Genomic DNA, 190880 nt, shown 5'->3' with positions numbered 1-190880 from the left:
GAAACTTGACCGTGAATAAAAACCCGAACATTAATTAAAAGGCGGGTCAATTCTCGGTGGAAAAACCGGGTCACTTCTCAGCGGCAATCAACACTGCGTACGAAATTCCGGAATACGCAATGCGCGCCAGCATCGTGTACCAGTCCGAGGTCAAGTATAATCTCGAAGGCACCATCGACAATCTGGCTCTGAACCCGCTCACCGGCAAGGGTTTGCCGATCAACGTGTCGAGCGATGTGGCAACTCCGCAGTCAGTTGAATTCAAGTTCCAGACCGGTATCGCGCCTGATTGGCTCGCATTCGGTTCGGTGAAGTGGACTGACTGGTCGTCACTGACTTCGGTTGATTTCGCTTCTTCCGACAGCAAGATCGTACCGTCCGGCACAAAGATCACGAGCCTGAATCTCTACTATCAGGACGGCTGGACGGTTAGCGGTGGCGTCGGTCACAAGCTCAACGACCAGTGGTCGGTTGCTGGAACTGTGACCTGGGATCGTGGCACCAGCACGGGCCTGACCTCGCAGACTGACATCTGGCTGTTTGGTCTTGGCACCAACTACAAGCCGAATGATCAGGTTGAAATCCGTCTTGCAGGCGCCGCTGGCTGGCTGACCTCGGGTGAACTGGACGATACTGTCGTTGGTGGCCAGCCGAGCCTGTCTGGTTCCAAGGGCAACTTCGACAACGACTTCGTCGGCGGTCTCTCGCTGACGGCGAAGGTCAAGTTCTGATCGAACTGATCAAGCCAACATCAAGAAAAAGCCCGGCTGCGATGCCGGGCTTTTTCTTTTGATCATAATCCAGTCGATATTCACTTCTGTTCCAGACGAGCCAGCAGCGAAGACGTATCCCAGCGATTGCCGCCGATCTTCTGTACTTCCTTGTAGAACTGGTCGACAAGCGCCGTGACGGGCAGAAGCGCGCCATTGCGATCAGCTTCATCAAGGCAGATGCCTAGATCCTTCCGCATCCAGTCAACGGCGAAGCCAAAGTCATATTTACCCTGGTTCATCGTGCCGGAGCGGTTTTCCATCTGCCACGAACCCGCAGCGCCCTTGGAAATGACCGCGATGAGCTTTTCGATATCGAGGCCAGCCTTCTTGCCGAAATGAATGCCTTCGGCCAATCCCTGAACGAGACCGGCGATGCAAATCTGGTTCACCATCTTGGCAAGCTGTCCCGAACCGACCGGACCCATAAGGCCGACCGAACGGGCATAGGCATCGATAATCGGCTTGGCACGCTCGAAGACGACTTCGCTGGCGCCAACCATCACGGTCAGTACGCCGTTTTCTGCGCCCGCCTGCCCGCCGGAAACCGGTGCATCGATGAAGTGAATGCCACGCTTTTGCGCTTCTTCTGAAAGCTCACGCGCAACTTCGGCAGAGGCCGTCGTATTGTCGATGAAGATCGCATCCTTTTTCATTGTCGAAAAAGCACCGTCCGCGCCGATGGTGACAGAACGCAGGTCGTCATCGTTGCCAACGCAGGCGAACACATAGTCGGCGTCGCGCACGGCATCTGCGGGCGTCGCTGCGAAGCTGCCGCCAAATTCTTTCGCCCATTTTTCCGCCTTGGCCGTCGTGCGGTTATAAACCGTAACGTCGTGGCCACCTTTGTTCTTCAGGTGACCTGCCATCGGGTAGCCCATCACGCCCAGCCCGAGAAAGGCTACTTTTGCAGTGGTCGTCATTCGTTCATTCCTCTGGATAGTTTATGGACCATATGATCAGGTGAGGGGTGTCATCACAGCCGAACGGTAGGCGGGGCGCTCTTTCAAGCGCTCATACCAGCTTTCAAGCTGCGGAAGAGAAGGACGTTCGATAGCGAATTCGAACCATGCATAGGCATAGCAGGCAACTGGAATGTCGCCGATGCCGAATTTTTCACCTGAGAACCAGGGTGAGTGGTCCAGCCCACTATTGGCAATCGTCATGGAACGGGCAAGGCCCTCGAGACCACGTTGCAGGATTGCCGGGTCACGCTTGTCTTCGGGTAGGCGGATCATGTGCTTCATGACATTGCTAAAGTCGGTGTAGAGCGTGGTGGATGCCCAATCCATCCACTTTTCCGCCTGTGCACGCTTGGCCGGACTTTCGATCCACAGGCTGTCCTTGCCATAGGTCGCCGCCAGATAGCGCGTGATGACATTCGATTCCCAGAGCACGGTTTCACCGTCTTCGAGAAGCGGAATAAGGCCATTGGGATTGCGTGCCAGAAAGGTCGGATCGTCCAGCCCGCCAAACTGGCCGCCAACATCGATCTGTTCGTAATCAAGGCCAAGCTCCTGCGCTATCCAGAGCGCTTTCTTGACATTGGTGGAATTGGTGCGACCCCAGATTTTCAGCATGATATTGCCCATTGCTATGCTTCAGGAATTGGATGCACCCCGCCGAGCGGCGAATGCACTTGTTGATTAAACAGATAGCCCCCGGAAGCTGCAAGGCTGCCGGGGGCTAAATTCAGGACCTTCTCATTAAATCAGCGAACAAGATGTCGTGTCAGCCGTCGTTCGAGATAATCCCAGATGTGGCGTAGCACTTCGACAATCAACAGGTAGATCACTGCCGCCCAGAGATAGGTCTGGAAATCGAAGGTGCGGGAATAGGCGCGCCGCGTCTCACCCATCAGGTCGAGAACCGTGATGATGGCAACGATGGCCGAACCCTTGATCATCAGGATGATTTCATTGCCGTATGGACGCAGGGCAACGATCAGCGCCTGTGGAAGAATGACTTTCCAGAAGGTCACACGCTTGGAAATGCCGAGCGCTGCTGCACCTTCCCACTGGCCCATTGCAACACTCTGGATCGCGCCACGCAGGATTTCTGCCTGATAGGCCGCCGTATTGAGCGAGAAAGCGAGAATGGCGCAATTCCATGCATCGCGGAAAAACACCCATAGGCCAATGCTTTCAAGAAAAGGCCGGAAGGTGCCGAAACCGTAATAGATCAGGAAGGTTTGCGCCAGAAGCGGTGTGCCGCGGAAGAAATAGACATAGCCGAATGCGATGGCTTTCAGCCAGCGATTGTTCGACATGCGTGCGGCGGCAATCGGGATCGACAGCGCGGCGCCGACAAGGATCGACACCACGACGAGCTTCAGCGTGATCAGAAGCCCGGACCAGTAGCGCGGGCCATAGGTCTCGAAGAGATCGATCCGCCAGACATTGTAGAGATAGATGGCCAAACCCGCGAAGAGCAAAGCCCATATGCCGACGAAGATATGGCCTGCAATACGGGCGCGGGTCCATTGGCGGGCGACCGGTGGTGGCGCTATGACGGCAGCACTGTTTTGTGTGACAGCTTCGCTCATGATCATGCGCCTCGCGACCGGTTGCTGCCCGCATCAGCCCATTGGGCTATGCGGTTGATGAAATAGGACGAGATGATCGCGAGAGCGAGATAGAGCAGACATGCGACGCCAAAGAACAGGAATGGCTCCTTGGTCACGCGCGCTGCAATGGACGTTTGCCGCATAATATCAGACAGTGTGATCACGGATACGAGCGAGGTGTCTTTCAGCAGCACCAGCCACAGATTGGCAAGACCCGGCAGGGCAATGCGGATCAGTTGCGGCAGGATGACCTTGCGCATGGTCTGCCAGTGCGAGAGGCCAACGGCATAACCGCCTTCATATTGCCCGCGCGGAATGGCGCGGAAAGCGGACAGGAAGACTTCACTCGAATAGGACGAAAAAACGAAACCGAGCGCCACCATACCGGCGGCGAAGGCATTGATCTCGACATTCGCATTGATGCCAAACAGTGCCAGGAGTTTCTGCAAGCCGAGAGAGGCGCCGAAATAAACCAGGAACAGGGTCAGAAGTTCTGGAAGACCACGGAAGATGGTCGTGTAGATATTCGAAGCCAGTCGGATCGACGGTTCGGTCGATTGCTTCCCCAAAGCAACCAGAAATCCAAGAACGAGGCCTACGGGCAGGGTGGCTATTGCCAGAGTGACCGTTACCAACAGGCCCCAGGCGATACTCCTCGACCAGCCTTCGGGGCCGAAACTCAATAAAGTGGCGTAATGTTCCATCGCCTTTTTTCTTTTTTCTGGGCGTTTGTTCGTCCGGTGGTCTCTATTTCGAGCGCTTCTACCGAACTGTCCGCCATAAATGATGTGCGCCGGTTTGTTTGACACAAACCGGCGCATACGTCTTCAAAGAAACCTAGTTTTCGGCGCCGTAAGCGTCGAACTCAAAGTACTTATCGTTGATTTCCTTGTACTTTCCGTTCGCGCGGATCGCCTTGATAGCTGCGTTGAACTTTTCAACCAGTTCCGGGCGGCCCTTCTTGAAGGCAACGCCAGCGCCTGGACCGTGAATTTCAACAACCGGCGGGAAAGTGCCGACCATCTTGCAGCATGCGCCATCCGGCGTCTTCAGCCATTCGCCGAGCGTGACGCTATCATCATTGGCAGCGTCGAGACGGCCATTGGCCAGATCGAGGCGGTATTCCTCAGCGGTCGGGTAGGCCTTGATCGTGCTGTCGGTAAAGGTCTTTTCCGAGTAATTGGCGTGGGTGGTGGAAACCTGCACGCCGATCGTCTTGCCGGCGAGATCTTCCTTGGTCACGCCCTTGATGTCGCTATCCTTCGGAGCGACGATGCCCGGAGGCGTATTGTAGTATTTGTTGGAGAAATCGACCTGCTTCTTGCGTTCATCGGTGATGGACATGGAAGCGATGAAGGCGTCGAACTTGCCAGCCTGAAGTGCTGGAATCGCGCCATCCCATTCCTGGGTGATGAAGGTACATTGCGCCTTCATTTCATCACAAAGTGCCTTCGCAATATCCACGTCAAATCCCGACAAGGTGCCGTCCGGCTTGATGAAATTGAAGGGGGGGTAGGCGCCTTCAGTGGCGATGGTGAGCTTCAAAGGCTCCTGGGCATTTGCGGCGCCGATGGCCAATCCGCCAGCCATAGTTGCAATGGTCGCAACCGAAGCTGCTGCTACGATACGCTTCAATACGCGCATATTTAGTCCTCTCGTTTACTCTGGCTGGTTCCCTGATTATTTTTCTGGTCAGCCATTTGTCGTGCAATTGCAATTTAAAATTGAGGATTATCGATCGATAGACATTCCTCCCGCCGCTACCAATAGATGGTTCAGCGGAGGCTGCGCAATAATTTTTCGCATGTTCGCCGCCGCCCTCCAATCCGAACACGATATTCCCACCACTTTTCACCGGAAGGCAAGATGGCTTGCGTAATAATTTTGCGTATAATTATTGCGGAATTCACAGCGTATTCCGCCGAAAGTGGCAGCAAAATAGTGAAAGTTGACGTTTTGGCGGAAAGCGGTAGGGAATTGCTCAAAGTGCCATTTCATTTTGGATGAAATCGGCAATTTCATCGACCATATTGATATCGAAGACCGGCAGGCTCAAGCCTGGTTGTGGATGATCGGTTGCAATGGCGACGATGCTCGGGTCGTTTTCGGCGAGCGGTGGGCCGTCATGACTGCCTGTTCGGCGTAGCTCGATTTTCTTGTGCGGCTCACGTTTATAGCCTTCGACGAGAATCAGATCGCAGGGCGCAAGCTTGTCCGCGATCTCTTGCAGCGAAATCTCCGGCCCGTCGAGATTTTCATGCATGATGGCGAAGCGACGGTCTGAAACAATGGCGACTTCAGCCGCTCCGGCCTTGCGATGCCGCCAGGAATCGGTGCCTTCGTGATCGATGTCGAAATTGTGGTGCGCATGTTTGATTGTCGCAATGCGGTAGCCGCGTTCGGTCAGGCAGCGCACGAGCTTTTCGGTCAAGGTGGTCTTGCCGGAATTCTTCCAGCCCGTAATGCCGAAAAGCTTTTGCGTCATGGCATCCCTCCGTTCAGTCGATTCAATCGCCGGGCTTCGACAAGGTCATCGGGCCGGTTGATATTGAAGAATGGATCATAGGTTTCCGAGCGATCCTTGGTCGTTACAAGCGGAAAGTCTACCATTTCGAAATCAACATCGCGTGCGAATGCCAGAACACTGGCTTTCTCCGCCGTCGAAAGCCAGTCTCTCAGCCGATCCGCCAGTTGTGTGCTCCACAGGCCAAATATGGGATGAACATGCCCGGCAGAACTGGCGAGGATGATGTCCTTGCCACTCTGTCTTTGGCATTCGAGGAGCCGCTTTCCAAGATCAGCAGGCAGAAATGGCGTGTCCGCCGCTGCGGTCAGCAGCCATGACGAATCTTTTGCGTGGATGAGCGCGGTGAGAATGCCCGGCAGAGGGCCACCATGCTCTGCGAGGATATCAGCGACAACGGCAAGGCCGAGGCTGGCCAGCCGGGACGGGTCGCCATTGGCGTTGATGAAAAGCGATCCCACCTGCGGCTTCAGTCGCGCGGCAACTTCAGCGATGATGGTACAGGAACCCAGAACCTGCAGGAACTTGTCTCCCGCAATTCCGCCTTCGCGCATTCGGCTCGACAATCCACCGGCAATAATCGCACCGGCGATATCTGGTTGATCGACCATTATTTCGGTCCAAGACCAGTTGGAATGGAAGCCAATGTGCTCTTGTTCTTCTCGCGCTTTTTCAGCGCGTTTTCGCGATAGACCATGTAGATACCGCTTCCGACCACCATGACAGAGCCAATGATTGTATAGCTATCCGGCGCTTCGCCAAAGACCGCTATGCTCAAGCCTATCGCCCAAAGCAGGCTGGAATAGCGAAACGGGGAGACGAAGGACACTTCGCCTTCACGCATGGCTAGAATGATGAAGTGATACCCGATCAGCAGCAGCACCGCCGCGCAGAGCATGGCGGCAATGGGAACGAGGCCGATAGGCTGCCACCCGCCCATTGGGACAGTCAGCACGCCGCCGGTGACCGCAATTGCACCTGCGGTTAGTGTGGAGAGATAGAGCGTTGGCACATGGGCCGGTACGCGGCGCGTTGCAATGTCCCGCATCGCCGCAAAGCCGACGCTCGCCAGCAACACGGCCACTGCTGCGAAACTTGCCGCACCGGCTGAACCGGGGCGGATGATGATGAGGACGCCGACAAAGCCGACCAGAATACATGCCCAACGCCGCCAGCCGACTTTCTCCTTGAGAAAGATCGCGGCTCCAAGCGTCACCACCAAAGGCGTTGCCTGAAACACGGCAGAGCAAAAGGCCTGCGAGAGATGTCCGAGCGAGACGATGTAAGTGATTGTCGCAACCACTTCGCCCAGCACGCGCAGGACTGTCATCCGTTCCAGAGAGAGTTTGCGCAAGGCGCCGTGACGCCAGGCCAGAAAGCCGATCATCACCGTCGCGAAGACGCCGCGGATCAGCATATACTGACCACTGTTCATTTCCGTGAGAAGGAATTTGGTGATGCTGTCCCCGATGGTGAAAACACCCATGGCGAGAAGCATATAAATACTTGCGCGGAAATTCTCTGACTGCAGCACGGTATAGAATCCAGTTTAGAATCCAATACCGTGTTAAAGTTTATTTCGCGACAATTATTTGCGAGTATTTTCACTCAAAAGTATAAATGCGCTTTATCCGCCGGTCAGGCTCATATGGCGCGCCACAGCGGGCCGGTTATGATCGCGATCGATGATGAAATCATGGCCCTTGGGCTTGCGCGAAATAGCCTCATCGATAGCCTGGCCGAGGAATACATCGCTGTCGTTCTCACGCAGCGCCTTGCGCAGATCGGCATCATCATTCTGGCCAAGGCACATATAGAGCATGCCGGTACAGGTCAGGCGAACACGGTTGCAGCTTTCGCAGAAATTATGGGTCAACGGCGTGATGAAGCCGAGACGTCCACCGGTTTCCTCTATCGTCACATAGCGGGCAGGGCCGCCCGTGCGATAGGGGATATCATTCATCGTGAATTGAGCTGACAGGTCGCTGCGCACCTGTGACAACGGCAGATACTGTTCAGTGCGGTCGAATTCGATTTCGCCCATCGGCATGGTTTCGATCAGCGTCATATCCATATCGCGGCCATGGGCCCAGCGGATAAGGTCCGGAATTTCGAATTCGTTGAAATCTTTAAGCGCGACGGCATTGATCTTCACACGGATGCCTGCCTTTTGCGCGGCATCTATACCCTCAAGCACACGTGCAAGATCACCCCAGCGGGTGATCTCGTGAAACTTTTCGGGATTGAGCGTATCGAGCGAGACATTGATGCGCTTGATGCCGCAGTCGGCCAGTTCTCCGGCGAACCGCGCAAGTTGCGAGCCGTTGGTGGTCAGCGTGAGTTCTTCCAGTGCACCCGATGCCAGATGGCGGGAAAGCCCGCGGATCAGATGCATGATGTTCTTGCGTACCAATGGTTCACCGCCAGTCAGGCGTAGCTTGCGCACGCCCTTGTCGATGAACACAGTGCAGAGCCGTTCCAGCTCTTCCAGCGTCAGCAGGTCCTTCTTGGGAAGGAAGGTCATATGTTCCGCCATGCAATAGGTGCAGCGGAAATCACAACGGTCCGTCACCGAAACGCGCAAATAACTGACCGTCCGCCCGAAAGGATCGATCATCGGTCCGGTCGGGGAAACAAAGGGCTGTGCCTGCAAGGTTCTCATCTGTGAAGCCATTGTTCCCATAAGGTACGACGCAGTATCCTCCTGCTCTTATGAGATAGGACTTCCGCTTCGCCTTGTCCAGTTTTGCCGGGCTGAAGCAGTTTCAACGCACTTGCGGTATTTTGACATGCGGCCTATCACATGCAAGCTCTGAAAATTGCGGAGCGCGCTTTGATATGGAGAACAGCAATGAGCGACGTCTGGCCGACCGAACTGCGTGTTTCCAGCGACCGCAAATTGCTGACGGTGGCTTTTGACAGCGGCGAGCGATTTGAACTGACCGCAGAGCTGTTGCGTGTGCTTTCTCCATCGGCGGAAGTGCAGGGCCATTCGCCCGAACAGCGCATTACGGTTGGCGGCAAACGCAATGTCGAGATCATCAAGGTCGAGCCGGTGGGCAATTACGCGGTGCGTATCACCTTTGACGACATGCACGATACCGGCCTGTTTTCCTGGACCTATTTGCATAAGCTTGGCACCGAAAAAGAGACGCTTTGGCAGACCTATCTCGACGAACTGGCCGAAAAAGGGCTCAAGCGCGATCGATGAGCTCGTACCTCATTCTTTCTCGAGCATTTCCGCGATGCGTCGCATCATGTCGCCCATAGCGTTGCATTGCGATGCGGTGGAATGCGCCATCACGCGGTCGATCAATTCGCTATAGACCGCCAGCGCTTCACCGAGCAGCTTCTCACCATCCTGTGTAAGAGTAAGGCGGATGATGCGTTTGTCGGTCGCATCGCCGGTACGCATCAGCAGTCCGCGATTCTCCAGCTTCGGTAGCAACATCGTGATGTTGGACCGCCCGACCAGAATTCTGCGGGCGAGATCGTGCTGCGATTCGCCCGGATGGCGATAAATATTCATCAGCACATCAAGGTCGGCAATCTTCAGGTCGAATGGCGCCAGCCCCTGCGCCAGCGCGCGTTCAACCGCCTTGCCAGCTCTCGCAACAGCGATCCAGTTTTTGAAGCGCGGATTATCCCACGGCAGCTTTTGTATCTTGTCTTGCATTTTGTTCATTCTTGTACAATTATTTGTTCAGGATTGAACATGATTGAGGCCCCGCTATGGCAACGTTATCTCTTCAGGTTACGCGATTCGGTCTGGGCGTGCTCGGACACATCGCGCCGGAACGTGCAGGTCGCGCGGCATTCAAGATTTTCTGCCGCACACCCAGCCGCAAACCGAAAACCAAAGCCTATGCGGAAAAGTTGCAGCAGACGAGTGAAGAGTTGCTCAAGGCCAAAAGGCTCGATCTGATTATCGATCGTGGCGTTGTGGCGACCTATCTTTTCGAGCCCGCGGGCGTGGACCGACACAATGCCCGCACCTCGCTCGTCGTGCATGGCTGGGGTTCGCGCAGTGCGGATATGATGGCCATTGTCGGCGCGCTGGTTGCACGCGGTGAGCGGGTGGTGGCCCTCGATCTGCCGGGACATGGCGCATCGGCGGGACGCGAGCTTAATTTCATTCAGGCCATAGCGGCAGTGGATGCTGCCTGGCGTCAGTATGGGCCGTTCCATGCCATGGTTGGGCATTCCTTTGGCGGTGCGGTTGTCGTTAATGCGGCCGCCGGTCCGCTTGGGTGCTATCGCGAGCGACGCCCCGCCAAGCTGGTCACAATCGCGTCACCGCATTCCATGGACGGTGTTTTCGAAGGCTTCGGAAAGGTGCTTCGTTTGAACGCCAATGTGCGTCAGGCAATGAAGGATACGGTTCAGCATGTTGCTGCGCGCCCGATCCACGATTTCGATACCGACGTGCATCTGCGCCGGTTGTCGATCCCGACGCTGGTTATTCATGCACGCGACGACAAGGAAGTTCCGGCGCGCTGTGCGGAAATGGCTGCCAAAGCAGGGTCGCATGTCCGTCTTCACTGGGCTGACGGCCTTGGGCACCGGCGCATTATAGCCAGTGCGGATGTGGCCGATAAAATTGCGGATTATGTCGCTGGTCCCGTGCCTTTGCGGGCTGTGGCATAGGGACATAAACCTGTCACGCGGCGGTAAGCCTGTCCCACGCCGCCATGGCGCCATGCGCTGCGGCAACCAGACTTTCCGCGCTGCCGCCGTCACGCGCAAGGATGGACATGCCGTTCTGCACTGTCGCGTAAAAGGTGGCGATAGCGCCTGTGTCGATGGTCGCGGGCAGGGAACCTTCATCGATACTGCGCTGAAGGCGGATGCGCAGCACCTCGATATTGTTGTTGCGGCGTTCTTTCAGGACATTGCAGACATTCTGGCTGGACTGGGTACGGTTAAGCGCATCCAGCGCGATCAGACACCCGCGCGGCTTGTCGGTGACCGAGAAAGTCTCGGCACTCACAATCAAAAAACGCTCGAACGCCTGTTTCACGTCTGGGGTTTCTTCCAGTTGTGTCCAGATATCGGTGCCGACCTCGTTCGAATAGAGCGACAGGGCATCCATATAGAGCCCCTCCTTGCTGCCAAAGGCCGCATAAAGGCTGGGCGCATTGATGCCCATCGCAGCGGTCAGGTCCGACAGCGACGCGCCGTCAAAACCCTTTTCCCAGAAAACATACATTGCTGAACGCAATGCCTGTTCCCGATCAAAGTTGCGAGGTCTTCCGCGTTCCGACACGCCAATCTCCTTTTTGTATTGATCGTTAAATAAACCTCTTGACGATATTCGGCAAGCCTGACACCTATTATGTATCAATCGATACATAAAGGATGCCTTCATGACTGGAAAGCCTTTGAATGGAAAAGTGGCCTTTGTAACCGGCGGTAGTCGCGGTATCGGTGCCGCGATTGCGCGACGACTGGCAAAAGACGGTGCAAGTGTTGCAATCACCTATGTCAGCTCGAAGGACAAAGCCGACGCAGTCGTATCGGCGATCACTGCCGAAGGTGGTCGAGCAGTCGCATTCAAGGCGGATAACCGTGACGCCGATGAAATTGCCGCTGCAATTGAAGCGACGGTCAAAGAGCTGGGTCGTCTGGATATTCTGGTCAATAGCGCTGGCATCTGGCGTGCAGCTCCGCTGGATCAGGTGACGCTTGCGGATTTCGATGAGGTTATGGCGGTGAATTTCCGGGCGGTGTTCGCCGCCATATCCGCAGCTTCGCCGCATCTGGGCGAGGGTGGACGCATCGTCACCATCGGCTCTAATCTGGCGGACCTTGTCGCTTGGCCGGGCATTAGCCTCTATGCCGCCAGCAAGTCGGCATTGATTGGTCTGACGAAGGGGCTTGCCCGCGATCTTGGCCCCAAGGGCGTGACGGTCAATGTCGTACAGCCGGGGTCTACCAATACGGATATGAACCCTGCTGGCGGCGATCACTCTGGCCCGCAGCTGGAGCGTATCGCGACGGGAAGCTATGGCTCGCCGGATGATATTGCAAATCTGGTGGCATGGCTTGCAGGTCCCGAGTCGCGCTTCGTTACGGGTGCCACGCTGACCGCCGACGGCGGAGCGAATGCCTGATACAAAAAGGGCGGCTGTAACAGCCGCCCTTATTCGTTTCGGAGATCAATCGGGCCAGATCAACCCAGATTGAGTTCCTTGAAGAAGTCATTGCCCTTGTCGTCGATGACGATGAAAGCAGGGAAATCTTCCACTTCGATCCGCCAGATGGCTTCCATGCCCAGTTCTGGATATTCGACCACTTCAACTTTCTTGATGCAGTCCTGCGCCAGACGGGCAGCGGGGCCACCGATGGAGCCGAGATAGAAACCGCCATGGCTTCCGCAGGCTTCGCGCACCTGACGCGAACGGTTGCCCTTGGCGAGCATCACCATAGAGCCGCCAAACGACTGGAACTGGTCGACATAGGAGTCCATACGGCCTGCCGTGGTTGGGCCGAACGAACCCGATGCATAACCGGCTGGCGTCTTGGCTGGACCGGCATAATAGATCGGGTGGTTCTTGAAATAATCCGGCATGGATTCGCCGTTTTCCAGCCGCTCGCGAATTTTCGCATGCGCCAGATCGCGGGCGACGATAATAGGGCCGGTCAGCGAAAGCTGCGTCTTGACGGGGTGCTTGGACAGTTCTTTCAGAATCTCGGCCATTGGCTGGTTGAGATCGATCTTCACCACATGCGACGACAGCTTTTCTTCGTCGATATCCGGCATGTATTGCGCCGGATTGGTCTCCAGCTGTTCCAGGAAAATACCGTCCTTGGTGATCTTGCCCTTGGCCTGACGATCTGCCGAGCAGGAAACGCCGATGCCGATTGGCAACGATGCGCCATGGCGCGGCAGGCGAATGACGCGCACGTCATGGCAGAAATACTTGCCGCCGAACTGTGCGCCGACGCCCAGCGACTGGGTCAGCTTGTGGATTTCGGCTTCCATTTCCAGATCGCGGAAAGCATGGCCGGTTTCCGAACCTTCCGTCGGCAGGCTATCGAGATAGCGCGTGGAGGCAAGCTTGACGGTCTTGAGGTTCATCTCGGCTGATGTGCCGCCGATGACAATTGCCAGATGGTAAGGCGGGCAGGCCGCAGTGCCAAGGCTCAGGATCTTGTCCTTGAGGAAGTCGATCATGCGGTCATGGGTCAAAAGCGATGGCGTGCCCTGATACAGGAATGTCTTGTTGGCCGAACCGCCGCCCTTTGCCACGAACAGGAATTTGTAGGCGTCTTCGCCTTCTTCATAGATGTCGATCTGCGCAGGCAGATTGTTCTTGGTGTTCTTTTCCTCAAACATCGACAGCGGCGCGAGCTGCGAATAACGCAGGTTTTTCTTGTTATAAGCGTCGAGCACCCCGCTGCCGAGCGCGTCGGCATCGCCGCCTTCGGTCCAGACGCGACGGCCCTTTTTGCCCATGATGATCGCGGTGCCGGTATCCTGACACATCGGCAGGACGCCGCCGGCGGCGATATTGGCGTTTTTCAGAAGGTCATAGGCCACAAAGCGATCATTGTCGGTCGCTTCCGGGTCTTCCATGATTTTGGCGAGCTGCTGGAGGTGTCCCGGGCGCAGCAGATGGTTGATATCGGCAAATGCCGCTTCAGAAAGAAGACGCAGACCTTCCGGGTCGACGGTCAGGATTTCCTGGCCTTTGAACGTATCGACCGAAACAAAGTCGGAGGTCAGTTTGCGATAAGGGGTGGTGTCTTCGCCAAGAGGAAAAAGATCGGCGGCGCTTGCTTCTGCCATCGTGGTACCTCGCTTGCTTGCCTGCCGCGCTGGCCGGAAATCGCGAGATCACCGCCTGCACGTTATGTTGCTCAAAACCCGGATTGCTGGGCAGCATCCGGGATAAATTCTGAGGGGCTTTTAGCGCGATGAGAGGCGGAAGCCACTGCGGCACATTGCGCAATGGGATAAACACGGTCCGACCGTTGCAGGCCACATGTTGCTTTAATACGTCTCCCTCAAAGTTTTGTGATTAATTTAGAGCAAGAAATTGAAAGAAGTGGCGTTAGCGTTAAAACTTTCTATACGAGATTCATAAAATCTACGCGAAATGATTGAGACGGATTCGCCTTTTGGCGGACATGCTAACTTTGGCGGTTGAAATGCAGTTTTCTCGGCGCGCGCAGATGGATGCAAAGGAAATTCGCACGAGCGGGTCTTATATCCGCAATGCGATGTTACTGGCTCTGGCCGCATCAGCCCTGTTCCCTGTTACGCAGGCGCAGGCAGCGAATTCACTTTTCGAACTGTTCCAGCAGCGCCGCCAGCAGGCTGAGCAGCCGGTCGCCCCGCTTCCGCCCGCCGCCGTCGCGCCCCGCGCTGCAGCCGCGGCTGCGCCAACGGCACCAACGCGTATCGCGCCTCCTGCACAGCGTGTGACGGTCAAGGGACCGGAAATCTATGATTACAAGCCGGAAACGCTGATCAAGATCGATTTCACGGCGCTCGACATGCAGGTTACGGCTGCAACGGCCCCGACAACGGCTGTTGATCCACTGACATCCGGCATGTCGCCAATCCGCGTGGAAAAGGCGCCAGAAGCCAGCGAAACGGCTGGTAATCGTGCTTTCGACGCAGCAATGGATTATTTGAAGTCGGTCGATGTGAAGGCGGAGAAGCCAATCGCGGAAGCGATCGTTTCCTATTACTCGACCAACCGCTCTTTCATGTGGTCGGCAGACGGCAAGGTGCTTGATCGCGCCAAGGCCGTTGCAGCCTTTTTCGCACGTGCAGGCGAAGACGGTCTCAACGCCGATGAATATGCGGTGACGATCCCGTCTGACAATTTCGATCCGGCGCAGAACGAAGAGCGTCAGCAGAAACTGGCCGAGTTTGAAGTTCGCATGTCGGCCCGTGCGCTGCGCTATGCGATGGATGCGGGCGAGGGACGTGTAATCGCCGACCGCTTGAGCGGTTTCCACGATCTGCCGCGTGATCGCGTCGATCCGAAAGCTGTGCTGGCCAAACTGGCGGATGAAGCTGATCCATCCGCTTATCTGCACGGGTTCCAGCCCGACAATGCGCAATATGCGGCTTTGAAGCAGGCTTTGTCCGAGACGGACGCTCCAACGGGTGAAACCGTTCGTGTGTCTCTCGATGGCGCTATTCGTCCGGGTGACAGCAGTGATCAGCTGGCCAAGATCGTCGCGCTGATCACCAAACACGCACCCGCTGACTATCTGGAAAAACACCGCGATGTCTTGCAGGCTCATGCGGAAACGAGCCTTTACGATCCGGAACTGGTTTCTGCGATCAAGGATTATCAGAAGCTTTCCGGTAGTGCGCCGGATGGTGTTATCGGACGCAACACGATTTCCGCGCTGCAAGGAGAGCAATCATCCGTCAAGCGCGACCGCATTCTCTATTCGATGGAACGCCTGCGCTGGCTGCCGCATGATTTTGGCACGCGCTACGTGATGGTCAACCAGCCTGCCTACCGTGCCGAATATTTCGAAGGCGGTCAGGAAAAGCTGGGCATGAATGTGGTGATCGGCTCGCCGACCCACCAGACCTATTTCTTCTACAACAAGGTCCAGACGGTTGTGTTCAACCCGTCCTGGGGGGTGCCGCGTTCGATTATTCTGAACGAAATGCTGCCCAAGGTCATGCGCGACACCAGCTATCTCGACCGTAACGGCTATGAAGTCTATGTCGCTGGCAAGAAGGTTTCGGCAAGTGCCGTCAACTGGAGCGCTGTAGCTTCGGGCAAAGCGCATGTCGGTATCCGTCAGAAGCCGAGCCTGGATAATGCATTGGGTGAACTGAAGATTCTGTTCCCGAACGAACATGATATCTACATGCATGACACACCGGCAAAGTCGTATTTCAGCCGCGATATGCGTGCGCTGAGCCATGGCTGCATTCGTCTGGAACGTCCGCGGGATATGGCTGCCGCCGTACTTGGCAAGCCGGTTGGCGAACTGGAAAAATATTTTGGCAAGAACGAGCGCGGCATCAAGGTGCCGGAGCCAGTGCCGGTCTATATTTCCTACTTCACCGCGTGGCCTGATGTGAATGGCCAGATTCGGTATTACGGCGACGTTTATGATCGCGACTCAGGCATGCAAAAGGCTTCCGACAAGACGGCGGCTTCGCGACTGGCAGCGCTTTAATCGACCTTCTGCCGCTGGCGTTCAGTGGCAGTACGGATTTAAAGGTCTTGGATATGGCGGTTATCGTTCGATAGCCGCCATTTTTGTTGAAGCGTACCGAACTGATTTCAGTGCTGAAAATCATTTTGGGAAATGAGATTGCGGGTGCTTGACTTTGCCCCGAGCGGGACCGTATATCCGCGTCACCTTGATTGAGCACATAGACGGCTCTAAGGGCGCGTAGCTCAGCGGTAGAGCACTCCCTTCACACGGGAGGGGTCACAGGTTCAATCCCTGTCGCGCCCACCATTTCCAAATCTCTTTTGAATTCATCTCGTTGGCATACCTCAAGGCTCGTCAATGCGCTTGCACGAGCCTTCAGTTACCGGTCGGCGCGGTGGCTCCCGGAATGCCCGTATTCGTCACGATATTTCTGTCATCATCAAATCTGGTAATGAGCATAAGGGCGGCGAGGGCGACCAAAATCGGCACAATAAGACACAACACCCTGACCGCAATCAGAGCAGTATGTCGGGTCCGTGTTAGCGCTTTAGTTCTCATGGCTAATATTATCTCATGGATACGTTTGATCCGCCAGAATGAGCAATATTAACGATAAGCAATCTTGTGCAGGAACGGCTTGTCCCTATCGCGTGCACCGCTGCCGGTTGAGACGGACCTTGATCTTGTCGGGCTTGCCGGATTCTGTCGCCTTGGAAGAGACGATATGTGCCCGCACGGTGCAGGTTCCGGCGAGAACCTCGAAATTGTTTGCGCGAATGTACATCACCGTATTGATCGGGTTCTTGGGGAGTTCGCGAGAAACCGCGTCTACGACCGCTTTCACCTCGGCGGCGCGCTGTTTGGGAGAGGTTGCAGCCATAACTGTGCTGGTGGCAGCGAAGCCGCCTACCGATAATGCCGCGATGCAGATGAGAATAGCTTTCTTCATTGGCGAAGCCTCCGATTGAGCTGAGTGGATGAAAGCGCGGCTCTGGCCTGAAGAAAAATATCGTCGCTTTCGCTTGTCAGGAGACACGTAATGCATTTGTCGTCTGGTGCAAGCCTTTTAGGCCGGCTAGCACCAGAAATACGGATATTTACCTCTACTGAAAGTGTATTGCCGGCTAACTTTCGGAATGTTTCGCCAACATAAACGCATGACACACTTCTGGAATCGCCTCTTACTGTACGGGCGGAAGGGGCAGGGCTGGCTCGGATTGCACGGGGGCTACAACCGGCGCCGAGGGCGAAGGTCCACAGCGGTTTACGCGGGTGTGGCGAACACCTTTCGACAGGAACACGATCTCAAGAGCGTCGCCTATTGGCGTGATCGTCACATTCTCGCTGACCTGTTGGGCGTTGCTACCGCAAACCAGATTGAGCGTGAACGTTCCCTTGTAGTTGTCGAGTTTCATCACCGTACACTGCATGTCACGGCTATCGAACCGCTCCGGGGAAATCGTGTAGCGCTTGTCGTTATTGCTACACCACGTGCCAATGATCGGGGTTGGATCGACAGGCGGCTTGGGCGGATTGACATTGGCTGAAGGCGATGCCGTGCAGGATGCCAGCGCGGGAAGCGCCAATGCACAAGCAGCAACATTCAGTTTACGTGACATTTCATACCCCTGCGATGCAGATCAGACTGGAACGGTCAGGACTATTGGATATCGGGAAAGCAGGACAGGCTCAAGCGTCTAACGCGAGCGGAGTTTCAGTTAACATAGAAAAAGGGAGGCGTGGCAAGGGCATGTCACGTCTCCCTATGGCTACGTACCAGTTCAACGAAATACGCAGCGGGCCATTTGGGGCGACCCGCTGTGAACGATATTCCGCCGGTTAAAGAGCGCAATTGCAGATTTGTAACGAATTGTTGCTGCTGCTATCCGGAGCGGCAATGCCTCTAAAAGTCAGTCGCCCTTGACTGACACAACAACGCTGTCGTCGTAAATTTCGACATAAATCAAAGGCGTGCCGTTCAGAATGTCGTGCTCGGAACGTCCATAGAAGCTGCCATTGGCAACCATGCGCTCAAGACGCGCCCGGTTGGCCTTATTGTTGAAATAGTCATCCAGATCATCCTCGGAATCACGCTTTCCGTAGACATAAACATTCGCCCGGTCCTGCCGGATGATGGCGGCTGCCGTGGTAAGCCGCTCGCCGGACGAGTTGAAATGATCGGCGGCGCTGAGACGCGCATAATATGAATCGATTGGTTTTTCGGCCGCACTGGCAACAGAAGCCGACGCAAGCACAAACGCCGCGATTAGAAATCCCCGCATGGTTTCCCTCATATCTATTCAAAAGCTAAAGCAATTGATGCGGGATAAAAACTGAGTCGCAAGTACAAGTCGAGTGGCTGAAAGGATGAACTTTGGAGGCAACTTAAAGAAATGAAAAACCCCGCCGTAGCGGGGTTTCATTCAGGACAACCATTGCTGGCGGTCATACCAGTCGTCAATTTCGGATTTGGCCCGGTCTTTCGCCACGCCATACCGTTCTTGAATCTTGCCTTCAAGCTGCTCGCGACGACCGCTGATCTGGTCCAGATCGTCGTCGGTTAGCTTGCCCCATTGTTCCTGGATCTTGCCTTTAACCTGCTTCCAGTTGCCTTCAACACGGTTCCAGTCCATCGGGATTTCCTCCGTTTTGCGTTTTGGGGACAGAGGGGTAACGCATGAATAGCAGGATGGTTCACCGTTCGATGCCTAAAGCGTTTGGATTGACTGCTGCAACCGTATGAAAGCGGGAACCAGAAGGAGAAACCCCGACGTTTGTGTTTGGTGCATAATGACGCCGGGGTGCGCTTCACCGCCGATGCAACGAAGCGCGTGTGGAGATGATTGCATAAAGGCGGCAGAAAAATGAACCCGTTCAGGTTGCATCGAGAAGATGGAGTGGGAGACGCTCAACAAGGGCAGCGTGGCGTCTCCCATGTCAATTGCGCGTTATTGGGGCAACACGCAATTAAACGGACTGGTGTGTCTTCCAGTCGGGGCGGTTGCTTGGGCCGCCGAAGATGAATTTACAGTGGGCAGCGTTTATCTCAATCGAAGATTTGTAACGAATATTTGCTGGGTATTTCCCGGCTTTGCCAGCGTGGTAACTAATTATTATCGCACAAAAAATATTTTGAAGAATATTGTGGTGCTTCTTAAGATGATCACAGATGGTTGAAAAGTCGAAGCTGTTCATTTTGAGTTCATGCGCTAAGTTTCATGATGCTTCCATCAAGAGGAGTACAGGAAATGAAGCTCTTTAGTGGACTTATTGCTGGAATTGTTGGCGTTGGCTTGTTAGTGGGCGCCGGAGCGGCTTCCGCTGCGCCAGTGGCCAATCTCGCAAAGCCCGGCGTAACCTCCAATGTCGAACAGGTTCGCGACCATCGCGGTTACCATTCGCATAAGCACTGGAAGAAGCGGAATTACCACAGACGGGATCATTGGCGTTCCGATCGTCGTCATTACAGGGATCACCGCTGGCAATCGCACCGTCATTACAAGCGTGATTACTATCGCGGACATCACCGGTATCACGGTGGCCGGTGGAATGGCCCGGGCAGTTCCAATCGATAAAATAATGAGGGGCGCGTGAGCGCCCCTTTTCATATGACCAGTCGAACATCCTGATTCTATAAAACGTCGGTAATTGACTGAATCTCCGTTTCGCAGAAACATGCGGGTAATGTGGTCAGACTCGGAGATCGGCATGTCGGAAGCGGACGATAAAGCCAGCAAGTTTCGTCAGGAAGTTCTCGATAGGGTGTTGCGCTATCTGGGACGATCACCGGAGACATTAACCGTCCGGGAAAAGTCCGTTCTCAAGCGGTTGGCCGAACGGCAGACCATCGCGCAAGATATCAACGAATCCTTCGACGAAAAACGAACCACCGGGCAGCGTCTGGCTGACAAGGTCGCCGAATTTGGCGGCTCGTGGACCTTTATCATTGTCTTTGGTGTCATTCTCGCGGTCTGGGTGGCGTTCAATAGCTTGCTCGCGACCAGAGCCTTTGACCCTTATCCGTATATTTTTCTCAATCTGGTTCTTTCCATGCTGGCGGCGGTTCAAGCGCCAATCATCATGATGAGCCAGAACCGGCAGGCAGCTAAGGACCGGCTGGACGCATCGCACGACTATGAAGTGAATTTGAAGGCAGAGATCGAAATCATGGCTCTGCATGAGAAGTTCGATCAATTGCGCTCAAACGAATTGCGGGCGTTGATCGAGAAACAACAGCAGCAAATCGAAATTCTGTCGGGCATTCTGCTGGAGAAAAATCAGAAGCAATCCTGATTGCGCAGCAACATTGATCTTCGTTCAAACGTGTTTTTGCAAGTCTGTCTTCTCGATACGGAAGCGGTGCTTGCTCTGAAGAGAAAACGGTAACTCATGCCGAAGTTTTTAAAGCGATTTCTACAATGCATCATTGGCTTGATCGTTGTGCTGGTCGTCGGTGCGGCGGTGTGGCTCGGTTTCAGCCCACCCGAGCTTTTGCGGGTTGGCACGGGCTATGCGGCTAAGATCGTTTGCTCCAATGTCTTTATCGCAAAGCGCGACCCCGATGCTGTTCTCGCCGATGATGTTCAGGCACCGGGAAATCCGCTGTTGAAATTCCTCAATGTTGCCGTGGACGACAACACCAACAGCGTAACGGTGCGGATTTTCGGATTCTTCGCGGTCAGCAAAGCTGTGTATCTTCCCGGACAGGGATGCGCCAATATTCAATCAACGGATAGCCGCAGCGTCGTTAGCGACGAGGCTGCATCAGCGACGGCGCCGTCGCTGGATATCGCGATCTCTGCAAAGGTGCAGAGCGTTATCGAGGACAACGAACTGGCGGGCCCCGGCATGCGAGCGGTTGCTGTTATTCATAATGGTCAGCTTGTCGCCGAAACCTATGGCGAAGGCTTCAGCGCCGATACGCCGCTGCTCGGCTGGTCGATGACCAAATCCGTCATGGCGACGCTGATCGGGATGCGCGTTGCTGAAAATCGCATGGATCTGGGCAAAAGCAATCTTCTACCGGAATGGCAAAATGACGAGCGCGCCACGATTACCGTTGCCAATCTGATGGCCATGGAAAGCGGGCTGCGGTTTAACGAGAATTACGGAACGGTGGCCGATGTTACCCGCATGCTGTTTCTCGAAAAGGATATGGCTGGATTTGCGGCTTCGCTTCCGCTGGAGGCGCAACCGGGAACGAAATTCAACTATTCCAGCGGTACGGCGAATATTCTGTCCAAGCTGTTCATGGAGAGTTTTGACGACCGGAATGAGGCACTCGTCTATCCGCGCATCGCTCTGTTCGAACCGCTGGGCATGACCAGCGCCATATTGGAAACCGACGCCTCGGGCGTGTTTGCGGGCTCATCCTATATGTATGCGACGGCGCGCGATTGGGCCAAGCTGGGCGCATTTCTGGCAGACGGCGCGAAACTCGATGGCAAGGAAGTTCTGCCAGTGGATTTCGTTTCGTTTATGCGCAAGCCGTCATCGGCCTCAGATGGTCGTTACGGTTCAGCGCAAGTCTGGTTACGGGCTGGCGGGGCCAAGGCAGGCGAGGGCGGCATTCCAGACGATGCATTCTGGATGTCCGGCCATGACGGACAAACCGTCATGATCGTTCCTTCCATGCATCTGGCCGTGGTGCGTCTGGGGCTGACGCCCACCCGTTCAGGCTATAGCGTTCAAAACCTAGACGCGCGCGTCGTCGAGGCTCTTCGCTAAAGCTTTACTCGGCCAGCACTAGTGGTCTGCTTCCAACATTTGCATCCCTCGGTTCCAAGCGCTGAGTAAATGTTGGAATCATAAAGACCACTAGCAACTATATGCATCTAATGGATTTTTCGAATTTGACGTTTGAAACAGCATATGTGTCTGCCGGGATTTAAACGTCAAATTCAATCCACTAGCTTGCGGAAATCCTTGCCGCTCGGGTTCTGGAATGCGCTCAAGCCGAATTCCGGCAGCACCGCATAGAGATGGTCGAAAATATCCGACTGTATCTGCTCGAAAGACGCCCAGACCGTGGTGTTGGCGAAGCAATAGATTTCGAGAGGCAGTCCCTCCGGGGTTGGGTCCATCTGGCGCACGAGCAGCGTCATGCCCTTATGAACGCCGGAGTGATTGCGCAGATAGTTTTCCACATAAGCGCGGAACGTGCCGATATTGGTGAAACGCCGCGTGTTGACGGGATTTTTGGCGCGGTCGCCCAGCTTGTCATTCCACTCCGCGATTTCCTTGGCTTTTTTGGGCAGATAGTCCGCCAGCCAGTCAACAGAAGCCATGCTTGCGCGTTCATCGTCGGAAAGGAAACGGATTGAGTTCTGATCGATGTAAAGCGCGCGCTTGATACGACGGCCACCCGATTCCTGCATGCCGCGATAGTTCTTCATCGGTTCGGTGATGAGCTTGCGGATCGGGATGGTGGTGATCGTTTTGTCGAAGTTCTGCACCTTGACCGTATAAAGCGCGATTTCCGTCACATCACCATTGGCATCGAGGTTCTTCATCTCAATCCAGTCTCCCACGCGGACCATGTTTGACGAGGCGATCTGCATACTGGCGACCAGTGAGAGCAGCGTGTCCTGAAAAACGAGGATCAGCACGGCAGCCATCGCACCGACACCGGAAAGCAGAATAACCGGCGACTTATCAAGCAGGGTTGCGATGATAAGGACGGCGGCAATGATATAGACCGCCAGTTTGGTGACCTGAATATAACCCTTGATGGGCCGATAACGTGCTTCTGGACGTCGATGATAAAGCGTGTCGACCACACCGAATGCCGAATTGACCGCTAAGGCCAGCGTCAGAATGATGAAGGCAATCGCAACATTACGAATGATAGTAATTGCTGTTTCCGGCAATCCAGGTATCGCCAGAATGCCGGAAGAGATGATTAAGGCAGGAATGATATTGGCCAGACGGCTGATGACGCTGTGCTGGTTCAGCTCTTCGTCCTGACCGAATGAGGTCTTCCGAACGATCCGGTCAAGCAGCTTGAGCAGGATCGCCTTGATCAGAAAATTTGCGACGAATGCAGAGAGAAACAATCCCCCAAGAGCCGTAAGCGTCTCCGCCCACGGATTTGAAATAAAGAATTCCGACAATAGATTTTCCCGAGACGTGTTTTCGCGAGTGTTGATGGTTGCCGTTCAACGACCACCACAGTTTTGATGATTGTATCATCGAGATATATTGCGAAATAAGGCGGCGCGGCTTTCAAATCAACCGCCAAGAGTATTTTTAGGGGATGCCGATCCGGTTAAATTATCCACGGACCGGCATCTGGATGCAAATTGCTACAGTCTTTGATCTTCAAAGAGAGGCGGTGATGCCGCCATCCACATAGAGCACATGGCCATTGACGAAGGATGAGGCATTGGACGCAAGGAAAATGCATGCGCCGACCAGCTCATCGACCTTACCCCAGCGTCCCGCCGGGGTACGCTTTTCAAGCCAGCTGGAGAAAGCCGGATCTGAAACGAGGGCGGCGTTCAACGGCGTATCGAAATATCCCGGCGCGATTGCGTTGCATTGCAAGCCGTATTTCGCCCAGTCGGTGGCCATGCCCTTGGTGAGATTGCCGACAGCGCCTTTGGTGGCGGTGTAAGGGGCAATGCCCGGTCTGGCGAGTGCGGTCTGGACGCTGGCGATGTTGATAATCTTGCCCGCGCCGCGCTTGATCATATGTCTGGCAACAGCCTGCCCCACATTGAACACTGTGGAGACATTGGCTTTCAGCAAACGTTCAAAAGCATCGGCTGGAAAGTCTTCCAGCGGGGTGCGGTGCTGCATGCCCGCATTGTTGACCAGAATGTCGATGGGGCCGAAATCCGCTTCGAACCCATCTATGGCGGCGCGAACGGCTTCATGGTCCGTCGCGTCGAAGGCCAGCGTGTGCTTCACTCCGAGGCTTTCGGCGGCAGCCTTTAGCTTGGCCGCATCGCGACCGTTGAGAACGACGTCGGCTCCAGCGGCGGCGAGGCCCTTTGCCAGCGCATAGCCGATCCCTTGCGACGAGCCGGTCACAAGCGCGCGTTTGCCTGTCAGATCGAAGAGTTGGACGCTCATTTCTCCTCCTGGAGCGGTTCGGTCAGCACGAGGCATTCGACCCGCCTCGTGCTTTTACTGGAAATTCTTTAGTTGAATGCAATCTGGGTTTTCATCGATTGCGTTTTATCCGAAGCGATATCAAAGGCTCTCAGCGCATCAGCGAGCGGCAGGGTCTGCGTGATGAGCGGTTTAACGTCGATCAACCCGTCCTGCATGAGCTTTACGGCGAGAGCGAATTCTTCGTGAAAGCGGAATGAACCACGCAGGTCGAGTTCTTTGGCTGTTATCGTGTTGATTGGCAGGTTCATATCACCGCCCACTCCAAGCTGTACGATGATACCGCGTGGTCTAAGCGCGTGTATGCCTGCCACAAGGGCAGATGCTGCGCCGGAACACTCGTACAATATGTCGAACGAACCTTTGTTCTGGCTGAATTCGGCCAGCCCTTCCGGGTTCTGCGAAAGATTAATCGTGCGATCCGCACCAGCCTTGCGCGCAAATTCCAGTGCTGGCCCGGAAATATCCACCGCGATGATTTCTGCCGCGCCCGCACGACGGGCCGACAGGATCGAAAGCGTACCGATGGGGCCGCAGCCGGTCACCAGCACGCGCTTGCCCAATATCTCGCTTGCGCGGCGGGTGGCATGCAGTGTGACTGCGAGCGGTTCGGCCATTGCTGCTTCACCGGCGCTGAGACCATCGGCCTTCACACATTGGCTTGCCTGAGCGACAAGCCGTTCCCGGAACGCGCCCTGAATATGCGGGAAGGGCATCGCCGATCCGTAAAAACGCATGTTGAAACAGTGGTTGGGCAGCCCTTTGAGGCAATATTCGCAGTGACCGCAGGGACGGGACGGCGATATGGCGACCAGATCGCCGATGGCTAGCCCGGAAACGCCTTCGCCAAGCGCTGCGATATGACCGGAAACCTCGTGCCCAAGGATCATCGGTTCTTTGACGCGCACGGTGCCGAAGCCGCCATGGTTGTAATAATGCAGGTCCGAGCCGCATATGCCGCCAGTGGCGAGACGGATTTCAACCTCGCCGGGACCGGGCGTCTCGGGCTCACACTCATCAATGCGCAAGTCCCTTGCGGCGTGGATGACAATCGCTTTCATCGCGTCCTCACAAAACCGGAATGGGGAGGGGCCGACTCTCGAAATGAGCCGACAAAGTATCGAAGACCAGTATGCCCACAAGTTGCCTGTTTGGAAGTCTTAACCGCGGTGACACGAAGAAAACATGCGCATTGCTTTTGCGCGAGGATGTACGAGCTGTTTCGTCTCTTCACGAACGAAAAGAGCGCCCCGAGGGGCGCTCTTTTATCTTCGTAGAATATTGAATGGCTTCTTGCCGCCGTTCGATCAGCTGCAGCCGCTCGTTGCACCGCAGGTGTCGCACTTCAGGCAGGTACCATTACGCACCATGGTGAAGTTCTGGCACTCCGTGCAGCTGTCGCCGGTGTAACCCTGCATCATCGACTTGATGCGACGGTCGGCTTCGATCTTCTTTGCCGAGTTGGCGCTTTCGGCACGGGCCGAAGCAGCATCGGCAGCAGCCTTGTCGGAGAACAGTTCGGTTGCAGCCGAGGTTTCCTGCTGCTGTACCGGAGCAGGCGTAGTCTGTTCTTCAAACTCACGCTTGAAAGCCGTTGCACCTTCCGTCACCAGACCGATGGTCGCCGGGCGACCAGCCGGAGCAGCGCTGGACTTCAAGGTCGTGACATTCGAAGCCTGCGGTGCCGATGCCGACGAACCCTTGGCTTCGCTGCCCGGCGTCGTGTTGGTCACCAGCGTCGGCTTGTAGCCGCGCGTCCAGCCGGTCGAAACCAGATTGGTCTTGCCTTCCTGGATACCCTTGCCGAGCGCCGTGTTCGAGAAATCGCTGGTGTCGACATGGGCGAGGTCGTTGCGGCCCAGATAGGACACAGCCAGTTCGCGGAACACATAGTCGATGATCGACGTTGCGGTCTTGATCGCGTCATTGCCGATCACGATGCCAGCCGGTTCGAACTTGGTGAAGGTGAATGCCTCCACATATTCTTCCAGCGGCACGCCATATTGCAGGCCGAGCGACACAGCGATGGCGAAGTTGTTCATCATCGCACGGAAAGCAGCGCCTTCTTTGTGCATATCGATGAAGATTTCACCGAGGCGTCCATCACCGAACTCGCCGGTGCGCAGATAGACCTTGTGTCCGCCGACAACTGCCTTCTGGGTGTAGCCCTGACGGCGGTTTGGAAGCTTTTCGCGCTCATGCACGATCTTCTCGATGACTTTTTCGACGATGCGTTCCGTCACCTGAACGGCGCGGGCCGCGGCCGGTGCTTCGATCAGCGCTTCGACTGCATCATCTTCGTCTTCATCGTCCGAGATCAGCGCAGCGTTGAGCGGCTGCGAAAGCTTGGAACCGTCGCGGTAAAGCGCATTGGCCTTCAGAGCCAGCTTCCATGACAGCATGTAAGCGTTCTTGCAGTCTTCAACGGTCGCGTCGTTCGGCATGTTGATCGTCTTGGAGATCGCGCCCGAAATGAATGGCTGTGCGGCAGCCATCATGCGGATGTGGCTATCCACCGAGAGGTAACGCTTGCCGATCTTGCCGCACGGATTGGCGCAATCGAACACTGCGTAGTCTTCTTCCTTGAGGAACGGTGCACCTTCGAGGGTCATTGCGCCGCAAACATGGATGTTGGCAGCTTCGATGTCCTTCTTGGAGAAGCCCAGAGCCGGCAGCATTTCGAACGAGAAATCGTTCAGCTGTTCGTCGGTGAGCTTCAGCACGTCCTTGCAGAAATCTTCGCCCAGCGTCCACTTGTTGAAAGCGAACTTGATGTCGAACGCGCTCTTGAGCGCTGCATTCAGGGCTTCGATCTTCTCATCGGTGAAGCCTTTGCCGCGCAGCGACGAAGGATTGACGCCCGGAGCCTGATTGATGTTGCCGTGGCCGACAGCATAGGCTTCGATTTCGGCAATCTGGCTTTCCGAGTAACCGAGCGTGCGGAGCGCTTCCGGCACGGCGCGGTTGATGATCTTGAAGTAGCCGCCACCGGCCAGCTTCTTGAACTTCACCAGCGCGAAGTCAGGCTCGATACCGGTCGTGTCGCAATCCATGACGAGGCCGATCGTGCCGGTTGGCGCGATAACGGTCGACTGGGCGTTGCGGTAGCCGTGCTTTTCACCGAGTTCCAGCGCCTTGTCCCAGGCCGCACGGGCATGGGTGATCAGGTCCTGATCCGGGCAGTCCTCGGCAATCAGTGCAACCGGGTTGACGGCGAGACCTTCATAACCTTCCGTCTCGCCATGGGCGGCCAGACGATGGTTACGCATGACGCGCAGCATATGCTCGGCATTCGGCTCATAGCTTGGGAAAGTACCCAGTTCCTTCGCCATTTCGGCGGAGGTTGCATAGGCAATACCGGTCATGATCGCGGTCAGCGCACCGCAGATGGCGCGGCCTTCATCGGAGTCATAAGGAATACCGGAAGTCATCAGCAGGCCGCCAATATTGGCATAGCCGAGGCCGAGCGTGCGGTATTCGTAGGAGAGGCGGGCAATTTCCTTGGACGGGAACTGCGCCATCATCACCGAGATTTCGAGAACGATGGTCCACAGGCGCGCCGTGTGCTCGTAAGCCGCAATGTCGAACGAACCGTCCTTGTTGCGATAGGTGAGCAGGTTGATCGACGCCAGGTTACAAGCCGTATCGTCAAGGAACATATATTCCGAGCACGGGTTGGAAGCGCGGATCGGACCGGCGACCGGGCAGGTGTGCCAGTCGTTCATGGTCGTGTTGTAGTGCAGACCCGGATCAGCAGACGCCCATGCGGCGTAACCGATCTTTTCCCAAAGATCGCGCGCCTTCAGGGTCTTCATGACCTTGCCGTCTTTACGTGCGGTCAGGTTCCAGTCGCTGTCGTTTTCGACGGCGCGCAGGAATTCATCCTTCAGCGAGACGGAGTTGTTCGAATTCTGGCCCGAAACCGTGAGATAGGCTTCCGAATCCCAGTCCGTGTCATAGGTCTTGAACTGAATGTCGGTATAGCCCTGGCGTGCAAACTGGATCACGCGCTTGACGTAGTTTTCAGGAACCTGGTTCTTCTTGGCTGCCTTGATTTCGCGCTTCAGGGCAGGGTTCTTCGACGGGTCGAAGCAATCGTCATTGTCGGCTTCGCAGTTGACGCAAGCCTTCATGATCGCAGCCAGATGCTGCTTGACGATCTTGGAACCGGTGACGAGCGAAGCAACCTTCTGCTCTTCCTTCACCTTCCAGTCGATATATTCTTCGATATCCGGATGGTCGATGTCGACCACGACCATCTTTGCGGCGCGACGGGTCGTGCCGCCCGACTTGATGGCGCCCGCAGCGCGGTCACCGATCTTGAGGAAGCTCATCAGGCCAGACGACTTGCCGCCGCCGGAAAGCTTTTCGCCTTCGCCGCGCAGATGGCTGAAGTTGGAGCCCGTGCCGGAGCCGTATTTGAACAGGCGCGCTTCGCGAACCCAAAGGTCCATGATGCCGCCTTCATTGACCAGATCGTCAGCGACGGACTGGATGAAGCAGGCATGCGGCTGCGGGTGTTCGTAGGACGACTTGGATTTGGTCAGCTTGCCGGTCTGCCAGTCGACATAGAAATGGCCCTGACCGGGACCGTCAATGCCATAAGCCCAATGCAGGCCGGTGTTGAACCATTGCGGGCTGTTCGGTGCGACGCGCTGGGTAGCGAGCATATAGGCAAGCTCGTCACGGAAGGCGAGCGCATCTTCTTCCGAACCGAAATAGCCGCCTTTCCAGCCCCAATAGGTCCAGGTGCCGGCAAGGCGATCAAAAACCTGACAGGCGTCCATTTCGGAGCCATAACGCTCGTTCTGCGGCAGCGATGCCAGCGCATCTTCATCGGCGACCGAGCGCCACAGCCACGACGGGACGTCGTTTTCTTCGACTTTCTTCAGATGGGCAGGCACGCCAGCCTTGCGGAAATATTTCTGCGCAAGAATGTCGGCTGCGACCTGACTGAACTGAGCCGGTACATTGATGTTTTCCAGGCGGAATACGATGGATCCATCGGGATTTTTGATCTCGCTGGTCGCAGTCCGAAACGCGATGTCCGCATAGGCCGACTGATTCTCTTTCGTGAAACGGCGTTCGATCTTCATCTTTTCCATCCAAACGTTCTATATATAGTAGCGCCAAGGGTGAGTTTCCACCATGGCCCGCCACTTGCTGTCTGTACCGCGTCTCTGTTTGAAAGCCCTCCTGCGAGGAAGGGCTTCTTGGTGAGGATTCCGGCACATAACCGGGATCCCGAATTCTGTTTCTGCTGCATCAGGCGCGCAACAAAACACCCCAAGGCAGCCAGAGCTATCCTTGTCAGGGGTATTGCAAACCAACAAATCAGCAGATCGAAAAATACTCTATCTTGTAAGAAGCATGAGCGCAAATACTAAATCTAGTGTTAACGCTCTTTCGTCATGTGGCTGCATCTGCTTCTCCAAAGGTGGTCCGGCCCGGAAATCGGGCACGACGAAGCCCGGAGCGAAATCTACGCTGAATAAGCGCAACGCCCGTTCCAGAACTTGACTAACCTGAAAGAAAGACCGGCTATTCAGACGCCCGGCCACGCCACTTACGCAACGATAAGTTCATAAAAAACGACTCGGCTGCGAGCGTCAAGCATTGGTTTGTTGTAAGGCGTCTAACGCTAGATATTGTGCGTCAGGCGCTGGGGGAGAATGTGGATAACGGGGAGAAGAGAAGCTTTTGTGACCGAAGCCGGCTAAAACGCTTTTACCCCATTTTAACCAATCCTTGAGGGCAATTATTTCGCAAAAACAGTGGGATCAAACCATGTTTTGATGCAGGGTCTAAGCAAAAAGCGCGAGATGGCGGTGCGAAACAGCCTGCTTTGAGCGATTGAAGCCTTGTACAGGACGCTGAGAATTTCGGTCTGGAAGCGATGCGGATAGTGATCACAAGGTTTGAGAAGCGGAATTGCCGCTGGAAATGCTACGGATAGGCCGAGCAAGCGCAGATATGTAGCGTTAATGGAGAAATGGCGCCGCTATTCAGCGGCGACTCTCATACCCGAATCACCAAAGCGCAGAAGAATCTGCTTCAGCTCTGTCTCTTCGACGCGCCTTGCCGCTTCATCTGGGCACACCCATTCGCAGATGCGCTGATCTTGTTCGGGCCAGCTTTTCTCCTGGCCAGTGAAGCGGACAGCATAAACCGCGACAGAAAACTGGTTGATCCGCTCTGGCGGCATATCCATTTTGCAGTAATTGAAGCTGCCGACAGGCTCAGGCGTGACATCGCCGCGCACACCTGCCTCTTCGAAGGCTTCGCGCAAGGCTGTTTCAGCGAGTGTGCGACCGACTTGCGGCCAGCCCTTGGGGATGATCCAGCGGCCCGTACCGCGGCTTGTGATGACAAGTACCTGAAGAATACCCATTTCTCGACGATAGACGAGGGCCGCAACCTGCTGCAAACGGCCAGAAGGCGTAAGAATACGCTTTTCCGTTGCAATAAGTTGTTTGGCTGCCGTCTTCACTGCGAAATTCCCTCTTTTCCTTAAAATGGAATGATTCGCCAAAATAACAACTGCTCAAATGCGCAACAGACCTTACAAAAGGACGAAAAAGTCCTTCATTTTAAAGCGACTATTGAAATACAGGGAGGGCGCGTCGTTATCCAACGCCGAACCTGACCGCTGTCAGCGCCATTTCGACCATTTTCTTATAGCACGCGATTACGGCAGAAATATCCCCTTTTTCATTTTCGTTTATTTTCGTTTTGCGCGCTTTTTGAGAATGTCTTCTGATTTTAAAAATGTGCTCCATCCTGCTGGTTTTATAAGCAGAACAATTGTGCCCAATAAAAAATGCCAGCCGGTGAGGGCTGGCATTTCGAATGTCTCAAGGTGCGATATGCGGGAACTTATCCGCGCTTGTCGCCGGCAATCGGCTCCAGATAGGTGTAGCCCATGTCCCACGGGAAATAGATCCAGGTGTCCTGCGATACTTCGGTCACGAACGTATCGACCAGCGGGCGGCCTTTCGGCTTGGCATAAACCGTTGCAAAATGCGCCTTTGGCATCATTTCGCGGACGATTGCCGCAGTCTTGCCGGTATCGGTAAGGTCGTCGACGACGATCACGCCTTCACCGCCATTTTCCAGAAGCTGTTCGCCGATACCCTTGAGGATCTGCATTTCGCCCTGCGACGTGTAGTCGTGATAGGAGGCAATGCAGACGGTTTCGATAAGACGGATGCCGAGTTCACGGCAGATAATGGCCGCAGGCACCAGGCCGCCGCGCGTAATCGCGACGATTGCACGCCAATCGCGCCCCATGCCGGAAATGCGCCAGGCAAGCGCGCGGGCATCGCGGTGGAACTGATCCCAGGATACGGGAAAGGCTTTATCGGGCAAGGACATCGAGACGCTCCATGGAACAGTCCGTGGGCTGTGGCCCACAGACTGGCTAAACCAAAAATGCGCGATGACCACCGTCAAGCGCGCTGAACTGTGTAGACCTTTGCTTTCGTCGTCTGCGCCCACGTTAAGGGGCTGCAACACGATGAAAAGGTTTCTTCAACCCGGCACAGTCAGCGCCGGGTAGTGCTGATAACCGCAAAAACACCGATCTTGCAAGTCTGTTATGGCTTGAAGGGGCTGGATGCGGCGAATTGGGGATAATTGCCCGCTCGAAATGAGCAGACATGTCACCGCGAAAACAGTGTCAGAACGGGAAGTTCATTGAGCATTGAGCGTGTCACACCACCGAAAACTAGCTCGCGCAGGCGCGAATGGCTATAGGCGCCCATCACGAGCAGATCAGCACGTTCAGCAATGATATGTTCACGCAGCGCATCCTGCGCATAGCGTCCATTCGAGCCGAGCGGCGTGACATTCACTTCGATGCCGTGGCGAGCAATGGATTCAGCCAGCTCGGTACCGGCGAGCGCTTCGTCCTCGCCCTCGGCTTCTGGCGGGTCGACCCACACGATTTCAGTACGGCCAGCCTGTTTCATTAGGGGCAGGGCATCGAATGCGGCGCGGGCCGCTTCTCGCTTACCGTTGAAGGCAACAACAATCCGGTCGAGCGACAATGGCCGCATCACAGGTGCATAAGGTACGAGCAGAACCGGACAGCTTGAATTGAAGACAATCGTGTCGGCGGTTTCGTCATTGGTGGCGGGATCATCGGGGTCCGGCTGGCCAGCAACCAGCAATTCCGCACCGAGACACGAGGTCAAAACGCCATCGGCAGCGGTGCCGGTTTCCGAGCGGGTGATCCGGAATTCGAAATGCGCATCCTGACGGCGCATCTCTTCTTCAAAGACGTGTTTCAGCCGCTCGGACAGTTCCTTGTGCTGCTTGTCATGCAGTTCGAACATGCCGGGATCGATAAACCCGTTGGGGTCGGCATAAACGATGGGAGAGGGGATGGAATAGAGGCCGATGACATGAAGATCGGGCACTTTTCGCATCAAAAGCGCGATGGCGGATAGAACCCGCTTCAGCTCGGCCTCGCTCCGGGAATAGGCAACCACCGTTTTGTAGGTCATGACCGATCTCCTTCCAGCTGTTTTTCCATTTTAGCATAGAATGCAACGAGTTGCGCACGCAAAAGGTTGCAAAACTTAAAGGATGTGTTTTCGAATATGCCAGTTTGGTCAGCTTGCACCGGAAGCCACCAGCCCGGCAATCATGGCATCAATTTCGGCAGCTGCCGCATCGATCTTCTGCGGATCGCTGCCGCGTACCACAAGCTCGGTGCTGAAGCGTCCATTTTCGAATTTCGGATAGGAACCGATGATCGTGTCGGGGTTCTGCTTCTGGATTTCGGCCAGCGGCGCGCCGATGACGCCTTCGCCGAACGGACAGAGCACAGCGCGTGACAAAAGCTTGCGGCCGGTCCGCAAGGTGGGGATTACATTGTCCAGCATGGCCTGAAAAACGGACGGAACGCCCGCCATCACATAGACATTGCCAATGTGAAAGCCCGGTGCGGAAGAGACCGGATTGTCGATGTGTTCCGAACCCTGCGGCATACGGGCCATGCGCTTGCGGGAATCGGTGAATTCCAGACCGCGCCGGGCATAATTGTCGCCGAGAAGCTTCATGGCCTTTTCATCATAGATGCAGGGCACATCAAAGGCTTTTGAAACGGCGTCGGCGGTGATGTCGTCATGGGTCGGGCCGATGCCGCCCGAAGTGAAGACATAATCAAAATTCGGACGCAGGGCATTGAGCGCGGCGACAATGGCGTCTTCCTCGTCCGGCACGATGCGCACTTCCTTGAGATCGATGCCCACAGCCGTCAGCAGATCGGCGAGATGCCCGATGTTCTTGTCCTTGGTGCGCCCGGAGAGAAGTTCGTCGCCAATGGAGAGCATTGCAGCCCTGACGGCCTGCTGCGAAGTGTCGGTCATGCCCAGACTCCATTTCAATCTGGCGACAGTTAAGCCTCAGGTGCACCCCGCCGCAACCGGTTTGTCGCAAAAGACAAAATGTTCCTCCGTTCGGTCATCTTCCCAAAATGAAAATGCTCTCTAGTTGAGTGAATGCGGAAAAGGGGTTCCGTAAAACCGAAAACGGAGACGTCAGATGGTAAAAGTTCTGGTGCTGTACTATTCGTCCTACGGGCATATGGAGCAGATGGCCAAGGCTGCGGCGGAAGGTGCGCGCGAAGGTGGTGCGGAAGTCACGATCAAGCGGGTGCCGGAACTGGTTCCGCTCGAAGTCGCCAAGGCCTCGCATTATAAGGTCGATCAGGACGCAGCCATCGCATCGCCGAACGATCTGGTCGAATATGACGCCATTATATTGGGCACCGCGACCCGCTACGGCATGATGGCCGCGCAGATGAAAAATTTTCTCGACCAGACCGGTGGTCTGTGGGCCAAGGGCGCGCTGCTCAACAAGGTCGGCTCGGTGATGGTTTCAACGGCGACGCAGCATGGCGGCGCGGAACTGGCCTTGATTTCGGCGCAGTGGCAGTTGCAGCATCATGGCATGATCATTGTGCCGCTTTCCTATGCCTATCAGGGGCAGATGGGCAATGATGTGGTGCGCGGCGGGGCGCCTTACGGCATGACGACGACGGCAGACGGCGATGGTTCGCGCCAGCCATCTGCACAGGAACTAGAAGGCGCACGTTTTCAGGGCAAGCGTGTCGCAGAAATCACCGCCAAGCTGCACGGCTGATAGCGCCCGATCAAAACAAAAGCCGCCGGGAAAACACGGCGGCTTTTGCATGAATAATTGTGGTGCGGTCGGCGGGACTTGAACCCGCAAGCCTAAAAGGCGACGGATTTTAAGTCCTTTGATGTTCGGGGGTCAGTGGTGCAGGCGACGGGGATCGAACCCGTAAGTCCTTGAACGGACGGCAGATTTTAAGTCTGCTGTGTCTACCAGTTTCACCACGCCTGCGGTCACGGTCACTGCTTATGTCACAGCTTCGGTCACAAGTTCAAGGCCCTGTGACGCGCATTCCTCTGGCAACCTTATCAGGCTGCTTCTAGTGCGTTTCTTGCCTCGTCCAGATCGGACACAGCCAGCTTCATATAGCGCTGCGTAACGATGATCGACGAGTGGTCCATCCACTCCATGATGCGCTTAGCGTTGACGTTTTTGATCGCCAGACGGCTTGCACAAGAGTGTCTGTAGATGTGGAAAGGCTGGGTGATCTTAGCGAACTCCCCGCCGAGCTGGCTATAGACTGACCGGAGAACGCCTCGGGCACCATCGTAATTGATGTCACCGAAGGGGCGGTCGGGGTCTGTCCCGAGCTTCTTTCTGTTCTTGAGCGCCTGAGCGGCTCTCTTGGTCAGCGGCACGGTGCCGAACTGGCCGTTCTTGCGGTTCTCGAACGTCACCCTGTCGCCGCGAATGGTCTTCCACTCGACGCTCAGGGCTTCATTGATGCGACAACCTGTATCAATCAGGAAGGAGACCAGATCGTGCAGGGCGTCATAGCCGAGGTGATCCAGCTTCTTCAGGACCGGCTCCTCTTCCCCGAAGTTCAGGAAGTTGAGAGAGCCTTTCGTTTCCGGCAGCTTCGTGAACTCAGGAAGTGAAGTGATAAGCTTGTATCGCTTGGCCTTCTTCAGCAGCACCCGGACAGCCGACATCTTGCGATTGACGGTCGATCCCATGTTCTGCTTCTCAGTACGAAGGTAGTTCGAATACCTGTCGAGCGTGGTCTCATCTATCTCGCTCGGGTGGCGGCGCTCTCCGAACCAGTCAACGAAACACCTTAGGTTTCGGCTGAGGTCTTTGAACGCTGAGGCACCTTCGGCCAGCCAGTCTTGCTCAACCTCAGGAACTAAGTCCTTGAGGACGGAGATACGACCGCCACCTTGCTTGATATTTGTACCCGTGTCAGGGAGAGGGCGTCCGGTCTGTGCCGCGTGGATTGCATCACGCTCCCACGTCCGTGCCTCACCTTCTGTTTCAAAGGTGGGCCGAAGACGACCATGCCCAGCAAGCGTTACGTCAACTTGCCAGACCTTACCTCTCAGTCTTACTGCCATTGTTGCCACTCCTTAGGATGCGGACAAACTCATCGAACACAGCTTCACCCTCAGGGGTCAGCCTTGCTACCTTTGAGGTCTTGTCCGTGGGGACCTCTCGGGTTTCAACGAGGTTGCGACCTTCGTATCGGTCGTCGGAGCCTCGTTTCTTGTACCCTTCAGAAGTCAGCACAGCGATATTCCGGGACACGGACGCATTGGACGTGCCCAAGAGTGCTTCGAGCTTCTTGAAAGGGATGTCTGGGTTAGCCTTAATGTGAAGGAATGTTTGCAAGAGATTGATTTGCATCTTGGTATTCTCCCCTTGGAAGAAATCCAGAAGCCTAGTCAGCTTTCTTGCAATCATGACCTCTTCAGCCTGATCGGTTGTGTTCGATGCGGTCATCGTCTGCTCTCCTACAAGATACAAATCGGAACTCTTACGCCCGCGTATATACCCCCTAAGCGTAACGACTACGCAATAGGCTTAGGGGACGGTTATTAAACTAAGGTGTTAGAACAAGTCCCGCGTCATCGATAGTCACACCCCGGAGAACCTCAGGTTAGCTGATGAGCGGCTGAGGGAGGAACTGGAGCGGCATATTGCGGCGCGTGATGCGGAGTACCTAAGCCAGACGCGCAAGACCCCGAAGAAGGCTTCTTAAGGTGGTCCGGGGTTCGAAATACTTCCCCTCAATGCCACACTTACCGTCCTGCTTCCGGTTATCGTGGGGGTAGCTCGGCTGGTTGCCGTTGACGGGGCACCATTTGAGCAACTCAGGGTGTCGGCAGTTGCTTCCCCAGTCGTCATCGTAGAACCGGCATTTCGTGCAGGGATCACCCCTCACTGGAGCGTAGCCACGGCAGACGCCAAGGCTTCCTTTTCTTCCCGATCCTCAGCCGCCACGATTGCCCTGTTGAACATCCTGAGGACATCCGCATGGGTCGTGTCGGGGTCATCGTTGAAGTCCGGTATCGTCCTGAAGCCGCCACCTGAGGACCGATAGTGGTTCTCTCGGATGATCGTTCGGGTTGTCGTGCGGGGAGCCGAGTAGGAACGCGGGGCGGAATAAGTCCGAGGCGCTGAGTAGCTGCGAGGGGCAGAGAAGGAGCGCGACGAGAAGGACGAACGGCCTCCGCTGAAGCCACCACGGGCACCGAAGGAAGCCGCCTCGACTGGAGCCGATACGAGCACGAAAGTGGCGCTCAGGGCGCACATGATCTTTGCAATTTTGGACACGAATTTACCTCTTAGGTCACTGGGTCACGGGTTCTAGGTCACAACATCCGTTACGATATCGTAACATTTGTCACAAACGAGAAAAATATCCTGTAATTTCAAGGATTGTCAATACGATAGCGTAACATATACGGTAAAAAAAGACCCCCGAACGGATCTTAAGTCCGTTGCGTATACCAGTTTCGCCACGACCGCAGCGACTGGATTTCTATGTCATGATTTGCGCGTTGATTTCAAGACAGAAAGCTTGTCAGCAATAACAGCTGAATTATCGAATATCCTTATGTTCTAAAATAGAAAAGCGGTATGATCGGCGTGTTTTCCCGACCATGATTTTGATCGGTTCGCGCCAGATGCCATTATTTCCGCAAGAGCCTGTCAGCTGACGAATTTTGGATATGACAAGTCGTCAGGAATGATTTACGCCTACGGATGGACCGCTACGCGGCGGTCTGGGGCTTAGTAACCCCTTTATCACTGCGTGGTTGGCGTCACCGAAAGGCGCCGAACCTTCGTCCTTTATGGTCAGGGTGCTTGCGACGTATGTCCAAGCTTCTCTGAAGCCAAAGGTCGTGAGGCCGTCGCAGTGCGGTTACTAACACCCTGATCACCAAAGATCGAAGGGCACAATGCGGGGGCGTACCGCGAGAGTGCTTTGGGGGCGTGACCGGTATGACAGACACTGTAACCTATTACACAATCACCTATGATCATGTTCAGGATTGGTGCGGCGGATTCTTCCGCCAGGACCAGCGGCCAGAAGCCGAGGCCGCGCTTCGTTTGATGCAGCGCGAATTACAGAGAGAGCGGTCTATTTCGTGGCAGGCGCTATACCTCGAAGAAATAACAATCCCGCTTCCACTTGACGAAGCCGTGCTGTTCGAACTGCTGAATGACGGACCGCTGATGGTCTTCGGGGATCGCAAGATCGTCACTGTTTACTATGTGGGGTAGGTAGTCTTTGGCGGCTGAATAGATTCTAATAAATTGGAGCCGTAATTTGTTACCGTTGATAATGGCTGATTATCGTGATCCAATATGTATTGAATTAAATTCTGCGTCGAAATTATTCCTATGTTTATTCTTTAAAGTCACCAGTTGTACGTAAATTCATATTGAATAGATTTTGAAAGATAATGTTATGCAAGTTGAAGAAATGTTGCATTTTTTCGGTCTAGAGCCGGAAAACATAGCAGCGCGAGAAGCTGCGAGAGCCAGTATGGACACTCACGCTTCACAACGTAGTATTATATCTGGAGCACAGGCCCCGGGGCGATCTGGTCCTGCCATGAAACTTCCCGGTAAACGTTTAGCCCCTTCCGCTGGTGGCCTTACTCTGGCAAAACGTGCCCGGAACTACACAGATTTCTCGATTGATTCATTATTAGGAGACGCCGCAACTCACGGTGCAAACGTTCCAGGAACAAGCGGCATCAACGCGTTGCCGCGTGACGGTTCTCATGGTGCGCGACCACTGTCACCTGATTCGGAAGTTGATGAACTATTTGGTAATTGGGTTCCCTCAATCGCAAAAATGCCAAAAAAAAAGAATATAAGACTAAATTTCGACAATGCCATGAATGCAATAATGAATGATAGAGGAGTATCATGCAGTGATATAGAGTATCCTGAAGAAGGTACCGCCGCATGGAAAGCGGGATTAAGATTACATTTCAGTAGGATTGGCAAAGTATTGGAGTTTGTGAGGAGAACAGGGGAATTATATCCAGCAGTGATGGATAAAGCTCTAGGTCAGCTTACAAATTTCTTCGGTGGAGATGCCGGGCGAGCCAATAGAATACTGGAACGATTTTCGAGAAAATAACCACAGTTGAGCTGAGTTGATATTACTCCCGACTCCACAGCAAACGTCCACAATTGAAGCATCCCTACTAATTGGGCCGCGCTGTTTGTTGTGTCGATGAGCCGCAAGATTGGAGTGAATTTCTTCATAATGTGTCGAGGCAATATCACTAGGGGACTGGCGCCAAATAAGACCGGCTTGGGCCAACCATTCCGCCGCGAAACACGTCAATATTGCCGTTCTTAAAACGGTACAAAGCAGCTCAAGTTTATAGCTTCATCCTTGTTTGCATTAGCAAATCCGTATAGCGATGTGAACACCGAGTAGGAATGAAGAGAGTTTCAGTATGACCGCCTTCGTCAAATCCGTGGCTCAGGCCGAAAAGGCAATACGTGCGCTTTTCCCCGAGACACAATTGCAACTCAACGATTATCTCTCCCGCAAATATGGCGCAGAGATTTGGTTGAAGCGCGAAGATCTGACGCCGGTGCGGTCCTACAAGATTCGTGGCGCTTTCAATTTTATCTCCAAGGCCGTCAAGACAACCGACGAGAATGTCGTCTTTGTCTGCGCTTCTGCCGGCAATCACGCGCAGGGTTTTGCTTTCGTCTGTCGCCATTTTGGTCGCAAGGGCGTTGTTTTCATGCCTGTGACCACGCCGCAGCAGAAAATCGACAAAACCCGCGCTTTCGGCGGTGAGTTCATCGAAATCAAGCTCATCGGCGATATTTTCGACGTCTGCTATGCTGCGTCGCAGGAATTTGCGGCCAGCAACAAGGGCGTCATGGTGCCGCCTTTCGATCATCCGGGCATTGTAGAAGGTCAGGCGACTGTCGCGCTGGAAATCGAACGGCAATTGCCGGAAGGCAAGAAGCCGGATCTGGTTCTGCTGCCGGTTGGCGGCGGCGGGCTTTCCGGCGGTGTGACGCAGTATATTTCCGATCTTGGCTGGAAAACCGCGTTTCGCTTTGTCGAACCGAAGGGTGCCGCAAGCCTGAAAGGCAGTCTGGAAGCGGGCAAGCGCATCAAGCTTACCCATGTCGATAATTTTGTAGATGGGGCGGCCGTTGCCGAGATTGGCAAGGAAAACTTCAAGCTTCTCAAAGGCTTTGACGCAAAGTCTGTCATAACGGTTCCGGAAAACCGTCTTTGCGCGACGATCATTGAAATGCTCAATATCGAAGGTGTGGTGCTGGAACCAGCAGGCGCATTGGGCATTGATGCGCTGAAGGATTTCAAGAAAAGCGAACTCAAAGGCAAACGCATCGTGATTGTCGTTTCGGGCGGCAATTTCGATTTCGAACGCCTGCCCGATGTGCGCGAAAGAGCGCTTCGCTTTGAAGGCCTGAAGAAATACTTCATTTTCCGCTTCCCGCAGCGCCCCGGCGCGCTGCGTTCGTTCCTCGATCTGCTGGGCCCGGAAGATGACATCGCGCGCTTCGAGTATCTGAAGAAATCCGCCCGCAATTTCGGCTCGGTGCTGATTGGTATCGAAACGAAGGATGCCGCCAACTTCAAACTTCTTGAAAGGAAGTTCGGCGAAGCCGGTTGGGCTTATCAGGACATTACCGACAATCAGGTTCTGGCTGATTTCATCATTTGAACTGAAGTTTAAAGCGAAAACATTTGCTTTTTTGCGCAAACCACCCCATATGGGCGGCAGGCGCATGGGCCGACGTTAGATGTCGGCTTTCCCGGCATTGGACTTGTTGCGTCACACCTCTGTCTTCCAGAATGGTCTGGCAGCGGAGGGGACCTGAGATCTGCTCGGGCACGGCTGCGCAAGTCGCCAGGGGTTTTCCCGGCGTCCCGTCGTTATCATAAATACGGATTTGGCTCGGGCAAGTTGCGCTTTCCCGGCATTGAAAGCGGACCGCAGATGTGCGGTGCCGCCGAAAGAGATTGAATTGACAAATGAAAATACGGGCGGCTTTGCCGCTCTTGGCGTCACCGGCGTTTTGCTCAAGGGCGTTGAAGCTGCTGGCATGACCGAACCGAAGCCAATCCAGACGCAGGCGATCCCGCCGCAGCTGGAAGGCAAGGACATTCTCGGTATTGCGCAGACCGGCTCGGGCAAGACTGCTGCTTTCAGCCTGCCGATCCTGCAAAAGATCATCGGTCTGGGCGATAAGCGCCGTCCAAAGACAGCACGCGCGCTTGTTCTGGCGCCAACCCGCGAACTGGCCGTCCAGATTGAACAGACGATCCGCAACGTTTCCAAGACCGCGCATATTTCGACCGCGCTCGTGCTTGGCGGCGTATCGAAGCTGACGCAGATCAAGCGTATCGCACCTGGCATCGATGTGCTGATTGCAACGCCGGGCCGTCTGACGGATCTGATGCGCGAAGGTCTGGTTGACCTGTCGCAGACCCGCTGGCTGGTGCTCGATGAAGCTGATCGCATGCTCGATATGGGTTTCATCAACGACGTGAAGCGTATTGCCAAGGCAACCCATGCCGACCGCCAGACCGCGCTTTTCTCGGCAACCATGCCGAAGGAAATTGCAGCGCTCGCAGGCAGCCTGCTTCGTGATCCGGTTCGTGTGGAAGTTGCGCCGCAGGGCACAACGGCTGCCGAAATCACCCAGGTTGTGCATCCTGTGCCGACCAAGGAAAAGCGCCGTCTTCTGTCGGCTCTGCTGGCCGACAAGAACATGCGTTCGGTTATCGTCTTCACCCGCACCAAGCATGGTGCCGATGCGGTCGTGCGCCACCTTGAGCGTGACAAGTTCGACGTTGCGGCCATTCACGGCAACAAGTCGCAGAATGCCCGCCAGCGCGCGCTGAACGGTTTCCGCGACGGCACGCTGCGCATTCTGGTTGCAACCGATATCGCCGCGCGCGGTATCGATGTTCCCGGCATCAGCCATGTGGTCAACTATGACCTCCCGGATGAGCCGGAAACCTACGTACACCGCATCGGCCGTACGGGGCGTAATGGCGCCAGCGGCGCTTCGATCACCCTGTACGATCAGGCGACCGAGGATTCGAAGCTGCGTGCTGTGGAACGCGTGACCCGCACCAAGCTTCCGATCAAGGATGCTCCGGTCAAGCTTGCACCGGCACCAGCAGCAGCGCCGCGCATTTCGATTGTGGGCGAAGACAAGCCGCAGAAGACGCAGCACCGCAAGGGCCCGTCGCCGCAGCAGCATCGTCGTCCAGCGCAGAAGCCGGGTGAACATCGTGGGGGCAACCACGCTTCCGCAGGTGGCCATGCCAATGCGACTGGCGAAGCCGCACCGAAGGCAAAGCGTCCATTCCGTCGGAAGCGCCGTAACGGTAATGGCGGCGGTGGACAGCGCGCTGCATAACGCCGTTCCGAAACATCTTTTACAAAAGCCGCCCATTTCGGGCGGCTTTTTCTTTTGAACCGACATTTTGTGGATTGAGTTTGCCAGTTGGTGTGGAAAATTATTCCATCCTTCCTTGAAGGGCAGGGCAGTTCCTCATACTTTCCCGGCAAACAGCTCGGCCAATGATGAAGGATGGAAGCTATGCTCCAATCGGTTCTAGACGCAATCGGTAACACGCCATTGATTCGTCTCAAGAAGGCTTCCGAAATCACCGGTTGCGAGATTTACGGCAAGGCTGAATTCCTCAATCCGGGACAGTCGGTCAAGGACCGTGCAGCGCTCTACATCATACGTGACGCGGAAAAGCGCGGCCTGCTTCGTCCGGGCGGCGTGATTGTCGAAGGAACGGCAGGCAATACCGGCATCGGTCTGACCCTTGTTGCGAAGGCGCTCGGCTATCGCACGGTCATCGTCATTCCGGAAACACAGAGCCAGGAAAAGAAGGACGCGCTGCGTCTGCTCGGTGCGGAACTGATCGAAGTTCCAGCAGCACCTTATCGTAATCCCAACAACTATGTGCGCCTGTCAGGGCGGCTGGCTGAACAGCTTGCCAAAACCGAGCCGAATGGCGCGATCTGGGCCAACCAGTTTGACAATCCGATAAATCGTCAGGCGCATATCGAAACCACTGCGCCTGAAATCTGGCGCGATACCAATGGCAAGGTTGACGGTTTCGTGGCTGCGGTCGGATCGGGTGGTACGCTTGTCGGGACCGCCTTCGGCTTGAAGGATCATAATCCCGATATCAAGATCGGGCTCGCCGATCCCTATGGTGCAGCGCTCTATTCCTATTACACGACCGGCGAATTGAAATCCGAAGGCGATTCGATCACCGAAGGCATCGGGCAGGGGCGTATCACGGCCAATCTGGAAGGTTTCACGCCTGATTTTTCCTATCGCATTGCGGATGCCGATGCGCTCGATGTCGTGTTCGATCTCGTGGAGAATGAGGGGCTTTGCCTCGGCGGCTCTTCCGGCATCAATATTGCCGGTGCGATCCGGCTTGCAAAAGATCTCGGTCCGGGCCACACAATTGTGACGGTGCTTTGCGACTATGGTAATCGTTACCAGTCGAAAATGTTCAATCCGTCCTTCCTGCGCGGCAAGAACTTGCCGGTGCCGGGCTGGCTGGAAACCAAAACCGAGATAGACATACCGTTCGAGGAATAAAACAATGGCCTATGAGACCGATGCGCTTTTCCGTGAAGATTCCTATCTTTCAACGGCGGAGGGCAAGGTTCTCGCCATTACCGAGGCTGGCGGTATTATTCTCGACCAGACAAATTTCTACGCGACCTCCGGCGGACAGCCGGGAGATATCGGCTTTTTTGAGCGCGCCGATGGATCGCGGATCGAGATTGCAGCGACCGTTACCGGCGAAAACAAGAATGAAATCGTTCATGTGCCCGCCGAAGGGCAGGCAGCGCCGACGGTCGGTGAAACGCTCGTTTTGCATATCGATTGGCCGCGTCGTTACAAGCTGATGCGCATGCACACCGCTTGCCATCTTTTGTCGGTCGCCTGTCCATTTCCGATCACCGGTGCGGCCGTGGGTGAAGATGAAAGCCGGGTCGACTTTGATCTGCCAGATCCGACCTATACGAAGGAATTCGTGACCGAAAAGATCATGGAGCTGGTCAAAGCCAATGATCCCGTTTCGATCAGCTGGATCAGCGATGAAGAATTTCTCGCTAACCCTGATATTGTGAAATCGAAGAATGTCCGCCCGCCTGTCGGGCTTGGCCGTATCCGGCTCGTCGCCATTGGTGAAAATGGTTCGGTGGATTCCCAGCCATGCGGCGGCACCCATGTGTCCGAAACGCAGGAAGTGGGCGAAATCCATATCGGCAAGATTGAGAAGAAGGGCAAGGAAAACCGCCGTTTCCGCATTCGCTTCGGCGCCTTGCCAGAAGCTTGAGCATTTGAGGAGTATGATCATGGCTGAGAAGAGCGCATTTGTCGTTTCACGCGACTGGCTGAAAGAACGCCTCGGACAACCCGGAGTGGCGATTGTCGATGCGTCCTGGTATCTGCCTGCCGCCGGCCGCAACGGTCTTGAAGAATATCATGCAGCGCATATTCCGGGCGCAGTCTTCTTCGATCAGGACGTGATCGCCGACAAGGATTCCGGCCTGCCGCACACCTTGCCGTCGCCGGAACTTTTCGCGCAGCATGTTGGCGCCATGGGCATCACCGCCGACGAGACAATTATCGTCTATGACGGTCCCGGCATGTTTGCCGCACCCCGCGTCTGGTGGATGTTCCGCGTGATGGGCGCCAAGAATGTATTCGTTCTTGATGGCGGGTTCGACGGATGGAAGGCCGCAGGTTATCCCGTGACCGACGAGCCGACGAAAATTGCAGCCTCGCTATTCACACCCGCTTTCGATCAGGCTGGCGTTGTTGCTTTCCCGGAAATGCGGGAGATCGTCGACGAGCGCCGCGCGCAGGTTGCCGATGCGCGTGCCGCCGGACGATTTACCGGGCGGGACGCCGAACCGCGTGCGGGTATGCGTTCCGGTCACATGCCGGGCGCGCGCAACGTTCCTGTCGGCACGCTGTCGGAGAATGGCGAGCTGAAAGATCTGGATAGTCTACGCGCGATCTTCGACAAGGCAGGGGTCGATCTCGCCAAACCTGTCGTCACAAGCTGCGGTTCCGGCGTCACCGCGGCGGTCATCATGCTGGCGCTGGCCTCGCTCGGCCATAAGGATAACCGGCTCTATGACGGCTCCTGGAGTGAATGGGGCAGCAGGCAGGATACGCCGGTGGTGACGGGCGAAGCCGACTGATCATGGTCGACAAGCTTACTGCCCGCATTACGCATCTGGAAATGCAGACGCGACCGGCGCTTTCCGTACCGGTTCCGTCTGGCGTGCGGCTCGCCATCATGCGGGCCAGCGACATGCCAGTGCATTTCTATCGCTATCTTTACGAACAGGTCGGTCGGCAGCATCACTGGATGATGCGCCGTGTGCAAAGCGATGCGGAAGTGGCCAGCATCATCCATGCGGATACGAGTGCGATCCACGTGCTCTATGCGGATGGTAATCCGGCCGGTTTCGTGGAACTGGATCTGACGGCCATGCCGGAAACGGCTGAAATTCTTTATTTTGGTCTGATGCGTGATTTTCAGGGGCGGGGGCTCGGCAAGTTCTTCCTCAGCGAAGCCATTTCCGCCGCATGGGCTCACGGGCCACAGAAAGTCACCATCCATACCAATACGCTCGACAGCCCGCGCGCATTGCAGCTCTATCAGAAGATGGGCTTTGTTCCGGTCGGATGGTCGGAGGAAGAAGTCACGCCGTGGGTGGACTAACCGCTGATTATTTCAGCCGCGTACTCTTTCACGCCCATTGGTGATGGAAACAACCGAAGCGCTCGCCAGCCGAGCGCTTTCTTCGTCCAGCACCACGCAATTGCGTCCGCGTTGCTTGGCTTGATAAAGGCATCGATCGGCGCGGCTCATCACCTGCGAATTGCTTTCGGTTTTTGGAGCTGACGCTACACCGATGCTGATCGTCAGCGGATAGACCTGATATTCCGTCGAGTGGAAGGGCGTGCCTTCCACTTCGGTGCGGATGCGCTGCGCCACGCGTACACCCGTTTCACTACTGGCGCCCGGCAAGAAGACGCAAAACTCTTCGCCTCCGATACGCCCGACCAGATCGCCCTTTCGCGTCACATTTTGCAGGGCAAATGCGATCAGCTTCAATGCGCGGTCGCCAGCGCCATGACCAAATGTATCGTTGATGGCTTTGAAATGGTCGGCGTCGATCACCATCAGCACGCCGGTTTCAATGCGCGACCTGCTGATCTTCATGGCATCGAACAAGGCTTCGCGATTGAGCAAACCCGTCATGTGATCGATGCGTGCCCGCGCCTGCAATTCGACATGCGCTCTTTCAAGCTGGTTATAGGCGTCTTTCAGCTTGTTATGCTGTCGGAAAATGTATGCGAGTGACGGAAAGGCCGTGGCAAAGGGAATACCCGAACTAAGCGCCAGCGCAACAATGCCCGGCCGTTCACCAGACAGGGCAGAAATCATCCAGGTGAGCGACACAGAAAACAGCACGACAGAAAGTGTTATGACTCCTGCTTTCCATAACGCTGCTTTCATTTCCTAACTCCCCGTCCCTGGATCAGGATTATTTAATTGTCACTCGAAACCTTACGTTGAGGGAGCAATTGACTGGACGGCTTATAAAAGCATCTGCCCGTCAGGAAAAGATGCCAAAAGGTATGATTGCAACTTTTCCACGAACCGTTTCCCGAAAGACACAATTTAAGGTTTTAAAGCCTGAGTCTGAATATGCAAACGGTTTTTGGGAGAGGGGGGAAATATCGGGATATTCGAATTATCTAACCGATGATTGCAATGGCTAACATAAGGGAAGGGCGGAGACAACCGCCTGTGGGTGACGGAGACGAGCTTCACGAAGCGCGCAGATGGCCAGAACGCTCCGAAAGAACTCGTCTCTCGTCGGGAGTGTTGTCTTGCGACAAATGTATAATTTTAGTGATTTTATCGGCGATGAGCCGGGTGGGGGCGGTGGTCGTCAGAAGATGGCGAGATATTTCAGGAGAGAAATGATACCAATGATGATCACAATAACTTGAGCGATCTGCTTCACCTTTGCGTCCAGCGGAAGCATGTTGATGAGATAAAGCACGAGGAAGATAACAAGAATTGTTATTAGAAGGCTGATGAGGATGGACATAGTTGTTCTGAACCTTCCTGGAACGGCACTGTTGTCGTTTGTGTCCGACGGCCGCTCCTCCAGAACGCCAGACTAAACATTATACGGAAAACATGGGGCAAGGTTCCCAGCTTCTCCCGCAGCATTCTCGTTTCCAGTTTGAAAACGATATGCCGAATAACGTTTCGATTTGGAGAAGGTTCCGCTCGAACTGCGAGCGGGCAGGATGATTGATGGCCGGTTTTGAACGCCGGCCACCACAGGCGGAATATTATCCCTGCTGCATGCTGCCGCTTTCGCGACGGCGCATATGCCAGCTGAAAGCTTCTTCCAGAAGGTGAGGCGTGTGACCGCCGCGCTTGCAGGCGCGCTCAAAATAGTCGTTGAGCTGGTCGCGATAATCCGGATGTGCGCAATTGTCGATGATGACACGGGCGCGCTCGCGTGGAGCAAGGCCGCGCAAATCGGCAAGGCCCTGTTCCGTCACCAGAATATCGACGTCATGTTCCGTGTGATCCACATGGGTGACCATCGGCACGATTGACGAGATTGCGCCGTTCTTGGCTTCGGACTTGCTGACAAAGATCGAGATATAGGCGTTGCGCGCGAAATCGCCTGAGCCGCCAATACCGTTCATCATATGCGTTCCATCGACATGGGTGGAATTCACATTGCCATAAATATCGAATTCAAGGGCCGTATTGATTCCGATGATGCCGAGGCGACGGATGACTTCCGGGTGGTTGCTGATTTCCTGCGGGCGCAGAATCAGCTTGTCGCGGTAGCGGTCGATATTGTTGAAGACGCGTTCACCGACTGCCGGGCTGAGTGTGATCGAAGCGCCGGAGGCATAGTCCAGCTTTCCGGCGTCGAAAAGCTCGAAGGTGCTGTCCTGCAGCACTTCACTATACATGCGCAGATTGTGGAAAGGGCTATCGGCAAAACCGTTGAGCACGGCGTTTGCGATGGTGCCGATCCCGGCCTGAAGCGGATTAAGCGTCAGATCGAGACGGCCATGTGCCACTTCATCCTTCAGGAAATCGATCAGATGACCGGCAATGGCGATGGTTTCGCTGTCGGCTGGTTCAACCGTCGACGCACTGTCATTTTCCTGCGTGATGACGATACCGGCAATTTTCTCGACCGGGATCGGAATATAGGGCAAGCCGACGCGGCTGTCGCAGGCCGTAACCGGGATCGGGTCGCGGGTAGGGCGCTTGGTCGGGATATAGATGTCGTGCAGACCTTCCAGCGCCATAGGCTGATTGAGATTGACCTCCACGATCACCTTATCGGCCAGAATGGCAAAGCTCGCCGAATTGCCAACCGAGGTGGTCGGGATAATGCCGCCGCTTTCGGTGATCGCTAGCGCCTCGACCACTGCATAATCAATCGGGCCGATCTGGTTGGAGCGCAATTGCTCAACCGTTTCGGACAGATGCTGGTCGATAAACATGACCTCGCCACGATTGATCGCGGAACGCAGCGTGCGATCAACCTGAAATGGCATACGACGGGCGAGCACATGAGCTTCCGTCAGGATCTTATCGACGTCGTGTCCAAGCGAAGCGCCGGTAATCAGGGTAATCTGAAAAGGATCAGTTGCGGCACGGGCCGCCATGGCAACTGGAACCGCCTTGGCGTCGCCAGCGCGGGTAAAGCCGCTCATACCGACAATCATGCCATCCTTAATGAGGCTGGCGGCCTGTTCCGGGGTAATAATCTTGTCTCGCAGCGAAGCGTTTCGAATGCGTGCTTCCAACATCTATAATTCTACCTTCTATCCCATCCAGCCAGCGGGCCGGGAATGCCCGTTCGATGTGCGTTGTGACCAAGAGCTGGCCAAAAACGCGAGTGCTGGAACCCGTGTCGGGTCATACAACATGTACACGACGATTACATGCTGCTTTGGTCTTAGACCGCTTCAGGTTCCAAACACGTTTCAGTCATTCTCATGATGCGGGCAGTGAGAGAATGATTTTAATCAACCGCGAAATTTGTCAATCGCTGATCAGATTGATCGCCGGAACAGTCAGACGGGCAGGGTGCGTTCGTGTTGCAAGAATGCGGAGGTCATGACCCTTTACCAAGATATATTATAGTTATTTCTTATATTTATTCAGTATAGTTGATAATAGCAAGAAAATCTGCAATCATACTCTATATATTTCAGATTATTTTGATGGTCGGATTTGATTATGTTTTTATTATCATTAGGTAATATAAAATATAGAATTATATTTGCCCTTCTTTATCCTGTGTTCTTGGCGGTGTTTTCGGGCGTGTCCAATGCGCAGGGACCGACCGAGGCATCAAAGCCAGTCCAAGTTGGCATCTATGTCAGCGAACCCTTCGTTACCAGGGACGGTAACGGTTATTCCGGCATGGCAATCGACATCTGGCAGAACATCGCCGCACGCCTGAATATTACGTCGCACTATGTGGAATATCCGAACTATGGCGACCTGATGAAAGCCGTTTCGGAGGGCAAGATTGATGCAGCCGTCACCAATCTTACCATCACCGAGAACCGCGCAGAAATCGCCGATTTTACCTATCCCTGGTTCGATGCGGGCCTGCGCATCATGGTGCATAGCCAGGCCGGGACAGGATGGGATGACCTTGTCAGCCGTCTCAATCGCGCTGGCCACTTAACCACCTATGTCTGGATTCTGGGCATTCTTCTGGCAGCAACGCTGTTTCTGACGTTGTTCGACAGACGCTTCGATGAAAATTTTCCGAAACGCTGGCGGGAAGGGCTGGCGGAGAGCTTTTATCATGTGGTTTCAATTGCCACTTCCGGCAAAAGCTCGCGCAAAAACCTGTTCGGTTGGATGGGGCGTGTGTGGCAAACGTTCTGGATGGTCTTCGGTATTGCCATTATCGCTTATGTCACGTCATCGATCACCAGCGTGATGACCGTGGCGCATATCGACAACACGATATCGAGTTTGAGCGATCTACAAAGAAAATCCGTCGGCGTGCGAACCGGCAGTGTTGCGGAACAATTTCTGAAATCCCGCTCCATAGCCACTGTATCGTTTGATCATTTGCCGGAAGCTGTTTCCGCTCTCGTCAATGATGAGATCGCGGCGATCGTTGCTGACGGTCCAGTGCTGGAATATTACACACATCAGCATACCGATGAGCCGCTCGACCTTGTCGGCGGAGCATTCAGCCCGGATAAATACGGTTTTGCGTTTCCACGTCACAGCGAGCTTGTCCAACCAGCCAGCGTGGCGATCATAAGTCTCCACGAGAGCGAGGAAATCGCGAAGCTGAGAACCAAATATTTCGGTCCGCCGAGCTGAACGTTGCAACGGGCTATAGTGGTGCTATTGCCGGGCGTAGCGAAAAACGACACGAACAAGAGAGCAGCTTGCGGTTTGGCTAAGAGCGATCTTACATCGTTCGGGAAGTCGATGAGGAGCAGGCGTTTTCCATCGATTCATTTGCTGCTTTTCGTTCGTTGAAACCAACGTAAGACCGACTTCAAGCTAGAACCTACCCAGCTACGTATATTGATCACATAAGATAGATTATGGAACTAATAGATATCTATTCAGTGTGGCATATCCTATCGAGACGCTTTGGTCGGCCCTCGGCAAATCAAGCCTATCAGTTCCTGCTGAACCGGATGATCATGCATTGATAATGCGGTTCAGCTCAATCGTCGATGATGGAAATGTCAGCGGCGCCGTGCGACATAAAGATGTCCAGGAACCGGCGATCCTTGCTCGCTGCGCACGGTGATGTTCTCGCAGCGAATGCAGTCCATGCCGTGCGCATCCAGCATTGCCGTCACATATGACTTGGCATGCGCGAAGCGCTGATAATCGCCAACCATGAAAGCCCGGCCTGCAAAGCGCGCTTCGTCCTGTGTTTCACTCGAAAAGCCGAAATAGCCGTCCGGCTCGAGTTGCGTCGCCACACCTGCGAAGAAGCGATCCAGCTCGCCCATGTAAGGCAGCACGTCGGTCGCCACGATCAGGTCCCAATTATCCTCAGCCGTCATTTCAAGAAAGCGTACTGCTTCGCCAACGAACAGCGCGTCATAGTCGCCTTTTTCAAACGCGACTTCGATCATGTTTTCAGAAATGTCTACGCCCGTCTTGTGCGTTGCCATATCGTCGAGCGCATCAGCAGACAGACCGGTGCCGCAGCCAAGATCGAGCATACGATCACGATGAAATTCGTCATCGATCTCCAGCAATATTTCGCGCAGCTGCAGCGGCACGTCATAGCCAAGCTGGTCCACGAGAATCGTGTCGAACATTTCGGCATGCTGGTCGAACAGTGTCGCCACATAGGCGTCGGGGGCTTTCAACGGAACAGCGCCGCGTCCCATGCTGGCAAGCCGCACGGCCGCGCCGCCATGATCGTCGGGATCGATGGCCAGAACTTCTTCATAGGCTTTTGCAGCGCCGTCGAAATCGCCTGCTTTTTCAAGCGCCAACGCACGATCATAGGCTTCCGCCAGAGCGTCTTCATCGAAGGATTTGTCGTCGGTCTGCGCCATTACCGTATGCCTTTTCAAAGTCTGTATAGTTCGGCAGCTTATTTATGATCGGCCAGTTTGCGCGCAATCACTGCGCAAGCCATAAGCTGAATCTGATGAAACAGCATCAATGGTAGCACAATACTGCCGACATTGGCGCTCGCGAAAATGGCGCTGGCCATGGGCGCACCACTGGCAAGGCTTTTCTTGGAGCCGCAGAACATGATGGTTATGCAATCGGCGCGATTAAAGCCCAGTCTCTTGCTGCCGTACCAGGTAATCAGCAGAACGACAATCAGCAACACTATATTGACGCCAACCATCATCACCAGATCGTCCCAAGAGACTGATTTCCAAAGACCTTCCACGATGGCTTCGCTGAAAGCCAGATAGACGACCATCAGGATTGAGCCGCGATCCACAAAGCTGAGCGGCTTGCTGTTACGACGCATGAAGCTGCCGATCCAGGGTTGCAGAATCTGACCCAGAACGAAGGGCAGCAGCAATTGCAGCAGAATGGCTTCAAACGCATCAATCGAGATGCCGCCTCCTCCACTCTGCACCGCAAAAAGCAGGCCCACCAGAAGCGGTGTGAGGAACATACCGAAAATATTCGATGCCGAAGCCGAAACAATTGCAGCCGAAACATTGCCGCCTGCCATGGACGTGAAGGCGATGGACGACTGAACCGTCGAAGGCAGCACGCAGAGATAAAGAATGCCTGTATAGAAGGCCGATTGTGCCAGACCGGGAATAATCCAGCCCGCCGCTAGCCCCAGGATTGGAAAGAGCACGAATGTCGACAGGAACACGGCCAGATGCAGTTTCCAGTGGGTGATGCCGGAAATGACCGCTTCACGCGAAAGACGCGCGCCATGCAGGAAGAACAGAAGGCCGACGGCGACTTTCGTCGCCATGCCGAACCATTCGGCAAATTCGCCCTGAACCGGTAGCACCGATGCTAGCAGAATTGTGGCGATCAGCATGGAGGTGAATTTATCCGGCAGGAAGCGCATTGTTTCGTCCAATCTTGTTCGGCGCGCCTTGGGGAGGACCGGGCGCCGCGTCGCATCCATGAGACATGGGAGATATTCAGGGACATAGGCCCTATTTTTGCGGGGCCTGTTTATTAGAGCCTATTCCAAAAGTCGCCCTGTGTGGCTGCAAATGTCGATTTTCTACATTCCGGTGCTCACGTACCTTTAAGCCCTGTTTTGCGGGGCCTGTTTATTAAACGCATCGGGCCTGTTTTCAATCCTTGGTGGGTAGAAAACAGGCCCGTTTGCTTCACTTTTCCGGGATTTGCTTGCGATTAACTGGCGAATGCCAGCTTACTCGTAGCCATTCGGGTTTTTTGACTGCCAGTTCCACATATCCTGGCACATCTCGCGCAGGTTCTTCTCGGCTGACCAGCCAAGAAAGTCGTTGGCAAAGGTCGGATCGGCATAGCATTCAGCAACGTCGCCCGGACGGCGCGGCGCAATCTCGTAATTGATCTGGCGGTTGGAGACATGCTCGAATGCCTTGACGACATCCAGCACGCTATAGCCCTGCCCTGTACCGAGATTAACAGAAAAACATTTTGGCTCGTCCAGCTTTTTCAATGCCTTAAGGTGTCCGGCGGCCAGATCAACCACGTGGATATAATCACGAACGCCCGTGCCGTCCGGCGTTGCATAATCGTTGCCCCAGATGTTGAGTTTTTCCCGACGTCCTGTCGCAACCTGCGCGATAATCGGCATCAGATTGTTCGGAATGCCCTTCGGATCTTCGCCAATCAGGCCGCTTTCATGTGCACCAACGGGGTTGAAGTAGCGCAGAATGGCGATCTTCCAGCTATTGTCGCTGTTGTAGAGATCGCGCAGCATTTCTTCGATGATGAGCTTGGTACGACCATAAGGATTTGTCGCGGAAAGCTGCTGGTCTTCGGTGATCGGCAATTTTTGCGGATCACCGTAAACAGTCGCGGATGAGGAGAATACCAGCGTTTTGACGCCGGTTGCTTCCATCGCCTGCAACAGCCGCAGCGTGCCCAGCACGTTGCAGTCATAATAATGCAGTGGCTTTTCGCTCGATTCGCCGACAGCCTTCAAACCCGCGAAATGGATTACAGCGGTACATTTGTGGCGCGTGATGATCTGTTCCAGAAGCGCGCGGTCACGAATGTCTCCTGGTTCGCGAATGGGTGCGCGACCGGTAATTCTTTCGATCCGGTGAAGGGCTTCCGGGTTACTATTGTCGAAATTATCGACCACGACCACTTCATGGCCTGCCTCGATCAGCTGAACGCAGGTATGAGAGCCGATATAGCCGGCGCCGCCAGTCACAAGAATTGTCATCGATCAAGTATCCACTTGTTGAACATGCCGCCCCGATGTGCGATCCCGAGCTGACTATGCAAAATCGGCAACGGACTTCAACCCGTTCCAGATGATTCTTTGGGAACAACTGGAAACGGAGTTAGCGAAGTTTGATGGAGCGCAGATGACCCCTTCCCGCAATATTGATCGCCTGCTTGAGATTATGGCTGCTCTTCGTGATCCGAAAACCGGCTGCCCATGGGATGTTGAGCAAAATTTCCGCTCGATCATGCCTTATACGCTGGAAGAGGCGTATGAAGTTCTCGACGCCATTGAGCGCGACGACATGGATGATCTGCGCGAGGAGCTGGGCGATCTTCTGCTACAGGTGGTATTCCATGCACGGATGGCCGAAGAGCAAGGCAGTTTCGATTTTGGCAATGTGGTGGAGGCGATCACCCATAAGATGATCCGTCGCCATCCGCATGTCTTTGGAGATGAGGAAGCCCGTTCCGCTGGCATGGCCAAAGGCTCGTGGAACCGGATCAAGGCGGAAGAGAAGGCGGAGCGCGCCGAACGCCGCGCAAATCTCGGGCTTGATACGCATGAGAATAACGGTTTTCTCGACGACATCCCAACCAACTTCCCTGCCCTCGTTCGTGCGCTGAAACTACAGCAGAAAGCGGCAAAAGTCGGCTTCGACTGGTCTGAAGCCGCGCCGATTCTTGAGAAGATTTCCGAAGAGACTGCCGAGTTGAAGGAAGCAATGGCGGCACAGGACAAGGCCCATATCGCGGAAGAATATGGCGACCTGCTCTTCGCCATGGTCAATCTTGGCCGCCACCTTGAGATTGATGCCGAAACGGCGCTGATTGCGGCCAATGACAAATTCAAGCGGCGCTTCCATTTCATCGAGAAGACGCTGGATGAGGCCGGAAACAACCTCGATTCAGCAAGCCTCGACGAAATGGAAGGTATCTGGATTGAAGCCAAGAAAAAGGGGCTGTAATCAGCCCCTTATTTGTTGGACCATTTTGGTCGGAACATCTGATAGACGCTCTCGGTCGTGGCGTAATCCATATAGCCGAGGCGCGTTACGGGTTTCACCTTGGTTATATCAACCAGACCGTCCGTCAGGATGCTCTCGTCGATATGGACACCGACGACTTCACCGATAACCATGTAATTGTCGGTCGGCTTGCCTTCCTTGTCCTGCAACCGCCTGATATCGACGGCAACACATTCCAGCGAGGCATAGGCCTCTTTCACCCGCGGAGCCGCAATGATTTTCGATGGTGCGCGGGTCAATCCGGCATAATCGAACTCGCTGGTGCCGCGTGGCGCATCCACGGATGACGTATTCATATGCGTCTTGAGATGATCGCTCACCAGATTGGTCGTGAACTCACCGGTTTCTTCGATGAAAGTCACGCTGTCTTTGATGCCGCTGGATGAAAACATCACCATGGGCGGCGTATCGCAGATCGCATTGAAGAAAGAATACGGAGCCAGATTGGCCGCTCCGTTTTTCGAGCACGTGCCGATCCAGCCGATCGGGCGCGGTGCGACAATCGCCTTGAAGGGATTGTGGGGCAGCGGATGCCCCTCTTTTGGCTCATAAAACATCGAGATTTCCTTGTCTTGGGAAATAGTTTTAAAGCTCTATCTTATTCCGCCCACGGGCCGGAATAATCGGAAACGATCTTGTCCATATCTGCACGGGGACGTTCCGGCATCTTGTTTTCCGCACTGCCGATATGAACGAAACCGGCCACTCGTTCATTGGGCGCGAGGCCAAGATATGCGCGCGAAGGTGCATCGTCCGAATACCAGTTGGTGATCCAGTTGGTCGCATAGCCAAGCGCATTGGCGGCAATGCAGAGGTTCATCGCGACAGCACCTGCCGACAAAAACTGCTCCCACTCCGGGATGCGCTCATGCCCGACGGGCGACGATACAATGCCGATGACGAGCGGCGCACGCGAAAAGCGGGTCAATTCCTGTTCCTTGCGGCCCTCAGGCAATGGTCCTTCGCGTTCTTCTGCGCGCTTGGCCAGAAACTCCCCTACCCGTTTACGAGCATCGCCACGGTAGAGGATGAAACGCCAGGGCGTCAGGCGACCGTGATCAGGAACGCGGGCTGCCACTTTAAGCAGTTCAGCCAGTTCTTCGCCTTCTGGTGCTGGAGCGCCAATTGCTGAAATCGGCGTGGAACTACGCTGAGCTAGAAAATCGAACACCGGATGCGCCACGGAAAACCTCACGACTGGAACTTGCTAAAACCTGAAATGCCACTCTTCTTTTCGAAGGGCCGCCTCTTCTCGCCCGTTGCAAGGGCGGTGTAAAGTCAAAACTCGGGGAAACCGCAGCATGGTGATGCCTAAAAAATGCCGGCGTCATTATCGATTTGGCCTTGAATTCGACACCGGCATGGGCTCAAAAAAGCTATGTCGGTTTTCAAATTTCTGCCTCGCATTCAAACATCACGATATTTTCGCGGCGAATGGCTTGCTTTTGCGCTGCTGTCTGCGATGTCGGGTGCGCCTGCATGGGCGCAGGGCCTTGACCCTGCTGCCGAGGCAAGTGGTGGATTGAACCTTCCAGAACCGGCGCTTAATCTACCGACGCTCAGCCCCTATGCGTCGCCGACAAGCCCGGAAAACAATCCCTTGATGAAAACCACCGAGCTGGATCTGAAAGCTCGCCTCATCGAAGATGGCGCCGACATACCGACGGGGCTGGTCTGGCGTGTGTTCTCCCCCAATGTTGGGCCGGACGGGCAATTGCCGCTGATCGCCAGCGCACAGGGCGGAAGCGCCGCGTTCAATCTGCCGGAGGGGAGTTACCTCGTGCACGTGGCCTATGGGCGCGCTGGCGCCACCAAGCGCATAACGCTTGGCAACAATGCCCGGCAAGAGCTGATGATGCTCGATGCGGGCGGAATGAAGCTGAGCGCGGTTCTGCCCGATAAAAGCAAGATCAAGGACGATTTGCTGCGGTTTTCGATCTATGCTGACGAGGACAATAACGAGCGTTCTTTGATCGTCCCGGACGTGAAGCCAAACGCCATTATCCGGCTCAACAGCGGCACTTATCACGTTGTCTCCAATTATGGCTCTGCCAACGCCATTATCCGCGCCGATATTCGCGTCGAGGCAGGCAAGCTCACCGAAGCAACGGTCGAGCACCGCGCTGCTGAAATGACGCTGAAGCTGGTGCGCGAACATGGCGGCGAAGCGCTGGCCGATACATCATGGTCGGTTCTCAATGCTTCAGGCGATGTGGTGCGTGAAAGCGTGGGCGCCTATTCGTCGCTGGTTTTGATCGAGGGTGATTATGTCGCCGTGGCGAAGAACAAGGATCGCATCTATCAGCGGGATTTCAAGGTTTCGTCTGGAAAGAATGAAGAAGTCGAAGTTATCGCCAACAAGGAATTCGAGGCATCCGACGACAGTCTCGACTGAGATGATAAGTACCCTGAAATAGAAAAGACCGCGCTCAAGGCGCGGTCTTTTTGTTTGGAGCAAGGCTCTTGTTATCTGCCGCCATTCTTGAGGCGGATCAGATCCGGAGGGGTTGCCTCTTCAACAAGACGGGCAATCGCCTCATCGCGTGTCATCGGTTCCTGATCGCGAGAGCCGAAGCGGCGCATATTGACCGTCTGTTCTTCCGCTTCACGCTTGCCGCAAACGAGAATGACCGGAACCTTCTGGAGCGAATGTTCGCGAACCTTGTAGTTGATCTTCTCGTTGCGCAGATCAGTGACAACCTGCAAACCGGCAGCCTTCAGCTTTGCAGCTGTTTCGATGGCATAATCGTCGGCGTCCGAAGTGATCGTCGTCACCACGACCTGAACCGGCGCGAACCAGAGCGGCATATGGCCGGCAAAGTTTTCGATCAGAATGCCGAGGAAACGTTCCATGGAGCCGCAGATGGCGCGATGGATCATGACCGGCTGGCGCTTTTCCGATTCATTGTCGATGTAGAAGGCGCCAAAACGTTCCGGCAGGTTGAAATCGACCTGCGTGGTGCCGCACTGCCATTCGCGACCGATGGCGTCCTTCAGCGTATATTCGAACTTCGGCCCGTAGAACGCACCCTCACCCGGCAGGATACCGGTCTTGATGTCGTCCGACTGCTGCTCGATCTGTTCGAGAACAGTCATCATCACGCTTTCAGCGCGATCCCAAAGCTCGTCCGAACCGACTCGCTTTTCAGGGCGCGTCGAGAGCTTGATCGTGATCCCTTCAAAGCCGAAATCCTTATAGACCGACAGAATAAGATCGTTGATACGCAGGCATTCCGCAGCCATCTGCTCTTCGGTGCAGAAGATGTGCGCATCGTCCTGCGTAAAGCCGCGCACGCGCATGAGGCCATGCAGAGCGCCCGACGGTTCATAGCGATGCACATTGCCGAACTCGGCAAGCTTGATCGGCAGATCACGGTACGACTTGAGGCCATGCTTGAAAATCTGCACGTGGCCGGGGCAGTTCATCGGCTTCAGCGCAAAGACGCGGTCGTCGTCGGTGTCGTCACCGGCAACCGTTACCTTGAACATGTTGTCGCGATACCAACCCCAGTGACCGGAAGTCTCCCAGAGCGACTTGTCGAGCACCTGCGGCGCGTTGACTTCCTGATAGCCGTGGCTGTCGAGGCGACGGCGCATGTAGCTCACCAGATTCTGGAACATTTTCCAGCCCTTGGCGTGCCAGAACACGACGCCCGGTCCTTCTTCCTGGAAATGGAACAGGTCCATTTCGCGGCCAAGGCGACGATGATCGCGCTTTTCGGCTTCTTCAAGCATATGCAGATAGGCCTGAAGGTCGTTGTCGTTGGCAAAAGCGGTGCCGTAGATGCGGGTCAGCATCGGATTGTTGGAATCACCGCGCCAGTAAGCACCGGCAACCTTCATCAGCTTGAAGGAATTGCCGATCTGGCCCGTGGAAGCCATGTGCGGACCGCGGCAAAGATCGAACCAGTCGCCCTGGTAATAGATCTTGAGATCCTGACCTTCTGGAATGGCATCGACGAGTTCGACCTTGTAGGCCTCGCCCTTGTCGGCAAAAACCTGCTTGGCCTTGTCGCGCGACCAGATTTCCTTGGTGAACGCTTTGTTGCGCTGAATGATCTCGCGCATCTTCTTTTCGATCACCGGCAGATCGTCCGGGGTGAACGGTTCATTCCGCGCAAAGTCGTAATAGAAACCGTTTTCGATGACGGGGCCAATGGTAACCTGCGTACCCGGGAAAAGCTCCTGAACAGCCTCTGCCAGAACGTGCGCCGTATCGTGACGGATCAGTTCAAGCGCGCGCGGATCTTCGCGGGTGAGAATCTCGATCTTGCCGGAAGCGCCAAGCGGATCGGAAAGATCACGCACGGTGCCGTCGACGGCATAGGCCACTGCCTTTTTTGCGAGAGATTTGGAGATTGATTCCGCAAGTGCAGCGCCGGTGGTCGATGCATCATAGTCCCGTACGGAACCATCAGGGAATTGCATGGAAACGGTATTCGACATTCTATTCGTCCTTATCCAGTCCCGCCAACGATTGCGGGTGGTTCATGATCATGCGTTGTCAGTATTGTGAGGCTTCTAGTATTTTTTGCCCGGCCAGTAAAGCGCGACATCCCGACAGGGCTATTTGTCGGGATGTTTAAAATAATTCGTAAATGGGATGTCAGCCCTTGATGGGCAGGCAGTCGATACGCTGCTTCTTCAGCTTGGCGCAGGCCTTTTCAGCGGAGGCAGAATCCTTGAAGCCGCCAAACCAGACGCGATAGACCTTGCGGCGCTTGCCATCCGGTGAAATTTCGCCCCTCAGACCATGGGCAACCTGATCCACGGCGGGGCGCAGCTTTTCCTGAAGCTCAGCAGCCCCGGCGCGCGTCGGCGTTGCAGCAAGCTGGATACGCCAGGCCGCACCGGCGGACGCGACGAGATAGCCGCCATCGCCCTGCTCGATCTGGGAATCGTCAATCAGGTCCGCAACCGAATCCTTCTTCGGGGTTTCTTTCGGCGACGGCGCAAATGCGACCGGCTTTGCCATCGCTACTGCCGTACCCTCGCCGCTGGCATTGCCATAGCGGGTCAGAAGCTTGGCCATCTGGCCATCACGCTCGCCTGCCGAACCGGCGCCCAGCACCACTCCCACGAGATGCTTGCCGCCGATAATGGCGGACGAAACGAGATTATAGCCGGATACGTTTGTATAGCCGGTCTTGATGCCATCGACGCCGCCATAGCGGTACATCAGATTGTTGTGGCCGTTATAAACCCGGCCGCGATAGGTAAAAGAGCGCTGCGAAAACAGTGCATACTGATCAGGGAAGTCGCGGCGCAGAGCCATACCGAGCACCGCCATATCGCGCGCGGTGGTGAGCTGGGTCATATTCGCGGTCAGTCCCGAAGGATTGACAAAGAAAGTGCTCTTCATGCCGATCTGACGTGCGCGCTGCGTCATCAGACGGCCGAAACCCGCTTCAGAGCCGCCGATATATTCGCCCATCACGGTTGCCGCATCATTTGCCGAAATGATGATCATCGCATTGACCGTGTCGCGCACGGAAATGGTCTGCTCCGGCTTGAGCCAGAGCTTCATGCGCACCTTCGCAGCAGCATTCTTGGAAATGGGCATCTCGTCGTCCCAATGGAGACGGCCCGTCTTCAAAGCTTCAAACGTGATGTAAAGCGTCATCATCTTGGCGAGCGATGCCGGTGCGCGCTGGATATTCGCGTCGTCCTGCCCAAGAATTCGGTTGCTGTCAGCGTCGAACACGACCCACGACGGCTTCGCCAATGCTGTGGAGGCACAAAGAACAGTGGCTCCAAACGCTACAGAAGCAACGAAACGTGCGATACGGGACGACGATGTCAGCATGGTGGCTCGCGGATGTAAAAATGCCAGATCGGTCTTAAGCGACATTCGTGTCGTTATAACCACTCCAGCCTTTTGATCATTAGGCACATCTTGCAGGATGCGCTTCAGCTGCATTGCAGGCAAATTGCGGCCTGAAAAAGACCATAACGATGCCTCAATTCTTATTCTCTAAGAAACATTGATATCGTTAATGAATTCTAAGCGTCGGGAAAAAATGCTGGTATTTATTGGTGGGGTGTCGAGCAGCGCCAGTAACGCCAGGGCAGATACCATTTCAGCTCGCCCGACAATTCACGCGGCACGGGGTCAAAACCATGCGTGCCGAACGGGCCGCAGCGCATGACCCGGAAAAGCCCCATCCAGCCGCCACTCCACAGGCCATGACGCGCAATCGCTTCATAGGCATATTCGGAACAGGTCGGCATATGGCGGCAGGAATTTCCGATCAGCGACGACAGTGTCAGCTGATAGAATCGGACAAACGCCGTGCCAAACACCCTCCCCGGCGTCTTGCGCCAGCGCTCGGTGAAATTACGGCTGTATCGCTTTGCTGGAGGCTGCGTATCAGTCGTGTGGTCTTCGCCACAGGAGCACATTGGGTCAGGCGGCCTTGGCTTTGTCTTCGATCTGGCGAATGCAATCGACAACGGCGTCGAAGGTCAAAAGCGTCGATGCGTGGCGAGCTCTGTATTCGCGCACCGGCTCGAAATATTTCAGGTCTTCGAATCGTCCTTCCGGTGACGGAGCGTTTTCCTTGAGCATGGCATACATCGCATCGCGGACGGCTTTCAGTTCGTCGGCAGTCGCGCCGATGACGTTGCGCGCCATGACAGAGGAAGACGCCTGCCCCAAGGCACAGGCTTTCACCTCGTGTGCAAAATCGGTCACTACACCGTCCGCCATCTTGAGATAGACGGTGACCGTCGAACCGCACAGCTTGGAATGCATCGTTGCGACGGCATCCGGCTCCGCCAGCCGACCGATACGCTCCAAATTGCCTGCAAACTCCAGGATGCGTTTGTTGTAGATGTCGTCGATCATGTGCGTAAGCCTTCCGCCTGATATGCTGGCCATGCAGCTTCATTCATTTACATGGTGCCAGCAGTCAGGAACTTCAAATCCGTCGAAAGCGTCAGATTGAGCAAGATACAGGAGTTTTTCGAATCCTGCCCCTGCCGCTTTCATTGCGCCAAAATGATACGAATTTCAAAACGTTGATACCAGTCAGAGAAAAAACAAAAAAATGTTTTTTGATATCAGTTTGAAGTTGCAATTTACTCCCTATATATTAGGCAAGTAACGCCTGCACTTTGGATGGCGTTGGAACGTTGGACTTTTAACTATTGTTGAACGCTCCGACAGTCTGTTTTAAGACATGATCTGATACGAAAAACCTTTGTGTTTTACGGTATCATGTTTTAGCACAGTGCCATGGTGGTGGCATGAAACCTGTCCGGTGCGCTTAAGCCACCGGATCAATACATCGCCCGCTCGCAAAGCGTATCGTTGTATTGTCCGTTTAACTCGTCTCCTCCTTGAAGGAGACTACTGGAGAATACTGATGGACGCGCGCATCCTCAAAGAAGATGACGAATCCGGCCTGTCTTCAAAGAAGCAGGCAAATGTTACCCCGTTGCACGGTAAGCCGACGCAAGCCGATGCGGAAGCGGCAGTTCGCACGCTTTTGCTGTGGGCTGGCGATGATCCGGAACGCGAAGGCCTTCTGGAAACGCCAAAGCGTGTTGCCAAGGCCTATAAGGAGCTTTTTTCCGGTTATTCGGAGAGCCCTGAAGAAGTGCTTGGCACCGTGTTCGAGGAAGTTGCCGGTTATAATGATATGGTGCTGGTGAAGGACATTTCCTTCTTCTCGCATTGCGAACACCATATGGTTCCGATCATCGGCAAGGCGCATGTCGCCTATCTTCCTGACCACAAGGTTGTTGGCCTGTCGAAAATCGCCCGCGTGGTCGATATTTTCGCGCATCGCCTGCAGACGCAGGAAAGCATCACTGCGCAGATCGCCGACAGCATTCAGAATATTCTGAAGCCGCGTGGCGTTGCTGTGATGATCGAGGCCGAGCATATGTGCATGGCCATGCGCGGTATTCGCAAGCAGGGTTCGACCACCATTACCACCACTTTCACCGGAGAGATGAAGGTCAAGGTGGATGAACAGGTGCGTTTCATGACCCTGTCGCGCAGCAAATAAGGCGCTGCCCCCGAAAGGCTTCGGCTTTTCGGCTATGCATGACATGTTTTTCAGATATTCAGAGGCACGCGGTATAAAACGCGTGCCTCTTATCCATTTCAGGTGAGACAATGACGACCTTCCCTGCCCAGCCTTCCGATAAAAACACAATTGAAGAAGGTGCGGTATTCATGCCGCGCTTCGATGCTTCCGGCCTTATCACGGCAGTCGTCACAGACGAGCGTGACGGTGTGCTTTTGATGGTTGCCCATATGAATGCGGAGGCGCTTCGCCTGACGCTGGATACAGGGGTCGCGCATTACTGGTCGCGCTCACGCAACACGCTTTGGAAGAAGGGCGAAACCTCCGGCAATTTGCAAAGCGTGATTGAATTGCGCACCGATTGCGATCAGGACGCCTTGTGGCTCAAGGTTCGTGTTGCTGGCGATGGCCCCACCTGCCATACCGGACGCCGCTCATGCTTCTACCGGCAGGTGGTCACTGAAAATGGTGAAACCACACTGAAAATCGAAAATGGCGGCGATTGCGATCACGATCATTGATCGCCTTCAAAACGATGTGATGATGCGAATAGGCCTCGCGTCATCAATTTGCAGCATTTATTCTTTGGATACCATGTTTCGCTAATCTGATCGAAACGATGAGGTGTCCAAGGTGATGCTTAACTGGGGGGTACGGCGCAGGACTGTCAGCATTGACGTCGAAGCGCCTGCTCAGGAAGTCATTGAGAAGCCCGAAATCAAGCGCGAGCCGCGTAAGATCGCGCTGGCGCTTGGCGGCGGTGCTGCGCGCGGCTGGTCGCATATCGGCGTGTTGCGCGCGCTTGACGAGGCTGGCATCAAGATCGAAATGATCGCCGGTACATCTATTGGCGCACTCGTCGGCGGTTGTTATCTCGCAGGCAAGCTCGATGAGTTGGAAGAATTCGCCCGCAGTCTGACCCGCCGTCGCATGTTCAATCTCCTCGACATTACATTTCGTGGGAGTGGGCTGTTTGGCGGCATGAAGCTCGATGGGCGCTTACGCGAACATCTCGATGGCCTGCGCATAGAAGAGCTCACACGGCCCTTTGTCGCGGTCTGCACGGAATTGCGTACCGGCCATGAAATATGGCTGTCGTCCGGACCGCTGGTGGACGCGATGCGCGCCTCCTATGCCCTGCCCGGCGTGTTCGAGCCTGTGCGGTGGGATGAGCGTGTGCTGGTCGACGGTGCGCTCGTCAATCCTGTGCCGGTTTCCGTTTGCCGCGCCTATGAGCAGCGGCTCGTTCTGGCGGTCAATCTCCATTACGACCAGTATGGCCGTGCGGCGGTCATCAAACACGCCCAGATGCGCCAGGAAAGTCTACCCAACGCGATCCATGGCGAAAAGGAAGCGCGTCTTGGAATCACCGGTGTGATGATGGATGCCTTTAACATCATTCAGGACCGTATTTCCCGTGCCCGCATGGCCGGTGACCCGCCGGATCTGTCGCTGATGCCGATTGTCGGCCAGATTGGGCTTGCGGATTTTCACCGCGCCGCCGAGGCAATCGATGCCGGATATGTCGAAACGATCAAACGTCTGGAGGATATTCGGCGTCTTCAGGGCATAGCGGGCTGATTTCTCTGCTTTTTTGCGAATCTTCCGGAAACGGGATTCGCGATTCCGTCGACAGTCTGATCACCGCTGACGCTTTTCACGTCTGGAAGACCTGCTCTGTGAAGATTTTTTGAAAAAATATCATTTGTGGGAAGTCTTTGAAAAAGCCCACAAAATAAGGGTTCCTGGTGTTTGATTGGGTGAATGTGCTGCGGTTCTTCACATTCTTTTCGAAAAAGATTGGCTGATGATGCAGATGGGGCTTGTGCACCCCAAGGTGATTTGCTAAATGCCCACTCGCCGGAGCAATTCGGCTTCTACCACGGGCGGTCGTGGCGGAATTGGTAGACGCGCAGCGTTGAGGTCGCTGTGGGGCAACCCGTGGAAGTTCGAGTCTTCTCGACCGCACCATTCTCTCTCTAGAGAGTTGAAATCGTTAGATTTTAAGCAAACGCCCTCTGGGGCGTTTTTGTTTTTCCAAGCCCTGCTATAAACAGTTTCAGCCTTGGCCCTCGATATTCCCCCTCTTTGACATAGATGTCTGTGTTAGTTTTCAGGCCTGAACACAATCATGGAGGATTGCATGAAGATCAGCGCGCGTAACAGGCTCAAGGGCAAAATCGTAGACGTTACCAAAGGCGCCACGACGGCGCATGTGCGTATCGATATCGGCAATGGCGTGATCGTCACCTCTTCCATCACCAACGAAGCTGTTGACGAGCTGCGTCTTGCAGTAGGCGGAACGGCATATGCCGTCGTCAAGGCGTCCGACGTCATGGTGGCCGTAGAAGACTGAGCCACCGGCCTATCGGTAAAGAAAAACCCCGCCTGAGCGGGGTTTTTGATTCATGCCTTGTCCAGTTCCGATCGAACCATTTCGCTGTGCTCTCCCAGATTGGGTGAGCGGTGGTCGATTTTAAGTTCCGCATCGGAGAAGCGGATCGGCGTGCGCAGTCCCGGCACGCCTTGCGGGTCGATCTTCATCCCGCGTGCGATGAATTGCGGATCGGCAAAGACATCCGCCACCGAATTGATTGGCCCTGCCGGAACGCCAATCTTTTCCAGTCTCGCCAGAAGGTCGTCACGGGTCCACTGACGGGTGCGCTCTTCCAGAAGCTCGGTTAGCGCGGTGCGGTTCGCGACGCGGGCAGCATTGGTTGCAAAGCGCTCATCGCTCGCAAGCTCTGCAAGATCCAGAAGTCCGACTAGTCGGCCGAATTGGCCGTCATTACCGCAGGCGATGATGAAATAGCCGTCAGAGACCGGCAGCGTCTGGTACGGCGCGATATTGGGATGCGCATTGCCCATACGCTTCGGGGATATGCCGGAGGCCAGATAATTCATAGCCTGATTGGCGAGAACCGCCGACATACAATCGAACAGCGCCATATCGATGTGCTGTCCCTTGCCCGTACGCTGGCGCATGATGAGTGCCGACTGGATGGCAATCACGCTATAGAGGCCCGTAAAAATGTCGGCAAAGGCCACGCCGATCTTCTGCGGCTCGCGATCCGGCTCGCCAGTCAGATCCATGATGCCGCCCATGCCCTGGATCATGAAGTCATAGCCTGCCCGCTCGGCATAGGGACCGTCATGTCCGAATCCGGTGATGGAGCAGTAGATCAGGCGCGGATTGACAGCCTTGAGGCTCTCATAGTCGAGGCCGTATTTATCGAGGCCACCAAGCTTGAAATTCTCGATAACAACATCTGCATCGGCCACGAGGCGGCGCACCAGCTCCCGCCCCTCTTCCGTGCGGAAATCCGCCGTGATCGAGCGCTTGCCGCGATTACAGGCATGGAAATAGGCAGCCGACTTCTCACCTTCGACTTCAATGAACGGAGGCCCCCATTTGCGCGTATCGTCGCCTTCTGGGCTTTCGACTTTGATAACGTCCGCGCCTAGATCGGAGAGCGTCTGACCGACCCACGGACCGGCCAGAATGCGGGCCAGCTCAACCACTTTGAGACCGTCAAGCGGTGTGTTCTGCATTTCGGATACCTTACAAAAGCGGAAAAGCCCGCCCGCAGAAAGCGAGCGGGCCTTGGGAGAACATTGCGCGGGCGGTTACGATCAGAAGAAAGCCTGAATACCAGTCTGCGCGCGTCCAAGGATCAGCGCGTGAACGTCATGTGTGCCTTCATAGGTATTCACCGTTTCAAGGTTCTGCGCGTGGCGCATCACGTGGTACTCGATCTGGATACCGTTGCCGCCATGCATGTCGCGCGCCTGACGGGCAATATCGAGCGCCTTACCGCAATTGTTGCGCTTGACGATGGAGATCATTTCCGGAGCCATTTTGCCTTCGTCGAACAGGCGACCGACGCGCAGCGATGCCTGAAGGCCGAGCGTGATTTCGGTCTGCATGTCGGCAAGCTTCTTCTGATAAAGCTGCGTGCCGGCCAGCGGCTTGTCGAACTGCTTGCGGTCGAGGCCGTATTGACGCGCACGGAACCAGCAATCTTCGGCAGCGCCCAGCACACCCCAGGAAATGCCGTAGCGGGCGCGGTTAAGGCAGCCGAACGGACCCTTGAGACCCGATACGTTTGGCAGCAGGGCGTCTTCCGACACTTCCACGCCGTCCATGACGATTTCGCCGGTGATCGATGCGCGTAGCGACAGCTTACCGCCGATCTTCGGAGCGGAAAGACCCTTCATGCCCTTTTCAAGCACGAAACCGCGGATGGCGTTGTCATGGGCAGCGGACTTGGCCCACACCACGAACACGTCGGCGATTGGCGAATTCGAGATCCACATCTTGGAGCCGGTCAGGCGATAGCCGCCGTCGATCTTTTCGGCGCGGGTCTTCATGCCCGCAGGGTCAGAACCGGCATCCGGCTCGGTCAGGCCGAAACAGCCGATCAGTTCGCCCGAGACGAGACCCGGCAGATATTTCTTGCGCTGTTCGTCGGAGCCGTAGGCGTAGATCGGGTACATGACGAGCGAGGACTGCACGCTCATCATCGAACGATAGCCGGAATCAACGCGCTCAACTTCGCGAGCCACGAGGCCGTAGGCGACATAACCGGCATTGGCCGCGCCATATTCTTCCGGCAGCGTAACGCCGAGCAGACCGGACTGGCCCATGAGGCGGAACAGTTCCGGATCGGTCGTTTCGTCGAGATAGGCCTTTTCCACACGCGGCAGCAGAACGTCGCTCGCAAACGCCTTTGCGGAGTCGCGGATCATGCGCTCGTCTTCAGTCAGCTGTTCGTCGAGCAGAAATGGATCTTCCCAGTTAAAGGCCGTACGCGACATTATGAATTCTCCTCAGTTCAGAATTGACCGGACTATGAACCGCAGGGCGTCAGGCTGCAAACGATGTTTACTCATCGATCTATTCCATTTAGTAATAGATCATGACGACACTCTCACGACGGCTCCTTCCCTCGACCAGTGCGCTTGCAGCGTTTGACGCTGTTGCGCGGCTGGCAAGCTTTTCAGCCGCTGCCGAAGAACTGGCGCTGACGCAAGGCGCCGTCAGCCGCCAGATTTCAACGCTCGAAGAACAGCTTGGAACAGCGCTTTTCGACCGCACCAGCCGCCATGTCGTGCTGTCGGATGCGGGGCGTGCTTATTTCAATGCTGTTGCGCCTGCCCTTTCAGCCATTCGTGCTGCTTCGCTTCAGGTTATGTCGCAGATGCGCGGCAAGACATTGAACCTCGCTTTTCTGCCGACATTCGGCACACGCTGGCTCATCCCGCGCATTCCGCGTTTTGTGGCGCAATATCCGGATATTATTCTGAATTTCGCAACTCGCATTGGTCAATTCGATTTCGACCGCGAAGGTCTCGACGCGGCCATTCACATCGGCCAGCCGGACTGGCCCAATGCGGATTGCGTGTTTTTGATGGATGAGACGGTTGCGCCGGTGTGCAGCCCGGCTTTTCTGAGGGAGAACCCGGTGTCAGCACCCACCGATCTTCTGCGGCTGCCACTGTTCAATATGGCATCGCGACCGGGCGCGTGGGATCATTGGTTCCGCAGCCTCGACATCACCGTGCCAGCGCCGGGCGGCATGCGGTTTGAACAGTTTTCCAACGTTTCGCAGGCCTGTATCGCGGGGCTGGGCGTCGCCCTCATGCCGCTTTTTCTAACCCGCTCGGAAATCGATAGCGGGCAGCTCGTGGTGGCCTATCCGCACACGGTCAAAAGCCCGAGCAGCTATTATTTCGTCACACCGAAGGCGCGCACCAACACGCCTGCGGTGAATGCGTTTCGCGATTGGCTTCTGGGTGAAGTCAATCGCGAATTCGATCCTCACGCAATCGAGTTGCTGACAATCTCGTAGGACCGCAGGCGCTTCTTGTGATCATGAATCATGCCAGTGATCATCAGTTCATCAGCGCCGGTGCTTTCGGCAAAAGCCTGAATGCCCTTTGCCACCGTTTCAGGCCCGCCGACGACGCGGCATGACAGCATCTGGCGGACAAGCGCTTGCGCTGCCGGATCAAGCTGTTCCATGTAGCCTTCTACCGGTGCCGGAAGCTTGCCCGGACGGCCGCTGCGCAGGTTCACGAAAGCCTGCAATTGCGAAGTGAAGAGATAATGCGCCTCTTCATCTGTATCAGCGGCAATAACGTTGAGGCCGAGCATGACATAAGGCTTCTGCATATATTCCGAGGGCTCAAACCGCTCGCGATAAAGCGCGATGGCGCGTTCCATTTCCGCTGGTGCAAAATGCGATGCGAAGGCGTAAGGCAGGCCCAGCATGGCAGCCAGTTGCGCGCCGAACAGGCTTGAGCCGAGAATCCAGACCGGAACCTCAAGCCCCTCACCCGGAACGGCGCGGACGCGCTGGGCAGGCTCTGCCGGTTTGAAATAGTTGAGCAGTTCGACCACGTCCTGCGGGAATGCGCTGGCATCGCCATCAAGATTGCGCCGCAGCGCATGGGCCGTGATCTGGTCGGTTCCGGGCGCACGGCCAAGGCCGAGGTCGATACGGCCCGGAAAGAGCGAGGCCAGCGTGCCGAACTGTTCGGCAATCACCAGAGGCGAATGGTTCGGCAGCATGATGCCGCCCGCGCCGACGCGGATTGTCGAAGTGCCATTGGCAACATAGCCTATCACCACTGAAGTGGCGGCGCTGGCAATGCCGGGCATATTGTGATGTTCGGCCAGCCAATAGCGATGAAAGCCAAGTTTCTCCGCATGCTGTGCAAGCTCAAGCGTGTTGCGCAGAGACTGACCGGCATCGCTGTTATCGGGAACGGGCGAAAGATCGAGTACGGATAAAGGTATCATACTGGCTCATATGGGATTGAGTACTGCGGTTACAACGACCGCAAAGAAATAGGGCACCCTAAAAATAAGGTGCCCTATACTTAATTCAAAGCAACTAAGAGTGATCAGCCAATATTAGTGCGGTTGTGCCGGGGCTGAATCATGCCCCTCTTCCGGCTTAACCACATATTCGCCTTCCACATCCTTCTTTGCGATGAAGGTGTAGAACATCGGCACCACGAACAGCGTGAACATCGTGCCGATCACGATACCGGTGAAAATCACCAGACCCATCGAATAACGGGCGGCAGCGCCAGCACCGGTTGCGATGATCAGCGGAACAACGCCGAGCGCCATGGCCGCAGTGGTCATCAGGATCGGACGCAGACGGGTTTCGGCAGCAGCGATGATTGCATCACGGCGCGAAAGTCCGTGCAGGCGGCGCTGCTGATTGGCGAATTCCACCATCAGAATGCCGTGCTTGGTAATCAACCCGACAAGGGTGATGAGACCAACCTGCGTGTAGATGTTCAGCGTGCCAAGACCGATATTGAGCGGCACGATAGCGCCGAAGATCGAAAGCGGCACCGACATCATGATGATGAACGGATCGCGGAAGCTTTCGAACTGCGCAGCCAGAACCAGATAGATCACGACAACGGCGAGGCCGAAGGCGATCAGGATCGTGTTGCCCTGCTCCACTTCCAGACGCGACTGGCCGGAATAATCGAGGAAGAAGCCTTCCGGCATCTTGGCCTTGGTCAGATCGACAAGCGTTTGCAGGCCTTGGCCCGTTGTCACGCCCGGCAGAGGCAGCGCGGAGATCGTTGCCGAATTGAGCTGGTTGAACTGCTCGATTGCGGCAGGCGATGCGTTCTGTGTGATCGTGATGACCGACGACAGTGGGATCATCGAACCCGAAACGCTGCGAACATAGAACTCACCGAGCTTTTCGGGATTCGAGCGATAGGCATCCGGCACTTGGGTGATGATGTCATAGCTGTTTGAATCGCGGTCAAACTTGGCAACCGACGCGCCACCGGTCAGAAGACCAAGCGTTGCACCGATATCGCTCACCTGCACGCCAAGCGTTGCCGCACGGTCACGGTCGATGGTGATCGTTGTTTCCGGTGCGTTGAAGGACAGCGAGTTCTGCACGATGATGAACTGTCCCGAAGCCTGCGCTTCGTTCTTGATCTCTTCGGCCAGTGCGAAAACCGTGTCCGCCGGACCGGTCGACTGCAGTGCAATCGAGATCGGCAGGCCGCCGCCGGTGCCCGGAAGCGATGGTGGAGCGAAGACGAAAGCCTGTACACCAGCCACCTTGTTCAGACGATTTGTCAGGTCTTCCTGAATCTGCTTCTGCGAACGGGTACGGTCGTTCCAGTCGCTCAGCACCCAGAGTGCGATACCCGAAGTCGTGCCGCCATCCATGCCGACGATCTGGAACCGGGTCTTTTGCTCGGGCAGATCCTTCGTCAGCTCATCAATCTGTTCGGCATAGAGGTTGGTGTAGGCGGAAGTCGCATATTGCGGAGCCTGGAACATTGAGAACAGCGCGCCCGAATCTTCTTCAGGAGCCAGTTCGCTCGACGTGTTCATGAACAGGAATCCCGTCAGGCCCATCAGCGCTATGACGATCATCAGCGTGATGCCGCGATAGTTCAGCGAGTTCGTGACGCGACGATGATACCACTTCTCCACGCGCGAGAATGTGCGGTCGATAAACTTCTGGAACCGCGTTGCCTCGCCATGCTTGAGCATGCGCGAGCACATCATCGGCGAGATGGTCAAAGCCGCCACACCGGAAATGATAACGGCACCCGCCAGCGTGAAGGCGAATTCGCGGAACAGCGCGCCGGTCAGACCGCCGGTGAAACCGAGCGGAGCAAACACGGCAGCCAGCGTGATCGTCATGGCGATGATCGAGCCGGTGATTTCCTTCATACCCTTGAAGGCGGCATCCATTGGACGCAAACCCTCTTCGATATGGCGGTGAATATTCTCCAGAACGACGATGGCGTCATCGACCACGAGGCCGATGGCCAGAACCATGGCGAGCAGTGAGAGAAGATTGATCGAGAAACCGAGTGCGAACAGGAAGAAGCACACGCCGATCAGCGAGATCGGAATGGTCACAATCGGGATCAGAACCGAACGGAACGAACCGAGGAAGACGATGATGACCAGAATAACGATAGCCACAGCTTCGCCAATGGTCGTGAAGACTTCCTTGATCGACGAGCTGATCTGCTCGGTCGCGTCATAGACGAGAACCAGCGACATGCCTTCCGGCAGCGAGTTCTGGATCGACGGCAGTTCCTTGTTGACGGCAGCCGCCATGTCGATCGGGTTCGCTGCCGGTGTCGGGTAAACGCCGAGGAAGGTACCTGCCGAGCCGTTGAACGAAACGATGGTGTCGGTGCTCTTGGCCGCCAGTTCCACCTTTGCCACATCACGCAGACGCACAACTTCGTCACCCGAAGTTTTGATCGGCATTGCGCCAAAGGCTTCCGGTGTTTGCAGCGTCGATTTCAGCGTGATCGAAGACGCAACATATTCATTCTTCGTCGTGCCCGGAGCCGACAGGAAGTTGGATGCGTTGATCGCGGCCAGCACTTCCGGTGCCGTTATCTGACGCGCAGCCAACTGGATCGGATCGAGCCAGACACGCATCGAATAGACCTGACCACCAAGGATTTCAGCCTTGGCGACACCCTGAATGGTGGACATGCGCGGCTGGATGACGCGTTCCAGATATTCGGTGATCTGCTCGCTCGTCATGTTCGGGTTCTGCGCAGCCAGATACATGGTTGCGAAGCTCTGGCCCGTTCCCTTGACGATGATCGGGTCATCGGATTCATCCGGCAGATCGCCGCGGACCTGATTGACCTTGGCGATCACTTCCGTCAGCGCGGCATCCGGATTTGCGCCGAGCTTCATCTGCACCGTCACCGTGCTCGACGATGGGCGGCTGGACGACGTCACATAATCGATATTTTCGGTCGTCGCGACCGATTCAGCGATTGGCGCGGTGATGAAGCCCTGAATGAGTTCAGCGCTTGCACCGGCATAGTTGGTGGTGATGGTGATGACCGTTTCGTCAACCTTCGGATATTCGCGCACGGAAAGCTGCGCAATACCCTGAAGGCCGAGGAGAATGATCATGAGGGCGACCACCGTTGCAAGAACGGGTCGCCGGATGAAAATGTCTGAAAAACTCATCGGTTCGCCTATTTCTTGTCAGCCGGATTGGCCGGGTTAACCGCATTGTCGATGTTCACCGGAACGCCGGGCGAAAGCCTGTTCTGTCCTGCGGTGATGACGATATCGCCTGCCTTGAGGCCGCTGGTGATCTCCACCACGCCGTTATAGCGACGGCCAAGCTTCACGAAGACCTGCTGTGCGACCAGCTTTTCACCGTCGGCGGGCTTTGCATCGGCGGCAGGCGTCTTGGTTTCTTCGGCAGGCTTTGCTGCTTCCGTATTTGCCTTGCCGTCTTCAGCCTTCTTTTCCGGGCGAACGGCATAGACATAGTCGCCGTAAAGGCTCGACACGATGGACGTCTGCGCGATGGCGAACACATTGCTTTCTTCGGGCAGTTCAACGCGAACCTGCACGAACTGACCGGGCGTCAGCTTGTGATCCGGGTTTTTAACCTCGGCGCGCACCGAAACAAGGCGCGTGGTCGGGTCGATCTTCGGATCGATACCCACGATCGTACCGGTGAAATCGAGCTTCTCAGCCGTCGAACCGACCTTGACGGTCTGGCCGAGCTTGATCGAGGTCAGCGACTGTTCCGGCACCGTGAAGTCGATGCGCATCATGTTGGTGTCCTGCAAGGTGGCAATCACCGTGCCGGGCGTCAGATACTGGCCAATATCGACTTTGGCGATGCCGATAACGCCGGAGAACGGCGCTTTCACCGTCTTCTGTGCGAGCGTCGCGCGCATCTTTTCAACGGCAGCTTCCGCAGCATTGGCGACGGACGCTGTCGTATCGACGTTAGAAACAGCACCGACGCCGCGTGTGCGCAGCGTATCGGCGCGCTTCAGATTCTGCTGGGCAAGAACAGCCTGCGCTTCGGCGGCAACAAGGTCAGCCTTCTGGATGCTATCTTCCAGCTGAAGCAACACGTCGCCTTCCTTCACGTCCTGATTGGAGGTGAAGTTGATCTTCTGCACGATGCCGTCGAGCTGAACCGTCAGGTCCACGCCGTTGAGCGCATGGGCCGTGCCGATAGCCTCAACACCCGGCTGCCATGTGCCTGGCTCAACCGTGGTGGTCGAAACCGTCTGCGCTGGCTGCTGCATAGTGGCGAAAAAGTCCTTGATGGCCTTCGATCTGAACAGATTGAAGCCGACAAGCCCCCCGACGACGATCACCAAGAACACGATTGCCAGAATTAGGCGCTTTATCATTGCGGTTGTACTCCGGGGTGGCGCCCTGAACGCTCTTAAAAAAGCGTCGAAGGGGACGTTGAGCGCACCCTTTCGCAATCACACAAAGGTCGCGCGTATTTTACTTGAATTAGCGGAGCGAATAACTGTACCGTCTGGACGGTATTGTCAACTCATGAACTGTCAGGAGACCCTGCGAAGTTGTTAGCTAAAAAGAAGGTCTCTTCGCGCGAGCGTATTTTACGCGCGGCCGTGGAACTTGCCCGGGAAGTGGGGCCAGCTCACATTTCACTCGACGCCGTTGCGGCCCGTGCGGGGCTGTCGAAAGGCGGTTTGCTTTATTCTTTTCCGACCAAGGCAAAGCTGCTCGAAGGCGTTGTCGAAGAATATATGAAAGAACATGAGCGGGCGATGGAGGTTCAGGAAACGCTCCAGTCCGGCGATAAAAACCGCGTTGCGCGGGCTTTTCTCGATGTTTATCGCGTTCAGGCCGACGACGAACCACCTGCTTGTGGTGTCCTTGCCGCACTTGCCGAAGATCCCGGTTTCATGGTCCCTGTTCGCCAGTATCACCGGACGTTTCTTGACCGCATGATCAAGGACACAACCGACCCTGATACTGCCCTGATCGTCTATCTGGCCGTCGCAGGCCTCGAGTGTTCCAAATTGATGGAATGCGAAATTTTAAGTGATGAAGAACAGCGCACCGTTCTCTGCCGTTTGGAAAACATGCTGACAGAAAACTGACAGCATTTAAGAAAAAAGGGCGCTGAGCGCCCCTTTATATTAGCAACTCGCGAATCACAGAGCCGGGATGTCTCCCCGCTCCCACCCTGCGGTGGTTTCAGCGGCAAAGTCGTTGAAGCGACCTTCGGCAATTGCTGCGCGGATGCCCTTCATCAGATACTGATAATAAGCCAGATTGTTCCAGGTCAGCAGCATGGCGCCCAGTGCCTCGCCGGACTTCACCAGATGGTGCAGATAGGCGCGGCTGTAGTCGCGCGACGCCGGGCAATCGGATTCCGGATCGAGCGGACGGTGATCGTCCGCATGGCGCGCATTGCGCAGATTGACCTTGCCGAAACGCGTGAAGGCTAGACCATGACGTCCTGCGCGGGTTGGCATCACGCAATCGAACATATCGATGCCGCGCGCAACTGATTTCAGAATGTCGTCCGGCGTGCCGACGCCCATCAGGTAACGCGGCTTTTCGGCTGGCAGGATCGGGCAGACCACTTCCAACATGTCCAGCATGACTTCCTGCGGCTCGCCGACAGCAAGGCCGCCGACCGAATAACCCTTGAGGTCCATCGCCTTCAACGCTTCTGCTGAACGCTCGCGCAGGCGCGGATTGTCACCGCCCTGCACGATGCCAAACATCGCTTTGCCGGGCTGGTCGCCAAAGGCCACCTTGCAGCGTTCGGCCCAGCGGAGCGACAGTTCCATTGCGCGTTCGGTGTTTTTTTCCGGTGAAGGCAGCGCCACGCATTCATCAAGCTGCATCTGAATGTCGCTATCCAGCAGGCCCTGAATTTCAATGGAACGCTCCGGCGTCATCTCATAGGCTTTGCCGTCGATATGCGAGCGGAAGGTTACGCCCTTCTCATCCAGCTTGCGCAATTGCGCCAGAGACATGACCTGAAAGCCACCGGAATCGGTAAGGATCGGGCCTTTCCAGCCGCCGAATTCATGCAGTCCGCCAAGGCGGGCAACGCGCTCCGCACCGGGGCGCAGCATGAGATGATAGGTGTTGCCGAGAATGATATCCGCGCCAAGTTCCTTCACCTGATCCATATACATGGCTTTGACGGTTCCGGCTGTGCCGACAGGCATGAAGGCAGGCGTGCGCACCACGCCGCGCGGCATGGAAATTTCACCCTGACGGGCCGCGCCATCGCGGGCGAGGACTTTGAATTCAAAATTTTCGCTGGTCATGGCCATTGTCTAATATGTCAGGCGCGTTCAAGCAAGCTGCCGTCGCCATAGGAATAGAACCGATAGCCGGTTTTAATCGCCCGTTCATAGGCGGCGCGCATCGTATCGAGACCGCTGAATGCGGAAACCAGCATGAACAATGTCGAACGTGGCAGGTGGAAATTGGTCATCAGCATGTCGACGGCGCGGAATTTATAGCCGGGCGTGATGAAGATGTCGGTCGGGCCGGACCACGGACGGATGATGCCATCTTCACCGGCTGCACTTTCAATGAGCCGCAGCGACGTGGTGCCGACACAGACAACGCGGCCGCCGCGCGCATGCACGGCATTCAACGCATCGGCAGTCTTCTGCGAAACATAGCCGATCTCGGAATGCATCTTGTGATCGCTCGTGTCATCGGCCTTGACGGGCAGGAACGTCCCCGCCCCGACATGCAGCGTCACGAAATGCTCTTCAATGCCCTTGGCCTTGATTTTTTCCAGAAGGTCAGGCGTGAAATGAAGTCCAGCGGTCGGGGCTGCGACAGCGCCTTCCTCACGGGCATAAACGGTTTGATAGTCGCTGCGGTCGCGATCGTCTTCCGCACGCTTCGATGCAATATAGGGCGGAAGCGGAATATGGCCGACAGCAGCGATGGCCTCATCCAGCATTGCGCTGGACAGGTCGAACACCAGAAGCGCTTCGCCTGCGTCACCTTTCTCGGCAACGGTCGCATCAAGGGTGCCCAGGAAGCAGCTTGAACCGGAATGGCCGAAGCGGATGCGGTCGCCTTCCTTCACGCGCTTGGCCGGACGCAAGAACGCCGCCCAGCGGTCAGGCCCCATGCGCATATGCAAGGTTGCGCTGACTTGGCTAATATTGCCGTCGCGTTCGCGCATGCCTTCTAGTTGCGCCGGTATCACCTTGGTATCATTGAAAACAAGTGCATCGCCCGGCTGTAACAAGTCGGGCAGATCATAGACGTGGCGATCCTCGAAAGGCTGGCCCGGAACAACACGCAAAAGCTTTGCATGGTCGCGGGGCGCTGCGGGGCGCAAGGCGATACGCTCTTCCGGCAGATCGAAATCAAAAAGATCAACACGCATGATGGGCCTCTAAAGCATTTCCAGCAAAAGTGCGAAGCGGTTTTGCGTAGGATAATGCGTAAAAACAGTTAGATAGAGCGGTTCCACGATTCCGTTTTAATCGGAACCGCTCTAGAGCATTTCCAGCAAAAGTACGAAGCGTCTACGCGGGGAAATCAGTTCACTGGACTGATTTCTGATCCCGCTTCGATGCGTTGGACAATGCGGTAAACGAATGACGGCCCCGGTATAAACCGGAGCCGCAATTTTCATTGGAAATAATCGATCAGATATCGGCTGCGATACGTGCAGTTACGATCTTGTCCGGATCGGTAACCGGCTCGCCGCGCTTGATCGTGTCGACATTGTCCATGCCTTCGATGACCTGACCCCAGACGGTGTACTGGCGGTCGAGCCAAGGAGCATCGGTGAAGCAGATGAAGAACTGCGAGTTGGCCGAATTCGGGTTCTGGCTGCGTGCCATCGAAGCCGTGCCGCGCTTGTGCTGGGTGTTGGAGAACTCAGCCTTCAGGTCCGGCTTGTCCGAACCGCCCATGCCAGCGCGCGAGCCGTTGAAATGCGCGCCGCCCGACTTGCCGAACTTCACGTCGCCAGTCTGCGCCATGAAGCCGTCGATCACGCGGTGGAACACAACGCCGTCATAAGCGCCTTCGCGTGCCAGTTCCTTGATGCGCTCGACGTGGCCCGGTGCCAGATCCGGATAGAGTTCGAGCACAACATTGCCCTTGGTGGTTTCCAGAACGAGCGTGTTTTCGGGGTCTTTGTAAGCCATTTGGCCTCTCCTGTTTCAATGCGTTCAATAAGACGCGTTGTATTGGATAGTTATTTCTGAATGGTCGCCTTGACGATCTTGTCCGGGTTTTCCACGGATCCGTTATCGGATTCGCTGCCCTTCTTTATCTTGTCCACGGCTTCCATGCCGCTGACAACCTTGCCGACCACAGTGTACTGGCCGTTCAGGAATGCGCCGTCATCGAACATGATGAAGAACTGCGAGTTAGCGGAATTCGGGCTCTGGCTGCGTGCCATGCCAACCGTGCCGCGCACGAAAGGTTCTTTCGAGAACTCAGCCTTGATGTCCGGATATTTGGAGCCACCGGTGCCAACGCTCTGAGCGTTGAAGCCCTTGTCCATATTGCCATACTGGACATCGCCAGTCTGGGCCATGAAGCCCGGAATGACACGGTGGAAGGCAACGCCGTCATAGGCGCCATCGCTGACCAGCTTTTCGATCTGGGCCACATGCTTCGGCGCGAGGTCAGGACGCAGCTGGATCGCAACATCACCGTCCTTGAGCTTCAGAACGAGCGTGTCCGCCGCATTGGCGACGGAGGCCATCACGCCTTGAGACAGTGTAAGGATCGCGGCAGCGGCGAGCGCCGAACGAATAGATTTCATGATCGAAAAACTCCCAAACCTCAGGATTTGAATTTTGCTTCAAGGGCAGCGGCAACAATAGCCGGTACGAAAGGCTTGATATTGCCGCCCATCGACGCAATCTGGCGAACCAATGTGGCGGTAATCGTGCGCACGGCAGGATCGGCTGGCAGGAAAACAGTCTGCAATTCCGGCGCCATAGTGCCGTTCATCCCCGCCATCTGCATTTCGTAATCAAGATCGGTGCCATCGCGCAGGCCGCGCACCATCAACTGCGCCTTATGCTTGCGCGCTGAGTCGATCACCAAGCCATCGAAGGAAATAACGGAAATGCGCGCCGCATCACTGCCAAGAACAGCTTTCGCGCTCTGGCCGATCAGCTCCACGCGCTCGTCGAAACTGAACAGCGGTTTCTTACCGGGATGAACGCCAATAGCGACAATAACCTCATCGGCAAGGCGCAGTGCGCCTTTCAGGACATCCATATGGCCGTTTGTCACCGGGTCGAAGGAGCCCGCATAGATCGCGATTGTCATTTCTTCCAGCTAGCCTTTTCTGACAGGATTTTCAACAAGAACCACAGCGATAAGAAAATAGAAACCAAGAAACCAATTGAACGTGATGTGAACACCGATTTCACAGCAAGTTCACAACCGATTTACCAGAATAGGCGCAAGTTTGGTGCAACCTTTTCGTTTCTGAAGCGTATGTATGCTGAAAGGATATGACGATGATGATCTTTCTTCTGGCATTATCCATGATGGTCGCAATGGCCGCATCGGCAATCATACTGCTCCTTGAGGAGAACGAAGCCAAACGCCAGCGCGTGCGTCAGGTGGCATTCGACCTCAACAGTATCCGCAACATGCGTTCGCGATAATCTGCGTCTTCACGGGTTTAAGTCTCGCCTTATCGGCTTGAGATGAAGCGCCAGAAGAACACATCGCCATGACGCTAATCTTCTAAATATCTCACACTGAATAACTTGAATATCAGCGATCTTGTCGCCGTCTAATCGACGTGATCTGGTTAGAAGATCGCCAATTCCTCCAGTCTTGGCATCTGAAAAAGGCCGATGGTAAAACCATCGGCCTTTTTCGTTGTGCTTGTTCTAGAGCGGTTCCGGTTAAAACGGAATCGTGGAACCGCTCTATCCATTTGTTTTTACGCATTATCCTGCGCAAAACCACTACGCACTTTTGCTGGAAATGCTCTAACCGGGCGAATGCGCCCGGCCAGTTTGCCTTATTCTTCGTTCGTCGTTGGGGTTTCGCCCTCGGGAGCGGATTCGCCACCCTCGACGCCGCCATTGCCACCGTCTTCATCGCTTTCCGTTTCGGAAATGCGCTCGACCGAAACGACCTTTTCGCCGTCAGCCGTGTTGAAGATCGTGACGCCCTTCGTTGAACGGCCTGCAAGACGAATACCGTCGACCGGCACACGAATAAGCTGACCGCCATCGGAGACGAGCAGGATCTGGTCGCTTGCCTCGACAGGGAACAGCGAGACGAGCTTGCCGATTTCGTCGGTCTTCGACGTATCGGTTGCGCGGATACCCTTGCCGCCACGGCCCGAAACACGGAACTCGTAAGACGACGAACGCTTGCCGTAGCCATATTCGCTGACTGTCAGCACGGTCTGTTCGCGTGCCTTCAGTTCCTGATACCGCTCTTCGGAAAGCTCGGCGTCGGTACCGACTTCTTCACCGACAACGACGATATCATCGGCATCGTCTGCACCTTGAGCCCGGCGTTCGGCAATCGAACGCTTGAGATAGGCGGAACGCTGCGACGCGTCAGCATCGACATGGTGCAGGATCGCCATGGAGATGACCTTGTCGCCATCCGCCAGATTGATGCCGCGTACGCCGATCGAGTTGCGGCCTGCGAAGACGCGCACATCAGTAACCGGGAAACGGATGCACTGGCCGCCAGCACAAGTCAGAAGCACATCGTCGAATTCCGTACAGGTATCGACGGAGAGGATTTCATCGCCCTCGTCCTCAAGCTTCATTGCGATCTTGCCGTTGCGGTTGACCTGAACGAAGTCCGACAGCTTGTTACGGCGAACCGTACCACGCGTTGTCGAGAACATGACGTCCAGATTTGCCCAGGAATCTTCATCCTCCGGCAACGGCATGATGGTCGTAATACGCTCGCCCTGCTGCAGCGGCAGCATGTTGATAAGCGCCTTGCCGCGTGACTGCGGATTACCGACCGGCAGACGCCAGACCTTCTCCTTGTAGACAATGCCACGCGAGGAGAAGAACAGAACCGGCGTATGCGTATTGGCGACAAACAGGCGCGTGACGAAATCTTCGTCCTTCGTCGCCATGCCCGAACGGCCCTTGCCGCCGCGGCGCTGTGCACGATAGGTCGCCAGAGGCACACGCTTGATGTAACCAGCATGGCTGACCGTGACGACCATGTCTTCGCGGGCGATGAGGTCTTCATCGTCCATTTCCGCGCCACCAAGACCGAATTCGGTGCGGCGTGGCGTGGCGAACTCGTCACGAACGGCGATCATTTCGTCTGTGACAATTGTCATCACGCGCACGCGCGAGCTGAGAATGTCGAGATAATCGCGAATTTCCTCACCAATCTTGTTCAGTTCGTCCGCCACTTCATCGCGGCCAAGCGCGGTCAGGCGCTGGAGACGCAGATCGAGAATGGCGCGAGCCTGTTCTTCGGAGAGGTTATAGGTGTTGTCGTCATTGATGCGGTGACGCGGATCATCAATCAGGCGGATCAGTGGTGCAACGTCGGCGGCAGGCCAGCGACGTTCCATCAACTGTTCACGCGCTGTCGTCGGATCAGGTGCACGACGGATCAGTGCGATCACTTCATCGATATTGGCAACGGCAATCGCCAGACCAACCAACACATGCGCGCGGTCACGCGCCTTGTTGAGCAGGAACTTGGTGCGACGTGTGACGACTTCCTCACGGAAAGCCACGAAGGCGCGGAGCATGTCGAGCAGCGTCAGCTGTTCGGGCTTGCCGCCGTTCAGCGCCACCATGTTGCAACCGAAAGAGGTCTGCAGCGGTGTATAACGATAGAGCTGGTTCAGCACGACGTCGGCTACGGCGTCACGCTTCAACTCGACCACAACGCGATAGCCTTCGCGATCGGATTCGTCGCGCAGATCGGAAATGCCTTCGATACGCTTGTCGCGCACCAGCTCAGCCATTTTCTCGATCATCGAGGCCTTGTTCACCTGATACGGAATCTCGGTGATGATAATGGCCTCGCGGTCGCCGCGCATCGGTTCGATTGCAGCACGTCCGCGCATGATCACCGAGCCGCGACCCGTCGTATAGGCCGAATTGATGCCAGCGCGTCCGAGAATGATGCCGCCGGTCGGAAAATCCGGACCGGGAATAATTTCCATGATTTCTTCCAGCTCAATGGCCGGGTTTTTAATCAGCGCGATGCAGCCATCGATGACTTCGCCAAGGTTGTGCGGCGGAATATTGGTCGCCATACCGACCGCGATACCACCCGACCCATTGACGAGCAGGTTCGGGAAACGAGCCGGCATAACCACCGGCTCACGTTCGCGACCGTCGTAATTGTCCTGGAAATTGACCGTGTCCTTGTCGATGTCCGACAGGAGCGCTTCAGTGAGCTTTTCCAGACGGCATTCGGTATAACGCATCGCGGCCGGTGGATCACCGTCGATGGAGCCGAAATTGCCCTGCCCGTCGACGAGCGGATCGCGCATGGAAAAATCCTGCGCCATACGCACGAGGGCGTCGTAAATCGAGGAGTCGCCATGCGGGTGATACTTACCCATGACCTCACCGATCACACCTGCCGATTTACGGTAGGGGCGATTATAGGCGAGATTCATCTCGTTCATGGCGTGAAGGATACGACGATGCACAGGCTTGAGGCCGTCGCGCACATCAGGCAAAGCGCGGCTCACGATAACGCTCATTGCGTAATCGAGATATGAGCGCTGCATTTCCTCGATAATGGAAATCGGCTCAATACCGCTCGGGCCGCCATTCATATCGTCGGAACCGGGTGGAGGGGTTTGATCTGACACTATTCAGATATCTTTCTCAACAGAATCGATAAAGTCTCTTTATAAAGGAAAGCAGCGCAAAACGCCAATTTCGAGACCGTTTCGGCGGGTTAAATCACTTTTGTAAATCAATAGCTTATAAGATATTCACATAAACATCGCGCAAGCTTGTTGCCCGATCCGGCGCTTTGCATCAACCAATGCGCCTCCAGCGTATGGGGTGGCTCCATTTTTGACGGAATCGTCAAAACCGCCCTTACTGTTTGTTTTCACGCATTTCCAAACGCGAAACCGCTTCACAGTTTTGCCGGAAATGCTCTAGACTTCGATCACGGCCGATCAAAAAAGAGGGGCGCGAGCAGCATGGGTTTTTACGATACCGTTTTCAGCGCTTTCGTCACCCTTCTCGTCACAATCGACCCGCCCGGTCTGGCACCGCTGTTTCTGGCTCTTACCCCGGGTATGGATCGCGGTCATCGCGGTCAGGTCGCGCTTCGGGCTTCCATCATCGGCTTCATCGTCATGGCGCTGTTTGCCGTGGCGGGTGTGCAGATCCTCGGCATGTTCGGCATTTCCATCGGCGCGTTCCGCGTCGCTGGTGGTTTACTTCTGTTCTGGATCGCATTTGAAATGATTTTCGAAAAGCGGACAGAGCGCAAGGAAAAGAGCGCCGAAGTCGCCATCACCAAGGATCACATCCGCAACATTGCCGCCTTCCCGCTCGCAATTCCGCTTATTGCTGGCCCTGGCGCGATTTCGGCTATCGTGCTGACGTCGAACTCGTTCCACGGCATAGGGCCGCGTGCGGCGCTTGTCGGCGTGATCTTTGTCTGCCTGCTCATTACTTATGTTGTGCTTCTGCTCGCAGAACGCGTCGACCGGTTCCTTGGCGAAACCGGTCGATCCATTCTTACCCGTTTGCTGGGCGTCATTCTGGCCGCGCTGGCTGTGCAGTTCGTCGCCGACGGTATCAAGACGCTTATCAGTGGTTAAGCCGATTTCTGCGCCTTCTTGCCGATCATGGCGTGGCGTAGCTTGGACGAGAACCAGTCGATAACGGCAACAGCTATCAGGATCATGATAATCAGGAACGAAACGTCCTGAAGGTTCAGAACCTTGATCTGTTCCGCCAGATGCGCGCCGATACCACCTGCCCCCACGATACCGATGATCGTAGCCGAGCGTGTGTTGGACTCGAAGAAGTATAGCACCTGACTGCCGATCAGTGGCAGAACCTGCGGCAGCACGCCGAAGCGATAGCCATGCAGGCGGTTACCGCCGGATGACAATACGCCTTCGACCGGCTTCTTGTCCGCACCTTCAATGGCTTCCGAAAACAACTTACCGAAAGCGCCAAAGTCGGAACAGGCAATAGCCAGAATACCGGCGAAAGGTCCAAGCCCAACCACCGACACCCAAATCAATGCCCAGATCAGCGTATCGACGCCACGAATAGTATCGAGAAAGCGGCGGATGCCGAAATGCAGGAACACATTCGGGATGATGTTCTTTGCCGCCAGAAAGCCGAACGGGAAGGCAAGGATTGCCGCGAGCAGCGTGCCCAGATAGGCAATGGCAAGGGTTTCCAACATCGACCAAAGGTAAAGGCTGAAACGGCCATTGGACGCTGGTGGGAACATCATCAGCGCAAAGTCGCCCAACCGGCCAAGCCCGTTCAGAATGCGCAGAAACGAGAAATCAAGCCAGTAGAAGGCAAACCACACTGACGCGACAAGCAACAGGCTGACTATCGTCAAATTGCGCCAGACACGCCCGTTACCGAAGAGCGAGGCATATTCCGCGCGCAATTCCTTTTCATGCGCGTGGGCTTCGCGGGAGAGGCTTTGTGCAATATCAGTCATAATATCCTCCCCTTCAGCCGATGCGGCCCAGAAGCGCGTGACGGACACGCTGGGTGATGAGATCGATCGCGACAATCGTCACAATGATCAGCAGCAGAATGGCCCTGACATCGCTGTAGTAAAACTGCCGGATTGAGGTGAGCAGTTCCTGACCGATGCCACCTGCCCCGACAAAGCCCATGACGGACGCGCCGCGCACATTGATTTCAAAGCGAAGCAGCCCGTAAGAGGCGAAATTGGCCGCGACCTGCGGCAGCACGGCAAAACGGATGACCTGAAGGCCGGAACCGCCCGACGCCCGAATGCCTTCGACGGGCCGCATATCGATGTTTTCGACCACTTCCGAAAACAGTTTGCCGAGCGCGCCGGTTGTGTGAAGCATCAGAGCCAGCACACCGGCCATTGGTCCGAGACCGAATGCAATGACGAACAGCAAGGCGAACACGATTTCAGGTACGGTCCGCAGCAGTTCCAGTCCGCGCCGGACGATGAAGCGCACTGTCGAATTGGGCGCCATATTGGAGGAAGCCGCGAATGAAGCGGCAAAAGCAATCGTCGCGCCGATCAGCGTCGCAAGATAGGCGATCAGCAGCGTCTCGAAGAGCATTTTGAGCCAGCCGCCAATATTCCAGTACCACGCGGCCATGTCGCCCCAGAAATTGGCGATGGTCAGGTCCGGCAGAATGCGGCCGAGATAACTCGTAAAACGAAAGAGATTTTCAACCAGTGTGCCCAGCCGAACATCGGCAACAACAGAGGCAGCTATGGCGATAACAACCAGAGCGAGGAGGAAACCGATCCCGTAAAGGCGTCGTTTCCCGACTTCCCTGCGATACTCGGCGAGCAGGCCCTTGGAACCGCTGCCGTCGAGAGAGGATATCGTCATGCGAGATTCCCTAACAAAAATGCCCGAAGCGTTTGCGGCTTCGGGCATTTCGATTGTTCTACGGATTAGGACTTGCGTGCCTTGTCGTTGAACTTCAGCATCTCGATGATCGGTTCATAATCCTTGGCTCCGGTCGCCACGAATTCCTGGTCCTTGCCATCGGAAAGGGCGTCAAAGCCAGCCTTGTCCTTCTTCGGCATTTCAAGGAAAGCCTGCTTGATGTCAGCCTTCAGCTGGTCAGGCAGCGTGCTGAGCACAGCAAACGGGCCTTCCGGCAGGAAGTCCGACTTGAAGATGATGCGGAAATCATCCTTGGTCAGTGCCTTGCCGTCTGCATCCTTGAGAACGCCGCGGCTGATCATGCGGGTCAGGTTGGAATCGTTTTCCGAATTCCAGGAGTTGGCGGCAGCGTCAGCGGTGCCCTGAGCGAGCGCCAGAACAGCATTTTCGTGGCTGCCGGCAAAGAAGTTCTTACCGAAGAACGTGTCGACGCTATAGCCATCGCGGTTCAGGAAGTAGCGCGGCGCATTGTTGCCCGATGTGGAGTTCGGGTCGACGAGCGCGATGCTCTTGCCCTTCAGGTCTTCCATTTTCTGGTAAGGGCTGTTGGCGCGGACATAAACGACCGAATAATAGCCGTTGACGCCGGTATCGTGGCGCTGGTTGACGAGCGGCGTGGTTTCAACGCCGGTCATGACGGCGCGGGCAAAGGAAGCCGGGCCGTAGAAAGCGATCTGGATATTGCCAGCGCGCTGGCCTTCGATGACGGCGGCGTAGTCGTTTGCAACGCGCAGCGTAACCTTGGTGCCGAGTTCCTTGCCGAGATAAGCGGCGAGCGGTGCATAACGGTCGCTGGTGGTCGAGGCGTTTTCAGCCGGGATAACACCCAGAACGATTTCCGGATAATCCTTGCTCCAGTCAGCTGCCTGGGCATTGTAAGACATCATGGGGACGGACATGGTAGCGGTGAGCGCAACAGCCGCCAGAAATGTTCTACGGTTAAGCATAAGTCTCTCCTGTTAATCCTGAGTTTGGAGCGAGTTTTTTTCCGGAGCTTTGTCGCTCAGGCGGAAATCTGGCGCAGTGCGGCTTCTGCCGACTGCGGAACCGGTGCAGGCATCGCATCGACCGTGTCGACGCTATCGACAACGTCGTCGGCTTCCATGCCGTAAAGATCGCGTGATGCCATATCAGTGAGCATCGATGGTGTACCGCGGAACACAACCTTGCCAGCGGACATGCCGACGAGGCGGTCGCAATAGCTGCGTGCGATATCGAGTGAATGCAGATTGCAGAGAACCGTGATGCCGTATTCGCGATTGATGCGGCGCAGGGCATCCATGACGCTGCGCGTATTACGCGGATCAAGTGATGCAATCGGTTCATCGGCTAGGATAATGCGTGGCTGCTGAACAAGTGCGCGGGCAATAGCCACGCGCTGCTGCTGGCCACCGGAAAGCTCATCGGCGCGGTGAGCGGCCAGATGGGCGATATCGAACTGCTGCAAGGCGGACAGCGCGATCAGGCGTTCTTCATCACTCCAGATACGCAAGAGCGACTTCGGCGTCGAAACGTAATTGAGACGCCCCATCAGAACATTGGTCAGGACGTCGAGACGGTCGACCAGATTGAAATGCTGAAAAATCATCGCGCATTGCGCGCGCCAGTCGCGAAGCCCTGAGCCCTTCAGCCCGGTAACATCGCGCCCATCCCAATGAATAGTACCCTCGGACGGCTCGACGAGGCGGTTGATCATACGCAGAAGCGTCGATTTACCCGCGCCCGAACGCCCGATAATCCCCACAAACGTGCCGGGCTCGATCTCGAGGTCAACCCCCGAAACCGCCACCTTGTCATTATAGCGGCGCGTTACGTTTTTCAGTTGAAGCATGAATTCATCTCCATTCATGCTCACTCTGAATTGCTTCCATGACACTGCAATGAAAGCATCGTGACGTTTGTGTAAATTTACACGTCACTCGAACTTTATCAATTAAGCTATTGTTTTTCCTTGCACTTTAATCAGGTGGCGAATGAACGCATCAGTGGATTCAATGACATCGCCGGAATTGTCTATTATGACAACATCGCCAGCCCCATCATCGAAGCTCACTTCGCGTGAAAGTCGCAAGGCGATTTCTTCCCGGCTCTCGCGCCCACGACTTGCCAGCCGCTCGGCCAACACCTCTGGACGAGCGCTGATGACAACCACCGAACGCGACGGATAGAGCTTGCGCATGTCATCCAGAACGCGGCGTGAGAGGTTGGCGATCACCACGGTTCCGCCATCGATGAGCGTATCGAGCGATCTTGGCAGACCATAATCCAGGCCGTGAGCACGCCAATGCAGCGCGAAAGCGCCCTCGCCTGCGGCCTTCGCAAAAGCCGCTTCATCCATGCTGTCGTGATCTTCGGTTCCCGGCATTTGCGGACGCGTGACGATGCGGCGCACAAAGTGAAATCGCGCATCGCCTGCAAGGGCCATGCGCGCGCCATCCATGATCGTATCCTTGCCGGCCCCACTGGGGCCGACAACGGCAACGAAACAGCCTTTCGGCTGGATATTCTCCATACGCATCAGAGCACCCGCTCGCCTTCACGCCAGACGGTGCGGACCACCGGGATCGCACTTCTGGTGCGTGCTCGTACCAGATCGGCGCGCTTGCCGACAGCAATTTCGCCACGATCATCCATACGCATTGCATCGGCCGGGTTTTTGCTAACGAGACGAATAGCTTCAGGCAGCCCAATCGGACGCTCGCCGGAGGCAAGCCCGAAAGCCGATTGGATCAGGCTGAACGGGATGTAATCCGACGATAGAATATCGAGGCTGCCATTATCCACCAGATCGCGGGCGGCGATATTGCCGGAATGCGAGCCGCCGCGCACGATATTCGGCGCGCCCATCAAGATGGACAGGCCTGCCCCCTTGGATGCCGAAGCCGCTTCCAGCGTGGTTGGAAATTCCGCAATCCGGACGCCGTGATCAAGCGATTCATCCACATGGGCGCTGGTGGCGTCGTCGTGGCTTGCCAACACGATGCCGCGTGCACCTGACAAATCGGCAATCGCCCGGCGATGCTTGGCCGAATAGGCGTCGGAGTCCGCCATGCGCTTTTCGCAATGCAAACGAAACTCTTCATCATTGAGTTTCAGCTTGCGCATGTAATAGGTGCGATAGGTTTCGACCTCTGCGAACTGACGCTGTCCCGGTGCATGGTCCATCAGCGAAGCCAGCTTCACCCGATCATCGTTTTCAAACAGTGCAAAGCCTTCAAGGCAGTCGGCTGCGGAAACTTCGCAACGCAGATGCAGGAAATGGTCGGCGCGCAAGCGGTTTTCGCGCACGCCGCTTTCAATAGCATCCGCCAGCAGACGCATATCCTTGCCAACGAAGTCGCGATCATAATCGGAACCGACCCGCATCGCATCGAAGACAGTGGTGATGCCCGATGCGGCAACCTGCGCGTCGTGGGCCTGAACGGCGGCATCCACGTTCCAGCGCACCTTGGGGCGCGGCGCATAATGCGATTCCAGCTGGTCGGTATGGAGTTCGATCAGGCCAGGAATGACATAATCGCCGTCCATATCCTCGCCGCCATTCACGTTACCCTGATCAATAGCGGCGATCTTACCGTCGCGGATCAGGATGGAACCGGAAACGACTTCGTCGGCAAGCACGATACGCGCATTTTTGAGAACGATTTCATTAGCCATGAGAAAGCTCTTTCATGACCGCCTCGGTATTGGCGGCAGTTTCATATTTCGAGAGAAAAGTTTCTATATCGAGCGCGCGGAAATCATCGAGCGCGCCGCGCAGACGTTCATGGCTCCAGTCCCACCAGGCCAACCGGTCAAGACGATTGCCCGTTGCCGCGTCAAAGCGTTCGCGGATGAGACGCGCCGGTACACCGCCGACGATCGTATAAGGCGCAACATCCTTGCTGACGACAGCGCCGGCACCGATCACAGCACCGTTGCCCACGGTGACGCCCGGCAGAATGGTCGAGCCGTGACCAAGCCAGGTGTCATGGCCGATTTTCACCGCATTGCCGCGACGCCAGTCGAAGAACTCAGCCTCATTCTCCGCATCCGACCAATAATCGCCTGCGCGATAGGTGAAATGATGCAGGGTCGGACGCCAGGTCGGATGATTGGTGGCATTGATGCGAACATGGCTGGCGATGTTGGAGAATTTGCCGATCTCCGCGCACCAGATTTCGCAATCGATGCCGAGATAGGAGTAATCATCCAGCACGGTTTCGGAAAGTCGGCTACGCGCGCCGACTTCCGTGTAGCGGCCAAGCTTGCTGCCGCTGACATCTGCCGTTTCGTGAACGAGCGGTTCGACCGAGAGCTTGGTCATGCTGCTGCCCTCGGCGAAAAGGCAGTGACGTCGATAATGCGGTCGGCCACTTCCTCACGCACATCCTCGTCGTGGAAAATGCCAAGCATCGCAACGCCTTCGGCCTTCTTGGCCTTGATCAGATCGACCACAACCGCACGGTTCTTCGCATCGAGCGAAGCCGTTGGTTCGTCCAGCAGCAATACCGGATGATCGGTGATGAAACCGCGAGCGATGTTGACGCGCTGTTGCTCGCCACCGGAAAAGGTTGCAGGCGGCAGAGCCCAAAGCCGTTCCGGCAGGTTGAGCTTGGCTAGTAATTCCCGGGCGCGGTCCAGCGCCATGTCGTGGTCGGCGCCGCGAGCGATCAAAGGTTCGGCCACGACATCAATCGCCGCCACGCGCGGCAGTGTGCGCAGAAACTGGCTGACATAGCCAATCGTGTCACGACGAACGCCAAGCACTTCGCGGGGATCAGCCTTGGCCAGATCGACAGCGCGACCCGCATGACGGATCAGGATGGAGCCGCCATTCACGGCATAATTGCCGTAGACCATTTTCAGGATCGAGCTTTTGCCCGCGCCTGAGGGACCGCCCAGCACGGCGCATTCACCGGCATTGAGTTCAAAATTCACGCCATGCACGACCGGCAGTTCGATGCCGCCCTGCAAATGCATGGTGAAGGTTTTGGTTACGCCGGATACGACCAGTGGCGGCACGACCTGCGAAACGGATGTTTGCAACATAGACATTTTTCACCTCACGCATGAAGTTCCGCCATTTTGGGAAGAACATGCGATAAATATCTGTTTTAATTGATCTATACCTGCAAGATCGATGATACGAGCAACTGCGTATAAGGCGCTTGCGGGTCATCCAGCACGCGATCCGTCAGCCCTTGCTCGACAATATGACCGTCTTTCATGACCATGATGCGGTGCGACAGAAGCCGCGCTACGGCCAGATCATGCGTCACTATGATGACTGAAAGTCCCAGATCGTTGACAAGCCCGCGCAACAGATCGAGCAGACGCGCCTGCACCGAAACATCGAGACCGCCGGTCGGCTCGTCCATGAACACCAGTCGCGGTGCGGTGACGAGATTGCGAGCAATCTGCAAACGCTGACGCATACCGCCGGAAAAAGCGCGTGGCTGATCGTCGATACGGTCGGATGCGATTTCCACGCGGCCAAGCCACTCGGTTGCCGTGGAGCGGATGTTGCCATAGTGGCGTTCACCCACGGCCATCAGGCGCTCGCCGACATTGGCGCCAGCCGAAACCGTCATGCGCAGACCATCAGCGGGGTTCTGGTGAACAAAGCCCCAATCCGTTCGCATCAGGAAGCGACGCTCGGCCTCACCGATCTTGTACAGATCGCGGAATTCGCCATCGCGCATCCGGTATTCAACGGTGCCAGATGTCGGTTCCAGACGGGTCGCAAGGCTGTTGAGCAGCGTCGTCTTGCCCGAGCCGGATTCCCCGACAATGGCCAGAACTTCGCCCGGCCAAAGATTGAAGGAGATATCCTCGCAGCCACGGCGGCTGCCGTAGAACTTCGAAAGGCTGTTCACTCTCAGCAGAGGTTCGTCACTCATCTTACTGTTTCCTTGGCTGAGGCCTCGTTATTAGCGGCCAGATGACCGAAATGGCCTTTTGCCTGACGGTCTTCGCAATAATCGGTGTCCGAGCACACGAATATCGAGCCGCCGCGATCATCCAGCACGACTTCATCCAGATAGACGCCCCTTGCGCCGCATAGCGCACAAGGTTCCTTGAACTTCTGCACTTCAAACGGATGATCCTCGAAATCGAGGCTCACGACCTGTGTGTATGGCGGCACTGCATAAATGCGCTTTTCGCGACCCGCGCCGAACAGTTGCAAGGCAGGCGACATATGCATTTTCGGATTGTCGAATTTCGGCGTCGGCGATGGCGCCATCACGTAGCGACCTTCGATCATCACCGGATAGTCATAAGTCTTGGCGATCTGGCCGTGACGCGCAATATCCTCATAGAGCTTTACATGCATGAGGCCATATTCGGCGAGCGCGTGCATCTTGCGCGTTTCCGTTTCGCGGGGTTCCAGAAAGCGCAGTGGTTCCGGGATCGGCACCTGATAGACGATCACCTGCCCTTCGGTCAGCGGATATTCCGGAATACGGTGGCGCGTCTGGATGATCGTCGCCTCGCCAGTGCTGGTCGTCACGGCCACATCAGCGGTCTTCTGGAAGAACGCCCGGATTGAAACGGCGTTGGTCGTGTCGTCTGCGCCCTGATCGATAACCTTCAGCACATCGTCCGGCCCAAGAATGGAAGCCGTCACCTGCACGCCGCCCGTGCCCCAGCCATAAGGCATCGGCATTTCGCGGCTGGCAAAAGGCACCTGATAACCGGGCACCGCAATGGCCTTCAATATGGCGCGGCGGATCATTCGCTTCGTCTGTTCGTCCAGATAGGCGAAATTGTAATTGGCCAGATCGCTCATTCTGCGGCCTCCTTCGCTTGGCCGTCCATTGTGCCTTCAGCCTCGCTCTGCGTTTTCTCATATTCCGCACGCATGCTGCGGATGAGTTCGAGTTCAGCCTGAAAGTCGACGTAATGCGGCAGTTTCAGATGCTCTACGAAGCCGGTCGACTGCACATTGTCCGAGTGGGAAATGACAAATTCCTCATCCTGTGCGGGCGCGGTCACATCTGTATCGAATTCACGAACCCGCAAGGCGCGGTCACAGAGCGACATGGACATGGCCTTGCGCTCACTCTGGCCGAACACCAGACCATAGCCGCGTGTGAATTGCGGTGGCTGCTTTGCTGAACCCTTGAACTGGTTGATCATCTGGCATTCGGTCAATTGCACCCGGCCAAGCGAGACGGCAAAGCCCAGCTCAGGCACGTCGAATTCGACCTCCACTTCACCAATGCGAATTTCTCCGACGAAAGGATGGGTGTTGCCATAGCCGCGCTGGGTGGAATAGCCGAGTGCGAGAAGGAAGCCTTCATCGCCACGCGCCAGCGCCTGCAAGCGCAGATCGCGTTCCATCGGGAATGTCCACGGCTCGCGCGTCAGATCGCCCGGCTCGTGACCTTCCGGCAGAGAACCATCGTCCTCGATCATGCCGTTCACACCGAGGATATCGGTGACGCGAGGCGTCTCTTCTTTCTCGGTTTCACGTGCTTCAGGCTCCGGTACTGCAACGTCGCCAGCCAGATCCGGATCGAGAAGACGGTGGGTGTAGTCGAAAGTTGGACCAAGCAACTGGCCGCCCGGAAGATCCTTATAGGTCGCAGAGATGCGTCGCTCGATCAGCATCTGCCCGGTTTCCATCGGGCGGGAATAGCCAAAGCGCGGCAATGTGGTGCGATAAGCGCGCACGAGGAAAATGGCCTCGATCAGATCGCCTCGCGACTGGCGCACGGCAAGCGCGGCCAGCTCGCGATCATAGAGCGAACCTTCCGCCATCACGCGATCTACGGCCAGCGCAAGCTGTTCGACAATCTGATCCAGACGCAGCGCAGGCACCGCACGATCACCCCGGCGGCGATCATCGAGAAGTCGGTGGGCGTTACGGATGGCTGTTTCGCCACCCTTTACGGCAACATACATGTTCAGCCCTCCAGTTTGGTTATGCGCGTGGTGCGCGGAAATGCGATGACAGCACCGTCGCTCACCAGGACCAGATCGACACCGAGCGGAAATTGCGCGCCGTTGTCGCGCCATTGCGCAACGAAGTCCTGCGGAAGACCGTCGATGTGAACTTCTCGCTCACCGTCAATACCCGGACCTTTCAGAACAAGGCCCTGCCCGCTTTCAAACGACTTGACTGCCAGAACCACGGTTGTCGAGCGATCAGGAAACTCCGGCTGCCCTTGCGAGAATTCTGCCAATGCTGGTAACAGCGAAGCATCGGTAACCAATGCGAATTGCGCGGAAGTCGAGCCGTCCGCCTGCGGTGCGCCGGTTTGAAAGGTCAGCCAGGCTGTAGCGTCTGCATTGGCTGCAATGGCGCGGTCGCACCAGACGGTGGCGTCGTGGTCGAGCAAGGTGGCAGCGATGACGCCCAGTTCCGGTGTCAGTGGCAGCGGCGGCGTTGCCGCACGCGCCAGAGCATAAATGCGGCCCGGATTGGCCATCGCATGCATGACTGCGTGAAATGCCGATTGGGCGTCCGTGACAGGATTAGCAAGACCGCCTTCAAAGGCCGGAGAAGAATGGGGTGAAGAATGAAGCATCAATTGTCTCCCCGAACCATGGTGAAGAAATCAACTTTGGTGGCAGCAGCTTCGTTGCGCAGCTTTGCGTCGGCCTGCTCCAGCCGGTTGCGCAACACGTCGAGGACCTGACGTTCCACCGCATCGCGTCGCGCTTCGTCAATCCAGAGCGCATCAAACAGAGCGGCCAGTCGCGCCTTTTCCTGATCGCGACCGAGCGCATAGGAATGCCCGACCGAACCATCGGCCAGACGCACCGTTGCGCGGGTCACCGTCGCCTCACCAACATTGAACGGCGCGCCGCCGCCGCCGATACGGCCGCGCAGCATCACCAGTCCGGTTTCTGGACCACGGAGAATTTCAAAATCGGGCTTGTCCGACCATTCCTGCCAGAAAGCTTTCAGCTCTTCGCCGCTCGCCTGCGCAAGTGTTGCCATGCTGGCCTGACGTGCAGCCTGCATCGCATCAAGCGCCGTGCCGTTTCCGGATTTGTCATTGCTGGCCGAGGCGTGGATCCCACCGGCAGCAGTGCCATTGCCTGCCTTGGGCTCTGTCGTTTGCATGAGCTTTTCCGCCCTGTTTCAATCCTGTTGACTTGCTTCGCATATTTGTCTATTTATCTAGACAACCATACAATAACAGAATTATTACCCCCTGCCAATGACAGGACGATGACAGTTGATGACAAAGACCAAACGAATTGAACGAAACAGCGGTGTGGCGATCTGGCGGCAGATTGCCGACGAAATACGCGGCGACATCATGGCCGGAAAACTTCAGTCCGGTGCACGTATGCCTGCCGAGATGGAACTGGCGGATCGCTTCGGTGTCAACCGTCATACGGTACGCAGCGCCATCGCGGCACTGACACAGGAAGGCGTTCTCCGCGCTGAACAGGGCCGCGGCACATTTGTCGCCAATGCCAAACGCCTGACCTATCAGATCGGGCAGCGCACCCGTATTTCTCAATCGCTGGGCACGCAGGCCAGTGAAGTCAAAGGCATATTGCTCAGCAGTGAAACCGAGGCGGCAACTGCTGACATAGCCGACGCCCTGGGCATCGCTGTCGGCAGCGAAGTCACAAAACTTGAAACGGCACACAGTGCGGATGGACGCCCGGTGTCGCGCGCAACGCATTGGGTGGATGCGGCGCGCTTTCCCGATTTTGCCGCTGACTATGCTGAAAACGGATCCATTACCTGGGCGCTCCGGAAAGCAGGTATCGAGGATTATTTCCGTAAATCGACAACCATATCCGCCCAACATGCAGATTCAGATGATTTGAAACATCTGAAGCTTTCACCAGGGGCCATTGTGCTGATGGCACGTGCCATCAATGTCGACACAGATGGTCACCCGATCCAGTATTCGCTGACCCGCTTTTCTGCTGACCGTATGGAGTTTTCAATCGAGACCTACTAAGCCAAAAAATTAATAATGATATTATTAATCAAAAAGATAACAAGAATATATGATATTCTGATTTAACAAGCCGCCTAGCCAAAATGAAACGGGCGCTTAAAGCGCCCGTTAAACTCATCAGAATGGAATTTCGTCGTCGAGATCGCGGGAGAAACCACCGCCGCCGCCCGAAGAAGACGGGCCGGACGAACCGAAATCGCCACCGCCGGAATAATCCGACATCTGGTTGCGTCCACCGCCGCTGCTGCCACGGTCAAACGAACGGCCCTGATCGCCGCCTTCGCCACGGCTGTCGAGCATCTGAAGCTCGCCACGGAACTTCTGCAGCACAACTTCCGTCGAATAACGGTCATTGCCGTTCTGGTCCTGCCATTTACGGGTCTGGAGCGCGCCTTCGATATAAACCTTGGCGCCCTTCTTCAGATATTGTTCTGCGACCTTGGCAAGGTTTTCGTTGAAAATAACAACGCTGTGCCACTCGGTGCGGTCCTTGCGTTCGCCAGACTGGCGATCACGCCAGCTTTCCGATGTCGCAATACGCAGATTGGCAACCACATCGCCTGAGTTCAGACGACGAATTTCCGGATCGGCACCGAGATTGCCGACCAGAATGACCTTATTGACGCTACCAGCCATCGAAAATCCACTCCGGGTCTCATTCGCGTCTCTTCGGATATTTCTACCCCGACAAGAGCGCTTACCAAAAGAAGGATCAGGCGCATGAATTGCGCCATCACCTGAAACTCATTCATTTACCTTACAGGACTGACGCGTGGAGCGCTCAATTCCAGTACAGCGAAATGCCAATGTCCACAGAGTTTATGTTCTTGTTTTGTTCAAAATGCAAGCTTTTGCATCATCAAAAACTCATCTCTCACAATTTTTAGAAAACTGTGCGGCTAAATTTATGCGGCTTTTTGAGTTGCAAAACCAGTCGCTGCCCGGCCAAAACCCGACCAACTTCACACCAAACATCACGACAAGAAAAAGCCCCGCCGCTCACTGTTTCTTTGGCGCGCGGGGCTTGGGGTTTGAGCGAAGCTCATATGTCGGCATTAATTCGTCGACAAAATCTTTCGGAATTCGAAGGCGCGCGGCCATTCGTTTTCCGCGCATATATAAATTGTCGGCAATCGAACTTCTTATCAACGATGCATGGTTCCTTGCGAAAGAATGCATCCGCGACCAAGATCGACTGTGCTTTCATCTGTGTGAAAGCTAGGCAGTGTAGTCAGGTGGACTCATGCTCCTTTACCTCCCTACCGGATTTTCCCGCTTCCTGCGAACCTCTTGCCGATATCGCGTCATCCCTCCGCAATACCTCTCCGCTAGCAGCGAGTAATGAAAGTGTGCTCCTGTCAGGAGTGACAGTCAACGCTCTTGCGTTCACATTTCGTATCGCCTATCAGAAGGCTGGTTGTTCGATATTTGTTCCGGTGCTACAAGAGCGCAAATTAGGATGACCTAACCCCTTCTTCTTTGGAGGGCGTCGCCCCATATTACGGGATTGGCACGGCAGCATCATAGCCGAAGCCAGTCTATCCATGGCATCACGAAGCAGGCAGGACGCGGAATGAGCGATCAGAAATTCATTTCCATACGTGGCGCGCGCGAGCACAATCTTAAAAATGTCGATCTGGATTTGCCACGCGACAAGCTGATCGTCATGACGGGCCTTTCCGGTTCGGGCAAGTCGTCGCTTGCCTTCGACACCATCTATGCAGAAGGCCAGCGCCGCTATGTGGAAAGCCTCTCTGCCTATGCGCGCCAGTTTCTGGAAATGATGCAGAAGCCGGATGTGGACCAGATCGACGGTCTGTCGCCCGCCATTTCCATCGAACAGAAGACGACCAGCCGCAATCCGCGCTCGACCGTCGGCACTGTTACGGAAATCTACGACTATATGCGCCTTCTTTTCGCGCGTGTGGGCGTGCCTTATTCGCCGGCGACCGGTCTCCCCATCGAAAGCCAGACCGTCAGCCAGATGGTCGATCGCATCATTGCGCTGGAAGAAGGCACCCGTCTGTACATTCTGGCGCCGATCGTGCGCGGGCGTAAAGGTGAGTACAAGAAAGAGCTGGCAGAGCTTCTGAAGAAGGGTTTTCAGCGCGTCAAGGTCGACGGCACTTTCTACGAGATTGCCGATGTTCCGGCACTCGACAAGAAATACAAGCACGATATCGATGTGGTGGTAGACCGCGTCGTCGTGCGCCCTGACCTCACCTCGCGCCTTGCGGACAGTCTCGAAACCTGTCTGAAACTCGCCGAAGGTCTGGCTGTCGCAGAATTCGCAGACAAGCCGCTGCCGCCCGAAGAAACGGCGGAAGGTGGCGCAGCCAACAAGTCAGCCAACGAGACCCACGAACGCATTCTGTTCTCGGAAAAATTCGCCTGCCCGGTTTCCGGCTTCACGATTCCCGAAATCGAGCCGCGCCTGTTCTCGTTCAACAATCCCTTTGGCGCCTGCCCGACCTGCGATGGTCTCGGCACGCAGCAAGCCATCGATCCGAACCTTATTGTTCCCGATGAAAGCGCAGTGCTGAAAGATGGAGCGATTGCGCCTTGGGCGCGTTCATCCTCGCCATATTATAATCAGACGCTGGAAGCGCTGGGCAAGGCCTATGGCTTCAAGGTCGGCACCCGCTGGTCTGACCTGTCCAAAGAATCGCAGCGCGCCATTCTTTACGGCACAGATGGCAAGGAAATCACCTTCCAGTATGACGACGGCCTGCGTTCTTATCAGACCACCAAGCCTTTCGAAGGCGTCATTCCAAATCTCGAACGTCGCTGGAAGGAAACCGATTCTGCCTGGTCGCGTGAAGAGATTGAACGTTTCATGTCTTCGACGCCCTGCCCGGCGTGCAATGGCTATCGCCTGAAACCGGAAGCGCTGGCCGTGAAAATCGGCATGAAGCATATCGGTGAAATCACTGAAATGTCGATCCGCAAGGCTGATGCCTGGTTCCGCGACGTTGATGGCAGCTTTAACGATAAGCAGCGGGAAATTGCAGCGCGCATCCTCAAGGAAATCCGCGAGCGTCTGCAGTTCCTCAACGATGTCGGTCTCGATTATCTGACATTGGCGCGCAATTCCGGCACACTTTCCGGTGGCGAAAGTCAGCGTATCCGCCTCGCCTCCCAGATCGGTTCCGGTCTGACTGGCGTTCTCTATGTGCTGGACGAACCGTCCATCGGCCTGCATCAGCGCGACAATGCCCGCCTACTGGACACGCTTCGCCATCTGCGCGATCTCGGCAATACGGTCATCGTGGTGGAGCATGACGAAGACGCGATCCTGACAGCTGATTATGTGGTTGATATCGGCCCGGCAGCCGGTGTCCACGGCGGCAAGGTGATCGCACAGGGCACGCCGAAAGACGTGATGTCCAATACCAACTCGCTGACCGGAAAATATCTGTCGGGTGTCATGGAAGTCGCCGTTCCGTCGGAACGCCGCAAGATTTCCAAGACCAAGCGCATCCGTGTTGTTGGCGCACGCGGCAACAATCTGAAAAATGTCTCGGCGGATATTCCGCTCGGTACTTTCACGGCAGTGACAGGCGTTTCGGGCGGTGGCAAGTCCACCTTCCTGATCGAAACGCTGTTCAAGGCTGCTTCGCGCCGCATCATGGGCTCGCGTGAGCATCCGGCGGAACATGACCGCATCGAGGGACTAGAGTTTCTCGACAAGGTGATCGATATCGACCAGTCGCCGATTGGACGCACGCCGCGCTCCAATCCGGCAACCTATACCGGTGCTTTCACGCCAATCCGCGATTGGTTCGCCGGTCTGCCGGAAGCCAAGGCGCGTGGCTATCAGCCAGGTCGCTTCTCCTTCAACGTGAAGGGCGGACGCTGCGAAGCCTGTCAGGGCGACGGTGTCATCAAGATCGAAATGCACTTCCTGCCGGACGTGTATGTGACCTGTGATGTCTGCCACGGCAAGCGCTACAATCGTGAAACGCTGGAAGTGCTGTTCAAGGGCAAGTCCATCGCCGATGTGCTGGATATGACCGTTGAAGAAGGCGCGGAATTCTTCTCTGCTGTGCCTGCCGTGCGCGATAAGCTGGAAACGCTCGTCAAGGTTGGCCTCGGCTATATCAAGGTCGGGCAGCAGGCGACGACGCTTTCGGGCGGCGAAGCGCAGCGTGTGAAGCTCGCGAAGGAACTGTCGCGCCGCGCAACCGGACGCACGCTCTATATCCTCGACGAGCCAACCACTGGCCTTCATTTCCACGATGTGGCGAAGCTGCTGGAAGTGCTGCATGAGCTGGTCGAACAGGGCAATACGGTGGTGGTTATCGAGCACAATCTCGAAGTCATCAAGACTGCCGACTGGGTAATCGACCTTGGCCCTGAAGGCGGTGACGGCGGCGGTGAAATCGTAGCTGTGGGGCGCCCGGAAGATATCGTGAAGGAAAAGCGCTCTTACACCGGCCATTTCCTCAAGGAACTGCTGGAGCGACGCCCCAAGCGGAACTCAGAGGCTGCGGAGTAAGCTGGTACAATTTGCTGGGATAAATTAGCTATTGCCACAAAATCCATTGATAATGCCTGCTGATGTAAATCAGCAGGCACCCTGTCTATTTGTCATCATGTCTGGTTTTTTTACTGCCACAGGTGAGATAAGGTGTAAATAAGCTCGTCAATAGGAATAGACATGCGACATTGTATTCTTCGTCTCGTCGTCGGGCCGGTTCTGGCGTTTACTACTACGCCGGTTTTTGCTGAAACAGCCAATATTCTTGATCGTTACAAAGCCACCTTAGAAACACTGGTGGGTGATCTCGCGAATCCTGAAGCGTATCGTGAGAAAATTCTCGATGGTCTGAATGGCGATTGGTTCGCTATCAGCGAACTGGATCCAAATGAAAATGACCCAGCAAAACTTGCTCTGTTTTGCACGCCCTCAAGCCTTGGAAGAGTAGCTATCAGGGTTCTCAACCCATATTCATTCGAAGCAACGACAGCACCCGCCAGCAAAAATCCGTCATCTACCATTTATACAGCCCGCTCAGAAAACCAGTTCGGTTCCTACACCGATATTCAGCCGCTTATTCGCAGGTTGGGGCTTACTGACGGCGACACGGTTCCCTTCGTAGAACAAAGAATGATATCTGCGATATTGAAGAACAGTAATGGCGTTGTGACCGTTACGCGTCCGTACAACGATATGCTGCTCATTCGTTTTTCAGACAACCGGATTTTGATTCTGGCACGATGTTTACCGCAAGATGTTCAGTGATAGAACAGAGATAGACCAGCCAACCCAGATTTGCTCACTACGGTATACGAAAAAAGCCCGGACGAGCCGGGCCTTCTCGACAGCCGCTCGCGTTCATCACGCAGCGACCGAAATCTTACCTTCACACACAAATGCTTCGAAAAGCCTGCCGGCTTTCCGAGATCATGCATTAGCCGTTGACGGCATCCTTCAGGCCCTTGCCGGCCGAGAACTTCGGCACGTTGCGAGCCGGAATAGCAACTTCCTTGCCGGTCGACGGATTGCGGCCGGTCGAAGCTGCACGGTGCGAAACGGAGAAAACGCCGAAGCCTGGCAGGCGGACTTCTTCACCAGCCTTCAGTGCGCCGGTGACAGCAGCGAGCACAGCGTCAACAGCCGTACCGGCATCAGCCTTCGTCAAACCGCCCTTTTCCGCGACTGCGGCAACCAATTCGTTCTTGTTCATTGGCATTTCCTTTCTTTACCTACCGGAACGGATAACGTGACCGGATTGGGCGGAGTTTATTCGAAACGCTCGCCAAACCAAGCCTGTCAATGTCAAAAAAGCCCGGTTTTCTGGGGTTAAACACAGAAATGCCGGGCTTTTGACCCGGCATTTCGTTTGTTGGTCGTCTTATCGACTGTCAATGCGCTGTTGTAGCGCCTGCTTCATCGTCAACAGCGGCCACGTTTGCAGGTGCTTCGGGCTCTGTCCACTCGATTGGTTCGGGCTGACGCACGAGCGCGTGCTTCAGCACTTCACCAACGCGAGACACCGGAACGATCTCAAGATTGTTCTTCACATTGTCCGGAATCTCCGCCAGATCCTTGGCATTTTCTTCCGGGATCAGAACCTTCTTGATGCCGCCGCGCAGAGCCGCGAGAAGCTTTTCCTTCAGGCCGCCAATCGGCAGAACGCGACCGCGCAGCGTCACTTCACCGGTCATCGCGATATCCTTGCGAACCGGAATACCGGTCAGCACGGAAACGATGGTCGTGACCATAGCGATACCGGCGGACGGACCGTCCTTCGGCGTCGCACCTTCCGGCACGTGGACGTGGATGTCGCGCTTATCGAACAGCGGAGGCTCAATGCCGAAATCAACGGCCCGCGAGCGGACATAGGATGCCGCAGCCGAAATCGATTCCTTCATCACGTCACGCAGGTTACCCGTGACGGTCATGCGACCCTTGCCGGGCATCATGACACCTTCGATGGTCAGCAATTCGCCGCCAACTTCCGTCCATGCCAAGCCGGTGACAACACCGACCTGATCTTCGCCGTCGATCTGACCAAAGCGGAAACGCTCAACACCCAGATAGTCGGAGAGATTCTTGTCGGTGATCTTCACCGACTTCTTCTTCGACTTCAGGATTTCGGTGACGGCCTTACGGGCGAGAGTCATCATCTCGCGCTCAAGGCTACGCACACCGGCTTCCCGGGTGTAAAGGCGGATCACATTGCGCAGTGCATCGTCAGTGAGCGAGAACTCCTTCGGCTGCAAAGCATGGTCCTTGATGGCCTTCGGCAGCAGGTGCCGCTTGGCGATCTCCAGCTTTTCATCCTCGGTGTAACCGGCGATACGGATGATCTCCATACGATCCAGCAACGGACCGGGGATGTTCAGCGTATTGGCGGTCGTCACGAACATGACGTTGGACAGGTCGTACTCAACCTCAAGGTAATGATCCATGAAGGTTGCGTTCTGTTCCGGATCCAGCACCTCGAGCATTGCCGACGACGGATCGCCGCGGAAATCCTGGCCCATCTTGTCGATTTCATCGAGCAGGAAGAGCGGGTTGGACTTCTTCGCCTTCTTCATCGACTGGATGACCTTGCCGGGCATCGAGCCGATATAGGTGCGGCGGTGACCGCGGATTTCAGCTTCGTCGCGCACGCCGCCGAGCGACATACGCACATATTCACGACCGGTCGCCTTGGCGATAGAACGTGCAAGCGATGTCTTGCCCACGCCGGGAGGTCCAACGAGGCAGATGATCGGGCCCTTGATCTTGGTCGAACGAGCCTGCACCGCGAGATACTCGACGATGCGTTCCTTGACCTTGTCGAGACCGAAGTGATCATTGTTGAGCACTTCTTCCGCAAAGTTCAGGTCCTGCTTGACCTTCGACTTCTTGCCCCACGGAATGGAGAGCAGCCAGTCAAGATAGTTGCGCACAACCGTCGCTTCGGCAGACATCGGGCTCATGGTGCGCAGCTTCTTCAGCTCAGCCTGAGCCTTTTCACGCGCTTCCTTGGAAAGCTTGGTCTTGTTGATGCGTTCTTCCAGTTCAGCCGCTTCGTCGCGACCGTCCTCGCCGTCACCAAGCTCCTTCTGGATCGCCTTCATCTGCTCATTGAGATAATATTCGCGCTGCGTCTTCTCCATCTGGCGCTTGACGCGCGAGCGGATGCGCTTCTCAACCTGCAGAACCGAAATTTCGGCTTCCATGAAGGAAAGTGCCTTCTCGAGACGCTCGCGCACCGAGAGAATGGACAGCATTTCCTGCTTTTCAGGAATCTTGATCGCGAGATGCGAAGCAACCGTATCGGCAAGCTTGGAATAATCGTCGATCTGGCTGGCAGCGCCAACCACTTCTGGCGAAATCTTCTTGTTCAGCTTGACGTAGTTTTCGAAGTCGGAAACCACCGAACGGGCAAGCGCCTCAATCTCGACGGCATCTTCTTCAGGCTCCGGCAGAGCCGCAGCATAAGCTTCGTGATAGTCTTCGCGATCCGTAAACTTGGAAATCTTGGCGCGTGCTGTGCCCTCGACCAGCACCTTTACGGTGCCGTCCGGCAACTTCAAAAGCTGAAGCACATTGGCAATCGTGCCAATTTCGTAAATCGCGTCTGGCGCCGGATCGTCATCGGCAGCGTTCTTCTGGGTCGCAAGCAGTATCTGCTTGTCGACGCCCATCACTTCTTCCAGAGCGCGAATAGACTTTTCGCGTCCGACAAAAAGCGGAACGATCATGTGCGGGAAGACCACAATATCGCGCAACGGAAGAACGGCATAAAGCCCGTCTGCACCGCCCGCTTCCGATCCACCCATCGGGGTCTTGTCTTCAATACCCGTCATAACTCAAGTCCTTTCTCAGGCCTTTCGACCCGACTGCCACGCCGGCGCCCCCTTTCATCATGAGGCAGGTCGCACAGCGTGCTTCGGTTCATACTTGGAGAGCCAAGCCCAGCAATTCAATAGCCAGTATCGGGGCGGCTTTCATAGAATCGTTAACTATCCTGCGCCGTCCAGGCAATTTGCACAATATGCCGCTTTGGATATGCCCTGATACAAGAGCGTTGAACTCTCAACACTAAATTGAATTGCCAGACTGGCAACAAAAAAGGCCGCTTTCGCGGCCTTTTGAGGATATTTTCAATCTCTTAGGCCGAAACATTGCCCTTCTCGTCCTGACGCTCCGCATAGATGTACAGAGGACGGGCGCTGCCATCCACCACATCGCCGGAGATCACGACTTCGCGAACACCTTCCAGTGTCGGCAATTCGAACATCGTGTCGAGCAGGATCTTTTCCATGATCGAGCGCAGACCGCGAGCACCCGTCTTGCGTTCGACTGCCTTGTTGGCAATGGCGCGCAAGGCGTCGTCGTGGAACACCAGTTCGACATTTTCCATATCGAACAGGCGCTGATACTGCTTCACGAGCGCATTCTTCGGCTCGGTCAGAATCTGGACCAGTGCATCGACGTCGAGGTCTTCGAGCGTTGCGATAACCGGCAGACGACCGACGAATTCCGGAATAAGACCGAACTTCAGCAGATCTTCCGGTTCCAGCTCGCGGAACACCGCACCGATACGACGCTCGTCAACGGAGCGAACCGTTGCGCCGAAGCCGATGGAGGTCTTCTCGCCACGAGCAGAGATGATCTTGTCGAGACCGGCAAAAGCACCGCCACAGATGAACAGGATGTTCGTCGTATCCACCTGCAGGAATTCCTGCTGCGGATGCTTGCGACCGCCCTGCGGAGGAACCGAAGCAACGGTGCCTTCCATGATCTTGAGAAGCGCCTGCTGCACGCCTTCACCCGATACATCGCGCGTGATGGACGGGTTGTCGGACTTGCGGCTGATCTTGTCCACTTCGTCGATATAGACGATGCCGCGCTGCGCGCGTTCGACGTTGTAATCAGCAGCCTGAAGCAGCTTCAGGATGATGTTTTCAACATCTTCACCGACATAACCGGCTTCTGTGAGTGTCGTCGCGTCGGCCATGGTGAATGGTACATCGATGATGCGAGCGAGCGTCTGGGCAAGATAGGTCTTGCCGCAGCCGGTCGGACCGACGAGAAGAATATTCGACTTCGCCAGTTCGATATCGTTGCTCTTCGACTGATGCGCGAGACGCTTGTAGTGATTGTGCACCGCGACCGACAGAACGCGCTTGGCATCCTTCTGGCCGATGACATAGTCGTCAAGAACGGCCATGATTTCCTGCGGCGTAGGCACGCCCTCGCGGGACTTCACCATCGAGGATTTGTTTTCCTCGCGGATGATATCCATGCAGAGTTCGACGCATTCGTCGCAGATGAAAACGGTCGGGCCTGCAATCAGCTTGCGCACTTCATGCTGGCTTTTGCCGCAGAACGAGCAATAAAGCGTATTCTTGGAATCGCCGCCGCTGTTGCTGACTTTGCTCATTGCAGTTTCCTTTCAATAAACCGAAACGAACCTTGGGCTGTTCATTCCGATCGTTTCTTCCGGTTCGGACCCAGTAAAGAAGGAAAAACACGCCTTCTACCGGTCACAATGACAGTTGATACGCACTGTCCCTGTAGTCTCTAGGTTTCCGTTCACCGTAGACTCCCCGACCGAAGGAGTCTTTCAGTGACTTTTGCAGAACCTGAACCTTCGAACAAACAAAAAATAAGTTCCCGGCAAAGATTCGGCCTGATCTGACCAACTTTAGCGCCTTGATGCCCAACAGATGCTTAACGCGGCGCGTTAACCTTCACGTTGGTCCAAGAATTGAGCCCCTTTTGTGGCAAAAGGGGCCAAAAATTGGAAGCGAGCCGGATTCAGGCTCACTTCGATTCGTCGGCGCTCACATCGCGTGCTTCAACGACCTTGTCGATGAGACCAAATTCGAGCGCTTCCTGTGCGGTCATGAAATGATCGCGATCAAGCGTGCGTTCGATGGTTTCGTAATCGCGGCCCGTGTGCTTCACGTAAACTTCGTTAAGACGGCGCTTCATCTTGATGATGTCCTGCGCATGGCGTTCAATATCGGACGCCTGTCCCTGGAAGCCGCCCGAAGGCTGGTGAACCATGATGCGGGCATTCGGCAGCGCATAACGCTGGCCGGTTGCACCTGCCGTCAGAAGCAGCGAGCCCATCGATGCGGCCTGCCCCATGCAGAGCGTGGATACCGGCGGACGGATGAACTGCATCGTGTCGTAGATCGCCATGCCGGACGTCACCACGCCACCTGGCGAGTTGATGTACATGTTGATCTCTTTTTTCGGGTTCTCGGCTTCGAGGAACAGAAGCTGCGCGCAAACCAGCATCGACATGCCGTCTTCGACCGGTCCGTTGACGAAGATGATGCGTTCTTTCAGAAGGCGCGAGAAAATATCATAGGCCCGCTCGCCACGGTTGGTCTGCTCGACCACCATCGGCACGAGGTTCATGACAGTTTCAATCGGATCTCTCATTATGGGCCTCTGGATGTAATGATGCGAATTGAGTGGATTTGAATCGTCGGACTACCATACATAGGGCGTTGCGCCCCTGTTCCGCAAGTGGTGCTCGGTTCCTCACGGAATCATGACTAATCCCAGTCGTTTTCCGGCTTCTCCGGCTTGATGCCCCGCTTGTCGTCGAGCGTCCGGCGCGCCACTTCCGTGAGACGCGCCTTCACCCGCACCGAACCGTCTTCCAGGTCTTCGCGCTGCACTTCACTGCCGTGTTCGTAGATCCAGTTCAGTATGTGCAACTCGAAAGGCGAAAGAACGATATCGATAGCGCCAAGCACGCCCGCTATCCGTGTTTCGATCAGACTAAGCAAGCGATCAACGCCCTCGCCTGTGATGGCTGACAGGGGTATCGGGCGGCCTTCATCGCCACCGGCAGCGGCCAGACGCAATGCTGCCTCACGGCCGCTCTCGTCGAGATTGTCGATCTTGTTCCAGATTTCCACGACGCGCTTGCGATCCTGCGACTCGATACCGAGCCCGGCCAGAATGTTCTCGACATCTTCAGCCTGCGCGGCGTTATCCGGATCGGAAATATCGCGCACGTGCAAAATGAGATCGGCTTCCACCACTTCTTCCAGCGTGGCGCGGAAAGCGGCCACCAAATGGTGCGGCAGATTGGAAATGAAGCCCACCGTGTCGGACAGGATGACCGTCTCGCCATGGGGCAGACGAATGCGACGGAGCGTCGGATCCAGCGTGGCGAAGAGCATATCTTCAGCCAGCACCTCGGCACCGGTCATACGGTTGAACAGCGTAGATTTACCAGCATTGGTATAGCCGACAAGCGCAACAATCGGATGCGGCACCTTGCGTCGCTTCTGGCGATGCAGCGTGCGCGTGCGAACAACTGTTTCAAGCTCGCGCTTGATCTTCAGAATCTTGTCCTGCAACAGACGACGGTCGGCTTCGATCTGGGTTTCACCCGGACCACCGAGGAAGCCGCCGCCGCCGCGCTGGCGTTCCAAGTGGGTCCAGCTGCGAACCAGACGGCCCTTCTGATAATTCAGATGCGCCAGTTCGACCTGCAACGCACCTTCCTTGGTACGTGCGCGCTCACCAAAAATCTCAAGAATCAGGCCCGTGCGGTCGATGACCTTAACGTTCCATTCCTTTTCGAGATTGCGCTGCTGTACCGGCGTCAGAGCATGATCGACAATGACCAGCCCGATGTCATTTTCCTTGACCGTATCGGCAATGGCTTCAACCTTGCCTGCGCCAAGCAAAGTTGCGGGTCGCGGATTGGCAATAACCGCGACTTCGGCATGAATGATTTCAAGATCAATGGCGCGCGCCAGACCGACAGCTTCTTCCAAACGCGCTTCACTGGAGCGCTGAAACTGCGTGCGTGCACCATCTTCGCCCGAACCGTTGGCATTATAGCGTTCCGGTAAAATGGGAACGACGACGGCAGCTCTGGTCGGTTCTTGTTCGGAAAGGCCGTAGCCTTTGTTTGCATCGTCTTTATGCGCGTCGAAGGACGACGCGTTTTTATCCTTGAATTTGGACAAATAAATATTCTCCGGGGAGTGCAGAGACATTGCGCTCCATCATCAAGCACAAATAGGTCGCCGCTATGCGTGTTTCAAATAGAAGACGCCCCGGACGTTAAAGCAAATATATCCGGGCCCCATGACTGGAACCCGGAATAATCGCCTAACAATACATCAGGGCGACGCGACCTCGATGGACGAAGCCGCTACACCCGAATGGAATTCGGAAAGCGTCAGGCTTCCTCGCCTTCGAACATCTGAACCGGCTGGCTCGGCATGATCGTCGAAATTGCGTGCTTATAGACAAGCTGCGAATGACCATCGCGGCGCAGCAGCACACAGAAATTGTCGAAAGACGTCACAATACCGGTCAGTTTTACGCCGTTGATCAGAAAAATCGTCAGGGAGATCTTCTGTTTGCGTACGGAGTTCAGAAAAAGGTCTTGAAGATTTTGCGATCGTTCAGCCATTGTTTTTATTCCTTTAATCGATCAGCAGCCTGTTCGCGATACGTGAAAGCGGTGGACCCGCCCTATCTCTTTGTTTTCATGCATTTCTCGATCAGCAAAACCGTTAAACACGTTTGCTGGAAATGCCGTTATTCCTTGTCGCATTTCCCAGCGCAAAACCGTTAAACACGTTTGCGGGGAATGCTGTAGACGAGCATGCGCATTTGCATAAATCAAGCACCGGAACGAGAGGTGCCGATACAGAACTGCAATTGCTGTGGAAAGACAACTGCTTCGCCCTCAAGCTTCGGTTAACAGGATGGGAATCTTTGCGCAACCGACAATTTTGTTGAACACGTGTCAATTATTGGTAGCAAGGTTAGCGTTGCGTGATCAGCTTGTCTTGGAAAGCTCAATATTATCATTGCGTTCAAGCAAAGGTTTCACCTGATCCCTCATCCACATGTAAAAACTGCCGGGTTGTAATGAAACAACAGCCTTGTGTTTTTTATGGATATGGAAGCCGATGAAGTCCGGGTGATCGAGAGGCTCAAGCCCATAGGCCGGATCGTAGATGCGCGTCGCATCCTTGCCGACCCAATAGTAGAAATTCTCACGTGGCGCCGCGTGTTTAAAAATCCCGTATTTGCGCGCAAGCCGCGAAATGCCGTCATTGCCGAACACGGTTATACCGATGGAGGCAGGCGTCACTTCCTTGCCAATCGCCCGGTAATAGAGCGGCCGCAACTTTCCGCGCCGAAATCCGAGCCACCGCGGCAAAGGATAGGTCGCAGACATATAGGCTTCGAACTCGCCGATGATCGGATGATCATGCGGAAAATAGAGCGCCGACACCCCCACGCGGTATCGGTTTTCGTGTGCAAGATAGGGCTTCTCCGGATCGGGATGGAACTGCTTCAGGAGGAACACATCCGTATCGAGCCACACACCCTGCTGGTGTTTCATCAGCATGATGCGGAAAATATCGCTGAACTGGACAATGGTTCGCGACGACCGAAACGTCGGATAGCCGGGATCAAGCCGATTGAACGCGCGTTCCGGCAAGATCGCGTTGGCGTCATGCAGCTCTACACCAGCAGGAACATTTTCTATCGGCGCATAGGCAAACAGCTTTACGCGCTGGCCCGTCATGACCATTGACGCCAGACAAATCTGATCGACTTCACGTAAGCGAGGTCCGTACCAAAAGGTACAAATATCCATATATGCCCCCACGGATTAAACCGTGCCGGCTTATATCACTCATAATTAATTAACTATACCAGATTTCTACTGTTAAAAAAATTCGAGGCTGACACGGAACATTTGTTCCACATGTTTGACGGCCTCAGCCGTGGCGAAAATCACCACCCGGTCCTTCGGCTTGATACGAACATCGCCATTGGGGCGGATAACCTGCCCGTCCCTGTAAATCGCACCGATTCGCAATCCGACGGGCAAATCCAGATCCCGCAACGGTGCGCCGACAAGCGACGACGTTTCCAGGGCTTCGGCTTCGATGATTTCGGCCATATCGCGATAGACGCTATAGACCGCACGGATACGGCCTCGGCGCACATGCTGGAGGATTTTGGAAACCGTCACCGCCTTCGGATTGATATAGGCGTCGATGCCCACCATGTGGGTGAAATCCTGATAAGCGACCGTATTGAGCAGCGCCATATTGCTTTTGCAGCCAAGGCGTTTTGCCATGATGCTGGAGAGAATATTCACCTGATCCTGATTGGTGAGCGCCACCATCAGATCGGCGTCCTGAATATCGGCTTCTTGCAGCAAGGCCTGATCCAGCGCGCTGCCATGCAGCACCATGGTCCGCTTCAGCTGATCGGCAATCGTGAAAGCGCGCTCATGGTCGCTTTCGATCATCTTCACGCGGGTCTGCCATTTCCGGTCTTCAATAGCCTTGGCAACATAAAGCCCGATATTACCGCCGCCCGCTATGACAATGCGACGTGCCTCCGGCTTTTCATGCCCGAACAGCGACAGCGTTCGGCGGACCTGCTCGCGCGTTGTGACCACATAGGCCAGATCGCCCGCATTCAGCTCATCGGACGAGCGTGGAATGAACAGGTTTTCATTGCGCACAACCCCGACGACTGTTGCCGCCAGATCGGGAAACAGGTCGGTCAATTGTTTGAGCGGCGTGTTGATGACCGGACATTCTTCGAGACATTCAATGGCAAGGCCGATGACGCGATCGTCGGCAAAGCGCAAAACATCCGTCGCGCCTTGCAAGGCGATGCGGCGCAGCACCACCTCGCCCACTTCCAGTTCTGGAGAAATGATCACATCAATCGGCAGGTTTTCGCGAAGAAACAGGTCCTGATATTCCGCCTTGAGATAGGACTGGGCGCGGATACGCGCAATCTTCGTCGGCACATTGAACACCGAATGCGCAACCTGACAGGCGACCATGTTCACTTCGTCGGACAGCGTAACGGCGATGATCATGTCCGCTTCGTCGGCGCCAGCGGCAGCCAGCACGTCCGGCTGCGACCCATGACCAACGAATCCGCGCACATCCAGCGTATCGCGCACGATTTCGATGTGACGTGCCGACGTATCGATGACAGAAACGTCGTTTTCCTCGGCGGCCAGTCGTTCGGCTATACCATAGCCGACCTGCCCCGCTCCGCATACGATCACCCGCATGGCTGCTCCGCTTGTAGAATTACTAAACGCTTATACGCCGAGTGATTTCAATTTACGATGCAAGGCCGAGCGTTCCATGCCGACAAATTCCGCAGTGCGCGAAATATTGCCGCCAAAACGATTGATCTGGGCGATCAGATATTCCTTTTCAAAGCGCTCGCGCGCTTCACGCAGCGGCAGAGCCATGATGTGTTGGTCCGATTCTGTCGGCGCGCGCGGCAGCGTATCACCAATTTCGGCAGGCAGCAGATCAGCCGTTACCGGCGCATCCGCATCGTCGCCACGCGCCAGAATCATCAGGCGTTCCACATTGTTGCGCAGCTGACGAATATTGCCTGGCCAGCTATGGGCCTGAAGCACGGCCATGGCATCCGCACCGATCTTGCGTGGCTTGATACCTGCCTGCCCGGCAATCTGGGTCATGAAATACTCGACAAGCGACGGGATATCCTCGCGGCGCGCTGCAAGAGGCGGAACCTGAACCGGCACAACCGACAGGCGGTGGAAAAGGTCTTCACGGAATGTGCCTTCGGCAATCATCCCTTCAAGGTTCTGCGCCGTGGAGGAAATGATGCGCACATCAACCTTGACGCGTTTCGTGCCGCCGACACGCTCGAACTGCTGATCGACCAGCACGCGCAGAATCTTGTTCTGGGTTTCGCGCGGCATGTCGGCAACTTCATCGAGATAGAGAATGCCGCCATGCGCTTCTTCCAAAGCACCGACTTTGCGCTCGCCACCGTCCATTTCCGTGCCGAAAAGTTCGATCTCCATGCGCTCCGGCGTGATCGTCGCCGCATTCACAGTCACAAATGGTCCGTTAGCACGGGTCGATTGGGCATGAATGGCACGGGCCGCAAGTTCCTTGCCTGCTCCTGAAGGGCCCGTAATCATAATGCGGCTGTTGGTGGGCGCAACACGCTCGATGGTCTGCCGCAACTGGCTCATGGCCAGTGATGCGCCAATCAGCTCCATGCTTTCGCCAGACCGCTTGCGCAAATTGGATACTTCGCGCTTCAGCTTGGAGGTTTCCAGAGCGCGCTCGGCGACGAGGATCAAACGATCCGCCTTGAACGGCTTTTCGATGAAATCATAAGCACCGCGCCGGATGGCGGAAACCGCCGTCTCGATATTGCCATGACCGGAAATCATGACCACCGGCAGATCGGGATGCAACTTCTTGATTTCATCCAGCAGAGCCAGACCGTCAAGTCGGCTGCCCTGGAGCCAGATGTCCAGAAACACCAGCCGCGGCACACGATCGCCAATGGCTGCCAGCGCGCTATCCGCATCAAATGCGGTGCGGGTTTCATGACCCTCATCGCTGAGAATACCAGCTACGAGCTCCCGGATATCCGCTTCGTCATCAACTACAAGAATATCGGCTGCCATATCAATTCACCTGTCCAGCTATCTTTGTGTCGTCATTTCCGTTGGCAGCCTCGGTTACACCGGCCTGCATATCGGGAAAGACCATCCGTATCATTGCGCCACGACCTCCGTGGAAATCCGCTGGCGCGTCATGCAATTCGAGATGTCCGCCGTGATCCTCGACGATCTTGCGAACGATGGCGAGGCCGAGCCCCGTACCCTTTTCACGCGTGGTCATATAAGGCTCAAGCAGCTTCTGACGGTCGTCACCCGGCAAGCCCTTGCCATTGTCGATCACATCGACAATCAAATTCCCGTCAGCCTTGTACGAATGAATAAGAATATGCCCTTCGCCGCGATCTTCCTTGGCAACGGCATCAATCGCTTCGCTCGCATTCTTGATGACATTACCGAAAGCCTGACCGATCAGACGGCTGTCAAAAGAACCAGTCAGCTTTTCCGGCCCGAAATTATTTTCGAACTTGATGTCACTGCGGCTGACTTCGATCAGGAAGGACGCTTCACGCAAGGCTTCGCGCATATCCATCTGTCGCATTTCCGGCTTCGGCATACGCGCAAAGGCGGAGAATTCATCCACCATGCGGCCAATATCGCCAACCTGGCGGATGATAGTGTCGGTGCACTGATCGAAGACTTCCCGATCTTCGGTGATCACCTTGCCATAGCGACGGCGAATGCGTTCAGCCGAAAGCTGGATCGGGGTCAGCGGATTCTTGATTTCATGCGCGATGCGCCGTGCGACATCGGCCCATGCCGAGGTGCGTTGCGCCTGCACGAGATCAGTAATGTCATCCACCGTCACGACATAAGAATGATCTTCCGATTCAATATCTTCGACCGTGACCTGCACGTTGAATGTGCGTGCCACGCCGTTGCGCGTCATGCTCACCTGCTCGCGATGCATCGTCTTGTCCGCAGTTCGCGCAACTTCAAACGCCTGACCGATTTCCGGCGCAATGCTGCTCAGGCTTTTGCCCACCGCATCCTGCGATGTAACGCCGAACATATGTTCTGCCGAACGATTGAGAATCGAGATCGACCCATCGGTTTCAATGCCGATCACGCCAGCCGTCACACCCGAAAGCACGGCTTCCGAAAAGCGGCGGCGCTCGTCGATCTGATCCTTGGCGGAAATCAACTCGTTGCGCTGGCTCTTCAGCTCCGCAACCATGTTGTTGAAAGTGCCAGACAGAGCACCGACGTCACCATCGGACGAGCGGACAGGAACGGAAACGTCGAGATCGCCAGCAGTCACATCATCGGCTGCACCGATCAGCAGGCGGATCGGCCGCACCAGACGATCCGCTACCGCGATACCGGTCCAGATTGCAGACAGAAGAACGATCAGCGTCAGGCCGAAATATAGAAGTGCAAAAGCAATCTGTGTTGGAATGCGGTTTGCATCCATCTCCTGATAGCGCTGCGTATTGGCTTCCATCAGACGCATTGCATCGAGAATCTGCGGGTCGACGGCCCGCACCGTGTATAGAAACACGTCCGGAATTTCGCGCATCTTGATGATCGCGCCAACGAAATTACTGTTGCCGGGCGGGATGATGACGGGCTTGCCGTCGGTCGCCGTTTTCAGTGCATCTTCGGTCGGCGGCGGCAGGCGCGGTTCCAGCCCTGTGCCGCTTTTCACCACGATGGAACCGTTTTGGCGCACGAGAAATGCGCCAAGCAGCCCGCGTCCCCGCGTCTGCAAGGTCAGCAATTCAATGAAGCCGCCCCGGTCGAGACTATAAAGCGTGCGCTGCGCATCCAGATCCTGCAGCATCGAGTAAGACGTGCTTTGCAGATTGAGTGCCGTCTCGCGAATATAGGCCGTGGTCAGGCTTTGCGACGAATTCACGATATCGCGCGTATTGGTGTCGAACCAGCGGTCGAGACCGAGATTGAGCGTTACCGACGCGACAATCGCCACCACAATCGCCGGAACTGCTGCAATCAAAGAGAACAACGCCACGATACGGACATGTAGCCGCGACGCCGCCTTACCTGACCGCCGTGCTGTGACGATGCGATAGACCTCACGGCAAATCAGCAAAATCAGGAACAAAATCAACGCGACATTGATAATGACCAACGCCAGCGTGACGGTGCGATCAGGCGTGATGGGCGTGATGCCGATCAGAATCGCAAACGAAATGGACGCCGTCACAAGCGCCGAAACAACAGTGATGATGCCAGGCAATGCAAGAAGCCTGCGCCCCTCGCCCTTGCGCGACGATTGTTCCGTCTTATCCATATCGGTGGTCAGATTCGCTGCGTTCATATTAACCATGATACCCAATAGCGTTGCATCTATGCAACGCATTGTGGCGAAAATGCAACGTTTGTTTTCGGAGATTGTTGAAAATCAACAGCACACGTATCGCGCGTGTCAGCACTAGGGGAAACGCCACGACCGGAAGGCCGAACGTTTATTCCCCTATTTCCAGTCAAAATTGGGAAATCAAAGCGCCTGACAAGGCCTGAGAGGTTGTCTTTTCTTTGACGTATCCTGGCGAAGACTTCAAAATCTGGAACATGGAAACAGCTCAGTACATATTCGTACTTATCGCCGCCTCACCCTTCGTCATCTGGGGCGCCATTCTCTATGGCCTGTCGGTTGCCGTTCCAATAAAGAGCAGTACGGGCACAAGCTTGTCTGGCGAAGGAACATCAAAAGCAACGGACAGACAATCGTTTTATCTGTCGGACCTACCGGATGTTGCTATCGAGCATTACTATATTCACCAGACCGAGCGAACACCCTATATTTCAAGCTGAAGACCATTCAACTTAATAAAGATATACAGACATAAATGCAGTAATCGATAGCTGACATGCAATATTGTCTGGAACCATTTGCAAAATAATGCATTCTGTTCGGCACAGTCATCCAGTCCTTTGGCTGATTGAAGTGTCCGACCGCGTGTGATCAGACAAATCCGAGGTCGGGCCACCTGTTTTACAACTGGAGTTCGACATGGGCATTTTCGACAAGATCAAGGGCGCCATCTGGGGTCAGGCACAAGCAGCGACACCTGCTGCGGAAACGACCGCAACCGCCGAACCGAGCCAGACGACAGCGGCAGCTCCTTCCCCGACTGCAGCTCCTTCTTCGTCAGCACCTGCTGCTACGGGCGCAGTTGATGTCAGCGCTGTTCTCGATGCAGCGGTGGCGAAAAGCGGTCAGAAGCTCAACTGGAAATCGTCAATCGTCGATCTGATGAAGGCGCTTGGCCTCGACAGCAGCCTTGAGCACCGCAAGGAGCTTGCCAAGGAACTCGGCTATACCGGCGATACGAGCGATTCTGCGACGATGAATGTCTGGCTGCACAAGCAGGTCATTCAGAAGCTCAAGGACAATGGCGGCATTGTGCCTGCCGGTCTCTAATATTATGCGGTCATAAGGGAACTTATGGCCCCATAATACGTTTATAAACAGACGCTTGGAACGAGAAGTTTATCCCGAAAGATAAGCAGATGTTCCAGGCGTCTGTCGAAAGTTCGAACGATCGATCCGATTTCTTGAGGTGTGGCGTAAAGCGCAGACGTTTTGGGAACCTGTTGTCACACATGTTCGTTTCTTTTGCGGGTCCGCTTCTCGGTCCCAACTTTGGAAGACATGTTTCAAGGTTTGGCACAACCAATAGGTACTCGCCGAGCCTGGATTAAAGGAGTGGATCAAATGAGCGGTGCAGGCGTGGGCTGGATTGCTGCCATCATCATTGGTGGTCTCGCTGGCTGGATTGCTTCCAATTTCATGAACAGCAACACCGGCATATTCATGAATATCATTCTGGGCATCATCGGCGCCGCAGTGGCGAGCTTTCTATTCGGGCTGCTGGGCGTTTCTTTCGGTGGCTGGATTGGCTATCTGATCTCAGGCTTTGTCGGCGCCTGTATACTGATATGGCTTGGGCGATTGATCAGCTCATAAAACACAAGGCGCCACTGGCGCCTTTTTCTTACATGTCTGCCCTTCCGACCGGTGTTCTCGTCATGCATCGAACATGGCAAGCGTTCGTAACAATGTTTCAAACGTCACCGGCTGGCTCTGATCCTGCTGCGAATCCGCGACCGCATCAGTTCTTGAAGAGGCTTTGCGCACACTGCTCGGGCTATAGCCGAACTGCTGCGTGAATGCCCGCGTGAAATTGGCAGCGGAATCAAAACCGAAAGCCAGTGCAACATCCGCGACTTTTCTATTCTCAGATGCATCGGCCAACATGGCATGGGCTGCAAAGAGACGTCTTTGCCGAATGTAATTCAGAACGCCGCCGGATCCTTCAAAGAGCTGGTAAAGATGTGTGCGTGAAACTGCCAGCTCACGGCTCAGAGCTTCCGGGGTCAAATCCCGCGACATGAGATTTTTCTGGATGAACCGCCTCGCCTTGGTCATCAAACCAAATTGGGAAATCTGCTCACTCACATCGATTTGCTTTACGAGAGGCGCGATCGTATCAAATATGATCTGCCGCAGACTGTCCCGCAAACCCGGCAAGTCTTCATGAGTGGCGCGGCTGAGACCATTCTCAAGGCTTGTAACGAAATCGATCAGCAATTTCGCGCGATAGCCGCCCAAAGTGACATTATTGCTGGCTTCAGGCATGCCGCCGCGACCGGCAAACTGATCGACAGGAATGATCAGCGAAACAGATTCCGTAGCAATCGCCCGCCCCCGAAACGGATAGCCGAGCGAGCGCACATCGATCATTCCCGGCTCGTTTTCGGCAACCCGACCGTCAACACCTGTCCAGCTATGACCGCTGCGCAGGAAACTGATCAGCCAGTGATCAATAGTGCTAAAACGAACCTTTTCCTTCGGTCGTTCGTAACTGAATGCCGGTGCAGTCTGCTGGATGAGAAGCATACCGCCCAAATCCCACACAGTCTGGGACGCTATAAAGCCATCGCTGGAGCGAATTCCATCAGGCAGGCGCAAGTCCAGCAAGGGTGCCATATGCAGTTGCCAGGCGGAAAACTGGTCGGATGGTTCAGAACCCTCCGTCGTAAAAACCAGCGGTTCCAACAGGTTAGAACTACCAGCAACCTCACCCAGCGGAGAAACCGGCGTGCGCACTGATTGCCGACGCTCTACAAATTCAGATTCAAAATCTTGCCCGGTCTTGTCATTGTCGGACGTCACGGAAATTCCCTGATTTCACCGCTCATCCCAAGCGATGCATTTCGGTATTAGACTTTATGCTTAGATAATAACATTAGAAAAAATTAAATAAATCGAATTCGCCGTCGGAAGATTAAATTAGTTTCATGTATAAAGACGCGAAAAACTTGCCTCTGGCAGTCTCTTTTAAAATGTCGATCCGGCATTACTCGGAAATTCGAAAATACAAGCAAATCCAATTAGTAAGAGACCGTTTTCACCAAACACCCAACGCCATTAGTACATTAGCACAAGCTAACAGTAGACAGGCGCGAGCCTTTCATGGGATATATGCGACTGCATCCCATTTAGTGAAAATTGTCCGGAATTTCCGGCAGGAATGTTAAATCGCGCTTGCTAAAACACCTCCAAAATAACCAACAGGAGGCAGTCGCATGAACAATGTATTTTTCAATGCTGTACGCCGTGAAAGCGTAAAATGGGTGGCAACGGCGGCAATCGGTCTCGCAGCTTCTTTGTGCCTGTCAGCAACTGCGCAGGCAAAAGACAGCCACAAGCCGAAGAATGACACGCGGTCGGTTTATCTCGTGAAATATCGCGTTAATAACGAAGTCCGATACAACAAAAACCCGATGGGCAAGGTTGTTAAAGTCTCGGCTTCGCAATATTTCGGCGCCACTCCCTATGTCTGCACGCCGAGCGGCTTTGGTCAAAAGTCCCGCTGCTTCATGCGTGACTAATTATGACCGTGATCCGGGGCCGACATTTACATCCCTTGATGTTCAAGGATGCAAATGTCGGCTTCTGAAGACCACCAGCCCGCCAACTCCGCTCATGCACTCCTAAAGCACGAAGTCGGCGAGCCGGTTTCCCCGCCCGGGATTTATTTGGCTGACGCTTTAATCCGCATCAGCCCCTTGCTGACCAGATCGCCCCGCACGAGCTTTTGTGCTTCATCCGTCGGTTTCGGAGGGTTGTTCCGGAATATGTACCAGTCGCCGCCAAGGGAGCGCTTCTGGTAGATCACGCCTGCCTTCTCGCGGTGCAGGAAGCAGCTTGTATCTCCGCCGCCGCCACCGGATTTATTGCGCCAGTAAGCCTGCATGCAGAGCTTGCCGCCGTCAGTCGTGTACCAGCGTCCTTCGCCATAGGACCAGGCTTTGCCCTTCTGGGACCAGGCCGCCAGTTTGTGCCGGTCGGCAGAGAAAAAGCCGCCGCCATCCTTCCATTTCCATGTCTTGCCGGCATAGATCGCCTCAAGCGCCTGTGCAGACATTGGTGTTGCTGCAGCGGCCAGCTTGGCCGTTGCGTCATCTGCTTTTGGCTTCGGTGCAGCTTCAGCGACACCTGCCACGAGGAGTACGGACAGCGCCGCACTCACGGCTGTGAAACGGATCGAAAACATTTTGCTTTCCTGTCCAATCGTTTAACGGTCGGGGTTAGACGTTCAGTTTAATCCAAAGGATGGTTCGCAACGCGCCAGTCAGGCCGTCCGACACCCCTTGGCCAAGGATAAACTTCGCGGTCGTTGAAATAAACGACAGCAGTCAGCGCCGGGAATTCGGGCTGAGGCTTGTTGGCCTCTGCGGCCCATGCCCGGACATAATCGTCGCTGCCTTCGTAACCAAGTTCCGCGATAACGATCGGCTTGTTGAAGGCCACGACCCGGTCGTATCCGGGCTTCGCGCGTTCGACGAAACTCGTGGGGCGTCCAACCTCCAGCTTGTCGTAAGGCTCGTAGCCGAACACTGAAAGGCCAATCACGTCCACGAAGGCATCACCGGGATAATAGGCCTGAAGCCCCTCTTCCCCCTTTGGCGACCACATATATTTGGCGTTTGGCAAAGTCTTTTTACAAACCTTGACCACATGCTGGTAAGCGGCAATATATCCCTGCGGCGACCAGTAGGACCATGTGAACTGTCCCGACTTGTCGTCCATTTCCTGTGCCCAGCGAATGGTCACCGGGCTTTTCAGTTTCGACGCTGCCGAACAGACGGCGCCCATATTGGAATCGTAGCGACCATTCTCGATGCCGCTCAAAAGCGCATCCGGCGCAACGCGCCAGTCACGCGCCCATGACCAGGGTTCGATGGTGATCAGCAACTCGCGACCGCGTTCACGCGCATAGGAATCCGCCTGGGCGAGGCTCGTCAGGTCCACATCTTCCCATGGCAAGAACAGATGTTCGATCTTCGAATTGGGATCGTTTGTGTAATCCCCGTGCGGATCGTAAGCGCCGGGTTTGATCGAGTTCGGCGTGATGACCGGGCGCTTGTCGTGGAACAGGTTGCGCGTATCCACTGTCGCACCGGAAACGCCGCTCGCAGCGTAAACGGCAGTGGAGACAAGCGCTCCGCAGAGCAAAACAGAGGCTATTTTATAAGGGGTTTTCATGGCCCCCTCCCTTCTATTGTTTTGGCGATTGCGGAGTTGTTGCTTCCGCTTTCAGCGCGCCATTCTTTTGTTCCGTTGAAAGGCTGATGGATACGAGCTTGCGCGCTTCGTCCTCCGCGCGTCCGTCGGCGTGACGGAAGACGTACCAAACGCCATTGGGCTCGCGCTTCTGATAGACCACGCCATCACCGATACGGTGCGAAAAGCATGTCTTGACCGGAAACTTGCCTTGATCGGTATGCCAGTCAGCCTTCAGGCACATCAGCCCGGTCTTGGTGATCATCCAGCGACCCTCGGCCCAGGCTTTGCCCTTTTCGCCATCAACGCGCGCGGTGAAGCGGCGATCCGTGATCTGCATCTGACCCGAGCCATCGGCCCATTGCCAGTTCTTGTCGCGGTAAAGCGTGTAGATCTCAAACGGCGTCATCACACGCGTGCCGGCAGGTGCGTTGTCACCGGGCATGGTCGCAGCCTCGGCAGCACCAGCGGCAAGCCCCGTCAGGCCAGCCATCAGGACAAGAGGCGCCAGGGCCAGCTTGCTCCGGCGGCTGAAATAGCGGCCGGTATCAAACATCGATAGTTTCATTTGATCCTCCCACGATTTTGAGATTGCGCGCGCCCGCCTGGGGTTCTTGTGGTGGGCGGACGCGCGCCTGCGGCAGCAACGTTGTTGGTTTTATTTCCTGCCGCAGATGAACGGGGCGACCGATGGTCGAAACACGAAACCCAAGTCTTTCGGCCGCGGTTCGGGAAAAGACATTTCTAAGGTCAACGAGAACGGCCTGATGCATCAGGCGCTTCATGCGATCGAGATCAAGCTTGCGAATGCTGTCCCATTCGGTCACGACAACAGCAGCGTCCGCGCCGGCAACGCAGTCATAGGCATTCTCGAAAAACTCCACATCGGTGAGGATGCGGCGCGCATTCTCGATGCCGACCGGATCGTGTGCCTGAATGCGCGCACCGAAACGCTGCAAGGTTTCGATCAGTGGAATAGATGGCGCATCGCGCATATCGTCCGTATCAGGCTTGAAGGTCAGACCGAGAACAGCAATGGTTCGGCCCTCGATATCGCCGCCGAGTGCATCCATGACCTTCAGCGCCATGCGGCGCTTGCGCGCTTCATTTGCGGTCACGGTTTCCTCGACCAGACGCAGCGCCACCCCGTGGTCCTGTGCGGTACGCAGCAGAGCAATCGTGTCCTTCGGGAAACAGGAGCCGCCATAGCCCGGACCCGCATTCAGAAAACTGGTGCCGATCCGCTTGTCCAGCCCCATGCCCAAAGCCAGATCGGTAACGTCGCTGCCCACTTCCTCGCAGAGATCGGCGAGTTCGTTGATGAAGGTGATTTTGGTGGCGAGAAACGCATTCGCCGCATATTTGATCAGTTCGGACGTGCGGCGCTGCGTCACCACGATGGGCGTCTGGTTTGCTTCAAGCGGCGCGCTGTAAAGCTCGACGAGAAGCTTGCGCGCCCGCTCGTCCTCGACGCCGATTACCACGCGGTCGGGTTCCAGAAAGTCGCGAATGGCAACGCCTTCACGCAGGAATTCAGGATTGGAGGCAACCGAGAAGGTTCCCGGCTTGCGTACCGAACCGATGATCTTCTGCACCACATCGCCGGTGCCAACCGGAACGGTGGACTTCACGACGACGACCGTATTGTCATCAATCAACGGTGCCAGTTCGCGCGCCGCCATATAGACGAACGACAGGTCGGCATCGCCATGTCCGGCACGTGCTGGCGTACCGACCGCGATGAGCACGAGCTGCGCACCCTTGACGGCTTCGGCCAGATTGCAGGTGAAGCTCAGACGGCCAAAAGCGAAGTTGCGCTCGACCAGTTCATCAAGCCCCGGTTCGTAAATCGGGACGACGCCGCGTTCCAGTCCGGAGATCTTCTGCGCGTCCTTGTCCACGCAGACAACTTCATGTCCCCAGGCGGCGAAGCAGGTGCCGCTGACCAAACCGACATAACCCGTTCCAATGACAGCGATCTTCATAACAAGTCCCGCCTCTCCGCTAATTGTTATCGTTGCTCGACCCGTTGAACGGGTTCTTGCGCCAACGAGGGTTGAATATTGTCTTGTGAGTGTCGCGTCCGCCGACGCCTGCTCCGGCTACCGAGAATTGGTCGTCGAAGACTGAAAAGCTCAACGTGCCCCAGGTCAGAGCTTCAATGCCGTCGCGGCCCCGTTCAGCGGTCGTAAAACCTGTGACCATGACAAGCGCCATGAAGCTGCTTGCGAGGACCGGCTGATAGAGCCGGCTTTGCATCCGCACCTTATTTTCGCGTGCATGCTGCACAATGATCATGCCGATCAGAAACAGGTAGAAGCACGCATTGATGATGGCAAAGACGTAGAAGCCGCGTGTTTGATCAGCGTCGTCGACCAACAGAACCGGAACCAGCGACAGCATGGAGATGAAGGCATAGGGTGCAAGCACACGGAACGGCACCGGATCGACTTCAGAAGAGCCCTTCGGCGTAACGCGGAAGTCGACGAATGAACCCGTTGCCCAGTCACGAAATGCTGCGAAGGTTCCGGCCAATACCCAGGGCCAACGCGCCAGCAGAAACAGCATCGCTTCCCAGCTGAAAATCTTGCCGTCGACCGGACGAAATGTCTTGCTCGACCGCCACCAGAACGCGAGGAACAAAATCATCAGCGACTGCGGCATGAAGTGGAGCAGAAAATCCGGATATGTGACACTGACAAAATTATCGCCGTAAGCAAGGATAATGATCGGCAGCAGGAAGGTCATAGCCAGGAAGAAGGCATAGAGCGGATACCAGACCTGTGAAAACAGAAACTGGAACTTTAAACGCAGTGGCAGACGACCGATCAGCTTCGGTGTGTACTGCAAAAGGATCATGACCAGACTGCGCGACCACTGAAATTCCTGCGTCACGAGATCGCCGAAAGTGCGCGGGCCATCGCCATGGGCAATCGCATCCAATGCATGGACGCCACGCCAGCCATGCGCATTCATGAACAGGGTCGTCGAATGATCTTCGGCAAGTTCGGGACCAAGGCCGCCGATTTCCTTCAGAGCCGCTGTACGCACTGCATAATGCGAACCGATACACACAGGCGCAAAGCCGCCATTGTAACCCGCCTGCAACGAGCCATGCATGCTCGCCTCGACATAGAGACGTCCGCGTGCCGACCAGCTTTCATGTGCATTGCGATCACAGATGCTTGGCGCTGAAACATAACCGATTGCCGGGTCTGCGAATGGACGCAGAATGTTGTAGAGATAATCCGGCTCTGGCACATGGTCCGCATCGAGCTGCGATACGAAGTCATAGCGTTCATAGCCGTAATGATCGTAGAAGAACGCCAGATTGCCTTCCTTGCACCGTGTACGGCGTGGCCAGGTCTGCCGGTGATAATCCGCCCGTCCCTTGCGCGTCGAAACGAACACGCCATGCTCACGGCACCAGGCCAGCGTTGATGGTGATGGATCTTCATCGGCAAGCCAGGTGTCATGCGGGACATTCTGAGCCAGCATGGCAAGCAGTGTTTCCGAAACAATTTCAAACGGTTCGGACGGTGCCTTGGTGACCACCATGGCAACCCGGCTTCCTTCCGGCAGCCGCAGCGGACCGGACGGGCGCGCAGCATGGAAGAAAATCAGGATGAAATAGAGTGGCAGTATGGTTATCCAGGCCAACAGCGCTGTCACCAGAACGGAGCCAACCGGATGGATATGTTCGGCGCTGATCAGCCACCATTGCCAGAAATAAGCGATGGCCATGGCCCAGAGAACGATGCCGACAATATATTCCACCCGCTTGCGACCGGTGAAAATGGGCGTCAGCAATGGTTCCTGATTGTCTGTAACCAAAGGAATCCGTGGCGTCTTCATGATCGCGCCTCCAGACCGAAGAATGGAGCAGCGGTGCGAATGATCGTATCGAGATCGGAATGGAGCGTGGTGAAACCAAGCTTTGCTGCTGCTTCCGCCGGATCCGCGTAAAGTGCTGGCGGATCGCCTGCCCGGCGCGCGCGCATTTCGACCGGCACCTGACGTCCCGTCACGCGCCCGATGGCATCGACGATTTCCTTGATTGACGTGCCACGCCCGGTTCCAAGATTGAGAACCAGATTGCCGCCACCATTCACCAGATGTTCGACGGCCAGCACATGGGCCCGCGCCAGATCGACAACATGGATATAATCACGGATGCAGGTGCCATCCGGCGTGTCGTAATCGTCGCCGAAAACTTCAAGCACATCGGCGCTTCCTGCCGCAGCCAGCATGGCGCGCGGGATAAGATGGGTTTCAGGATCGTGCTTTTCGCCCAGTTCTCCATCGATATCGGCACCGCAAGCGTTGAAATAACGCAGCGCCGCATAACGCATTTCATAGGCTGCCGAATAATCGGCAAGCATATGTTCAGCGATCAGCTTGGTTCGCCCATAAGGATTGATTGGACGTTGCACCTCGCCTTCGCGGATCGGCAGGCGATCCGGAACGCCATAGGTAGCGCAGCTGGACGAGAAAATGACCGGACGACCGCCCGTCAAACGGCACGCTTCCAGAAGCGACTGCGTGCCGCAGACATTGTTGCGATAATACTTGGCCGGGTCCGTAACGGATTCCCCGACATAGGCCGAAGCGGCAAAATGGATGACTGCAACAGGATCGTAAGTCTCAATAGCTGCGATGAGCTTTTCCTGCGAGAGAATATCGCCTTCGACGAATTCTCCCCAACGTACCGAAGCCTTATGACCGGTCAACAGATTGTCGTATACGACCGGAGAAAAACCGTGCCCGGCCAAAAGCTTGGCCGTATGGCTACCGATAAAGCCAGCACCGCCGGCAACGAGTACGTTTTGCTGGGTCATCATGCCACCTCAACAAGCTCTCCCGAAGGTCGGACCAGTTGGCGCTCAAAATAGGAGATCGTCGACTTCAGACCTTCTGTCAGGGCAATCGCTGGCTCCCAGCCCAGTTCGCGCTTGGCAACGGTGATGTCCGGGCGACGCTGGCGCGGGTCATCGGTCGGCAGCGGGCGTTGCACGATCCGCGACGACGAGCCAGTCAAAGCGATGATCTGTTCAGCCAGTTCCCGCACAGTGAATTCGCCAGGATTGCCGAGATTGACCGGCGTGTGGATGGCAGGCTGGCTGCCCATCAGGCGGCAGAAACCTTCAATGAGATCATCGACATAGCAGAAGGATCGCGTCTGGGAACCATCGCCATAGATGGTGATATCGTCGCCCTTGAGAGCCTGCACGATGAAGTTCGATACGACGCGGCCATCATCCGGGCGCATGCGTGGACCATAGGTATTGAAGATACGCACAATGCGGATATCGACGCCGTATTGCTTATGGAAATCATAGAACAGCGTTTCAGCCGACCGCTTGCCTTCGTCGTAGCAAGAGCGCGGGCCGAACGAATTGACATTGCCCCAATAGGATTCCGGCTGCGGATGCACCTGTGGATCGCCATAGACTTCTGATGTCGAAGCCTGAAAAATCCGGGCCTGATAATGAGCAGCAAGTTCGAGCAGATTGAGCGAGCCGATAACGCTCGTCTTCATCGTGTGAACCGGATCGGCCTGATAATGCGGCGGCGAAGCCGGGCATGCCAGATTGTAGATTTCATCAACCGGCAGATCGAGCGGATGCACAATGTCATGGCGAACGAAGCTGAACGTGTCGTAGCGCAGCAGATTGCGCAGGTTTTCGATACGCCCCGTGGAAAAATTATCGACACAGATAACGAAATTACCTTCGCGCAGGAGCCGTTCGCAAAGATGCGAACCTAGGAACCCTGCTCCGCCAGCAACGAGAATACGACGCGTTGACATGCGTTCAGCGGATATACTCGAAGATTTGAAGATGATGCTCACAAAAACCTCCCGCGATACTCATCCGGTTTATGTCAATTCTTCAAACGCAAAGAGACACCCCAGCAGCCACACAGATGTGGACACCATAATCATTGGTTTTGGATGTTCTTTATTGGATGATTGACGATAACCGCGCCGGTTGGCTCTGTCGTTAGCGTAGAATCCTGAAACTTGTCTCCACGTCCAATTTTTCTATAAAACGCCGCGTTCTGTACTTTTTTGGAATAGAAAACTGAATTTTGAAAACTTTAAAGCCGCTCAATCTGGCCGATAATTGTTGAGTGTGATCGACACTTCCAATGGTGATTTTGATGCACAGCCGGATGATTTTCGCGAATCGCACGCTCGAAAATTCAACGCAATAATACGCTCTGTAATATTTGTTTATATCCACTCTGAATTCATTGAAGCTTACATATTTTTACATATAAATGATTTCATATTCTGAAGTGTAGATGACGGCCCTAAGACAAAGATTTCGGCGTTAAAACCTCACCCACGTCTCTACGTATTCATATTTGCAGCCTTTATCCATATACGGGTTTACATTAGCTTGCGCGCATTCTTGAGGTGATGAGGAGGAGACACATCGGGATGAGTGCTGCACATATTGATACTGCTGTTCGAAAGGCCACCCGGCGATTGCTGCCATTTCTGGCGCTGATGCTGATCATGGCCTTTCTGGACCGCGCGAATATCGGCTTCGCCAAGAAGGAATTCCAACTCGATACGGGTTTGAGCGATGCCGCCTATGCTTTCGGAGCGGGTATATTCTTCATCGGTTACGCTCTGTTTGAAGTGCCGAGCAATATTATCCTGCACAAAGTCGGAGCGCGGCTCTGGCTTAGCCGTATCATGATCAGCTGGGGCCTCGTATCCGCAGCGATGATGTTCGCCCATACGGAAACCGTGTTCTACACGCTGCGTTTTCTGCTGGGCGTTTGCGAAGCCGGTTTTTATCCCGGTGTGCTGCTCTATCTAACCTACTGGTTTCCAGCGAAGGAACGCGCAAAGGCGACGGGCCTGTTCTATCTGGGCGTACCGCTTGCTCTGGTGCTGGGCAGCCCCCTGTCCGGCTGGCTGCTCACACATCACGGCGTTTTCGGACTGACCAACTGGCAATGGATGTTCCTTGTCGAAGGTCTTGGCGCCTCGCTTATGGGCATCATCGCACTCTTCTATCTGACCGACCGGCCTGAAAAGGCAAGCTGGCTCACACCAGAAGAAAGAGACGCGCTGACCACTGTCGTGAAGGCAGAAGAAGCCGCCAAGGAAAACACCCACAAACATTCGGCGCTTTCTGTTCTGAAAGACGCCAGAGTGTGGGCGTTTATCGCGATCTACTTTTTCCTGCAGATCGGCACCGCGCCGCTGACATTCTACTTCCCGTCGCGATTCGCCGATGCGGCATCGGGTGGCGAGATGAACCTCTTCATCGGCACGCTGTTGAGCCTGCCGTGGCTGTGTTCGGTGATTGCAACCCGCTATTTCACAGTGCTTGCGGACAATACCGGCAAACACCGGCTTATCTGCGCCCTGATGGTTACCGCGGGCACCATCGCTTTGGGCATGATCGGCCTGACTGGAAACGCGTGGATCATGCTGATTGCGGCATGTATTGCGGTGCCGGGGCTTACGGCATCACAGCCCGTTTTCTGGAGCCTGCCGACGCGCTATCTCGGTGGCGTTGGCGCGGCAAGCGGTATTGCCTTCATCGTATCCATCGGCAATCTGGGCGCATTCTTCGCGCCGCAGATCAAGAACTGGGCCGATGTTGCCGTCGGCAATCACGATGCCGGGTTCTATGTTCTGGCTCTTCTTTGCGCCCTCGCCATCGTCGTTTTGGTCGGACTGCGTGCATGGAATGGCGGAAACGAACTCGCAAAGCGCCCTGCATAACCACTTCAACAAACAGGCTCCTGGCTGACCTTTCGGCCAGGAGTTTCACCCCGCGTTACTCATTCATGCAGCCCGCGTCAGATTTAGTCTGGTTTATGAAAATAAGTCATTGATGCGATTGCTTGGTTCAGCTAGAAACGCGGCAGATCAGGCTTTCAGCCGTCCAGTGTGCACCCGTAGCTCAGCTGGATAGAGTGCTGCCCTCCGAAGGCAGAGGTCACAGGTTCGAATCCTGTCGGGTGCGCCATTTCTCAATCAGCTTTCAAATCCACTTGGGATGCTTGTAGCCAGCCGTCAATACCTTTGCCTGCGGCTATGCCCATTGCGAAACATGCCGTCAGGAGATAACCGCCGGTCGGCGCTTCCCAATCGACCATTTCACCCGCAACAAAGACACCGGGCAGTTTCCGCAGCATCTGATTCTGATCGATCTCATCCCAGACGATACCGCCTGCGGAAGAGATAACTTCCTCTAACGGACGGGTGCGCAACAGCGGAACGTGGAGCGCCTTGATGGCGTGTGCGAGCTTGTCAGGGTTTTTATCCCGCAGATATTCAGCGACAAGCGCTGCCTTCACACCGGTCAGGGCAGCGCCCTTGCGCAATAGATTGGCAAAGCTGAGTTTGCTGTCTTGTCGCGTCAGATCAGCTTTAAGACGTTCAACGCTGCGACCCGGTGCAAGATCAAGCACCAGATCGGCCCGCCCGTCTGCCGCCAGCGCATCGCGCAATGCCGCTGCGTGGGCGTAGACAAGGCTTCCTTCGACACCCGTTTTGGTGATGACAAATTCGCCCTGTGTCGTTCCCGCCGCGCTCGTGATGGTGACCGATTTCACCGGCTCACCGGCAAAACGGCTCGTAAGATGCTCGCTCCAAGCGACATCGAAGCCGCAATTTGCGGAAGTTAGCGGCGCAACCGTAATGCCTCTCTCGGTAAACGGCGGCACCCAGGCACCGTTTGAACCGAGTTTTGGCCAACTCGCACCGCCAAAGGCAAACAGCGCGGCATCGCATTCGACTGTTTGGCGGCCATTGGCCGTTTCCACAATCGGCATATCGCCGTCAAAGCCGACCCAGCGATGACGCGTCAGCACGCGCACGCCCTGCGTTTCCAGACGACGCCCCCACGCGCGCAGAAGCGGCGAAGCTTTCATCACCTTGGGAAACACGCGGTCCGACGATCCGACGAAGGTTTCAGCACCAAGCGCGTCAGCCCAATTCCGCAAATCTTGAGGCCCAAACTTTTGCAGCATCGGCAGAAGCCGGGCGTTTGCGGCACCAAACCGGGTGGTAAAGACGGAGAAATCTTCCGCATGGGTGATGTTGAGACCGGATTTTCCGGCGAGCAGGAATTTGCGTCCAACCGTCGGCATCTGCTCGTAAACAGTCACACCATATCCGAGCGCCGACAGTTTTTCGGCTGCGATCAAGCCAGATGGACCGCCGCCGAAAACCGCGATGCGGCCGCTACGCATGACTGTCTTGCCGAGAAGTGGACGTTAAATCCATCAGTCCTGCTTCTCCAGCATTTCCTTAACGGTGGTCGCCAACTGTTTGAGCGAGAACGGCTTTGGCAGGAAGCCGAACTTGGCATCCGCAGGCAGGTTGCGCGCGAAGGCGTCTTCCGCATAACCGGATACGAACACGAATTTGATATCCGGATAGGTCTTGCGCAGCTCACGCAACAGCGTCGGGCCGTCCATTTCGGGCATGACCACGTCGGACACAACGATATCCACTTCGCCGCCAAGCTCTTCCATGATTTCCAGAGCTTCGACGCCAGAGGCGGCTTCATGCACCGTATAGCCGCGTGACTGGAGCGCCCGCACGCCGCCCATACGCACGGCATCCTCGTCTTCCACGAGCAGAACCGTGGCGGAACCGGAAAGGTCGGTCGCCTTTTCGACCTTCTTTTCCTTGACCGCTACTGGCGCGTCTTCGGCGCTCTTCTCCACGATGAGGCGTGGCAGGAAGATCTTGAAGGTCGTTCCCTTCCCGACTTCGGAATCGCAATAGATGAAGCCGCCGGTCTGCTTGATGATGCCATAGACCATCGACAAGCCAAGACCGGTGCCCTTGCCCACTTCCTTGGTAGTGAAGAACGGCTCAAAAATCTTCTCAAGCACATCAGCTGGTATGCCGGTGCCGGTATCTTCCACCTCGAAGACGACATAATCGGCTTCCGGAAGATCGCGATAATTGAGCTTTGCCGCTTCATGGACAGGCACGTTGCGGGTCCGCAGCGTGATTGCACCGCCCTCGGGCATTGCATCGCGCGCATTCACCGCCAGATTGACGGCAACCTGCTCGAACTGGCCAAGATCGGCTTTGACCGGCCACAAATCGCGGCCATGATCGATCTTGAGTTCGATATCCTTGCCGACAAGGCGTGCCAGCAGCATGCGCAGATCGGCCAGAACATCGGTCAGGTCCAGCACTTCCGGACGCAGCGTCTGGCGGCGCGAGAACGCAAGCAACTGACGCACTAGCGACGCCGCGCGGTTTGCGTTCTGCTTGATGTTCATAATGTCGGGGAAAGACGGATCGGATGCGCGATGATTGGTCAATAGCAGGTCCGACGACATGATGATCGCCGTCAGAACGTTGTTGAAGTCGTGGGCAATGCCACCGGCAAGCTGGCCAACAGCTTGCATCTTCTGGCTCTGCGCCATTTGGTTTTCGAGCGCTTTCTGCTCGGTGGTTTCAACGGCGGAAATGATCGCTGCTTCTTCCGACGATTCCCCGCCCATATCGCTGACCGGGCTCATATAGAAACGGATATGCCGTTCCTCATTACCCGGAAGCACGGTGTCGACCGGCGAAATGCTGGCCTGCCCGGCAAATGCCGCGGCAAGCGCCTTGGTGAACACTTCGCGGTCACGCTCATGGACGACATTTTCGAGCTTCACACGGCGATCGACGGAATCGCGATCCACGACCGACGAGAAAATATCGAGGAAGCGCGCATTGGTGCGCAGCGTGTGGCCCTGTGCATCGACGGCAGCAATGGCCATCGGCGCGGAATTGAAAAAGCGCGTGAACCGCACTTCCGCCGAACGCAGCGCTGCCGAGGAATCATCGCCCTCTGCGCGATCCAGCACAATGGTGCGGCTGGTGCCGCGTGTCCCGTCACGGGCTGCCTGCACACGATGATAAAAGCGCACGGCCAGACTCTGACCATTGCGCTTGATGAGATCGAGATCAATTACCGTGTTACGGCTGGTGCCAGGCTCGGCCTTGACGGCCTTGATAAGCGCCATGCCGCTGCCTGCAACAATTTCGTTGAGCGTCAGCGAACCCGGTGTGAAGGCTGTCAGATCGACACCCAGCCATTCCGCCAAAGTGGCGTTGAGATAGATGATACGACCCGATGGATCGGCAGAGAAGAAGCCCGCCGGTGCGTGATCAAGATGATTGATTGCTTCCTGCAGCTCCTGAAAGAAACGTTCCTGTTCGGCGCGTTCCTCGGAAATATCGGCAATCTGCCAGGCAGCGAGCGGGCCCTTGTAGTCCTGTCCTGCCTCGATAGGGCGAGCCTTGATCCGATACCAGACCGGCGCCAAAGAACCATGCGCCTCGCGGGAAAGCCCACCAGACAGCCGCACTTCTTCCTGCCCGGACAGACCGTCGCGCACTGCGTTGGTGAGACGGTAGATTGCGTCGGAAGCTGCTGGTTCGGCCGTCAGCACATTGTCGAGCGAGCGGATGCCATCGGCGTTCGCAACGCCGGTCATATTGGCATAGGCCTGATTGGCATAGACGATCTGTCCGCGAGAATCGGAAATAACTGTGCCTTCCGGCTGCGAATCCATGAAGGAATGCGCCAGATCCTGCCCGCCTTTGCGCTGGCTGAACTGGATCAGACCTGTGGTCGCGCCCAGAAGATAGAAGACGCCGACCATAGACAGGATGCCCATCAGGATGAGCGCAAAGCCATCGCCGATCCGGTCGCGAAACAGGAAATAGACAACCGCCAGCCCGGTCAGCAGAAGGCCGACAATCAGCAGACGCAGCGCGCCGCTGGAATTGCGCTTCGGTGTGACGAGCGGTTTCGGATATGCGTTGTCCGTCTGTCGAGACATCAAGCCCACCGACCTTCCATGCTGCATGACTGTTCTCCGCAGGCAGCGATTGTGCCGCGCATTGTTTCAATCAGCCAAGACGTCTTTTCACTCATTAAGCAACCCGATCCTGTCGCCACCCATTTCCTTGCGCGTTCTCCATAAACGATCGCGCAGCGGGGCGAAACGCCATGCATCTGGGTATATCCGATTCGCAGAATGCGTTAATCGGCGAGCAGCACAAGCGTTGCTACACGGAAACGGTGTAAACCGGGTCGTTTTTCACTGTTTTGATGGGAGTTCATAGATTTCCCGCATTTCGCCCACAATTTGATAGAACATTCCCAACGCTTGCAAATTCAACTACTGTCCTGAAAATGCAAGTTACGCGATGATGCGGAATGTCGGGGGATGCGCAATCTCCGTTTCATCAGCGTTTTTCGAATATAGAATTTAAGAGGGTATCCGCATGAAGGAATGGCTCAGCGGCATCGTTGGAGAAAGCGCGGCTAATATTGTCGGCTTTGTGCTTATATTTGCGATCATTCTCGGCGGAATTTTCGTTGTCTTGAGTATTATCCGCCGTTTCAGTGGCGGCAGTTTCACATCGAACAGCCGGTCGCGTCAGCCCCGCCTTTCCGTTATGGATGCCGCAGCCGTGGATAGCCGCCGCAAGCTGGTTCTCATTCGACGCGATGATGTTGAGCATCTGCTGCTCATCGGCGGACCGACCGATGTGGTGGTCGAACAGAATATCGTCATGGAATCACGTGCGCATGCCCGCGTGCAGACCTCGCGCATCGAGCCGGAACATATCGAGCGCTTTCGCCAGCATGAGGCGACGATAGCCAGTGATGTGAGCGAGCGCCCTGCTCTGTCATCACAAAACTCCGCGCCAGAATCAGCGCCGGAAAAGGATGAGGCGATCCAGCTCAGCTCGGCTATCGAGACGCCGGTCTATCGCAAGCCAGAACCGCCAAAGGAAGAACCGGTTCGCCAGGAAGCTCCGCAGGTTGTTGCGCCCCGTGTGCCGCCACGCCCGCCGGTGACACCGACTGTTGCTCCCGCGGCCCCGCAGGCACCTGCCCGCCCTCCGGTTGCACCACCCGTACAGGCAGCGCCGCAGAACCGTCCACAACCAAGACCCGCTCCGAATTATCCGCCGCAGCCGCGCACCGTGCTTCCGGCTCAGCCGCCGCAGCCTTCGCAGCCGCCAGCACGCGCCCATCCTGCCTATCCGCTCAGCCAGGTATCGCGTGGCGTGGTCAGCTCCACCTCAAATCTGGCTACTACGGCTACCGTAGCGGCTGGCGCTGCTGCTGCAACCGTCGCTTCCGCGAACCTTGGCAGCATAGTGCCGGAACGTGAACCAGCTTCTACCCCGACAACCGCGCTTACGCCGCCGCTCGATGTGACCAGCCCTTCCGTTTCGTCCACCGTGACGCCGGATTTCACCAGTGTAGCTGAACCAAAGCGCGTCGAGCCTGAAGTGACAGTTGCCGCGCCGGCGCAATCGGCTCCGGCAACGGAAGATGACGGTCTGGAGGGACTGGGCGGCGCATTGCACGACGCGATCATGGCTGATCTCGAAACGGAAACAGCACCGGCCAAGGAAGAAGCGCCCACACCGGAACCAGATCTGACGGCTGACTTCTTCGAGGATGAACTCTTAAGCTCGCTCGATATCTCGGCGACCGACGACACACCGTCCGATGATATTGAAGACGAGATGGAAAAACTTCTCGGTGAACTGACGAAGAACGAAACCCGCCCTTAAGCGAACTGCTCTTTTAGAGCGGTTCCGGTTAAAACGGAATCGTGGAACCGCTCTATCTATTTGTTTTGACGCATTATCCTACGCATCGAAGCGGGACCAGAACTCAGTCCAGTGGACTGATTTCCCCGCGTAGGCGCTTCGCACTTTTGCTGGAAATGCTCTAAGATTGAAACATCAGCGGTTATGCCGCTGGCGTTTTCATTTGATGAATATGCAAAAACAAAAGGCTGCGGTTGCCCGCAGCCTTCGAAATTTCTCAAACCAACGTTATGTTTTAGTCGTCGCGATAAACTTTTTCACGACGCTCATGACGTTCCTGCGCCTCAATAGACAACGTCGCAATTGGGCGTGCATCCAGACGCTTCAGGCTGATTGGCTCGCCGGTTTCTTCACAGAAACCATAAGTGCCTTCGTCAATCCGGCTCAGAGCCGCATCAATCTTGGAAATCAGCTTCCGCTGTCTGTCGCGAGCCCTAAGCTCGATTGCCCGGTCCGTTTCGGAGGATGCCCTATCCGCCAGATCGGGATGGTTTGCATTTTCCTGCTGTAGCGCTTCAAGCGTTTCACGCGCTTCGCGCAGAATATCATTCCTCCACGCGATCAACTTCGCGCGGAAATAAGACTTCTGCCGTTCATTCATGAACGGTTCGTCTTCAGTGGGCCTATAGTCAAGGTCGATTAATTCACTCATTCTGAATCACCCCACATCTAGGAGACGCGTGCGGTTATATAAGTCCATCGTCCAGTCGACACAACATCAAAGAAACGTATCCCACTACTTTTTAGTGCATCAATTTTGTGTGTATTTGCAAAAAAATTGTGCAAATGACGCGCGCCACAGATACGCCGCCCATTATGTCTGGAGGATGACATCGACGATTAAATTTAGATTGCAATGGGAAACATGAATTCACGAATTCGGATTTCGTTGCTCTAGTATGCCCAATAAATTGGCATAAATCCGCTGTGAACAACGTCAGGCAATAGTGGAAAATCAAACCCGGCAGCGCAACAACCGCGCATTTTAGCGAAATTCATGTCAAAACATCTGCATAGCCAGCTTCGGGACGGTGCACATGAGTCGATTGCTTCTCCTACGACATGCCAAAGCCGTCTGGGCAAAGCCCGGGATGAAAGACTACGACCGGCCGCTGGATGCGGAAGGTCACGCTGCGCTTGATCGGCTTGCCGCGGCGATGCGCGCAACAGGCCTCCTGCCCGACCGCGTGGTGTTGTCCGGCTCCAGCCGCACGCGGGAAACCGCCTTCGGGCTGCTGGAAAGGCTGGGCGTCGAGGTGGAAACTGTCATCGACGACGAAATCTACAGCGGCGGCGCAGCAGAATATCTGCAATCTATCCGCACGCATGGCGATGTCGAGACGCTGATGCTGGTGGGCCACAATCCAAGCATGGAAGATCTGGCGCTAGCGCTATGCGCGAAAGGCGATCCGGACAGTCTCGACCGGCTGCATGCGGGTTTTCCCACCGCCGCGCTCGCCACCATATCCTTTTCTGGAAAGCTGAGCGATCTCAGCCGCGAACACGGATTTCTTGAAAGTTTTCCGCAGCCGTAAGCTTGTAAAATGATGCGGACCGGGCCTCTTCTTGCGAAACAGGTTCGTCATCTTATTTATAGCGTGAATTGGGATTCACCCTGCGAGGACATCATTGGCAAAGCTTACCAGTATCGGCGATGAAGCCAAAATCGCACTGGACACATTGACGGAACGTGCGACCGGGCTTCTTTCTCCTTCGCTGCGTCTTGGTGTGACAGGCCTGTCCCGCGCCGGCAAAACGGTTTTCATCACGGCACTGGTGCACAATCTCGTTCACGGCGGCAGGCTGCCGATGTTCGAAGCATACAAGTCAGGCCGGATTTCCCGCGCACTTCTGGAGCCGCAGCCCGACGACGCCGTTCCGCGTTTTCAATATGAGGAGCATCTGTCGGCACTTATCGATGAGCGCATCTGGCCGGATTCCACACGCGCCATTTCGCAGCTACGCCTGACTATTGAATATGAAACGGCTTCTGCATGGGGACGCTGGCTTTCTCCCGGGCGGCTTTCGGTTGATATTGTCGATTATCCCGGTGAATGGCTGCTTGATCTGCCGTTGCTCGGCAAGAGCTATGCCGAATTTAGTGCAGATTCCTTCGCTTTGGCTAATGAACCGACCCATATCGATCTGGCGCAGCCTTGGCTGGTGGAAGCGGCCTCGGTCGATCCGACCGAAAAGGCCGACGAATTGACGGCGCAGCGGCTGGCCAAGAGCTTCACTGCCTATCTGCGGGCCGGAAAAGCCGACGAGCGTGCGCTTTCCACTTTGCCGCCCGGTCGGTTCCTGATGCCGGGTGATCTTGACGGCTCGCCAGCGCTGACCTTTGCGCCGCTGCCAAATCTCTCACAGAACGACATTAAGGCCGGATCGCTCGCCGCCATGATGGAGCGGCGCTACGAGGCTTATAAGACCTATGTCGTGAAGCCGTTCTTTCGTGAACATATTGCGCGACTGGACCGCCAGATCGTGCTGATCGACGCTATGCAGGCCATGAACGCCGGTGGTGCCGTGGTAGCAGACCTCGAACGTGCGCTGACCGACATTCTGTCCTGTTTCCGGCCCGGACGTGCCAATCTCCTGACTGGCCTTATCCAGCGCCGCATCGGGCGTATTCTGGTGGCCGCAACCAAGGCCGACCATCTCCATCATGAAAGCCATGACCGCTTGCAGGCCATTGTGCGCCGTCTTGTGGAACGCGCCATCGAGCGCGCGAATTTTTCGGGCGCAGACATTGATGTTTTGGCCATGGCGGCAGTGCGGGCAACCCGCGAAGCGACCGTCACGCAAGGAAAAGAGGTTCTCCCCGTCATCGTCGGCACACCGCTCAAGGGCGAGCGCATCGATGGTGAGATATTTGATGGTGAAACGGAAACAGCTATATTTCCCGGTGACTTGCCAAAGAACCCTAATGCAATTTTTGAACAGGTTTCCACGCCGGAAGACCCTGCCATTCGCTTCGTCCGGTTCCGCCCTCCACGCCTTGAACGCACCGCCGAGGGTGTGACGCTGTCGCTCCCGCACATAAGGCTGGACCGCGCCCTTCAGTTCCTGATCGGAGATCGTCTGGCATGAGCGATGATACACCGCGCAAACCGACTTCCTTCAAGGTTGATACTCCGCCCCGCGCAAAGCCTCTTCCGGAAGCGCCAGACGAGACGCCGCGCCGCCCTCGTGCCGTAAAAGATCTGGAGCAGATCGTCGTTGAACCCGATATTTTCGAACTCAGCGACGAAGAAGCCGCCGAACTCGAAATTCTTGATCCGGCCTTCGAAGCGCCCAAACGCAAAGGCTGGTTTGGCGGATGGTCGCTTGGAAAAATCCTGACCGGCGCATTGGGCATTTTGGTTTCCTTTGCCGTCGGCATCTGGACAGAAGACCTTATTCAGGCGCTTTTCGCCCGTGCCGACTGGCTTGGCTGGACCGCACTGGCAGTGGCACTTGTAGCCCTCACCGCGTTCATCGCCATCATCACCCGAGAGTTGCTGGCCCTGCGACGGCTCGCCTCCGTGCAGCATTTACGCAAGGATGCAGCGGACGCCGCCGAGCGTGACGATATGGCTGGTGCCCGCAAAGCTGTCGATGATTTGCGCGCCATAGCGGCCAATCTACCGGAAACGGCGCGTGGACGTCAGCTCCTCGACGGTTTGACCGACGACATTATCGATGGGCGCGATCTGATCCGGCTTGCGGAAACGGAAATTCTGCGCCCACTCGACCGTGAAGCGCGTGTGCTCATTCTCAATGCATCGAAGCGAGTATCGATCGTCACGGCGATCAGCCCACGGGCACTGGTCGATATTGGCTATGTGATTTTTGAGTCGGCGCGGCTCATTCGCAGGCTTTCGCAGCTTTATGGCGGCAGACCGGGCACGCTGGGCTTCATCAAGCTCGCACGGCGCGTTCTTGCCCATCTTGCCGTCACCGGCACACTCGCCATGGGCGACAGCGTGATCCAGCAGCTGGTTGGCCAGGGTCTGGCATCGCGGCTATCGGCCAAACTCGGTGAAGGCGTGGTCAACGGCCTCATGACAGCGCGGATCGGCATAGCGGCGATGGACGTCGTGCGCCCCTTCCCGTTCAATGCCGAAAGACGCCCCGGCGTTGGCGATTTCATCGGCGATCTGGCTCGCGTCAATGCCGACAGAACGACCGCATCGAAGGCCGGCAAGGCTTCGACCGGTAAAACACAACCGTGAGTTTTCGGGGAAAACAGACCGACTTTCATCCCGATGAAAACCAAGCGTTAACCATTCAAGACGATTATTAGCACATAGAAATCCTGCGTCAGAATCGAGTGATCTGGTCGTTTGGCACAATCCTGTTTCGACGTGCCCATCCGGTCCGATTGTTTCTGATATTGCCGGTCAATCCGGCTTTTTGCAGCGTATGACACGACATTCGGTCGTGACATGCTGACCAACAACGATTAGGAATGGCGTCCAGTTGAGGTCGCAAATTCCGGGACAGAGCCGACTATGAAGAATTGCATCGCTGCCTGCCTGACGCTGCTGCCCGTCTCGCTTTCCGCTGCGCCGGTTCTGGCCGCAGACAAGGACAAGCAGTTTTTCCAGACGATCGAAGGCCAGTGGTCCGGTCCCGGTGAAATCGTTGCCGGCAAGTACAAGGGCACCAAATTCGTCTGCAATCTCGCTGGCTCCACGCCGGATGATGCGGTTGGCATGACACTGGACGGCACCTGTCGCGTCGGCGTCTTTTCTCAACCCATGAAGGCAACCGTCACCCGCGTCGGCTCCGGTTATTCCGGCAAGTTTAACGACGGGTCGGAAGGCAAAGGCCTCGATGTGACTTCGGGTTCCGTCAGCGGCAACAAGATGGTTTTCGGTCTCAATCGCAAACAGCTGAACGGCGCCATGCTAGCCCGCGTTTCCGATCAGAACACGATGAATGTCACCGTGTCGGTGCGTGTTGAAAAGGAACTCGTTCCGGTCATCGGCATGAGCCTCAAGCGCATTGATAATGTCGCTGTCGGTAGCATCGCCAAGAACTGATTTTTACAGTTTATTGGTTCCACCAGCCCGCATCCGTGCGGGCTTTTTCTATTTCGGATGATGAAACATCCGCTTTCCATTCGGCAATGGTGCGCCCGGCAACCGTCAAGGACGGTGCAATATCGTTGAGCGGCACAAGAACAAAGGCCCGTTCCTGCATGCGCGTATGGGGGAGCTGAAGCTCCGGCAGGGACATGGCAATCGGCTGCCCCGCAGCGTCTTTCATCGCAAGAATGTCGATATCGATAATGCGCGGACCCCAACGCTCCAGCCGCACACGCTTCAGCGAGCGCTCGACATCGAGACATGTTGCAATGAGTTCAAGCGGTTCGAGCGTGGTTTCCAACTCTGCGCAGGCGTTGTGAAACCATGCCTGATCGGTCTTGCCCCATGGCGGGGTGCGGTAAACGGACGAAACAGCCACGACGTTTGTATCAGTGCGCGCATCCAGCATGCGCAACGCACTGGCCATCGAAATAACGGGGTCATCAATATTCCCGCCAAGGCCAAGCCAGGCGCGATAAGGTCCTGCGACTAGGCTCACTGCGGATAAACCACCGTAACCTCGACATGATCCAGAACACCCGGCACCGGCGCATTGGGCTTGCGAACGGTGATTTCCGCGCGTTTGACCTGCGGAAACCGCTTGCTCAGAGCCTTGGCGACATCAAGCGCCAGCGTTTCAATCAGATAACGCTGACGTCCGGTGATGATTTCCTCAATCACCGTGAAAGCGGTGCCATAATGGACCGTGCCTTCAATATCGTCGCTTTCCAGCGCATTGCCCGGATCGACATCCAGAATGGCGTCGACATAAAAACGCTGACCGAGTTTGTGTTCTTCATCGAACACGCCGTGGTGCGCAAAGAATGCGCAATTCATAATCCGGATCGTGTACACGGCTTCACTTTCTGTTTTCGCTGCGCTTCACTTGCAGGATAGCATCCGCAACTGCAAGAGCGTCTCTATTAAAAGCGACATTGTGAACGCGAAAGATGTCGGCTCCTGCCAGTCGCAATGCCACCGAAGTCGCTGATGTAGCTATATCACGCTTCAACGGGTCGGTCTCACCTGTGATCGTGCCCACAAAGCGTTTGCGGGAGGTGCCGACCAGCCACGGATAGCCAAAACGCTGCAATTCCTCCATCCGCGCCATCAAAACCACGTCGTCTTCGACAGTCTTGCCGAAGCCAAAACCCGGGTCGAGAACAATGCGGGATCGGTCAATATCTGCCGCTGCTGCAATCTCAAGCGACTTGTTCAGGAAGACGGCACGATCCTCGACAACATCGGGATCAGTCTCCCGGTCGCGGGTCGTATGCATGATGACAAGCCCCGCCCCGGTTTCGCGAGCAACATCGGCAATAGCCGGTTCGCGCTGCAGACCCCAGACGTCGTTGACGATATGGGCACCAGCCTCAACTGCCGCTCTTGCGGTCGATGCCCGATAAGTATCAACCGAGATAATGCAGTCGAAACGTTCCGTCAGCGCCTTGATGACCGGCACGACACGGCCCTGTTCGGTTATCGCATCGACGCTTTCCGCGCCCGGACGGGTCGATTCCCCGCCAACATCAATGATAGTAGCGCCGTCCTCAAGCATCGTTCCGGCAGCGGCGAGCGCTGTTTCGAATTCGCTGTGATGACCGCCATCGGAAAAGGAATCCGGCGTAATATTGAGAATGCCCATGATCACGGACTTTTCCCCGAACTCAAGGCTACGCCCGTGAGCCAGATGCCAGATTTTCGCCATTTCCGGATATTCCTGTATAGATGCTAATTAAGACCCGCGATGCAACCAAGCTGGCCGACACTCATTTAACGAGAGGCGTTATAGTTCTCTTGACCTTTGCATGCCAAGCTGCGACGGCAAAATATGAGTTTATTCAGAGTTTAGAGAAAAGGTGCCAGGATATGATTTTCAAGAAGCGGATTCTGGCTTTTGGCGCGGCTCTTGCAATCGTTGCATCTCACGCCGACGCCGCCTCAATCTTCCGCGAATTCAAATATTACACCGTCAACGGCAAGACTGCCGCTGAACTGGATAAGGCACTGTCCCGTAGCGGTCCCTTCTTGAAGAAAACCGGACAACATCATCCGGGTGCAGCGGAAATCCGCTTTGACGCCAAGGTTCGCTATGGCCGCGCGCCGGGTCAATCCTGCAAGGTGCAAGACGTTTATGTCAATGTTCACGCCAAGGTTTCGTTGCCGCGTTGGGCGCAGCGCCGCAAGGCAACGCCGGAACTTGCGCTGATCTGGGACACACTCTATCAGGACATTCGCCGTCACGAGGAAAGCCACATTGTCATTGCGCGCAGTCATGCCAGCGAGATGGAACGACAAATCCGTGCACTTCCGTCGCGTTCGGATTGCGCCGTTCTGCGCAAGGATATCGACAAGATCACTGCTCGCCTGATGGAAGCACATGACGAGGCCCAGCAGCGCTTCGACCGCGTTGAGACCATCAATTTTGAAAAGCGCTTCGAGCGCCTGCTGACTTATCGTCTTGAAAAGATGAACCAGCTGCCGCGCTGATTACTGGGATCCGGCTTTCTGCAATCTCTTGCGCACGGCCTGCGTCATGAGAGCGGCTTCATGAAAGCCGGACAAGATCAGCTTCAGCTTGCCCGGATAATGGCAGGCATCGCCAATCGCAAAGATATCGGGCTGTGACGTTGCAAAGCTTTCGGGCGAAACAGCGATTGCATTGCCTGCCCTCTCCAAGCCAAGTTCGGCCAATGGATCGGGTCGCACAATCTGACCATCCGGTCCGAACGCCCCCAGACCCGAAGCAATCACCACGGCATCAGCCTTGATCGAGATCGCCTTGTCTGTCGTGAGGACAATGCACTCTCCGGCGCGTTCCAGCATGGTAACGGTTTGACCGTAATGAAATGTGGGACCGTAAGGCGCAATCTGTTCCAGGAGCCGCGACACCAGCTCGTCGCCCATAATTGTCGGGAAGCCCGGAATATCGAAGATCGGCTTGTCAGGATAAAAGACAGTGCTTTGTCCGCCCGGCCGATCCAGCGCGTCAATCAGTTGGCATTTGAACCCGAACAAGCCGAGCTGAAAAACGGCGAAGAGGGCAACCGGCCCTGCCCCGATGATCGCTATATCGTTTCTTATACCGATCCCCGGAGCCGCCGCCATCCTCTTAGTTCTGGCGTTCCGGCACCTGCACGACGAGACCGTCGATAGCATCGGTCACGCGGATCTGGCAGGACAGACGTGAATTCGGACGCACCTCATAGGCAAAATCCAGCATGTCCTCTTCCATCGGATCTGGTCCGCCGACCGTCTCGGTCCATTCTTCATCAACATAGACGTGGCAGGTCGCGCAGGCGCAGGCGCCGCCGCATTCGGCATCAATGCCCGGAATGCCATTGCGAATGGCCGCTTCCATCACGCTGGAACCGTTATCGGCCTCAACTTCGGTACGTGCCGCGCCGTCTGCGGATACGAATACGATCTTGGTCATTTTCATTCCTTGAAACGCGTGAAACCACGCGATCTTTTATCCTCTGCAACAGATCACCTGAAATTGGGATCTGCACGCATAATCTCGAAAAGGCAGATACGGCGTTCCGGCCCTAGTTTCAACTGCGAGTGCCCCGTTAAGCCCAACTGCGCCAATATGCCGTGTTATATAATGTATAAGCAGCTGCGCCAGCGGCGATATAATAGGTTTTCTGCAAAACTCCGCCTTGCCGTTGTGCAAGATTGGGGCATATGATGAAAAAATTGGGAACGCAGACAATCGCACCAACGAATCCTGCGCCCAAGCAATGCAGCTTAAAATTGCAGTACCGGAACATAAATTCGAAATACGGGCAATTTTGTTAACGAATTCGCGCCGCCTTTCGAACCGCAAAAAGCGATCCCTGCTGATTTCCACAACTTGCTGATAATTGCAAAAAGCCCGGAAACATCGCATTTTAGTGAAGCCAAACGTTTTCTGTTAACCTTGTATTTAAAGTTTTAGGCATCAGCGGGCGTCGCCTATTTCCTTAACAGGACCGAGCCGGTACGATGCAAAATGGCGGATAAAGTTTAGTAACGGCTCTTTGACGATCCGGCCGTCACGGTAATTGAGTACGAGGTAGGCGAACAATGGCTTCCAAATCCAAGGCACAGAAGCTCGACCTTGAGGTTGAAAAGGCACTAGAACAGGCACTCGACATCGACTTCGGCGATGATCTCGATATCGATATGGACTTGAGTGCGTTCGACGAGAGCTTCTCGGTCGACGATCTGGAAGAGCAGATTTCGCGCGCCGCTGAAGAGCTGGTCGCGGAACAGAAGACGAAGGCAGCAGAACCTGCGAAAGTCGCATCAGCGGCAATCGAAACCAGGGTTGCGCCAATCGTCTCTGCGTCCGTTATCGCCACACCTGCCGCGCCGCCTGTGCCGCCGGTGGTCAAAGCCGCGCCTGCGATGCAGCAGCCCGTACAGCAAATCGTCGCCAACACACCGCATAAGCCCACCTCCATCAAGCCGGACACGACGCAAGTCGCTCCTTCGCCTCAGGTTGCAGACGTGCCGGAAGCTCCGGAAGCCATCCTGCGCCCTGTTGCACCGGCAGCGACCGTCAGCGTTGCAGCACCTGCAGCACGTACGCCCGCCAACGACGACTCTCGCAACGACCGCGCAATCGCAACCGCACCGCGCCGCGTGACCGAGCGTACATCCAAGCTCTACTGGACCACGACTGCCATCAGCGTGCTTTGGGCTGCCGGTGGCGTTGCGCTTAGCAAGGCTGTCGATCCGACTGTTTTCTCGAGCCTTGAGGCCACCAAGAACTTCTTCACCTCGCCCGCTGGCATTGGCGTAGTTGCAGGCGTTGCCCTGCCCGTCGCGATGTTCTGGGGCTTTGCACAACTTGTGAAGCGCGCACAGGAAATGCATAACGCTGCGCGCAGCATGTCTGAAGCCGCCATGAAGCTGCTTCAGCCGGAAGCCGTATCGGCTGACCGCGTTTCGACGCTGAGCCAGGCCGTCCGCCGCGAAGTGGCTGCAATGAATGAAGGCATCGAGCGCACGCTTGCCCGTGCTGTTGAGCTGGAAACCCTTGTTCAGTCTGAAGTCAATCAGCTTGAGCGCGCTTATAGCGACAATGAAGTTCGCATTCGGTCACTGGTCGGCGATCTGGGCAATGAGCGTGAAGCCGTTGTCAGCCATGCCGAACGTGTCCGCTCTTCGATTTCCGGTGCGCATGAACAGCTCAAGGAAGAACTGTCGAGCGCATCCAACATCATCCGCGACAATGTTCTGTCTGCTTCCCAGCAGCTCAGCTCGCTGTTGAGCGAATCCGGTGAACGCCTCATCGGCAGCATCAATGAGAGCGGCAGCTCCATTGCCGAAGCCATTGAAACCCGCACGGGCGATATCGGTTCGCGCATCACGACTTCGGGCGAGGCTTTTGCCAATCTGCTCGATACGCGTATCGCGACACTCGACGAACAGTCCCGCACGATTTCCGAGCGCTTCACGACGGCTCTGGACGAACGCGCCGCTGGCATTGCCAACCTGCTAGGCAGCTCCACGGAATCGATGGTCAGCGAGTTCGACACGCGCCTTGCCAATCTGGAAGGCACCTTGTCTGAACGCGGCCATGCCCTGCTTTCCGAGTTCGAGGCTCGCGCCCACGCACTCGACAGCAGCACAGAAAAGCTCAACGCCGCTCTGGAAACGCGCTCGCGCCAGATCAACGAAAATCTCATCGCCCGCACGCGTGAAATTGCCGAGACTTTCTCGGGCGGTCGCGCTTCGCTCAGCTCGATGATCGATGAAACCAAGACGAAGATCAGCGACGATCTGACCTCAATCGGTGAAAGCGTCGGCAATCTTCTCGGTGAAAAGGCAGCTTCCTTTGCAGGCAAGCTGGCAGAAAGCCGCGATGTGCTTGCCGCTTCGCTGGAAGGCGAGACCGACCGCGTTTCGGCGGTTATTCGTGGTCATGCCGATACGCTGGCAGCCCGCACCGATGACATCCGCAATGCGATTGACGGCAGCGCATCGGCGCTCAATTCTGTCGCCGACAATCATGCCGCCATTCTGGCAGAGCGCACCACTGCGCTTCAGCAGGCAATGGCAAGCCATTCGGCACTGCTCGATGCGAGCTTTGCCGATCACGCCCGTTCGCTGGAAGAACGCGCTACCGCGCTGCATACCGTCATCACCGGCAATCAGGTCATGCTTGCTCAGCTGATGGATGAACGCACGGCTGCAATGCGTGATAATTTCAACGAAAATCGCGAAGTCATGGCCCGTGCCTTCGATGAACGCGTCAGCTCGCTTCAGGCCCTGATTGCTGACAACCAGTCTTCGCTGGCTCGCATTCTGGACGAACGCGCGGCAACGCTCGGCGAATCCATCGCAGCCGGACGCGACGCTTTCGAAGCAACGCTCGGCGAACATGTTCGCCACGTCGAAGAACGCACAAGCGGCCTGCGCGCTGTTCTGAACAACCACAATGACTCGCTGGTTGATATTCTGAACGGCCATGAGCAGACGATTGAAACGCGTGCAGCGGCCATCCGCGCAACGCTGAGCGACAGCACGTCTTCGCTTAATCAGTCCCTGCAAGACCATAGCGACGTTCTGGATCAGCGCACTGCCAATCTGCGCGGCGCAATTGCCGACAGCGCTTCCGCTATTGGACAGGCTTTCGAAGGCCAGACCGGCATTATCGAAGGACACACCGCCAATCTGCGCAGTGTCATCGCTGAAAGCGGTGCCGTTATCAATCAGGCATTCGCAGGTCAGAACGGCGCGATTGAAGAGCACACCGCCAACCTGCGTAACGTCATTGCCGATAGCAGCGCCGTCATCAACGATGCTTTCGCAGGCCAGACCGGCATTATCGAAGAACGCACGCAGACCATGGAAAAGGCGCTTTCTATCGGCGTCGACAATGTTCGCCGTGCGCTGGAACAGAGCGCCGGCGTTGTTGCCACCTCGCTACGTGAAAAGATCGGCGAAGCAGCAAGCACGCTTTCCGCTGAAGCTGCCAAGGCCGGTCAGGCTCTGGATGGTTTCGGCGAAGCCTTCAGCGCACGCCTGATTGACAATCTGTCGGGTACGGAAGCCCGTCTCGGTGACCGCGCAGACGCGATTGCCGGACGCCTCGGCGATATCGAAACCCGCCTCACCGGTGAGCTTGGTTCCATCGAAGCCCGCATCGCCGATACGGCAGCCAAGACGAGCGAGACCCTTGCCGGTCACAGCGAAGCTTTTGCAGCCAGCGTTGTCGATAATCTGGCAGGCACTGAAATCCGCCTCAATGAACGCGCCGGCGCTATTGCAAGCGGTCTTGAAGCCATAGAGAACCGCCTCACCGGCGAACTCAGCGCTATCGAAGCCCGCATCGCCGATACCGCATCGAAGACGAGCGAGACCCTTGCTGGTCACAGCGAAACCTTCTCGGTCAGCGTTGCCGACAATCTGGCGGGCACCGAAGCCCGCCTCGTGGAACGCGCCGATGCAATTGCCACCCGTCTCGGTGACATTGGCTCGCGCATCACGATGGAACTCGGTTCTGTGGAAGCCCGCATCGCGCAGGTTACGGATACGACGGCTGTCACTCTTGAAGAGCGCACCCGTGAACTCAATGCAGTTCTCTCGGCTCGCTCGCAGGAAATCACCAAGATCCTCAACGATACGGCAGAGCCGCTGGTTCAGCGCCTTGCCGACAGCGGACGCGGTCTGGCACAGCAGCTTGAAGAAGCGACCCATGCCGCCACCGACCGCCTGCGTTCGGAAAATGCCGCTCTGGTCAATGCACTGGCAAACCGCACGGCAGAAACCATTGCAGCTGTCCAGCAGGCAAAGGCTGGTCTCTCCGACAATGTCAGCGAGCTGATCGACCGCCTCTCCACTTCGAATGGCGAGCTTGGCAAGCTGATCGACGCTGCAACGCGCAACCTGACCGATATCGACGGTCGTCTCGTCGACACGACGTCGAGCTTCGTTGAAAACACCAATCGCGCTGCACAGATGTTCCAGGCCTCGACCGGTCTGATCGACACCAATATCGGCACGCTGCGTGCGCTTTCCGATAGCACCCTGTCGCAGATCGCCGACATTGCCGACCGTTTTGAAGACCATGGAAAGGTTCTTTCCTCGGCCTCCGACATGATCAATTCGGCTCAGAATGGTCTGGTCACCACACTGTCCGACCGCCAGCAGGCGCTCGACAAGCTGGCTTCCGGCCTTGTCGAAAAGTCGGAAGGCATCGAGAAGCTCATGCAGTCCTTCGAAACTCTGGTTGCCTCGGCATTCCAGCGCGCAGAAGGCCAGACCCGCGCCTCGGCGGAAAAGATGCGCGAAAGCGTTTCGGAAATCGTCGAGCAGGCAGCCCAGAAGTTCTCGGCAGCAACCGACGATATCCGTCGCACCGCTGGCGAAATTCGCACCGAGCTGAACACCACGCGCGGCGAGCTGAAGCGCGGCGTTCTAGATATGCCTGCTGAAGCCAAGGAAACGACGACCGCCATGCGCAAGGCCGTGAGCGAGCAGATCAGCGCGCTCAAGGAACTGGCAGAAATCGTCAACAAGTCGGGCCGTCTGGTCGACGTTGGCGAAAGCCGCGCAGACCGTCCGGTTTCGCGTCCTGCGCCCGCTGTACAGCGCCCGGCTCCTGTTCAGGCACCAGTTCAGCCCTCGGCTGCTCCGGTCGCACAGGCTGATGTTGCCGTTCGCCAGCGTCCGGTTGAAATGCCAAAGGCTCCGGCTGCAACGGCACCTGCCGCTGCCGCTGAAAAGCCTCGCGGCTGGGTTTCCGATCTCCTTGCCCGCGCATCGCGTGAGGAAGAAGAAGCCGTTCAGCCCAAGGCGCAGCCAACCGCCGCTCCGCGTTCGCCGAGCCATGTGGTTGAATCTCTGAACTCGCTGTCGGTCGATATCGCCCGCGCTATCGATCATGAAGCATCGGTTGAACTCTGGGACCGCTACCGCCGTGGCGAGCGCAACGTCTTCACCCGTCGCCTCTATACGCTCAAGGGCCAGCAGACGTTTGACGACATCAAGCGCAAGTATCAGACGGATGGCGAATTCCGCCGCGCTGTGGACCGCTATATGGACGACTTCCAGCGCCTGCTTGAAGATGTCGCCCGTAACGACCGCGACAACATGGTGACGCAGACCTATCTGACGTCCGATACCGGCAAGGTTTACACCATGCTGGCCCATGCCAGCGGTCGCCTGCGCTAAACAAGCGTCAGAGACACAAAACCATTCAGAACGCGGCCTTCGGGCCGCGTTTTTTGTTGCTCTGACAGGATAAAAACCGGCGCAGTTTACGTGGGCGCAGACGCCGCGAAGTCAGCGGTTCGCGGGTTTCTGATGCCAGATAAAAAGAAAGGCGGGGTTCAAACCCCGCCTTATTCATTTTTGCCGATCTGCTCGACCGTCTATGCGACTTAAATAGCGGATACCGTCCAGCCGACGATATCATTCGCGGCGCGATCAAAGGCTGCGTCAAGCGCCTTTACGTAAGCCGCATTGCCGGTTCCGCTAACAGGTGCAGTACTCCGGAACACGCGCGTTGCGCGCACTTCGCCGGTCTTGTCGTTCATGAGCTTGATGGCCAGTTCCACAACAGCGGTTCTGGAGCCGCCGTTGACCTGCACACCGAACATACGAAGGTCTGTCAGGATCTGATAATTAATGGCCAGACCGTCACCCGGACGGCCAACACCACCGAACACCCCGGTGTTCTCAAAGGACTGGACGAGGCGGGACTGAACGATATTCGTCAGCCTGTCGCCCCACTGCGCGCCTTTGAGATATTCAATGGAACCCGGCGCGGAACTAATCACGATGTTCTCGCTGTCGAGCGCCTTCAACGCCGTCGGTGTCGGAACCAGCAGTTGCAGGCTCTTACGGCTTGGTGACGAAACCGCTGGCTTCGGCGTCGAGAGGTTGAACGTATCGAGCGGTGTCGTTCCGCAACCGGCAAGAAGCGCCGCCAGAACGAGAGAGACGGAACCCGCAAGAGGAAGCTTGCGACGCGATTTCACGCCCATAAACCCGCTTTTCGAATTTTCAGCCGAGAACATCAATGACGCGCCCTTCCATTATACTGAGGTACACTGCCTTGCCCGCCGAAAATCAAACGTTGCGGGTTGCGTTCGAGCTCTGTGATAGCCTGCTCGATGCGCTGTATGGAGCGGCGGCTATCAACAACCACCGACTGCACATCCCGAAGACCCTGACCCGAGAAACGCTGCAAGTTATCTGCAATCGGTCCCAAACGCTTGTCGAGATTATCCGAAGTCTGACGTATGGATTCAAGCGTCGCCTTGGCCTGCGCCACAACGCCGTCCTTGTCATCCGTGGACAAGAGCTTGTCGGTCTTCGCCAGAATACCGTCAACGCGAACCGACGCAGCATTGAGACGCGCCATCGTTTCCTTCGCGTCCTCGATGATCTGCTTGATATTACCGGCGTTGGAGCCCAATTCATCGATGACATCGGCATTCTTGGCCAGCGCATCGGTGAACGTCTTTGTATTATTAATCGTGTCGGTCAGAGGACCACGGGCCTCTTTGACAAAACCTTCCAGCTCGCCGAGCACAGTGTTGGCGCGTCCGAAAATGTCCTGCGCGGTGGCAAGGAGATTGTTGACCGCTGACGGGTCAGCGTCGATACGCGCGACTGTATCTTCCTTGGCTGCTTCTGTCAGCAGGTTCGGTTCATCCAGACGACCACCCTTGAGTTCGATATAGGCCTGACCGGTCAGGCCCTGAAAGCCGAGCGTTGCAGCGGTAGAGCGCGTGATTGGCGTGCTGCCGTTCACACGGGTCTGCACGATCACCATTTCCGGGTTGCTCTCATCGAGATGCAAGCCTCGAACGTCACCGACCTTGATACCGTTGAACAGAACCTGACTTCCAACAGTCAGGCCGGTTACCGAGCCGGGAATACGCACATCCATAGGAATGGATTCGCGAGCCTCACCGAAGCGCGCAATCCAGTACACGAATCCGAAAGCCAGCAGGCTGACAAGCAGCGTGAAAACCCCGACCAGAACGTAATTGGCTTTTGTTTCCATATCTTATCCCGTCTGCAAGCGGCTGCCGGGCCGCCGTCTTGTTGGCGCCGAAGGATCGATCTGGCGCGCACGCTTGCCCCGAAAATAGGATTTAACCCATGGATCGTCTACATGCAGCATGTCTTCAATTGTGCCGCTGACCAGCACTTTTTTGTTCCCCAGAACAGCAATCCGATCGCAGATGGCGAAGAGACTGTCGAGATCATGCGTGACCATATAGACGGTCAGGCCCATCGTATCGCGCAGGTTCGCGATCAGTTCGTCGAACTCCGCAGCACCGATCGGATCAAGCCCAGATGTCGGCTCATCGAGAAAGACGATGTCCGGATCGAGCGCCAGTGCACGCGCCAAAGCGGCGCGCTTGATCATGCCGCCAGAAAGCTCCGATGGAAATTTCTCAGCCGTATCCGGCTTCAGTCCCACGAGATCGATCTTCAACCGCGCCAGCTCATCCATCAGCTTTGGCGACAGATCGAGATATTCGCGCATCGGCACCTGGATATTCTCAAGCACATTGAGCGCGGAAAACAGCGCGCCATGCTGAAAAAGAACGCCCATCCGCATGTCGATGGCCATTTTTTCCATTTCATTGAGGCGATCAATGTTGCGCCCGAGAATCTCGATTTCGCCGGACTGCTTCTTGTTCAGCCCCAAGATGGTGCGCATCAGCACGGACTTGCCCGATCCCGACGGACCGATGAAGCCCAGAACCTCACCCTTGTAGATATCGAGCGAAAGCTTATCCAGCACTGGCGAACGGCCAAACGAAACCGTCACGTCGCGTACCGATATGATCGGTTTCGCCGTGTGATGGCTTTCATCCTGCTGTGGTTGCGACTCTACGTCGATACCGTTCTCCATATCTATTCTTTAACCGAGCCAAGCTTCCGACTGAACAGCCGAAAGCGACCGAAGGTTCAGTTTTCTGTGTAACTGTGTCTCAAAGAACCCAAACAAAACAACGGTCATATAAATCTCTAGAAATTAATCGCTGCGTAGAACATCGCAAACATGCCGTCGACGACGATAACCACGAAAATAGCCTTCACCACCGATGCGGTGACACGGCGACCGAGTGATTCTGCACTTCCGCCGACTTTCATACCTTCGACCGACGCAAGAACACCGATGATCATCGCCATGAACGGCGCCTTGATCAAACCGGCGAAATAGGTGTTCAGCGCCACTGCATCATGCAGACGGCTGATAAAGGCCTCCGGCGAGATATTGGAATAGAACCATGCGACACCGCCTGCCCCGACCAATGCAGCCAGATTGGAAATAATGGTCAGCAACGGCAATACGATGACGAGCGCAACGAGGCGCGGAAACACCAGAACGCCAACGGGATTGAGCCCGATGACGGTCAGCGCGTCCGTTTCTTCGCGCATTTTCATGGAGCCGATTTCAGCGGTAATTGCACTGCCGGAACGGCCTGCGATCATGATCGCGGTCAAAAGCACGCCCAATTCACGCAAGACCAGAATGCCGACCAGATCGACCACGAATATCTCAGCACCGAAGTAACGAAGCTGAAACGCGCCCTGCTGCGCGATAATTGCGCCGACAATCGTCGACATCAGCACGATGATGGGAATGGCGCCAACGCCCATACGGTCCATCTGCGTCACGATGGCGGCAATCGGAATCCCACTTCCGCGACCATATTTGAGCTGCGCGCCGCGAATAGTGGCGCCCAGAATGTGCATCGACATCTTGAAGTCTTCGTAAATCGAAACGACACCACCACCAAGGGCCGCCAGAAACGCGATAAGAAAGAAAGGCTTCTTGGTGCGGGGAACATCGAGCGCTCGCTCAACAGCCCCGCCAACTTCATCCATCAGCGGTGCCCAGGATTCGCGGACGCCATCAAGCTGCACATCGGCCTTTTGGCTAACGAGGCGCTGCCTCAACCGCTCGACAAGCCAGGCGCCTGCCGTATCGAGACCGGATATGCCGGAAGCATCGATATGCGTGGATTGGCCGCCCGCTACTTTCTCGAGACTGCGCATTTTGTCATCGACAAGATGGACGCTCTGCGAAACCCAGCGTCCGCTCAGGTGAACGAGGCGAACGCCATCCTGATCCGTCACATCTATCTTTGGCGCGACATTCGCGGCAGCTCTTGCTTTGTCAGCAGTGTCGGTCAACATGGCAAACCTCATATACGAGTCGTAACACGACCGAAATACAGCGTATTGGAGCATCCGCCCGATGAATCAGACGAATAACCCAATTTCGCGCTCTCACGCACTATCTCATCCAAAAAGCCCATCAACTTTTCGGGATTGAGATTCGGAAGGCTCTCCATGCAGAATACCTTGAACATCCTCGTTGAACGCTACCCCATCGCCGGAAAATTCACAATTTCGCGCGGGTCAAAGACTGAAGCTGCCGTTGTTGTGTGTGCAATCGGCAACGGTGAGCATCAGGGGCGCGGCGAATGCGTTCCTTATGCGCGCTATGGCGAGAGCATTGAAAGCGTCACCGCTGCAATCGAAGCCGTCCGGGCCGAGATCGAAGGCGGCGCGACACGTCACGACATTCAGAAGCTGATGCCTGCCGGTGCGGCGCGCAACGCCGTAGACTGTGCCTTGTGGGATCTGGAAGCCAAGATCACCGGTAAAAGCGTTGCCGATACGCTGGGCGGTGTATTCAAGCCACTTGAAACGGCGATTACGGTTTCGCTTGGCACGCCCGAGGAAATGGCGGAATCGACAGCCAAAGTCGCGCATTATCCACTGATCAAGGTGAAGATGGGCGGCGAGAACGACATTGAGCGCATTCGCGCCGTCGCAGCCGCAGCGCCGAACAGCCGCATCATCATTGATGCAAACGAAGGCTGGACCGACGCGAATATTGTCGAAAACATGCGCGCTGCCGCCGATGCAGGCGTGATCCTGATCGAGCAGCCCCTGCCCGCTGGTAAAGACGCGATCCTGAGCCAGATTGAACGCCCGGTCATGATTTGCGCCGACGAAAGCGTCCACACATCAGAGGGTTTGGAAGAACTGGCCAAGCGCTACGATGCCGTGAACATCAAGCTCGACAAGGCAGGCGGACTGACCGAAGGGCTGGTGATGCGCGAAAAGGCCATTGGTCTTGGCCTGAAAATCATGGTCGGCTGCATGGTCGGCACATCGCTCGGCATGGCACCCGCAGTACTGCTGGCCCAAAAGGCGACGGTGGTGGATCTCGACGGACCGCTGCTCCTTGCGCATGACCGCGATCCGGGCCTTCGTTACGATGGCGCGCTTGTTTATCCGCCGGAAGCGACCGTCTGGGGCTGAGCTGTTTCCTGATAGGTACGGGACGGACGATCACCGGCAATCGAGGTCAAAGCCTCTTCAAAGATGTCGGCGCAGGTTTCCCACGTAAAGGGCTTCAGAACCTGTTCGGGATCGAAGGGTTCAAGCTCCAGCGCGGCCATGCAGGCCGCGCGCAAATCTTCCGAAAGAACCCCTGCGCCAGTTGCGCCAATGACGTCTTTCGATCCCGGCACAGGAAATGCCGCGACAGGCAGGCCAGACGAAATTGCTTCCAGCAAAACAAGGCCAAACGTGTCCGTCCGACTTGGGAAGACGAATACATCAGCCGACGCATAGGTTTCCGCAAGCGCCTCACCTTCCCGCTTGCCGACAAATACGGCATCCGGAAAACGTGATTTCAGATCATCGAGCGCCGGGCCATCACCGACAATCAGTTTGGTACCGGGAAGATCGAGACTGAGAAAAGCCGGAAGGTTCTTTTCCGTCGCCACGCGTCCAACGCAGATGAAGACTGGTCCCGGCAGATCGCGGTTCACATTGGCGCGGGCGTGAAACACACCCCGATCCACACCGCGCGTCCACAGATTGAGGCCCGTAAAGCCGCGCTCTTTCAAATCATCCAGAATAGATTGCGTCGGCACGAGCGTATGCGACGCGGCATTGTGGAAGTAACGCAGAAATCCGTAGCTCCAGCTCAAGGGAACCGGAAAGCGTTCCGCCACATATTCAGGGAAGCGTGTGTGAAAACTGGTGGTGAAACTCCAGCCCTTTTTCAGGCATGCCTGCCGCGCCATATAGCCCAGAGGGCCTTCGGTGGCGATATGGACATAGTCCGGCTTCATCTGTACGAGCCGCCGCCGAAATGCACCGGGTGTCGTGAGAGCAAGCCTGATCTCGGGATAGGTCGGGCACGGTATCGACTTATAATCGAGTGGGGAAACGACGATCACCTCGTAGCCCCGCGCGCGCATCATTTCCTGGCATTTGGTCAGTGTGCGGACAACACCGTTGACTTGTGGATGCCAGGCGTCGGTGACGATGACGAGCTTGTTCATCCGGCAATGTTCGCCACATTACGGGCCGGGCTTACGGGGCGTGGCAGCCGGACAATTCTGTTATCGTCAGTGCGGTTATTGTGAGCGATAGCCTTGCCGCCGGACGATTTCTCGTCGCGCATCTGGGTCCATTTGACCAGTTCCATACGACCGTCAAAATGCTCCAGCACCGCCGTGCAGCTTTCCACCCAGTCACCGGTGTTGATATATTCAACATCGTTCATTTTTTCGATGGTAGCGTGGTGAATATGGCCGCAAATAACGCCATCGACACCGATGCGCTTCGCCTCTTCAGACACGACCGTTTCGAACTCACCGATGAAATTGACCGCCTTCTTCACCCGGAACTTCGCCCAGGCCGAAAATGACCAGTAGCGCAGACCGAAGAGAGACCGCACACGGTTCATCAATGTGTTGATCCAGATGGCGGTATCGTAGGCCCAGTCGCCGAGATAAGCGATGAAACGGGCATTGCGCACCACCACGTCGAACTGATCGCCGTGGATCACAAGAAACTTGCGGCCATCCGCCGTCTCGTGAATGGAGCGGTTCATGACTTCGATGCCGCCAAAATGCGTGCCCTGAAAATTACGCAGGAACTCGTCGTGATTGCCGGCGATGTAGATGATGTTGGTGCCCTTACGGCTTTTGCGCAACAGCTTCTGGACAACGTCGTTATGTTCCTGCGGCCAGTGTCAGTTGCGCCGCAACCGCCAACCATCGACGATATCGCCAACCAGATACATCGTATCCGCATCATGGTAACGCAGGAAATCGAGAAGCAGGTCGGCCTGCGCGGCCTTGGACCCCAAATGCACATCCGATATGAAAATCGTCCGGAATTTCTTCGCCTGTGCTGCGTCAGTGCTCATTTTGGTTGTCCCTCTCAATGGCAACCTGAAACTGCGCGCAGAAAACCTGATTCATGTCACAGGGGCATGACGGGACTGTAACGCGCATATGACAGCGGTCGACGGTCCACCAGCCACCTGAAAACCACGATCACCGAATATTGAGCGTGAAAAACACCGAAAAACGTCCAAATCGGGCGCAAGAAAAGTGGACACATCAGCGCGTCAACCAGAATCCGGTTGATTGCCCTTGGCGCTTGGTGGCATGTCTCCATGACCTTTAAAAAAGCAAAGAGGATCGAGCCGTGGATTTGGGCTTGAAAGGTCGCAAGGCAATCGTGTGCGCTTCCAGCAAAGGTCTGGGTCGCGCCTGCGCTGAAGCGCTTGCCGAAGCAGGATGCGATATCGTGCTAAACGGCCGCAGTGAAGAAACGCTGCTTCAAGCAGCTGAGGCCATCCGCGCAGCCTATGGCGTCAATGTTGTCACTGTAGCTGCCGATGTTTCGACCCCGGATGGTCAGCAGGCGCTGCTTGCCGCCTGCCCTAACCCCGATATTCTCGTCAACAACAATGGCGGGCCGCCTTTCCGCAACTTCCGCCTGCTCGACCGCGAAGCGCTTCTTGAAGGCGTGACGCAAAACATGGTCACTCCCATTGAGCTGATAAAGGCCGTGATTGACGGTATGGTTGAGCGTGGCTTTGGCCGCATCGTCAATATCACCTCCACCTCGGTCTATGCGCCCATTCCGGGGCTTGACCTGTCGTCCGGGGCCCGTGCCGGGCTGACCGCCTTTCTGGCTGGCGTTGCCCGCACTGTTGCGGGAGCCAATGTTACCATCAACAATATCCTGCCCGGGGCCTTCGATACGGACCGTCTGCGCAAGGGCTTTGCCTTCTCGGCGCAGAAGACCGGCACCACCGCAGAAGCGGAAGCCGCCAAGCGAGCAGCCCGCATCCCCGCGGGACGCATTGGCCAGCCGGAAGAGTTCGGGAAAGCTTGCGCCTTTCTCTGCTCACAGCATGCAGGCTATATAACGGGGCAGAATCTCGTTATTGACGGCGGCGCTTATCAGAGCGCCTTCTGACACGGCCATTACATTACAGATAAACTCATTCTCCAAAACGGGCCTAATGGGACGTGAGAGTTTGAGCTAAAACCCAAAGTGCCCGACCCACGTGTTTAAAGGCTCGGTGTGCATGTGATTGCACCCTCCACGCGCCGCTCATCATCCCGGCGGTGCGGAAAAATGGAAAGCGATGCGACTATGACCAAGAAAACTCCTTCCACGCCGACGCGTTCGGACTTCGATGAAGCAGCTCTGTTTTTTCATCGATATCCAAAGCCCGGAAAGCTGGAAATCCAGGCAACCAAGCCGCTCGGAAATCAGCGCGACCTTGCGCTCGCTTATTCGCCGGGCGTGGCAGCACCCTGCCTCGCCATTCAGGAAGACCCGGCAACCGCTGCCGAATACACGGCGCGCGGCAACCTCGTGGCAGTTGTTTCGAATGGTACGGCTGTTCTCGGCCTCGGCAATATTGGCGCGCTCGCATCGAAGCCGGTCATGGAAGGCAAGGCGGTCCTGTTCAAGAAATTCGCCGATATCGATGTTTTCGACATCGAAATCGACGCGCTTGAAATCAACCGTGTCGTCGACGTGGTTTCCGCTCTTGAACCGACCTTTGGCGGCATCAATCTGGAAGACATCAAGGCACCGGAGTGTTTCGAGGTTGAAGAACAGCTTCGCGCCAAGATGAATATTCCGGTTTTCCATGACGACCAGCATGGTACGGCAATCATCGTAGCCGCCGCCGTGCTGAACGGTCTGGAGCTTGCCGGCAAGCAGATTGCAGACGCCAAGATCGTCACCTCCGGTGCCGGTGCGGCGGCTCTCGCCTGCCTCAATCTTCTCGTCAATCTCGGCGCCAAGCGCGAAAACATCTGGGTCTGCGATCTGGAAGGCGTGGTCTACGAAGGCCGCAACACGCTGATGGACCGCTGGAAAGAAATCTACGCGCAGAAGACCGACGCACGCACGCTGGCCGATGTCATCGGCGGCGCGGATGTGTTCCTCGGCCTTTCGGCGGCGGGCGTCCTGAAGCCGGAACTGCTCAATCAGATGGCCGAAAAGCCGCTGATCATGGCGCTTGCCAATCCGAAGCCGGAAATCATGCCGGAAGAAGCACGCGCCGCGCGCGCCGACGCTATGATCTGCACCGGACGGTCCGACTATCCCAACCAGGTCAACAACGTTCTTTGCTTCCCATACATCTTCCGCGGCGCGCTTGATGTCGGCGCAACCGCAATCAATGAAGAGATGAAGCTTGCCGCCGTGCGCGCCATTGCATCGCTTGCGCGTGAAGAACCTTCCGATGTCGCTGCCAAAGCCTATTCCGGCGATACACCGACCTTCGGCCCAGATTACATCATTCCCTCGCCTTTCGATCAGCGCCTGATCCTGCGTATTGCTCCGGCTGTCGCCAAGGCTGCGATGGAAACCGGTGTCGCCACGCGCCCGATCGAAGACATGGAAGCCTATCTCGACAGGCTGAACCGTTTCGTGTTCCGCTCGGGCCTCATCATGAAGCCGGTTTTCGCTGCCGCTCGTTCGCAAGATAAGCCGAAGCGCGTCATCTATGCCGATGGTGAAGATGAGCGCGTGCTGCGCGCCGCACAGGTGGTGATCGAAGAACGTATCGCCGCGCCGATCCTCGTCGGCCGTCCGCAGGTTGTTGAAACACGTCTGCGCCGCTATGGCCTGAAAATCCGTCAGGGCGTTGATTTCGAACTGATCAACCCTGAAGACGATCCACGCTACCGCGACTATGTCGACCTGTATCTATCCTATACGGGCCGTCAGGGCGTCACGCCGGAAGCCGCCCGCACCATCGTGCGCACCAATTCGACCGCCATTGCGGCGCTTGCTGTGATGCGTGACGAAGCGGATGCGATGATCTGCGGTCTTGAAGGCCGTTTCGAACGCCATCTGCGCGTTGTGCGCCAGATCATCGGCATTGTGCCGGGTATCCGCGATTACTCCGCGCTCAGCCTGCTGATTTCGCAGCGCGGCGCGCTGTTCCTGACCGACACCTATGTGAATGTCGATCCGAATGCCAACGAGCTTGCCGAAATGGCGATCCTCGCCGCCAAGGAAATCGACCGTTTCGGTATCGTGCCGAAAGCTGCTCTGGTTTCGCATTCGAATTTCGGTTCGAAGGAAAGCGCCAGCGCAGAAAAGATGCGTCAGGCTGCCGCTATTCTCGCGGAAAAGGCTCCAGACCTCGAATCCGATGGTGAAATGCATGGTGACTCGGCGCTGTCTCAGGCACTGCGCGACCGCGTGTTCCCGAATTCGCGCCTCAAGGGTGAAGCCAATCTTCTGGTTTTCCCTAACCTTGATGCAGCGAATATCACGCTCAACGTCGTCAAGACCGTCACAGACGCGCTACATGTCGGCCCGATCCTGCTCGGTGCAGCACGCCCTGCGCATATTCTGACGCCTTCGGTCACATCGCGCGGCGTCGTCAACATGACCGCTCTATCGGTAGTGGAAGCGTTGCAGCGCGCAGGCGAAACGCCTGCCCGCAAGGCAAAGATTCGCAAGTAAGCACCTTCCAAAACAACAAAGCCGGCACAGTATCCACTGTGCCGGCTTTTTTATTTCCTATCGGAACGAGGAGATCAGGGCCGTCGGCTTTGCGCCTTTTCCGGGCCCATCAGCACCAGAAGGTCGGCCAGTTCCGGCCCGTGAGCCTGTCCGGTCAGCGCCAGACGCAGGGGCATGAAAAGCCCCTTGCCCTTGCGTCCCGTTTCCGACTTGACCGCATCCGTCCATGTCTTCCACGTCTGCTGATCCCAAGGGCCTGCTGGCAAAAGCGTGAACGCGGTGCGTGCAAATTCGCGATCTTCATCCGACAGTTCCGGCGTTTCCGGCAGGTCGCCGGTCACGATCTGCCACCAATGCTGCACATCACCGAAACGATCCAGATTGCCACGCACGGCGAGCCAGAATGGCTCGGCCTTCTCGCCTTCAATGCCAAGCACGTCGAGACGCGGCTTGGCGTCGGCAAAAGACATTTCGTGCAGCAAAGCGCGATTGAGCGTGTCCAGTTCGGCCGGGTCGAATTTGGCCGACGATTTTGAAATCGACGCCAGATCGAAACGTTCCGCCAGCGCATCCATGGTTGGCGCAGCGGCGACGTTTTCCGACGTGCCGATCAAAATAGCCAGCGAAGCAACCGCCATTGGCTCGTAGCCGTTTTCGCGCAGTGATCCGACCGAAAGCGCGCCCGTGCGCTTTGAAAGCCCTTCGCCCGTCGTGGTCGTCAGCAGATTATGGTGTCCGAAGACCGGCGGCTCGGCGCCAAGTGCGCGGAAGATTGCAATCTGCACACCCGTATTCGTCACATGGTCGTCGCCACGGATAATGTGGCTGACGCCGAGATCGATATCGTCCACGACCGAAGGCAGCGTATAGAGATAGGTGCCATCTTCGCGCACCAGCACGGGGTCCGACATGGATGCGAGATCAACAACCTGAGACCCACGCACCAGATCGTCCCAGTGAACTTCAGTGCGCTGCGTTGCAAACGGATCGCTCTCGAAATTTGGCAGCAGAAAACGCCAATGCGGCTTGCGGCCCTCCGCCTCGAAAGCAGCCTTTTCCGCATCAGTGAGCTTCAGCGCCTCGCGGCCATAAACTGGCGGCAGGCGGCGCGCCAAGCGCAGCTTGCGGCGGCGTTCCAGTTCGTCAGCGGTTTCATAGCAGGCATAAAGCAGGCCTGCGGCCTTCAGCTTTTCCACTGCGCGGGCATAAACATCAAAACGCTTCGACTGATATTCGACGCGGTCCGGTTTCACGCCCAGCCAGTCGAGATCGACGGCGATGGCCTCGGCATATTCCACACGCGACCGTTCAACATCCGTATCGTCATAGCGCAGGATGAATCTGCCGCCGTTTTTCTTGGCAAAAAGCCAGTTGGACAGCGCAGTGCGCGTGTTGCCGATATGAATATAGCCCGTCGGCGACGGAGCGAAACGCACAGTTACAGTCATTTCAAAGGCTTTCAGTCAGTATGTTCAGCGGTCGCGGAAGCGGTTCGTTATGGGATAACGGCGATCGCGTCCAAAATTCTTCCTGGTAATCTTTACACCCGGCGCAGATTGCCGACGCTTGTATTCAGCCAGATAGAGCAGATGTTCGATCCGTTGCACGGTTTCAACCGGATGACCACGCGCAACAATATCAGCATTGCTCATTTCGTTTTCGACCAGACATTCCAGAATATCGTCGAGCACCGGATAAGGCGGCAAGCTGTCCTGATCGGTCTGGTTCTCACGCAATTCGGCGGACGGCGCCTTGGAGATGATATTCTCTGGGATCACCGCGCCTGCCGGTCCGAGCGAGCCTTGGGGAACATGGCTGTTGCGCCATTCCGAAATCGCATAGACCTGCATCTTGTACACGTCCTTGATCGGATTGAAGCCGCCATTCATATCGCCATAAAGCGTCGCATAACCAACCGACATTTCCGACTTGTTGCCGGTCGTGACGACCATGGAGCCGAACTTGTTCGACACCGCCATAAGGATCGTGCCACGTGCCCGGCTTTGCAGGTTTTCTTCGGTGACGCCGCTACTGGTTCCAGCAAAGAGCGGCTGAAGCGCGCTCATAAAGCCCTCAACCGGCTCGGCGATCGGCACAATATCGTAACGTACGCCAAGCGCCTTGGCGCAATCGGCTGCGTCTTTCAGGGATTCATCCGACGTATAGCGATATGGCAGCATGATGCAGCGCACACGCTCAGGCCCCAATGCGTCGACACCCATAGCGGCGCAGATTGCCGAGTCGATGCCGCCGGACAAGCCTAGCACGACATCCTTGAAACCGTTCTTGTTCACATAGTCCCGCAGGCCCAGCACACAGGCGGAATAGTCCGTTTCCAACCCTTCCGGAAGCGTGGCCTTCTCGCCCTCTTCGCAACGCCACGTATCACCGTCACGCCGCCAGATGGTCAAGGCAATCTGCTCGGCAAATTGCGGCATTTGCAGGCAAGGGAAATTGTTACCCGGATTGAAAGCAAAGGACGCGCCGTCGAAGACAAGTTCATCCTGACCGCCAACCTGATTGACATAGAGCATCGGCAGTTCTGCCAGCAGCACCTGCTTCAGAACGACTTGATAGCGCAGGTCCAGCTTGGAACGATGATAGGGAGAGCCATTGGGCACGAGAAGGAATTCGGCACCACTTTCGGCAAGCGTTTCCGAAACGCCGAGATCGCCCCAGATATCCTCGCAGATCGGAATACCAATGCGCACGCCGCGGAAATTGACCGGGCCGAGCAGCGGGCCAGCCTCGAAAACGCGCTTTTCGTCAAACTCACCGTAGTTCGGCAGATCGACCTTGAACCGCTCGGCAATTACCTCGCCGCCATCCAGCACCATGACCGAATTATGCAAACCGCTTTCGCGCCGCAAAGGCGTTCCGATGATGACGCCCGGCCCGCCGTCCGCCGTATCGGCGGCAAGTTCGCGTACTGCATTTTCACATGCCGCAACGAAGGAAGGCTTCAGCACCAGATCCTCAGGCGGATAACCGGCAATGAACAGCTCTGTAAACAGGATGAGATCAGCCTTCATCTCGGCAGCTTGCGCGCGAGCCGCGCGAGCTTTGACAAGATTTCCAGCGATATCGCCCATGACGGGATTGAGCTGCGCGACTGCAATATGAAGCATAATGAGATTCTCACCAACACTATTTCTGCCAGAGATTTAGCGTGGGAGTGGAAGGGATGCAATGAGCGGCACTGCCTCCCCTCGGAGATTGGCTTAGATTACTGGCGAGAACGACCGGAATTATAGCGCCCCCGAAGATCGGCACGCGCCAACTTCGCGACCTGCCGTAAATCACTGCCCGTCCGCATTCGGTTTTGTAGGAAGACAATGAATATAATCCGCCAGATTTTCATAACTATCACAATGATGTGCCGTTATTTCTGAAGGCGAAGCGTCGGCGGCGTTGGCGTCAATAAAATAGAGCCCAACCGACATTATGAAGACCAACAACAAAAACAGATAAATTATTCTGAGCATTAAAATCTCCCGGAATCACTTCCAAGAGAAGATATCAATCAGTAAAATTTCCGAAATACCAACAATGAAGAAACTATTCGTATGCGATACATTTCGGATATTACTATACTATTTTTAATAATAGAAAGACGAAATCAGCACATAACCCCATGTTGCGACGACAAATATAATCGCGATAAGCACAGCCAGTGAACCGCAGTCTTTCGCAATCTGAATTTCCTTGTGAAAATCGAGCGAAACAGCATCGCATGTCGCTTCGATACCCGTATTCAGAATTTCGACCATCATCAGAAACAGGATCGAGCCGGTCATCAGCAGGAAGGCCAGCCATGTCGGCGCAAGGAAGAATGCAACTGGCAACGAGATGAGAAACAATACCAGTTCCTGTTGCACAGCCTTTTCATTGCCCGCGAGATATTTCAGTGCCCGCATGGAATTCAGAAAAGCCAGAAAAATGCGCTGCATAAATACCCCCAAAAGACACTGGTCACGATTTCGCGCTGCTGCCCGAGAATGCTTTAGAGAACTTTGCCTCAAAAGCAACAGGGCGGAGATCGAAACCTCCGCCCTGCACGTTCGATGACGACTTAAGCTGATCAGGCGCTTGCGACCTGCTTGTCAGCTCCTGCATCGCGCTCCTTCTTGAGAAGCTCGGCCAGCAGGAATGCCAGTTCCAGTGCCTGATCTGCGTTGAGGCGCGGATCGCAATGGGTGTGGTAACGGTCCTGAAGATCGTCTGCGGAAATGGCGCGGGCGCCGCCCGTGCATTCCGTAACGTTCTTGCCGGTCATTTCGACATGGATGCCGCCCGGATGGGTGCCTTCGGCGCGATGGATCGCGAAGAAGGATTCCACTTCCTTGAGGATACGGTCGAACGGACGTGTCTTGTAACCGCCAGCGGTGATCGTGTTGCCATGCATCGGATCACAGGACCAGACGACCTTGCGGCCTTCCTTCTCAACAGCGCGGATGAGCTGCGGCAGGTGATCGCCTACCTTGTCGTAGCCAAAGCGCGCAATGAGCGTCAGACGACCAGCTTCGTTTTCCGGGTTGAGCAGGTCGATCAAGCGGATGAGATCATCCGGCTGCAAGGACGGGCCACACTTGAGACCGAGCGGGTTCTTGATGCCACGGCAATATTCGATATGCGCATGGTCAGCCTGACGCGTGCGATCACCGATCCAGATCATGTGACCCGACGTGCCGTACCAGTCGCCCGACGTAGAATCGACACGGGTCAGCGCTTCTTCATAGCCGAGAAGCAGGGCTTCGTGGCTCGTGTAGAAATCCGTCTCGCGCAGCGAATGGTTGCTGTCGGAGGTGATGCCGATAGCGCGCATGAAGTGCATCGTTTCGGAGATGCGCTGTGCCAGAGCGGTGTAACGTTCAGCCTGCGGGCTCTTGCCAACGAAGCCGAGCATCCACTGGTGCACGTTTTCCAGATTGGCATAACCACCCTGCGCGAAAGCGCGCAGCAGGTTGAGCGTCGCTGCGGACTGGCGGTAAGCCATGTCCTGACGCTGCGGATCGGGCGTGCGCGAGGATTCATCGAAATCGATGCCGTTGATGATATCGCCACGGTAGGACGGCAGCTCAATGCCATCCTTCGTTTCCATATCCGACGAACGCGGCTTGGCGAACTGACCGGCAATACGGCCAACCTTCACCACCGGCTTTGAAGCGCCGAAGGTAAGTACGACGGCCATTTGCAGGAACACGCGGAAGAAGTCGCGGATATTGTCCGCGCCATGTTCAGCGAAGCTTTCGGCGCAATCGCCGCCCTGAAGCAGAAATGCCTTGCCTTCCGCTACCGCAGCGAGCTGTTGCTTGAGTTTGCGCGCCTCGCCTGCAAAAACCAATGGCGGATAGGTGCGAAGACGGGCCTCAACGTCGTTCAAAGCCTGTGCGTCTGGATAAAACGGCACTTGCTTGATCGGTTTGTTTCTCCAGGAATGCGGGGTCCAGTTCTTCGTCATTAGAGCACCTGTTTTGCGTTATCCGCTCGATAATCCTCGGATTATATCCTCCTTACACGAAAGCCGGAATTCCCATCCATGCAGCTTGCACCTGAAGAAGATGCCAGCCCCATGTCTAGAATGTTTAAACCCCGGCGTGCGTGGGTCGCGCTGATATAATGCACGCGCGGGTTTAATGCCAGCAATATTCGTTAAGGATATTCGACTGCGGCGAAAGGATCAGCCATCGACCTTTTCGCCGTTCACGACGCGATAACTTGGCTTGTACATGGTGACCAGTTCTTCGGCTGCAGTCGGATGCACAGCCATGGTGCGGTCGAAATCGTCCTTGGTTGCTCCCGCCTTCAGCGAAATCCCCAGAAGCTGGGCCATTTCACCAGCGTCCGGCCCCATAATATGGGTGCCCAGAACCCTGCGGCTCTTCGCATCGACGACGATTTTCATCAGCATCTTTTCGTTGCGGCCCGAAAGCGTGTTCTTCATCGGGCGGAACAACGCGCGATAGACTTCTACTTCCGGATATTTCTTCGCAGCCTGCTCTTCGCTCAGACCGACAGTGCCAATTTCCGGTTGGGAAAAGACAGCGGTTGCGATCAGTTCATGGTCCGGCTTGGTCGGATTATCCTTGAACACGGTCTCGAGGAAGCACATCGCCTCGTGAATGGCCACAGGTGTCAGCTGCACGCGGTTGGTAACATCGCCAACCGCCCAGATATTGGCGGTGCTGGTGCGCGAATAATCATCCACCTCGATGGCGCCCAGCTTGTCGAGCTTCACGCCAGCAGCTTCGAGACCGAGACCGTCCGTGTTGGGCATGCGGCCTAGCGCCAGCATCGCCTGCCCGGCTTCAAGCGTTTCGCCATTCGACAGCGTGATCGACAACAGACCGTTTGCCTGCTTCGCGACATTCTCTAAAACAGCCTCGCAGATAATGCGAATGCCCTTGGCTGCCATCGTTTCATGCAACAGATGGCGGACATCGCCGTCGAAACCGTTCAGAATTTCCTTGCCGCGATAGACAAGTGTCGTTTCCACACCGAGACCGTGAAAGATATTAGCGAACTCCACCGCGATATAGCCGCCGCCCGCGATGACAATCGCCTTGGGCAGTTCTTCCAGATGGAAGGCTTCGTTGGAGCTGATGCAAAGCTCGTGACCGGGTAGAGCCTCATGCGGGTTCGGACGGCCGCCGGTGGCGACCAGAATATGCTCGGCCGTAATCCGACGCCCATCAGCCTTCAGCTCGACCGTATGTTCATCGACGAGCACCGCGCGGCTTGCAAAGATTTCGACCTTCGAATTCTCCAGCCCCTTCCGGTAGAGACCTTCCAGGCGGTCAATTTCCTTGTCCTTGGCGTCGATCAGTTTCTTCCAGTCGAAGCTGCTCTCGCCCACTGTCCAGCCGTAGCCAACAGCATCCTCGAAATGTTCAGGAAACTGCGAGGCATAGACAAACAGCTTTTTCGGCACGCAGCCACGAATGACGCAAGTGCCGCCCATGCGATACTCTTCCGCCAGACCGACCTTTTTCCCCATGGCCCCTGCCAGACGACCTGCACGCACGCCACCGGAACCGCCGCCAATAACAAAGAGGTCGTAGTCGTAGCTGGCCATGGGAGTTCTCCTTTTGAATCACACGCCCGAACGCCCGAGGCTTTTCCGGCGGGATTCTGCATCAACAACAGATTCGGCTGATATGTAAGCAAAAGAAAAAGCCCGGCCAAGTCGCCGGGCTTTCAATTTTTCTCATGCTGTTCGCAAATTACTGCTGAGCAGGCTGGTCCGTCGGCTGCGCGGCGGTCGAACCGGCCTGAGCGGCCAGAACTTCAGCAACGTCGCGAGCGAGGTCACGGGCAACGCCATTCTGCCAGACATTGGCAGCCTTCACGACTTCGCGGGTCACGATCGGGCCTTCCGACAGGAGCTTCTTGCCAGCTGGCGAGGTGTAGAAGGTCGAGATTGCCTTCAGTTCCTCTTCGGAAAATGCCTTTGCATAAGCGCGGGCGGATTCGGTTTCGAGGTCCGAACGGCGGGAAGCCAGAGCCAGAGCCTTTTCATCGACGGTCTTGGTGATCAGACCTTCGAGGTTCGGATCCTTCTGGATCAGCTCGCCCTTGAGCGCACGGGCTGCGTTCGGCAGAATTTCGTCGAACTGCTCGGTTGCGTGGATCGCGGAGATCGCTTCGCGGGCAGCCTGCAGATGGGCATCAGTGATTTCCTGCGCCGAAGCCGCATGAACGCCGGCCATCAGGGCGAATACGGAAAGCGGTGCAATCAGACGACGAAAGCCAGTTACCGGGATCATATGCTCAATACTCCGTTCAATCAGTTCAACACCAGTTTGTAGCACTGGCAGTTCAAGACCGGTTCAGGGTTCGAATGCCGTCGGTTCCGGCAATTACTGCCGCACGCGCCAGCCCGATGAAAAGTCCGTGCTCGACCACGCCAGGAATGGCGAAGAGAGCGTCAGATAGTGTCTTTGGCTCGGGAATGCGGCCAAAAGATGCATCGACGATGTAGTGTCCACCATCTGTTACAAAAGGCGAACCATCTTTTAAACGCAGGTTCAGCGGGCCTGCAAGGCCGCATTTCGTGGCTGCCGCCTCGATTGCGCGCATCGTTGCGCCAAGACCGAAGCGATTGACCTCGATCGGAAGCGGAAAACGACCCAGTGTTTCCACAACTTTCGACTGATCCGCGATGACGATCATGGCGTCGGAAGCCGCGGCCACGATCTTCTCGCGCAACAGCGCACCGCCGCCGCCCTTGATGAGCGAAAGCTCGCCATTGACTTCGTCAGCGCCGTCAATGGTCAGATCGAGATGCGGGGTTTCTTCCAGTGTTGTGAGGGGAACGCCCAGTTCCTGACACAGGCTGGCGGTGCGTTCAGATGTCGGCACGCCAATGATCTTGAAGCCGCCCTGCACTTTTTCAGCCAGCAGACGCACGAATTCTTCTGCCGTGGAGCCGGTGCCGATGCCAAGACGCATACCGTCCTTGACATGCGTCAGTGCCTCGGCTGCGGCGGCGATCTTCAGCTTGCGTGCATCGTCCATGAAAGCAATCCTAGCATATCCTCCGGGTTGACCCGGCGGATTCTCGTCCCAATTCGGTTCGCGTCTAGCACGCGTAGGCATCACAACAAAGCATCTATTTAAATATGACGCAGAATTTCACATCTGCGCGACCGAAGAGCCCGCCCTTGAGCCACCGCACGCTATCGGTTACGTATGCCTGACCCCATCTATGCGAAAGACCCATCATGTCCGTTGCCAGTGCCAAGCCCATCATCGTTTTCGATCTCGACGGCACGCTCGTCGATACCGCGCCGGACCTTCTCGACAGCCTCAATCACTGCCTGTCGATTTCCGGTCTCAAGGCGGCTGATCGCACGGCCTTGCGCCGCTTCGTCGGCCAGGGCGGACGCACAATGATCGAACGCGCTTTTGCTGCCCAGCAGACCCAGATCGACGAGACACGTCTCGACCGTCTGGTGGAAGAGTTCCGCGAGCATTACGCGGACAACATGCCCGGACATTCCATCTTCTTCCCCGGCGTGCTGGAAGCGCTCGACCGGTTTCAGGCGCATGGCTTCGAACTGGCAGTCTGCACGAACAAGTTCGAATCTCTCTCGGTCAAGCTGTTGACGTCGATGGGCGAAGCCTCGCGCTTTGCCGCGATTTGTGGCGCAGACACATTCGCCTGGCGCAAGCCGGACCCACGCCACCTGACGGACACCATTGCCCGCGCTGGCGGCAATCGCGATCGCGCGCTTATGGTCGGCGATAGCCGCACGGATATTGATACGGCCAAGGCTGCGGGTATTCCTGTAGTAGCCGTCGATTTCGGCTATACCGACCTTCCGGTCCAGCATTACGAGCCGAGCCGCGTGATTTCGCATTATGACGAATTCACCCTCGAAATGGCAGAACAGTTGATAAATGCGGTCGCCGACCCAGTCTGAAAGGATAGTGAACGGTGAAAAATACAGTTTTTCAGTTTGTTACGCTGGCTTTTTCAACTGTTTTGGCAGCGGGCGCTTTCGCTCAGGAAAAAACTGCGCCCGGTCTTCCGGGCGTTGAAGCACAAAAGCCGCTTGTCTCGGCTCCGCCACCCGCCCCGGAACCGGATCAGGCTCCGAAAGGAAACTGGAAGAACTTTCGCGTCGGCAACACCGATGTGTCGGTTTCGGGCGATATCATCATTGATGTCGGCACCGGCCAAGGCGGCTCCCGTCACCGATAAATCCTAGCCTTTCGCTGAAACCGCCAGAGCCGACCAGACAGCGGGCAGCAGGCTGGGCAGGTCTTCGGCAATCAACCCGTGACCAAAACGTCTGCCCGCATCGGCATGCGCCCAGACAGCAGCACAGGCAGCTTCAAAGGGTGGCATTCCCTGCGCCAGCAATCCGCCCACAATGCCTGCCAGAACATCGCCGGACCCCGCAGTCGCCAAGAACGGCGTACCATTCGCATTGATCGCGGCGCGACCATCCGGTGCGGCAATGACCGTATCCGGCCCCTTATAGATCAAAACGGCATTGGCAAGGGCAGCAGCTTTGCGCGCCTTGTCGAGCTTTGACGCATCCTCACTGGCAACATCCGGGAAGAGCCGACGGAATTCCCCTTCGTGAGGTGTCAGAACGAGCGCGGTCTTTGCGCCTTTTCTGGCCTCGAACAGTTCACGCGGGTTCTTTTCAAAAGCCGTTATGCCATCCGCATCAAGCACAAGCCCGTTGAGCGCGGAAAATGCCGATGCCGAGCGTCCAGCCAGCATCAGGGCGTGCTCGCGTGCAAAAACAGCATTACCATAGCCGGGGCCGAGCACAACTGATGCGACTTTTCGATCAGTGATGAAATCACGCACATCTTTGGCGCTGCGGGTCTCGCGCACCATGATGCTCGTGACATGGCCCGCATTGATGGCCACAGCGTCCGGCGGCGACAACAGCGTTACGGCTCCTGCGCCGCTTCTTGCAGCGGCAAGTGCGGATAATCGCGCCGCCCCTGTCGCGTGCATTCCTCCCGAAAAGACCGCGACATGGCCGCGGCTGTATTTATGGGCGTTGACGTTCAGGACTGGCAGGTTCTCAACCCACAAACCGGGAGCATTTTCATGCGCCTGCGGATGAATAGTGTCCAGAACGCGATCCGGAATGCCAATATCCGCGACATGAAGAACACCGCATAAGGCCCTGCCCGGCTGCAACAAATGGCCGGGTTTCTTGCGGAAGAATGTCACCGTCGCCCGCGCCTTGACGGCCACGCCCAGTATCTGCCCGCTAGCGCCCGACACACCGCTTGGCAGATCGACGGCGACAACCGGAATGTCTGATGCATTGATGGCGTCGATGGCCACGCCTTCCGCTCCGCGAACATCGCGCGTCAGTCCTGCACCATAAATGGCGTCAATGACGCCCGAAAAACTCGCGGGAGAAAATTCATTGATGTTGCGCACTTCGCCCTTGTGAAACAGTGAAGCGCGAAGCACATCAGTACCCTTTCGCGGCGGTGCCACGCTGAAGCAGACCACTTCGAAACCCGCTTCCAGAAGATATTGTGCTGCGACATAACCGTCACCGCCATTATTGCCCGGCCCGCATAGTACTGCGACGGGTCCCTTGTTCGCGAACATGCGCCGTGCAACATCCGCAACGGCCCGTCCCGCCGCCAACATCAGGGAAAAACCGTCTCGCACGCCATTATCCATGGTCCAGCGGTCCGCTGCGGCCATTTCATCGGGCGAAAGCAATTCCAACATCACGCACCTGTTTCGTAAGACGGATTTTGCGGTGATTAAACACGCGCCACTGGGCTTTGTGCAAGAGAGCCTATATTTGTCGCAAATTGATTACTTTTTAATCATACATTCAGTATCGGGATCACTCTTCCACACCCCAGCGATAGGCACCTCCTTGCAAAGGTGCCGCCTTTAGTGCCACTCTGCTAAGGAAATGGAAGAGAAGAGAAAAATTTGCCTAAGTTTTTGAAACTGGCACGCTTCATGCTTCTCCTACAGTGAAACGAGCACAACGCTCATTTCTGAAGAAAAGCGGAGACCATTCTCTGATGAAAAAGATCGAAGCCATTATTAAGCCCTTCAAACTCGATGAAGTGAAGGAAGCCCTTCAGGAAGTCGGCTTGCAGGGTATTACTGTCATCGAAGCCAAGGGCTTTGGACGACAGAAAGGTCATACCGAGCTTTACCGCGGCGCCGAATATGTCGTCGACTTTCTTCCCAAGGTGAAAGTCGAAGTCATTGTAGCGGATGAAACCGTGGACAACGCGATTGAAGCCATCCGCAAGGCAGCCCAGACGGGTCGCATCGGCGACGGCAAGATTTTCGTCTCCAACATTGAAGAAGTCATTCGTATCCGCACCGGTGAATCCGGCGTGGACGCCATCTGATTGACATCAGCCTACCTATCCTTCGTCGTGCAAACAGGGAATTAAAATGACGACCGCCAACGATATTCTGAAACAGATCAAAGACAACGACATCAAGTTTGTGGACCTTCGCTTCACCGACCCGAAGGGCAAGCTCCAGCACGTCACGATGGATATCGGCCTTGTTGACGAAGAAATGTTCGTTGACGGTGTCATGTTCGACGGCTCGTCGATCGCCGGCTGGAAGGCCATCAACGAATCCGACATGGTTCTGATGCCAGATCCGACGACGGCTCATATCGACCCGTTCTTCGCCCAGTCCACGCTGGTCATTCTTTGCGACATTCTCGAGCCGATCTCGGGCGAAGCTTACAGCCGCGATCCGCGCACGACCGCAAAGAAGGCGGAAGCCTACATGAAGTCGCTCGGTATCGGCGACACGGTTTATGTCGGCCCGGAAGCCGAATTCTTCGTCTTCGACGACGTGAAGTACAAGGCTGACCCGTACAATACGGGCTTCAAGCTTGACTCGACCGAACTGCCGTCCAACGACGACACCGACTATGAAACCGGCAACCTCGGCCATCGTCCGCGCGTCAAGGGCGGCTATTTCCCGGTTCCGCCGATCGACAGCTGCCAGGACATGCGTTCCGAAATGCTCACCGTTCTGACGGAAATGGGCGTAACGGTTGAAAAGCATCACCACGAAGTGGCATCGGCTCAGCACGAACTCGGCGTCAAGTTCGACTCGCTCGTTCGCAACGCCGACAAGATGCAGATCTACAAGTATGTCGTGCATCAGGTTGCCAATGCCTATGGCAAGACCGCAACCTTTATGCCGAAGCCGATTTTCGGCGACAACGGTTCGGGCATGCACGTTCACTTCTCGATCTGGAAAGACGGCAAGCCGACCTTTGCTGGCAATGAATATGCCGGTCTGTCGGAAAACTGCCTGTTCTTCATCGGCGGCGTCATCAAGCACGCCAAGGCTGTGAACGCATTCACCAACCCGTCGACCAACTCCTACAAGCGTCTGGTTCCGGGCTATGAAGCTCCGGTTCTGCTGGCCTATTCGGCACGCAACCGTTCGGCTTCCTGCCGTATTCCTTTCGGCTCGTCGCCGAAGTCGAAGCGCCTTGAAGTTCGCTTCCCGGATCCGGCTGCCAACCCGTACCTCGCCTTCGCATCGCTGCTGATGGCTGGCCTCGACGGCATCAAGAACAAGATCCATCCTGGCCAGGCCATGGACAAGGATCTGTACGACCTGCCTGCAAAGGAACTCAAGAAGATCCCGACCGTTTGCGGCTCACTTCGTGAAGCGCTCCAGTCGCTCGACAAGGATCGCGAATTCCTCAAGGCCGGTGGCGTGTTCACCGACGACCAGATCGACTCGTTCATCGAGCTGAAGATGGCTGAAGTGATGCGTTTCGAAATGACCCCGCATCCGGTCGAATTCGACATGTACTACTCGGTCTAATCCATGGGTAAGCGGGGGCGCTTGCGCTCCCGCAACTCCAAGAGTTACCGAGGGGAACGACGCGTTTTTAAAAACGCGCGAAAGAAAACCCGGCTTCATGGCCGGGTTTTCTTTTTGTTATCAGTGCTTTGGATAAGCTATTTAAGAAATGGCTTCAGAGCGCCTTGAGAATGCGCGCCGCGATCATCATTTCGACTTCGCGTGCCTTACGCCGCGCCGCAGCTTCGGCGTCTTCGCCCCACTGTTCGGTCGTCCAGTCTTCATCGATATGCGCCAGCGACCAGCCGTCTTCGGCGGACACTTCGTCCTTGGCAATAGCCAGCGCAATGATGGCCGAACCGGTCAGGGTCGTCATCGTGTGAAGCGAGGCGAGCGCAATCGGATCGTTGAAAGCAGACAGATGAATGCCAAATGCCGTGATCGCCTCACGCGGCTGCTCAACATGCATGACACCTTCGGCGAGCGCAAACCGCGCGCCAAGCGTTTCCGCCCAGTCGATCAGCGGATCCCAGCGCGCTGTCTGGCGGGAAACGAGTTCCTGTGGTGCGTCGGCGCGATAGCACAGCAAGTCCGTGCCTGCGAAACGCAATACATCCTCAAGCACCGCCTGCGGGTCTTGTGCAATACCGTCAATGGCGGTGTTCACAAGCCGGGTGGCAGGCATTTTGCCCGGATCGATCACCTTTTCCTGCGCGCGAAACTCATCCGCGACGACTTCTGCCGCAGCAGCCGTCGGCAATAGCAGAAGGCTGCGCGCGGGCGTCTTCACCGGGCGACCATCGAGATGAACCGCAAAGCCACCATCCACTTCGGCGACATCCACCCGCTCATAGAAGCGTTTCGGCAGTTGCGCCTGCATCAGCTTCTGGGCCCGAATGATGGGATTCTCGTCGGAAAGCTGCTTACCAGCTTCAAGATCGCTCAAAGTATCACGCATGGGTCTTTCCAATTTTTAAAGCGTATCCATTGCTTTCAGCAGCGGATGAAGGTCGTGCGGCGTGCTCAATATGTGCTGTGCGCCAGCTTCGACAAGCGCCTGTCGGTCATGATAGCCCCATGACACGCCTGCCGCCAGAGCGCCAGCCGAGCGGGCCATCTGCATATCGTAGATCGCATCGCCGATAACAATGGTTCGGTCGGGTTCTATCCCCATTTCCGCGCAGGATTCAAGCACCATCGCCGGATGGGGCTTGGACGGGCAGTCGTCCGCCGTGCGAATGACCAGAAAATGCTTGCCAATGCTGTGGCGTTCGAACACCGCATGGACGCCGCGACGCGATTTGCCCGTGACGACACCCAAAAGCAGATCGTCCCGCTCTCCAAGTTCCGTCAGAAGCGGCAGAATGCCATCATAAAGCGGTTCCGCAAAATCCGGTGCCTGACGCAGGCGGATGAAATTTTCCTTATAGCGCTGCGTCAGCCAGTCGACCTGTTCGTCCGGCTCGCGCCCCAGCAATTGCGCTATGGCCAGCGGAAGCGACAGGCCGATAATCGAATGCGTTTCGGCCTGCTGCGGCGGCGTCAGCCCCGCATCGGCGAAGCTTTCGGCCATGCAGCGATGAATGAAGTCACCGCTATCCACCAGAGTGCCGTCGCAATCGAAAAGAACGAGTTTCATCGTGCTGTTGCCGCCTTTGCCGGTCGATTGATGATTATCAGGCCGAGGCCGATCAGGATCAAGGCTGCGAATATCTTCCAGCTCAATGCTTCGCCCAGAACAATGCCGCTCAGTAATACGCCGAAGGCGGGCGTAAGAAAGGCGAAATTGGAGAGTTTCGAGGCCGGATAGCGGTTTACCATCCAGAACCAGAGCGGATAGGTGAACGCAACCACGAAGAAGGACTGGAACAGCAGCGAGATCACCGAAAGCACATTCGGATCGCGAACGAGCGGACCGGCGAAACCGATGAACGGCAACGGAACCATAGCGGCGACGACAAGCTGGTACAGCAGGATTTTCTCAGGAACGGCATAAGCAAGCTTGCTGCGCTTGATGACCAGTGTGGTCAGCCCCCAGAGAATACCGGAAACGAGCGCCAGAAGATCGCCATAGAATGCATATGGCCCCGGTCGACTGACATGGTCGGAAAAGACGATGAAAACGCCGAGAAAAGCCACGCACATGCCAACAAAAGCCCGAACGGACATGCGCTCGCCCAGCAGGAAATGACTGCCGATTGCCACCCAGAACGGCATGACATTCATCATCAGGGTTACGCGGCTGACATTTGTCAGATCCATCGAGATGAAAATCAGCACAAATTCAGTGCCGAAGAGCAATCCTGCAAGGATGCCGGGCAACAGAGTCCCGTCTTTCCTGAACAGCGGAATGCGCCGCCAGAAACACCAGAGAAACACACATATCCCGCCCAAAACCGAACGGGCGGAAGCCATCAGCATCGGGTTAAAACCCTGATTGCCGATCTTCACGGCAACCTGATTAAGCCCCCAGCTGAACATGATGAAGATGACCAGAGCAATGGCCAGCCCATCGAAAGAAGCCCGGCCTTGCGCCGTCCCCCCATTTTCCCCTGCCATTTCACTTCTTCTTTATGTTGTCAGTCTTCTGCACTGTCCTCGTCAAAGCCGAGCAGGTTCCACGACTGCACCATATGCGGCGGCAACGGCGCAGTCACGTCGATCACACCACCCGATGGATTGGGAATGCGGATGCGACGCGCATGCAGGTGCAGGCGCTTCTGGATGCCGCCGGGGAACTCCCAGTTCTGGTCGGCTTCGAAATATTTCGGGTCACCAATGATTGGATGGCCGATATAGGCGGCATGGACGCGTAGCTGGTGCGTGCGGCCCGTATAAGGCTCCATTTCCAGCCAGGTCAGATTGTTGCCCGCCTTTTCGATGATGCGGTAATAGGAAACCGCATGATCGGAATCCGGCTCGCCGTGCTGGCAAACGCGCATCTTGTCGCCATCCGGCGTCTGGTCCTTGACCAGCCAGGTCGAAATCTTGTCTTCGCGCTTGCGCGGAACGCCCTTCACCAAGGCCCAGTAGGTTTTCTTCGTGTCACGCTCGCGAAACGCGGCGGTCAAGGCCTGCGCAGCGCCGCGCGTACGGGCAACGACCAACACACCAGACGTATCGCGGTCGATGCGGTGCACCAGACGCGGCTTCTCGCCTCTTTTATTGCGCCAGGCCTCCAGCATACCGTCAATATGGCGCGTCAATCCCGAACCGCCCTGCACGGCCAGACCTGCGGGCTTGTTGAAGACGAACACTTTCGGGTCTTCATAGATCAGCATCTGCGAGAGAACGTCACCGTCCTGCTGGCTACGGATGGTGCGCGCCGTGACCGGACCTGTCGCCTTTTCGTCGACGCCGAGCGGCGGGATGCGAACCATCTGGTTGGCCTGAAGGCGGGTATCGGCCTTGGCACGACCGCCATCCACGCGAACCTGACCGGAACGCAGCAATTTTTGCAGATGACCAAAGCCCAGCCCAGGAAAGTGAACCTTGAACCAGCGATCGAGACGCATGCCCGCCTCGCTCGTATCCACAATCTTCTGTTCAACGCCTGCCATGGAAAAACCCGATCAATATCTTTCTGGGGCGCGACCGTGCGCGCCAACTTGTTAATCCTGTCAATAGACGTGAGTTTCCCCGATTGCTAGTGCAATTCCGGAAAACTGCGATTTGAGGCGTTTCAGGCCACTTGCGACCAATATTGGACGAAAAAGGCCCGAATCTTCACACTCAGTTACATACGTTTTTAATTTATGGTTGGTTCTGACACCCAATAGCCACTTCTTCCCGACATTAGATATTGATAGAACAGTGGGGTCGTACCATTTAGCCCCGTAAATAGAACGAGCGGGAGTGCGAAAGTGTCATTGCTCAAAATATACTGGCGAGCCATGGAATATCTTGCGGTCGAGAAAGCCGCAACGATATCGATGTGTGTTGCGAGTGTCCTCGTTGCCCTTGTTACGCTGGCCGAGCCGATCCTGTTCGGTAAGGTCATTCAGGCCATTTCCGATAAGGGAGACATCGTCTCGCCTTTGTCGATGTGGACTGCGCTTGGCGTCTTCAACATCATCGCAGCCGTTTTCGTGGCGCGTGGTGCGGACAGGCTTGCGCATCGCCGCCGTCTCGGCGTGATGATCGACTCCTATGAGCGCCTGATCACCATGCCCCTCGCCTGGCATCAGAAGCGCGGCACATCCAATGCCCTGCACACGCTGATCCGCGCAACGGACTCGCTCTTCACGCTCTGGCTTGAATTCATGCGTCAGCACCTGACCACGGTTGTGGCTCTGGCAACGCTTATTCCGGTTGCCATGAACATGGACATGCGCATGTCGCTCGTCCTGATCGTGCTCGGTGTGATCTATGTCATGATCGGTCAGCTGGTCATGCGCAAGACCAAGGACGGCCAGATGGCTGTCGAAAAGCATCATCACAAGCTGTTCGAGCATGTCAGCGATACGATCAGCAATGTTTCGGTCGTACAGAGCTATAACCGCATTGCCTCTGAAACGCAGGCGCTGCGCGACTACGCGCGCAATCTGGAAAAGGCACAGTTTCCGGTTCTCAACTGGTGGGCACTCGCCAGTGGTTTGAACCGCATGGCTTCGACCTTCTCCATGGTGGTCGTGCTGGTTCTCGGCGCTTATTTCGTGACCAAAGGCCAGATGCGCGTTGGCGACGTGATTGCCTTCATCGGCTTCGCACAGCTGATGATCGGCCGTCTCGACCAGATCAGCGCCTTCATCAACCAGACTGTGACGGCACGCGCCAAACTCGAAGAATTCTTCGAAATGGAAGATGCAACTGCCGACCGTCAGGAACCGCAGAATGTGGCCGATCTGGAAAACGTCAAAGGCGACATCGTTTTCGACAATGTCACCTTCGAGTTCCCGAATTCGGGTCAGGGCGTCTATGACGTTTCCTTCGAGGTGAAGCCCGGCCAGACCGTCGCCATTGTCGGCCCGACCGGTGCGGGCAAGACCACGCTGATCAATATTCTCCAGCGTGTGTTCGATCCGGCTGCTGGTCGGGTGCTGATCGACGGCGTCGATACGCGCACTGTCAGCCGTCGCTCGCTGCGTCATGCCATTGCCACCGTGTTTCAGGATGCCGGTCTCTTCAACCGTACCGTCGAGGAGAATATCCGCGTCGGTCGTGAAGACGCCTCGCATGAAGAAGTCCATGCCGCAGCCAAGGCTGCCGCGGCGCACGACTTCGTTCTTGCCAAGGCCAATGGTTACGACACGGTCGTCGGCGAACGCGGTTCGCAGCTTTCGGGTGGTGAACGCCAGCGTCTGGCAATTGCCCGCGCAATCCTGAAGGATTCACCGATCCTCGTGCTCGACGAAGCGACTAGTGCGCTCGATGTCGAGACCGAAGAAAAGGTGAAGCAGGCTGTGGACGATCTGAGCCAGAACCGCACCACCTTCATCATCGCGCACCGCCTGTCGACGGTTCGTTCGGCGGATCAGGTTCTGTTCATGGACAAGGGCCATCTGGTTGAACGTGGCAGCTTCGATGAACTTGCTGCCCGCGGCGGTCGTTTCTCCGACCTGCTTCGCGCCGGTGGTCTGGCTCTAGAAGACAAGCAGGTTAACAAGCCTGCGGAAGGTGGCCCGGAAGGCAGCAATGTGATGCCCTTCCCCGCTCGCGCCTGATCGCTGATGACAGCAAACACGAAAAAGCCCGGCAGAGATGCCGGGCTTTTTGTTTAGAGCGGGATTTCAAACCGGAGCCCATCATAGCCGGGTTCAACATTATCAGGCGTTTCGCGCAGCACCGTCTCGTAGTCGAGCGGCACATGCATATGCGTGAGAATTGCCCGCTTGGGCGCGAACAGCTCGATCCATTCCAGCGCCTGTTCAAGCGAGAAATGGCTCGGATGCGGGCGATATTGCAAAGCGCCGAGGATTAGAACATCGGCATGACGGACATAATGCAGGCTCTCATCCGGGAACGCGCTGACATCCGTGCAATAGACAACATTGCCAATACGGAACCCAAGCGACTCGATATCGCCATGAATCTGCCGGAACGGTTCGAACCGGATTTCACCGCCTGCACCGTCGATGGTGAACGGTGTTTCGGCTGCAATGTCGTGCATGCTCAGGATCGGCGGATAGCTTGAGCCAGCCGGTGTCTCGAAACAATAGCCGAAAGCGTCGTAAAGCCGGTTGCGGGTGAAGCGATTGGCATAGACATCCATCAGGCGACGATTATCCACCACATAGGTGCGCAGATCGTCGATGCCGTGAATATGGTCGGCATGCGGATGGGTATAGACCGCCGCATCAAGCGAATGCACGCTGGCATTGATCATCTGCGTGCGGAAATCCGGCCCCGTATCGATCACCACTGTCGTATGGTGGCCGTTCGCATTGAAACGCTCCACCAGCAAGGATGTGCGCGTGCGACGGTTTTTCGTATTCTGCGGATCGCAATTGCCCCAATCGCCATTGATGCGCGGCACGCCGGGCGATGAGCCGCAGCCCAGAACCGTGAAACGCAGGCAATTTCGGGGAGACGTCACGCTCAAACTTCCTCTGATGGCCGAGGCATTTTGGAGAACAGCCTGAACACGTTGTCGCTCGTGATGCGGGCGATTTCGTCATTGCTCACGCCAATCGTCTCGGCCAGCATGGCAGCGGTGTGTTGCACGAAAGACGGTTCGTTGCGCTTGCCGCGATGTGGCAGCGGGGCGAGGAACGGCGCATCCGTTTCCACCAGCAGGCGGTCACGCGGAACGATGGTCGCAATTTCGCGGATTTCCGGCGAGTTCTTAAAAGTCAGAATGCCCGAAAAGGAAACATAACCGCCAAGCTCAATGCCTTTTTCTGCCAGCGCCCGTCCGGAAGAAAAGCAATGGAGAATGAAAGGGAAAGCGCCCTTGGCCGTTTCCTGTTCCAGAATTTCGGCCATATCAGCGTCTGCACTGCGCGCATGAATGACAAGCGGCAGTTGCGTCCGGCGCGCGGCTTCGATGTGAACGAGAAACCCCTGACGCTGCGCTTCGGGCGGAGCGTAGTCGTAGTGATAATCGAGACCCGCCTCGCCTATGGCGACAACCTTTGGGTGGTCCGCAAGGCGAACAAGATCATCAGCCGTAATGTCCAGTTCTTCATGCGCGTTGTTCGGATGGGTGCCGACCGAGCAATAGACGGATTCATAGGCTTCCGCGATGGCGCGGATCGTATCGAATTTGCGAACGCGCGTGGAGATCGTCACCATGCGCTTGATCCCGGCGTCGAGCGCGCGCTGCACAACAGCATCGCGCTCCGGCTCAAAATCGGCAAAGTCGAGGTGACAATGGCTATCGACAAGCATCATCGCACTCAGTTCTGCTCTTCTGTTTCCACATAGCGCGGGAAAACCGGCTGCGGGGCTGGCAGATCGGCACCGCCGACGAGCTGGCTTGCTGCCACGTCAGTGAACTGACGCTTGTCGGCTGGGACCGCCAGAATGTCGAGCAGCTTCTCAGCTGACTGCGGGATGAAAGGCTGCACCATGATGCCGACGCGGCGAATGACTTCTGCCGTCACATAGAGCACAGTGCCCATGCGCGCCGGATCGGTCTTGCGCAGCGCCCAAGGCTCCTGCCCCGCGAAATAGCGGTTGGCTTCCGCGACAACGGCAAAGATCGCGCCGAGCGCCAGATGCAGCGCCTGATCGTCCATGGCTTTACGCGCGGTTTCCAGCGCCGCATCAGCCTGATCGAGAATGGCCTTGTCGGCATCCGAGAATTCACCCGGCTGCGGAACCTTGCCTTCGCAATTCTTGGCGATCATCGACAGAGAACGCTGCGCCAGATTGCCAAGATCGTTGGCAAGATCAGCATTGGTGCGGTTGACGATGGCGTCATGGCTGTAGCTACCGTCCTGACCGAACGGCACTTCGCGCATCAGGAAGTAGCGCAGCTGATCCAGACCGTAACGCTCGACCAGACCGAACGGATCGATGACGTTGCCGAGCGACTTCGACATTTTCTCGCCGCGGTTGAACAGGAAGCCGTGTGCAAAGACGCGCTTTGGCAGCGGAATACCTGCCGACATCAGGAATGCAGGCCAATAAACAGCGTGGAAGCGCGAAATATCCTTGCCGATGATATGCGCATCGGCTGGCCAATAGGCCCACTTGTCGCTCGTCGTATCGGGATAGCCAAGCGCCGTGATGTAGTTGGTCAGCGCATCGACCCAGACATACATGACGTGCTTTTCGTCGCCCGGCACTGGAATGCCCCAATCGAAAGTGGTGCGCGAAATCGACAGGTCCTTCAGACCGGACTTCACGAAGCTCACAATTTCATTCCGGCGTTCGGCAGGCATGATGAAGCCCGGATTCTTTTCATAAAGCTCGAGCAGCTTGTCCTGATATTGCGAGAGACGGAAGAAATAGCTTTCCTCTTCAACCCACTCGACAGGCGTGCCTTGTGGACCGTAGCGAACATTATCCGCACGGACTTCGGTTTCTTCCTCGCCATAATAGGCTTCGTCGCGAACCGAGTACCAGCCCGCATAACCGCCCTTATAGATGTCGCCATTGGCAGCCATTGCCTGCCAGATGGCCTGACTGGCCTTGTAATGGCGCTCTTCGGAGGTGCGAATATAGTCGTCGTTCGAGCTGTTCAGAACCTCGGCCATGCGACGGAAAGCTTCGGTGTTGCGGTCTGCAAGCTCGCGAGGCGTGATGCCTTCCTTGCGCGCGCTTTGCAGCATCTTGATACCATGCTCGTCCGTACCGGTCAGGAAATGCACATCCTTGCCGTTCAGGCGCTGAAAACGCGCCATCGCATCGGTTGCAATCAGTTCATAAGCGTGACCGATATGCGGCTTGCCGTTGGGGTAAGCAATCGCGGTGGTGATATAGTATTTTTCGCGGCTCATTATGGACCCGGTCTTTCGATGTTTGAAAGCGCGCCTGACCGTTTGCGGGAACGATCACCAGACACACACAAGAGAAAATCGTCGGCTGTGACATAAACCATGTGAGCGGTCATGTCACGCCGCAGTGCAGCAAGTTGGGCTTATCTGGAGCTACTACCCGGCACCGTTGTGAAAAGCGCGATGCGTCTTCTCCAGCAAGATAACAACAGCCTGCTTGCGATCAAGATTATAGGTTTCGGCATCGATGATCTCGCGACCGAGATCACTCCAGAATCGTGACCACTGATCGGCCTCGCGCAATTGCCCAGCCTCGGCGCGCCTGCGCGCTTCAGCGGCGACGCGCTCCATCAGATGGTCGCGGAAGAGTTGATATTGTATTTCGGCCTCTCGCCCCGTCAGCACGCCAGCAAGCGCCTGCGCCTTGGGCAGATCGAAAGCTTGTCTTTCCAGTATCCCATCGACGGTGTCGGAAATCTCGATGCCGCCATGCGCCACAAGCAAAAGCGCCTTGCGAACACTGCCTTCGGCGCGTTCCAGAAGCGTCGGCGTGACACTTGTCGCATCAAGCCCGATATGCGCGCCCACATGAGACAGTGCGTCCTTCATGGCAATTTCGTCCAGCGGGCGCAGCTGAATGCTCTGGCAGCGCGATCGGATAGTCGGCAACAGGCGACCAGATGAATGCGACACCAAAACGAACAGCGCACGCGCTGGCGGTTCTTCCAGCGTCTTCAACAGCGCATTGGCCGCATTGCGGTTCATGTCATCGGCAGGATCAACAATAACGATACGCCATGCATGGTCCGAAGCGGTGCGTGTCAGAAAATGCGTGACGCGGCGGATTTCCTCGACCGTGATGCCGGTGCGGAATTTGCCGGTCTTCTGATCGAATGGACGATTGATATGCAACACCGCCGGGTGCATTCCACCCGCGATCTGCCGCCACAAGGGTCTCGCGAAATCCGGCGTACCAATGTCTTCCGGCGCGTTCGCCTGATCGCCATGGCTCAGCATGTGCCCCGCCAGATGGAAGGCCAGCGTCGCCTTGCCGATGCCCTGTTCGCCCTCAAGCAGCAACGCATGATGCATCCGGCCTTCGCGATAGGCCTGCGCCAGAAAGCGCGTCACCTCTCCATGGCCCGTCAGATAATCGCTGGCAGACGGTTCCGGAATGCCTTCAATGGAATCATGCGCCTTGGGGACGTCGAGTTCGTCGATCACAACAGCCCCTTCTTTTTCAGGAGTTCACTGGCCAGTGCGCCAATATCCTCGGCAATTTCTTCCTGCGGGCGATCTGCCGCGACAACCTTGCAGCGCTCAGGCTCCGCTTCCGCAATAGCCAGAAATGCCTGACGACGCGCCTCATGCACGGCAATATCTTCCTTTTCAAAACGATCCGCAGTCTCGTTCCCGCGGCGTTTCCCTGCGCGAGAAAGCCCTTTTTCAGCGGGAATGTCGAGAATGATCGTCATGTCGGGAACGGCACCGTCGATTGCGATGCGTTCAATGGCCGCCATATAGGTCGCATCGAGATTGCCGGTCACGCCCTGATAGGCACGGCTGGAATCGATGAAGCGATCACACAGCACCACACGCCCCTCGGCAAGCGTCGGGCGGATCAGCTGATCGACATGATCGGCGCGGGCAGCCGCAAACAACATCGCCTCCATGGCCGGACCATAGCTTTCGGCATTGCCGCTCAGGATAACGTGCCGCACGGCTTCTGCGCCCGGAGAACCGCCGGGTTCGCGCGTAATGACGGGATCAAATCCATTGGCGCGCAAATATTTGGCCAGCAAGGCGATCTGCGTCGACTTGCCTGCACCTTCGCCGCCTTCGAATGTGATGAATAATCCTGACACTCTGGCTTCCGCATTACGTTCTGAAAAGAGTCAATCGCCACAAGAGCTTGATTCAAGTTCATACCGGCCTTTGGCGGTCAGGTCGAGAATTTTGAGCACATCCCAAAAACTGTCTAAAGATATTTCCGCAGCCAGCCGGTCGAAAGTTCGACCGCGCTGCTCCAGGCTCTCTGGGCGAGAGAGCCTTCATCGACAGATTGCGCTGCATATAGCGGCACTTGCTGGACCATATTACCGTTGAGATCGAATTCCAGAAGGCCGACCTTGCTGTCCGCTTCAACTGGAGCATGCAGCGGCCCCTCATAAATGAACCGCGCTTTCAGCTTCTCCCGCCCCTCTTTCGGCAGCAGCAATTCGACATCGTCTTTCACTTTCAGCGAAACGCTGGCCTGCGTGCCGCCAAAGACCTGCGCTTCACCGACAATATCGTTTGCCGAATAAAGACGCATATCGTCAAACGAGGTCATGCCCCATTGGATAAGCTTTCTGGCTTCCTCTTCCCGTTCTTTCACGCTCGCAAGACCGCTCAATGCAAGGAACAGACGCCGTCCATTCTGCTGCGCCGATGCTACGAGAGCGTAGCCCGATGCTTCCGTGTAACCGGTGCCCATGCCATCCGCGCCGACATCCAGCCGCAACAGCGGATTGCGGTTGCGCTGCGTGATGTTGTTCCAGGTAAAGGCTTCCTGCGCGTAATATTTGTAGAAATCCGGGTGAGCCGAGTGAATATGGCGCGCGAGTTTGGCCAGATCATCCAGCGTGACCGACTGTCCATTTGCTGGCAAACCGGTCGAATTCACAAACACCGAATTGGAAAGACCAAGCTCCCTGGCGCGCTGGTTCATCCGCTCCGCGAAGCTTTGCTCGCTTCCAGCCAGTCCTTCAGCCAGAATGATCGCGCCATCGTTAGCCGACTGAACAATCAGCCCTTGAAGAAGGTCCGCGACCGTCGGTGACGACTTGATGCGGGCGAACATGGTTGATGTGCCCGATGGAGCGCCGCCGGTACGCCAAGCATTTTCACTGACCTGATAAGGCGTCTCGAGCGTCGTCTGGCCTTTTTCCAGCGCTTCAAACACCACCTCCGCCGTCATCAGCTTGGCAAGCGATGCTGGCGGGATTGGTGTTTCTGCACCCTTTGAGAGAAGCACTGTGCCGCTGCGGTCATCGACCAGCAGGGCTTGCGGAGCCTTGACCACGAGCGACGTTTCGACTGGTGCAGCAACAGACGCAAAAGACGTCAGAACGGTAGCGATTCCCACCGTTCCTGCTGCTAAAACCCCAGCAATTCTCGAATGAAGCCCCATGGAAATCCTGTCACGACCGCACTGAACGCAAGCTTACGCAACGAATTCGACCAAAATCAATCCTTCAAACCGCATCACTCAAATATGATGCGGTTGAGCGGCTCTTCGTGTCTGAATCAACAAGCGAAAAGGCTAACGGCTTCAGATCAGACACTCAGTCCATGCGCACGACGAATGCGTTGCTTGCTCCAGCCTTCCAGGCTGCGCGCAGAAGAGCGTCGTTACCGCCCTTTTCCGCAACGGCGGTCAGTTCATAGAACTCGCCCTTTTCAGTCGGCACCTTGGTGCGGCTGATTTTAGCTGTTTTCGGCAAAGCGCGCTGCATCTTTTCAGCGGCTTCAAGCGTATCAAACAGGCCCAGCTCGACATATTCGCCGTGCTCTTCCGCGTTGCGGCGTTTCCATGCGTTGGAAATAGCGCTTGGCGTCAGGATGCTGCCATAGGTGCGCTCTTCGGTATAGGCGCTCGCGGCGATCCGGTCAGACGCATAACCTGCCAGTCCGTTGATATGACCGGCATTAGCCATACCAAAGCTGGAATTCGGCTTGCGCGACGGCGTCGGCACATTCGGCGGCAAAATCGGTGCGGGGCCGGAAGCATCGCCATAAGCCGGATTAACCGAGAACGGCGATTCCTGTGGAACAGGCGCATAGCCTGGCATAGGCGCGCTTTGCGGGGCCATTGCTGGCATCGGAATACGGGATTTCGGTGATGTTGGCGTCGGGCCATTCATGGCCATCATGACACCCGTCGCAGGCTGGCCGATCATGTCGCCACCAGACGGACGGTAGGATGCCATCAGATAGGCGTCGTCGTTGCCTTCCAGCGGCGCGCGCCCGACATACTCGACTTTCACATTGGCCGTGCCGTGATGCTGGTAGTCGAGCATTTCCGCCGCCTTCTGCGACAGATCGATCACGCGGTTGTATTCGTAAGGACCACGATCGTTGACGCGAACAATGACAGAGCTGCCGGTGTCCATATTGGTCACACGGGCATAGCTCGGCAGCGGCATGGTCGGATGCGCTGCGGTCAGATGCGCCATATCATAGACTTCGCCATTGGCGGTCAGACGGCCATGAAAGGCCTCGCCATACCAGGACGCACGGCCGACAGCCGTATAATTCTTGTCTTCCTTGGGGTAGTACCAGCGGCCCTTGACCTTGTAAGGCTGGCCAGTCTGATCGCGTCCGCCGCCGCGCGGCAATGGCTTACCGGTGCCATAGGCAACACGCGGGCTGGCCTTCACGCCATATTTGGACTCGGCGAAATATTCCTTGGAGCGCTTGGGTTTAGGCTTGCCTTGTGGAGGCGTGGCGCAACCAGCAAGAGCAACGGCCATAGCCATGAAGGTCATCATGGCGACCGAGCCGCGCTTGTCACGCAACATCGCCGCCTTCTCGCTGACCGAAATTTTCAGTCCACGCTTCGAACTCATACGCCACACGCCCGTTACTCAACAGGCAGCCAAAAACGCTGGCTGCACTTTACATAAATCCAGTGATGTCACCGATTTATTGACGGATCATTAAAACTTTCAGAAAAGCTGCATTTTGAGTCGCCACACGCACAAGATGATTAACGGCGCAGCGCGCCGCCGCCCTGAATTGTGGAACCAACTTGCCTCCCACAGAGTTGGAAACATACAACAAGGAGAACATCATGTTTCGAGCACTCATTCTGTGGCTTCTGGGCGTACCATTTATTCTCGTGCTGATTATCTGGTATTTTTTCTTCTGAAGAGGGAACATTCGGAGGAGTTTCCCGTTTTAGAAGTGGCTCTCTTGACCTCTGAGCCAGTCACCTAACGTCATGATTAGGCCCGCGCTTCATAGCTGCGGGCCCTTTTTTTGACTAAATTTCAGCGACTGCGCGCCGATGGAGCAGGAATAAGGGCATTGATTGCCCGCCGATGTAGCTTGAAGTGCGCTGGTGTCCAGGTGGAAAGCTCGCCATCGGTATTGACCGCGCGCGGCTTCTTGGTGCGTATGATCACCTCGGTCGTTGGAAAGGCGCGCACATCATGCCATTTCGACTGCGTACCGCGCCGCAGGCTCGGCAACAGCCGCAGCAGGTGCCACCAGTGGTCCACCTCAAGACTGTAGAAATCCAGCTTGCCGTCATCAATGGCAGCATCTTTCTCCACGGCCATGCCACCGCCGTAAAATTTGCCATTACCGACCGACACCTGCAAGGTTTTGATCTGCTCGGTGATGCCGTCATGTTCGAGATAGGCGGTAAACAGCTCTGAACGCATCAAAATGCGTGCTGCAACGATACCGTAGCCGAGCTTGCCCCATTTCTTTTTCGCATCCGCGCTCAACTGTTGCGCAAGCTCCGCGCTAAACCCGATGCTGGCGACGTTGAAATAAAGATGCCCGTTCACTTCGCCCAGATCGATGGGATGAACCTTATAGGTCGCAAGCTGTCGCGCGGCCTCCACCGGATCAGGTGGAATGCCCACGGTGCGGGCAAAATCATTGGCTGTGCCAAGCGGCAAAATGGCAAGCGGCATGCCGGTATCCATAAGCCCTTTTGCAGCCGCATTGAGGGAGCCATCACCACCACCGACGACAACCAGATCATGGTCGCGCTCACGCAAGATGACATCCGATATGGTTTCGCCCTCGCGCGGCTGATGCTCGAACAACTCCAATCCACCGCGCTCAAGTTCCGTTCTCATATGGCCGCCAAACCCCTTCCCGTTACGGGCATGAGGGTTCACGATCAGCAATGCGCGACGTTTGGTTGTCTTCGCCATGGAGTATCCGTCAGTCGGTTTCACTTTTCGTCAGGAACCCAGGAACGCCGTGATGACGCACAATTGTGCAATCTGGCGCAATCCGGTTCTGGACGACACTTTCAGCAGATGGCGACGGATTCTCGGATATCAATATGTGAAAACGCTAATTCTCATATCCCGCCCGCAAAGTTGAAGACGGTAACAGCATGTGATCAAAACAAAGAGGCGGCACAAATGCCGCCCCTTGTGAAGCTGTTCTCGTCAGATAACCGCGCGTTTCAATGCATAGGCATTGGGCCGACAAAATCGGCATGATCATCACCGTTCAGATTGCTCTGCCAGTCAACAATGACCTTCTGTCCAACCCTGACATTGGGATGTGTGTTCGGGAAAAGTTCGAAACTCTGGCCATTATCCAATGTCACGACCTGGCTGGCGCGATCATAAGCCTTCAGTTTTCCGATAGTGAAATCTTCTGCATGCGCGGCAAACGAGAAAAGTGAAACACCTGCTGCGACAGCAGCCATAAGATGGTAACGCATCTTAGTCTTCCTCCAGACAGCGCAATCGAATTGCGCTCCTCCGATGGTCCGTCAACTCGCAGATTTCTTCGATGATCCTATCTCCGAAGAACATCAACACCTGTCGGGCCGGTCCATACTTATAGATAAGACAAAATCTTCTTTATTTCATGGCGCTTTCGATCAATACGGATCACGGGCAATCACAGCTTTGCGACTGACGAACAACTTTCTTCATGAGGGATAGCGTTGCCACGATCTTACAGATTGACGGGCCGGAAAAGAGAACATAGCTTGTTTTCCAGAGTGCAAAACTCTTTGATCTGATTGAGCCGAAACCGGCTTCAAGATACTGAAATATCTTGCAGATTGCGGGTATGATGTAATGGTAGCCTGTCAGCTTCCCAAGCTGAACGCGCGGGTTCGATTCCCGCTACCCGCTCCAGTTTTCGCCGCTACTCACAACCAACTTCTACTGTGACTTTGCCCTACTACAGGGCAATGAGGCGCTTCGCGTCACATCCAATCCTTCTATAGTATAATTATATTATATATTCATAATACCAGATATTATAATAACGCACCCAATTATTTGCGATGCAATCATTCTTCAATTCAATATAGAATTTGGTATTATTAAAGAACGAGATGGTTCATGCAAAAATTTTCCATTCTGGTTTCTGTTGTAACCAGGAATCGTCCAGCGATGCTGGGTACACTTTTAAAGTCATTGGAAAACGTCATCGTACCAGAACAGGCTGCTCTGCATTTTCTGGTCGTGGAGAACAACACATATAAAACGCTGGATGAGCAGGTTACGAGCTTTGAAGCGTGCATGCCGGAGCACCTTGTCCAGTATCGGCTGGAACAACGGATCGGCATCTCGCACTCTCGAAATTGCGCGCTCAACCACGCCATAAGAAATGATCATGATTTTCTGGTCTTCATCGATGATGACGAGATTCCTGAACCTGACTGGCTCGTTGAGTTGTTTGCGGAGCAGCAGCGCGAAAAGCTGGATATTGTCGGCTCTCCCGTGCGCCCAATGCCGGTAGATGGCGAATTGAACATCTGGCAGAAATTCGTCTGGTCCGGACTGGATCGGCTTGCCAGCCGTTCAGAGCGCAAATCGCGCCTGAAATGGGAAAGCGGCATGGCTGATAGTATCAAGGTTGCCACCGGAAGCTGGATGGGCAGGCTCGATTTCTTCCGCAAGACGGGCCTTAAATTCGATTCCTATTTCGGTCTGACGGGCGGCGAGGACTGGCATTTATGGGCCAAGGCCAAAACGCTCGGCGCCCGAACGGGTTGGGCGCCAGATGCCATCGTCTACGAAACCGTGCCGCTATGCCGACTGACACTGTCCTATCACTTCCGGCGCAATCGCGATCACAACACGACGGAGTTCATTTCGTCCTACAAGAAAAACCCGTCGCGGGCGCTTGGAAAACTGCCTTCCCTGCTGGCAAGCCGCAGCTGGAAATTGCTGGTATCCATATTGTCTATCCCCCTGAAGGGAGCTCCAGCGGTACTTGCATCCGCTACGGCGTTAGGCGGCCTGGTCGGATTGCTGCGTGGCTGTACAGGCAAGCAATCCCTGCACTACGCCAAGACGACCGGGCATTGAATCTAAGCAAACCAGTTACCCATGAAAAAACCCCGCTTTTGTGGGGCTTATACATTAAAGGCCGGAACATTTGTTAAGATGTTCCGGCCTCATTGCCGTTGTGTTGTCGCTCTTCACAATGGCAGGTGCAAAGCGGTTGAGCCCATGCGGGCATGAACTTTCGTTCGAAAAAAAGCAGAACCCTTTGCGCCTTTGAGGCCCTGTCGCACTGTTGAGAGAGCTTTGCACTCGAGTATAAGGGAGACCAGCCTCATGAGCGATACTACCCGTTTTGTCGGCATCGACATATCGAAATCATCCTTCGACATTTATATTCTGCCGGATCATCGCACGGCAAGCTTTGCCAATTCGGCACAAGGCATTGCCGCTTTCTTCGTGTTCATCGTCCGCTTTTCCGGGATCGAGCGTCTCGTGCTCGAGCCAACCGGCGGTTACGAGCATCGTGTCGTGACAGCCTTGCAGGCGGCACCGCTACCAGTCGCTTCGATCCGGCCATGAAGGCATTCATCATGCGCCTCAAGCAAAAGGGAAAACCCGGCAAAGTCGCCCTTGTTGACGTCATGCGCAAAATGATCATCATCCTCAACGCAAAAATGCGAAAGCAATACGCAACGGTGCTTGACTGCTAACACCGTTGCTTTTTGTGTTTAGAGCCTTATCAGTGCTTAGCAGACGCCACACCAGCCTGCTCGAACGTGGCCATGCCGCTGTGGCATTGTGCAGCCGCCTTGACGATGCTGGCTGCAAGAGCAGCGCCCGTTCCTTCACCCAAACGCATGCCGAGATCGAGAAGTGGCTCTTTGCCGAGCTTTGCCAGTAGCAGACGATGACCCGGTTCAGCAGAGACATGGCCGAACAGGCAATGATCGATCGCTTCCGGATTTGCGGCATAAAGTATCGCAGCGGCCGACGATGCCACAAAACCGTCGATGATCACCGGGATTTTTTCCATGCGAGCGGCGAGAATAGCGCCTGCCATGGCTGCAATTTCACGTCCGCCGAGACGGCGCAGCACTTCGAGCGGGTCTTTCAGATGCGCCTGATGCAGGGCGACAGCCTGACGGACCGCTGCAAGCTTGCGCTGCAACAGATCGCCCGTTGAGCCCGTGCCCGGTCCAACCCAGTCTTCCGCCGTACCACCGAACAGTGCGAGTGCAATCGCCGCCGCAATAGTCGTGTTACCAATACCCATTTCACCGATGCAGAGAAGATCGGTGCCACCAGCAATCGCTTCCATACCGAAAGCCATGGTCGCCGCGCAGGTGCGCTCATCCATGGCCGGTTCTTCAGTGATATCGGCAGTCGGATGTTCCAGCGCCAGATCGAAAACCTTCAGTCCAAGATCATTGGCAATGCAGATCTGGTTGATTGCAGCACCGCCTGCCGCAAAGTTCTCGACCATCTGCGCCGTGACACTGGACGGGAACGGCGTGATGTTTTTTGCCGTGACGCCGTGATTGCCTGCGAAGACCGCCACCAGCGGGCGGTTGATCTGCGGCGTGCGCTTGCCGGTCCAGGCGGCAAGCCATGCGGCGATGTCTTCAAGACGTCCCAGCGAACCGGCAGGCTTTGTCAAAGTTACCTCGCGCTCGCGCACTGCCCTTTCCGCACCCAGATCGGGACCGGGCAGATTGCGGATCAGTTCACGAAAATCGTCAAAGGGAAGGCCACTGGCGCTCATATCGTTCAGTCCAATCGATCATGGGAGATGCAAATCTGTTTGGCACGTCCTATAAGCACTCACACAATTTTTCAAATCACCTCTTCGAGCCGATGGCCCTTGAGGCGAAATATCGCGAGCCCTAAAACAGTCCTGTGGGCTATAAAGTGTTGCGGAGCAGTCATTTGCAGCGAAATGGTTTCATAGGCGATACAATACGGTCGCTCGGCTTTTTGAGCCGCCTTCCGCTTCCGCAAAGCTGGTTCGAGAACACGGACGATTCGCTGCTGCGCAATGCCCGTGCCTTCCCGCTTGCAGGCGCGGTGCTGGGGCTTCTCTCAGGGCTCGGGCTGATGGCCGCCAATTCCCTGCATCTGCCTGCCCTCGCCTGCGGTTTTATCGCGGTTGGTGCGCTGGCAGCCATGACCGGTGCGTTGCATGAAGATGGGCTTGGCGACACGGCCGATGGCTTCTTCGGCGGCGCAACGCCGGACCGTCGCCTCGATATCATGAAGGATTCCCGCATTGGCACCTTCGCCGCGCTCACACTCATCATTTGGGTTGGTATCAAGGTGTCCCTTCTGGCCGCTATTATCGAGCGCGCAGGCCCCGGCTATGCCTTGCTTGCGCTGGTCGCCAGCGAAGCGGCAAGCCGCTCTGCCATGCTTGCCTTCTGGCATAGCCTGCCATCGGCCCGTCCCGGCGGACTTGCCGACAGCGTTGGTGCGCCGAGCTGGGAAACAGTGGTTTGCGGCGCGGCACTCGGTTTCGTCATCATGGCACTGGGGCTGATCCCTTCCGGCGGCGTCCTATCTATGATTAACGCACTTGTACTCGTGGCGCTGCTACTTGTCGGCTTTGCCCGGCTTTGCATGTCGAAAATCGGCGGTCAGACCGGCGACACCTTGGGCGCGGCGCAACAAATCGCTTCCCTTGCGGTGTTAATCGGGCTTGTCATGGCCCTGTAATGCAACCACATTTCAAGCATGAACACGGCGACAATCAAATCACCCTGCATATTGATATGCACGATGGACGCTGAAACCGGCTTTTGTCTGGGTTGCGCGCGCACGCTCGATGAAATTACGCG

At 55.9% G+C, this 190880-nt stretch carries 173 protein-coding genes, 5 tRNA genes and 5 pseudogenes (1 of these 183 cut by a window edge); 64 read left to right on the top strand and 119 right to left on the bottom strand.

Annotated elements, in window-relative coordinates; translation table 11 throughout:
• Positions 1 to 86: 86 nt before the first annotated feature.
• Positions 87 to 731 (top strand): annotated as a pseudogene (locus FGI60_RS10890) (outer membrane protein transport protein); the annotation flags it as partial.
• A gap of 80 nt (positions 732 to 811) precedes the next feature.
• Here the strand turns inward: FGI60_RS10890 and FGI60_RS10885 are convergent.
• The 9 genes from FGI60_RS10885 to moaA all read right to left on the bottom strand — a co-directional run bounded on the left by FGI60_RS10885 (position 812) and on the right by moaA (position 8522).
• Entirely contained in the window at positions 812 to 1693 is an 882-nt protein-coding gene (locus tag FGI60_RS10885; RefSeq protein ID WP_138785177.1) for an NAD(P)-dependent oxidoreductase, read from the bottom strand.
• Between the two features lie 36 nt (positions 1694 to 1729).
• Positions 1730 to 2350: a glutathione S-transferase family protein gene (locus FGI60_RS10880; protein WP_138785202.1), complete on the bottom strand. Its 621-nt coding sequence runs from the start codon at positions 2348 to 2350 to the stop codon at positions 1730 to 1732.
• 131 nt (positions 2351 to 2481) lie between these two features.
• A complete protein-coding gene (locus tag FGI60_RS10875; RefSeq protein ID WP_138785176.1) occupies positions 2482 to 3315 on the bottom strand; it encodes an ABC transporter permease in 834 nt (277 codons plus the stop codon).
• Between the two features lie 2 nt (positions 3316 to 3317).
• Positions 3318 to 4040: an ABC transporter permease gene (locus FGI60_RS10870; RefSeq protein WP_138785175.1), complete on the bottom strand. Its 723-nt coding sequence runs from the start codon at positions 4038 to 4040 to the stop codon at positions 3318 to 3320.
• A 133-nt stretch (positions 4041 to 4173) separates the two neighbouring features.
• A complete protein-coding gene (locus tag FGI60_RS10865; RefSeq protein ID WP_138785174.1) occupies positions 4174 to 4980 on the bottom strand; it encodes an ABC transporter substrate-binding protein in 807 nt (268 codons plus the stop codon).
• 337 nt (positions 4981 to 5317) lie between these two features.
• Positions 5318 to 5821: a molybdopterin-guanine dinucleotide biosynthesis protein B gene (gene mobB, locus FGI60_RS10860; protein WP_138785173.1), complete on the bottom strand. Its 504-nt coding sequence runs from the start codon at positions 5819 to 5821 to the stop codon at positions 5318 to 5320.
• Positions 5818 to 6471: a molybdenum cofactor guanylyltransferase MobA gene (gene mobA / locus FGI60_RS10855; RefSeq protein ID WP_138785172.1), complete on the bottom strand. Its 654-nt coding sequence runs from the start codon at positions 6469 to 6471 to the stop codon at positions 5818 to 5820. Before mobA ends, mobB begins: the two co-directional genes overlap by 4 nt.
• Positions 6471 to 7358: a DMT family transporter gene (locus FGI60_RS10850; protein WP_138785201.1), complete on the bottom strand. Its 888-nt coding sequence runs from the start codon at positions 7356 to 7358 to the stop codon at positions 6471 to 6473. Before FGI60_RS10850 ends, mobA begins: the two co-directional genes overlap by 1 nt.
• A gap of 129 nt (positions 7359 to 7487) precedes the next feature.
• On the bottom strand, positions 7488 to 8522 hold the full coding sequence (gene moaA, locus FGI60_RS10845; RefSeq protein WP_138785171.1) for a GTP 3',8-cyclase MoaA: 1035 nt from the start codon (positions 8520 to 8522) through the stop codon (positions 7488 to 7490).
• A gap of 189 nt (positions 8523 to 8711) precedes the next feature.
• Here moaA and FGI60_RS10840 point away from each other — a divergent pair, with 189 nt between their 5' ends.
• A complete protein-coding gene (locus FGI60_RS10840; RefSeq protein ID WP_078340433.1) occupies positions 8712 to 9071 on the top strand; it encodes a gamma-butyrobetaine hydroxylase-like domain-containing protein in 360 nt (119 codons plus the stop codon).
• A 9-nt stretch (positions 9072 to 9080) separates the two neighbouring features.
• On the opposite strand, the gene FGI60_RS10835 is transcribed toward FGI60_RS10840, so the two are convergent.
• Positions 9081 to 9545: a MarR family winged helix-turn-helix transcriptional regulator gene (locus FGI60_RS10835; protein WP_138785170.1), complete on the bottom strand. Its 465-nt coding sequence runs from the start codon at positions 9543 to 9545 to the stop codon at positions 9081 to 9083.
• Between the two features lie 47 nt (positions 9546 to 9592).
• On the opposite strand from FGI60_RS10835, the gene FGI60_RS10830 reads away from it, so the two are divergent.
• Complete coding sequence (locus FGI60_RS10830) at positions 9593 to 10507, top strand: alpha/beta fold hydrolase (protein WP_138785169.1); 915 nt, start codon at positions 9593 to 9595, stop codon at positions 10505 to 10507.
• Between the two features lie 13 nt (positions 10508 to 10520).
• Here FGI60_RS10830 and FGI60_RS10825 read toward each other — a convergent pair whose 3' ends face one another.
• Positions 10521 to 11126: a TetR/AcrR family transcriptional regulator gene (locus FGI60_RS10825; protein ID WP_138785168.1), complete on the bottom strand. Its 606-nt coding sequence runs from the start codon at positions 11124 to 11126 to the stop codon at positions 10521 to 10523.
• 100 nt (positions 11127 to 11226) lie between these two features.
• Between FGI60_RS10825 and FGI60_RS10820 the strand changes: the two genes are divergently transcribed.
• Entirely contained in the window at positions 11227 to 11973 is a 747-nt protein-coding gene (locus FGI60_RS10820; protein ID WP_138785167.1) for a 3-oxoacyl-ACP reductase family protein, read from the top strand.
• A 59-nt stretch (positions 11974 to 12032) separates the two neighbouring features.
• Here FGI60_RS10820 and FGI60_RS10815 read toward each other — a convergent pair whose 3' ends face one another.
• Positions 12033 to 13652, bottom strand: coding sequence for a fumarate hydratase (locus tag FGI60_RS10815; RefSeq protein ID WP_138785166.1), 1620 nt, complete (start codon positions 13650 to 13652; stop codon positions 12033 to 12035).
• Between the two features lie 362 nt (positions 13653 to 14014).
• Between FGI60_RS10815 and FGI60_RS10810 the strand changes: the two genes are divergently transcribed.
• Positions 14015 to 16024, top strand: coding sequence for a L,D-transpeptidase family protein (locus FGI60_RS10810; RefSeq protein WP_138785165.1), 2010 nt, complete (start codon positions 14015 to 14017; stop codon positions 16022 to 16024).
• 213 nt (positions 16025 to 16237) lie between these two features.
• Positions 16238 to 16312, top strand: a tRNA-Val gene (locus FGI60_RS10805).
• Positions 16313 to 16649: 337 nt separating this feature from the next.
• Here the strand turns inward: FGI60_RS10805 and FGI60_RS10800 are convergent.
• From FGI60_RS10800 to FGI60_RS10785, 4 genes are all read right to left on the bottom strand, one after another.
• Positions 16650 to 16955: a hypothetical protein gene (locus FGI60_RS10800; RefSeq protein WP_138785164.1), complete on the bottom strand. Its 306-nt coding sequence runs from the start codon at positions 16953 to 16955 to the stop codon at positions 16650 to 16652.
• Positions 16956 to 17187: 232 nt separating this feature from the next.
• Complete coding sequence (locus tag FGI60_RS10795) at positions 17188 to 17625, bottom strand: hypothetical protein (protein ID WP_210238437.1); 438 nt, start codon at positions 17623 to 17625, stop codon at positions 17188 to 17190.
• A gap of 291 nt (positions 17626 to 17916) precedes the next feature.
• Complete coding sequence (locus FGI60_RS10790; protein ID WP_138785163.1) at positions 17917 to 18288, bottom strand: hypothetical protein; 372 nt, start codon at positions 18286 to 18288, stop codon at positions 17917 to 17919.
• 141 nt (positions 18289 to 18429) lie between these two features.
• Positions 18430 to 18639 carry a CsbD family protein gene (locus FGI60_RS10785; protein WP_138785162.1) on the bottom strand — a complete coding sequence of 70 codons (210 nt, stop codon included), beginning with the start codon at positions 18637 to 18639 and terminating at the stop codon, positions 18430 to 18432.
• Between the two features lie 259 nt (positions 18640 to 18898).
• Between FGI60_RS10785 and FGI60_RS10780 the strand changes: the two genes are divergently transcribed.
• From FGI60_RS10780 to FGI60_RS10765, 4 genes are all read left to right on the top strand, one after another.
• Complete coding sequence (locus FGI60_RS10780) at positions 18899 to 19183, top strand: hypothetical protein (protein WP_171058749.1); 285 nt, start codon at positions 18899 to 18901, stop codon at positions 19181 to 19183.
• Between the two features lie 71 nt (positions 19184 to 19254).
• Positions 19255 to 19581: a hypothetical protein gene (locus tag FGI60_RS10775; protein WP_138785160.1), complete on the top strand. Its 327-nt coding sequence runs from the start codon at positions 19255 to 19257 to the stop codon at positions 19579 to 19581.
• Between the two features lie 133 nt (positions 19582 to 19714).
• Positions 19715 to 20299, top strand: coding sequence for a DUF1003 domain-containing protein (locus FGI60_RS10770; RefSeq protein WP_138785159.1), 585 nt, complete (start codon positions 19715 to 19717; stop codon positions 20297 to 20299).
• 96 nt (positions 20300 to 20395) lie between these two features.
• On the top strand, positions 20396 to 21733 hold the full coding sequence (locus FGI60_RS10765) for a serine hydrolase domain-containing protein (protein WP_138785158.1): 1338 nt from the start codon (positions 20396 to 20398) through the stop codon (positions 21731 to 21733).
• A 173-nt stretch (positions 21734 to 21906) separates the two neighbouring features.
• Here the strand turns inward: FGI60_RS10765 and FGI60_RS10760 are convergent, their stop codons facing one another.
• From FGI60_RS10760 to FGI60_RS10725, 8 genes are all read right to left on the bottom strand, one after another.
• On the bottom strand, positions 21907 to 23118 hold the full coding sequence (locus FGI60_RS10760) for a mechanosensitive ion channel family protein (protein ID WP_138785157.1): 1212 nt from the start codon (positions 23116 to 23118) through the stop codon (positions 21907 to 21909).
• A gap of 208 nt (positions 23119 to 23326) precedes the next feature.
• Positions 23327 to 24082, bottom strand: coding sequence for an SDR family oxidoreductase (locus tag FGI60_RS10755; RefSeq protein ID WP_138785156.1), 756 nt, complete (start codon positions 24080 to 24082; stop codon positions 23327 to 23329).
• Between the two features lie 68 nt (positions 24083 to 24150).
• Positions 24151 to 25182 carry an L-idonate 5-dehydrogenase gene (locus tag FGI60_RS10750; RefSeq protein WP_138785155.1) on the bottom strand — a complete coding sequence of 344 codons (1032 nt, stop codon included), beginning with the start codon at positions 25180 to 25182 and terminating at the stop codon, positions 24151 to 24153.
• A gap of 246 nt (positions 25183 to 25428) precedes the next feature.
• Positions 25429 to 29217, bottom strand: coding sequence for a vitamin B12-dependent ribonucleotide reductase (locus tag FGI60_RS10745; RefSeq protein WP_138785154.1), 3789 nt, complete (start codon positions 29215 to 29217; stop codon positions 25429 to 25431).
• Positions 29218 to 30122: 905 nt separating this feature from the next.
• Positions 30123 to 30611, bottom strand: a complete 489-nt coding sequence (locus tag FGI60_RS10740) for an NUDIX hydrolase (protein WP_138785153.1) — start codon at positions 30609 to 30611, stop codon at positions 30123 to 30125.
• 386 nt (positions 30612 to 30997) lie between these two features.
• Positions 30998 to 31495, bottom strand: coding sequence for a xanthine phosphoribosyltransferase (gpt, locus tag FGI60_RS10735; RefSeq protein WP_078340451.1), 498 nt, complete (start codon positions 31493 to 31495; stop codon positions 30998 to 31000).
• A 287-nt stretch (positions 31496 to 31782) separates the two neighbouring features.
• Positions 31783 to 32628, bottom strand: a complete 846-nt coding sequence (locus FGI60_RS10730) for a universal stress protein (RefSeq protein ID WP_138785152.1) — start codon at positions 32626 to 32628, stop codon at positions 31783 to 31785.
• A 108-nt stretch (positions 32629 to 32736) separates the two neighbouring features.
• Complete coding sequence (locus tag FGI60_RS10725) at positions 32737 to 33495, bottom strand: competence/damage-inducible protein A (RefSeq protein WP_138785151.1); 759 nt, start codon at positions 33493 to 33495, stop codon at positions 32737 to 32739.
• 175 nt (positions 33496 to 33670) lie between these two features.
• Between FGI60_RS10725 and wrbA the strand changes: the two genes are divergently transcribed.
• Complete coding sequence (gene wrbA, locus FGI60_RS10720) at positions 33671 to 34270, top strand: NAD(P)H:quinone oxidoreductase type IV (RefSeq protein WP_078340453.1); 600 nt, start codon at positions 33671 to 33673, stop codon at positions 34268 to 34270.
• Between the two features lie 136 nt (positions 34271 to 34406).
• On the opposite strand, the gene FGI60_RS10715 is transcribed toward wrbA, so the two are convergent.
• The 4 genes from FGI60_RS10715 to FGI60_RS10700 form a co-directional block, all read right to left on the bottom strand.
• Positions 34407 to 34495 (bottom strand) — tRNA-Leu (locus FGI60_RS10715).
• Between the two features lie 77 nt (positions 34496 to 34572).
• Positions 34573 to 35598: a tyrosine-type recombinase/integrase gene (locus FGI60_RS10710; protein WP_138785150.1), complete on the bottom strand. Its 1026-nt coding sequence runs from the start codon at positions 35596 to 35598 to the stop codon at positions 34573 to 34575.
• The gene (locus FGI60_RS10705; protein ID WP_138785149.1) at positions 35576 to 35983 is read right to left on the bottom strand and encodes a MarR family winged helix-turn-helix transcriptional regulator; all 408 of its coding nucleotides are present in this window, start codon (positions 35981 to 35983) and stop codon (positions 35576 to 35578) included. The genes FGI60_RS10710 and FGI60_RS10705 overlap by 23 nt, the downstream gene beginning before the upstream one ends.
• Before the next feature lie 438 nt (positions 35984 to 36421).
• Positions 36422 to 36817, bottom strand: a complete 396-nt coding sequence (locus FGI60_RS10700; RefSeq protein ID WP_138785148.1) for a DUF6197 family protein — start codon at positions 36815 to 36817, stop codon at positions 36422 to 36424.
• A gap of 672 nt (positions 36818 to 37489) precedes the next feature.
• Between FGI60_RS10700 and FGI60_RS10695 the strand changes: the two genes are divergently transcribed.
• The 8 genes from FGI60_RS10695 (at position 37490) to FGI60_RS10660 (ending at position 45293) form a co-directional block, all read left to right on the top strand.
• Complete coding sequence (locus FGI60_RS10695) at positions 37490 to 37771, top strand: hypothetical protein (RefSeq protein ID WP_138785147.1); 282 nt, start codon at positions 37490 to 37492, stop codon at positions 37769 to 37771.
• 187 nt (positions 37772 to 37958) lie between these two features.
• The gene (locus tag FGI60_RS10690) at positions 37959 to 38642 is read left to right on the top strand and encodes a hypothetical protein (RefSeq protein WP_138785146.1); all 684 of its coding nucleotides are present in this window, start codon (positions 37959 to 37961) and stop codon (positions 38640 to 38642) included.
• Between the two features lie 325 nt (positions 38643 to 38967).
• Positions 38968 to 40224: a threonine ammonia-lyase IlvA gene (gene ilvA / locus FGI60_RS10685; RefSeq protein ID WP_138785145.1), complete on the top strand. Its 1257-nt coding sequence runs from the start codon at positions 38968 to 38970 to the stop codon at positions 40222 to 40224.
• Positions 40225 to 40528: 304 nt separating this feature from the next.
• A complete protein-coding gene (locus FGI60_RS10680; protein ID WP_374843376.1) occupies positions 40529 to 41932 on the top strand; it encodes a DEAD/DEAH box helicase in 1404 nt (467 codons plus the stop codon).
• Between the two features lie 183 nt (positions 41933 to 42115).
• Positions 42116 to 43144, top strand: a complete 1029-nt coding sequence (locus tag FGI60_RS10675) for a cysteine synthase A (RefSeq protein WP_138785144.1) — start codon at positions 42116 to 42118, stop codon at positions 43142 to 43144.
• Positions 43145 to 43148: 4 nt separating this feature from the next.
• The gene (locus FGI60_RS10670) at positions 43149 to 43892 is read left to right on the top strand and encodes an alanyl-tRNA editing protein (protein ID WP_138785143.1); all 744 of its coding nucleotides are present in this window, start codon (positions 43149 to 43151) and stop codon (positions 43890 to 43892) included.
• A 19-nt stretch (positions 43893 to 43911) separates the two neighbouring features.
• Positions 43912 to 44766, top strand: a complete 855-nt coding sequence (gene sseA / locus FGI60_RS10665) for a 3-mercaptopyruvate sulfurtransferase (protein WP_138785142.1) — start codon at positions 43912 to 43914, stop codon at positions 44764 to 44766.
• Positions 44767 to 44768: 2 nt separating this feature from the next.
• A complete protein-coding gene (locus tag FGI60_RS10660; RefSeq protein WP_138785200.1) occupies positions 44769 to 45293 on the top strand; it encodes a GNAT family N-acetyltransferase in 525 nt (174 codons plus the stop codon).
• Positions 45294 to 45305: 12 nt separating this feature from the next.
• Here the strand turns inward: FGI60_RS10660 and FGI60_RS10655 are convergent, their stop codons facing one another.
• The 3 genes from FGI60_RS10655 to FGI60_RS10645 all read right to left on the bottom strand — a co-directional run bounded on the left by FGI60_RS10655 (position 45306) and on the right by FGI60_RS10645 (position 48439).
• Positions 45306 to 46094, bottom strand: a complete 789-nt coding sequence (locus tag FGI60_RS10655) for a GGDEF domain-containing protein (RefSeq protein WP_138785141.1) — start codon at positions 46092 to 46094, stop codon at positions 45306 to 45308.
• 439 nt (positions 46095 to 46533) lie between these two features.
• Entirely contained in the window at positions 46534 to 46695 is a 162-nt protein-coding gene (locus FGI60_RS10650; RefSeq protein WP_113533570.1) for a Thivi_2564 family membrane protein, read from the bottom strand.
• A 250-nt stretch (positions 46696 to 46945) separates the two neighbouring features.
• The gene (locus FGI60_RS10645; RefSeq protein WP_138785140.1) at positions 46946 to 48439 is read right to left on the bottom strand and encodes an acetyl-CoA hydrolase/transferase family protein; all 1494 of its coding nucleotides are present in this window, start codon (positions 48437 to 48439) and stop codon (positions 46946 to 46948) included.
• Positions 48440 to 48956: 517 nt separating this feature from the next.
• On the opposite strand from FGI60_RS10645, the gene FGI60_RS10640 reads away from it, so the two are divergent.
• Entirely contained in the window at positions 48957 to 49985 is a 1029-nt protein-coding gene (locus FGI60_RS10640) for a transporter substrate-binding domain-containing protein (protein ID WP_235889783.1), read from the top strand.
• Between the two features lie 377 nt (positions 49986 to 50362).
• Here FGI60_RS10640 and FGI60_RS10635 read toward each other — a convergent pair whose 3' ends face one another.
• The 3 genes from FGI60_RS10635 to galE (FGI60_RS10625) all read right to left on the bottom strand — a co-directional run bounded on the left by FGI60_RS10635 (position 50363) and on the right by galE (FGI60_RS10625) (position 53511).
• Positions 50363 to 51193: a methyltransferase domain-containing protein gene (locus tag FGI60_RS10635; protein ID WP_138785138.1), complete on the bottom strand. Its 831-nt coding sequence runs from the start codon at positions 51191 to 51193 to the stop codon at positions 50363 to 50365.
• 38 nt (positions 51194 to 51231) lie between these two features.
• On the bottom strand, positions 51232 to 52188 hold the full coding sequence (locus FGI60_RS10630; RefSeq protein ID WP_138785199.1) for a bile acid:sodium symporter family protein: 957 nt from the start codon (positions 52186 to 52188) through the stop codon (positions 51232 to 51234).
• Positions 52189 to 52503: 315 nt separating this feature from the next.
• Entirely contained in the window at positions 52504 to 53511 is a 1008-nt protein-coding gene (gene galE, locus FGI60_RS10625) for a UDP-glucose 4-epimerase GalE (protein ID WP_138785137.1), read from the bottom strand.
• A 145-nt stretch (positions 53512 to 53656) separates the two neighbouring features.
• On the opposite strand from galE (FGI60_RS10625), the gene mazG reads away from it, so the two are divergent.
• Positions 53657 to 54481, top strand: coding sequence for a nucleoside triphosphate pyrophosphohydrolase (gene mazG, locus FGI60_RS10615; protein ID WP_138785136.1), 825 nt, complete (start codon positions 53657 to 53659; stop codon positions 54479 to 54481).
• 8 nt (positions 54482 to 54489) lie between these two features.
• Here the strand turns inward: mazG and FGI60_RS10610 are convergent, their stop codons facing one another.
• Both FGI60_RS10610 and FGI60_RS10605 read right to left on the bottom strand, forming a co-directional pair.
• A complete protein-coding gene (locus FGI60_RS10610) occupies positions 54490 to 55098 on the bottom strand; it encodes a flavin reductase family protein (protein WP_138785135.1) in 609 nt (202 codons plus the stop codon).
• A gap of 41 nt (positions 55099 to 55139) precedes the next feature.
• Positions 55140 to 55724, bottom strand: a complete 585-nt coding sequence (locus FGI60_RS10605; RefSeq protein ID WP_138785198.1) for a nitroreductase family protein — start codon at positions 55722 to 55724, stop codon at positions 55140 to 55142.
• A gap of 279 nt (positions 55725 to 56003) precedes the next feature.
• Here FGI60_RS10605 and FGI60_RS10600 point away from each other — a divergent pair, with 279 nt between their 5' ends.
• On the top strand, positions 56004 to 56936 hold the full coding sequence (locus FGI60_RS10600; RefSeq protein WP_374843433.1) for a hypothetical protein: 933 nt from the start codon (positions 56004 to 56006) through the stop codon (positions 56934 to 56936).
• Positions 56937 to 57007: 71 nt separating this feature from the next.
• Here FGI60_RS10600 and thrS read toward each other — a convergent pair whose 3' ends face one another.
• The 4 genes from thrS to FGI60_RS10580 form a co-directional block, all read right to left on the bottom strand.
• Positions 57008 to 58987, bottom strand: a complete 1980-nt coding sequence (gene thrS / locus FGI60_RS10595) for a threonine--tRNA ligase (RefSeq protein ID WP_138785133.1) — start codon at positions 58985 to 58987, stop codon at positions 57008 to 57010.
• Positions 58988 to 59147: 160 nt separating this feature from the next.
• A complete protein-coding gene (locus FGI60_RS10590; RefSeq protein WP_138785197.1) occupies positions 59148 to 60347 on the bottom strand; it encodes a D-alanyl-D-alanine carboxypeptidase in 1200 nt (399 codons plus the stop codon).
• A 224-nt stretch (positions 60348 to 60571) separates the two neighbouring features.
• Positions 60572 to 60943 carry a membrane protein insertion efficiency factor YidD gene (gene yidD / locus FGI60_RS10585; protein WP_138785132.1) on the bottom strand — a complete coding sequence of 124 codons (372 nt, stop codon included), beginning with the start codon at positions 60941 to 60943 and terminating at the stop codon, positions 60572 to 60574.
• A 4-nt stretch (positions 60944 to 60947) separates the two neighbouring features.
• Complete coding sequence (locus FGI60_RS10580; RefSeq protein WP_138785196.1) at positions 60948 to 61388, bottom strand: iron-sulfur cluster assembly scaffold protein; 441 nt, start codon at positions 61386 to 61388, stop codon at positions 60948 to 60950.
• Between the two features lie 520 nt (positions 61389 to 61908).
• On the opposite strand from FGI60_RS10580, the gene folE reads away from it, so the two are divergent.
• From folE to FGI60_RS10555, 5 genes are all read left to right on the top strand, one after another.
• A complete protein-coding gene (folE, locus tag FGI60_RS10575; protein ID WP_138785131.1) occupies positions 61909 to 62556 on the top strand; it encodes a GTP cyclohydrolase I FolE in 648 nt (215 codons plus the stop codon).
• A gap of 110 nt (positions 62557 to 62666) precedes the next feature.
• Complete coding sequence (gene hisI, locus FGI60_RS10570; protein ID WP_138785130.1) at positions 62667 to 63098, top strand: phosphoribosyl-AMP cyclohydrolase; 432 nt, start codon at positions 62667 to 62669, stop codon at positions 63096 to 63098.
• 112 nt (positions 63099 to 63210) lie between these two features.
• Positions 63211 to 64158, top strand: a complete 948-nt coding sequence (locus FGI60_RS10565; RefSeq protein ID WP_138785129.1) for a patatin-like phospholipase family protein — start codon at positions 63211 to 63213, stop codon at positions 64156 to 64158.
• Positions 64159 to 64463: 305 nt separating this feature from the next.
• Positions 64464 to 64548 (top strand) — tRNA-Leu (locus FGI60_RS10560).
• 172 nt (positions 64549 to 64720) lie between these two features.
• Positions 64721 to 64933, top strand: coding sequence for a TOBE domain-containing protein (locus tag FGI60_RS10555; RefSeq protein ID WP_078338625.1), 213 nt, complete (start codon positions 64721 to 64723; stop codon positions 64931 to 64933).
• Between the two features lie 50 nt (positions 64934 to 64983).
• On the opposite strand, the gene FGI60_RS10550 is transcribed toward FGI60_RS10555, so the two are convergent.
• A complete protein-coding gene (locus tag FGI60_RS10550; RefSeq protein ID WP_138785128.1) occupies positions 64984 to 66129 on the bottom strand; it encodes a CaiB/BaiF CoA transferase family protein in 1146 nt (381 codons plus the stop codon).
• 81 nt (positions 66130 to 66210) lie between these two features.
• On the bottom strand, positions 66211 to 67395 hold the full coding sequence (locus tag FGI60_RS10545) for an acyl-CoA dehydrogenase (RefSeq protein ID WP_078338624.1): 1185 nt from the start codon (positions 67393 to 67395) through the stop codon (positions 66211 to 66213).
• A gap of 101 nt (positions 67396 to 67496) precedes the next feature.
• Here FGI60_RS10545 and FGI60_RS10540 point away from each other — a divergent pair, with 101 nt between their 5' ends.
• Positions 67497 to 68429, top strand: a complete 933-nt coding sequence (locus FGI60_RS10540; protein ID WP_138785127.1) for a LysR family transcriptional regulator — start codon at positions 67497 to 67499, stop codon at positions 68427 to 68429.
• Here the strand turns inward: FGI60_RS10540 and FGI60_RS10535 are convergent.
• The 3 genes from FGI60_RS10535 to FGI60_RS10525 form a co-directional block, all read right to left on the bottom strand.
• On the bottom strand, positions 68399 to 69382 hold the full coding sequence (locus FGI60_RS10535) for an LLM class flavin-dependent oxidoreductase (RefSeq protein WP_078338622.1): 984 nt from the start codon (positions 69380 to 69382) through the stop codon (positions 68399 to 68401). The genes FGI60_RS10540 and FGI60_RS10535 overlap by 31 nt on opposite strands.
• A gap of 114 nt (positions 69383 to 69496) precedes the next feature.
• The gene (locus FGI60_RS10530) at positions 69497 to 72586 is read right to left on the bottom strand and encodes an efflux RND transporter permease subunit (protein ID WP_138785126.1); all 3090 of its coding nucleotides are present in this window, start codon (positions 72584 to 72586) and stop codon (positions 69497 to 69499) included.
• 8 nt (positions 72587 to 72594) lie between these two features.
• The gene (locus FGI60_RS10525; RefSeq protein ID WP_138785125.1) at positions 72595 to 73782 is read right to left on the bottom strand and encodes an efflux RND transporter periplasmic adaptor subunit; all 1188 of its coding nucleotides are present in this window, start codon (positions 73780 to 73782) and stop codon (positions 72595 to 72597) included.
• Between the two features lie 180 nt (positions 73783 to 73962).
• On the opposite strand from FGI60_RS10525, the gene FGI60_RS10520 reads away from it, so the two are divergent.
• Entirely contained in the window at positions 73963 to 74508 is a 546-nt protein-coding gene (locus tag FGI60_RS10520; RefSeq protein ID WP_138785124.1) for a TetR/AcrR family transcriptional regulator, read from the top strand.
• A gap of 54 nt (positions 74509 to 74562) precedes the next feature.
• Here the strand turns inward: FGI60_RS10520 and tgt are convergent, their stop codons facing one another.
• The 5 genes from tgt to coaD all read right to left on the bottom strand — a co-directional run bounded on the left by tgt (position 74563) and on the right by coaD (position 78697).
• On the bottom strand, positions 74563 to 75696 hold the full coding sequence (tgt, locus tag FGI60_RS10515) for a tRNA guanosine(34) transglycosylase Tgt (protein WP_138785123.1): 1134 nt from the start codon (positions 75694 to 75696) through the stop codon (positions 74563 to 74565).
• Positions 75697 to 75713: 17 nt separating this feature from the next.
• Entirely contained in the window at positions 75714 to 76784 is a 1071-nt protein-coding gene (gene queA, locus FGI60_RS10510) for a tRNA preQ1(34) S-adenosylmethionine ribosyltransferase-isomerase QueA (protein ID WP_138785122.1), read from the bottom strand.
• Between the two features lie 265 nt (positions 76785 to 77049).
• On the bottom strand, positions 77050 to 77556 hold the full coding sequence (locus FGI60_RS10505; protein ID WP_078338616.1) for a peptidylprolyl isomerase: 507 nt from the start codon (positions 77554 to 77556) through the stop codon (positions 77050 to 77052).
• Positions 77557 to 77606: 50 nt separating this feature from the next.
• Positions 77607 to 78182: a peptidylprolyl isomerase gene (locus FGI60_RS10500; RefSeq protein ID WP_138785121.1), complete on the bottom strand. Its 576-nt coding sequence runs from the start codon at positions 78180 to 78182 to the stop codon at positions 77607 to 77609.
• Between the two features lie 20 nt (positions 78183 to 78202).
• On the bottom strand, positions 78203 to 78697 hold the full coding sequence (coaD, locus tag FGI60_RS10495) for a pantetheine-phosphate adenylyltransferase (protein ID WP_138785120.1): 495 nt from the start codon (positions 78695 to 78697) through the stop codon (positions 78203 to 78205).
• Between the two features lie 194 nt (positions 78698 to 78891).
• Here coaD and FGI60_RS26260 point away from each other — a divergent pair, with 194 nt between their 5' ends.
• Entirely contained in the window at positions 78892 to 79041 is a 150-nt protein-coding gene (locus tag FGI60_RS26260; protein WP_171058747.1) for a hypothetical protein, read from the top strand.
• Positions 79042 to 79406: 365 nt separating this feature from the next.
• On the opposite strand, the gene gyrA is transcribed toward FGI60_RS26260, so the two are convergent.
• A complete protein-coding gene (gene gyrA, locus FGI60_RS10485; protein WP_138785195.1) occupies positions 79407 to 82175 on the bottom strand; it encodes a DNA gyrase subunit A in 2769 nt (922 codons plus the stop codon).
• A gap of 378 nt (positions 82176 to 82553) precedes the next feature.
• On the opposite strand from gyrA, the gene FGI60_RS10480 reads away from it, so the two are divergent.
• Positions 82554 to 83183, top strand: a complete 630-nt coding sequence (locus FGI60_RS10480; RefSeq protein WP_138785118.1) for a MarC family protein — start codon at positions 82554 to 82556, stop codon at positions 83181 to 83183.
• On the opposite strand, the gene phnE (FGI60_RS10475) is transcribed toward FGI60_RS10480, so the two are convergent.
• From phnE (FGI60_RS10475) to phnG, 13 genes are all read right to left on the bottom strand, one after another.
• Positions 83180 to 84052 (bottom strand): phosphonate ABC transporter, permease protein PhnE, encoded by an 873-nt coding sequence (gene phnE / locus FGI60_RS10475; protein WP_138785117.1) that lies wholly within the window; start codon positions 84050 to 84052, stop codon positions 83180 to 83182. The genes FGI60_RS10480 and phnE (FGI60_RS10475) overlap by 4 nt on opposite strands.
• A gap of 13 nt (positions 84053 to 84065) precedes the next feature.
• Complete coding sequence (gene phnE, locus FGI60_RS10470; protein WP_138785116.1) at positions 84066 to 84938, bottom strand: phosphonate ABC transporter, permease protein PhnE; 873 nt, start codon at positions 84936 to 84938, stop codon at positions 84066 to 84068.
• A 65-nt stretch (positions 84939 to 85003) separates the two neighbouring features.
• Entirely contained in the window at positions 85004 to 85945 is a 942-nt protein-coding gene (phnD, locus tag FGI60_RS10465) for a phosphonate ABC transporter substrate-binding protein (RefSeq protein WP_138785115.1), read from the bottom strand.
• 56 nt (positions 85946 to 86001) lie between these two features.
• Positions 86002 to 86829 carry a phosphonate ABC transporter ATP-binding protein gene (gene phnC / locus FGI60_RS10460; RefSeq protein ID WP_138785114.1) on the bottom strand — a complete coding sequence of 276 codons (828 nt, stop codon included), beginning with the start codon at positions 86827 to 86829 and terminating at the stop codon, positions 86002 to 86004.
• 102 nt (positions 86830 to 86931) lie between these two features.
• The gene (phnN, locus tag FGI60_RS10455; RefSeq protein WP_138785194.1) at positions 86932 to 87510 is read right to left on the bottom strand and encodes a phosphonate metabolism protein/1,5-bisphosphokinase (PRPP-forming) PhnN; all 579 of its coding nucleotides are present in this window, start codon (positions 87508 to 87510) and stop codon (positions 86932 to 86934) included.
• Positions 87511 to 87515: 5 nt separating this feature from the next.
• Complete coding sequence (locus tag FGI60_RS10450; RefSeq protein ID WP_078338608.1) at positions 87516 to 88655, bottom strand: alpha-D-ribose 1-methylphosphonate 5-triphosphate diphosphatase; 1140 nt, start codon at positions 88653 to 88655, stop codon at positions 87516 to 87518.
• Positions 88648 to 89304: a DapH/DapD/GlmU-related protein gene (locus tag FGI60_RS10445; protein ID WP_138785113.1), complete on the bottom strand. Its 657-nt coding sequence runs from the start codon at positions 89302 to 89304 to the stop codon at positions 88648 to 88650. Before FGI60_RS10445 ends, FGI60_RS10450 begins: the two co-directional genes overlap by 8 nt.
• Positions 89301 to 90035 carry a phosphonate C-P lyase system protein PhnL gene (gene phnL, locus FGI60_RS10440; protein WP_138785112.1) on the bottom strand — a complete coding sequence of 245 codons (735 nt, stop codon included), beginning with the start codon at positions 90033 to 90035 and terminating at the stop codon, positions 89301 to 89303. Before phnL ends, FGI60_RS10445 begins: the two co-directional genes overlap by 4 nt.
• Positions 90036 to 90103: 68 nt before the next feature.
• A complete protein-coding gene (gene phnK, locus FGI60_RS10435; protein WP_113533564.1) occupies positions 90104 to 90880 on the bottom strand; it encodes a phosphonate C-P lyase system protein PhnK in 777 nt (258 codons plus the stop codon).
• Positions 90877 to 91770: an alpha-D-ribose 1-methylphosphonate 5-phosphate C-P-lyase PhnJ gene (locus tag FGI60_RS10430; protein WP_138785111.1), complete on the bottom strand. Its 894-nt coding sequence runs from the start codon at positions 91768 to 91770 to the stop codon at positions 90877 to 90879. Before FGI60_RS10430 ends, phnK begins: the two co-directional genes overlap by 4 nt.
• Positions 91767 to 92888 carry a carbon-phosphorus lyase complex subunit PhnI gene (locus FGI60_RS10425; protein ID WP_138785110.1) on the bottom strand — a complete coding sequence of 374 codons (1122 nt, stop codon included), beginning with the start codon at positions 92886 to 92888 and terminating at the stop codon, positions 91767 to 91769. Before FGI60_RS10425 ends, FGI60_RS10430 begins: the two co-directional genes overlap by 4 nt.
• A gap of 2 nt (positions 92889 to 92890) precedes the next feature.
• Complete coding sequence (gene phnH / locus FGI60_RS10420) at positions 92891 to 93514, bottom strand: phosphonate C-P lyase system protein PhnH (protein WP_138785109.1); 624 nt, start codon at positions 93512 to 93514, stop codon at positions 92891 to 92893.
• Positions 93514 to 93954, bottom strand: a complete 441-nt coding sequence (gene phnG, locus FGI60_RS10415; protein WP_171058752.1) for a phosphonate C-P lyase system protein PhnG — start codon at positions 93952 to 93954, stop codon at positions 93514 to 93516. Before phnG ends, phnH begins: the two co-directional genes overlap by 1 nt.
• Positions 93955 to 94171: 217 nt before the next feature.
• On the opposite strand from phnG, the gene phnF reads away from it, so the two are divergent.
• Positions 94172 to 94915 carry a phosphonate metabolism transcriptional regulator PhnF gene (gene phnF / locus FGI60_RS10410; protein ID WP_171058746.1) on the top strand — a complete coding sequence of 248 codons (744 nt, stop codon included), beginning with the start codon at positions 94172 to 94174 and terminating at the stop codon, positions 94913 to 94915.
• A 117-nt stretch (positions 94916 to 95032) separates the two neighbouring features.
• Here the strand turns inward: phnF and ssb are convergent, their stop codons facing one another.
• A complete protein-coding gene (gene ssb / locus FGI60_RS10405) occupies positions 95033 to 95551 on the bottom strand; it encodes a single-stranded DNA-binding protein (RefSeq protein WP_138785106.1) in 519 nt (172 codons plus the stop codon).
• A gap of 136 nt (positions 95552 to 95687) precedes the next feature.
• On the opposite strand from ssb, the gene FGI60_RS10400 reads away from it, so the two are divergent.
• The 4 genes and pseudogenes from FGI60_RS10400 (at position 95688) to FGI60_RS10385 (ending at position 100160) form a co-directional block, all read left to right on the top strand.
• On the top strand, positions 95688 to 96137 hold the full coding sequence (locus tag FGI60_RS10400) for a hypothetical protein (protein WP_138785105.1): 450 nt from the start codon (positions 95688 to 95690) through the stop codon (positions 96135 to 96137).
• Positions 96138 to 96181: 44 nt separating this feature from the next.
• Positions 96182 to 96378, top strand: a pseudogene (locus FGI60_RS10395) (hypothetical protein).
• 110 nt (positions 96379 to 96488) lie between these two features.
• Positions 96489 to 99413 (top strand): excinuclease ABC subunit UvrA, encoded by a 2925-nt coding sequence (uvrA, locus tag FGI60_RS10390; protein WP_138785104.1) that lies wholly within the window; start codon positions 96489 to 96491, stop codon positions 99411 to 99413.
• Between the two features lie 162 nt (positions 99414 to 99575).
• Positions 99576 to 100160, top strand: a complete 585-nt coding sequence (locus FGI60_RS10385; RefSeq protein WP_138785103.1) for a hypothetical protein — start codon at positions 99576 to 99578, stop codon at positions 100158 to 100160.
• Between the two features lie 169 nt (positions 100161 to 100329).
• On the opposite strand, the gene FGI60_RS10380 is transcribed toward FGI60_RS10385, so the two are convergent.
• The 10 genes from FGI60_RS10380 to FGI60_RS10335 all read right to left on the bottom strand — a co-directional run bounded on the left by FGI60_RS10380 (position 100330) and on the right by FGI60_RS10335 (position 114178).
• A complete protein-coding gene (locus FGI60_RS10380) occupies positions 100330 to 100605 on the bottom strand; it encodes an HU family DNA-binding protein (RefSeq protein WP_006470422.1) in 276 nt (91 codons plus the stop codon).
• Positions 100606 to 100783: 178 nt separating this feature from the next.
• Complete coding sequence (gene lon / locus FGI60_RS10375; RefSeq protein ID WP_138785102.1) at positions 100784 to 103222, bottom strand: endopeptidase La; 2439 nt, start codon at positions 103220 to 103222, stop codon at positions 100784 to 100786.
• A gap of 305 nt (positions 103223 to 103527) precedes the next feature.
• Entirely contained in the window at positions 103528 to 104802 is a 1275-nt protein-coding gene (gene clpX / locus FGI60_RS10370; protein WP_078338598.1) for an ATP-dependent Clp protease ATP-binding subunit ClpX, read from the bottom strand.
• A 383-nt stretch (positions 104803 to 105185) separates the two neighbouring features.
• A complete protein-coding gene (gene clpP, locus FGI60_RS10365) occupies positions 105186 to 105815 on the bottom strand; it encodes an ATP-dependent Clp endopeptidase proteolytic subunit ClpP (RefSeq protein ID WP_078338597.1) in 630 nt (209 codons plus the stop codon).
• Positions 105816 to 105931: 116 nt separating this feature from the next.
• Complete coding sequence (hflX, locus tag FGI60_RS10360) at positions 105932 to 107365, bottom strand: GTPase HflX (protein WP_235889782.1); 1434 nt, start codon at positions 107363 to 107365, stop codon at positions 105932 to 105934.
• A gap of 215 nt (positions 107366 to 107580) precedes the next feature.
• The gene (hfq, locus tag FGI60_RS10355; RefSeq protein WP_002964239.1) at positions 107581 to 107817 is read right to left on the bottom strand and encodes an RNA chaperone Hfq; all 237 of its coding nucleotides are present in this window, start codon (positions 107815 to 107817) and stop codon (positions 107581 to 107583) included.
• Positions 107818 to 108189: 372 nt separating this feature from the next.
• Positions 108190 to 109020, bottom strand: a complete 831-nt coding sequence (locus FGI60_RS10350) for a glycosyltransferase family 32 protein (protein ID WP_138785100.1) — start codon at positions 109018 to 109020, stop codon at positions 108190 to 108192.
• A 72-nt stretch (positions 109021 to 109092) separates the two neighbouring features.
• Positions 109093 to 110469: a Trk system potassium transporter TrkA gene (trkA, locus tag FGI60_RS10345; RefSeq protein ID WP_078338594.1), complete on the bottom strand. Its 1377-nt coding sequence runs from the start codon at positions 110467 to 110469 to the stop codon at positions 109093 to 109095.
• Positions 110470 to 110499: 30 nt separating this feature from the next.
• Positions 110500 to 111861, bottom strand: coding sequence for a nitrogen assimilation response regulator NtrX (ntrX, locus tag FGI60_RS10340; RefSeq protein WP_078338593.1), 1362 nt, complete (start codon positions 111859 to 111861; stop codon positions 110500 to 110502).
• 1 nt (position 111862) lies between these two features.
• Complete coding sequence (locus FGI60_RS10335; RefSeq protein WP_138785099.1) at positions 111863 to 114178, bottom strand: sensor histidine kinase NtrY-like; 2316 nt, start codon at positions 114176 to 114178, stop codon at positions 111863 to 111865.
• A gap of 212 nt (positions 114179 to 114390) precedes the next feature.
• Between FGI60_RS10335 and FGI60_RS10330 the strand changes: the two genes are divergently transcribed.
• The 3 genes from FGI60_RS10330 (at position 114391) to FGI60_RS10320 (ending at position 115789) form a co-directional block, all read left to right on the top strand.
• Positions 114391 to 114633 carry a hypothetical protein gene (locus FGI60_RS10330; protein ID WP_138785098.1) on the top strand — a complete coding sequence of 81 codons (243 nt, stop codon included), beginning with the start codon at positions 114391 to 114393 and terminating at the stop codon, positions 114631 to 114633.
• A 199-nt stretch (positions 114634 to 114832) separates the two neighbouring features.
• Entirely contained in the window at positions 114833 to 115243 is a 411-nt protein-coding gene (locus FGI60_RS10325) for a DUF3597 domain-containing protein (protein WP_138785097.1), read from the top strand.
• Between the two features lie 294 nt (positions 115244 to 115537).
• Complete coding sequence (locus tag FGI60_RS10320; RefSeq protein WP_138785096.1) at positions 115538 to 115789, top strand: GlsB/YeaQ/YmgE family stress response membrane protein; 252 nt, start codon at positions 115538 to 115540, stop codon at positions 115787 to 115789.
• A 60-nt stretch (positions 115790 to 115849) separates the two neighbouring features.
• On the opposite strand, the gene FGI60_RS10315 is transcribed toward FGI60_RS10320, so the two are convergent.
• Positions 115850 to 116998 carry a helix-turn-helix domain-containing protein gene (locus FGI60_RS10315; protein ID WP_138785095.1) on the bottom strand — a complete coding sequence of 383 codons (1149 nt, stop codon included), beginning with the start codon at positions 116996 to 116998 and terminating at the stop codon, positions 115850 to 115852.
• 413 nt (positions 116999 to 117411) lie between these two features.
• On the opposite strand from FGI60_RS10315, the gene FGI60_RS10310 reads away from it, so the two are divergent.
• Positions 117412 to 117717, top strand: a complete 306-nt coding sequence (locus tag FGI60_RS10310) for a hypothetical protein (RefSeq protein WP_138785094.1) — start codon at positions 117412 to 117414, stop codon at positions 117715 to 117717.
• A 143-nt stretch (positions 117718 to 117860) separates the two neighbouring features.
• Here FGI60_RS10310 and FGI60_RS10305 read toward each other — a convergent pair whose 3' ends face one another.
• The 7 genes from FGI60_RS10305 to FGI60_RS10275 are packed head-to-tail and all read right to left on the bottom strand — an operon-like array spanning position 117861 to position 125243.
• On the bottom strand, positions 117861 to 118382 hold the full coding sequence (locus FGI60_RS10305) for a DUF995 domain-containing protein (protein WP_138785093.1): 522 nt from the start codon (positions 118380 to 118382) through the stop codon (positions 117861 to 117863).
• 47 nt (positions 118383 to 118429) lie between these two features.
• On the bottom strand, positions 118430 to 119374 hold the full coding sequence (locus tag FGI60_RS10300) for a glycoside hydrolase family 26 protein (protein ID WP_138785092.1): 945 nt from the start codon (positions 119372 to 119374) through the stop codon (positions 118430 to 118432).
• Between the two features lie 13 nt (positions 119375 to 119387).
• Positions 119388 to 119960: a DUF995 domain-containing protein gene (locus FGI60_RS10295; RefSeq protein WP_235889781.1), complete on the bottom strand. Its 573-nt coding sequence runs from the start codon at positions 119958 to 119960 to the stop codon at positions 119388 to 119390.
• Entirely contained in the window at positions 119941 to 121377 is a 1437-nt protein-coding gene (locus tag FGI60_RS10290; RefSeq protein WP_138785091.1) for a UDP-glucose dehydrogenase family protein, read from the bottom strand. The genes FGI60_RS10295 and FGI60_RS10290 overlap by 20 nt, the downstream gene beginning before the upstream one ends.
• A gap of 19 nt (positions 121378 to 121396) precedes the next feature.
• The gene (locus FGI60_RS10285; RefSeq protein WP_138785090.1) at positions 121397 to 123247 is read right to left on the bottom strand and encodes a glycosyltransferase family 2 protein; all 1851 of its coding nucleotides are present in this window, start codon (positions 123245 to 123247) and stop codon (positions 121397 to 121399) included.
• On the bottom strand, positions 123244 to 124230 hold the full coding sequence (gene galE, locus FGI60_RS10280) for a UDP-glucose 4-epimerase GalE (protein ID WP_138785192.1): 987 nt from the start codon (positions 124228 to 124230) through the stop codon (positions 123244 to 123246). The genes FGI60_RS10285 and galE (FGI60_RS10280) overlap by 4 nt, the downstream gene beginning before the upstream one ends.
• Complete coding sequence (locus tag FGI60_RS10275; RefSeq protein WP_078338582.1) at positions 124230 to 125243, bottom strand: UDP-glucuronic acid decarboxylase family protein; 1014 nt, start codon at positions 125241 to 125243, stop codon at positions 124230 to 124232. The genes galE (FGI60_RS10280) and FGI60_RS10275 overlap by 1 nt, the downstream gene beginning before the upstream one ends.
• Before the next feature lie 594 nt (positions 125244 to 125837).
• On the opposite strand from FGI60_RS10275, the gene FGI60_RS10270 reads away from it, so the two are divergent.
• Together FGI60_RS10270 and FGI60_RS10265 are read left to right on the top strand one after the other, a co-directional pair.
• Entirely contained in the window at positions 125838 to 127142 is a 1305-nt protein-coding gene (locus FGI60_RS10270) for an MFS transporter (protein WP_078338581.1), read from the top strand.
• Positions 127143 to 127312: 170 nt separating this feature from the next.
• Positions 127313 to 127389: transfer RNA gene (locus FGI60_RS10265), tRNA-Arg, on the top strand.
• 4 nt (positions 127390 to 127393) lie between these two features.
• On the opposite strand, the gene FGI60_RS10260 is transcribed toward FGI60_RS10265, so the two are convergent.
• Together FGI60_RS10260 and cckA are read right to left on the bottom strand one after the other, a co-directional pair.
• Positions 127394 to 128617 (bottom strand): TIGR03862 family flavoprotein, encoded by a 1224-nt coding sequence (locus FGI60_RS10260; protein ID WP_138785089.1) that lies wholly within the window; start codon positions 128615 to 128617, stop codon positions 127394 to 127396.
• 33 nt (positions 128618 to 128650) lie between these two features.
• The gene (gene cckA, locus FGI60_RS10255) at positions 128651 to 131224 is read right to left on the bottom strand and encodes a cell cycle histidine kinase CckA (protein ID WP_138785088.1); all 2574 of its coding nucleotides are present in this window, start codon (positions 131222 to 131224) and stop codon (positions 128651 to 128653) included.
• A 448-nt stretch (positions 131225 to 131672) separates the two neighbouring features.
• Here cckA and FGI60_RS10250 point away from each other — a divergent pair, with 448 nt between their 5' ends.
• Positions 131673 to 132980 (top strand): flagellar biosynthetic protein FliO, encoded by a 1308-nt coding sequence (locus FGI60_RS10250; RefSeq protein WP_138785087.1) that lies wholly within the window; start codon positions 131673 to 131675, stop codon positions 132978 to 132980.
• A 274-nt stretch (positions 132981 to 133254) separates the two neighbouring features.
• Here FGI60_RS10250 and dksA read toward each other — a convergent pair whose 3' ends face one another.
• Positions 133255 to 133671: an RNA polymerase-binding protein DksA gene (dksA, locus tag FGI60_RS10245; RefSeq protein WP_078338578.1), complete on the bottom strand. Its 417-nt coding sequence runs from the start codon at positions 133669 to 133671 to the stop codon at positions 133255 to 133257.
• A gap of 385 nt (positions 133672 to 134056) precedes the next feature.
• On the opposite strand from dksA, the gene FGI60_RS10240 reads away from it, so the two are divergent.
• From FGI60_RS10240 to FGI60_RS10225, 4 genes are all read left to right on the top strand, one after another.
• Positions 134057 to 134554, top strand: a complete 498-nt coding sequence (locus tag FGI60_RS10240) for a SixA phosphatase family protein (protein WP_138785086.1) — start codon at positions 134057 to 134059, stop codon at positions 134552 to 134554.
• A 94-nt stretch (positions 134555 to 134648) separates the two neighbouring features.
• Entirely contained in the window at positions 134649 to 136109 is a 1461-nt protein-coding gene (locus FGI60_RS10235; RefSeq protein ID WP_138785085.1) for a YcjX family GTP-binding protein, read from the top strand.
• On the top strand, positions 136106 to 137233 hold the full coding sequence (locus FGI60_RS10230) for a YcjF family protein (RefSeq protein WP_138785084.1): 1128 nt from the start codon (positions 136106 to 136108) through the stop codon (positions 137231 to 137233). The genes FGI60_RS10235 and FGI60_RS10230 overlap by 4 nt, the downstream gene beginning before the upstream one ends.
• Before the next feature lie 279 nt (positions 137234 to 137512).
• On the top strand, positions 137513 to 138046 hold the full coding sequence (locus FGI60_RS10225) for a hypothetical protein (protein WP_138785083.1): 534 nt from the start codon (positions 137513 to 137515) through the stop codon (positions 138044 to 138046).
• 10 nt (positions 138047 to 138056) lie between these two features.
• Here the strand turns inward: FGI60_RS10225 and folK are convergent, their stop codons facing one another.
• The 3 genes from folK to folP all read right to left on the bottom strand — a co-directional run bounded on the left by folK (position 138057) and on the right by folP (position 139799).
• Complete coding sequence (gene folK, locus FGI60_RS10220; protein ID WP_138785191.1) at positions 138057 to 138518, bottom strand: 2-amino-4-hydroxy-6-hydroxymethyldihydropteridine diphosphokinase; 462 nt, start codon at positions 138516 to 138518, stop codon at positions 138057 to 138059.
• A 68-nt stretch (positions 138519 to 138586) separates the two neighbouring features.
• Complete coding sequence (folB, locus tag FGI60_RS10215) at positions 138587 to 138946, bottom strand: dihydroneopterin aldolase (RefSeq protein ID WP_078338572.1); 360 nt, start codon at positions 138944 to 138946, stop codon at positions 138587 to 138589.
• 4 nt (positions 138947 to 138950) lie between these two features.
• Positions 138951 to 139799 carry a dihydropteroate synthase gene (gene folP, locus FGI60_RS10210; protein ID WP_138785082.1) on the bottom strand — a complete coding sequence of 283 codons (849 nt, stop codon included), beginning with the start codon at positions 139797 to 139799 and terminating at the stop codon, positions 138951 to 138953.
• A gap of 161 nt (positions 139800 to 139960) precedes the next feature.
• On the opposite strand from folP, the gene FGI60_RS10205 reads away from it, so the two are divergent.
• Positions 139961 to 140581 carry a DUF922 domain-containing Zn-dependent protease gene (locus tag FGI60_RS10205; RefSeq protein WP_138785081.1) on the top strand — a complete coding sequence of 207 codons (621 nt, stop codon included), beginning with the start codon at positions 139961 to 139963 and terminating at the stop codon, positions 140579 to 140581.
• On the opposite strand, the gene FGI60_RS26520 is transcribed toward FGI60_RS10205, so the two are convergent.
• On the bottom strand, positions 140582 to 141199 hold the full coding sequence (locus FGI60_RS26520) for an NAD(P)/FAD-dependent oxidoreductase (protein WP_138785080.1): 618 nt from the start codon (positions 141197 to 141199) through the stop codon (positions 140582 to 140584).
• 4 nt (positions 141200 to 141203) lie between these two features.
• Complete coding sequence (locus tag FGI60_RS10195) at positions 141204 to 141527, bottom strand: 2Fe-2S iron-sulfur cluster-binding protein (protein WP_078338655.1); 324 nt, start codon at positions 141525 to 141527, stop codon at positions 141204 to 141206.
• A 609-nt stretch (positions 141528 to 142136) separates the two neighbouring features.
• Between FGI60_RS10195 and FGI60_RS26805 the strand changes: the two are divergent.
• Both FGI60_RS26805 and FGI60_RS26800 read left to right on the top strand, forming a co-directional pair.
• Positions 142137 to 144730 (top strand): annotated as a pseudogene (locus tag FGI60_RS26805) (kinesin); the annotation flags it as partial.
• Entirely contained in the window at positions 144704 to 147259 is a 2556-nt protein-coding gene (locus tag FGI60_RS26800) for a hypothetical protein (protein ID WP_407921682.1), read from the top strand. The pseudogene FGI60_RS26805 and the gene FGI60_RS26800, both read left to right, overlap by 27 nt.
• A 209-nt stretch (positions 147260 to 147468) precedes the next feature.
• On the opposite strand, the gene FGI60_RS10185 is transcribed toward FGI60_RS26800, so the two are convergent.
• The 4 genes from FGI60_RS10185 to FGI60_RS10170 all read right to left on the bottom strand — a co-directional run bounded on the left by FGI60_RS10185 (position 147469) and on the right by FGI60_RS10170 (position 151255).
• Positions 147469 to 148068 (bottom strand): ABC-type transport auxiliary lipoprotein family protein, encoded by a 600-nt coding sequence (locus FGI60_RS10185; protein WP_407921680.1) that lies wholly within the window; start codon positions 148066 to 148068, stop codon positions 147469 to 147471.
• Positions 148069 to 148106: 38 nt separating this feature from the next.
• Positions 148107 to 149102 (bottom strand): MlaD family protein, encoded by a 996-nt coding sequence (locus FGI60_RS10180; protein ID WP_138785078.1) that lies wholly within the window; start codon positions 149100 to 149102, stop codon positions 148107 to 148109.
• Between the two features lie 3 nt (positions 149103 to 149105).
• The gene (locus FGI60_RS10175; RefSeq protein WP_138785077.1) at positions 149106 to 149963 is read right to left on the bottom strand and encodes an ABC transporter ATP-binding protein; all 858 of its coding nucleotides are present in this window, start codon (positions 149961 to 149963) and stop codon (positions 149106 to 149108) included.
• Between the two features lie 116 nt (positions 149964 to 150079).
• The gene (locus FGI60_RS10170) at positions 150080 to 151255 is read right to left on the bottom strand and encodes an MlaE family ABC transporter permease (protein ID WP_138785076.1); all 1176 of its coding nucleotides are present in this window, start codon (positions 151253 to 151255) and stop codon (positions 150080 to 150082) included.
• A 156-nt stretch (positions 151256 to 151411) separates the two neighbouring features.
• Here FGI60_RS10170 and dgcA point away from each other — a divergent pair, with 156 nt between their 5' ends.
• Positions 151412 to 152392, top strand: a complete 981-nt coding sequence (gene dgcA / locus FGI60_RS10165) for an N-acetyl-D-Glu racemase DgcA (RefSeq protein WP_138785075.1) — start codon at positions 151412 to 151414, stop codon at positions 152390 to 152392.
• Here the strand turns inward: dgcA and FGI60_RS10160 are convergent.
• Both FGI60_RS10160 and FGI60_RS10155 read right to left on the bottom strand, forming a co-directional pair.
• The gene (locus tag FGI60_RS10160) at positions 152362 to 153426 is read right to left on the bottom strand and encodes a glycosyltransferase family 4 protein (RefSeq protein WP_138785074.1); all 1065 of its coding nucleotides are present in this window, start codon (positions 153424 to 153426) and stop codon (positions 152362 to 152364) included. The genes dgcA and FGI60_RS10160 overlap by 31 nt on opposite strands.
• Positions 153423 to 154298, bottom strand: a pseudogene (locus FGI60_RS10155) (UDP-2,3-diacylglucosamine diphosphatase). The gene FGI60_RS10160 and the pseudogene FGI60_RS10155 overlap by 4 nt, the downstream one beginning before the upstream one ends.
• Before the next feature lie 284 nt (positions 154299 to 154582).
• On the opposite strand from FGI60_RS10155, the gene FGI60_RS10150 reads away from it, so the two are divergent.
• Both FGI60_RS10150 and FGI60_RS10145 read left to right on the top strand, forming a co-directional pair.
• Positions 154583 to 155362, top strand: a complete 780-nt coding sequence (locus FGI60_RS10150; RefSeq protein WP_138785073.1) for an SDR family oxidoreductase — start codon at positions 154583 to 154585, stop codon at positions 155360 to 155362.
• A gap of 180 nt (positions 155363 to 155542) precedes the next feature.
• Positions 155543 to 157882, top strand: coding sequence for an NADP-dependent malic enzyme (locus tag FGI60_RS10145; protein ID WP_138785072.1), 2340 nt, complete (start codon positions 155543 to 155545; stop codon positions 157880 to 157882).
• Between the two features lie 74 nt (positions 157883 to 157956).
• On the opposite strand, the gene gltX is transcribed toward FGI60_RS10145, so the two are convergent.
• The 7 genes from gltX to rpiA form a co-directional block, all read right to left on the bottom strand.
• Positions 157957 to 159330: a glutamate--tRNA ligase gene (gltX, locus tag FGI60_RS10140; protein ID WP_138785071.1), complete on the bottom strand. Its 1374-nt coding sequence runs from the start codon at positions 159328 to 159330 to the stop codon at positions 157957 to 157959.
• 24 nt (positions 159331 to 159354) lie between these two features.
• Entirely contained in the window at positions 159355 to 161010 is a 1656-nt protein-coding gene (locus FGI60_RS10135) for an NAD+ synthase (RefSeq protein ID WP_138785070.1), read from the bottom strand.
• A 471-nt stretch (positions 161011 to 161481) separates the two neighbouring features.
• Positions 161482 to 161832, bottom strand: coding sequence for a diacylglycerol kinase (locus FGI60_RS10130; RefSeq protein WP_078338556.1), 351 nt, complete (start codon positions 161830 to 161832; stop codon positions 161482 to 161484).
• A gap of 131 nt (positions 161833 to 161963) precedes the next feature.
• Positions 161964 to 163343: a class II 3-deoxy-7-phosphoheptulonate synthase gene (locus tag FGI60_RS10125; RefSeq protein ID WP_078338555.1), complete on the bottom strand. Its 1380-nt coding sequence runs from the start codon at positions 163341 to 163343 to the stop codon at positions 161964 to 161966.
• 219 nt (positions 163344 to 163562) lie between these two features.
• Positions 163563 to 164957: a glutathione-disulfide reductase gene (gor, locus tag FGI60_RS10120; RefSeq protein ID WP_138785069.1), complete on the bottom strand. Its 1395-nt coding sequence runs from the start codon at positions 164955 to 164957 to the stop codon at positions 163563 to 163565.
• A gap of 148 nt (positions 164958 to 165105) precedes the next feature.
• Positions 165106 to 165648, bottom strand: coding sequence for a DUF2059 domain-containing protein (locus tag FGI60_RS10115; RefSeq protein WP_138785068.1), 543 nt, complete (start codon positions 165646 to 165648; stop codon positions 165106 to 165108).
• Between the two features lie 52 nt (positions 165649 to 165700).
• Entirely contained in the window at positions 165701 to 166399 is a 699-nt protein-coding gene (rpiA, locus tag FGI60_RS10110) for a ribose-5-phosphate isomerase RpiA (protein ID WP_138785067.1), read from the bottom strand.
• Positions 166400 to 166605: 206 nt separating this feature from the next.
• Between rpiA and FGI60_RS10105 the strand changes: the two genes are divergently transcribed.
• Both FGI60_RS10105 and FGI60_RS10100 read left to right on the top strand, forming a co-directional pair.
• Positions 166606 to 167307, top strand: coding sequence for an HAD family hydrolase (locus FGI60_RS10105; protein ID WP_138785066.1), 702 nt, complete (start codon positions 166606 to 166608; stop codon positions 167305 to 167307).
• A 62-nt stretch (positions 167308 to 167369) separates the two neighbouring features.
• Positions 167370 to 167588, top strand: a complete 219-nt coding sequence (locus tag FGI60_RS10100) for a hypothetical protein (RefSeq protein ID WP_078338653.1) — start codon at positions 167370 to 167372, stop codon at positions 167586 to 167588.
• Between the two features lie 3 nt (positions 167589 to 167591).
• Here the strand turns inward: FGI60_RS10100 and FGI60_RS10095 are convergent, their stop codons facing one another.
• Positions 167592 to 169103 (bottom strand): NAD(P)H-hydrate dehydratase, encoded by a 1512-nt coding sequence (locus tag FGI60_RS10095; RefSeq protein WP_138785189.1) that lies wholly within the window; start codon positions 169101 to 169103, stop codon positions 167592 to 167594.
• A 308-nt stretch (positions 169104 to 169411) separates the two neighbouring features.
• On the opposite strand from FGI60_RS10095, the gene FGI60_RS10090 reads away from it, so the two are divergent.
• Both FGI60_RS10090 and glnA read left to right on the top strand, forming a co-directional pair.
• A complete protein-coding gene (locus FGI60_RS10090; protein ID WP_078338549.1) occupies positions 169412 to 169750 on the top strand; it encodes a P-II family nitrogen regulator in 339 nt (112 codons plus the stop codon).
• A gap of 46 nt (positions 169751 to 169796) precedes the next feature.
• A complete protein-coding gene (gene glnA / locus FGI60_RS10085) occupies positions 169797 to 171206 on the top strand; it encodes a type I glutamate--ammonia ligase (RefSeq protein ID WP_078338548.1) in 1410 nt (469 codons plus the stop codon).
• 154 nt (positions 171207 to 171360) lie between these two features.
• Here the strand turns inward: glnA and FGI60_RS10080 are convergent, their stop codons facing one another.
• From FGI60_RS10080 to FGI60_RS10065, 4 genes are read right to left on the bottom strand one after another with little or no spacing between them, the layout of a single operon-like run.
• On the bottom strand, positions 171361 to 172143 hold the full coding sequence (locus tag FGI60_RS10080) for an ATP12 family chaperone protein (RefSeq protein ID WP_138785065.1): 783 nt from the start codon (positions 172141 to 172143) through the stop codon (positions 171361 to 171363).
• Between the two features lie 15 nt (positions 172144 to 172158).
• Complete coding sequence (locus FGI60_RS10075; RefSeq protein ID WP_138785064.1) at positions 172159 to 172824, bottom strand: HAD-IA family hydrolase; 666 nt, start codon at positions 172822 to 172824, stop codon at positions 172159 to 172161.
• Positions 172821 to 173744: a DMT family transporter gene (locus FGI60_RS10070; RefSeq protein WP_138785063.1), complete on the bottom strand. Its 924-nt coding sequence runs from the start codon at positions 173742 to 173744 to the stop codon at positions 172821 to 172823. The genes FGI60_RS10075 and FGI60_RS10070 overlap by 4 nt, the downstream gene beginning before the upstream one ends.
• A gap of 20 nt (positions 173745 to 173764) precedes the next feature.
• Positions 173765 to 174745 (bottom strand): RluA family pseudouridine synthase, encoded by a 981-nt coding sequence (locus FGI60_RS10065; RefSeq protein WP_138785062.1) that lies wholly within the window; start codon positions 174743 to 174745, stop codon positions 173765 to 173767.
• A gap of 303 nt (positions 174746 to 175048) precedes the next feature.
• On the opposite strand from FGI60_RS10065, the gene FGI60_RS10060 reads away from it, so the two are divergent.
• Positions 175049 to 176848 (top strand): glucan ABC transporter ATP-binding protein/ permease, encoded by a 1800-nt coding sequence (locus tag FGI60_RS10060; RefSeq protein WP_138785061.1) that lies wholly within the window; start codon positions 175049 to 175051, stop codon positions 176846 to 176848.
• Positions 176849 to 176901: 53 nt separating this feature from the next.
• On the opposite strand, the gene FGI60_RS10055 is transcribed toward FGI60_RS10060, so the two are convergent.
• From FGI60_RS10055 to FGI60_RS10015, 9 genes are all read right to left on the bottom strand, one after another.
• Positions 176902 to 177720 (bottom strand): MBL fold metallo-hydrolase, encoded by an 819-nt coding sequence (locus FGI60_RS10055; RefSeq protein ID WP_138785060.1) that lies wholly within the window; start codon positions 177718 to 177720, stop codon positions 176902 to 176904.
• A 2-nt stretch (positions 177721 to 177722) separates the two neighbouring features.
• On the bottom strand, positions 177723 to 178514 hold the full coding sequence (locus tag FGI60_RS10050) for a TatD family hydrolase (protein ID WP_138785188.1): 792 nt from the start codon (positions 178512 to 178514) through the stop codon (positions 177723 to 177725).
• A gap of 8 nt (positions 178515 to 178522) precedes the next feature.
• Entirely contained in the window at positions 178523 to 180070 is a 1548-nt protein-coding gene (gene metG / locus FGI60_RS10045) for a methionine--tRNA ligase (protein WP_078338541.1), read from the bottom strand.
• Between the two features lie 153 nt (positions 180071 to 180223).
• Entirely contained in the window at positions 180224 to 181291 is a 1068-nt protein-coding gene (locus FGI60_RS10040; protein WP_138785059.1) for a DNA polymerase III subunit delta', read from the bottom strand.
• Positions 181288 to 181932 (bottom strand): dTMP kinase, encoded by a 645-nt coding sequence (gene tmk / locus FGI60_RS10035; RefSeq protein WP_138785058.1) that lies wholly within the window; start codon positions 181930 to 181932, stop codon positions 181288 to 181290. The genes FGI60_RS10040 and tmk overlap by 4 nt, the downstream gene beginning before the upstream one ends.
• 113 nt (positions 181933 to 182045) lie before the next feature.
• Entirely contained in the window at positions 182046 to 183239 is a 1194-nt protein-coding gene (locus FGI60_RS10030) for a D-alanyl-D-alanine carboxypeptidase family protein (protein ID WP_138785057.1), read from the bottom strand.
• Between the two features lie 154 nt (positions 183240 to 183393).
• On the bottom strand, positions 183394 to 184677 hold the full coding sequence (locus FGI60_RS10025) for a septal ring lytic transglycosylase RlpA family protein (protein WP_138785056.1): 1284 nt from the start codon (positions 184675 to 184677) through the stop codon (positions 183394 to 183396).
• 423 nt (positions 184678 to 185100) lie between these two features.
• Positions 185101 to 186000 (bottom strand): lipid kinase, encoded by a 900-nt coding sequence (locus FGI60_RS10020; RefSeq protein ID WP_138785055.1) that lies wholly within the window; start codon positions 185998 to 186000, stop codon positions 185101 to 185103.
• A 260-nt stretch (positions 186001 to 186260) separates the two neighbouring features.
• Positions 186261 to 186524, bottom strand: a complete 264-nt coding sequence (locus FGI60_RS10015) for a hypothetical protein (RefSeq protein WP_138785054.1) — start codon at positions 186522 to 186524, stop codon at positions 186261 to 186263.
• Positions 186525 to 186874: 350 nt separating this feature from the next.
• Here FGI60_RS10015 and FGI60_RS10010 point away from each other — a divergent pair.
• The 4 genes and pseudogenes from FGI60_RS10010 (at position 186875) to FGI60_RS26660 (ending at position 188759) form a co-directional block, all read left to right on the top strand.
• Positions 186875 to 186948, top strand: a tRNA-Gly gene (locus FGI60_RS10010).
• Positions 186949 to 187158: 210 nt separating this feature from the next.
• Entirely contained in the window at positions 187159 to 188130 is a 972-nt protein-coding gene (locus FGI60_RS10005; protein ID WP_138785053.1) for a glycosyltransferase family 2 protein, read from the top strand.
• Between the two features lie 252 nt (positions 188131 to 188382).
• Positions 188383 to 188619, top strand: a pseudogene (locus FGI60_RS10000) (IS110 family transposase); the annotation flags it as partial.
• 5 nt (positions 188620 to 188624) lie between these two features.
• Positions 188625 to 188759 (top strand): hypothetical protein, encoded by a 135-nt coding sequence (locus FGI60_RS26660; RefSeq protein WP_268898805.1) that lies wholly within the window; start codon positions 188625 to 188627, stop codon positions 188757 to 188759.
• A gap of 29 nt (positions 188760 to 188788) precedes the next feature.
• On the opposite strand, the gene cobT is transcribed toward FGI60_RS26660, so the two are convergent.
• Entirely contained in the window at positions 188789 to 189811 is a 1023-nt protein-coding gene (gene cobT, locus FGI60_RS09995; protein ID WP_078338479.1) for a nicotinate-nucleotide--dimethylbenzimidazole phosphoribosyltransferase, read from the bottom strand.
• A 164-nt stretch (positions 189812 to 189975) separates the two neighbouring features.
• On the opposite strand from cobT, the gene FGI60_RS09990 reads away from it, so the two are divergent.
• Together FGI60_RS09990 and FGI60_RS09985 are read left to right on the top strand one after the other, a co-directional pair.
• The gene (locus tag FGI60_RS09990) at positions 189976 to 190758 is read left to right on the top strand and encodes an adenosylcobinamide-GDP ribazoletransferase (protein ID WP_138785051.1); all 783 of its coding nucleotides are present in this window, start codon (positions 189976 to 189978) and stop codon (positions 190756 to 190758) included.
• Positions 190759 to 190776: 18 nt separating this feature from the next.
• Positions 190777 to 190880, top strand: the 5' portion of a protein-coding gene (locus FGI60_RS09985; protein ID WP_121535934.1) for a DUF1289 domain-containing protein. It continues 91 nt past the right edge of the window; 104 of the gene's 195 nt are visible here — the first part of the coding sequence; it begins with the start codon at positions 190777 to 190779; the stop codon falls past the right edge of the window.

It is taken from the genome of Brucella haematophila (assembly GCF_005938105.1).
Taxonomy (GTDB): Bacteria; Pseudomonadota; Alphaproteobacteria; order Rhizobiales; family Rhizobiaceae; genus Brucella; species Brucella haematophila.
This window is presented reverse-complemented; position numbering and strand designations above follow the sequence as displayed.

What these genes read in the sequence shown, in the direction of transcription:
- FGI60_RS10755 (WP_138785156.1), bottom strand. Translation starts at nt 24,082, where the DNA reads ATGAGCGTCCAACTCTTCGATCTGACAGGCAAACGCGCGCTTGTGACC.
- FGI60_RS10145 (WP_138785072.1), top strand. Translation starts at nt 155,543, where the DNA reads ATGACCAAGAAAACTCCTTCCACGCCGACGCGTTCGGACTTCGATGAA.
- FGI60_RS10250 (WP_138785087.1), top strand. Translation starts at nt 131,673, where the DNA reads ATGAAGGAATGGCTCAGCGGCATCGTTGGAGAAAGCGCGGCTAATATT.
- FGI60_RS10295 (WP_235889781.1), bottom strand. Translation starts at nt 119,960, where the DNA reads ATGAAACTATCGATGTTTGATACCGGCCGCTATTTCAGCCGCCGGAGC.
- phnK (WP_113533564.1), bottom strand. Translation starts at nt 90,880, where the DNA reads ATGAGTGACGAACCTCTGCTGAGAGTGAACAGCCTTTCGAAGTTCTAC.
- FGI60_RS10730 (WP_138785152.1), bottom strand. Translation starts at nt 32,628, where the DNA reads ATGACCTACAAAACGGTGGTTGCCTATTCCCGGAGCGAGGCCGAGCTG.
- FGI60_RS10880 (WP_138785202.1), bottom strand. Translation starts at nt 2,350, where the DNA reads ATGCTGAAAATCTGGGGTCGCACCAATTCCACCAATGTCAAGAAAGCG.
- dgcA (WP_138785075.1), top strand. Translation starts at nt 151,412, where the DNA reads ATGCAGAATACCTTGAACATCCTCGTTGAACGCTACCCCATCGCCGGA.
- FGI60_RS10180 (WP_138785078.1), bottom strand. Translation starts at nt 149,102, where the DNA reads ATGGAAACAAAAGCCAATTACGTTCTGGTCGGGGTTTTCACGCTGCTT.
- FGI60_RS10065 (WP_138785062.1), bottom strand. Translation starts at nt 174,745, where the DNA reads ATGGCAGGCGTTGAACAGAAGATTGTGGATACGAGCGAGGCGGGCATG.
- FGI60_RS10645 (WP_138785140.1), bottom strand. Translation starts at nt 48,439, where the DNA reads ATGTTGGAAGCACGCATTCGAAACGCTTCGCTGCGAGACAAGATTATT.
- hfq (WP_002964239.1), bottom strand. Translation starts at nt 107,817, where the DNA reads ATGGCTGAACGATCGCAAAATCTTCAAGACCTTTTTCTGAACTCCGTA.
- queA (WP_138785122.1), bottom strand. Translation starts at nt 76,784, where the DNA reads ATGCGTGTTGATCTTTTTGATTTCGATCTGCCGGAAGAGCGTATCGCC.
- FGI60_RS10525 (WP_138785125.1), bottom strand. Translation starts at nt 73,782, where the DNA reads ATGATAAAGCGCCTAATTCTGGCAATCGTGTTCTTGGTGATCGTCGTC.
- FGI60_RS10480 (WP_138785118.1), top strand. Translation starts at nt 82,554, where the DNA reads ATGGGTTTTTACGATACCGTTTTCAGCGCTTTCGTCACCCTTCTCGTC.
- FGI60_RS10075 (WP_138785064.1), bottom strand. Translation starts at nt 172,824, where the DNA reads ATGAAACTCGTTCTTTTCGATTGCGACGGCACTCTGGTGGATAGCGGT.
- FGI60_RS10885 (WP_138785177.1), bottom strand. Translation starts at nt 1,693, where the DNA reads ATGACGACCACTGCAAAAGTAGCCTTTCTCGGGCTGGGCGTGATGGGC.
- ntrX (WP_078338593.1), bottom strand. Translation starts at nt 111,861, where the DNA reads ATGGCAGCCGATATTCTTGTAGTTGATGACGAAGCGGATATCCGGGAG.
- clpX (WP_078338598.1), bottom strand. Translation starts at nt 104,802, where the DNA reads ATGAGCAAAGTCAGCAACAGCGGCGGCGATTCCAAGAATACGCTTTAT.
- FGI60_RS10745 (WP_138785154.1), bottom strand. Translation starts at nt 29,217, where the DNA reads ATGAAGATCGAACGCCGTTTCACGAAAGAGAATCAGTCGGCCTATGCG.
- FGI60_RS10775 (WP_138785160.1), top strand. Translation starts at nt 19,255, where the DNA reads ATGAAGCTCTTTAGTGGACTTATTGCTGGAATTGTTGGCGTTGGCTTG.
- FGI60_RS10115 (WP_138785068.1), bottom strand. Translation starts at nt 165,648, where the DNA reads ATGATCCCGGTAACTGGCTTTCGTCGTCTGATTGCACCGCTTTCCGTA.
- FGI60_RS10555 (WP_078338625.1), top strand. Translation starts at nt 64,721, where the DNA reads ATGAAGATCAGCGCGCGTAACAGGCTCAAGGGCAAAATCGTAGACGTT.
- FGI60_RS10175 (WP_138785077.1), bottom strand. Translation starts at nt 149,963, where the DNA reads ATGGAGAACGGTATCGACGTAGAGTCGCAACCACAGCAGGATGAAAGC.
- FGI60_RS10330 (WP_138785098.1), top strand. Translation starts at nt 114,391, where the DNA reads ATGGAAACAGCTCAGTACATATTCGTACTTATCGCCGCCTCACCCTTC.
- FGI60_RS10335 (WP_138785099.1), bottom strand. Translation starts at nt 114,178, where the DNA reads ATGCGTTGCATAGATGCAACGCTATTGGGTATCATGGTTAATATGAAC.
- FGI60_RS10260 (WP_138785089.1), bottom strand. Translation starts at nt 128,617, where the DNA reads ATGCGTAGCGGCCGCATCGCGGTTTTCGGCGGCGGTCCATCTGGCTTG.
- phnC (WP_138785114.1), bottom strand. Translation starts at nt 86,829, where the DNA reads ATGCTTCAACTGAAAAACGTAACGCGCCGCTATAATGACAAGGTGGCG.
- FGI60_RS10540 (WP_138785127.1), top strand. Translation starts at nt 67,497, where the DNA reads ATGACGACACTCTCACGACGGCTCCTTCCCTCGACCAGTGCGCTTGCA.
- FGI60_RS10030 (WP_138785057.1), bottom strand. Translation starts at nt 183,239, where the DNA reads ATGGGGCTTCATTCGAGAATTGCTGGGGTTTTAGCAGCAGGAACGGTG.
- FGI60_RS10815 (WP_138785166.1), bottom strand. Translation starts at nt 13,652, where the DNA reads ATGGCAGAAGCAAGCGCCGCCGATCTTTTTCCTCTTGGCGAAGACACC.
- glnA (WP_078338548.1), top strand. Translation starts at nt 169,797, where the DNA reads ATGACGACCGCCAACGATATTCTGAAACAGATCAAAGACAACGACATC.
- FGI60_RS10795 (WP_210238437.1), bottom strand. Translation starts at nt 17,625, where the DNA reads ATGTCACGTAAACTGAATGTTGCTGCTTGTGCATTGGCGCTTCCCGCG.
- FGI60_RS10025 (WP_138785056.1), bottom strand. Translation starts at nt 184,677, where the DNA reads ATGAGTTCGAAGCGTGGACTGAAAATTTCGGTCAGCGAGAAGGCGGCG.
- galE (WP_138785192.1), bottom strand. Translation starts at nt 124,230, where the DNA reads ATGACCCAGCAAAACGTACTCGTTGCCGGCGGTGCTGGCTTTATCGGT.
- FGI60_RS10500 (WP_138785121.1), bottom strand. Translation starts at nt 78,182, where the DNA reads ATGAAATCTATTCGTTCGGCGCTCGCCGCTGCCGCGATCCTTACACTG.
- yidD (WP_138785132.1), bottom strand. Translation starts at nt 60,943, where the DNA reads ATGTGCTCCTGTGGCGAAGACCACACGACTGATACGCAGCCTCCAGCA.
- ilvA (WP_138785145.1), top strand. Translation starts at nt 38,968, where the DNA reads ATGACCGCCTTCGTCAAATCCGTGGCTCAGGCCGAAAAGGCAATACGT.
- FGI60_RS10270 (WP_078338581.1), top strand. Translation starts at nt 125,838, where the DNA reads ATGAGTGCTGCACATATTGATACTGCTGTTCGAAAGGCCACCCGGCGA.
- FGI60_RS10240 (WP_138785086.1), top strand. Translation starts at nt 134,057, where the DNA reads ATGAGTCGATTGCTTCTCCTACGACATGCCAAAGCCGTCTGGGCAAAG.
- FGI60_RS10205 (WP_138785081.1), top strand. Translation starts at nt 139,961, where the DNA reads ATGATTTTCAAGAAGCGGATTCTGGCTTTTGGCGCGGCTCTTGCAATC.
- FGI60_RS10090 (WP_078338549.1), top strand. Translation starts at nt 169,412, where the DNA reads ATGAAAAAGATCGAAGCCATTATTAAGCCCTTCAAACTCGATGAAGTG.
- gltX (WP_138785071.1), bottom strand. Translation starts at nt 159,330, where the DNA reads ATGACTGTAACTGTGCGTTTCGCTCCGTCGCCGACGGGCTATATTCAT.
- FGI60_RS10290 (WP_138785091.1), bottom strand. Translation starts at nt 121,377, where the DNA reads ATGAAGATCGCTGTCATTGGAACGGGTTATGTCGGTTTGGTCAGCGGC.
- FGI60_RS10170 (WP_138785076.1), bottom strand. Translation starts at nt 151,255, where the DNA reads ATGTTGACCGACACTGCTGACAAAGCAAGAGCTGCCGCGAATGTCGCG.
- lon (WP_138785102.1), bottom strand. Translation starts at nt 103,222, where the DNA reads ATGACGGGTATTGAAGACAAGACCCCGATGGGTGGATCGGAAGCGGGC.
- FGI60_RS10580 (WP_138785196.1), bottom strand. Translation starts at nt 61,388, where the DNA reads ATGATCGACGACATCTACAACAAACGCATCCTGGAGTTTGCAGGCAAT.
- FGI60_RS10310 (WP_138785094.1), top strand. Translation starts at nt 117,412, where the DNA reads ATGAACAATGTATTTTTCAATGCTGTACGCCGTGAAAGCGTAAAATGG.
- uvrA (WP_138785104.1), top strand. Translation starts at nt 96,489, where the DNA reads ATGAGCGATCAGAAATTCATTTCCATACGTGGCGCGCGCGAGCACAAT.
- FGI60_RS10005 (WP_138785053.1), top strand. Translation starts at nt 187,159, where the DNA reads ATGCAAAAATTTTCCATTCTGGTTTCTGTTGTAACCAGGAATCGTCCA.
- FGI60_RS10450 (WP_078338608.1), bottom strand. Translation starts at nt 88,655, where the DNA reads ATGGCTAATGAAATCGTTCTCAAAAATGCGCGTATCGTGCTTGCCGAC.
- FGI60_RS10875 (WP_138785176.1), bottom strand. Translation starts at nt 3,315, where the DNA reads ATGAGCGAAGCTGTCACACAAAACAGTGCTGCCGTCATAGCGCCACCA.
- mobB (WP_138785173.1), bottom strand. Translation starts at nt 5,821, where the DNA reads ATGACGCAAAAGCTTTTCGGCATTACGGGCTGGAAGAATTCCGGCAAG.
- FGI60_RS10830 (WP_138785169.1), top strand. Translation starts at nt 9,593, where the DNA reads ATGGCAACGTTATCTCTTCAGGTTACGCGATTCGGTCTGGGCGTGCTC.
- ssb (WP_138785106.1), bottom strand. Translation starts at nt 95,551, where the DNA reads ATGGCTGGTAGCGTCAATAAGGTCATTCTGGTCGGCAATCTCGGTGCC.
- FGI60_RS10195 (WP_078338655.1), bottom strand. Translation starts at nt 141,527, where the DNA reads ATGACCAAGATCGTATTCGTATCCGCAGACGGCGCGGCACGTACCGAA.
- moaA (WP_138785171.1), bottom strand. Translation starts at nt 8,522, where the DNA reads ATGAGAACCTTGCAGGCACAGCCCTTTGTTTCCCCGACCGGACCGATG.
- FGI60_RS10445 (WP_138785113.1), bottom strand. Translation starts at nt 89,304, where the DNA reads ATGACCAAGCTCTCGGTCGAACCGCTCGTTCACGAAACGGCAGATGTC.
- phnD (WP_138785115.1), bottom strand. Translation starts at nt 85,945, where the DNA reads ATGCTTAACCGTAGAACATTTCTGGCGGCTGTTGCGCTCACCGCTACC.
- folK (WP_138785191.1), bottom strand. Translation starts at nt 138,518, where the DNA reads ATGGCCAGTGCGTTGCGCATGCTGGATGCGCGCACTGATACAAACGTC.
- FGI60_RS10695 (WP_138785147.1), top strand. Translation starts at nt 37,490, where the DNA reads ATGACAGACACTGTAACCTATTACACAATCACCTATGATCATGTTCAG.
- phnG (WP_171058752.1), bottom strand. Translation starts at nt 93,954, where the DNA reads ATGCAGGCTGCACGTCAGGCCAGCATGGCAACACTTGCGCAGGCGAGC.
- phnN (WP_138785194.1), bottom strand. Translation starts at nt 87,510, where the DNA reads ATGGAGAATATCCAGCCGAAAGGCTGTTTCGTTGCCGTTGTCGGCCCC.
- FGI60_RS10385 (WP_138785103.1), top strand. Translation starts at nt 99,576, where the DNA reads ATGCGACATTGTATTCTTCGTCTCGTCGTCGGGCCGGTTCTGGCGTTT.
- gpt (WP_078340451.1), bottom strand. Translation starts at nt 31,495, where the DNA reads ATGTCCTTGCCCGATAAAGCCTTTCCCGTATCCTGGGATCAGTTCCAC.
- FGI60_RS10505 (WP_078338616.1), bottom strand. Translation starts at nt 77,556, where the DNA reads ATGGCTTACAAAGACCCCGAAAACACGCTCGTTCTGGAAACCACCAAG.
- FGI60_RS26660 (WP_268898805.1), top strand. Translation starts at nt 188,625, where the DNA reads ATGAAGGCATTCATCATGCGCCTCAAGCAAAAGGGAAAACCCGGCAAA.
- FGI60_RS10770 (WP_138785159.1), top strand. Translation starts at nt 19,715, where the DNA reads ATGTCGGAAGCGGACGATAAAGCCAGCAAGTTTCGTCAGGAAGTTCTC.
- FGI60_RS10765 (WP_138785158.1), top strand. Translation starts at nt 20,396, where the DNA reads ATGCCGAAGTTTTTAAAGCGATTTCTACAATGCATCATTGGCTTGATC.
- cobT (WP_078338479.1), bottom strand. Translation starts at nt 189,811, where the DNA reads ATGAGCGCCAGTGGCCTTCCCTTTGACGATTTTCGTGAACTGATCCGC.
- phnE (WP_138785116.1), bottom strand. Translation starts at nt 84,938, where the DNA reads ATGACGATATCCTCTCTCGACGGCAGCGGTTCCAAGGGCCTGCTCGCC.
- FGI60_RS10430 (WP_138785111.1), bottom strand. Translation starts at nt 91,770, where the DNA reads ATGAGCGATCTGGCCAATTACAATTTCGCCTATCTGGACGAACAGACG.
- FGI60_RS10810 (WP_138785165.1), top strand. Translation starts at nt 14,015, where the DNA reads ATGCAGTTTTCTCGGCGCGCGCAGATGGATGCAAAGGAAATTCGCACG.
- FGI60_RS10590 (WP_138785197.1), bottom strand. Translation starts at nt 60,347, where the DNA reads ATGCTGACATCGTCGTCCCGTATCGCACGTTTCGTTGCTTCTGTAGCG.
- FGI60_RS10380 (WP_006470422.1), bottom strand. Translation starts at nt 100,605, where the DNA reads ATGAACAAGAACGAATTGGTTGCCGCAGTCGCGGAAAAGGGCGGTTTG.
- FGI60_RS10305 (WP_138785093.1), bottom strand. Translation starts at nt 118,382, where the DNA reads ATGTTTTCGATCCGTTTCACAGCCGTGAGTGCGGCGCTGTCCGTACTC.
- FGI60_RS10635 (WP_138785138.1), bottom strand. Translation starts at nt 51,193, where the DNA reads ATGGCGCAGACCGACGACAAATCCTTCGATGAAGACGCTCTGGCGGAA.
- thrS (WP_138785133.1), bottom strand. Translation starts at nt 58,987, where the DNA reads ATGTCGAATACCGTTTCCATGCAATTCCCTGATGGTTCCGTACGGGAC.
- FGI60_RS10080 (WP_138785065.1), bottom strand. Translation starts at nt 172,143, where the DNA reads ATGCGTGATACTTTGAGCGATCTTGAAGCTGGTAAGCAGCTTTCCGAC.
- FGI60_RS10650 (WP_113533570.1), bottom strand. Translation starts at nt 46,695, where the DNA reads ATGTCCATCCTCATCAGCCTTCTAATAACAATTCTTGTTATCTTCCTC.
- gyrA (WP_138785195.1), bottom strand. Translation starts at nt 82,175, where the DNA reads ATGAATGGCGGCCCGAGCGGTATTGAGCCGATTTCCATTATCGAGGAA.
- phnL (WP_138785112.1), bottom strand. Translation starts at nt 90,035, where the DNA reads ATGTCTATGTTGCAAACATCCGTTTCGCAGGTCGTGCCGCCACTGGTC.
- galE (WP_138785137.1), bottom strand. Translation starts at nt 53,511, where the DNA reads ATGACAATTCTTGTGACTGGCGGCGCCGGCTATATCGGCTCTCATACC.
- FGI60_RS10285 (WP_138785090.1), bottom strand. Translation starts at nt 123,247, where the DNA reads ATGAAGACGCCACGGATTCCTTTGGTTACAGACAATCAGGAACCATTG.
- FGI60_RS10160 (WP_138785074.1), bottom strand. Translation starts at nt 153,426, where the DNA reads ATGAACAAGCTCGTCATCGTCACCGACGCCTGGCATCCACAAGTCAAC.
- coaD (WP_138785120.1), bottom strand. Translation starts at nt 78,697, where the DNA reads ATGACAATCGCGATCTATGCGGGCTCCTTCGACCCGGTGACAAACGGC.
- wrbA (WP_078340453.1), top strand. Translation starts at nt 33,671, where the DNA reads ATGGTAAAAGTTCTGGTGCTGTACTATTCGTCCTACGGGCATATGGAG.
- FGI60_RS10350 (WP_138785100.1), bottom strand. Translation starts at nt 109,020, where the DNA reads ATGGATATTTGTACCTTTTGGTACGGACCTCGCTTACGTGAAGTCGAT.
- FGI60_RS26260 (WP_171058747.1), top strand. Translation starts at nt 78,892, where the DNA reads ATGATGATCTTTCTTCTGGCATTATCCATGATGGTCGCAATGGCCGCA.
- FGI60_RS10020 (WP_138785055.1), bottom strand. Translation starts at nt 186,000, where the DNA reads ATGGCGAAGACAACCAAACGTCGCGCATTGCTGATCGTGAACCCTCAT.
- FGI60_RS10135 (WP_138785070.1), bottom strand. Translation starts at nt 161,010, where the DNA reads ATGCTTCATATTGCAGTCGCGCAGCTCAATCCCGTCATGGGCGATATC.
- FGI60_RS10705 (WP_138785149.1), bottom strand. Translation starts at nt 35,983, where the DNA reads ATGACCGCATCGAACACAACCGATCAGGCTGAAGAGGTCATGATTGCA.
- FGI60_RS10320 (WP_138785096.1), top strand. Translation starts at nt 115,538, where the DNA reads ATGAGCGGTGCAGGCGTGGGCTGGATTGCTGCCATCATCATTGGTGGT.
- FGI60_RS10725 (WP_138785151.1), bottom strand. Translation starts at nt 33,495, where the DNA reads ATGACCGACACTTCGCAGCAGGCCGTCAGGGCTGCAATGCTCTCCATT.
- FGI60_RS10865 (WP_138785174.1), bottom strand. Translation starts at nt 4,980, where the DNA reads ATGCGCGTATTGAAGCGTATCGTAGCAGCAGCTTCGGTTGCGACCATT.
- mazG (WP_138785136.1), top strand. Translation starts at nt 53,657, where the DNA reads ATGACCCCTTCCCGCAATATTGATCGCCTGCTTGAGATTATGGCTGCT.
- FGI60_RS10850 (WP_138785201.1), bottom strand. Translation starts at nt 7,358, where the DNA reads ATGCTTCTCGCCATGGGTGTTTTCACCATCGGGGACAGCATCACCAAA.
- cckA (WP_138785088.1), bottom strand. Translation starts at nt 131,224, where the DNA reads ATGTCTCGACAGACGGACAACGCATATCCGAAACCGCTCGTCACACCG.
- hisI (WP_138785130.1), top strand. Translation starts at nt 62,667, where the DNA reads ATGACGACCTTCCCTGCCCAGCCTTCCGATAAAAACACAATTGAAGAA.
- FGI60_RS10820 (WP_138785167.1), top strand. Translation starts at nt 11,227, where the DNA reads ATGACTGGAAAGCCTTTGAATGGAAAAGTGGCCTTTGTAACCGGCGGT.
- metG (WP_078338541.1), bottom strand. Translation starts at nt 180,070, where the DNA reads ATGAGCCGCGAAAAATACTATATCACCACCGCGATTGCTTACCCCAAC.
- phnH (WP_138785109.1), bottom strand. Translation starts at nt 93,514, where the DNA reads ATGCTTCATTCTTCACCCCATTCTTCTCCGGCCTTTGAAGGCGGTCTT.
- trkA (WP_078338594.1), bottom strand. Translation starts at nt 110,469, where the DNA reads ATGCGGGTGATCGTATGCGGAGCGGGGCAGGTCGGCTATGGTATAGCC.
- FGI60_RS26520 (WP_138785080.1), bottom strand. Translation starts at nt 141,199, where the DNA reads ATGGCGGCGGCTCCGGGGATCGGTATAAGAAACGATATAGCGATCATC.
- dksA (WP_078338578.1), bottom strand. Translation starts at nt 133,671, where the DNA reads ATGAGTGAATTAATCGACCTTGACTATAGGCCCACTGAAGACGAACCG.
- FGI60_RS10670 (WP_138785143.1), top strand. Translation starts at nt 43,149, where the DNA reads ATGGCCTATGAGACCGATGCGCTTTTCCGTGAAGATTCCTATCTTTCA.
- FGI60_RS10630 (WP_138785199.1), bottom strand. Translation starts at nt 52,188, where the DNA reads ATGCGCTTCCTGCCGGATAAATTCACCTCCATGCTGATCGCCACAATT.
- FGI60_RS10095 (WP_138785189.1), bottom strand. Translation starts at nt 169,103, where the DNA reads ATGTTGGAATTGCTTTCGCCCGATGAAATGGCCGCAGCGGACCGCTGG.
- rpiA (WP_138785067.1), bottom strand. Translation starts at nt 166,399, where the DNA reads ATGGACGATGCACGCAAGCTGAAGATCGCCGCCGCAGCCGAGGCACTG.
- FGI60_RS10070 (WP_138785063.1), bottom strand. Translation starts at nt 173,744, where the DNA reads ATGGCAGGGGAAAATGGGGGGACGGCGCAAGGCCGGGCTTCTTTCGAT.
- folE (WP_138785131.1), top strand. Translation starts at nt 61,909, where the DNA reads ATGGACGCGCGCATCCTCAAAGAAGATGACGAATCCGGCCTGTCTTCA.
- FGI60_RS10300 (WP_138785092.1), bottom strand. Translation starts at nt 119,374, where the DNA reads ATGAAAACCCCTTATAAAATAGCCTCTGTTTTGCTCTGCGGAGCGCTT.
- FGI60_RS10230 (WP_138785084.1), top strand. Translation starts at nt 136,106, where the DNA reads ATGAGCGATGATACACCGCGCAAACCGACTTCCTTCAAGGTTGATACT.
- sseA (WP_138785142.1), top strand. Translation starts at nt 43,912, where the DNA reads ATGGCTGAGAAGAGCGCATTTGTCGTTTCACGCGACTGGCTGAAAGAA.
- FGI60_RS10870 (WP_138785175.1), bottom strand. Translation starts at nt 4,040, where the DNA reads ATGGAACATTACGCCACTTTATTGAGTTTCGGCCCCGAAGGCTGGTCG.
- FGI60_RS10790 (WP_138785163.1), bottom strand. Translation starts at nt 18,288, where the DNA reads ATGCGGGGATTTCTAATCGCGGCGTTTGTGCTTGCGTCGGCTTCTGTT.
- FGI60_RS10325 (WP_138785097.1), top strand. Translation starts at nt 114,833, where the DNA reads ATGGGCATTTTCGACAAGATCAAGGGCGCCATCTGGGGTCAGGCACAA.
- FGI60_RS10545 (WP_078338624.1), bottom strand. Translation starts at nt 67,395, where the DNA reads ATGTCGCGTACGGCCTTTAACTGGGAAGATCCATTTCTGCTCGACGAA.
- mobA (WP_138785172.1), bottom strand. Translation starts at nt 6,471, where the DNA reads ATGGTCGATCAACCAGATATCGCCGGTGCGATTATTGCCGGTGGATTG.
- tgt (WP_138785123.1), bottom strand. Translation starts at nt 75,696, where the DNA reads ATGACCAGCGAAAATTTTGAATTCAAAGTCCTCGCCCGCGATGGCGCG.
- FGI60_RS10125 (WP_078338555.1), bottom strand. Translation starts at nt 163,343, where the DNA reads ATGACGAAGAACTGGACCCCGCATTCCTGGAGAAACAAACCGATCAAG.
- FGI60_RS10535 (WP_078338622.1), bottom strand. Translation starts at nt 69,382, where the DNA reads ATGATACCTTTATCCGTACTCGATCTTTCGCCCGTTCCCGATAACAGC.
- FGI60_RS10660 (WP_138785200.1), top strand. Translation starts at nt 44,769, where the DNA reads ATGGTCGACAAGCTTACTGCCCGCATTACGCATCTGGAAATGCAGACG.
- FGI60_RS10050 (WP_138785188.1), bottom strand. Translation starts at nt 178,514, where the DNA reads ATGCTTGTCGATAGCCATTGTCACCTCGACTTTGCCGATTTTGAGCCG.
- FGI60_RS10130 (WP_078338556.1), bottom strand. Translation starts at nt 161,832, where the DNA reads ATGCAGCGCATTTTTCTGGCTTTTCTGAATTCCATGCGGGCACTGAAA.
- FGI60_RS10600 (WP_374843433.1), top strand. Translation starts at nt 56,004, where the DNA reads ATGTCGGGTGCGCCTGCATGGGCGCAGGGCCTTGACCCTGCTGCCGAG.
- FGI60_RS10800 (WP_138785164.1), bottom strand. Translation starts at nt 16,955, where the DNA reads ATGAAGAAAGCTATTCTCATCTGCATCGCGGCATTATCGGTAGGCGGC.
- FGI60_RS10425 (WP_138785110.1), bottom strand. Translation starts at nt 92,888, where the DNA reads ATGTATGTTGCCGTAAAGGGTGGCGAAACAGCCATCCGTAACGCCCAC.
- FGI60_RS10015 (WP_138785054.1), bottom strand. Translation starts at nt 186,524, where the DNA reads ATGCGTTACCATCTTATGGCTGCTGTCGCAGCAGGTGTTTCACTTTTC.
- FGI60_RS10225 (WP_138785083.1), top strand. Translation starts at nt 137,513, where the DNA reads ATGAAGAATTGCATCGCTGCCTGCCTGACGCTGCTGCCCGTCTCGCTT.
- FGI60_RS10785 (WP_138785162.1), bottom strand. Translation starts at nt 18,639, where the DNA reads ATGGACTGGAACCGTGTTGAAGGCAACTGGAAGCAGGTTAAAGGCAAG.
- FGI60_RS10610 (WP_138785135.1), bottom strand. Translation starts at nt 55,098, where the DNA reads ATGTTTTATGAGCCAAAAGAGGGGCATCCGCTGCCCCACAATCCCTTC.
- FGI60_RS10105 (WP_138785066.1), top strand. Translation starts at nt 166,606, where the DNA reads ATGTCCGTTGCCAGTGCCAAGCCCATCATCGTTTTCGATCTCGACGGC.
- FGI60_RS10550 (WP_138785128.1), bottom strand. Translation starts at nt 66,129, where the DNA reads ATGCAGAACACACCGCTTGACGGTCTCAAAGTGGTTGAGCTGGCCCGC.
- FGI60_RS10655 (WP_138785141.1), bottom strand. Translation starts at nt 46,094, where the DNA reads ATGAAAGCAGCGTTATGGAAAGCAGGAGTCATAACACTTTCTGTCGTG.
- FGI60_RS10750 (WP_138785155.1), bottom strand. Translation starts at nt 25,182, where the DNA reads ATGAAAGCGATTGTCATCCACGCCGCAAGGGACTTGCGCATTGATGAG.
- FGI60_RS10675 (WP_138785144.1), top strand. Translation starts at nt 42,116, where the DNA reads ATGCTCCAATCGGTTCTAGACGCAATCGGTAACACGCCATTGATTCGT.
- FGI60_RS10530 (WP_138785126.1), bottom strand. Translation starts at nt 72,586, where the DNA reads ATGAGTTTTTCAGACATTTTCATCCGGCGACCCGTTCTTGCAACGGTG.
- folP (WP_138785082.1), bottom strand. Translation starts at nt 139,799, where the DNA reads ATGGCGAAAATCTGGCATCTGGCTCACGGGCGTAGCCTTGAGTTCGGG.
- FGI60_RS10690 (WP_138785146.1), top strand. Translation starts at nt 37,959, where the DNA reads ATGCAAGTTGAAGAAATGTTGCATTTTTTCGGTCTAGAGCCGGAAAAC.
- FGI60_RS10780 (WP_171058749.1), top strand. Translation starts at nt 18,899, where the DNA reads ATGGAGTGGGAGACGCTCAACAAGGGCAGCGTGGCGTCTCCCATGTCA.
- clpP (WP_078338597.1), bottom strand. Translation starts at nt 105,815, where the DNA reads ATGAGAGATCCGATTGAAACTGTCATGAACCTCGTGCCGATGGTGGTC.
- FGI60_RS10710 (WP_138785150.1), bottom strand. Translation starts at nt 35,598, where the DNA reads ATGGCAGTAAGACTGAGAGGTAAGGTCTGGCAAGTTGACGTAACGCTT.
- FGI60_RS10840 (WP_078340433.1), top strand. Translation starts at nt 8,712, where the DNA reads ATGAGCGACGTCTGGCCGACCGAACTGCGTGTTTCCAGCGACCGCAAA.
- gor (WP_138785069.1), bottom strand. Translation starts at nt 164,957, where the DNA reads ATGGCCAGCTACGACTACGACCTCTTTGTTATTGGCGGCGGTTCCGGT.
- FGI60_RS10835 (WP_138785170.1), bottom strand. Translation starts at nt 9,545, where the DNA reads ATGAACAAAATGCAAGACAAGATACAAAAGCTGCCGTGGGATAATCCG.
- phnE (WP_138785117.1), bottom strand. Translation starts at nt 84,052, where the DNA reads ATGACTGATATTGCACAAAGCCTCTCCCGCGAAGCCCACGCGCATGAA.